Below are 220,210 nucleotides of genomic sequence, written 5' to 3'. Positions count from 1 at the left end.
GCGGCCAGGAACTCCTGCTTGCCGTCCCGGGACGGACGGGGCGCGGGCTCCGTCCGCGGCACCATCATGGTCGGCGTCATGCGCGGCTCCTCCCTTGCTTTGGGAAGGCTAGGCCGCTCGATGGGCGTCCGATACCGTAGGGTCTGACAGAATATGTGCTGGATCGGACATAGCGAGAATCGCGACGTGGAGAGCTGGATCCAGGTCGAGCGCGGCTCTTTCCCGGCCGGCTTCTCGGGCGCGTGGCACGATCATCCGCGGGCGCAGCTGATCTATCCGGGCCGCGGCGTCATGGTGTTGCACACCCGCCACGGGCAGTGGGTGGTGCCGCCGCTGCAGGGCTGCTGGCTGCCGGCCGGCGAGGAGCACCGGGTCGAGACCTCCGCCGGGTTCGAGATGCTCAGCGCCTATTGCCGCGGCCCGCTGTTGCGCCGGCTGCCGGAGCGCTGCGGCGTCGTCGCGGTCAGCCCGCTGCTGCGCGAGGTGATCCTGGCGCTGGAGGGCGCGACGGGCCGGGCCCGGCACCGCCTCTGCCTGGTCTTCGCCGACGAGATGCGGCTGGAGCCGGCGCCACGGCTGTTCCTGCAGCCTTTGGCGTCGCCGGCACTGCAGGCGATCGAGGCGGCCCTGGCGGCGGAGCCCGGACATGCCGGGACGCTGGCCGGTTGGGCGGCGCGGCTGGGCACCACCACCCGGTCGCTGGCCCGGGCGTTCCAGCGCGAGGCGCGGATGAGCTTCACCGCCTGGCGCCGCCAGGTCCGGCTGCGCGCCGCCCTGGTCCGGCTCGCCGAAGGGGCTTCGGTGACCGCGGTGGCGCATGAGCTCGGCTTCGGGTCGGCCAGCGCCTTCATCCGCGACTTCCGCCAGGCCACCGGCCTTACGCCGCGACGTTATTTCCAGGCCGCGGCGCCTGCCATGCGCGAAACGCCCGGGACGGCAGCCTTGCCTTTCGGTAACGATGGCGGACGCCAACGAACAGCCGGAGGACGCCGCCCGTGATCCCCAACTCCACCGCCGCGCGGGACGTCGCCTACCTGCTGCACCCCTACACCAATCTCAGCGCCCATCGCGAGACCGGGCCGATGGTGATCAGCCGCGGCAAGGGCATCCACGTCTATGACGAGGAGGGGCGCGAATACATCGAGGGGCTGGCCGGCCTGTGGTGCGCCGGGCTCGGCTTCGACCAGGAGCGGCTGGTCGAGGCGGCGACGCGGCAGATGCGGCAGCTGCCCTTCTACCACGCTTTCGGCGGCAAGGTGCCGGACGTGCTGGTCGACCTGGCCGAGGCGCTGATGGCGATCGCGCCGAAGCCGCTGGAGCGGGCGCTGTTCGTCAATTCCGGCTCCGAGGCCAACGACCTGGCGGTCAAGATCGCCTGGTACGTCAACAATGCGCTGGGTCGGCCGGAGAAGAAGAAGATCATCGCCCGCCGCAAGGCCTATCACGGCGTCACCGTGATGTCGGGCAGCCTGACCGGCCTGGCCTATGCCCAGGACGGCTTCGACCTGCCGGTCGGCCGGGTGGTGCATGTCGACACGCCGCACCACTACCACGGCGCCGAGCCGGGCGAGAGCGAGGAGGACTACGCCACCCGCCTGGCCGCGCAGCTGGAGGCGACGATCCAGGCCGAGGGGCCGGAGACGGTGGCCGCCTTCATCGCCGAGCCGGTGATGGGCGCGGGCGGCGTGATCGTGCCGCCGCGCACCTATTTCGAGAAGGTGCAGGCGGTGCTGCGCCGGCACGACATCCTGTTCATCGCCGATGAGGTGATCTGCGGCTTCGCCCGCACCGGCAACTGGTTCGGCTGCGACAGCTTCGGCATCCGGCCGGACATCATGACCGTGGCCAAGCAGCTGTCGGCTGGCTTCCTGCCGATCGCGGCGACACTGGTCTCCGGACCGGTCTACGAGGCGCTGGTGGCGGGCAGCGACAAGCACGGCATGTTCGGCCACGGCAACACCTATGGCGGGCATCCGGTGGCGGCGGCGGTGGCGCTGGAGACGCTGAAGATCTACCGCGAGATGGACATCGTCGGCCGCGTCCGCCGGGTCGGTGCGGCGATGCAGGAGGGGCTGCGCCGCCATGCCGGTCATCCGCTGGTCGGCGAGGTGCGCGGCCTCGGCCTGATCGCCGGGGCCGAGCTGGTGGCCGACAAGGCCGCGCGGACCAATTTCGACAAGGCCCGCGGCATCGGCGCCGGCCTGGTCCGCCGGGCCCAGGCGCATGGCCTGCTGACCCGCGCCATGCCGGGCGACGTCATCGGCTTCTGCCCGCCGATGATCATCGACGAGGCCGGCGTGGCCGAGATGCTGCACCGCTTCGAGCTGGCACTGGACGAGACCTGGTCGGCGCTGCGCGAGGCCGCCTGATGGCCGCCGATGCGCTGCCGCCCGTCGACGCGATCGTCGATCTCGCCCGCCGTGCCGGCCGGGTGGTGATGGAGATCTACAACAGCTTCGACGGCGCCAGCCTGCGCAAGGATGACGGCAGCCCGGTCACCGCCGCCGACCATGCCGCCGAGGCGCTGATCCTGCCCGGGCTGCGGGCCCTGCTGCCGGGGGTGCCGGTGGTGGCGGAGGAGCATTGCGCCGCCCACGGCGTCCCGGCGGCGGCCGATCGCTTCTGGCTGGTCGACCCGGTCGACGGCACCAAGGAGTTCCTGCGCCGCAACGGCGAGTTCACGGTCAATATCGGCCTGGTGGTGAACGGCGTGCCGGTGCTGGGCGTGGTCGAGGCGCCGGCCTTCGACCGCCGCTTCTGGGCGGCCGGTGGCGAGGCGTGGCAGCAGCAGGGCGACGAGGCGCCGCGGCGGATCGCCGTGCGGCCGACGCCGGCGGAGGGGCTGGTGGTGCTGACCAGCCGGTCGCATCGCGATGACCCGAAGCTGGACGCGGCGCTACAGGGCCGCCGGGTGGCCGAGCGGCGGGTCCTCGGCAGCTCGCTGAAGATCGTGCTGATCGCGGCGGGGGAGGCGGATCTCTATCTCCGCTTCGGCCCGACCATGGAATGGGACACAGCGGCGGCCGATGCGGTGCTGCGCGCCGCCGGCGGCGGCATCGACGACGTCTCCGGCCGGCCGCTGGCCTATGCCAAGCCGGGCTTCCTCAATGCCGGCTTCGTCGCGCGGGCGGCTGCGGCGGGCTGACCTGCCGGGCTCCGAAGACCGACATCGACAGCAAAACGGCCGTCCTACCAAGTGGGACGGCCGTTTTGCTGTTGCCGGACCCCGGATGAAGAAAGGGGCGCCCCGAAGGACGCCCCGATCTCCCGATGGGATCTTTAAAGACCGTACTTAGTTCAGGACGATCTCGACGCGGCGGTTCTGCGGCTCGCGCACACCGTCGGCGGTCGGGACCAGCGGATCGGACTCGCCGACGCCGCGGGTGACGATCAGGCTGTCGGCAACGCCGTCCGCGACCAGCTCGCGGCGGACCGACTCGGCGCGACGCACCGACAGGGCCTGGTTGTACCGGTCCGAACCCGAACGGTCGGTGTGGCCGGTGACGTCGATGCGGGTGGTCTTGCCCTGGAGGGCGTCAGCAGCGGCCGAGGCCACGATCTGCTTGGCTTCCGGGGTCAGACGCGAGCTGTCGAAGTCGAAGAACACCAAGTAGCTGCGGGCGGCAACCGTCTCGACCACTTCCTGCGCGGCCGGGGCCGGGGCGAAGGTGTAGCGCACGCCCAGCAGGATGGTGTGGTTGTTGCTGGCGTCGTACTTCAGCTTGATGTTCTGGTCGCTGAAGGTCGGCTTGGTGTTGCCGAAGTAGCGGTACTCGAGGTTGAAGGCGATGTTCGGCTCGAAGTTGTACGACACACCGGCGATGCCCTGATAGGCGAACTGGGTGTTGAAGTCGTTGAACTTGGCCCCGCCGCCCTTCAGCTCGGAGTCGAGCATGGCGACGCCGACGCCGGCGCCGATGTACGGCACGAACGGCGAGCCGAAATCGAAGTCGTAGTAGCCGTTCGCCATGATGCCGATGGTGCGGAAATGACCATTCTTGGCAAAGGTCTGGCCGCCGAACTTGGCTTCCTTGACATCGTTGGTGCGCAGGCTGACTTCAGCATCCGCACGGAACGAACCCCAGTCGTAACCGAGGTAGATGTTGCCGGCCGGGCCGACGTCGTATTCGGACTTGCCGTCGACGTTGCTGCCCTTGACGTTCCAGCTGTCATTCTGGCGAATGTTGACGCCAGCACCGGCGCCGACATAGAGACCGGTGGCCTGATACTCCTGCGCCATCGCCGGGGCTGCAACGAGCAGGGCGGCCGCACCGACGGCGTACATCACGTTCTTCTTCATATCCAATACCTCGCTGATCACGGTTCAACCGAGGTCTCGTCCCCCGCTTCCTTCAAGGGCTGCGACCAGACCGCTCCCTTTGGATGTACGATGGTCGAACGTAGACCGCAATTGAAATGGACCTTGCTGTTGCGAATTTCGCGCAGTGTTGCAGCGATGCACCACCGGCCCGCACGGCCATTCCCGACCGGGGTTAACCGATTGTTCGGATTTTAGAAACTGAAAAACACCAGCGTCGGCGGAGCGGCGCGAATGCAACACGGCGGCAACGTCCCTGGAATCGGGCGGCATCGGGGTGGTTTGGAGATTTGCAAGCGAGTCCGGACAGTTAGCTTGAGATCTGTGGCTGGATCGTCACCGCAGTCATATCGCCGGTCCGGCACGGCGGATTCGCGCCGAATCAGAGCTCCGGAGAAACCACCCGAGTCCCGTGAATCACCCGTCCTCAGCGCAGCCGGTCCCGCACCAGCCGGGCGATGCCGTCAGCCCGCTGACCGGCGACGGCCAGCAGCCGGTCGCGGCTGTCGGCATAGATTTGGCGGCGGGCAGCGTCGTCGAAGCCGCGCAGATTGACGTCGACGGCATACAGCACCGCCTCGACCGCCCCATGCAGCGTCGCCGCCCCGGCGCCGACATCGCTGACGATCTGGGTCGCCGCCAGCGTGGCCGCCTGGCTGGCCAGGTCGAGTCCCTCCAGCGCAGTCTGGGCCGCGTTCAGCGGCACCTCGGTGGCGGCGATGGTCGCCTGCCGCAGCGCGTCGCGGCGGGCCGCCTTCTCGTCCTCGGTCGCCTTCGGCAGCTTCAGCGCCGCCATATAGGCGTCGAACACGGCCATGTCGGCCTCGGCATGGGCCGACAACTCGGCGATCAACCGCTCGCCCGACAGGATCAGCGTGTCCAGGAAACTCCGGTCGGCCGTCTTGTTGGCGGTGATGCGCAGCGCCATCACCACCAGGCCGAGGCCGAGCGTCGCCGACACCATCGCCGCCGAACCGCCACCGGGGGTCGGCGAATCGCTGGCCAGCGTGTCGCGGAAGGTGGCCAGCGGCCAGCGCCACAGGCTGTCCTCGGTCTCGGCGGTCATCGCAGTCTCCCGGCGCGGCGCTGCAGCTCCACCGCCTGCAGCAGGTTGCTGAAGATCAAGGTCGCGGTCAGCGGCCCGACGCCGCCCGGCACCGGCGTCAGCGCCGCGACGACCGGGCGGACGCTGTCGGCATCGACATCGCCCACCACCCGGCCGTCGACCACCGAGATGCCGGCATCGACCACCACCTGGCCCGGCCGGACCGTGGCCCCGCCGACCAGCCCGGGCCGGCCGGCGGCGACGAAGACGATGTCGGCGGCGGCGACCGCGGCGGCCAGGTCGCGGGTGCGGCTGTGGCACACCGTCACCGTGGCGTCGCGGTTGACCAGCATCGGCGCCAGGGCCCGGCCGACGGCGCGGCCGCGGCCGACCACCACGGCACGGGCGCCTTTCAGGTCGGCCGCGGTCTCGGCCAGCCGGATGCAGGCGGCCGGGGTGGCCGGCAGCAGCGCGTCGGCCTCGCGCCCGGCGGCGATCAGGCCGAGATTGTAGGGCGTCAGCCCGTCGACATCCTTCAGCGGGTCGAGCTGCCGGATCGCGATCTCGACATCCAGCCCCGCGGCCAAAGGCAGCTCCAGCAGGATGCCGTGCACCCCGGGATCGTCCGACAGCGCGGCGATGCGGGCGTCGAGCGCGGCCTGGCCGCCGGCGGGGTCGACCGTCTCGACCCGGAAGCCGAGGCCCAGCGCGTCGGCGGTGCGCTGCTTGGCGGCGGCGTAGCGGGCGACCGCGGCGTCGTCGCTGGCCACCACCACGGCCAGGCAGGGGCGGAGGCCGGGCGGCGTCTCCGCCAGGATCCGCGATCGGATCCGCTCCGCGATCGGCTTGCCCAGCAGGGCGGCGGCTTCGGCCATGGCGAGGTCCCGTTCAGACGTCCGGCCCGGCATACACCATCGCGGCGCCGCCCGGCTCGACATTTCCGCCGGACAAGGCCATAACGCCGCCGCCTCGCGCCACAGGGGCCGCGACACCGATCGGCCGATTCGCGGCGAAACGTGATCCCGGAGCAAGCCATGACCCCTGTCCTGTTCGCGCTCGGCACCAATCTCGGCGACCGCGAGGCCAATCTGCGCCGGGCGATCGCCTGGCTGCGCCGCGAGACGACGGTCGACGCCGTCTCCGCCGTCTATGAGACGGCGCCGATGTACGACACCGACCAGGGCGCCTTCCTCAATATGTGCGTCGCCGCCCGCACAGGGCTCGCACCCGAGGCGCTGCTGGCGCTGCTGAAGGCGGCGGAGGCGGAGATCGGCCGGGTTCCCAGCCGCCCTAACGGGCCGCGGCTGATCGATCTCGACCTGCTGCTCTACGGCGACCGCGTCGTCGACCGGCCGGAGCTGGTGGTGCCGCATCCGCGGATGGCGGAGCGCGGCTTCGTCCTGGCCCCGGCCGCCGACGTTGCCGCCGGCTGGATCCATCCGGTCGAGGGCCGCAGTGTGGCCGCGCTGCTGCAGGCGCTCGGGCCGCTGCCCGACGTGGTCCGGCGCGACGATCTGCGGCTGGATTAGCCAGCGCCTGCGGCCTCTCCCGCTGGGTGGGACTTTTCTGGAATGCCGCCGTTCGAGCCAATCCATCCCTTCTTCTCTCCCCCTCCCCTCGTGGGAGGGGGCAGGGGGTCTCGCCGTCAAGGCCGGCCTGAACTCTGACGCTACGGCCATGGCGGCAAGGCCTGTTCTCTGCGCAGTCGCGCGCGGACGCGCGCAGCCACCTCCCCCTGGCCCCCTCCCCTTGCGGGCTACGGGATTCACGGAAGTTTTGCCTGTGTTGCGAGGGCATAGCCATGGAGCATAGGGGCGAGCCGTTTCCATCCATTGTGCATGGTTTTGGGACCCGGTGGCTTGCCGTAGCAGTTCCATCCGCCGAGGCGAGCGGTGACCCAGGAGAGGAAGGCGAGGCTGGTGGGGGCATGGGGGTTCTTCTGGCGCGGGGTGTTGCCTTCGAGGGATCGAGAGATGGCGGCAAGTGGAGCGAGGAGGTCGGGATCGACCACGTCGGTGGCCGGCCTGGGGCTGCCGTCGCGGGCATCGACGAGTTGCAGGGTGCGGACTGCGGCGGCCAAGCCCATGGCGGCGAGGATGAACAGCCGCTCGGCATCGGCGAGTTGAGTGTCTTCGAGGCCCAGGCCATCGCTCTTGAGGGCACGAAAGACCTGCTCGATGCGCCAGCGCAGGCGATAGAGATCGATGATCTCGGTGGCGGCGTCGGCGCCGTCGGCGGGATGGGTGGTGAGCAGGCGCCAGGCGATGGCCTGCTTCGGGTCGGGCGGATCGATCTCGATGGCCTGGACCAGCGTCAGGGTTACGGTGCGCACCGCGCCCGGTTCGGCCTTGCGGCTCTTCGGACGGGCGATCTGCACGCTGCCCGCCTTGATCGCGAGGGTCGCTTCACGGCTGCGCTCGCCCGGTCGGCTCGGCGGCACCAGGATGCGGCGGCGCGTCAGCTCCGGGGCATCGTCCAGGGCGGCGAACAGCCGGCCGCCGCCGGCCAGGCTGCGGTTCTGCGCCGACCGGAGGATCAGGTCGAGATTGTCCGGGCGCTCGGTGAACAGCTCCCAGATGTCGCTCTCGCGGTCGGCGATCATCGTCACCGCCGCCGCCTCGGCCAGCACCCGGGCCGCGGTGGTGCAGCCGTCGTGCCAGCGCATCGATTCCTTTTCCGCCAGGGCCCGGCCACGCCGCTCGCCCACCGGCACCGAGCCTCGCGTCCAGATCTGGGCCCCGACCAGGCCGATCACCGCCTCTTCCTCCACATCCACCGCAATCACCGGATGCAGGAAGAAGCCGGGGTCCTTCCCGTTGCCCCCAGGACCCAGCCCGCGCCGCTTGGCCGCCCGACCCTTGAAGTTGACCTCGCTCGTATCCTGGATCGCCACCACCCGGCGCCCCACACACTGCTGGGCTGTCCGCGACGCCAGCGTCTCCACGATCCCTTCCACCGAGCTGTACGGCGACGACAAAAACCGGTGCACCGCCATCTCTCCGGCCCGCGTCCCGCCAAGCTCGCGCACCACCAGCGATCCCGTCGCCACGATCTGCTCGATCAACCACTCGGCTCGCGCTGCCACCCGGATGTCGCCCAGCCCAAACGTCACGGCAAAGTCTCCTCTCGGCTTGACTTCGCCTTGAATCACACCTCCCTCCACACGCAAATCACTTTCGTGCATCCCGTAGCCCCTTGCGGGAGGGGGCAGGGGGAGGCTGCGTTCGCGATGCTGAAGGTTGGTGAAGCGGGTGAGTTTGCCGGCGGTCACCCCGTGTTCGGCGACTTGGGCTTGCGGCGGCCGGCGCCGGCCGAGCGAGGCTCGGGCGGATCCTCCGGATCATCGTCCTTGCCATCCTCCGGCGGTATGAAGCCGTAATGCTCCATGGCCTCGTCGGCCATCTCCAGCCAGCGCTCCACCTCCGGCGGGAAACCTCAGCGCCGGCACAGGGCCGCCACCGCGACCTCGGGCCGGCTGGCTGCGATCAGCTCGGCCACCTCCGGCCGCTCGACCCGCTCGCAGACTTCGGCGACGCGGCGGTCGACCTCCTCATCGTCCTCGGACACCTCATAGGCGGCAGCCAGCATCGCCAGCTTCACCCGCAGGTCGTGCCAGTCCTCCTGGGCCGATTCGCGCTTCGCCGCGGCCTTGCGCCGCTCGTCGCGATGATTGGCGAACTTGTCCTCCAGCAGCAGGGTCAGCCGCAGCGACTTGGTGATGACGGCGATCCGCTGGCCATAGTCGACGCCGGGCTGCGGCGCCTCGACCGCCTCGGTGCGGGTCGCCTCCATGATCTCCATGTGGATCTCGGCCGCCCGGGCGAGCATGCGCAGATGCCGCGCCGCCCGCTCCTCCTGGGGAGTGGCCGGGGCTTCCGACATCCGATCGGTCTGCGCCTTGTCCATAGAACGTAGCATGAACAAGATCGCAGATTAATACAATTGAACAATGTGTTAACTGCAATCTCAAGGCCCGCCCCGTCTCCGATCTAGCCGGCCTCCGGCGGTGCCGGCCCGGCCGAGCCGCGCTCGACCAGCTCCGGCACGCCCAGCTGCGACGGCGGCGTCTCGCCGCGCAGCAACGCCAGGACCTGCTCGGCCAGGCGCTCGCCGAAAGAGCGCTGCGAAGTGCGGAAGGTGGTCAGGGGCGGGTTGGCCAGCGCCGCGATCGGGATGTCGTCGCAGCCGATGATCGAGACGTCGACGCCGACCAGGAGGCCGGCGGCGCGCACAGCCTCGGCGGCGCCGAACGCCATCTCGTCATTGCCGCACAGGATCGCCGTCGGCCGCGGCGACAATTCCAGCAGGGCCTGGGCCTGGCGCCGGCCGGTCTCGGCGGTGTAGTCGCCGCAGCGGTGCCAGGCCGGGTCGGCGGTCAGGCCGGCCTCGGCCAGCCCCTGCTGCCATCCGAGCAGCCGCTGCCGGCTGGCATTGACCTGCGCCGGCGTGTTGATCAGGCCGATGCGGCGATGGCCGCGGGCGGCCAGCCAGGCGGTCGCGGCCCGGCCGCTGGCCCGGTGGTCGGCGTCGACGAAGGGCGTCTCCGGCCGCTCGCCGTCGCGGCCGAGCATGACGAAAGGGAAGTCCAGCCGGCGCAGATAGTCGGCGCGCGGATCTTCAACCCGCACCCGGGTCAGGATCACCGCGTCGACCCGCCGGCCTTCGACCAGCCGGCGCAGCACCTCGAGCTCCTGGCAGTCCGGCGCGGCGCCCGCAACCAGCACGGCATAGCCCGCCGGGGCCAGCACCGCGTCGATGCCGGTCAGGAGCGGCAGGAAATAGCTGTCGACCAGGCCGGCGGGTGACGGCGTCAGCAGGAAGCCGACCGCGTCGGTCCGGCCGCGGCGCAGGGTGCGGCCGAGCGCATTCGGCATGTAGCCGACCTCGGCCGCCGCCGCCACCACCCGCTTGCGGGTGTCGTCGGCGACGTCGCTATGGCCATTGAGCGCGCGGGAGACGGTGTAGGTCGACAGTCCGAGCGACCGGGCGAGTTCGACGATACCCACCCGTTTGCGATCCGCCATGCGCCCGTCCCGTGGTCAGTCCTCGAGGCCGGCGAACAGCAGCACCATGGCTGCGGTCGAGGAGGCGTCGGCGCCGCCGAGCCCCTCGCCGGTGATCGGGTCGAAGTATTCGCGGAAGCCGCTGCGGGCGGCAACGGCCATGCTGTCGCGGCGGATGCGCGCCGCCAGGTCCTGCCGGCCGGCGCGCTTGATCCCATCATAGAGCATCCAGTTGACCGGCAGCGAGACTGCGCCGCGCCAGGGGCGCCCGGGATCGAATTCGGGCTGGCCGGGCCCGACGCTCGGCACCGCGACGGCGGCCTGGTCCAGCCAATGCTCCAGCCGGGCCGGCAGGGCCGGGTGCCGCGTCGCCAGGGCCGGATCGGCGTAGAGCGGCAGCAGGCCGCCGATGCCGGACTGGCCGATCGGGCGGCCGCTGCCGGCGTCGCGCGAGTGATAGGCGCCGTCGGCCCTGACCCAGCACGCCTCCAGTGCCGCCCGGGTCGTGGAGATCATGCGGTCGACCTCGGCCATGCCGGCGCGGTCGTCGACCATGTCGAGCAGGAAACGCAGGTCGCGGTTGGCGCGCTGCAGCATGGCGTTGAAGCCGATGTCGGCGACCCGGAAGGGGGCCGGCGCGGCGTCCCAGGCCGGGCTGCCTGCCATCGCGCTCTCCTCGGGATCGATGATCGCCGCCAGGCCGGTGCCCTCGAGGTCCCGCGCCGCGGCGAACCAGCGGTGCCAGGCCAGCAGCTTCGGGGCCAGAGTTCGCAGGTGGGGGCGCGACCGCCGCACCCCGAAGCGCTCGAACAGATGGCGGACGGCGGTGGTGGCGACCGGCGGGTGGGTGAGGGCCGTCCCGCCATCCGGGACATCGCCGGCGTCGCCGCCATGGACCAGGATGTGCGGCACCATGCCGTCCGGCTCCTGCCCGCCCAGCAGGGTCTCGATCTCGGTCCAGGCGCGATCCTCGTCGAACTGGGCGAGGCCGATCGCGGCCAGGCTGGAGTCCCAGTTCCGCTGCGCCGCGGCGGGGCTGGCGGCGGTCGACACGGTATGGCCGCCCCGGTCATTGGCCCGGAGGACGGCGATGGCGGCTTCGGTCAGCTCAGCAGTCATATGCTCGCGGTCGGTTTCGGCGGGCCGGCAACGGCGGCGAGTGATTATCTAAAGCTTTAGGATAAATAAACATAAAAGCAAGTCGCGGTGATCGGGCTTTGCCGCGAGCCCCTTTACCGCGAGGCGGCGGACGGCCACACTGACCGGCATGAGGCGCTCGGCGTTATGCGCCCCCGTCATCGTCCTGGCGGCATGGGGGGTGGCCGCCCACGCGGCAGAGATGACGGTCGCGGGGATCACCTTCAGCGACGCGGAAGGCGGCTTCGTGCTCGAATCCGCAACCGGGACCGGGCGGCTCGACGACCCCTTCGTGGTGGTCGAGCGGATCACCGGCAAGGGCGAGGCGGCGCTCACCGTCACCGGCCTGACGCCGGCCTTCGGCAACCGGGTCGGCACCGCGCATCTGGCCGGCTTCGCCCTGGTCAAGGTGGTGCACAACGACACCGCGGAGACCTGGCGCGACTTCCCGGTCGAGCTGCAGGAGCAGCGCGGCGATCAAAGCCCTTATGGCGACGGCCTGTCCTTCGCCCAGGCGCCCGACGCGGTGCGCGGCATCCGCGCCGACCGCTTCACCGCGGCCCAGATGTATGACGAGCCGCGCGACATGGTGCTGTTCCACGACGGCACGGTGGCGCCCGGCGCGGTGCTGGTGCTGCGCGTCGTGGTCACCGACAACACTCCGTCGGCGCATTTCTACGTGGTGCAGCGGCGGATCCAGCCGACCGCGTCCCTGCCGCCGCCGCGGCGCGTCGCCCGGGCCCTGCCGTGAAAGCGGCGATATCCGGCCTGCTGCTGTGCCTGTGGTTCGCGGGCGCCGCGCTGGCTGGCGAGATCTCGGCCGCCGGGCTGGTGTTCAGCGATGCCGAGGGCGGCTTCGTGCTGGAATCGGCCAGCGGGACCGGGCGGCTCGACGATCCCTTCGTGGTGGTCGAACGGATCACCGGCAACGGCGAGGCGGCGCTGACCATCACCGGGCTGACCACCGGCTTCGGCAACCGCATCGCCACCGCCCATCTCACCGGCTTCGCCCTGACCAAGGTGGTGCGCAACGACACCAACCAGACCTGGCAGGACTTTCCGGTCGAGCTGGAGCGGAGGCGCGGCGAGGGCAGCACCTATGATGATGGCCTGTCCTTCGCCCAGGGGCCGCATGTTATCCGCTCGATCTGGGCCGAGGGCTTCGCCTCCGGCCGGGTGGTCGACGAGCCGCATGACGGCCTGGTGTTCGAGGGCGGCACGATTCCGCCCGGCGGCACGGTGACGTTGCATCTGGTGGTCACCGACAACATGCCGGCCGGGCCGATCTATCTGGTGCAGCGCCGCCTGGCGCCGACCGCACTGCTGCTGCCCGGCCGGCGCCGGATGGGCGCCACGCCGTCCTAGCCCGGCCTGCCCCCTGGCTGGCGGCGCCGGTCCTCGCTATATCCAACAGGCCCGGCACGACCGGCCGGGCCGGGACGAGGCCCATGCAGATCTTCCGCCACACCGAGACCCTGCCGGCAGCGGCGCGCGGCGCGGTGGTCGCCATCGGCAATTTCGACGGCGTGCATCGCGGCCACCAGACCGTGGTCGCGGCGGCCCAGGCCGAGGCGCGGCGCCTCGGCGTGCCGCTCTGCGTGCTCAGCTTCGAGCCGCATCCGCGCAGCCTGTTCCGCCCCGACGACCCGCCGTTCCGGCTGACCCCGTTCCGGATCAAGGCGCGGCTGCTGGAGGCGCTGGGCGTCGACCTGCATGTGGTGCTGCATTTCGACCGGGCCCTCGCCGCCCGCTCGGCCGAGGATTTCATTCAGACCATTCTGGTCGGGGCGATGGGCGCCCGCCATGTCGTGGTCGGCTATGATTTCTGCTTCGGCCACCGCCGCGCCGGCACGCCGGAGACGCTGACCGGCTTCGGCCGGCGGCTCGGCTTCGGCGTCACCATCGTCACCCAGGCCTCTGACGAGACCGGCGGCCTCTATTCCTCAAGCCGGGCGCGCGAGCTGCTGGCCGCCGGCGACACCCATGGCGCCGCCGAGATCCTGGGCCGGCCCTGGGAGATCGAGGGCCGGGTCGAGCATGGCGACAAGCGCGGCCGCGAGCTCGGCTTCCCGACCGCCAATGTCGAGCTCGGCGACTTCCTGCGCCCGGCCTACGGCATCTACGCCGTGCGCTGCGCCGTCGACGAGGGCGGGCCGCTGGTGTGGCACGACGGCGTCGCCAATCTCGGCATCCGGCCGATGTGGCGGACCGAGACGCCGCTGCTCGAGGCCTATCTGTTCGACTTCTCCGGCGACCTCTACCACCGCCACCTGCGGGTGCAGCTGGTGGAGTGGCTGCGCGGCGAGGAGAAGTTCGACTCGCTCGAGGCGCTGGTCGCCCAGATCGACCGCGACTGCGAGGCGGCGCGGCAGGTGCTGGCCCGGTGAGGCGCTACCAGGTCAGTTCGGCCATTCTTCCGCCGGCCAGTTCCGCGCCGTGTGGATCACGCGCAGAATGACGACGCTTTCCCGGCCAGCAATCGGCCGCAGCTCATAGGCGATGATATAGGGGAGGCGGCTCACCGACGTCTCGTAGGTGCCGGTCACGCGGCCAGGCCGGCCTGAGGCAAGGTTGCCAAGAGCTTCGCCCGCATCTCGAAGGCGATCGGCGATCCGCCTTGCGGCCAGGGGATTATCCCGCGCGATGAATGCAACCTGACCTTTGACGTCGTTCAGGGCTTCGCGCGACCAGCCGACAGGCCGCTTCACGCCTTGCCCGAACGCTTCGCTTCGGCCGCCTCGATGGCGGCATAGATTTCAGCCATAGCCTCATCGTGCGGCACGATCCGTCCGGCCTCTGCTCCGGCCATGCCACGCTTGATGCCCTCGATGATTTCAAGCTCGCGATCGACATAGGCCGCAACCGCTTCGCCAGCGAGGAACGACTTGCTCCGCCGGGTGCCGACCGCGATCCGTTCGAGCTTTTCTTTTACATCGGGTCTGATCCGAATCGTCATCGTGGTGCTGGCGGTCATCGCACAACCTCTGTGTTTACTTGTACACATTCTGGCACACCCTCGACGTACTCTCCAGGTCGGTTGCGCGCCTTGACCCCGGGCGCCGGTCCGGTACGATGGGGTCCATGCGCAAGCCGGCCGCCCTGTTCCGAATTATCCGCCCGGCCCTCTGACGGGGGTCGGGTCACCGCGCCGCGCGCACCCCTCGCATCATGCCGCTCCACGGCCCGCCGGGTCGTCCGGCTGGCATCCGATCGTCAAAGCGGGTATTGACCCCCGCGTGGATCCACGAGCCTTCATGCCATGACCGTACAGCCTGCCGAGACACCGGGCGCCGCCGCCGATCCGGCCGCGCCCGACTACCGATCCACCGTCTTCCTGCCGAAGACGGACTTCCCGATGCGTGGCGGCCTGCCGCAGAAGGAGCCGGAGCTGCTGGCCCGCTGGGCGGCGAACGACCTGCTGGGCCGGATCCGCGCCGCGTCGAAGGGCCGGGAAAAATTCGTCCTGCATGACGGCCCGCCCTACGCCAATGGCGACATCCATATCGGCCATGCCGTCAACAAGATCCTGAAGGACATCGTCGTCCGCACCCGCCAGATGCTGGGCCGGGATTCGGTCTATGTCCCGGGCTGGGACTGCCACGGCCTGCCGATCGAGTGGAAGATCGAGGAGAAGTACCGCAAGGCCGGCCAGGACAAGGATGCGGTGCCGGTGCTGCAGTTCCGCGAGGAATGCCGCGCCTTCGCCAAGCATTGGGTCGGGGTGCAGTCGGAGCAGTTCCAGCGCCTCGGCGTGATGGGCGACTGGGCCGACCCGTACCTGACCATGACCGACCCGGCCGAGGCGCAGATCGTCCGAGAGATCCACAAGTTCCTGATGAATGGCGGGCTGTATCGCGGGCTGAAGCCGGTGCTGTGGTCGGTGGTCGAGAAGACCGCTTTGGCCGAGGCCGAGGTCGAGTACCAGGACATCACCTCGGACATGGTCTGGGTGCGCTTCCCGGTGGCCAAGGCGTCGCGGCCGTCGCTCGACGGCGCCGCGGCGGTGGCCTGGACCACCACGCCCTGGACCTTGCCGGCCAACCGCGCCATCGCCTATGGGCCGGATTTCGAATACGGCGTCTACCAGGTCGACACCGTGGCCGAGGGCAGCCTGGCGAAGGTCGGCGAGACCCTGGTGCTGGCCACGGCGCTGGCCGATGCGGTGGCCAAGGACCTCGCCGTCACCGGCTGGACCGCGATCGACAAGTTCCCGGGCTCGGACTTCGCCGGCACCGTCGCCCGCCATCCGCTGGCGGGGCAGGGCTATGAGTTCGAGGTGCCGTTCCTGCCCGCCGGCCATGTCACGGTCGATGCCGGCACCGGCCTGGTCCACACCGCGCCCAGCCACGGCGCCGACGATTTCGATCTCGGCCGCGCCCACGGCATCCCCGCCACCGAGACGGTGACCGAGGACGGCAGCTACCATGTCAGCGTGCCGCTGTTCGCCGGCCATGTGATCTATCGGCCCGACGGCAAGAAGGGCGACGCCAACAAGGTCGTCACCGCGGCGGTCGAGGCCGCCGGCGGCCTGCTGGCCCGCGGCCAGATCCGCCACTCCTACCCGCACAGCTGGCGGTCCAAGGCGCCGCTGATCTTCCGCGCCACGCCGCAATGGTTCATCTCGATGGAGACGAACGGGCTGCGCGAGACGGCGCTGGCGGCGCTGAAGCAGACCCGCTTCGTGCCGGAGCAGGGCTACAACCGCCTGTCCTCGATGATCGAGAGCCGGCCGGACTGGGTGATCAGCCGCCAGCGCGCCTGGGGCGTGCCGATCGCGATCTTCGTCGACAAGGCGACCGGCGAGCCGCTGCGCGACACCGCGGTGTGCCAGCGCATCGCCGCGACCTTCGAGCTCGAAGGCGCCGACGCCTGGTACAAGCACGACGCCCAGTTCTTCCTCGGCAACTCCTTCAAGGCCGAGGATTACGAGCAGGTCCTCGACATCGTCGACGTCTGGTTCGAATCCGGCTCGACCCACGCCTTCGTGCTGGAGCAGCGGCCGGATCTGAAATGGCCGGCCGACCTCTATCTCGAGGGCTCGGACCAGCATCGCGGCTGGTTCCACTCCTCGCTGCTGGAAAGCTGCGGCACGCGCGGCCGGGCGCCCTACGACGCGGTGCTGACCCACGGCTTCGTGCTCGACGAGCAGAGCCGGAAGATGTCGAAGTCGCTCGGCAACGTGGTGGCGCCGCAGACGGTGGTCGACCAGTCCGGCGCCGACATCCTGCGCCTCTGGGTGGTCTCGACCGACTATTCCGAGGACATGCGCGTCGGCAAGGAGATCCTGAAGTACCAGGCCGACGCCTATCGCCGGCTGCGCAACACGCTGCGCTACCTGCTGGGTGCCCTCGACGGCTTCGAGGACAGCGAGCGCCTGCCCGCCGCCGAGCTGCCGGAGCTGGAGCGCTGGGTGCTGCACCGGCTGTGGGAGCTGGACGGCACCATCCGCCGGGCGATCGAGGCCTACGACTTCCATGCCATGTCCACGGCGCTGCACAATTTCTGCGCCGTCGACCTGTCGGCCTTCTACTTCGACATCCGCAAGGACTCGCTGTACTGCGACCGGCCGGACGATCCGCGCCGCCGCGCCGTACGCACCGTGCTCGACACCCTGTTCGACCACCTGACGGTCTGGCTGGCGCCGATCCTCTGCTTCACGGCGGAGGAGGCGTGGCTGGCCCGGCATGGCGACGGGCCGGAGGTCAGCGTCCATCTCCGCACCTTCCCGGAGGTGCCGGAGGCGTGGCGCGACGACGCCCTGGCTTCGCGCTGGGCCCGGCTGCGCGACCTGCGCCGCGTGGTCACCGGCGCGCTGGAGCTAGAGCGTGGGGAGAAGCGTATTGGCTCGTCGCTGCAGGCCCATCCGGTGGTGTATGCGGGACCGACCGAGGCCGAGCTTCTGGCCAGTCTCGATTTCGCAGAAATCTGCATAACGTCTGGCCTGACTGTCAAAACCGAGGGCAATCCGTTGCCGCCAGTACCTTCGGAGAACGGAACCCTGCCTCAGGGCGTAGGGATGAAGATCGGCGAGAGGTTCTTCGTCACCGGTGGCCCGAATATTTCGGTTGAGAGCCGGACCTCAGAAGGCCATCGCTGCGACCGTTGCTGGCGGGTCCTGCCGGAGGTCGGCACTGTCGCGGCCCATCCCGACCTTTGCGAGCGCTGCGCCGACACGGTCGACGCGGTTGGCCCTGGGGCCGGGGCGTCGGCATGACCGATGCGCGGCTGTTCCGGCGCGGCCTGATCATCGCGGTGCTGGTCCTGATCGCCGACCAGATCAGCAAGTGGTGGGTGCTGAAGGGCGTGTTCGGGCTGGCCGAGCCGATCACCACCGTCAGCTGGGCGCCGCCGATCCGGATCACCGGCTTCCTCGATTTCGCCATGGTCTGGAACTATGGAATCAGCTTCGGTCTCCTCGCCGGCGACGCGCCGCTGGTGCGCTGGGGGCTGTCGGCGGTCGCGGTCGCCGTCGTTGCGGGCCTTCTGGTGTGGCTCGCGCGCAACGATCGCGGCCTCGTCGCCTTCGGCGTCGGGCTGATCATCGGCGGGGCGATCGGGAATGTGATCGACCGGCTGCGCTTCGGCGCCGTCGCCGATTTCTTGCATTTTCACGCCGGGGAGTATTCCTTCTGGGTGTTCAACGTGGCCGACAGCGCGATCAGCATCGGGGTGATGCTGCTGATCGCCGACAGTCTGTTCGGCCGGCGCACGCATCCGGTGACGGCGCAGCAGAGGGACAGATCGTGAGCGGGCAGTCTCGTTTTCTCCAGTCAACCTCCCCTTCCCAGCCCGGCCGGGCGCGGCGGGGCCGGCTGGTCACGCTGACCGGCCTGGTCGTCGCCACCCTGGCCATCGTCGGCTGCGGCGAGAACAACCAGACGGTGCAGGAGATGATCGGCTACGACCGGTCGACTCCGGACGAGTTCGCGGTGATGCCCCGCGCGCCGCTGGCCATGCCGACCTCGATGGACGAGCTGCCGCCGCCGACGCCGGGCGCGCCGCGGCCGCAGGAGGCCCAGCCGCGCGAGCAGGCCGAGGCCATCCTGTTCGGCCAGGGCCAGAAGGTGACGCGCGGCCAGGCCGGCCCGACCGCGGTCGGCCCCGGCGCCTCCGCGGTGCTGGCCAAGGCCGGGCAGGCGCAGCCGGACATCCGCTCGACCGTCGACCAGGAAACGTCGCAGATCGCGGCCAGCGAGGACGGCCTGGTCGATCGGCTGATGTTCTGGAACTCGAAGCCGCTGCCCGGCACCGTGGTCGACCCCTACAAGGAATCGGCGCGGCTCAACACCAATGCCGAGACCGGCAAGCCGTTGAGCACCGGCGACACGCCGATCATCATCCGCAAGCGCCAGGCGCCGCTCGAGGGCCTCGTCCCGAGCTTCTGAGGATTGTGAGTTCCACGGGCCGGCCGATGCCGGCCCTTTTCTTGATCCGACACGCTGCCGCACCGGAGGCGCCCGCCCATGTCCGATCTGACCCGCTCGCCCGCCTGGACCGCGCTCGACGCGCATCGCAAGGCGATGGAGGGCGTGCATATGCGCGACCTCTTCGCCGCCGACCCGAAGCGCTTCGACCGCTTCTCGCTGCGCCTCGGCGACGTGCTGCTCGATTATTCCAAGAACCGGGTGACCGACGAGACGCTGGGTCTCCTCTTCGCCCTGGCCCGCCAGCAGGACGTCGAGGGCTGGCGCGACCGCATGTTCACCGGTGACCTGATCAACGGCACCGAGCACCGCGCCGTGCTGCACACCGCTCTGCGGGCCGAGCTGTCCGGCTCGGTCGCCGTCGACGGCGAGAACGTGCTGCCCGAGGTGGCGGCGGTGCTGAAGCACATGCGCGAATTCTCCGACGCGGTGCGCGACGGCAGCTGGACCGGCCACACCGGCAAGCCGATCACCGATGTGATCAACATCGGCATCGGCGGCTCCGACCTCGGGCCGGTGATGGTGTCCGAGGCGCTGCGCCCGTACCAGCACCCGCGCATCACGCTGCATTTCGTCTCCAATGTCGACGGCACCCACATCGCCGAGACGCTGAAGCGGATCGACCCCGAGACCAGCCTGTTCCTGATCGCGTCGAAGACCTTCACGACGCAGGAGACGCTGACCAACGCCCACACCGCGCGGCGCTGGTTCCTGAAGTCCGGCGCGCCTGAGGCGGCGATCGCCAGGCATTTCGCCGCGCTGTCGACCAATGCGGCGGAGGTGTCGAAATTCGGCATCGACACCGCCAACATGTTCGGCTTCTGGGACTGGGTCGGCGGCCGTTACTCGGTGTGGTCGGCGATCGGCCTGCCGGTGATGATCGGCATCGGCGCCGACGCCTTCGAACGCTTCCTGGCCGGCGGCCGCGCCATGGACGCGCATTTCCGCTCGGCGCCGCTGGAGCAGAACCTGCCGGCGGTGCTGGGCATCCTCGGCGTCTGGTACGGCAATTTCTGGGACGCCCAGACCCATGCCGTGCTGCCCTACGACCAGTATCTGCACCGGCTGCCGGCCTATCTGCAGCAGGCGGATATGGAGTCGAACGGCAAGTCGGTTGACCGCCAGGGCCACCGGGTCGACTACCAGACCGGGCCGGTGATCTTCGGCGAGCCCGGCACCAACGGGCAGCACTCCTTCTACCAGCTGATCCACCAGGGGACGAAGGTCATCCCCTGCGATTTCATCGCGCCGGTGGAGAGCCACAACCCGGTCGACGACCACCACCCGATCCTGCTGTCCAACGTGCTGGCCCAGACCGAGGCGCTGATGGTCGGCAAGACGCCGGACCAGGTGCGGGCGGAGCTGACCAAGTCCGGCCTGTCCGGCGCGGCGCTGGAGACATTGCTGCCGTTCAAGGTGTTCGAGGGCAACCGCCCGTCCAACACCATCCTGGTGCGCACCGTCGATCCCTACACGCTGGGCCTGCTGGTCGCCCTGTACGAGCACAAGATCTTCGTCCAGGGCACCATCTGGAACATCTACTCCTTCGACCAGTGGGGGGTGGAGCTGGGCAAGCAGCTGGCCAAGGCGATCCAGCCCGAGCTGCTGGGCGAGAAGGCCCCGGGGCCGCATGACAGCTCGACCCTCGGCCTGCTCGCCGCGATCCGCGACTGGTCGTGACCTGCGCCGGCCGATCCATATCGAGCGCATATGGATCGGCCGGAATCACGCTATTGGACATGATGACGGCCGCGGCTCATCTCTAGGCAATCGCCCGCGAGCCGAGGACATGCCATGGCCGACTGGAACCCAGCCCTGTACCGCCGCTACGAGGACGAGCGCACGCGCCCGGCCCGCGACCTGCTGGCCCGGGTCGAGCTCGACCCGCCGCCCATCGACTCGACCGGGGCCGGCCGCACGCTCGTGATCTACGACCTCGGCTGCGGCCCGGGCAATTCGACCGAGCTGCTGGTCGAACGCTTCCCGGGGGCGGAGGTCACCGGCATCGACAGCTCCGAGGCGATGCTGGCCGATGCCCGCGCCCGCCTGCCGGGTTGCCGTTTCGAGCGGCACGACGTCGCCACATGGCAGCCGCCGCAGGCCCCGGACCTGATCTACGCCAACGCTACGCTGCAATGGCTGCCGGGGCATGAGGCGCTGGTGCCGCGGCTGTTCGGCCTGCTGGCGCCCGGTGGCGTGCTGGCGGTGCAGATGCCGGACAACCGCGAGGAGCCGACGCACCGACTGATGCGCGCCGTGGCCGGTGAGGGGCCGTGGCAGGAGACGATCGGCGAGGCCGCGCTGGTGCGCATCAAGATCCTGCCGCTCGACTCCTATTACGACCTTCTGGCGCCGCTCGCGGCCGAGACCGATGTCTGGCGCACCGCCTACCAGCACCCGATGGCGTCCGCGGAGGCGATCGTCGACTGGGTGCGTGGCACCGGCCTGCGGCCCTTCATCGACCCGCTGAGCGAGGACCAGCGCGCCGGCTTCCTGGCGGATTACACTCGCCGCATCGCCGAGACCTACCGGCCGAAGGCGGACGGCCGGCTGCTGCTGGCCTTCCCGCGGCTTTTTGTCGTCGCCCGCCGTCCGCGCTAGATCTTTCCAGCGTTGCGGCGGGGCCCCACATGGCAGGAACAGACCACGACGATGGAGCCCGCCATGTCGATCACCCATCTCGCCGCGATCGGGTCGCTGCTCAGCGCCCTGCTCCTGCTCGCCGCCTGCCAGGGCGTCGAGATCAAGCCCGCATCGCGTGGCGGCGGAGGCTCCAGCCTCGGTGCGGGCAGCAGCGGCCATGGTTGATGCCTCCGCGATCCGGTGACAGGATCGCGGCATGGCTTTCCATCTCTGCCGCACCTGCGGCACCCAGTACCCCGACAGCCCGGCGCCGCCGGCGGCTTGCCCGATCTGTGTGGACGAGCGGCAATATGTGCCCGAAGCCGGACAGAGCTGGCTGACGCTGGAGGAACTGCGGCGGGATCACCGCACCGTCTTCACGGCGATCGAGCCCGGCCTGGACCAGCTCCTGGTCGAGCCGGAATTCGGCATCGGCGAGCGCGCCTTCCTGATCCGGCTGCCCGAGGGCGGCGTGGTGATGTGGGACTGCGTGGCGCTGCTCGACGACGCCACGGTGTCGGCGATCCGGGCGCTGGGCGGCCTCCGCGCCATCGCCATCTCGCATCCGCACTACTACACTATGATGGTGGAATGGGCGCAGGCCTTCGGCTGCCCGGTCCATCTCCATGCCGATGACCGGCAATGGGTGCAGCGCCCCGACCCGGCGCTATCCTTCTGGTCGGGCGAGACCCTGGCGCTGGCCGACGGCCTCACCGCGATCCGCTGCGGCGGCCATTTCGCCGGCGCTTCCGTCCTGCATTGGGCGGCGGGGGCGGAGGGCCGCGGCGTGCTGCTCAGCGGCGACACCATCCAGGGCCTGCCGGACCGGCGCTGGGTGTCCTTCATGTACAGCTATCCAAACCTGATCCCGCTGCCGGCCCCGGCGGTGCGGCGCATCGCCGATGCGGTGGCGCCGTATGAGTTCGACCGGCTGTACGGCGCCTTCGTCGGCCGCCAGGTCAGGACGGATGCCCGCGGCGCCGTGCTGCGCTCGGCCGAGCGCTACATCCGGGCGATCCAGGGCGGCTGACGCGGCCGGGCGCCGAGTCCCGGCCTCATCACCCTGTCACTGGCCGGCCGGCGGCCATGTCTGATCAAGCCCAGGCCGGCGGCCAGGGCGTCGTCCGCAGCGTCTCCAGCAGGACCGCCGAAGCCCGCCGCGTGACCGGCAGATCATAGTTCTGCTCGAAGGCGGCGATGGCTGCCCGGGTCCTGGGCCCGATCAGCCCGTCGATCGGGCCCGGATTGAACCCCAGCCTCCTCAGCTCCCGCTGAATCTCCTTAACCCGGGCGGCGGTCAGCCGCGGCTCCGGTACAGGGGCCGACGTCACGGCAGACGTCACTGCAGTTTCAGCCGGCACCGCCCGCGCGGCGATATGAAGCGCTTCCAGCAACGTCGCCGAGGGCCGCCGCGTCACCGGCAGATCCAGGCTCTGCTGGAAGGCGGCGATGGCGGCCCGGGTCTTGGGCCCGACCCGGCCGTCGGCCGGGCCCGGATCGAAGCTCAGCCGCGCCAGCAGCCGCTGGATCTCCTCGATTTCGGGGGCGGTGAATGGCGGCTCCAGCGCAACCACACGCGACAGCGCGAGGGGGACCGCGGACGCCAGGGCCGTTTCGGTCAGGCCGGCCGGCTCGGCCGCCGCCAGCTGCGCGGCCAGCTTGTCGAGGATCGGGTCCGGGCCGGAGGCGGCCATGGTGGTCCAGACCGGGGTGAGAAGGTCAGTCTCCGCCAGGCTGACGAACCCGGCGCGAGCCACGGCCCACGGGGCACCGTCCGGAGCCGCCTGCAGCCTCGCCAGTGCTTCCCCGGCCTGGTCGTAGCCCGCCTCGGCGGCGATCCGATACCAGGCGGCGGCGAGGCGGGGATCGGGCGGACCGATCTCAACGCCCTCATAGAGCCGGCCCAGATTGTAGGCGCCCCGCGGGTTGCCGCCGACGCTGGCCCGGCGGAACCACTGCAACGCCTCCAGCGGGTCGCGCGCCACGCCGGAGCCCTTGAGATAGGCCAGCCCCAAGGCATTCAGCGCGCCGGAGTGTCCGGCCTCGCCCGCCTGTCGGAAGCGGGCCACCGCCGCCTCCGGATCACGCGGCACACCGAGGCCTCGTTCCAGCAGCACGCCGAGGTTGTAGGCGGCGTTGGCCACGCCCCGATCGGCGGCCCGGCGATACCAGTAGGCAGCGCGCTCGAGGTTCTGTGGCACTTCGATGCCGAGTGCGAAATATGTGCCGAGGTCATGCTCGGCAAAGGCCCGGCCGGCGGCGGCCTGGCGCGCCAAACTGCGCAGCTCGGCAGAGGCGTTGTCCGGCAGCGGCGTTTCCGCCGTCGGGTCGTCAGCCGGCGCGGTCGCCGCCGGGGCGGCGGGATGGGGTCCGGAGACGGAAATTTGCGGAGCCTCGTCGGCGGCGGACACTGGCGCCGCCTCGCCCCGGCCGCTTGCCAGCCCTGCCATAGCGAGGCAGCCGGCGGCAACGACCAGTGCCCCGGCCGCATGGCGGGCGGCGGCGCTGCGGGCGGGGCTCGGCTCACGCTTCAGCGGGATCTCCCGACCAGCCAGAGATGTCATCCGACCTCCTCCCCCTTTCGAGGCCTGCCCGCCCTGGGGCGGGATTGGGCATGGGACCGGACAGGCCGCTTTCTCTTGCCGTTGATGACGCCTGCCCGGCCCCATGTGAGGGAGCTGCGAGGCCGATCAGCGGGGGACGCTCCGGCCCTGCAAGCTCCCAGGGTCAAATCCTAAATGCCGTGGCCGGTTCGGCCTATACACACTTCCGGCGATGGGCCTCTCTTTTGAACCGATCTTCCGACGGTGCAGGCCTGTCGGCAGGTGACGGTGCTACCGCTTTTTCCCAGTACTTCGATGCCGGGAATAGGGAAGGCGACGGCGCTGCGGTCTCAGAGGAGATCAGGCAGTGGGAGATGCCGGCCGGCTTGCCCCTCCCGCCGCTTCGCCGCATCCTGCCGGCTAGATCGGACATAAGGGAACGACGCATGGCTCGCAGGATCGTGATCACCGGCGCCGGGGCGGGGTTGGGGCTGGAGCTGACGCGGTGGTACGCCGCCCGCGGCGACACCGTGATCGGCGTGGTCCGCAGCGACGCGGCCGATTTCACGGCGGCGGCCGGGCCGGACGGCATCCTGGTCCGCGGCGACGTCACCGACCAGGCCTGCGCCGACCGGCTGCGCCAGGTGCTGGCGGAGCGGGCGCCGGCGGTCGACATCCTCTACAACAACGCCGGCATGTCCGGCCGCGGCGCGCAGCTGGCCGGCATCCGGATCGAGGATGTGCAGCAGGCGCTCGACGTCCACTGCCTCGCCGCGCTGCGCATCAGCCAGGCGGCGATCGAGGCCCTGCTGGCGGCGGAGCGGCCGGCCATCGTCAATGTCAGCAGCCGGCTCGGCTCGATCGGCCGGGTCGCGGCGGGCGATTTCGACCATCTCGGCATCGCCTATGCCACCCGCATCTCCAAGGCGGCGCAGAACATGCTGACCGCCTGCCTCGCCCGCGAATTCGGCCCGCGTGGCCTGGCGGTCTACGCCGTCCATCCCGGCCGGATCCGCACCAGGATGGCCAGCGCCGACGCCGATCTCGAGGCGCCGGAGGCGGCGGCGCGGCTGGCCGGCTGGGTCGACCGCATCCGGCCGGACCGGCCGGTCTTCTACGGCGAGCCGGAGCTCGGCACCTTTCCCTGGTAGGAGGAATCTTTTTTCCGGCCCGGTCCTGAAACTTTCCCGGCGCGCGCCTCGTAAGGGCTCCCCGTCCCGGTCATCCGGCGACGCAACCAGAGTGGGAGAACCCGAGATGCGTGTCGTGCGATTTGCCTCCAGCGCCATCGGCGCCTGCCTGTTCCTCGCCGCGGCCGGGCCGGCCTTCGCTGAAACCAGCGTGATGGTCGGCGGCGCGGCGATGGTCCCGAGCAAGACCATCGTCGAGAACGCGGTCAATTCGAAGGACCACACCACCCTGGTCGCGGCGGTCAAGGCGGCCGGGCTGGTCGACACCCTGAATGGCGCCGGCCCCTTCACCGTCTTCGCCCCGACCAACGCCGCCTTCGGCAAGCTGCCCAAGGGCACGGTCGAGACCCTGGTGATGCCCGAGAACAAGGCGATGCTGACCACGATCCTGACCTATCACGTCGTGCCCGGGCGGCTGACCGCGGCCGACCTAGCGGCGGCGGTCAAGGCTGGCCACGGCAAGGCCATGCTGAAGACGGTCGAGGGCGAAGACCTGACCGTCGAATGGAAGCACGAGCGGTTCGAGCTGGTCGACGCCAAGGGCGCCACCGCCTGGGTGACGATCCCCGACGTGCTGCAGTCGAACGGCGTGATCCACGTCGTCGACACCGTGCTGATGCCGTAGTGGCTGGCGAGGGGGGCGTCGCGGCCGCGGCGCCCCCGCCCAGCGAATTCGCGTCCGCCTGCCCGGGCTCTGCTGCTAGAGTTCCGGCACCCTTGATGCGGGGACCGATGCGGCTGCAGGAAGACGAGGAGCTGATCCGGATGCTGCAGGCGACCGGCCGCGGGGACCGGCGCGCGTTCAAGGCCGTCTACGACCGGACGTCGCCGCTGCTGTTCGGCATCGTGCTCCGCATCCTGCGCAACCGGGCGACGGCGGAGGAGGTGCTGCAGGACGCCTATCTCCGCATCTGGCGCGGGGCCGCATCCTTCTCGGCCGGCACCGGCTCGCCACTGGGCTGGATGGCGGCGATCGCCCGCAACCGGGCCATCGACGTCGCCCGGCAGCGCCGCGAGGTGCTGGTCGAGCCCGACGAGGACGGTCGCGACTGGCTGGAATCGATCCCCGATCCGCGGTCCGATGGCGCCGGCTTCGTCGCCCTGCGCCAGCTCGGGCACTGCCTTGGCCTGCTGGAGGACAGCCACCGCCGCTGCGTGCTGCTGGCCTATTACGAGGGCTATTCCCGCGAGGAGCTGGCGGTCCGCTTCGACCGGCCGGTCAACACCATCAAGACCTGGCTGCATCGCGGGCTGGCCGCCCTGCGGCATTGCATGGATGGAGCCGGACCGTGACCGAGGAGCAGGAGGCCCGGATCGCCGAATACGTCCTCGGGACCTTGCCGTCCGGGGAGCGGGCCGCATTCGAGCGGGATCTGGCGGCCGACCCGGCGCTCAAGGCCGGGGTCGCGGCCTGGGAGCGGCGCCTGGCCGGGCTGGCGGCGCAGGTGCCGCCGGTCGAGCCCGGGCCCCAGGTCTGGGCGGCGCTGGAGCGTGCGATCGGTCCGGAAGCGCCCCCCAAGCCGGCGGCCGCAGCCGTGCTGCGACTTTCGGCGGAGGCGCGCCTGCTCCGATCCCGCGCCTGGTGGCGCAGCGCGGCCCTGGTGGCAGGCGCCCTGGCCGCGGGCCTGGTCGCGTTCATCCTGCTGCCCCGGGCCGAGCTGCCGGCCCGCCCGGACAGCTATGTCGCGGTGGTCAATCGCGGCGGCGACCTGCCGGCGCTGATCGTCCGGGTCGACACCCGCGCCGGCGTGGTCCAGGTCCGGCCGGTGCGGGCCGAGGTGCCGGCCGACCGCAGCCTCGAGCTCTGGTTCGTCGCCGCCGGCGCCGCGCCGCGCTCGCTCGGCCTGATCGATGCCGCCGACCGGAAGCGCCTGGCCATCCCCGAGGCGCTGCGCGGCTCCGCCCTCGTCGGCAGCACCCTGGCGGTCAGCGTCGAGCCCGCCGGCGGCTCGCCCACCGGCGCTCCGACCGGGCCCGTGGTCTATTCCGGCACGCTGATCGACGATCCATCCTGACAGGGGGCGATTCCCTCCGGCGCCGTCCGGTTCTAGGATGCGCGCCATGACCATCGAGTCCCTCCGCACCATCCGCCGCCTGCCGCCGACGCTGGTCAACCAGATCGCCGCCGGCGAGGTGATCGAACGCCCGGCCGCGGCGGTGAAGGAGCTGGTGGAGAACGCGATCGATGCCGGTGCCCGCCGCATCGACGTGGCGCTGCGCGACGGCGGCCGCAGCCTGATCGCCGTGGTCGATGACGGCGCCGGCATGGACCCGGAGGAACTGGTGCTGGCGATCGAGCGCCACGCCACCTCGAAGCTGCCCGATGACGATCTGGTGCGGATCTCGACCCTCGGGTTCCGCGGCGAGGCGCTGCCCTCGATCGGCGCCGTGTCGCGCCTGTCCATCGCCAGCCGCCCGCGGAACGCCGCGGAAGGGTGGAGCCTGTCGGTCGAGGGCGGGGCAGTGGCGGCACCGGTGCCGGCGGCGCTGAATCAGGGCACAAGGGTCGAGGTACGCGACCTGTTCTATGCCACCCCGGCGCGGCTGAAGTTCCTGAAGGGCGAGCGGGCCGAGACCCAGGCCGCAGTCGACATGGTCGAGCGCCTGGCCATGGCGCATCCCACGCTCAGCTTCACCGTCTCCGATGCCAGCCGCACCCTGCTGCGGCTGGAGGCGGCGCAGGGCGAGCTGTTCGATGCGCGCCTCGCCCGGGTTGGCGCCGTGCTGGGCGGCGACTTCGCCGAGAACGCCCTGCCGATCGAGGCGCTGCGCGAGGCGGTGCGCCTGACCGGCCATGCATCGCTGCCGACGCTGAACCGCGGCACCGCCCAGGCGCAGTACCTGTTCGTCAACGGCCGGCCGGTGCGGGACCGGCTGCTGCTCGGCGCCATCCGCGGCGCCTATGCCGATGTGCTGCCGCGCGACCGCCACCCAGTGCTGGCGCTGTATCTCGAGCTGCCGCCGGAGGAGGTCGACGTCAACGTCCACCCGACCAAGGCCGAGGTTCGGTTCCGCGACCCGGCGCTGGTGCGCGGGCTGATCGTCAGCACCCTGCGCCATGCCATCGCTGCCGCCGGCCATCGCGCCTCGACCAGCGTCGGCGCCGACACCCTGGCGGCCTTCGCGGTCCAGGATGGGGCGGCGCCGATGCAGGCCCCGCTGTCCCGGTTCAGCGGCCAGACCTCCTGGTTCCAGACCCGCGGCCCGGTACGCCCGCCGTCCGGCCTGGCCGAGGCGGCCGCCGCCTGGCAGGCGCCGATCGCCGCCGATCTCGCCCGGCCTTCCGCGCGGGCAGAGGCGGAGGTGGCGGAGCCGGCGTCGGAGCATCCGCTGGGCGCCGCCCGGGCGCAGGTGCACGCCACTTACATCGTCGCCCAGACCGGCGACGGGCTGGTCATCGTCGACCAGCACGCGGCGCATGAGCGCATCGTCTATGAGCGGATGAAGGCCGAGCTGCTGTCCGGCACGGTCAAGAGCCAAGGCCTGCTGCTGCCGGTGGTGGTGGAGCTGAACGAGGCTTCGGTCGACCGCCTCGGCGCGCGCCAGGCCGAGCTGGCGGAGCTGGGGCTGGAGCTCGAGCCCTTCGGCCCCGGCGCCGTGGTGGTGCGCGGCGTGCCGGCGCTGCTCGGCCAGGCCGACGTGCCCGGCCTGGTGCAGGACCTGGCCGACGCTCTGGCGGAGTGGGACGACGCCCGGCCGCTGACAGAGCGCCTGGCCCATGTCTGCGCCACCATGGCCTGCCATGGCAGCGTCCGCGCCGGCCGTCGGCTGAACGCGGCGGAGATGGACGCGCTGCTGCGCAGCATGGAGGTCACGCCCAATGCCGGCCAGTGCAACCACGGCCGGCCGACCTATGTCGAGCTGAAGCTCGCCGACATCGAGAAGCTGTTCCAGCGTCGTTGAGTCGGCAGCGTCATGCCGAGCCTGCGCTCGGACTCGATCTTCTAAAAGGGAGCCGTCATGGCGAGCCCCAAGGGGCGTGGCCATCCAGAAATCCAGCCGCTGGATCGCCCCTCCTAAACTCAAAAGGGGCGCTTCGCTCATCGCGATGACGAACTACGCCGGTGAGGCCGGCCTACGGCGCGCAGGCCGCCTCCAGCACGGCCAGGTCGTCCCAGACGACCGGGAACACCGGGGTCGGGTGGCCGCCGATCGGCTCGACGAACAGCGCACCCTCGACGCTGCCGAGCCGCCGGTAGAAGCCGCGGGCATCGTGATTGCCCTCGATCACCTCCAGGACGGCGGCCCGGAAGCCCTGGCGCCGCAGCTCGGCCGCGGCCCGGCCCATCAGCCGTCGGCCGATCCCGCCGCCGCGCTGCCCGGGCGCGACATGCAGGTTGTCGATCAGCGCCTTGTCCGGACCCTTCGGCCAGGCCGCCACGAAGCCGGCGATGCCGCCCGGCGCCGCCGCGACCAGGATCACCCGGCGCGGCTCGTCCTTGGTGAAGACGGTTCTCCAGCGCGCCGCCAGCTCGTCGCCGGCCGGCCCGTCCAGATAGCTGTCGGGCAGCAGCCCGCGATAGGCGCTGCGCCAGCTGCGCTGGTGCAGATCGGCGATCGCCGCGGCATCCGCCGCGGTCGCCGGCCGGATCTCGATGGTCATGGCGTTCTCCCGTCGACGCGGCGAGAGCATAGCTTGGCCCCGACAATGCCGCCTATCCTCGCGCCATGACCGGTCCCGACCTTCCGGGCGAGCACCAGGGCCTGCCGCTCCTGCGCTTCGCCGACGCCGCGTCCTGGGAAACCTGGCTGGCGGCGAATCACGGCTCCTCCCGCGGCGTCTGGCTCATCATCGCCCGGGTCGGCTCCGGCACACCCTCGGTCACCTACGAGCAGGCGCTGGACATCGCCCTCTGCCAGGGCTGGATCGACGGCCGCAAGCAGGGCGGCGACGCCGCGGCCTGGTGGCAGAAATTCACCCCGCGTGGGCCGCGCAGCGCCTGGTCGCAGCGTAACCGCGAGAAGGCCGAGGCGCTGATCGCCGCCGGGCGGATGGCGCCGGCCGGCCTCGCCGCGGTCGAGGCGGCGCGGCGCGACGGTCGGTGGGAGGCGGCCTACGGCCTCAGCCGCCATCGCGGCGTGCCGGACGACCTGCAGGCGGCGCTCGATCAAAATCCTGTGGCGGCCGCGTTTTTTGCCACGCTCGACTCGCGCAACCGCTACGCCGTGCTGTACCGTGTACAGACCGCGAAGAGGGCCGAGACCCGCGCCCGCCGGGTCGCCGATTTCGTCGCCATGCTCGCCCGCGGCGAACGGATTCACGGCGATTGAGGTCGGCGCCGTCGGCTTGCCGCGTGACCGGCATGCCGGAACGGCTGTTGGCACCGCCCTCAAGGAAGCATATCTAGTGCGTCCGCGCGGGAGGCATTCATCCCCCGCCGGTGAATCGGGGATACATGCAACGAGTCGACGGAACGATGAGCGGTTATAAGGAAAAGGGATTCGGGGATCGGCTGAGCAGCGCTCAGACCGCCAAGAAAGCCGCTCTGGAGCGGTTCCGCGCCAAGGTCTCGCCGGACAATCCGGAGCTGGCCCGGCAGCGGGCGGAGCGCGAGGCCCGGGCGGCCGCGCGCGAGCAGCGTGAGGCCGAGCGCCGGGTGGCCAAGGAGGCCGAGGCGGCTCGGCTGAAGGCCGAGGCCGAGGCCCGCGCGATCGAGGAGGCCCGGCTGAAGGCCGAGGCCGCCGAGGCCGAGGCCCGGGCCCGGCGCGAGGACGCGGAGCGGATGGTGGCGCAGCTGGCCGAGCAGAAGGCCGAGCGCGACGCCCGCTACGCCGCCCGCAAGGCGCGCGCCAAGCGCTGACCTGAGAGGCGCGGGGCGTCGTGTCGAAGACCACCCGCGCCACCCAGGTGCTGCAGCAGGCGGGCGTGAGCTTCGCCGTCGCGACCTATGACTACGACCCCGGCGCCGACCGAATCGGTCTGCAGGCGGCCGAAGCCATGGGCGTGCCGCCGCGCATCGTGCTGAAGACGCTGATGGCGGAGGCCGACGGCAAGCCGGTCTGCGTCGTCGTGCCGTCCGACCGCGAGGTCGGCATGAAGAAGCTGGCCGCCGCCTTCGGCGCGAAATCGGCGCAGATGATGCGCCCGGCCGATGCCGAGCGCATCACCGGCTATCATGTCGGCGGCATCAGCCCGCTGGGCCAGAAGCGGGCGGTGCCGATCGCGATCGAGGAATCGGCGATGGCCGAGGCCGAAATCTTCGTCAATGGCGGCCAGCGCGGGCTGCAGATCCGCTTGGCGCCGCAGGATCTTCGGGCGGCGCTGAACGCCAAGGTGGCGCCGCTGGTCGCTTAGGTCGGACCGGAACGGAGACGGGGTGCAGTCCTTCGACGTGGTGGTGATCGGCGCCGGGGCGGCCGGGATGATGTGCGCGGCCGAGGCCGGCAAGCGCGGCCGGTCGGTGCTCGTGCTCGACCATGCCGAAGCGCCGGGCGAGAAGATCCGCATCTCCGGCGGCGGCCGCTGCAACTTCACCAACCTGCACGCGGCGCCGGCCAACTTCATCTCCGGCAACCCGCATTTCTGCATCTCGGCGCTGCGCCGCTACACCCAGCGCGACTTCATCGCCCTGGTCGAGCGCCACGGCACCGCCTGGCACGAGAAGACGCTGGGCCAGCTGTTCTGCGACGGCTCGTCCCGCCAGATCATCGACCTGCTGCTGGCCGAGATGGGGCGGGCCGGCGCCACGCTGCGCCTGTCGAGCAAGGTCGAATCGGTCGAGCGCGACGCCGACGGCTTCGTCCTGGGGCTGGCGTCAGGCCCCGTGCACTGCCGCTCCCTGGTGGTGGCCACCGGCGGCCGGTCGATCCCGAAGATGGGCGCCACCGGCTTCGGCTACGACCTCGCCGCCCGCTTCGGCCTCAAGGTCACCGAGACCCGGCCGGCCCTGGTGCCGCTGACCTTCGAGCCGGCGCTGCTGGAGCGGCTGAAGCCGCTGGCCGGCATCGCCGTCGACGCCGAGATCGGCTGCGGCCGCACCCGGTTCCGCGAGGCCATGCTGTTCACCCATCGCGGCCTCAGCGGCCCGTCGGTCCTGCAGATCTCCTCCTATTGGCGCGAGGGGCAGGAGATCGAGGTGTCGATGCTGCCCGGCACCGATGTGTTTGACTGGCTGCGTACCGCCCGTGCCGCGAATGGCCGCCGGGCCCTGCACACCGTGCTGGCCGAGGCGCTGCCGAAGCGGCTGGCGCAGACCGTCACCGAGGCGGAGGGGGCGGCGGGCAACCTCGGCGACCTTTCCGACAAGCTGCTGCGCCGGGTGGCGGAGGCGGTGAATGGCTGGCGCGTGCGCCCGGCCGGGTCCGAGGGCTACCGCACCGCCGAGGTGACGCTGGGCGGGGTCGACACCGCGGGCCTCGATTCCCGGACCATGGAGGCGAAGGCGGTGCCGGGCCTCTACTTTATCGGCGAGGTGGTGGACGTCACCGGCTGGCTTGGCGGCTACAACTTCCAATGGGCCTGGTCCTCTGGCTGGTGCGCCGGACAGGCTGTCTGATAACACGCCCAGCGCGGCCGTCTGACGGCGGCGTCTCCGCTTCCGGTGCTCACGCACCAAATGTGCGCTGCGCTCCGGTTCTCGACGCCACCGGCAGCCGACTCACGCCGGACGCGTTCTCAAACAGCCTTTCAGGCCGCCGAGGTCGCGAAGTCGCCGCGCATCGGCTGCCAGATGGTGACGCCGCGCTCCTGCCGCAGCACGTCCGGCAGCGCCGCGATATAGGCCTGGCGGTAGCCGCGCGGGATCTGCACCTGCACCAGCTCGTCGAGGTCGGCCCAGGTCTCGTACAGCATGAACAGCGTCGGGTCCTCCGGCGAGCGGTGCAGAACGGCGTTGATGAAGCTCGGCTCGTGCCGCATCGCATCCAGCACCGGCGTCAGCAGGTCCAGAAACTCGGCCTCGCGGCCCGGCTTGACGTGCAAGGTGACGGTGAAGGCGACGGTGGTGTCGCCTGGCCGGGCGGCGGTGGACAGCGGCATCGGGACCTCCTGTGGCAGCGGCCGGCAGGATGCGGCACATCCGTCCTGCGGTCGATAACCTCGGAGGTCATGGCCTCACATTCGGAAGATCCGCTTGCCGTCGCCCGGGCGGGCCCAGCTCTCGGCGATGGCGCGCCCGGCCTCCGCCAGCGCATGGACGCCGCCGAGCGGCACCCGGATCTCCGGCCGGGCGAAGACCTCGATCATCTCGCCCAGCATCGCCCCGTCCTCCGGCGCCGGCGGGCCGAAGAAATAGCGGTAGATGCTGGGCCGGATCGTGACGCCGTTCAGCAGCAGGTCGAAATTGTGCAGCGTGAAGCTCTCCTCGCTCATGCCGCCGTTGATCACCACCCGGCCGCCGAAGGCCAGGCTGCGGATCAGCGTGCCGGTCGCCGGCCCGCCGACATTGTCGACCACGCCGTGCAGCCCGGCCCCGCCGGTCACCGCCATCAGCTCGGCCCGCAGGTCGTGGCGGGACAGGTCGATCACCGCCTCGGCGCCGAGCTCGCGCAGGTCGAGCTCCGGATGCGCGCGGCGGACGATCGCGACCGTGCGGATGCCACGCCGCCGGGCGAATTGCAGCACCAGCGTGGAGATCGTGGAATACCCGGCCGTCACCGCCAGCCACTGGCCTGGCTCGACGCCGGACTCCGCCACCAGATCCCAGGCGGTGATCGGGTTCATCAGTTGCCCGGCCTTTTCGGCCGGCATGTCGGGCGGCAGCGGGATCAGGTATTCGGCCGGGACCGCCGCGTATTCCGCCCAGGTCCGCTCATGGCTGAAGGCCACCAGCGTGCCCGGCGGCAGCGCCACGCCCGGCCCCGCCCGCTCGATCACCCCGGCGCCATGGTTGCCGGCGATCTGGCGCGGGAATTTCGGCTTCTTCGGCTCGGGATACAGGTTCTGCACGAACAGGAAATCGCCGGGGTTGATCGAGGCCGTGACCATCCGCACCAGCGCCTCGCCCGGCCCGATCTCCGGCACCGGCACATCGGCCAGGTACAGCACCTCGGCCGGCAGGCCGATCCGGTCGAACACCACCGCTTTCATCCGCCACTCCATCGCTTGCGGGACGGTCAGACCGTAAGGGCGGCGGGGATCGGGCAGAATTGGCAGGATTGACAATCTCTATGCTAAATCTGCCGGATGACGGTCAAACCGATCCATGTGGCGATCTGGCTGCCTGCCCGCTTCTACTCGGCGGTGGCGGCGACACTGGTCGAGATGCTGGAGCTGGTGAACACGCTGCGGCGCGAGCCGGCCTTCAGCTTCGAGTCCGTGGCCCGGTCGCCGGTCGCCGCCGCCACCTCCGGCATCGCCTTTCCGGTCACGCCGCAGCCGACGGCACCGGTCGACGTGCTGGTGCTGCTGGCGATGCCGGGGCTGAACGTGCCGGAGATGCTGCGGGCCCTGGCGGAGGAAAGCGGCCACGCCCGGCCGCTGATCGACCAGGCGCGGCAGCAGGGCGCGATCATCGCCGCCCATTGCGGTGCCGCCTATTTCCTGGCCGATGCCGGGCTGCTGGACGGCCGGCGCGCCACCATCTCCTGGTGGCTGAAGGAGGATGCGCTGCGGCGCTTCCCGAAGGTGCGCTGGGACCCGTCCCGCCTGCTGCTGCGCCAGGACCGGATCTACAGCTGCGGCGGCGGCTTCTCCGGGCTCGAACTGGCCACCGCCCTGCTGCGCGACCTCGGCTTCGCCAGGGAGGAGCGGATCGTGCGCAAGCTGCTGGTGCTGCCGCCGGCGCGCCGGTCGCAGACGCCCTATGAGTTCCCGCTCGACCAAGCGACGCCGGCGCCCCAGCCGTTCCGCGACCGCCTGCTGGAGGTGGCTCGAGCGGATCTCCCGGCGCTCAGCCCCGAAAGCCTTGCGGGGACGCTCGGCCTGTCGCCCCGCACATTGGCCCGGCGCTTCACCGAGGAGCTGCAGACCACGCCGGGCCGCTGGATCCAGGACCGGCGGCTGGACGCCGCGCGCGACCTGCTTGAGCGCAGCGACCTGGGCGTCGCCGAGATCTGCTACAAGGTCGGCTACCAGGATGCGGCGTCGTTCAGCCGCCTGTTCGCGCGCCGCACCGGCCTGTCGCCCGGCGAATACCGCCGCCAAGCCCGCTGAGCCTCAATCCGCGAACACCCGGTCGCCCTGCTCGTCGATGATCTGCTGCGCCTTGGTCACCGAGAAGGCGGTGGCGTCGTCCTTGCTGCCGTGCTTGTCGGCCCGGATGAAGCGGTGGGTCTTGGTGCCCTCCGGGAAGTCCTTCTCGATCACGCCCGAGGTCTGGTACTGGCCGCCGGCCTGGAATGGGGCGGGGCGGATGCGGAAGCCCTTGTACTCGACCGCCGGCCCGGCCGGGACCTCGCCGGACGAGGCCTCCTCGCGCTTGCCGCCGCCGAACAGGGATTTGAGGAAGGAGACCATCGTGCCGCCCGCAGCTCAGGAAAGGGAAGCAACAGCCTAGCCCGGATCGCGCCGCGGATCACGCATTGTGCGACCAGAACGATGCGTTGCCTCTCCCGCCTGGCGGGAGAGGCAACGCGTTTCTGCTGCGAGGTACGTCCCGAATTGACGAACCCACGACCTCACGCTACAGCCGATCTGCCGTAGCCGGAGACACGCAATGGGGACCGACTCCACCGCAACCCGCTGAGCCGCACCAACCCGTCCGGTTGTTGCGGCGTTCCCGATCACGGCCTTTCCCAGTCCTGATGCGGACCGCCGCCGAAATCCCCTTTCCGCGGAGGTCTTCCCATGCCTGCACCCAGGCCATGGCCTTATTCCCTGGCAGCGACCCTGCTGCTGCTGTCCCCGTTCGACCTGATCGCCTCGCTCGGCATGGATGTCTACCTGCCGGTGGTGCCTTTGATGCCGGCGGCGCTGGCGGCGACGCCGGCGCTGGTCCAGCTGACCCTCAGCCTCTACCTGCTGCTGCTCGGCTGCGGCCAGCTGCTGTTCGGGCCGCTGTCCGACCGCATCGGCCGGCGGCCGGTGCTGCTCGGCGGCTCCCTGCTGTTCACCCTGGCCTCGGCCGGGCTGGCGCTGACCGCCTCGGCCGGCCTGTTCCTGACGCTGCGCCTGGTGCAGGCGGCCGGCGCCGCGGCCATGCTGGTCGCCACCTTCGCCACGGTGCGCGACGTCTACGCCGCGCGGCGCGAGGGCGCGGTGATCTACAGCCTGCTCGGCTCGATGCTGGCCTTCGTGCCGGCCTTCGGACCGCTGCTCGGCGCCGGGGTCGATCACGGCTTCGGCTGGCGCGGCATCTTCTGGCTGCTCGCCGGGCTCGGCGCCCTTGCCGGGCTGCACGCGCTGTGGCGCTGGCCGGAGACGCGGCCCGAGGGTGGCGGCGGGGTACGGCTGCGCCATGCCGGCGCGATCCTCGGCAGCGGGCCGTTCTGGACCTATACCCTGGGCTTCAGCGCGGCGATGGGTGCGTTCTTCGTCTATTTCTCGACCGCGCCCGCGGTGCTGATCGGCGGCCTCGGCCTCTCTCCGATCGGCTTCAGCCTGGCCTTCGGCACCGCCGCCCTGGTGATGATCGCCACCGCCCGCTTCGCCGGCCGCTTCACCGCGCGCTGGGGCCGGCGCGGCTGCCTGATCCGCGGCATGGCGCTGCTGCTGGCCGGGGCCGGGCTGCTGGCGCTGGGGAATGTCGTGATGGGACCGTCGCTCTGGGCCTTCCTGGGGCCGGTCTGGGTGATCTCGGCCGGCATCTCAGTCACCTGCGCCGTGACCGCCAACGGGGCACTGCAGAGCTTCGGCCATGTTGCCGGCACCGCCACCGCCCTTTATGCGTGCCTGGAGGGACTGATCGTCGGCGCCGTCGGCACGCTGGCGGTGCTGGTGCTGCCGGCCGGCTTGGCGCTGGCCGGGTTCAGCGCCCTGGCGGCGCTCATCGTGACCGGCCTGGCCCTGCGCCTGCCGGCCGAATGAGAGGGAAGGGGCGGGCCTTCCGGTCCGCCCCCGTCCGTCACGCCGCCATCGCCGGCGCCTGGTCGATGAAGCCGGTGATGCCGGACAGCAGGCCGCCGGCGATCTCGCCGAAATCGGTGCCGGCGACCAGCGGCGGCTCGCCATCCGGCCCCAGCTCCCAGCGGAAGCGGATGCGGCCATTGTGCTCGTCGACCGGTCCGACCCGGCGGAAGCGGTGGCCGGGGAAGCGCTCCTGCACCGCCGCGATCATGGCGTCGATCCCGGCCCGGCCATCGCCCCGCATCATCGGGTCGAGATAGGCGGCATCCTCGGTCCAGGTCACGTCGATCAGGGCACGCCGGCGGCCGGCATCGGTCTCGTTCCAGATCGCGATGTAGCGGTCGACCAGCTCGGTGGCGCCATTCGTATCGGCAGTCATCTCGGCTCTCCATCGGTGGTTGCGATGCCCCGATCCTGGCCGGCGCCAGGGACGAAAGCGATTACCTGCCAGGTCATGGATGCGCCGCCGCCGGCCGGCTATCGTCGGCGCATGGTCCACACCGCCCCCAGCTTCGGCGACCACCTGCGCGACTGGCGCCGGCGCCGCCGCCTCAGCCAGCTCGACCTCGCCTGCGAGGCCGACATCTCCACCCGCCACCTGTCCTTCATCGAGACCGGCCGGTCGCGGCCGAGCCGCGAGATGGTGCTGCATCTGGCCGAGCGGCTGGAGGTGCCGCTGCGCGAGCGCAACACCCTGCTGGTCGCCGCCGGCTTCGCCCCGGCTTATCCGGTGCGGCCGCTGGACGACCCGGCGCTGGCCCTGGCCCGGCGGGCGGTGGAGCGGGTGATCGAGGCGCATGCGCCGAACCCGGCCCTCGCGGTCAACCGCCACTGGCAGCTGGTTGCCGCCAACGCCGCTGTGCCGCTGCTGTTGGACGGGGTGTCGCCGGCGCTGCTGCAGCCGCCGGTCAACGTGCTGCGGCTCGGCCTGCATCCGGACGGGCTGGCGCCGCGGATCGTCAACTATGCCGAGTGGCGCGGCCATCTGCTGGAGCGGCTGCAGCGCCAGGTCGACTCGGCCGGCGACTCGGTGCTGGTCGAGCTGCTGGCGGAACTGCGGGCCTATCCCGCCCCGCCGACCGCGATCGCGGTGCTGGCCCCGCCGGAGGAGGCGCATCCCGACGTCGTCGTGCCGTTCCGCCTCGCGACCAGGTCCGGGATTCTCTCTTTCCTGTCGACCACCACCGTGTTCGGCACGCCGGTCGACGTCACCCTGTCGGAGCTGGCGGTGGAATCCTTCTTCCCGGCCGATGCCGCCACCGCCGAGGCGCTGCGCCGCACCGGCGGCGGCAACGCTCCGTAACAAAATTGTCGCCGGCTTGTATTTGACATAATTCCCGTAACCGGGTCACATGGGCTGGAGACTTCCTTGAGGGGAGCCAGCCGATGCGACGGGTGTTGAACTGGATGCGGCTTCTGGCAGCCGCCATGGGCGACGACGACGGGCATGAGCGCGAGCTGCACGCCGCGCTGCGCAAGGCGAATCGCGCGCCGCACCGGTGCCGGCGGCCGCTTCCCGACCCTGAGGTCTGATCACACCCCGTCCGGTTTCCTCTTCTCCGCGAACGGTTTCCGCACGCGCTTCCGGGCGATGATCTGGTCCAGCGTCGCCGGCATCAGCTCCTGCACATCGACCCCGACATCGTATTGCCGCGTCGCCGGCGTCAGCCGGCCATGCGAACGGCCGTGCAGGTTTACCGATCCGCGGCCGATCTGGTTCCAGGTCCGGAACGCGTAGTGGCACAGGATCAGGTGCCGCCCGTCGATTCGCAGCTCGGCATAGGCCTGCACCGATTCCCAGCCCGGCGCCGCCAGCGTTCCCGGCCCGTCATTGTTGCCGCTGATCAGGTGCTTGCGGCCGTTCAGCCGGCCCAGCAGCGCCGCCACCGCCTCCGGTGGGGGCCCGAGCGCAAAGTCGCCCAGGTGCCAGACCTCGTCCTCCGGCCCCACCGTCTCGTTCCACAAGGCGACCAGCGCCTCGTCATGCTCGGCGATGCTGGGGAAGGGCCGCCGGTCGATCCGCAGCACGCGCGGATCGCCGAAATGGGTGTCGCTGGTGAAGTAGACGGTCATGCCGGCATTCTGGTTGCATCGTCACAGAGGCAGGAGCGGAGGTAGTCTTTCGCTCTCCCTCCACTGTCATTGCCGGGCTTGATCCGGCAATCCAGAGAATGTCGAGATCTTCTGGATGCCCGGGTCAAGCCCGGGCATGACAATTCGGGGGTTTCGCGTTCTCTCTGCAGACACCGATCGTCGTTGCCGGCATCAGGCCATTGACGGCGCCGCCGCACTCCCTGATCCTGCGGTCATGAACGCAGTCCTCAACAGCTCGCTGCACATGCGACGCCGGGTCCGTCCGGCGGCGGGCGTGCTGCGTGTTGAGGAAAAGGTGTCTTCGAGGGCCTAGGCCCGGATCGTCAGACTCCTTCTCGCGTTCACCAGCCCGCCGCGGATCTCCCCGGCGGGTTTTTTGTTGCCTCCCCACCGCTCACGAAAGGATCTGGGTCATGAACCCGCCCGCTCCCGGCAGGGTGCCGTATCTCCGGCTGGTGCCATCGGTCGAGATCGAGACGCCGTTGCGTCCGGTCCGTCTCGGCCTGGGGCTGCGTCTCGTCCTCCTGGTCGAGACGCTGCGCCGCCGCCGGAGCCGTGCCCTGTCGGTCGAGCGGCTGACCGACCATGAGCGCCGCGATGTCGGGCTGGAGCCGCATTGCCCGGCGCCGCATCCGCGCGACATGATCTTGTGGCGATAGCCCGTCCGGGGCCGGCCCGCCGCCGCGCTACTCCGCCGGCGGCGCGGCCGGCTCCGCGTCCGACCGGGCGCCTTCCGCCCGGGTGATCCGCCACCCCAGCACCAGGGCCGACACCAGGAGCGCCGCCGCCAGCCCATAGGGCAGACCGGGCGAATTCAGGCCTGCCGCCGGTGCGATGCCGAGCGCGAAGCTCTGGGTGAACAGCACCGGGCCGATCATGCCGGTGATGCCGCGCAGCCCCGCCAGCGCCCCCTGCAGTCGTCCCTGTTCGTCCACTCCGACCTGGCGCGACATCAGCGCCTGCAGCGCCGGCCCTGTCACGGCCCATAGCGAGAGCAGCGGGATCGCCGCCAGGAACAGCCAGCCGCTCGGGGCCAGGGCGAACAGGGCGAAGCCGGCAACACCGAAGACCAGCCCCGCGGCCATCGCCCGGCGTTCGCCCAGCCTGGCCACGACCGGGCCGGTCAGGACTGCCAACACCAGCATGGCCCCGGCGCCGGCCGCCGCCAGCGACAGCCCGACCGCCGCCTCGTCCCAGCCGAAGCGATGGATGGTGTAGAGCACGTAGAGGCTGGGGATGGCTTCCTGTGCCAGAATCATCAGGAAAGCCGCGCCGGCCAGGCCGAGCAGTGCCGGGCTCGAGCGCAGCAGCACCATGGCGCCGAGGGGGCTGGCACCGGTCCATGAGAAGCGGCTGCGCCGCTCTGGCGGCAGCGATTCAGGCAGGACCAGCAGGCCATAGGCGGCGTTGGCGAGGCTGAGCGCCGCCGCGGCCCAGAACGGCAGCCGGGGATCGATGCCGGCCAGCAGCCCGCCCAGCGCCGGTCCGGCGATGAAGCCGAAGCCGAAGGCGGCGCCGAGCAGCCCGAACTTGGCGGCGCGCTGCTCCGGCGGCGTCACGTCGGCGACGTAGGCGGCGACGGTCGAGGCGCTGGCGGAGGTGATGCCGGAGATCATTCGGCCGATCAGCAGCCAGGTCAGGTTCGGTGCCAGCGCCATCAGCATGTAGTCGAGGCCGAGGCCGAGATTGGACAGGAGGATCACCGGCCGCCGCCCGAACCGGTCGGACAGCGCGCCCAGCACCGGCGCGGCCAGAAACTGGATCGCCGCCCAGGCCAGGCCAAACAGCCCGATGATCGATGCCGCCCGCGCCATGTCGCCGCCCTCGAACTCGACGATCAGCTTTGGCAGGACCGGCACCATCACGCCGAATGCGAGGGTGTCCAGCAGGATGGTGACGAACACGAAGGCGACCGCGGCGCGGCCCGGTCGGCGCGGAGGCGGGCTGGACATCTGCATCTAACCACGCCTGCTGCGACTCAGTCTCGGCTCGAGCCGTCGATCAGCCCCATGCGCGAAGCGCGCGACCAATCGCGGACGCGTATGCTCGATCGGTCCAAGGCGGCCGGACAACCCGTCCACAACGCCCAGCACTATGCCGGCAAGCTTGGCGAGCTTGGTGTCCTCGAGCAACGCAATGTAAAAGATCTCCCTCAAGGTGAACAAATTCAGCAGAAATATGACCGGATATCGCCTTCCATGCCGTAATAGAAGCTGAACGCTGTTGCGGGCGTTGTAATAGCGCCGGTACCACGGGTGATTCAGCGTTATCGTCTTGTATGGGCCCAGCTTATGGCGACGCAGGGCCCCGATCCGATGAGACAGAGTCAGCGCCGGGGTGACGTACACCGGGACGCCGCAGGCCCGCGCCCTGAAACAATATTCAGTGTCGACACAATCAATGAAGAGCTTCTCGTCGAACGAGCCGATCCTCGCAAAGGCCGCGCGTGAGATCACGCAGCCGGAAGAGATCAGGGTTGCGCAACGCTGCATGCCGGCATCTTCGTGCATGTCGAGCTGTCGTACGGTGATGCCGTTGGTTTCCAGCACGGGGACGTAGTCCTGGATGGCTTCTTCGAAGATTCGGGGTCCCACCAGGAAAGGCTGGACGGCCAGCGTCGTGCAGAACTCACGCATCACCGGAAAGTAGTCCTCCGGCATCACCGAGTCCTGATCGACCAGGGCAACTGCGTCCACGCCCCGCTCGAACAGAGCCGCCAATCCACGATTGTGGGCTCCAGCGATGCCGTTTCGATTGCCCTCATTGATCAAGGTGATGCCGTGGTCTGCGAACAATATCGCCAGTCGATTGTCCGGTTGCGGTGTATTGTCCACGACGACGAGGGCGTCGCAGCGCCCGCGCAACTCGACTACCCGCGCGACCTGCTCCGCCGTCGGGTGGAATAGCACGACCACTGCGCCAAGCGTCGTCATCTGATTCACCTATTCCGCCGGCGGCGCGGCCGGTTCCGGCTCGTCGCGGGCGCCGACGAAGCGGCCGAAGACGCGGCCGGACAGCCGGTTCAAATCGTCCAGCACGGTGAATACCGCCGGCACGAACACCAGGCTCAGCACGGTCGAGGTGATCAGACCGCCGATCACCACCGAGGCCATCGGCGAGCGGAAGGCACCGCCCTCGCCCCAGCCGATGGCCGAGGGCACCATGCCGGCGATCATCGCCAGGGTGGTCATCACCACCGGCCGGGCGCGCTTGCGGCCGGCCTCGATCAGCGCCTCGGTGCGGCCGGCGCCGGCGGCGATCGCCTCGATCGCGAAATCGACCAGCAGGATCGCGTTCTTGGTGACGATGCCCAGCAGCATCAGGATGCCGATCACCACCGGCAGGCTGATCGGGTAGCCGGTCACCAGCAGCGCCAGGAAGGCGCCGCCGATCGACAGCGGCAGCGACACCAGGATGGTGATCGGCTGGGCGATGTCGGCGAACAGCAGCACCAGCACGGCCAGCACCAGCAGCACCCCGGCGCCCATCGCCAGGGTGAAGCCGGAGAACACCTCCTGCATGATCTCGGCGTCGCCGAAGGGCCGGATGCTGACGCCGGGCGGCAGGTTGCGGACGGAGGGCAGGGCCAGCACCGCGGTCATGGCCTCGCCCAGCGGCGTCTTGCCCACCAGGTCGCCCTCGATCGAGACGCGGCGCTGGCGGTCGTAGCGGTCGATGGTGGTGGCGCCTTCGCCGAAGCCGATATGGGCGACCGAGGTCAGCGGCACCTTGCCGCCGGTCGCGGTCGGCACCCGCAGCGTCTCGAAGGTGGCCAGCTTGCCGCGGGCGATCTCGGCGATCTGCACCCGGATCGGCACCTGCCGGTCGCCGGAGGAGAACTTGGCCAGGTTGGCCGAGATGTCGCCCAGCGTCGCGATCCGCACCGTCTCGGCGATCTGCGCCACCGACACGCCCAGCGCCGCGGCCTCGGCCAGGCGCGGCACGATGCGGATCTCCGGCCGGTCGATCGCGGCGGTGGAGACGACATTGGCCAGCACCGGCACCTGCTCGCGGATCTCGCGCTCGATGTCGAGCGACGCCTGCACCAGCGTCTCGGAATCATTGCCCGAGAGCAGGAGCGTATATTCCCGCGCCCCGCCGGCGCTGAAGCTGAAGCGCAGGTCGGGCTCGGCGGCGACCTTCGGCCGCATCGCGCTCTCCCATGCCTTCTGGTCCAGCCTGCGCCCGGCCCGCGGTACCAGGGTCGCGACGATGGTCGCTTTGCGCACCTCGCCGCCGGCGACGTCGAGCGGGTTCGCGCCGTCGCCGCCGACCACGGCATAGACGCTCTTCACCTCCGGCTGGGCCCGGAACAGGGTGGCCAGGCGGTCGGCCACGGCCTGGGTGTCCTCCAAGGTCGATCCGGGCGGCAGCTCGATCGAGAGCGAGGAGCGGGAGATGTCGTTGTTCGGCAGCAGGCCGGTGGGGAACAGGCTGGCCAGGGCGGCGGAGGCGACGAAGATGCCGAGGCCGGCGGCGATGGTCCGCCCGCGGTGCCGGATCGACCAGTCCAGCAGCCGCAGATAGGCGCGCATTATGCGGCCGTCGCGCTCCTCCTCATGGCCTTTGTCGCGCATCAGATAGGCCGCCATCAGCGGCGTCACCAGCCGCGCCACCAGGAGCGAGAAGGTGACGGCGACGGCGACGGTGATGCCGAACTGCTTGAAGTACTGGCCGGCGATGCCGCCCATGAAACTGACCGGCAGGAACACCGCGACGATGGTCATGGTGGTGGCGACCACGGCCAGGCCGATCTCGTCCGCCGCCTGGATCGCGGCGCGGTAGGCCGACTTGCCCATGCGCATGTGGCGGACGATGTTCTCGATCTCGACGATGGCGTCGTCGACCAGGATGCCGGTGGCCAGCGTGATCGCCAGCAGGCTGATCGAGTTCAGCGAGAAGCCCAGCGCCTCCATCACCGCGAAGGTCGGCAGCACCGACAGCGGGATGGCCAGCGCCGAGATGATCGTCGCCCGGATGTCGCGCAGGAACAGGAAGACGACGATGACGGCCAGGATGGCGCCTTCGATCAGCGTCTCCATGGTCATCTCGTAATCCGCGCGGGTGTAGCGCACCAGGTTGTCGATTTCGCTGATCGACAGCTCCGGGTGCTCCACCGTCAACTGCTGCAGCCGCGCCGCCGCGGCGTCGCCGACGACGACGTCGGAGAAGCCCTTGGACCGGTACAGGCTGAAGGCGACGACGGGCTTGCCGTCGACCCGGGCGAAGCTGCGCGGCTCGGCCCCGCCATCGGTCACGGTGGCCAGGTCCTGCAGCAGCGCCTGGCGCCCGCCGGGCAGGGCGATGCGGCGCTGCGCCAACTCCTCCACCGTCGCCGCCCCGGCCAGGGTGCGGATCGACTGCTCCTGCATGCCCACCGTGCCGCGGCCGCCGGCCAGGTCGATGTTGCTGGTGCGCAGCTGGTCGTTGACCTCGGATGCGGTGATGCCCAGCGCCGCCAGCCGGTCCGGTCGCAGGTCGACCCGGATCTCGCGGTCGACGCCGCCGATGCGCTTGACCTGGGCGATGCCGGGCACGCTCTGCAGCGCCCGCACCACCGTGTCGTCGACGAACCAGGACAGCTGGTCGACGCTCATGCCCGGGATCGAGGCGGCATAGGTCAGGATCGGCAGCCCGGCGACGTCGATGCGCTGGATCACCGGCTCCTCGATGCTCTGCGGCAGGGTGGAGCGGATCTTGGCCACGGCGTCGCGCACGTCGTTCACCGCCCGGTCGGTCGGCGTTTCCAGCACGAACTCGACCATGGCGACGGCGACGCCGTCAGACAGGGCGGAGGTGACGTGCTTGACCCCGGTCAGCCCGGCGATGGCGTCCTCGACCGGCCGGGCCACCTGGGTCTCCAGCTCGCTCGGCGCCGCGCCGGCCTGGGCGATGGTGACGGTCACCACCGGCACGTCGATGTTCGGCATCTGGGTGACCGGCAGCGACCGGAAGCTGACCAGCCCGATCACGATCAGCACCGCGAACAGCACCAGCGGCGGGATCGGCTTGCGGATCGACCAGGCCGAGATGTTCAGCGCCATGAGATCAGCCCGCTTGGGTCGCGGCGGCGACCGGCGGCGACACCGGGGCGATGCGGTCGCCGGAGCGCAGGAAGCTGCCGGCGCGCAGCACCACCGCCTCGCCCTCGGCCAACCCGCGGCGGATCTCGACCCGGCCGTCGCCGACGAAGCCGGTCTCGACCGGCCGGCGGTCGACCACGTTGCCGTCACGGACGGCCTGGACATAGGCGCCCTCGGCGCTGAAGAACACCGCCGACAGCGGCACGGTCAGGGCGGGCCGGCGGCCGGTCTCGATCGACCCCTGGGCGAAGACGCCGGGCCGCAGCCCGGCCTGGGCCGGCAGGGTGACGGCGACACGGCCGAGCCGGCTGGTGGCGTCGACCGTCGGGTCGACCAGCCGCACCGTGCCGCGCACCGGCCGGTCGAAGCCGGTCAGCTGCAGCTCGACCGACTGACCGATGGCGACGCGCGGCATGCCGGTCTCGGTCACCTCGGCCCGGAACTCGACCTCACCGTCGCGGATCAGCCGGAACAGCGGCTGGCTCGACATGCCGACTACGGCGCCGATCCGGGCCTGCCGCTCCGACACCACGCCCGCCACCGGGGCCTTGATCTCGGCCCGGGCGATGCGCAGCGCGACATCGTCCCGCTGCGCCTGGGCCAGCGCCTTGTCGGCCACGGCGGAGTGCGCAGTCTCCTGGGCCGAGGCGATGCGGGCCTCGGCGACCTTGACCTCGGTCTGCCGCGCCAGCAGCTGCTCGGCCGAGGCGTTGCCGTTGCCGCGCAGCGTCTGGGTCCGCTCCAGCGAGGCCTGGGACTGGAGGGCCGAGGCCTGGGTTTCGGCGATCGAGGCCTGGGCCTGCTGGATCGCGGCCTCGGCCTTGGCGATACTGGCCTCGCTCTGGGCCAGCTGGGTGTCGAGCTGGGCGTGGTCCAGCCGGGCCAGCACCTGGCCGGCGCCGACCCGGTCGCCGACATCGGCGTCGATGGTGACGATGCGCAGCCCGTCGACCTCGGCCCCGACCAGCACCTCCTCGCGCGCCACCAGCGTGCCGGTCACGGCCAGGGTGTCGACCACCTCGTGCCGCTCGGCCCGGGCGATGGTGGTCACCGGGGCCGGGGCGGCGGGATCGCCCGGCTGTCCGGCGCGGTCGGAGGCCAGGATGCGCCAGCCGCCGGCCACCACCGAAAGGCCGATGACCGCCAGAGCCAGGAGGCCGAGGCGGCGGGAGCGAAGAATAGTCATCACCGGATCTCCCGCTCAGGCCGATTTGCGGCGCTCTTGACGGGGGACCAGATCCTCCAGGATTGCGGCGATTTCCCGGCGGGCGTCGTGGCGCGCGAAATCGGCCTGCAGCGCCTGGGCCCGGCGCCGGTAGCGCGGGTCTGACAGCACGGCGCGCACCGCGTCGCGGATCTGCTCCGGCCGCGGCTGGCCGGTGCCGAGATTGATCCCGGCCCCGCTCCAGGCGACTCGGGCCGCGATCTCCGGCTTTTCCTCGGTATCCCCCGCCACCACGATCGGGACGCCGAGGCTGAGGGCGTAGTTGACCGAGCCATAACCGCCATTGGTGACCAGCACATCGACCTTGGGCAACAGCCGATCATAGGGCACGAAGCGCTCGGCGCGGGCATTTGCCGGGATCGGCACCGGAATCGCCTCGACCGGCGGGCCGCCGGTGGTGGCGATGACCAGCGCGTCCTCGCCCGCAAGCCCGGTCAGGGCCGGGCCGATCAGCTGGCCGAAATCCTCGTTCGCCAGAGTGCCCTGGGTGGCCAGCACCACCGGCCGGCCGCCATCCAGCTCGCCCCACCAGCCGGGCGCCCGGAAGGCCTTGGTCGGCGGCGACAGCAGGGGGCCGACGAAGCGCACCGTCTCCGGCAGGTCGCTGCGCGGATATTCGAAGGACTCGCCGGTGAGCTGCAGGTAGTGGTCGGGCAGGGTGATGAAGCTGTCGAAGATGAAGTCCGGCAGCGGCGGGCAGCCGATCGACGCCAGCGTGTCGTCGAACCCCTGCTGCATGCCGGCGCACAGGGACTGCATGGTCCGGTGCATGGCGATGTTGCGCGCCCGGCCCTCCGGGGTCGAGGAGGGCGGCAGCCCCGAGCCGAAGAAGGCGGTGTCGACGCTGGTGGCGGCCAGCGCGGTGATGCCGAGCGTGACCACCGCCGGCCGGGCCTCGCGCGGGCCCAGCAGCATCGGCACGGCGCCGGCGAAGACCGTGTCGCCCAGGATGGCGTCGGCCCGGAAGCCGCTCAGGATCTCCTCCAGCCCGGCCTTCTGGCCCAGCATCGCGTCGCAGACGAAGTGCTTCAGCCCGACCATCATCTTCTCCGGGCCCGGCTTCGCCTCGCGGTAGTCCGGGAAGTGCTCGTCGACCCGGCGGTAATCGAGATCGATCTCGCTGCGGAACGGGACGAAGCGTGCCCCGGTCGCCTCCGCCTTCTCCCGGAACGGGCTGGCAGTGTGCATGACGACCTCGTGGCCGAGGCCGACCAGATGATGCGCGATCCCGAGAAGCGGCGAGACGTGGCCCGGCAGGGCGGTGGCGGCGACGATGAAGCGGGCCATATCGGATCGATCCTTACGCCGGGCGGCGCTGGTGCCGCCCGGCCTTGCTGCAGGTCACTCGGCGGCGACGGGGGTCGGCTCCGGCGCCCAGGCTTCGGCCGGCTCGACCGCGTCCACGATCTTCAGGCTGCGCAGGTAGCGCTCGATCAGCTCCAGCCCGACCGGCGGGATGGTGCCGCCGACCTCGGCCAGCCGCGCATGGGTGGCGTCGAAGGACAGGCTCGGCAGGGCCAGCGACGTGTCGTATTCGCCGAAGATCGACAGCACGGTGGCGAGGTCGTGGTCGCGGCTGTCAAGCCGGTTCAACTGCGCCTGCTCCAGCCAGGGCGCCAGCGGCAGCAGCTCGATCTGCAGCCCCATCCGCCGGAGGATCGGCACCATGTCGCGCAGATGGACGGTGCCCTGGCTGACCAGGTGGTAGACGCCGCCCCAGGGCTTGTCGCTGCGCGCCAGCCGCAGCATTGCGTCGGCGATATCGTCGGCCGGGGTCATCGGCAGGTGGATGTCGGGGACGGCGCCGAGGCCGGCCGAGGCCCGCACCACCCGCCAGATCATGTCGCGGTCGTTGCACAGCCCGGAGAGGCGGTCGCCGGTGACGGTGCCCAGCCGGTACACCGCCACCGGCAGGCCGCGCGCCTGGGCCTGCCGCACCAGCGTGTCGCCGACCCATTTGCTCTGGCTGTAGCCGCCGACCAGCCCACGCCAGCTCTCCAGCCCCGACGCCTCGGTGATCACCACCGGGCCGCTGGCCGGGTCGATCACCGACTGGGTCGAGACGTAGTGCAGGGCCTTCGGCCGGCCGGTCGCGGTCCAGTTGATCAGCGTCCGCACCGCGTCGACATTGGGGCCCTTGAGGGCGGCATAGCCCTGCAGGAAGTCGATCATCGCGCCGCAATGGAAGATGGCGTCGCACTCGTCGCGGATGATGGCGATGGCGTGCTCCTCGAGGCCGAGATCCGGCTCGCCCATATCGCCCATCAGGATCTCGATGCGGCGGTCGTCCCACAGCTCGGACAGGCCGCGCTCCGCCAGGGTCCGGCGCAGCCGGGTCCGGGCCGCGCCCCGGCTCATCGCCCGCACCAGGCAGACAATGCGGGCGTCGGTGTCGCGCAGCAGCGTGGCCAGGATCTGGCTGCCAACGAAGCCGGTGGCGCCGGTCAGGAACGCCTGCTCGAACTCGACCGGCGGCAGCGCCGCCTGCGGCTGGATGTTGTCGTCGAGGCGGGCATCGGCGGCGAGGTCGAGCGCGGTGGCGGCGAGGCCGTCGCCGAGGGCCTGGTCGACCTTGCCGGCCAGGCCGGCGATGGTCGAGACCTCGAACACCATGGCCAGCGGCAGGTCGACGGCGAAGACGGCCTTCACCCGGCCGATCAGCTGCGCCACCAGCATGGAATGGCCGCCGAGCTCGAAGAAGTTGTCCTCGACGCCGACGCGCTCCAGCCCGAAGGTCTCGGCCCAGATCGCCGCCAGGGTCGCCTCGGTCGGCGTCCGCGGCGCGACGTAGCCGGCGGAGGATTGCCGCTCCGGTGCCGGCAGCGCCTTGCGGTCCAGCTTGCCGCTCGGGGTCAGCGGCAGGGCGTCCAGCGCGGTGAAGGTGGTCGGCACCATGTAGTCGGGCAGCCGCAGCGCCAGATCGTGCCGCAGCGCCGTCGGCTCCAGTGCCGCGTCGGTCTCCAGCACCACGTAGGCGGCCAGATACGGGTCGCCCGGCCGGTCCTCGCGGGCGACCACCGCCGCCTGGGCCACGGCATCGCTGTGGATCAGCGCCGCCTCGATCTCGCCCAGCTCGATGCGGAAGCCGCGCAGCTTGACCTGATGGTCGATGCGGCCGAGGAAGTCGAGAGTGCCGTCCGGCCGCCAGCGCGCCAGGTCGCCGGTGCGGTACATCCGGCTGCCGGGCGGGCCATAAGGGTTGGCGACGAAGCGTTCGGCCGTCAGCATCGACCGGTTGATGTAGCCGCGGGCGAGGTTGGCCCCGGCCAGGTACAGCTCGCCGTTGACGCCGGCCGGGACCGGCTGCAGCCCGGGGTCGAGCACGTAGAGCTGGGTGTTCCAGATCGGCCGCCCCAGCGGCACAGGCCCGGGCTCGGCGTCACGGCGGCACTCCCAATAGGTCACGTCGACCGCAGCCTCGGTCGGGCCGTACAGGTTGTGCAGCGGCACCGGCAGCGTGGCATGGAACTGGATCTGCAGGTCTTCGGGCAGGGCCTCGCCGCTGCAGAAGACGCGCCGCAGCCCGGTGCAGCCGGCGACCTCCGGCTCCTGCAGGAAGGCGCGCAGCATCGAGGGGACGAAGTGCAGGGTGGTGATCCGCTCGTCGCGGATCAGCCGGGCCAAATAGGCCGGGTCGCGGTGCCCGCCGGGCCGGGCCACCACCAGGGCGGCGCCCTGGAGCAGCGGCCAGAAGAACTCCCAGACCGAGACGTCGAAGCTGGACGGCGTCTTCTGCAGCACCCGGTCGTCGGCCGTCAGGCCGTATTCGGCCTGCATCCAGCGCAGCCGGTTGACGATGGCGCCATGCGACACGGCCACGCCCTTCGGCCGGCCGGTCGAGCCCGAAGTGTAGATCACATAGGCAGGGTGCACCGGCAGCAACGCGCCGGCCTCGAAGCCGGACGGGTCGGCCGCGGCCAGCCCGGCAGCCACCTCCGCCGCATCGAGAGCCAGGCGGCCGGCATCGTCCGGCACCACCCAGGCGAAGTCCCGGTTGGTCACCACCGTCACCGGCCGGGCGTCGCCGAGCATGTAGGCGATGCGGTCCAGCGGATAGTCGGGATCGATCGGCAGATAGGCGGCGCCGGTCTTCAGGATCGCGAGCAGGCTGACGACCAGCTCGACCGACCGCGGCAGCGCCACGGCGACGATCCGCTCCGGCCCGGCGCCGCGCGCGGCCAGCAGCCGGGCCAGCCGGTTGGCGCGGGCGTCGAGCTCGGCATAGCTCAGCTCGTGCTGTTCGAAGACGAGGGCGGTCGCGTCCGGCGACGTCCGGGCCTGGGCGTCGAGCAGCGCGGTCAGCGTGTCCGGCGCCACGGCCCGGTCGGTCCGGTTCCAATCCACCAGGATCTCGTGCCGCTCCTCCGGGTCGAGGATGTCGATCCCGCTGATCGGCTGGCCGGGATCGGCGACGACCGCACGGACCAGGCGCAGCAGCCGCTCGCGGTGGCCGGCCAGCTCCTCGGCCGTGTACAGCGCCGAATTGGCGTCCAGGTCGATGCACAGGCCCTTGTCGTCGCCGCGGTCGTAGATGAACACGCCGAGATTGTTGGTCGACCCGTTCGACAGGTTCTGCGGCGTCATCGGCAGGCCGCCGAAGCGCAGGTCGTAGTCGAAGGGCTCGATGTTGACCAGCATGGTGAACAGCTGCTGGTTGTTGGGCAGCAGGTTCAGGTCGCGCCGCATGTCCTCGTAGCGGTACTGCTGGTGCCGCAGGCACTGGCGGACCTCGGTGCCGACCTGGCGGATCACGTCCTGCATGGTCAGCGCCGGATCCATCCGCAGCCGCAGCGGCACGGCGTTGGCCAGCATCGCCGGGGTGCGCCGCATCCGGGCATTGGCGCGCGCGGTGACGGTGAGGCCGACGATCAGGTCCTCGGCCCCGGTCATGCGGTAGAGATAGGTGTTGGTCAGGGCGATCAGGATCTGCGGCAGGCTGGCGCCGGTGGACTGTGCCAGGGCGCGCAGCGACGCCACCAGGCCCGGCTCCATGAAGGACCGGTCGCGCAGCAGCTCGCCGGTCGCGAGCCTGCGATGGGATAGCGTGATCGGCGGCGGCGTATCGGCGAAGCGCTCCATCCAGTAGTCGCGGTCGCGGAGGAAACGCCCGGAAGCGCGATAGCCGGCCTCTTCGTCCAGGATCTCCGACAGGCTGCCGAACGCGGTGGCGTCGCTCGGCGGCCGGTCCTCGACCAGGGCGGTATACAGCTCCGCGACGCGGCGGGTGCACAGCCCGCCGGACAGGCCGTCCATCAGCAGGTGGTGGACGCGGTGGTACCAGATGAAGGAGTCGTCCGCGATCTTCAGCACGGCGGAGAACCACAGCTCGTCGGTCAGCGGGTCGAGCGGCCGGGCGTAGTCCGCGTGCATCCAGCGGGCGGCAGCGTCCCGCGGGTCCGGCTCGGCGCTGAAGTCGACGAAGGGGATGTCGCCTTCATATTCGTGCCGGACCACCTGCCGCGGGCCGTCGTCCTCCTCGATGAAGCGGATTCGCAGTGCCTCGGCCTCCCGCGTCAGCTGCCGCAGCGCCGCCTGCATCAGGCCGGCATCGAGCGGGCCGTGGATCTCGATCGCCTCGGCGAGGTTGAACTCGATCTCGGGCATGAACTTCTGCGCCAGCCACATGCCGGTCTGGGCGGTCGTCAGGGGCAGCGCGGCGCTGCCGAAATCGATGCTGTCCATGGCTCAACTCGCTCGCAGAATAAAAGGAGGCCGTCCGCAGGCGGTGGTCACCGACCGGCCAGCAATGCCGGCCGCAGATCGGTCCAATGGCTGTCGATGTGGTCCTGGCAGGACGGGCGGGCGGCGTCGCGCAGCACCGCGGTCCAGCCGGCCGGGACCGGGATGAAGGCCGGCCACAGCGAATGCTGCCCCTCGTCGTTGACCAGGACGTGGAAACGGCCTTCCGGATTGTCGAAAACGCTGGTCATATCCAGGCTCCCCGATGCCCAGGCGCGGCGGCGCGGCCGGCGCAGAATGACGCAAGAACTCGAATTGAAATCCTTCGAGGCCCGGCGGCAGTGCCGCAGCCGGTGCCTTCGGTAACGATCGCGATCCCCACGCCGCCTCGCTCCGCCGGGCCAGTCCAGCGCATGACGGGCATGCGCGGGACCGGCATCACAGCTCAATGAGTCCTAACCGCGCGAAGCTTGGTGTGAATCGAAAGCTGTCGTGAGCTGTATAGGTTTACAGGTTTTGTTCAGGCACAGATGATGATGTCATGCATCATCCCTCTGGCGATCGCTTGTGACAGTGTTGCGACACCGAATTTCTGCTTGGCATTCTCGGTGTGGAACACCACCGTGCGGCGGCTGATGCGCATGATCTCGGCGATATCCGACGCACTCTTGCCCTTGGCCGCCCATTGCAGGCAATCGATCTCGCGCGGCGTCAGCGCCGGCCGGGTCTCCGGCTCGGGCCGCTCATCCTGGCGCAGCCGGGCGTGCAGATGCAGCGCGACCAGGTGCAGCGCATGCTGATTCTGGTCGATGCAGCGCTGGAAGTCGGGCTCCATGCCGAACTCGGCCAGGGTCAGGCTGGACGCACGGCCCTGCCGGTCGTGGATCGGGATGGTCACGCCGCGCCGGATGCCGGCCTCCGCCGCCTCATCCAGAAAGCATCTCAGCCGCCGCGTGATCGGCTGCCGCGGCGATTTCAGCGCCTCGATCGTCCAGCTGAAGGGCAGCATGGTGCCGACCGCGCGCGCGATCACCGGGTCGATCCGGTCGTAGCGATTCTCGCCGTAGCGCTCGACCCAATCCTCGGGATAGGTCGTCAGCATCAGCGGCATGTCGTCTTCCCCCGACGGGAAGCTGACATAGGCAAAGTGTTTCAGCCCATATCCCCGGATCGTCTGTTCCAACAGCTCTCCGATCGCCTTCCGGCCGCTGGTCGGGAGATGTGAGATGAAATTCTGGAAAATTTGATCCATTTGCCCCTCGTCCGCCTCGTACTTTTTACTGGGATCCCCTTTCCCTGAAATTTTATTCATTATTATTGGATTTTGCTGGGCCACGTTAAGTCATGGCGGTTTCGACCATGGTATTTCTATTCGCCTGATATCGCAAAGAAGAATCGCATAAGGCGGTATGGGGCAGCGTCGGCCTGCGTCAAGCCGTCGCGGGGATTGCGATCGGCTGCCGCCGTCCCGGCGCGGCACGAAACCACGTCCTGCCGCCAGAGTGTGCCGATTCGGTCACCAAAATCTGCAGTCAATCTGCATAACATAGCAGGTACACTTGCGTAATCTGAGTGATAGGAATGATTTCTATCGGCTGATTTCTGCAATCAGCCGATCCATCACCGAGATGGATGGGATTTAATTCGATGGATTCTTTCTGCCATCGAAAGAGAATCTCTCCCGGTTCCGGTTGGCTTTGCGAAGCCCGGACTTCGGCGGCGGCAATCAGAAGTCCTTCCTTCACACAGGAGACGTCCATGAGCGGCATTCTTGATCTGACCGGCCTTCTCGGCAGCGTGCTGCACGATGTCGGCGACGTGGTGGGCGGCGCAGTCGCCGGCGTCGGCAGCACGGTCGGCACGGCGGTGGACGAGACCGGCGAGATCGTCGGCGGCGTGGTGACCGAGGTCGGCGCGGTCGTCGGCGACGCGCTGGGCGACGTGGTCGGCGGCGCCACCTCGGCCGTCGGTTCGGTGCTCGACGGCACGCATGCAGCGGTCGGCGACGTCGTCGCGGGCGTCGGCGACGCGGTCGGCCACATCGGTGACGGCGTCGGCGATGCGCTGGGCAGCGTGCTCGGCGGCCTGTTCGGCCACCTCGACTTCAACTTCTGAGAGATCGTTCCGGGGCAGGCGGGTCCTGCCCCGGACTCTCAGCGAAACGGCCGGCTGAGGAAAGGCGATCCGGCCAGGCCGAAGCGCCAGGGTGTGTCGATGCCGCGGGTCAGGCCGATGCGTGGCCCGACCGCGATCGCCGGCTCCGCCTCGGTCCGCGGCAGCAGCCGGAAGGGCTGCTCGTCCAGCGGCAGCCCGGTCATCGCCCCGGTGACGGCCAGCGCCTGCGCCAGCCGGCCGGGGCCGGCGCACAGCAGGCGCAGCGGCTCCAGCCCGCGCCGCATCCGCATGATCTCGATCCCCTCGGTCGGCGCGATCGCCCGGATCAGCACGGCGCTGCCCGGCTGGCCGGCGTCGCACACCAGGTTCAGGCACCAGTGCAGACCGTAGGACCGGTAGACATAGGCGTGGCCGACCGGCCCGAACATCGGGGCGTTGCGTGGGGTCGGCCCGGCGAAGGCGTGCGACGCCGGGTCGTTGCGATCATAGGCCTCGGTCTCGACCACCACGCCGCCGACGCCGTCCACCAGAAGCACGGTGCCGATCAGGGCGCGGGCGACGGCCACCACATCCGCGGCGAAGGCGGTGCGGTCCAGCGGCACGGGGGCGGGAGAGACGGGCATCCGGCCTCTCTCCCCGACCGCGACGCCTCGCGCAAGCGGAATCCGCCGCTTTGCCGCAGCCTGCCGGCTTGGCGGGAGCCGGATGGCTGCTCTATGGTCGGGCCTTTCCGACCCAGGTGACCCGATGGACCAGCAAGCCCCGAAGCCCGCCATCCCGCCCGAGCTGGCGGAACTGCGCAGCAGCATCGACAACATCGACGCGGCCCTCGTGCATCTGCTGGCCGAGCGCTTCAAATGCACCCAGAAGGTCGGGCGCCTGAAGGCGACGGTCGGCCTGCCGCCGGCCGATCCGGGCCGCGAGACGGCGCAGATCGCGCGGCTGCGCCGGCTGGCCGAGGAGTCGCATCTCGACCCCGATTTCGCCGAGAAGTTCCTGGCCTTCATCGTCGCCGAGGTGATCCGCCACCACGAAGCCATCCGTGAGGGCGTCCGGGACTAGGCTTGCCGGCCAGGCACGCCGACCCAGATCACACGAGAGGCCGCCCATCCGGCCCCGGTTATCTCCGAGGAGCTCGTCATGTCCACCCATCCCGCGATCCGGGCCGGCCGCGTCGCTGTCGTCACCGGCGCCGCCGGCGGCATCGGCCTTGCCGCTGCCAGGCGCTTCGCTTCGATCGGCCTCAAGGTCGTGCTCGCCGACCTGCCCGGCGAGGCGCTCGACCATGCCTTCCGCGAGGTGACGGAGCTCGCCGCCGGCGGCGCTCCCGATGTGCTGGCCGTGCCCACCGACGTATCCCAGCCGGAGGAGGTCGAGCGGCTGCGCGACGAGGCCTATGGCCGCTTCGGCGAGGTCGCGGTGCTGATGAACAATGCCGGCATCGGCAATGGCGGCGGCCCGTGGGAGAATTACGACCGTTGGCGCCGGGTGCTCGACGTCAACCTCTATGGCGTGATCCACGGCGTGCAGATCTTCGCCCCGGCGATGATCGGCCAGGGCGGCGACGGGCTGATCGTCAACACCGGCTCGAAGCAGGGCATCACCACCCCGCCGGGCGACACCGCCTACAACGTCTCGAAGGCCGGGGTGAAGGCGCTGACCGAGGGGCTGGCGCATGCGCTGCGCGAGACCGAGGGCTGCCGCATCACCGCCCATCTGCTGATCCCCGGCTACACCTTCACCGGCATCACCGCCCGCGGCGCCACCGAGAAGCCGGCGGCGGCCTGGAGCGCGGAGCAGGTGGTGGAGTTCATGCTCGACAGCCTCGGCCGCGGCGACTTCTACATCCTCTGCCCCGACAACGATGTCACCCGGGCGACGGACGAGAAGCGCATCCGCTGGGCGGCTGAGGACATCATCCGCAACCGCCCGGCGCTGTCGCGTTGGCATCGCGACCACAAGGACGAATTTGCCGCCTATATGGCGCGGCCGGATTGACGGCGGCTGGCCATTCGGCCGATCGCCTGTACGTTGTGCTCTTTGGTTGCACGTTTAAGTAGGACAAAAGCTTTCGTCTTGCACTTACAGGTAATCGATTATAAGATTTAAGTCCCAGTCTGGTTCCATGACAGGCATTTCATCGTCCTCGTATTTTTCATCGGGGACCAGGCTGGGACCTTGCATTTCTCACCCGGACAAACCGGGCCGGTCCAGCGGCACCGGCTTGCTCATATAGACGGTGGTGCCTTCCAGGAACGGCTCCTCCCGGTCCACGGCGAAGCCGGCGCGGGCATAGAGGTCGACATTCCCGGCGAAGCGCGGATTGGTGTACAGCCGCAGCAGCGGCCGCCCCAGCTCGGCCGCCAGCGCCTCGGCATGGGCCAGCAGGCGCCGGCCGTGGCCGCGGCGCTGGGCATCGGGCGCCACCGCCAGGTTCTTGATCAGCAGGTGGTCGCCGCGGTCGATGATCTCGATCAGCGCCACCAGGTCGTCGCCTTCGAGCAGCAGGTCGATCCGGTGCTCGCGCACGGCCTGGTCGTAATCGGCGGTCATCGGCTTCGGTTCGCGGCCGATCACCGGCACCCATTTGGCATAGGCGGCGCGGGTCAGCGCCCGGACGGCATCGGCGTCGCCGGCGATGGCCCGGCGGATCCGGGGCTCGATCATCGGCTGCTGGGCCTGCGGGGCGAGGGCGGGCTGGCTCATGATCTGCGTTCCTTCGGGGGGCAGGGCGGCCGGCAAGAAAAAACCCGCCGGTCGGGGACGGCGGGTTGCGGTGGTCGGGATCCGGTTGGGTTCAGCCGGGACAGGTCCCGGCGGCTCCCCCGCCTCGCCCGGCGCACCGCAGCGCCCCGGTCGCCCGAGGGCGACCACGTCTAGTGGCGGCGCTCAGCGCCGCGGGCGCCGCAGGGCGACGTCGTTTGCTGCTGGTGGTAGCTCGGAAGAAGCGGGGCATGGAGAGATGATCCCGACTCAGGCGGTCGCCGTCAACGTCCGTGGTGTTACAGTCCGCCGCGCTGCGACCGAAGCGGCCAGACGCTCCAGCACCGCGACCGAATCGTCCCAGCCGATGCAGCCGTCGGTGATGCTCTGCCCGTAGACCAGCGGCCGGCCAGGCACCAGCTCCTGCCGCCCGGCGACCAGATGGCTCTCGACCATCAGGCCGACGATGCGGCCGTCGCCCGCCTCGATCTGGCGCGCCACGTCGTCGACCACCTTCGGCTGGTTCTCCGGCTTCTTGCTGCTGTTGGCGTGGCTGGCGTCGATCATCACCGCCGGCCGCAGCCCGGCGCGGGCCAGCTCGGCGCAAGCGGCCTCGACGCTGGCGGCGTCGTAGTTCGGCGCCTTGCCGCCGCGCAGGATGATGTGCGCGTCGTCATTGCCGGCGGTCGAGGCGATGGCCGACCGGCCGGTCTTGGTCACCGCCATGAAATGATGCGGCTGCGAGGCGGAGGACACGGCGTCGACCGCGATCTTTACATTGCCGTCGGTGCCGTTCTTGAAGCCGACCGGGCAGGACAGGCCGGACGCCATCTCGCGATGGATCTGGCTCTCGGTGGTGCGGGCGCCGATCGCGCCCCAGCCGACCAGGTCGGCGATGTATTGCGGCGTGGTCATGTCCAGGAACTCGCAGGCCGCCGGCAGGCCCAGCCGGTTGACCTCCAGCAGCAGGCTGCGCGCCCGCCGCAGCCCCTTGTCGATCTGGAAGCTGCCGTCCAGGTCGGGGTCGTTGATCAGCCCCTTCCAGCCCACCGTGGTGCGCGGCTTCTCGAAATAGACCCGCATGATGATCTCGAGCTCACCGCCCAGGCGCTGGCGCAGCGGCTGCAGCCGGCGGGCATAGTCCAGCGCCGCCGCGGGGTCGTGGATCGAGCACGGGCCGATCACCACCGCCAGGCGGTCGTCGGTGCCGTGCAGGATGCCGTGCAGGGCGCGGCGGGCGTCGGTCACGGTGCGGGTGGCTACGGCGTCGCGAGGGAACTCCTGCATCACCTCGGCGGGTGTGCTCAGCTCCTTGATCTCGCGGATGCGCAGGTCGTCGGTGGTCTTCAACACGGCTTGGGGCTCCTGGGGTTCACCCCGCCGGCGGCAACAAAAAAGCCGCCAGGGGATCTGGCGGCTCTCGGGTCGGCTGTGGATCGAACTTCAGATCACGCGCACCCTCGCTCCGCCGCTGGCAGCGGGAAGCTAAAGTACCAAAAATAGGTTGCGCGGACGGAGTTCATGTCCTGCATATAAGCTGGGATGCGAGCTTTGTCACGGCCGTTCTTTCGCGAATCGTCGCATCGGGCCGCCGCCGCGTTCGGAATGTTGCGACCGTTGCGCCGGAGCGGAACCGCAAGGCCGGCCGGGGGTTTTTCCGGGGCGCCGACCGGAAGGGCTTGAGCCCGGCGGTCCGGCGCGTCAGAACGGCATGTGCCGTCGCGACCTGGAAGCGGAGCCCCGTCGATGAAACCCGTCCGAGCCCTTCTGCCCGTCCTCGCCGCCGCCCTGCTGTCCACCACGGCGCTGGCCCAGACCACACAGCGCTATGCCCCCTGGCAGCCGGCGCAGCAGGACCAGACCAAGGCGCTGCTCGACGACCTGTCGCGGATGGTCAACCAGGCCGAACGGGACAAGGCGGCCAGCCCCGACTTCATCGCCGACCTGAAGGGGCTGGCGCAGCGCTACTCGGCCACCATCGCCCCGCCGGCCTCCACCGCGCCGGTCCCGGCCCAGCCGCCGGAAGCGCCGGCGCAGCCGCCGGTCGCGGCGCCCGCTCCGGCCCCGGCCCCCGCGCCAGCGCAGCCGGCTTCGCTGGCGGGCACCCGCGTGTTCAGCGACGATTTCAGCGATGGCAATTACACCGCCAACCCGGCCTGGACCTCGCTGCAGGGTACCTGGACGGTCGACAAGAGCGGTCTGCACAGCGACACCAAGGCGGCCAACGGGCAGCAGGGCGGGGTCGCGGCGATCTCGCTGCAGCAGACGCTGAAGAATAATTTCGGGCTCGAATTCGAGCTGACCGACGTCGCCAACCAGGGCCAGTTCGAGATCCGGGTCTTCCAGGGCGCGTCGAAGGATTCGGGCTACCGGCTGGTCTATCTGCCGGCCAACAGCCCGGTCTTCGCGCTCTACCGGGCCGGCCGCTCGGGCATCACCCAGGTGGCGCAGACCACCAACACCGCGCCGCTGCGCCGCGGCGACCGCACCCGCCTGACCTGGACCCGCGACGCCGCCGGCCGGATGGTGGTGGCCCTCGACGGCAAGACCATCATCGAAGCCAGCGACAACGGGTTCCGCGACGGCTGGAACGGCGTGATGCTGGTCAATTTCGGCGGCGACTTCGCCCTGCGCTCGGTCCAGGGCGTGAACTGACCCGACCCTAGTTCGACTGGCGGCGCAGGATCGGGACCACCCGGTCGCGCAGCCAGGCGGCGCCGGGGTCGCGGTCGGTCTGGGCCGACCACACCATCGCCACCGCCGGCAGCCGCAGCTCCAGGGGCAGCGGCAGCGGGCTCAGCGTCAGCCCGAAGCGCGGGCCATAGCGCCGGGCCGTGCGGGCCGGCAGGGTGGCCAGTACCGGCGCCTCGGCCGCGGTCGCCAGCACCGTCATGAATTCCGCCGACGCCATCACCACGTTCAGGCTGGCGCCGACCCGGCCCAGCGCCTCGTCCAGGCAGCCCTGCAGCAGATTGTTGAGCGTCACCAGCGCGTGGCCGGTCGACAGATAGGTGTCGAGGTCGACCGGCGGCTCCAGCGGCAGCAGATCGCGGTTGAAGCAGCAGGCCAGCGCCTGGTGGTACAGCTCGATGCCACGGTGCCGGGTGGCACCGTGATCGAAGCAGCCCACCGCCAGGTCGATCTCGCCGTCATCCAACAGCCGGTGCACCTCCTCCCGGAACACCGGGCGCCCGATCACCCGGATGCCGGGGGCGCAGCGGCGCAGCTCCGCCGTCAGGTCCGGCATCAGCAGCAACTCCAGCTCGCTGGAGAAGCCCAGGCGGAAGATGCGGTCCTGGGTCTCGGGGTCGAAGCCGTCCTCGGCGCGCAGCACCTCCTGCATCTGCTGCAGGGCCTGGCGGATCCGTGGCGCCAAAGCGCGGGCCTTGGCGGTCGGCTGCATCGCCTGGCCGACGCGCACGAACAGCTCGTCCTGCAGCAACACCCGTAAGGTCGACAGGCTGTGGCTCATCGCCGGCTGCTGCACCTTCAGCCGGGTGGCGGCGCGGGTGACCGTCCGCTCCTCCATCAACGCGTCGAAGGCGACCAGCAGGTTCAGGTCGAAAGAGCGAAGATCGAAATGATCGATGGAGCCCATGAGGCGGATCGATTTGATTGCTGACCCTGTGGACCATACGTGTTGGGCCGGCGCCGTCAAGCGGCGCGCCCACAGCGGAGACGGCCCAATGGGCTCCCCAAGCTTTCGCATCGGCGACGCCACCATCACGCGGATCGACGAGATCCCGCTGGCCCATGGCTCGCCGGCCGAGCTCTACCCCGAGATCGACGCGGAGGCCGCCGACCGGCACCGCGGCCGGCTGCCGGCCGGGGCGCTCGATCCCGAGACCGGGGCGATCAGCCTCGGCATCCACAGCTGGCTGGTGCGTACGCCGCATCACACCATCCTGATCGACACCGCCACCGGCAACGGCAAGGAGCGGCCGGCGGTCCCGATCATGCACCGGCTCGACGTGCCCTACCTGCAGCGCCTGGCGGCGGCCGGGGTTCGACCGGAGGATGTCGACCACGTCCTGCTCACCCATGTCCATGCCGACCATGTCGGCTGGAACACCCGGCTGGTCGACGGGCGCTGGGTGCCGACTTTCCCGAACGCCCGGCACCATTTCTCGGCGGTCGAGCAGCGCTACGGCGAGAGCCTGTCGGACCCGGCGAGCGGCGGCTTCCGCCCCGACCCGGCGCTCGGCGCACCCCACCATCCGCCGCTCGACGGAGTCTATCAGGACAGTGTCCGGCCGGTGCTCGAGGCCGGGCTGGCCGATCTGGTCACAGTCGACGGCGGCGAGGTGCTGGACGGCATCTCCTTCCACCCGGCCCCGGGGCACAGCATCGACCACGCCGTGATCCGCCTGCGCTCGCGTGGCGAGGAGGCGCTGTTCGCCGGCGACGTCATGCACCACCCGCTGCAGGTCTACGAGCCCGGCTGGAACTCCCGCTACTGCGAGTTCCCGGAACCGGCGCGCGCCTCCCGCCGCTGGCTGCTGGAGCATGCGGCCGAGAGCGGCGCCCTCGTCCTGCCCGGCCATTTCCCCGAAAGCTCGGCCGGCCGCATCACCCGCCGCGGCGATCGCTTCGAATGGACCTTCGCGTGACCGGATCCAAGATCATGACCATACCTTCTGGCGCGCCGGCCGCCGAGATCGCGGTCGAGGACCTGATGATCCCCAGCGACACGCCGGGCATCGACCTGCACATCCGCAACAAGCGCCCGGCCGGGATGCGGGAGTTCGCGCCGGAGCGCAGCATCGTGCTGATGCACGGCGCCACCTATTCCTCCGGCGTGCTGTTCGACGTGCCGGTCGGCGGCTTTTCCTTCATGGACTGGCTGGCCTGCCGCGGCTACGACGTCCATGCCGTCGACGTCCGCGGCACCGGCGGCTCGACCAAGCCGCCGGAGATGGATCGGCCGCCGGAGGAGAACCCGCCGCTCGGCCGGACCGAGACCGGGGGGCGCGACTTCTCGGCCGCGGTCGATTTCGTGCTGCGGCGGCGCCGCCTGGCGCGGACCAACATCGTCGCCATGTCCTGGGGCGGCTCGGTCGCCGGCGCCTGGACCAGCCGCAACAATGCGAAGGTGGCGAAGCTGGCGCTGGTGGCGCCGCAATGGCTGAACCCGGGCCAGGCCCGGATCGACCCCGGCGGGACGCTCGGCGCGTATCGACGGATCCCGGTGCTGCAGGGCAAAGCGCGCTGGCTGGAAGGGGCGCCGGAGAGCAAGCGCGAGGGCCTGATCCCCGCCGGCTGGTTCGAGACCTGGGCCGAGGCGGCGCTGGCCACTGATCCGCAGGGCCGGGCGGAGACGCCACCGACCATGCGCGCCGGCACCGGCCCGATCCTCGACACGCGCGAATACTGGAGCGTCGGGCGGCCGTTCTACGACCCGGGCGCCATCACCGTCCCGGTGCTGCTGGTCCACGCCGAATGGGACCTCGACGTGCCGCTTCCGGTGGCGCAGGACTACTTCACCCGCCTCACCGGCGCGCCCTACCGCCGCTGGGTCGAGATCGGCGAAGGCACCCACATGGTGCTGATGGAAAAAAACCGCCTGCAGGCGTTCCGGGCGGTCGGGGACTTCCTGGACGAGGAGTTTGCGCCGGAGGGGTGAGGGGACGAGACACACCTCTTGAGCATAGTTCGCGTTGCCTCTCCCGCTTGCGGGAGAGGTCGGAGACGCGAAGCGGCTCCAGGTGAGGGGCCTTTGTCGGGGCCTGGGCCAGCCCTCACCCGGCCGTCCTTCGGACGTCCGACCTCTCCCGCCGGGCGGGAGAGGTAACGCGCTCTCTTGGTAACGACGTCCTCACCCCTTCTCCGGAACCGCCTCCACCGCTCCACCACCTTCGGCCCAGTCCTTGAAGGCGCCGAGGTTGCGGACGTCGGTGTAGCCGAGATCCTGCAGCGCCTTGCCCGCCAGGGCAGATCGGCCGCCGGAGGCGCAGTACAGGATCACCGTGCGGTCGCGGCGGAAGGCCGGGTCGTGATACGGCGACTCCGGGTCGGCGCGGAATTCCAGCATGCCGCGTGAGACATGGGCGGCGCCCGCGATCTTGCCGGCCTTCAGCTCCGGCGCGTCGCGCACGTCGACCACCAGGGCGCCGCCCTGGATCAGCGCGGCGGCCTCGTCGCGGGTGACGCGCGGCACCGCGGCGTTGGCGGCGGCGAGTAGCTCCTTGACCGATGTCGGCATGGGACTCTCCTGAATCACGAGGGTTTGCGCCCGACGGCGAGCGCGGTGGCGAAGCCGTCCGGGTCGATGAAGGCGGCCTCGGGCCCGGCGCCGGTGGCGTCGAAGAACCGGGCCATGAAGCAGCGCAGCGAAGCGCACAGCGCGATGTCGGCGATCTGCACGTCGCGGAAGCCGACCGCCCGCAGCGCGCCGATGTCTTGCTGGGTGATGCGCGAGGCGTCACGGGCCACGGCGTCGGCATAGGCCAGCATCGCGGTGTCGCGCTCGCCCAGCCCGGCGCTGCGGAAATCGGCCTGCACCGCCAGCACCTTGTCGCGCGATCCGAGGTCGTCCAGCAGCATCTTGCCGTAGACCATCGAGCAATAGGTCGACGGCACCTGCTTGGCGGCGATGAAGGTGATCAGCCGCCAGTCGCGCGGCGACAGCGAGAAATTGGCCTTCACCTGGGCGTAGAACGCCTCCCACGCCGGCAGCAGGTCGGGCCGGGCGGTCCAGCAGGCCGTCGCCGACATGACGAAGCCGAGCCGCGCCCGGTCCGCCGCATAGGAGTCCGCGACCTTGCCGGTCGCATCCTCTTCCCTGATCGTCTCCAGGAACATGAAGCACCTCCGCCGGCCAGGATCGGGAGCGGGGCAGGGGGCGTCAATCTCCCGAATGGGAGGTGACAGGCGCGCTGGAGTGTGGGTTCAGTCTTCCGCCAGCACCGTGACCGCGCCCGGCGCGATCAGCGTCCCGATCGGCTCGCCGCGGCAGATCCGTTGCATCGCGCCCGCCCGGTCGAAGGCGAAGACATGCAGCGGCAGCCCGTGGTCGCGGGCCAGCAGGATCGCCGACTGGTCCATCACCTTCAACTCCTGCGCGATCGCGTCGGCGAAGGCCAGGCTGGCGTATTTGCGCGCGGCGGAGTCTTGCCGAGGATCGGCGGTGAACACGCCGTCGACCCCGTCCTTGGCCGCCAGCACCGCGTCGCAGCGCAGCTCGATCGCCCGCTGCACCGCCGGGTAGTCGGTGGTGACATAGGGCTGGCCGTTGCCGCCGGCCAGCACGACGATGGCGCCCTTGGCCAGGTGCCGGTCGGCGCGCAGCCGGATATAGGGTTCGGCCATCGACGGGATCGGCACCGCGCTCATCACCCGCACCTCGGCCGACCGCGCGGTCAGCGCCGCGCGCAGCATCACCGCGTTGATCACGGTGCCCAGCATGCCAATGTTGTCGGCCTCGGCCCGCTCGATGTGCCAGGCGTCGGAGACGCGGCCGCGGAACACGTTGCCGCCGCCGATCACCACCGCGATCTCGATGCCCAGCGCATGCACCGTCAGGATCTCACCGACGATGTGGTCGATCGCGGCGGCACCGAAGATCGATCCGTCGACGCCGGCCATGGCCCCGCCGCTCAGCTTCAGCAGCAGCCGCTTATAGGGATGTGCCATCGTGCTCTCCGACTGTCGCATCGGCGCCTCGGGCGGCACCGCCGCAGGATGCCCGATTTCGGATGTGCGCGGAACCCTGCCGCGCTAAAGATCCCAGCGCATTCCCGAAGGACGAGGACGATGGATTTCACGGCCCTGGACGATCGCCCCTATCCGGTGCTCGACGACGCGACGATCCCGGAGCTGCCGGCGCATTACCGCGGCAAGGTGCGCGACAATTACGACCTGCCGGACGGGCGGCGCATCATCATCGCCAGCGACCGGATCAGCGCCTTCGACCGGATCCTGGCGGCGATCCCCCTGAAAGGCCAGGTGCTGACCCAGACCGCGCGCTTCTGGTTCGAACAGACCCGCGACATCTGCCCGAACCACGTTCTGGAGTACCCCGACCCGAACGTCGTGGTCGGCCAAAGGCTCGACATCCTCCCGGTCGAGATCGTGGTCCGCGACTACCTGGCCGGCACCACCGGCACATCGATCCTGACGCTTTACAAGGCCGGCCAGCGCCAGATGTACGGGGTGCGACTGCCGGACGGGCTGCGCGACAACCAGAAGCTGCCGCAGCCGATCATCACCCCGACCAGCAAGGCCTTCGACGGCGGCCATGACGAGCCGCTGACGCCGGAGGAGATCGTGAGCCAGGGCCTGCTCACCGCGGCGCAGTGGCAGCAGCTCAGCGACTACGCCTTCGCCCTGTTCGCCCGCGGGCAGGAGATCGCGGCCAAGCACGGGCTGATCCTGGTCGACACGAAGTACGAATTCGGCACCGATGCCGAGGGCCGCATCGTCCTCGCCGACGAGATCCACACCCCGGACAGCAGCCGCTACTGGCTCGCGAACAGCTACGAGGAGCGCTTCGCCGGCGGCGAGCGGCCGGACAGCTTCGACAAGGATTTCGTGCGCAGCTGGGTGGCGGCACGCTGCGACCCGTACAAGGACCCGATCCCGGAGATCCCGGCTGAGGTTATCCGCGCCACCGCCCAGGTCTATGTCCGCGCCTTCGAGACCATCACCGGCCGCCGCTTCGAACTGCCCGCGACCGACCGCCCGGTGCTGGACCGGATCCGGGAGAATTTGGCGAAGTACTTCTGAGGCGGGACCACCCCCTCACCCGAAATCGCTGCGCGATTTCGACCTCTCCCAAGGAGAGGTGAAGGAGCGCGCTGACGTTGTTTCCCTCTCCTCGGGAGAGGGAGGGTGAGGGGGCCGGCGCGATGCTGAGCCTCTAAGGCGCGATTCGCTCCGCCGCCACCGCACGGCCGTCGATCGCTCCCGTGATGCGGGCCACCGCATCCATGTCGCGGTCGTTCCAGGCCAGGGCCAGGCTGCCCGTCGCCGCGCCCGCCAGGGTGAGGTCCGCGGTGATGTCGCCGGTCGACTGGTCCCAGCGGATCGTGCCGGACACGGCCAGATCCTCGGCCCAGCGGACCTGGTCGAGGGTGAAGGCGAAGCCGGCGTCGAAGGCCTCGAAGGTGAAGCTGCCGCCGCGCAGCCCGACGCCACTGCCGCCGCTGTTGACGAAATAGCGCGCCAGCACGTCGCCCGCCGTTTCCGCCGCTGCCGAGGCCAGCCGCAGATCGGCCTCGGTACCGGCATGGCCGGCATCGGCCGTGGCCGGGGCGACATCGGTCGCGTGGACCGCGAAGGCCGGCACGGTGCGGATCGGCCGGATCCGTTGGGTGCAGGAGGTGTCGCCGGCATCGCCGCCCGAGCGCACGAAGTTCAGCACGATCGGCGCGACGCAGCCGGTGGCGTCGGCGCCCTTCGGTGGCACGAAGATCGCCTGGTCGGTGATCGCGGTGATGTGGGTCAGGTTGCGCACCGGCACATAGGTCGCATCCGGGAACAGCCGCGCCGTCTCCAGCCCCTCGAGCGGCGAGGTGACGCTGTCGATGTCGCCCGACAGCACCAGCACCGGTACGTTCGGGAAGGGCGCCTTCGGGTCGGCAGCGGTGGCCGGGACCACGCCCTTCGGCGGCGCCGGCCAATCCAGGCACAGGTCGCGCCGCTCCCATTTGTGCGGCGAGGTGTCGACCTCGGCGATGGTGAAGGGGGCGTAGACGTCGCGCTCCGTCGCCTGCTTCTGGGCCGTGGCGCGCATCAGCTGGCGCCGCCGCTCGGACCGCGAGGCGTCAGCGCGGAACAGCTGCGGATAGTCGCCGCAGACCACGGCGACATAGAGCGCGGTGGAGAAGGCGGCGGAGTCGCTGCCCGGCGTGTTCCAGGACACCGCCTCGGCCATCAGCCGATGCAGCGGCGCCGGGTCTTTTGCATCGAGCCAGGCACGGGCCGCGGCATCCAGGTCGCGGTAGAAGGTCGGGCTGCCGCCGGCGCTATTCATGGTCAGGAACAGGGTCGGGGCGTCGACCGCGATGCCGATGGTGTTGCCGTCGCCGTCCGGCGCCTCGGCCTTGCCCGGCTTGGCCCGCAGCGCCGCTACCAGCCGCTCGATCCGGTCCAGCGAGCGGCCGCCGAGCGCACGGCAGCTCGGCGAGCGCCGGCACACCTGCTCGAAGCCGTCGCGCGCGGTGGCCCATTCGGTCTCGAACCAGGGCGACAGGCCGATGGTCGGATAGGCGCTGTCCAGCACGATGGTGCGCAGCCGGTCCGGGTGGCGCTGGGCGAAGACCTGACCGAACCAGGTGCCGTAGCTGTCGCCGTAATAGTCGACTTCGCCGATCCGCAGCGCGTCCAGCACGGCGGCCACGTCGTCGGCCGCGGGGGCGGTGCCGTACATCCAGGCTGCCGGGCCCAGCTGCCTGGCGCAGGCGGCGATCGCGGCGGGCACGAACTCGCCGGCCTCCTGCAGCGCCTGGCACTGGATCGGGTCGGACAGGCCGGTGCCGCGCTTGTCGACCAGCAGCACGTCGCGCCGGCCGCGCAGCGGCTCGAACAGCCGCAGATAGCCCTCGCGCGTACCGGTCGAGGAATAGCCGGGCCCGCCCTCCTGGGCCAGGACCACGCCCTCGGCCGGCTGGCCGGCGTCGCGATGCGGGTAGAATTCGAAGCCGATCGTCACCGTGCCGGGCAGCTTGCCGGTGGGGTCCAGGGGGCGGCCGATCGTGCCGCAGAAGCCGCCGAAATCGGGCTGGCAGGCGGTCAGGGTGACGCCGCCGACCTGGATCGTCGCGGCCGGGGCTTCGGCCGGCGCGGGGGCCTGCTCCTGGGCCGCGGCACTGCCGGCGGCCAGCAGGGCGGCGGCGAGCCACAGCCGCGTCCCGGCGATCCTGACCCGCTGCATGGCCTCCCCCTTCCTGGTCTTGGCCGGCAACCCCGGCCGCTCGCCCCTACAAAGTGCGGTGCCGGGCGCGCGACCCCCGCTCGATCGCCGATGCCACCAGCCGGTCGACCTCGAACTTGTCGCGCATCAGCTCCAGCAGGCGCAGCTCGGGCTGGCTGGCCGTGCCGTCCGCCGCGATCGAATCGCAGGCGATGGCATAGGCGGTCTCGCGCAGATGGTCCGGCAGCGTCTCGGCGATGATGTCGAGGGCGCGGTCGATGCCGTCATCCTGCTGCAGCAGCTCGATGCAGTCGCGGGTCAGGTCCGGAATGCGGTCGATGTCGAAGTCGCGGAACACCGGCAGGAAGCGCACCATCTCCGACAGCGTCTCGACCTCCGCATCGGTCATGTTCGTATCGGCCACGGAGGCGAGCACCATGGTGTAGATCAGGGCGCCGTGGGCGTCGGTCGTCATGGCAGTCTCCGCTGGCCTGCGAGTCGCGGGAAGATCGCCCCGGATATGGCGCGGAACGCCGCGGGGCGTCAAGGCGAGGGGGCCGCGGACAAACATCCGACAGGCTTTCCGGCCAGCGGCGCACTCTTTTGCAACCCAGCCTTCCCCCGCTGCGCTTCCCCGCTCCGGCCGGGCATGGCATGACGGGCGCCATGCAGGCGGTGATCGACGTGGCGTTGCCGGTCTTCGGCGTGATCTTCCTCGGCTATTTCGCCGGGCGCATCCGGCTGCTCGGCCGCGCCCAGTCGGAGGCGCTGAACGGCTTCGTCTACTGGATCGCGCTGCCGGCGCTGCTGTTCCTGGCCATGGCCCGCACCCCGGTCGCCGGCATCCTCAACCTCAACTTCATCGGCGCCTTTCTCGGCGGCGTCCTGGCCGTGTGGCTGCTCGGCTCCGTCCTCGGCGCCCTGATCCACCGCGCCGATGCCGGCGAGGCGACGATGCAGGGCATGAATGCCGGCTTCTCCAACACCGGCTACATGGGCATCCCGCTCTTCGCCGCCGCCTTCGGTCCGGCCCGCGGCCTGCCGCCGGCCTCGCTGGCCACCGTGATCATGAGCGTCGCCTGCGTCGGCCTTGCCGTGGTCGCGCTCGAGCTGACCGGCAGCCGCGGCCGCGGCATCCTGGCCGCGCTGCGCGACGTGGCCGTGGCGCTGCTGAAGAACCCGCTGGTGGTGGCGCCGGTGCTGGGCGTGCTGTGGTCCTGGTCCGGCCTCGCCGTGCCGACACCGCTGGCGACGCTGCTGTCGCTGCTCGGCGCCGCCGCCAGCCCCTGCGCCCTGTTCGCCATCGGCCTGTTCATGGCCAGCCAGACGCTGCGCAGCGGCCTGGGCGAGGTCGGCTGGATCTCGGTGCTCAAGCTGGTGTGGCAGCCGCTGATCACCTGGGGCCTGGCCGCGACGGTGTTCCCGATGGATCCGTTCTGGACCGCCAGCGCCGTGATCCTGGCGGCGCTGCCGACCGGGGCGCTGACCTTCGTCGTCGCCCAGCGCTACGGCGTCTATGTCGAGCGCACCTCGGCGGTGATCCTGGTCTCGACCGTGGTCTCGGTGCTGACCCTGTCGCTGCTGCTGGCGGTCTATGCGCCGCAATTCCCGGCCGGCTGAAAAACAAACAAAATTTGCCGCAAACGGGCGGTGCCGGATCGCGAAAGCTGATGTTACTCTGCCGGAAACACCGAAGCCGGGAGGACTCCCTGGATGCGTGACGACGGCCCGATCCGCCAGCTTCCGAAGCGCACCATCGCCCTGGTCCTCGCCGGCGGCAGGGGCAGCCGGCTGAAGCAGCTGACCGACCGCCGGGCCAAGCCCGCGGTCTATTTCGGCGGCAAGTTCCGGATCATCGACTTCGCCCTGTCGAACTGCATCAACTCCGGCATCCGCCGCATCTATGTGCTGACCCAGTACAAGTCGCACAGCCTGCTGCGCCACCTGCAGCGCGGCTGGGGCTATCTGCGGGCCGAGATGCATGAGTTCGTCGACCTCCTGCCGGCGCAGCAGCGGGTGGACGAGGCGATGTGGTACCGCGGCACCGCCGACGCGGTCTGGCAGAATCTCGACATCTTCGAGGCCGAGGGGCCGGACCATGTCCTGATCCTGGCCGGCGATCACGTCTACAAGATGGACTATGCGGCGATGATCGAGGATCACGTCCGCAGCGGCGCCGACATCACCGTCGGCTGCGTCGAGGTGCCGCGCATGGAGGCGACGGCCTTCGGCGTGATGCATGTCAACGACCAGTGGCGCGTCACCAGCTTCCTGGAGAAGCCGGCCGACCCGCCGCCGATGCCGGGCCGCCCCGACATCGCCCTGGCCAGCATGGGCATCTACGTGTTCAGCATGCGCTTCCTGGCCGAGCAGCTGCGCCGCGACGCCGCCGACCCGACCTCGGAGCATGATTTCGGCAAGAACATCGTGCCGTTCCTGGTCGAGAGCGGCCATGTCCGCGCCCACCGCTTCTCCGAAAGCGCGATCCCGAACCCGAGCTATGCCGAGCCCTACTGGCGCGACGTCGGCACCATCGACGCCTATTGGGAAGCCAATATGGACCTGACCACGGTGACCCCGGCGCTGGACCTCTACGACCGCGACTGGCCGATCCACACCTATCAGGAGCAGCTGCCGCCGGCGAAGTTCGTGTTCGAGGACGGGGCGCGCGTCGGCAAGGCGGTGAACAGCACGGTGTCCGGCGGCTGCATCGTCTCCGGCTCCACCGTCCGCCAGTCGGTGCTGTTCTCGAAAGTCCGGGTCAACTCCTTCGCCCGGCTGCACGAGGCGGTGGTGCTGCCGGAATGCGACATCGGCCGCCACGCCCGGCTGACCCGGGTGGTGATCGACCATGGCGTGAAGATCCCCGAAGGGCTGGTGGTCGGCGAGGACCCGGAGCTCGACGCCAAGCGCTTCCACCGCACCGAGAGCGGCATCGTCCTGATCACCCAGCCGATGATCGACGCGCTGGACTGAGGGGGTGGTGTCGTCCACTTCACTCCCCGCTTTCCTTTTAGTCCCCCCTCCCCTTGCGGGAGGGGGGCAGGGGGAGGGGTCTGCGCGCGTCCGCGCGCGAATGAGTCTATTATCCGCTTGGCACCAGGGCGGCCTGGCCTTTACCGATAGTCGGTCCTTGCGGCGGCAACCCCCTCCCCCTAACCCCCTCCCGCGAGGGGAGGGGGGACTCGTTGAGTTTGGCGACGCGTCCCCGGCGCGTCCGGGAGTCTCGTTCCAATGAACGTCCTGCACGCGGTGTCGGAGACCTATCCGCTGGTCAAGACCGGCGGCCTGGCCGATGTCGCCGGGGCGCTGCCGCCGGCGCTGGCGGCGGCCGGGGTCGCGGCCCGTGTCCTGGTCCCGGCCTATCCCGCCGTGCTGCAGGCGATGCGGCGGCCGGAGGTGGTACTGGAGGACGCGGCGCTGTTCGGCGGCGGCCCGGCGCGGCTGATGCTGGCCGAGCTCGACGGCATCGCCGTCCCGGCCTATGTGCTCGACTGCCCCGGTCTGTTCGCCCGGCCCGGCAACCCCTATCAAGGCCCCGACCGGCAGGATTGGCCGGACAACCATCGCCGCTTCGCCGCCCTCGGCTGGGCCGCGGCGCGCCTCGGCCTCGGCGCCGATCCGCGCTGGCGGCCGGACATCGTGCACGGCCATGACTGGCAGGCCGGCCTCGCCCCGGCCTATCTGGCGTTCCAGGCCGCCGGCGCCCCCCGCCCGCGCACGGTCACGACGATCCACAATATCGGCTTCCCCGGCTGGTTCCCGGCGGCGACGGCGGCGGAGCTCGGCCTGCCGCCCGAAAGCCTGGCGATCGACGGGCTGGAGTATTTTGGCGGCGTCGGCTTCCTCAAGGCCGGGCTGCACTACGCCGACCGCATCACCACGGTCAGCCGCACCTATGCGCGCGAGATCCAGACCCCGGAATACGGCTATGCCCTGTCCGGGCTGCTGGCCGCCCGCGCCGCGGACCTGATCGGCATCGTCAACGGCACCGATTACGGCGTCTGGGACCCGGCAACCGACCCGAACCTGCCGGCGCCCTACGGGCCGGACGACCTGTCCGGCAAGGCACGGTCGAAGGCGGCGCTGCTGCGCGAGTTCGGCCTGCCGGAGGATGACGGCTCGCCGCTCTTCGCCATGGTCAGCCGGCTGACCGGGCAGAAGGGCTGCGACCTGCTGCTCGAGGCGATCCCGGCCCTGATCGCGGGCGGCGGCAGGCTGGCGCTGCTCGGCTCCGGCGACGCCGAGCTCGAGGCCGGCTTCCAGGCCGCCGCGGCCGCGCATCCCGGCCGGGTCGCCGTCCGCATCGGCTACGACGAGGCGCTGTCGCATCTGCTGCAGGCCGGCGCCGACGTGCTGCTGGTGCCGTCGCGCACCGAGCCCTGCGGCCTGACCCAGATGTATGCGCTGCGCTACGGCACCCTGCCGCTGGTGCGCCGCACCGGCGGCCTGGCCGACACCGTGGTCAATGCCAGCCACGACGCGATCGTCGAGGACCGCGCCACCGGCTTCAGCTTCGACGACCCGACCGTCCCGGCTCTGGCCGGCACCATCAGCTGGGTCTGCGGCCTGTGGCGCGACCGGGCGCTGTGGGCGCAGCTGCAGCGCCGCGCCATGGCCCAGGATTTCAGCTGGGACCGCGCGGCCGTAGAATACGTCGCCCTCTACCGCGACCTGCTGGCGGCGCCATGACCGAGGACACCGGAACCATCCCGGCGGCCAACGGCACGCCGGTTGCCTGGCACCGCCGTGCCGGCACCGGTAACGGCCGGCCCGGCCTGGTGTTCTGCGGCGGCTTCCGCTCGTCCATGGCGGGGGAGAAGGCGACCTTTCTCGACGGCTTCGCCGCCGATCGCGGCCTCGATGTCCTGCGCTTCGACTATCGCGGCCACGGTGCCTCCGGCGGCACCTTCACGAACCTGGTGCTCGGCGACTGGATCGCCGATGCGCTGCTGGTGCTCGACCGGCTGACCGAGGGGCCGCAGATCCTGGTCGGGTCGTCGATGGGCGCCTGGGTTGCCGCCTGCGCCGCGCTGGCCCGGCCGGGCCGGGTGGCGGGGCTGGTCGGCATCGCCGCCGCGCCGGACTTCACCGAGGACCTGATGCTGCCGGCGCTGGGCGAGATGGGGCTGGCCCGGATGCGTCGCGACGGCTTCGTCGACCGCCCCTCGGCCTATGGCGACGGCCCCTACCGCATCACCTGGCGCCTGATCCAGGAGGCGCGCTCGCACCTGCTGCTGCGCGGCCCGGTGCCCTTCGCCGGGCCGGTGCGCCTGCTGCACGGACTGGCCGACCCGGACGTGCCCTGGCGCCAGAGCCTGCGCCTGGCCGAGGCCCTGTCCGGCCCCGATGTCCGCCTGACCCTGGTCAAGGACGGCGACCACCGCCTGTCCCGCCCGCAGGACCTGGCGCTGCTGGGGCAGGCGGTGGAGGAGATAGTCGGAAGCACGGAATCGTAGGTTGGGTTGAGCGAAGCTCAACCCAACCTACGCCGCCCCGGGCTCAGCCCGGCACCAGGCTCCGCGCCGCGGCGATCCAGTCGTCGAGCTCCGGCTCCGCCGCCGGCACCAGCCCGGCCAGGGCCTTGCGGCCCTCCGCGGTCGCGGTGCGGGACAGCAGGGTCTCGGCGTCGGTCACGCCGACATAGCTCAGGTCCAGCGCCCGGGCCGCGGTGATGCCGGGCACCCGGCCGATGGCGACAGGCCCGGTGGCCTTGGCGCCCGGCGGCCCGCCGCGGCTGGCGGATGTCGCCTGGGGCGGCCAATGCGCCGGATACCAGGCCGGGGCCGTGCCGTTCGCCGTCATCAGTTTCTGCAGCGCATTGTCCAGCACGGTCTGTTGCGGGTGCCCATGTCCGGCGATGTTGCGCCGCTCGCCGGGATCCGCCGCCAGGTCGTACATCTCCCAATCCGCGTCGGCATAGCCGCTGTCGGCGCTGGTCACCGATTGCAGATAGACCGAATAGACCCAGTCCTTCGACCGGATCGTCCGGATCACGCTGGGGCTGGTCCCGTCGTTCAGGTCGTCATAGGTGAAGTGGACATGGTCCTGGCCCGGGGCCGATGGATCGTCCAGCACGCGGCTCAGATCATGGCCGACGAAGCGGCCGGTGAAGTCGCCGGCCACGCCGAGCAGGCTGGCCAGGGTGGGCGCCAGGTCGACGGTGCTGGCCAGTGCTCCGGTGGTCTGCGGCCCGGGCCAGGCGACCGGGTTCGAGAACACCAGCGGCACATGGATGCACTGGCCGTAGGCGTTGACGAACTTCTCGACCAGCCCGTGCGACAGCGCCATCTCGCCATGGTCGGCGAAGCGGATGATCAGCGTGTCCTGCCGCTGGTCCTGGCCCATCCCAGCCAGGATCGTGCCGATCTGCCCGTCCACATACTGCATCAGATAGGCGTAGAAGTTCGCCAGCTCCTGCGGCGTGGCCTGCTTCGAGGCCTTCGAGTCCCAGGAGTAGAAGCTCTGGCCGCGCGGCATCGCCAGCGGGCTCTCGTCGATGTCGTCGGGCAGCGGCACGTCCAGCGACTGGTACTCGGCGGTGTCGTAGAAGGTGCCGTCCTGGGCCATGTAGGCCAGGTGCACGTCGTGCGGGTTGACCAGCGAGACCACCAGGCACCAGGGCTCGTCCGGCGGGTTCGCCAGGAAGGCCTGGGCGTTGGCGACATAGCGCTGGTCGTTCTGGTTCTGGGTCGTCGGCCCCTGCGTGCCGCCGCCGAGCGTCGTGGTCGACAGGTTCAGCCCCGCATCCGGCGGGTCCCAGGTGATGTCGGTGCCGGCGACGCTGTAGGGCCGGAACCCCCAATGCGACAGCGTGCCGTCGGTGGCGCCGGCCTCGTTATGGCCGAGAAGGTGCCATTTGCCGATCCAGTAGCAGCCATACCCGGCCTGCCCCAGCACGGTGGCGAGGTTCGGCCGGATGTCCGGCGGCGGCAGGGTCGAGCTGCCGGTCGTGGTGCAGCCGGTGACGATCGGATACTGGCTGGTCAGGAAGGTGGCGCGGCTCGGCGCGCACATGCAGGCGCCGGTATAGGCGTGCTCGAAGCTCAGGCCGTTGGCCGCCAGCGCCTGCATCGCCTTGAGCTTGCCGGCCAGGGTGGCGCGGTAGCTTTCCGGCCATTCCGACAGGGCGCGCTCCTGGTCGGTGATCAGGATCAGGATGTTCGGCTTCTTGCCGTTCGCAAACAGATCGCTGATGGGCACGATGTCACCTCCGCGCTGAATGGGCACGACGTGCGGGGGATCTGCTATGCCGATGGTCCTACGCTTCGGCTCCCGGCGCCAGGAATTCCTTCGGAACCGAAACCGCCACGTCAGGCGGATGCAGAGAACGGGTTGAAGACGGGCACGCCGAAGCGATGGAAATCCTTCACATTCCGCGTCGCGACGGTCCAGCCATGCACCGCAGCCGTGGCGGCGATGGCCGCGTCGGGGTCGAGGTCGGATGCCGCCGCGGCCATCCGCCCCCAGACCCGGGCGGCCGCCCGATCCATGGGCACGATCTGATCCTGATACTGCGCGAGCAAACCCTCCAGCCAGCCGCTCAGCTGGCGCGCTCGGGCGGGCGCGCGCTGTTCAGCGAGGGCGATGCCACGCTCGATCTCGGCGATGGTCAGGACGCTGATCCACAACGTCTCGGTCGGCTGCGACAGCAGCCAGGTCGCCACATTGTGGTCGGGCACCGGCCGGATGGTCTCCGACACGATGTTGGTGTCGAGAAGATACATCACAGGTCGAAGTCGACGTCGCGGAGCCTCAGCTTGGCCCGCTCGATCTCGATATCGACCTTCGGCGCGGACAGGAGGTACTCGGCCAGGCTTCGGCGCGGCTTGGGCGCCTTGCGATATTCGGATTCCGCGATGACGACCACGGCGGGCTTGCCGCGCCGGGTGATGTGCTGCGGGCCCTCCGTCAGCGCCTTCTCGACCACTTCGCTGAAGCGGTTCTTCGCGTCCTGCAGCTGCCAGCTCATGCGCCACTCCTGTCTAGACTGTCTAGATGGGGCAGGGCGGCCGCCGGCTCAAGAGCCAGGAATTCCTTCGTGATCGCCACCGCCTCGGCCAGGCCGATGCGCTGCACCTCGACGCCGGGCGGGAAGGCGGTGCACAGGCGGGTCGGCATCATCGGGTCCAGCAGCACGAAGACGCCGCGGTCGTCGGCCCGGCGCACCAGCCGGCCGAAGGCCTGCTTCAGCCGGAACCGGGTCTGCATGTCGGTCCAGCGCTGCTTGCCGAAATGGCCGCCGCGGGCGCGCGACAGGATGTCGGGGCGGGGCCAGGGCACCCGGTCGAACACCATCAGCCGCAGCGCCCGGCCCGGCACGTCGACGCCGTCGCGCACCGCATCGGTGCCCAGCAGGCAGGCATCGGTCTCGCCGCGGAAGATGTCGACCAGCGTGCCGACATCCATGCCGTCGAGATGCTGGGCATAGAGCGGCAGCCCCGCCGCCTGCAGCGCCGGGGCGATGGCGTGGTGCACCGCGCGCAGCCGGGTCACGGCGGTGAACAGCCCCAGCGCGCCGCCGCCCGCCGCCAGGAACAGCTCGCGATAGGCGGCGCCGACCTGCTCCAGGTCGTCCTTGCGCACGTCGCGCACGATCAGCACCCGGGTCAGGGCCGGATAGTCGAAGGGCGAGGCCACCTGGGCGCGGATCGCCGGCCGCGGCAGATGGCCGGCGCCGGTGCGGTCTTCCGCCGCCCGCCAGTCGTCGGGGTCGTCGCCGGCGCCGTCGGTCAGGGTGGCCGAGGTCACGACCACGCCATGCGCCTGCCGCACCAGCGCGTCGACGAAGGGGCGGGTCGGGTCGACATAGTGGCGGTAGAAGCCGAAATCGAGCTCGCGCCCCTCCACCCGCTCGATCCCGAACCAGTCGACCAGCCAGGGCGGCGTCGGCTCGCTCAGGGATTTCAGCATGCCGCGCCAGCCGCCGATCTCCATCTTCGCCCGCCGGTCCAGCGACCGGGCGGCGGCGTCCAGCCGCTGGCGCTGGTTCGGGTCCAGCGACGCGGCCTCCTCGTCCAGCCGGTCGCGGAACGCCTTGGCCAGCGCCTGCAGCGGCGCCTGCAGCTCGGCCAAAGCGGCGTCCAGCGCCAGGGCGGCGTCGACCAGCCCCTCGACCGGATCGGTGGTGTCGCATTCCAGCGTGTAGGGGCCGTCGGCGCCCTGGGCCCGGGCATAGACCTGGGTCCGGGTCAGCGCCAGGAAGCGCTCGGCCGGGCCGCGCGGGTCGTCGGCATGGATGCGCCGGCCCCAGCCCGGGCCGGGCAAAGCGCGGGCGGCGCGCTCGATGTCGTCGACCGTCGCCAGCGCCTCCTCGCCCGGCAGCAGGTCCTCGACCCGGCGCTTCAGCCCGCGGCCGCGGCTGGCCCGGCGCCCGCCCTCCTCATGGCCCAGCAGCCAGCGCCGCAGATCGGTGGCCTCCAGCCCGGTCAGGTGGCCGGCAAAGGCGGAATCCGCTGCCTCGAACAGGTGGTGGCCCTCGTCGAAGACGAAGCGGCTGGGCGCGTCGCGGTCGTCCACCCCGCCCAGCGCGGCCTGGATCATCACCAGCGCGTGATTGGCGATGACGATCTGCGCCTTGCGGGCCCGGCGGATGCCGCGCTCGATGAAGCAGCGGCTGTAATGCGGGCAGCCGGAATGGATGCATTCGCCGCGCCGGTCAGCCAGGGCCGTGCTGTTCGGCCGGCCGATGATGTCGCCCAGCCAGCCGGGGAAGTCGCCGCCGGTCAGGTCGCCGTCGCGCGTCGCCGCGGCCCAGCGCGCCATCAGCCCCAGCGGCACCGCGTCGCGCGGGTTCAGTGCCAGGCCGCGCACCGCATCCTCGTAGTTCAGCAGGCACAGATAGTTCTCGCGCCCCTTGCGCAGCACCACCTGGCGGGCCTTCAGCACCGGGTCCGGGAACAGCCGGTCCATCTCGCCGTCGATCTGGTGCTGCAGGTTGCGGGTGTAGGTCGAAACCCACACCGGCGCGCCGTTCTTCTGCGCCCACACCGTGGCCGGGGCCAGGTAGCCCAGCGTCTTGCCGGTGCCGGTGCCCGCTTGCGCCAGCACCACGGTCGGCTCGTCCGGCGCCGGCCGCGGGGCGAAGGCGGCGGCGACGGCGCTGGCATAGTCGCCCTGCTGCGGCCGCGGTTCGGCGCCCTCGCCCAGCATCAGGGCCAGGCGGGCGCGGGCTTCGCGCGGCTCGACCCCGTGCTGCGACGGCGGCGGGTTCGGCGGCTCGGCCTCCCATTCCGGCAGATGGGCCCAGACCTGGTAGGCGCCGCGCTTGCGGTGGTCCTCGACCGGGGCGCGCAGCCCCAGCGCCCGCAGCACGAAGGGCGCCCAGGGCCAGCCGGCCTCGCCCATCCGCGCCGCCAGCGCCGCCGGGTCGCTGCGCTCGTCCGCCGCCGGGATCGACAGGCCACGCAGCAGCGTCTCGGCCAGCCGGGGCAGGGTGATCGCCGCATCCTCCAGGCTGGCCGGCACCGGCAGGCCCAGCGCTGCCGCGAGGCCGCGCGGCGTCGGCGCGCAGAACCGGCCGGGCCGGGCGAAGGCGAACAGCTCCAAGAGGTCGAAGGCGCCCATCACCTCCAGCCCGCAGCGCCGGCCGACGGCCTTGGCGTGGCACAGCAGCAGCGGCGGCCCGTCGACCCGCCGGCGCAGCGCCGCCGTGTCCAGCGTCATCAGCTCGCCATCGGCGGTCAGCAGCACGCCGCCCTCCGGCGCCAGCACCAGCGGCTCGGCATCCGGCAATGAGAAGGCGAGGGCGGGCGGCGCGATCATGCGCGCACTATAGGGGCGCGCCGCGCCGGCACCAGCCCTGACCGCATTCCGCGATCACGAATTGTTCTGGGCATGTAACGGGCGGCGCCGCAACCCAGTGAGTCCCCCCTCCCCTCGCGGGAGGGGGGTAGGGGGAGGGGGTTCGAGCCGCAAGCGCCGGCGTCGATCGGTTGGCTGCGGTGGTGACCGGGACGATCCTAACCCATCCGCGCGCGGAAGCGCGCAGACCCCTCCCCCTCGCCCCCTCCCGCAAGGGGCGGGGGGACTAAGGAAGAAGCGGGAGAGGCGACGCTCAGCCCTGTGCGACGGACGCCCGATAAATCTCGTCCACCGCCGTCCCCAGCGCCGCGTTGAACTCGGCGTCGCTCATGTCGCGCTTCAGCTCTTCCACCAGAGCGCGCGAAAAACTGGCGATCATGCCGGGGTTGGCAGCCAGGCGGCGGCAGGCGTCGGCGCGGGTGTAGCCGCCGGACAGGGCGACCACCCGGGCCACGCCCTTGTGCGCGATCAGCTCGGCATAGAAGCCCGGCTCCTCCGGGATGGTCAGCTTCAGCATCACCTGCTGTCCGGCCGGCAGCTTGTCCAGCCCCTTCAGGATCTCGGCCCGCAGGATCCGCTCGGCCCCGGCCTTGTCCGGGCTCTTGATCAGCACCTCCGGCTCCAGGATCGGCATCAGCCCGTGGCCGGAGATCTGCGCCCCCAGTTCGAACTGCTGCGCCACCAGCGCGGCGATGCCGGTCTGCGACGCCAGGTTGGCGACCGACCGCGCCTTGGTGCCGTAGACGCCCAGCGCCCGGGCCCGCTCCAGCAGCGCGTCCAGCCCCGGGATCGGCTTCATCAGGCTGACGCCGTCGGCCTCGGGGTGCAGCCCCTTGTCGACCTTCAGGAACGGCACCACGCCGCGCTCCTGCCACAGGAAGCTCGGCACCGGCTTGCCCTCGGCCTGCCCGTCCATGGTCTTCTCGAACAGGATCGCGCCGATCACCTTGTCGCCGGTGAAGGCCGGCGCGGTCATGATCCGCACCCGCATCTCATGCATCAGCCGGAACATCTCGTCGTCGCCGCTGTAGGCGCTGTCCGGGATGCCGTACAGCCGCAGCGCGCCGGGGGTCGACCCGCCGCTCTGGTCCAGCGCGGCGATGAATCCCGGCTTCTCCGACATCTGCGCCGCCATCGCGTCCTGGGACATCCCGTTCTCCTCCTGGTTCCGGCGCGAGCGGGAGGGCTGGGCCTCGACCGCCGGCCTGTGGGCTGGCCCCCGTTGTGGCATGGCGGCGGCGGGCGGCGCAATCCTCGCCGAGCCCGCCGGATCCGGAAGTTCCTGGAATTTAGTGTGTATTCAATCGATTGCACCTTGCCGCCCCCCGCCGCTCGGCTAGACTGGACCGACTCTGCCCTCGAGGTCCGCCATGCCTGCCCGGTTCCCGCTGTCCCGTCGTGCCCTCCTGTCCGGCGTCGGCGCCACCGCGGCTCTCTCGGCGCTGCGGCCCCGCTGGGCCCGGGCGCAGGACCCGGTGAAGGGCGGCACCCTGACCGTCGCGGCCGACACCGAGCCGCGCAACCTCAACCCGGCCCTGGTCGCCTCCAACGGCGTCTTCTACGTCGCCAGCAAGGTGATCGAGCCGCTGGCCGAGATGGCCACCGACGGCAAGCTGACCCCGCTGCTGGCCACCGCCTGGCAGGGCAGCGCCGACGGGAAGTCCGTCACCTTCACCCTGCGCGACGGCGTCACCTGGCATGACGGCAAGCCCTTCACCTCGGCCGACGTCGCCTTCTCGGCGACGGAGCTGTGGAGCAAGCGGCAGAATCTCGGCCGGGTGGTGTTCAAGGATCTGGAGGGCGTGGACACGCCGGACGACCGCACCGCCGTGCTCCGCTTCGCCACGCCGATCCCGCTGCAGCTGGTCGAGAACGCGCTGCCCGCCCTCACCGCCGTGGTGCCGAAGCACCTGTACGAGGGCGTCGACATCGACACCAACCCGCACAACCAGCAGCTGGTCGGCACCGGCCCCTTCCGCTTCGGCGAGCACAAGCCGGGCGAATACTACCTGCTGGAGCGGAACCCGAGCTATTGGGGCCAGGGCGGCCTGCCCTATCTCGACCGCATCGTCTACCGCGTGCTGCCGGACCGCGGCGCCATCGTCGCGGCGCATGAGGCGGGGGAGATCCAGCTCTCCGCCTTCTCCGCCGTGCCGCTGGAGGAGCTGGAGCGGCTGAAGGGCATTCCGAACCTCGCGGTGGTGCGCAAGGGCTATGAGGGCATCACCTACCAGCTGACGGTCGAGATCAACCACCGCCGCAAGGAGCTGGCGGACGTCCGCGTGCGCCGCGCCATCGCCCATGCGATCGACCAGGCCTATGTGGTCGGCACCATCTTCCGCGGCTATGCGGCGGCGGCCACCGGCCCGGTGCCGAAGACCGGCGTGCCCTTCTACACGCCGGACGTGCCGACCTGGCCGTTCGACCCGAAGCGGGCCGAGGCCCTGCTGGACGAGGCCGGCTATCCCCGCAAGGACGGCGGCACCCGCTTCGCCCTGCGCCTCTTGCCGGCGCCGTGGTTCGAGCAGACCCGCCAGATGGGCGACTATCTGCGCCAGGCGCTGCAGGCGGTGGGCATCGACGCGACGCTGGTGACCAACGACGCGGCCGGCCACACCAAGGCGGTCTACACCGACCACGCCTTCGACCTGGCGATCGGCTCGCCGGTCTATCGCAACGACCCGGCGATCTCGACCACCATCCTCTACCGCGGCGGCCTGCCGGCCGGCGTGCCGTTCTCGAACCAGTACGGCTACAACGACCCGGCGATGAATGACCTGATCGACCGGGCGGCGGTGGAGCTCGACCCGGCGAAGCGCATCGACCTGTACAAGCAGTTCCAGATGCGCGCTGCCGACCAGCAGCCGCTGATCGTGGCGGCGGAGTTCACCTTCATCACCGTCGCCAGCCGCCGGCTGCACAACATCGCGACGAATCCGCGATGGGCGACCTCGTCCTGGGCGGATACGTGGCTGGAGGGATAGTGGAGAAGTTGTCGGCTTGGCCCGTGGTGCTGGGTAGGTCGTCATTTAGGTTGATAAATTGAATATTTGACTATGATACAAATATCTATAACTGACGCTGAGAGAATTGAAATTGAAATCTGACACGGCGGCGCAAGATCGCGTAATCTCGTTCGATAGTGACTCGGCGGCAATTCCCGAGCGTTTATTGCTCGCTCATGCGCGAGGTGAGGTCCTCTTTATTTGTGGTGCGGGTATCTCAAGGCCGGCGGGGTTGCCAGATTTCCGTGATCTGGTGATTGACGTCTACCAAGCTCTCGACGCCGCTGTTCATGCCGTCCTTTCTGGGCTGCCGCGCGGCACCTGTAACCAGTGGGAAGTTGACGTCTCAACCCTCAATGATCCGCAGAGAGCAGAGGTCAAACGGTTTATTGTGGGTGACTACGACGTAGTACTTGGCATGCTTGAGAGACGCCTTGACAATCAGACAAGGGGCGATAGTCGGGTTCGGCATGTCGTAACTGAGCGTCTCCGGACTGGAAATCAACCTGCGTCTATTCATCGGGCTCTTTTACGACTTGCGGATCGAGGCGGTGTTACTACAATCGTCACCACTAATTTCGATTTACTTCTCGAGCGGGCAGGAAGATGGCGTGGTTCCCCGATGCAGACTTATTCTCTTGGATCAATTCCAAGGCCTACGCGACGGTCAGAATTCTCCGGAGTGCTCCATATTCATGGAGCACTCGATCCGAAGCCAGATCGATTTTCCGAGCTAATTCTGTCTGATCAGGATTTTGGAGAATTTTATCTACGCCGAAGGATTATCCCCGATTTCATACACGATGCCGCTCGACTATTTAATTTGGTGTTGGTCGGATACAGCGCAAATGATCCTCCAATGCGTTATCTTCTAAATGCCGTAGCAGCGGACGGGACGCGATTCGATGACTTGAAGGAGCGCTTTACCTTCTTTGGAACAAGTATGCCCGACCCGGTCGCGATTGAGGACTGGAAGGCGCGCGGTATCACGCCCATCCACTATGACGCCCGCGACGGGCATTCGAAGCTTCGTGAGACGCTTGAACTCTGGGCAGAACTCTCAACGGCCAATGGAAAGAAAAAACGAGTTGATGCCGAAATACGCCGGATAGTTAAGGTTTCGAGGGTGGCCGCATCTGAAGCGGACCGCGACCTGTTCGATCATCTCATCAGGCGAAGCAACACGAGCGAACGCATCAGATTGTCCATCTTAGCATCTAGCAAGAAAGCGGACATTGGTTGGCTCGACGCGATCATGAGTATCGGCGCGGAGAAGGAAGGGGGACGTCGATCATGACCCCGGCTCGGGTCTATCTCGATGAGCACGATCGTGCGGCGTTCCGAGCAGCGATTGCTTTCTTGAACAAACGTTTGACGGAGCCAGCGACGATCGATTGGGCGCTGCGTCTAAAGCCAACTCAGCGCATAGAGCGTCTTGCCATCGAGGATCTATTGAACAGCTTGGACGAATCCGTGCTGGAGGAGCCTTGGGCAACTGCGTGGCGATTGATCGAGGAAAGCTGGTCCGCTCCTCCCAGCGAGGAGGGACCATCGACGGCTATATACGGCATCCGGAAGCGGCTAAAAAAGGGTGATCGCTCGGGTGCCATCATCTCGAAGATTGTCGATGCCGTTGCGCCATATTTGAAGGTCACGCCGATTAATCCCGGGCACTGGCGGCTCGTAAAGAGGCCGCGTCGTGCCAAGACATTCGAAGACCTACTTTCTGCTAGGCTCGCAAGCGGCGATCTCGTCGATCCGGAGGTCTTGGGACTTACCGAGTTGGTTGATCTAGCTTTTCTGAAAGCGCTTGGGAGTGCACTGGAATCTGTCATTGGTCACGGCCTTGAAATCGCCCGGCGACTCGGCTGGGATGGAGAGCGGCGGCTATGGCGACTTGGCGAACTCAGGCGTGTATATTACGTCACTACGCCGGCAAACGAAGAAGGCGGTAAGGATCCGGACGCCTATCATCACGGTATCGCACCTTCTGTCAAATTACTCTACGCCGTTGTCGCTCGTATCGCTGAGTTGAGCGTTCGAGATGCTTTGCCCTTTGTTCAGCGATGGAGGGTAACGCAATCGCCCCTACATACACGGCTTTGGTCGGCTGCAGCACGAAACTCGGAGCTGGTCGGATCCCAGGAGGTGTATGAATTCCTTTCTGGTCTCGACAACCGTCGTTTCTGGGATTTGCACGTATTTCCGGAAATCGCTGAGCTTCGAGCGTTACGCTTCAATGACTTGGGTATTGAACCTCAGAAGGCAGTAGCGAAACGAATTTGCAAAGGTCCTCCACGTAACCTGAGGGGAAAACAAATTGAGGCGAAGGAGTTTAATAGTGTGCGGCTCTACTGGGCAGTCCGTGAGCTCAAGCGGATTGAAAGCGCCGGCGGTGTCCTGTCGCCTACGGAGTGTGCTTGGATCGATGCCCATATCGGCCAGTTTCCAGACTTAGATTCCGTGAATATTGACGAAGGGTTTCGAACTGGTGTTGAAGTACGTGCCGTCCCGTCTAATCCAGATGCAAAATATGACGCCATTGTTGGTGTAACTCGTTTGCGAGCACTTGAGGCTGCGTTTGCGACGGATCGGCTTAGTTGGGACGACGATCCCGCCGAGCGTGCCAATGATTGGTTGCGCCAGCCTGGGCGGGCGATGCTTATCCTCAACGATCTGGAAGCTACGGGGAACGGTGGACACGAGTTCCCGCGTGTCTGGGACCGTTTCGGCTGGGTACATTCGTCGAGAGATCGAGATGCGCCGCACGCCGCGTTGCGAGATCTGCAAGCTGAGGCTAATCGTGTCCTCGCGCTTCTAAATCAGCTATCGGAAGGTACTCTCTCACATGCTGTCGATGGTATAAGCGCTTGGCTGGATTCATGGGATCAGCAGGTAGTCGCATCCGAACTGGGCCTGCCGGTCTGGCTGCGGATTTGGCCGTTAGCCGTCAATGCCACGAATGCAAAGCCAGAGGACACCGAAGCTACTGATCTTAGCGCTGTGGTGGGTTCGGTCGATGATCAACACGAGCCGATGGACCTTGATGCGCTGAACACACCAGCAGGAAGACTCGTTGGTGTTTTCCTAGCAGCTTGTCCCTCGCTTGCAGATATGCCGAGTCCATTTGAGACCAACAGCAGTGTGCGTCAGTTGCGGGACGCCGCAATCGGCGCCTCCGGCCGCAGCGGGCTGATCGTTCGGTATAGGCTTATCGAAGCTTTGCCGTACTTCCTGCGAGCTGATCGCAGCTGGACCGAGCAACATCTCATCGGGCCTCTACAGAACGACAACGAGGCATCTCGGACTCTGTGGCGCGCGATCGCGCGGCGCACGCATTTCACTGAAGTTTTGAAGATTATCGGTGGTGCCATGGCCGAAAGGGCCACGGATCGTCGCCTTGGGCGCGAAACTCAGCGGCGATTGGTGTTCAGCCTCGTCATAGAAAGCCTGCATGCTTTCAGAGAGAACCGTGAACCGGCGGTGCCTTATCAGCGTATCCAACAAATGCTGCGTAGCCTGGATGACGAGGTTCGCGCTTCCGCCGCAAACGCCATCCAACAGTTTGTCCGGGATCTTTCCAAGGATAACTCTAGCGCAATTGAAGTGCCGAGTGCTGCCGACCTGTTCCGATCTGCTGCGACACCCTTTCTCGAACGCGTCTGGCCGCAAGAGCGTTCATTGGCCACGCCAGGTGTCAGTGGTGCGTTTGCAGATCTCCCAGCTACGTCGGGAGAGGCCTTTGTTGAGGCTGTTAATGCCATTCAGCGGTTCCTTGTCCCGTTCGAATGCTGGTCCATGCTCGACTACGGCCTCTACGGAGAGGAGAGCGGGGAGGGGAAGTTAGCGATGATTAACGGCGAGGAAAAAGCTAGGGCTTTGCTTCGATTGCTTGATTTGACTATAGGAAATTCAGAGGGCGCTGTTATTCCTTACGACCTTACGGAAGCACTAGAACAGGTTCGATCTGTTGCGCCAACACTTACAAGCGACCCGATTTACCGACGGCTCTCCACTGCGACTAGACGCTAGCGACATTTGCCCTCGAATCACGGCGACAATGCACGCGTTGCGTGGACTCTAGAATCAGCGGTCCCTGCGCCGCTGGCTGGCTCGTGCGATTTTCGAGCGTCCGAGCGGGCGTATCTGCTGACACCAACAGGGTGAGTCGGCCGCCGACGAAAGCACTGTCGCCGTGGAGCGAGCAGTCCTCGTATCTGGCGGCCGAGCGTGGCTGTGCATCCCCGCACATAGCGCCTGCGGAATCGTGGCCTCCTCGCCGCCCAGGCACACCCCATCTCGAGTCCATCCCCACGGACTCCGAAGGAACGAACCATGGGCGCTCCCTCTCCCGATCTCTCCAATCTGTGGCTGGCGCGCGCCTTCAACGCGCAGGATGTTGAGGCGGCGGCCGCCCTCTATCATCCCGAGGCCTCGATTGTGCAGGTCGACGATGTCCATGGCGGCACCACGGTCGCGCGCAGCGCCGACGCCATCCGGGCGACCATGGCCGCCTATATCGACCTGCAGCCGCACATGGATGTCGTCACCCACCACGTCACCGTCGCCGGCGACTTCGCGATGACGCGCTCGCAATGGCGGATCACCGGCCGGGGCCGCGACGGCAAGCCGGTCGAGGTCCACCATCACGGCATGGAGGTGCACCGCCGGGGCGCGGACGGCAGCTGGTACTTCTTCATCGACCATCCTTTCGGCGCCGATGCCGCCTGGGCGGTCGACCGCCCGCCGCGCACCGACTGACCGGCGCCGGGACGTCGCGGGCGGGCCGCCCGGTTCCGCCGGACAGGGGCGGCAGCCATTCAAATGCACAACCGCCCAAATCCCGGAAATTTCGATAGGAATATTTTGGCTGTTGCCTTTTGATTTTCGAGATGGTAATTTTATTCTATAGAGTTGGTGTATATATTGCGCGCTTGATTTGCCGGGTGCGCGATCTGACGTGTAATGCGTAGTCGCGAGCATAGTCATTCATGGATTATGGCCCCTTGGGCCGGGGAGCGACCGATGCCAATTGCCGGCAGTGGGTTTGAGATCCACATCGTCCGTCGCAGGGTGCAGAGACGCAAGATCGGTGCGGCCACGCGCGAACGAACGATCGGTGACTGCAAGGTCTTTGCCGACGGCGTCGCAATAGACGGGTTGTCCGGCACGATCGCGGAACAGAAGGGCCCGAGCGACAGCAGCCCGGACGGCAATAAGTTCGACCGGCGCATTGAGCCTGGCCGCTACCCGCTGTTCACGCAGGACGGAACCAAATACAAGACCATCGGCTACGACAAGTCCGCCAAGGCTGCGACAGATTTCTCCAGAAAGCCTCGGCCCGGCATCGAGCTGAAGGAAACCGGCGATCGCACGGAGATCCTGATCCATCCGGCGGCCAACTTCCTGTCATCCGAAGGCTGCATCCATCCCAGCGGGCCGCTGCCCGACGCATCGAGCCAGATCGACCACAACACTGAAAGTCGGCCGCGCGTGATCGCGCTGATCGAGGCGATGCGCCGCTTTTGCGGCGACGGGTTCCCGAGACGGGACGGCTTCAGGATTCCGGATTGCTGGTGCGTCATCGACGACGAACTCGAGTGATGGAGGAGGGGACATGGCAATCAGTGACGCTGAACTGGACGTCCTCGTGAAGATCACGGGAACCTTCGAGGCGAGCGGAGACCCCTATGTCGGCGTCTCCGGCGATTTCGACGGGCAAGGCATCTCGTGCGGGGTGCTGCAGTGGAATATCGGGCAGAACAGCCTGCAGCCATTGGTGAATGCCGTCGGAAAGGACGAGGTCGTCGCCGACATGCCGACCTTGGGAGCCGCCATGTGGGATGCCTGCAACGGCCCGATCCCGGCGGCGCTCAGGACGGTGCGGAGCTGGCAGAACGGCACTGTGCTCAAGGCCGTGCCGAAGCGGGAGCTTCAGTCGCTGATGGGATCGGCGAAGATGCGTGCCGAGCAGAATGCGGGGATCCGCAGGGTCGGCCAGAAGGCCGAGACGCTGGCCGACACATGGGCGAGCGATCGCGGCACCGGCAGGCGCACGGTCCATGAGCTCGCCTGGTTCTTCGATGTCGTGACCCAGAACGGATCCATGAAGGATCTCGCCTTTCGGGACGTGACGAGCTTCAAGAACGCCGCCGGCGATGGAAAGGCCGATGATCTGGTCTGCGACTGGCTGGCGGGCACGGACAGCAGGTTCGCGGGCATGGTGGACTGCCACAAAAACGCGCCGTTGTGGCGGAACAATGCGAGCGGCCTCGCCCTCGACCTTCTGGTGCTGGCCTATCTGCGCTCGCAAAAGTCGACGCTGCGCTGGCGTGGCGACGTGCTCAACCGCAAGGGGACGCTGGCCACGAAGGGTGGATGGGTGCACAGGCAGAAATTCGATCTGTCCGGCATCCTGTAGGCACCCGCGGTCTTTCGCTTGCAGACCGCGGCTCTCCTGAGCCCGCCGCGCACCGATTGACCAGCGCCGGGCGGTGGCGTGCGGAGCGCCCCGGCGCGTCGGACACCCGCCCTGCGATCGCCCGCGTCGCCCCGGCTCTTCCGGTTCGTTCCGGGGGCAGTCCAGAAGCGCCGAGGGATGGATTGCGCCGATGTAATTCGCCCGCCAGGGCAAATTCAGCGTCGTGCTCTTATCTTCACCGGTACACGCCGCACCATGCTGCCGGCGATCCGAGACTGGTGGAGTTGCAGATGAAGTCCCCCTTCGAGTCCGAGGGCCGGCGCCCCGGCCTGCGCCGGATGACGGCGGCGCTGCTGGTCGGCACGGCCCTGATCGGCGCGCCGGTCGTGGCGGTCCTGGCCTTCGGTGCCCCGGCCGTGGCGCAGAGCCAGCCGCCGGCGGCCGCCCCCGTCCTCCCGGCCGCTCCCCTTGTCCCGGCGATGTCCGGCTCCTTTGCCGGGCTGGCGCATCAGGTGATGCCGGGCGTCGTCAATGTCTCGATCACCGGCCATCAGGGGCCGGCCCAGGTCGCGGATCGCGACGGCGGGCCGCGCGGCGGGCGGGGCGGCCAGCAGATCCACGGCGCCGGCTCCGGCTTCATCATCGATCCGGCCGGCTACATCGTCACCAACAACCATGTGGTGAAGGACGCCGACGAGATCTCGGTCACCCTCAACGACGGCACCGTGCTGCCGGCGAAGGTGGTCGGCACCGACGCGAAGACCGACCTCGCCTTGATCAAGGTCAAGGCCGACAAGCCCTTGACCGCGGTCGAATGGGGCGACAGCGATGCCGCCCAGGTCGGCGACTGGGTGATGGCGATCGGCAACCCCTATGGCCTCGGCGGCACCGTGACCGCCGGCATCGTCTCGGCCCGCGGCCGCGACATCAACTCCAACCCGCTGGAAGACTTCCTGCAGATCGACGCGCCGATCAACCCCGGCAATTCCGGCGGCCCCAGCTTCGATGCCGGCGGCAAGGTGATCGGCATCAACAGCGAGATCTACTCGCCCTCGGGCGGCTCGGTCGGCATCGGCTTCGCCATTCCGTCCAACCTGGCGAAGACCGTGATCGCGCAGATCCGCGAGCATGGCAGCGTCCAGCGCGGCTGGCTGGGCGTGCAGATCCAGGCGCTGACGCCGGAGCTGGCCGAGGCGGCCGGCCTCGACACGGCCAAGGGCGGCCTCGTCGCCGAGGTGCAGAAGAACAGCCCGGCGCTGAAGGCCGGCCTGCGCCAGGGCGACGTGATCGTGTCGTTCGCCGGCAAGCCGGTCGAACAGTCGAAGGACCTGCCGCGGCTGGTGGCGGAGACCGCGTCCGGCACCGCCGTCCCGGTCGAGGTGCTGCGCGACGGCAAGACCCGGACCCTCTCGGTCGAAATCGCCCTGCAGCCGAAGCCCGACAAGGCAGAGAGCTGAGCATCGTCCGGCGGGACGGTCCGCCGCCTGGTCGCGGCTGGCCGTCCCGCTGACGAAACGAAATGTGCATTGCGCGCATCCGCGATCTTCGTTCATGTTATGTTCTATTGATGAGGCGCAATCCGAACCGATCCGGCCGACCGAACCCGACATGCATTGGACGGGCTGGGCGCTGACCACGCTGCGCGAGGCGGCCGAGATCGACATGCGCTGGAAGCGGCTGACCGAGCGGCAGCAGGAGCGGGCGCATCACGACCCGAAGGCGCCGGCTTTCGGCCTGATCCAAGCGCGGCTGACGCGCTCGGTGCGTCTGACGGTCGCCCTGACCGACCGGATCCGCACCGGCTTCATGACCCGGCGGGACGAGCGCAAGGCCTCGGGCGAGGAAGCCCGCCGCCGGCAGCGGCGCGAGCGCGCGGCGCAAATGGTCGGCGAGGCGACGGCGCAGCCCGAGCGCGGGGTGGACGCCGAATGCATGCGGTCGATGGCGTGGGAGTCGCTGGTCGAGGACGAGATCCTCGACGCGCAGTTGGACACGCTGTCGGCGGAAGAGTTCGTGCAGGCGGTCTGCCGCAAGATCGGCCACCCGTCGGTCCGGCTGCCGCAGAGCTGGGACGAGGGCGCCGAGATGACGCCCGTCCCGCCGCGTGAGACCGAAGCCGCCGACTGCGAGACTGCGGACGACTGGTCCGCCGAGCCGGCCGAGTCCGACACCGGCCGGCGCGAGCCGGGGCCGCCGAACCCGGACGGCAGCTGAGCGCGCGTCGCCCACTTGTCCCACCCGTCACCACGCCGGCCCGGCCTTCCACTCTCCCCCTCCCCCTGCGGGAGGGGGTTGGGGGAGGGGGCGCGCGTCCGCGCGCGAATGACCGGCTGGGCTGTCATGCAATCCACAGGCGACCGCTGAGTCTGGCCGCAAGACCCCCTCCCCCTGCCCCTCCCGCGAGGGGAGGGGCAGGGCGAAAGCCATGGAACGACGGCCTGAACCCAAGCTCCAGCCAAGCGGTCTGCGGCCGCCCGAATTCCACACGGCTTCCCTGCGGCAGGATCCGCGATACCGGACCTCGTGCTCCCCTCGAATGCGGATCAAAGGCCGGATAAGCCGTGCGCCCGCTTCTCATTCGCCTCCTGATCCGGCATATTGGCGCGCGTATTGCGCTGCAGTATTTCCCTGGGGGTTTCTGTGAAACTTAAGGAGCCCAAGCACGTCGCCGAGTTCCGCTGGCGCCATCTCCGTCCGGATGAGACGATCGAGCTGTTCCTGGAGAACAGCCAGCGCAGCGGCATGCTGATCCTCACCAGCGAGCGCGCCTGCCTCTACCGCAAGGGCCTGTTCGGCGAGGCGCTGGAGGCGGTGCCGCTCAACCGGATCACCGCGGTCGATTCCCGCTCCACCCTGGGCCATCACGTGATCAAGCTGTTCGGCCCGCCCGATCCGCTGGTGTTCAAGACCTTCGAGCGGCGCGACCTGGTCGACGCGCTGTGCGCCCGGCTGGACCAGCTGCGCCGGGCCGATCCCGCGCCGGCGCCCGCGGAGGGCCCGATGGAGCATCTCAAGCGGCTCGGCGCCCTGCGCGACGCCGGCATCCTCACCGAGGGCGAGTTCGACGCCAAGAAGGCCGAGATCCTCTCGAAGTTCTAGCCGCCCGGCGCCGGGGGGAGGGGGCGCGGGAGCCGCGGCGCCGACGGTCCGTGAATTCGCCGGTTCGCCGCGCTAAGCTGCCGCTCCCGCGGATCCCGGAGCCGCCCGATGAAGTCGCTTCTCGTCCGGCGCCTGGTCCAGGCGGTGCCGGTGCTGCTGATCGTCGTCTGCCTGGCCTTCCTGCTGCTGCGGCTGGCGCCGGGCGACGCCGTCGACGCGCTGGTGGTCGAGATGGGCGCCGGCGACCCCGGGCTGACCGCCCGGCTGCGCGCCGAATACGGGCTCGACCAGCCCTGGCCGGTGCAGCTCGGCCTCTACCTCTCCCACATCGCGCGGCTCGACCTCGGCTGGTCGGTCGGCTTCTCCCGCCCGGTGCTCGGCCTGGTGCTGGAGCGGGCGGGCAACACCGCGCTCCTGATGGCCGCCGCCCTGTCCCTGGCGCTCTCCGCCGGCACCCTGCTCGGCGTCGCCGCGGCCCAGAGCCACCTCAGGGGCCGCGGCCGGCTCGACACGCTGATCACCGGCTTCGGCCTGCTGCTCTACGCCATGCCCGGCTTCTGGATCGGGCTGATGCTGATCGTCGCCTTCGCGGTGAAGCTGCGCTGGCTGCCGCTGGCCGGCATCGCCACGGTGCCCAGCTTCGACTCCGGCTGGGCGTATGTGGCCGACATCGCCCGCCACCTGGTGCTGCCCGCCGTGGCGCTGTCACTGATGTATGTCGCGGTCTATCTCCGGCTGATGCGCGCCGGCATGCTGGAGGTGGCGGGCAGCGACTTCGTCCGCACCGCCCGGGCCAAGGGCCTGCCGCCCGGCCGCATCACCTGGCGCCATGTGGCGCGCAACGCGCTGCTGCCCATGGTCACGGTGTTCGGCATCCATTTCGGCATGCTGCTGGGCGGCAGCGTGGTGATCGAGAGCGTCTTCGCCATCCCCGGCCTCGGCCGCCTGGCCTATGAGGCGGTGACCAAGCGCGACCTCAACCTGCTGCTCGGCATCATCCTGGCCAGCGCGGTGATGGTGATCGCGGTGAATCTGGCGGTGGATCTGCTCTATGCAAGGCTGGACCCGCGGCTGCGGGGAACGCGATGAGAGACTGTCTTCACCATCAGCCCAGCTTTTCCGAGTCCCCCCTCCCCTCGCGGGAGGGGGGTAGGGGGAGGGGGTTCTCTCGGCTTGGTCCGGACCAGGTCCTTGGCAATCCGGCCAGGCGGCAAGCAGAGCTCCCTGCTCACACGCGCGCCGACGCGCGCAGACCCCTCCCCCTGCCCCCCTCCCGCAAGGGGAGGGGGGACAAGAAGGGACAAGCCGCCCTCCTTGAAGGCTGGATGGAGCGCCCCTGATGCGCGTCCTCCGTCGCTTCCTGGCCGACCGCAACGGCCGGCTCGGCCTCGCCGGGCTGGTGCTGGTGGTCGGCATGGCGCTGACCGCCGGCTGGATCTTCCCCGGCGACCCGATGGCGATCGCCGGCCCGGCGCAGCTGCCGCCGTTCCAGGACCCGGCGCATTGGCTGGGCACCGACCGGCTGGGCCGCGACGTGCTGGCCCAGCTGTTCCACGGCGCCCGCGTCTCGCTGCTGGTCGGCGCCGCGGCGGCGGCGATGGCGGTCGGCATCGGCCTCTTGGTCGGCACCACCGCCGGCTTCCTCGGCGGCTGGGCCGACGAGGCGCTGATGCGGCTGACCGAAGCGGTGCAGACCGTGCCCAGCTTCGTCCTGGCCCTGGCCCTGATCCTGGTGCTGGGGCCGTCGCTCGGCAACGTCGTCCTCGCCATCGGCCTCGGCGCCTGGACCAGCCCGGCCCGGGTGGTGCGGGCCGAGATCATGGCCCTGGCCCGCCGCGACTTCGTCGACACCTATCGCTGCATGGGCATGGGCTGGGTGGAGATCGCCTTCGCCAAGCTGCTGCCCAACGCCCTGGCGCCGGTGCTGGTGCTGGCCACGGTGATCACCGCCAGCGCCATCCTGATCGAATCGGCGCTCGCCTTCCTCGGCCTGGGCGACCCGAACCGGGTCAGCTGGGGCAGCATGATCGCCGACGGCCGCGCCGTGCTGCGCAGTACCTGGACCCTGTCCGCCATCCCCGGGGTGGCGATCGTCGTCGCCGTGCTGTCGGTCAGCCTGCTCGGCGAGGCGCTGACCGCCGCGCTCGACCCGCGGCGGCGGCGATGACCGCCCTGTTCTCGATTCGCGGCCTGACCGTCGACTATCTCGGCGAAGGCGGTGCGGTGCGCGCGGTCGGCGGCGTCGACCTCGACCTCGCGGCCGGGGAGACGCTGGCGCTGGTCGGCGAGTCCGGTTCCGGCAAGTCGACCGTGGCGATGGCGCCGCTCGGCCTGCTGCCGCCGGGCGCCCGCATCGCCGGCTCGATCCGCCTCAAGGGGACGGAGCTGCTGGGCCTGCCGGAGCCGGCGCTGCGCCCGGTCCGCGGCGGCCGCATCGGCATGGTGTTCCAGGAGCCGATCAGCAGCCTCAACCCGGTGCTGACGGTGGGCGAGCAGATCCGCGAGGTGCTGGCGGCGCATGGCCTGCGCCGCGGCCGGGCGGCGCGGTCGGTGGAGCTCCTGGCCGAGGTCGGCATCGCTGACCCCGCCGCCCGGGCCGGCCAGTATCCGCACGAGCTGTCCGGCGGCATGCGCCAGCGGGCGATGATCGCCATGGCGCTGGCCGCGGGGCCGGAACTGCTGATCGCCGACGAGCCGACCACGGCGCTCGACGTCACCGTCCAGGCCCAGATCCTCGACCTGTTCCGCCGCTTGCGCGACCGCCGCGGCATGGCGCTGCTGCTGGTCACCCACGATCTCGGCGTGGTGGCGGAGCTGGCTGACCGGGTGGCGGTGATGCGGGAAGGTCGGGTGGTCGAGACCGGCCCGACGCGGCGGGTGCTGGACGACCCGCAGCACGGCTACACAAGGGAGCTGCTGGCCGCAACGCTCTCGGTCGACGAGGTGCCCAGGTGGGTGAGGGAGGGACAGCCCGAATGAGCGTTTCCTCCTCGCCTATGCCCATGCTGCCCTTCCCATTCATCCTCCCCCTGCCCTTGCGGGAGGGGGTAGGGGGAGGGGGTGTCGATGACGGGAGCCAGCGCCGCATTGTCCGGGACCTCTGCCGCATCGGGGTGATCCTTCGGCATCAACTCCAGCGGCGCCAAACCCCTCCCCCCGCCCCCCTCCCGCAAGGGTGTATGGACCGGGGAGATGGTGAACAGGTGTTCGGGGACATGGTGAACACTTACGGCATGAGGCGAAGGAGGCCGTATGCCGTTTCGGGAGTGTTCGCGCATGTCGCAACGGGAAGAGTTCTGCCGGCTGGCGCTGATGCCGGATGCGAACATATCGGAGCTGTGCCGTCGGTTCGGTGTCGGTCGGACAGCAGGGTACAAATGGCTGGAGCGCTATCGGGAGGAAGGAGCCGAGGGCTTGGCGGAGCGGTCGCGTCGGCCGCGAGGCAGTCCGGGGAAGACACCGGCGGAGCTGGAGGCGCGGGTGCTGGCGGAGCGTGCGGCGCATCCGGCCTGGGGCGGCCGGAAGATCCGCCGAGTGCTGGAGCGGGAGGGACTTGTGCCGCCGGCGGTCTCGACGATCACCGAGATTCTGCGGCGGCACGGGAAGCTGGACGGTCCGCGGGCGGGGGAGCGGCGCGACTGGGTGCGGTTCGAGCATGCGGCGCCGAACGACCTGTGGCAGATGGACTTCAAGGGCCACTTCGCGCTGGAGGCGGGGCGCTGCCATCCGCTGACGGTGCTGGACGACCACTCCCGCTATTCGCTGGAGATCGGCGCCTGCGGCAACGAGACGAGCGAGACCGTGCAGGAGCGACTGGTCCGGGTGTTCCGACGCTACGGCCTGCCCTGGCGGATGCTGATGGACAATGGCCCGCCCTGGGGCACGGGCGGGTCGGCGCAGTACACGGTGCTGACCGTCTGGCTGCTCGACCTGGGCGTCGCGGTGAGCCACGGCCGGCCCTACCATCCCCAAACCCAAGGCAAGGACGAGCGCTTCCACCGCACGCTCAAGTCCGAGGTGCTCGACGGCTACCGGTTCCGGAACCTCACCCAGGCCCAGGCCGCCTTCGACGCCTGGCGCGAGGTCTACAACACCCACCGGCCGCACCAGGCGATCGAGCTCGAGACGCCTTCCAAGCGCTACCAAGTGAGCCCGCGCACAATGCCCGAGGCCATCACCCCGCCCGACTACGAGCCCGAAGCCCAGATCCGCAAGGTGCAGGACACCGGCTGGATCAGCTTCAAAGGGCAGAAGATCAACTGCTCGAAGGCCTTCGCCGGCCGCCACGTCGCACTGCGCGCCACCGACACCGACGGCCTCTTCGATCTGTGCTATCGCAGCCATGTTCTGGCGCAGGTCGACCTGCGCCAGAACATGGTCCAACCTGTCCACCATGTCCCCGAACAGGTGTCCACCATCTCCCCGGTCTAAACACCCGCAAGGGGAGGGGGAGAGTAAAAAGCAGGATCGGGGGATCGGTCGATGACCGAACCTCTCCTTGTCCTCGACAACCTGGTGAAGCGCTTCGGCCGCGCGCCCGACGCCGTCCAGGCGGTCGACGGCGTGTCGCTGACGGTGGCGCCGGGCGAGGTGCTGGGCCTGGTCGGCGAATCCGGCTCGGGCAAGTCGACCCTCGGCCGGCTCGCCGCCCGGCTGGCCGATCCCGATGCCGGCACCATCCGCTTCGCCGGGCAGGACGTCACCCGCCGCCAGGGCCGTGCCCTCGGGCCGCTGCGGGCGCAGATCCAGCTGGTGTTCCAGGACCCCGTCGCCTCGCTCAACCCGCGCGACACGATCGGCGCGGCGGTGGCGGACCCGCTGCGCGTCGCCGGTGTCGGCCGGGCCGAGCGGCGCGACCGCGTCGCCTGGCTGCTCGACCGCGTCGGGCTGGGCCACGGCTTCGCCGATCGCTACCCGCACGAGCTGTCCGGCGGCCAGCGCCAGCGCGTCGCCATCGCCCGGGCCCTGGCGCCGCGGCCGCGCCTGGTGATCTGCGACGAGCCGGTCTCGGCGCTCGACGTCTCGGTCCGCGCCCAGGTGCTGGACCTGCTGGCGGAGCTGCGGGCCGAGCTCGGCCTCGCCTATCTCTTCATCAGCCACGACCTGGCGGTGGTGCGCCACGTGGCCGACCGGGTGGCGGTGATGCATCTCGGCCGCATCGTCGAGAGCGGACCGACCGGCCGGGTCTGGTCCCGGCCCGGCCATCCCTATACCCGGGCGCTGCTCTCGGCCGTTCCGCGGCTGCACCCGGTGCCGGGGGCGGCGCGGATGCTGCTGCAGGGCGACCCGCCCAGCCCGCGCCGGCCGCCCTCCGGCTGCCGCTTCCGCACCCGCTGCCCGCTCGCCTTCGACCGCTGCGCGCTCGAGGATCCGCCGCCGGTCGACCTCGGCGCCGGCCAGCAGGCCGCCTGCCTGATCGCGGGGGCGCCGTGAGCCGCTACTTCGCCCGGGCGAGCGCCAGCCACACCCCGCCGCCGATCAGGCACACGCCGCCGGTGCGCGACACCAGCCGTACGTGGCGGCGCGACAGCATGGTGCCGGCCCGGCCGGTCAGCAGCGCGTACATGCCATCGGACAGGGCGGCGACGACCAGGGCCGTGGCGCCCAGCAGCAGCACCTGGCTGGAGGAGTCTCCGCCGGGCTGCACGAACTGGGGAATGAAGGCGCCGAAGAACAGCAGCATCTTCGGGTTGCTCAGCGCCACCAGCAGGCCCTGCAGCACGAAGCCGCCGCGCGGCGGGCGCACGGGCTCGGCCAGCGTGTCCGGCGCGCGCAGCAGCTTCCAGCCGATCCAGACCAGATACGCCGCGCCGGCCAGGCGCAGCCAGTCGAACCAGTGGCCCATCGCCTCGACCACCGCGGCCAGGCCGACGACCAGCACGCCGAGCATCAGGACCAGCCCGATCTGCCCGCCGAGGATGTTCAGCAGCCCGGCACGGGTGCCGTGGGTCAGGCTGTTGGCGACGATCAGCGTCACCGACGGCCCCGGGATGATCGCCACCAGGATGCAGGCGGCGATATAGGCGAGATAGATCTCGATCGTCATGGGTGGTCTCCTCCGAACCGGACCGCCACGCTGTCACGCAACGCTTCGGCTGGGAAGATGGTCTTCGGCCCGTCGCATCGCCGTCTCGACTTAACCGGCAGGTTCATGAACAATCATCTCATTTCGGGGGGAGGATTGCCGTGAACCGATTGGCCTTCGTCGCATTGCTGGTGCTGGGGGCGTGCGCCGTCCAGCGGGCGGGCACCGACGAATTCGTGTCCTATGAATATGATCCGGGCTTCGAGTCGAAGGAGAGCCTGCAGGCCAAGGGCACGAAATACTGCGCCCAGTTCGGCCGCCGGGCGGAGGTGTTCAGCATGGGGCCGGTGGCCGACTACCTGCCCTCCGCGCTCACGCGGCAGACCGCAACGGTCAAATGCCTGCCGCCCGGTCCCTCGGCGACGGCTCCGGCCGCCCCGGCGGCGCCCCGTCCGCTGCAGGTGCCGCAGACGCCGGCCAGCTGAGGGCCATCAGCCCTTCGCCTTCGCCGCCATCGCCTGCTCGGCGATGATGCCCATCGAGGCGGCGGCGCCGCCCAGCGACCAGCCGCCATCGACCGGCAGCACCGCGCCGGTGATGAAGGCGGCGAGGGGCGAGGACAGCAGGCGGCAGGCGGCGGCGATGTCCTCGGCCACGCCCATCCGGCCCAGCGGCACGCTGCGCTGGACCAGGGCGCGGGCCTGCGGCGTCGGCGCCAGCCGGGCCATGCCCTCGGTCCCGTCGATCGGGCCGGGGATCACCGAGTTGATGCGGATGCCGTCGCGGCCCCATTCCAACGCCAGCACCCGGGTCAGCATGTCGACGCCGGCCTTGGCGGCGCAGACATGGGCCTGCATCGGCATCGGCGCCTCAGCCTGCGGGGCGGAGATGTTGATCACCGACGCCCCCGGCTTGCGCAGGAAGGGATGCGCCGCGCGCAGCACGTGGAAGCTGCCCAGCAGGTCGATGTCGACCACCGACTTGAAGCCGTTCGCCGACATGCCCAGCGCCGGCGCCGGGAAGTTCCCCGCCGCGCCGGAGACCAGCACGTCGAGATCGCCATAGGCGTCATGCGCCGCCTTCAGCGCCGCCTCGGTGGCGGCGTAGTCGCGGACGTCGGCGGCCGTGCCCATGGCCTCGGCGCCCGCCTCGCGCAGCCGCGCCACGGCCGCGTCGACCTTCTCCGGGTTGCGGCTCATCACCGCCACCCGCGCCCCGGCCCGGGCGAAGCCCAGCGCGATGCCGAGATTGATGCCGCTGGTGCCGCCGGCGACGAACACCGCCTTGCCGGCGAAGTCGATGGTCTCGGCCATGGGTCGCGTCCCCTAATGTGCCTCGGCCCAGCTGCGGCCGATGCCGGCCTCGGCGATCAGCGGCACCTCCAGCGTCGCGGCCGACTGCATCACCGCCTGCGCCACCTCGGCGGTGCGCTGCGCCTCGTCCTCTGGCGCCTCGAACAGCAGCTCGTCATGCACCTGCAGCAGCATGCGGGCCTTCAGCCCCTCCGCCGCCAGCGCATGCGGCAGTCTTCCCATGGCGCGCTTGATGATGTCGGCCGCGGTGCCCTGGATCGGCGCGTTGATCGCCTGGCGCTCGGCGAAGGCGCGGCGGGCCGGGTTCGGATCCTTGATCCCGGGCATGTGGCATTTGCGGCCGAACAGGGTCTCGACCCAGCCGCGCTCGCGGGCGATGCGCTTGGTCTCGTCCATCCAGGCCTTCAGCTCCGGCAGCCGGTCGAGATAGGCGCGGATGAAGGCGGTGGCCTCGCCCTGCGGAATGCCCAGCTGCGCCGCCAGGCCGAAGCCGGAGATGCCGTAGATGATGCCGAAATTGATCGCCTTGGCCTTGCGCCGGACATCCGGCGTCATCTCCGCCAGAGGCACGTTGAACACCTGGCTCGCGGTCATGGCGTGGATGTCGGTGCCGTCGAGGAAGGCCTGCTTCAGCAGCGCCACGCCGGCGATCTGCGCCACCAGCCGCAGCTCGATCTGGCTGTAGTCGACCGAGATCAGCTTGTGCCCGTCCTCCGCCACGAAGGCGTAGCGGATCTTGCGACCCTCCTCGGTGCGGATCGGGATGTTCTGCAGGTTCGGCTCGTTCGAGGACAGCCGGCCGGTGTTGGTCGCGGCCAGCGAGAACGAGGTGTGGACGCGCTGGCTCTTCTCGTTGATCTGGGCCTGCAGCGCGTCGGTGTAGGTGCCCTTCAGCTTGGCCAGCTGGCGCCATTCCAGGATCTGCGTGGCGATCGTCTGGCCCTGCGCCGCCAGCATCTCCAGCACGCTCGAATCGGTCGAGTATGCGCCGGTCTTGCTGCTCTTCTTGCCGCCGGCCAGGCCGAGGCGCTCGAACAGCACCTCGCCCAGCTGCTTCGGGCTGCCGACGTTGAACGGCCCCTTGGCCGAGAGATGGATCTCCGATTCCAGCGCTGCCATGCGCTCGGCGAATTCCAGCGACAGCCGGGCCAGCGCGACGCGGTCGACCTTGATCCCCGCCATCTCCATGTCGGAGATGACGCCGACCAGCGGCCGTTCGATGGTCTCGTAGACCGTCGTCATCCGCTCGCCCACCAGCCGCGGCTTCAGCAGCATGTGCAGGCGCAGGGTGATGTCGGCGTCCTCGGCGGCATAGGCCAGCGCCTTGTCCAGCGGCACCTTGTCGAAGGTGATGGCGTTCTTGCCGGTGCCGCAGACCGAGGCATAGGGGATGGTGCGGTGCTGCAGGTGCAGCTCCGACAGCTCGTCCATGCCGTGGCCATGCGCCCCGCCGTCGAGCACGTAGGAGATCAGCATGGTGTCGTCCCACGGCGTGATCGGCAGGCCGACATCGGGCCGGCCCAGCACATGGGCGTCGTATTTCAGGTTGTGCCCGACCTTCAGCACCGACGGGTCGACCAGCACCGGCCCGAGGATGCGGCGGATCTCGGCCAGCGTGAGCTGCACCAGCGCATCGCCGCCCAGCGCCAGCCCGCCGCCGTCGTCGCCGACATGGGCGATCGGGATGTAGCAAGCCTTGCCGGGAGCGACGGCCAGGGAGATGCCGCACAGCATCGCCGCCTCGGCGTCCAGCGAGTTGGTCTCGGTGTCGATCGCCAGCACCCCGGCCTCGACCGCCGCATCGGCCCAGCGCTGCAGCGCCGCCACGTCCTGCACCAGCTGGTAGTCCTGGGCGATCGCCTCGGGCTTGCCCGGCGCGGTCAGGTCCGGCTCGTCGCCGCCGGTGGTGCCCAGCTTGTCGAAGGCGGCCTCAACCCGGGTGATGGTCGAGCGGAACTCCATCTCCTCCAGGAACCGCACCAGCTTCGACCGGTCCGGCGGCCGCGCCACGATGCCCTCCAGCCCGAACGGCACCGGCGCGTCGCTGCGCAGCGTCACCAGCTGGCGGCTGATCCGTGCCTGCTCGGCATACTGGATCAGGGATTCGCGCCGCTTCGGCTGCTTGATCTCGCCGGCCCGGGCCAGCAGGGTGTCCAGGTCGCCATATTCGGTGATCAGCTGCGCCGCGGTCTTGATGCCGATGCCGGGCACGCCCGGCACATTGTCGACGCTGTCGCCGGCCAGGGACTGCACGTCGATCACCCGGTCCGGCATGACGCCGAACTTCTCCATCACCTCGGCCGCGTCGATCGGCTTGTTCTTGAGCGGGTCCAGCATGGTCACGCCGTCGCCGACCAGCTGCATCATGTCCTTGTCGGAGGAGACGATGACGACGCGCGACCCTTCCTCCCGCGCCATCCGGGCGTAGGTGGCGATGATGTCGTCGGCCTCGAAGCCCTCGATCTCGATCCCCGGCAGGTTGAAGGCCTCGCTGGTGGCGCGGATCAGCGGGAACTGCGGGATCAGCTCCTCCGGCGGGTCGGGCCGCTGCGCCTTGTAGGCGGGGTAGATCTCCTTGCGGAAACCGCGCTCCGACGCGTCGTAGATCACCGCCAGGTGGTCGGCGTCCAGGTCGGCCAGCAGGCGGATCAGCATGTTGGTGAAGCCGTAGACGGCGTTCACCGGCAGCCCGTCCGACTTGCGCATCATCATCGGTAGCGCGTGGAAGGCCCGGAAGATGTAGCCCGAGCCGTCGATCAGATAATAGGTCTTCGGCGTGGTCGACATCGGCGGGCCCTCTCCGGACGGGAACAGAGCGCGACCATGCCGCGCCGGAGGGCGGGTGTCCACCCGGTCGGGCGTCCGCTCAAGCTGGCTGGAACAGCTCGACCACGTTGCCGGACGGGTCCTCGCACAGGATCTGCTGGCCGCCGGGGCCGGTGACGATGTCATTGCGGAACCGGACGCCGCGTCCTCGCAGATCGGCGACCAGGGCCTCCAGGTCGTCGACCTGCAGCACGAATCGGTTCCAGCCGCCGGGCTCGGGCTTGCGGCCGTCCGGCATCGGCCGGCTGGCCGAGGCGCCGGGGCCGGCGACCCACAGGGTCAGCCCATCCCGCTCGAGGATCGCCATGTTCGGCCCGAACTGCTGCTGCAGCCGGAACCCCAGGCTGTCCCTGTAGAACGCGACCGCCTGGCTGACGTCATGGACGATGTACCGGACCGTCGGCATGGCATTGCCTCCCCGGTGAGTTCAGCCGACAGGATAGCCCGGTTGACGGGGCGGGGACAGCACATCGTAAAACTGATTGCAATATCGAACTGGTTGTCTTAGGAAAGCAGAAAGCATCATCACTCGGAGGATCGCCGCCATGTCCAAGCTCGTCGTCCGCGCCTTCTCCATCTCCCTGGACGGCTACGGCGCGGGGCCGGAGCAGAGCCTTGAAAACCCGCTCGGCAAGGGCGGCGAGGCGCTGCACGAATGGTTCATCCCCACCCCGACCTTCCGGGCCATGACCGGGAAGGAAGGCGGGGAGACCGGCATCGATGAGGACTTCGCCGCCCGCAGCTTCGAGAATGTCGGCGCCTGGATCCTCGGCCGGAACATGTTCGGGCCGGTGCGCGGCCCCTGGCCGGACGACAGTTGGAAGGGCTGGTGGGGCGACACCCCGCCCTATCACGTGCCGGTCTTCGTCCTGACCCACCACGCCCGTCCGTCGATCGAGATGAAGGGCGGCACCACCTTCCACTTCGTCACCGACGGCATCGATTCGGCGCTGCGCCAGGCGCGCGAGGCCGCGGGCGGCAAGGATGTGCGGGTCGGCGGCGGCGTCGCCACCGTCCAGCAGTATCTGCGCCAGCGCCTGATCGACGATATGCACATCGCCGTGTCGCCCCTTCTGCTGGGCAGCGGAGAGAGCCTGTTCGCCGGAATCGACCTGGCCGCCCTGGGCTATGCCTGCACCGAACAGGTCGGCTCGTCTCGCGCCACCCACTTCACGGTGACGAAGCAGGGCTGATCCGTCTCACCCCGGCCGGCCGCCGGCACCGCGTCCAGGCGCTGGCGGCCGGCCGCTGGTGCTCATGCGATGGCTTGAAGCCCTTTTTTCTGAACTACCGTTAGCAGGCGAAGCGCCGGACCGCCCGGCTTCTTGACGCCTCTCTCCCAATCCGAGACCAGATTCTTGCTGACGTTGAGATAGCGCGCAAAGACTGGCTGCGAGAGGTGCTCGCGTTCCCGGATGGCCCGGATCTCCTCGGGAGCCAAGGCCCGCACGGGGGTCAGGCAAGTCTCATCAAACTCACGCATCGTCTGCTTGTCGATCGCGCCGACCTCGTGCAGCGCTTCCATGGTCTCATGGATGGCGGCCAGCGCGTCACTGCGACACTTCTTCGCCATCGCCTTCTATCTCCACGAACTGCCTTCGTTCGACCAGCATGGCCAAGAGTTTATCCGAAAGGCCAAGCACATGTTTGGCCGCCTTCTTGAACGCCTCTTCTTCGTTGGCGTCGATGTTGGCTCGTTCATTCTTCGCAAACCCATAGACGAAGAAGGCGCGCTGTCCCTTCCGATACAGGATGATGGAGCGGTAGCCACCGGATTTCCCCTGACCGGAGCGTGCGATCCGCTGTTTCAGAACACCGCCGCCAAGCTCGGCATCGATCTGCCCCTTCTCGGCGCGAGTGATGGCATCCATTCAAAACGGCGTCAGGAATCCTGTGCTTTCGAGCAAATCGCTCGAACCAGGCATTCTTGAAAACCCTCACCGCCGCCTCATGGGTCAATAAGTATCATACAAAGTGTTATATTCCAAGATGTGCCTCAAGATCCGGATGGCATCGGCACCGGAACCGGCTTCAGCGCCAAGTCTCACCCCAGCAGCGCTGCCAGCACCGCGTCCAGGCGCTGGCGGCCGGCCGGGGTGGCGGTCAGGCGGGCCTCGTCCTCGGCCAGGAAGCCGCGGGCGACCAGCCGGTCCAGCTTGCGCCGATCGATCGCCCGGTCGAAGGGCAGGCCCATCTCGTCGGCGATGCGGGATTTCGGCACGCCCTCAGCCAGGCGCAGCCCCATCATCAGCATCTCGTCGCGGCGGGCCTCTGGCGGCACCGCCTCGCGCTCATGCTCGGCATGGTTGGCAGCCTCGACCCGCTCCAGCCACACCTCCGGCGCCCTATGGGTGCGGGTCCCCCACTTCCCGTCGTTCAGCGTCAGCCTGCCATGCGCGCCGGGGCCGATTCCGACATAGTCGCCATAGCGCCAGTAGGTCAGGTTGTGGCGCGATTCCTCGCCCGGCCGGGCGTGGTTCGAGATCTCGTAGCCGGGCAGGCCGGCGGCGCCCAGCACCTCGGCCGTGGCCTCGTACAGGGCGGCCTGGGTGTCCTCGTCCGGCAGCACCAGCTCGCCGCGGGAATACAGGGTATGGAAGCGGGTGCCCTGCTCGATGGTGAGCTGGTAGGCCGAGATATGGCCGACGGCATGGTCCAGCGCCCGGCGCAGCTCCGCCGTCCAGCCGGCCACGGTCTGGCCCGGCCGGGCGTAGATCAGGTCGAAGGAGAAGCGGTCGAAATGCCGGGCGGCCAAGCCGACGGCGGCCAGCGCCTCGTCGGCGGAATGGTTGCGGCCGAGGAAGCGCAGCGACGCCTCGTCCAGCGCCTGGACGCCGAGCGACACCCGGTTCACCCCGGCGGCGCGGAAGCCGGCGAAGAGGTGGGATTCGACCGAGGTCGGGTTCGCCTCCAGCGTGATCTCGACATCGGGCGCCAGGCCCCAGCGCTCGGCCGCGCGGTCGATCACCGCCGCCGTCGTGGCCGGCTGCATCAGCGATGGGGTGCCGCCGCCGAAGAAGATCGAGGTCAGCGTCCGACCGGGCGTCAGGTCGGCGAAATGGTCCAGCTCCGCCACCAGCGCCCGGCGCCAGCGCTCATGCTCGACCTGCTCCCGGACATGCGAGTTGAAGTCGCAATACGGGCATTTCGACCGGCAGAACGGCCAATGGACATAGAGGGCGAAGCCGGGGGCGGTCATCCGCCCTCGAAGCAGCGCGCCACCAGCTTGCGGAAGGCGTCGGCGCGGTGGCTCATGGCGTGCTTCTCGGCCGAGTCCATCTCGCCGAAGGTGCGGTCGTGGCCGTCCGGCACGAAGATCGGGTCGTAGCCGAAGCCCTTGGTCCCGCGGGCCGGCCAGACCAGCCGGCCGCGGATCTCGCCCTCGACCGTCTCGCAATGCCCGTCCGGCCAGCACAGCGACAGGGCGCAGACGAAGCGGGCGCTGCGGTCCGGATTGTCACCCAGCCTCAGCCGCACCTGCTCCATGGCATAGGCGAAGTCGCGGCCGGTCCCGTCGGGCTTCTCGGCCCAGCGGGCGGAGTAGATGCCGGGGGCGCCGCCCAGGCCGTTGACGGACACGCCGCTGTCGTCGGCCAGCGACGGCAGGCCGGTGGCCGCGGCGACGAAGCGGGCCTTCAGCTCGGCGTTGGCGATGTAGCTGTCGCCGGTCTCCTCCGGCTCCTGCACGCTGTGCTCGGCGGCCGAGGTCAGGCGCGGCACCCGGCCCTGCAGCAGGGCGGCGATCTCCGGGATCTTGCCCTTGTTGTGGCTGGCGATGACCAGGTGGTCGCCGGCGAAGCGGCGGGCGGGGGAGGCGACGTTCGTCATGATGGGCATCAGATACGCGCGGCGGAGGCTGGAATCAAAGGTCGCGGTTGGTGCACTGTGTCGCCTCCAACGCATGGCGGTGAGGGGCGAGGACGATGAAGGTCGCATTCCTGGGCATGGGCGTCATGGGCGCGCCGATGGCGGGGCATCTGGTCAAGGCGGGGCACGAGGTCACCGTCTTCAACCGCACCGCGGCGAAGGCCGAGGCCTGGGCGGAGCGTCACGGCGGACAATGGGCGCCGACCCCGGCCGAGGCGGCGAAGGGCGCCGCGGTCGTGTTCATGTGCGTCGGCAACGACGACGACATCCGCTCCGTGGCCCAGGGGCCGGACGGCGCCTTCGCCGGCATGTCCGGCAGCGCCATCCTGGTCGATCACACCACGGCGTCGGCCGACATCGCCCGCGAGCTGGAGGCCGAGGCCGACAAGCTCGGCTTCGGCTTCATCGACGCGCCGGTCTCCGGCGGCCAGGCGGGCGCCGAGAACGGCGTGCTGACGGTGATGTGCGGCGGGCGCGAGCCGGTCTTCGCCGTGGCCAAGCCGGTGATCGACAGCTACGCACGGGCCTGCACCCTGATGGGCCCGGCCGGCGCCGGCCAGCTGACCAAGATGGTCAACCAGATCTGCATCGCCGGTCTGGTCCAGGCTTTGGCGGAAGGGTTGAACTTCGCCCAGAAGGCCGGGCTCGACGGCAACCTGGTGCTCGACGTCATCTCCAAGGGCGCGGCCCAGAGCTGGCAGATGGAGAATCGCGGCCGCACCATGCTGCAGAACAAGTTCGACTTCGGCTTCGCCATCGACTGGATGCGCAAGGACCTCGGCATCTGCTTCCAGGAGGCCAAGCACAACGGCGCCCGGCTGCCGGTGACGGCGCTGGTCGACCAGTTCTACTCCGCGGTCCAGGCCAAGGCCGGCGGCCGGGTCGACACCTCGAGCTTGCTGCTGGCGCTGCAGGACTGAGGCCAGGATCACTTAAGCCGTCATCGCGAGGAGCGAAGCGACGTGGCGTTCCAGCGGCTGGATTTCTGGATCGCCACGCCCTGCGGGGTTCGCGATGACGGTTTTGTTGCGTTTTTCAACACGGTCCTCTCGCCTTGGGCTTATTCTCCTTTCGGGGAGGGATGCGCATGGCTTCGGATCTGTTCGATCGCCAGATGGCGATGTACACCAGCTTCCACCGTAACGGCCGCAACCGGCTGACCCATTTCTTCGGCATCCCGGCGATCATCCTGGCCGTGCTGGTGGCCCTGGCGACGGTGCCGCTCGGCAGCATCGGCGGCTGGCCGGCGACGCTGGCCGACCTCGTCGCCCTGCTGGTCTGGCTGCTGTGGATTTCTCTCGACCTCGGACTCGGCCTGGCCATGGCGGTTGTGGTGATTCCCGGGCTGATCGTCGCCCATGCCGTGGCCGGCGGCGCGGTCACCTGGATTGTGGCCGGCGTGCTGTTCGTCGGCGGCTGGGTGCTGCAGCTGGTCGGCCACGCCTATGAGGGCAAGCGGCCGGCCTTCCTGTCGAACCTGTTCCAGTTGCTGATCGGCCCGATGTTCCTGATGGCCGAGACCGCCTTCGCCCTCGGCCTGCGGACCGGTCTGAAGCACCGGGTCGAGGCCGCGGCGGATGCCCGTCAGTCGAGATAGGTCCAGCTGTCGGCGCCGTCGAAGCGGCGTACCGGCACGCCCTCGATCTCCGCCGGGTCGATCAGCCGGGCGTTGATCGCGACGCGCGCGACATCCCCGGCCGCCAGACCCTCCCAATGGGTGACGCAGCCGCAGGTCGGGCAGTGGTGGAGCGCCAGGGTGCGGTCACCCTGGATGTAGGGCACCGTGGTGCCGGCGCCCTGCACGATGGTCAGCTGGTCGCGCGCGTAATAGGCCCACAGCGTGCCGAGGCGGCGGCAGATCGAGCAGTTGCAGGAGGTCAGGCGCTGCGGCCGCTCCGCGACCTGCAGCCGGACGGCGCCGCAATGGCAGGAGGCTTCGATCATGGGGTCCTCATCGGCTCGGATTCCGGGATGATCCGCCTGCCATGCCCCGGCCGCAACCTACGGCCCGACCACGCCCGGCAGCTCGGCGCCGATGGCGCAGGACTCCAGGCCCTGAATCGCCTCCCAGAGATTGCCGGCCGCGATGCTGAGCACTTCCTCCGGCACCGGCTTGCCGCCGCGGGTCGCGGTGAAGCGCAGCATTGCCTCCTCGGCGTCGAGCATCTCCTGCAGCGCCGGCGAGTCCTCCAGCGTGAAGCGCCAGGTCGGCAGTCCGGGCGACGTGACCGGCACCGCGACGGCGCGGCCGCCCAGTTGCAGCTCGGCGGTGCCGTCGGGATCGAAGCGGTTGCCCGATTCGGCCAGGCCGGGGGCGGAGACGGTGATCTCGATCCGGCCCTGATCGTCGCGCCGGACCCATTCGGTCTGGCCGGGCTGTCTGTCGAGGCGCAGGAAGCAGACATTGCCCGGCAGCCGGTACAGGACCGGGCCGCCACCTTCGGGCGCGTAGTCGATCAGCTTCTCGGCATGGGGCAGGGCGGCGACGGTCCGTGAGGCCGTCGCCAGCCCGTCACCGACCTGCGGCAGGCCCGGAACCAGGACGGCGGCAAGCGCCGTGAGCAGCGCCAGGAGGCCGAGCATCAACCCTCTCCCGCGTGGTGGGGCCGCAGGATTTCACGGCCCCGGCCGCAGCTCAAGCGGCGCCGCATCGCGGAGGGTCTCAGCCCTCGCCGAGCGCCGCCTTCTGGATCGCCGCCAGCTCGGCCGTGCCCTGCTCTGCCAGCACCAGCAGCGCCTCGAACTCGGCCCGGCTGAACGGGGTCTGCTCCGCCGTCGCCTGCACCTCGACCAGCCCGCCCTTGCCGGTGATGACGAAGTTGGCGTCGGCCTGGGCGGTCGAATCCTCGGCATAGTCGAGGTCCAGCACCGCCTGCCCCTGATGCAGGCCGCAGGAGATCGCGGCGACGCTGTCGGTCAGCGGCAGCGCCTTGATCTTGCGGATCTGCACCAGGTGGCGCAGCGCCAGAACCAGCGCGACATAGCCGCCGGTGATCGCGGCGGTGCGGGTGCCGCCATCGGCCTGCAGCACGTCGCAATCGACCTTGATCTGGATCTCGCCCAGCGCCTTCAGGTCGGTGACGGCGCGCAGCGACCGGCCGATCAGGCGCTGGATCTCCTGGGTCCGCCCGGTCTGCTTGCCGCGCGCGGCCTCGCGGTCGGTGCGCTGGTCGGTGGCCCGCGGCAGCATGCCGTACTCCGCCGTCACCCAGCCCTTGCCGCCGTTCTTCAGCCAGGACGGCACCCGGTCGTCGACCGAGGCGGTGCACAGCACATGGGTGTCGCCGAACTTCACCAGGCACGAGCCCTCGGCGTATTTGTTGACGTCGGTCTCGAGGCTGATGGCGCGCAGGGCGTCGATGGCGCGTCCGGACGGTCGCATGAGGTCGCTTTCTGTTCTCGGCGAGGGTCGCGCACGCTATCCTCGACGGTCCTGCCCGTAAAGCCCGGCACGTTGATTCGGGTCAGACGGCCCCTACATAGCGTGGCGACGGCCATGAGCATGCTGAACGAACTCTCGACCCGATCCGGCGGCCAAGCGTTCCGGGACCTCGACGAGCGCTCGCGGGAGATCTTCCGCCAGATCGTCGACGCCTATGTCCAGTCCGGCGAGCCGGTGGGCAGCCGCACCCTGTCGCGCCGGCTCGGCATGTCGCTGTCGCCGGCGACGATCCGCAACGTCATGGCGGATCTCGAGGATGCCGGGCTGCTCTACGCGCCGCACACCTCGGCCGGGCGAATGCCGACCGATGCCGGCCTGCGCCTGTTCGTGCACGGGCTGATGCAGCTCGGCGATGTCGGCGAGAGCGAGCGGGCCTCGATCGATGCGATGTGCGCCCAGGCCGGGCGCGGCGTATCGGAGATGCTGGAGGAGGCGACCTCGGCCCTGTCCGGCCTGTCCGCCTGCGCCGGGCTGGTGCTGGCGCCGAAGACCGACCGGCCGCTGAAGCATATCGAGTTCGTCAACCTGTCGCCCGGCCGCGCCCTGGTGGTGCTGGTCACCGAGGACGGGATCGTCGAGAACCGGGTGCTGGAGGTGCCGCTGGGCCTGCCGGCCTCGACCTTCGTCCACGTCACCAACTACCTCAACGCCCGCATCGTCGGCCGCACCATCGGCGAGGCCCGGACCGATGTGCTGGGCGAGATCGAGGCGCAGAAGAGCCAGCTCGACAGCCTTGCGGCCAAGGTGGTCTCGGCCGGCCTCGCCACCTGGAGCGGTGGCGGGGGCGGCACTCTGATCGTCAAGGGCCAATCGCGCCTGCTCAACGACGTCACCGCGCTGGAGGATCTGGAGCGCATCCGCGGCCTGTTCCAGGCGCTGGAGACCAAGGAAGCGCTGCTCAAGATGCTCGACGCCGCCAATGCCGCCGAGGGCGTGCAGATCTTCATCGGCGCCGAGAACGGACTGTTCAGCCACACCGGCTGCTCGATGATCATCGCCCCGTACAAGGGCGGCGACCAGCGCGTGGTCGGCGCCGTCGGCGTGATCGGGCCGACCCGGCTGAACTATGCGCGCATCATCCCGATGGTGGATTACACCGCGAAGATGATAGGCCGTCTCCTCAGAACCAACGAGACCACGAACCAGGTAGCATGATGCACAACAAGACGATGTCCGCCGAGCACCGCCCCGACGCGACGGAGCCGGAGACCGGGGCCGCCGGGCCCGAGGTCGAGGGTGTCGCCGACTCCGAGACCGCTGGGGTTACCGACGACACGGCCCTGGCCGGGGCGCTGGAGCGCATCGCGGAGCTCGAGGCCGAGACTGCCAAGCTGAAGGACCAGGCGCTGCGGGCGCTGGCCGAGACCGAGAACATCCGCCGCCGGTCGGAGCGCGAGCGCGAGGACACGGCGAAATACGCCATCTCCGGCTTCGCCAAGTCGCTTCTGGACGCCGCCGACAACCTGCGCCGCGCCATCGACGCGGTGCCGGCCGGGGCGGTCGAGGCGGATGCGGCGCTGAAGACCCTGGTCGACGGCGTTGCCGCCACCGAGCGCCAGTTGCTGGCCGCCTTCGAGCGTCACGGCGTGACCCGGATCGAGCCGGTCGGCGAGGCCTTCGACCCGAACTTCCACCAGGCCATGTTCGAGCTGCCGGGCACCGGCAAGCCGGCCGGGACCATCGTCCAGGTGATGCAGCCCGGCTATGTGCTGCAGGGCCGGCTGCTGCGCCCGGCCATGGTCGGCGTGGCCCGGGCCGAATGATGCGCCGCCTCGGCCTCCTGGCGATGCTGCTGGCGGTGGCGGTCGGCGCCGCCGCCTGCGAACGGTCGGAGAAGCCGGCCAAGGGCGTTTATATGGGCGCCGGTGGCGGCGTGTCCGTGCCGTCCTAAGGTATCTGGCGAGTTCACAGGTCTCAGGCCGGCAGTACGACGTCGACGTAAAAGGCGCGTAGCCTCTCCCGCAACAGCCCGTGTGAGAAGTGTGGGGATTTGCTTGAGGGGTCAGAGGGGACAGAAGATTTAGGTCGAGTGGGCCAGTCATGGCCCGGCGGGAGTGGGTTGGAGGGCGGCGAGGAGGAGTGGGACGCCGCGGGTGGTGATGGTTCGCTTGAGATTGAAGGCGAGAACCATGAGGGCGAGTTCGGCCTTGGCCTTGCGCCGGCCGCGGAGCAGGAAGCGTGGATAGCCCATCATCCATTTGATGATGCCGAAGGGGTGTTCGACGAGTTCGCGGCGGCGCTGCATCCAGCCGGGATCCTCGACGGCACGGCGGTGCATGGCCTCGCGGGCGTCTTCATGGAAGTGGCGGGTGACCTTGCGCCGTTTGCCCCTGGTGCATTGGACCTTGATGGCACAAGCGGCGCAGGCCGGAGTGGCATAGGTGTTCTTCTGCTCGGGTTGGGAGACCGAGACGAGGGTGAGGATCTCGCCGGCCGGGCAGGTCCAGCAGTCGCGGGCCGGGTCGTAGGTGAAGGCGTCGCGGGAGAACAGATCGGCGTTCTTGGGATTGACGACCGTCTGGCGCGGCACCACGGCGGTGATGCCGGCCTCGGCGCAGGCTTGGCCCTGGGTGCCGTTGGAATAGCCGGTGTCGGCGACCACGGTCAGGGTCTCGACCGCCAGGCTCTCCTTGGCCGCCTGGGCCATCGGCAGGAGCTGGGTCTGATCGTTGCAGTCCCGGGTCAGATCGAAGGCGGCGATCAGGCCGTGTTTGCCGTCGACCGCGCTCTGGGCGTTGTAGGCGACTTGATGGCCATGGCGGGCGGTCTTCATCAAGCGGGCGTCGGGCTCGCTGGTCACGGTCTGACTGAGCCCTGCCCCGGCCAGGGCCTTGGCCTGGGCCTGGACCGTGTCGCGCTTGGCCTGCAGCACCGCCAGGGCCCGGGCCACATCGGTCGGTCCGGCCTCCGTCGCCGCCTCCTGGCGGTCGGCTTCGTCCATCGCCGCCAGATACTCGGCGATCTTGGCGTCCAGCGCCGCCGCCCGCTTCTCCAGCAGCGCCGGCGTCAGCACCTTCTTGCGGCTGGCCACGGCCTCGATCTTGCTGCCGTCGATGGCGACCAGTTCACCGCCATACAGCGATTGCCCGCGGCAGAACTGCATGAAGGCGCGGCACACCCCGGTGATGGCCGCGACATGGTCGCGGCGGAAGTCGGCGATGGTCTTGAAGGCGGGGGTGATCCGGTTGACCAGCCAGTGCACTTCGAGGTTGCGCACGCATTCCCGCTCCAGCCGCCGGCTCGACCGCATCTGATTGAGGTAGCCGTAGATGTACAGCTTCAACAAATCGCCGGGATGGTACGGCGGCCTGCCCGTGCTCTCCGCCTCCACCTTGCCGAACTTCAGATCCCTCAGGTCCAGCGTGGCCACAAACGCGTCGATCACCCGCACCGGATGCTCGGCAGCGACGATCTCGTCCAGGCTCGGTGCCATCAGCAACCGCTGATACCGCGACTCCCCCGTCACATGAACCATCACCGCCACTCCGAATGTCTTGTCGAAGCAGTAGATCACACCGGACCGGCCTCTAGAATCCCCCGCCAGTGGGTTTCCACACGGGCTGGCAAGCGGGAGAGGCTACGCGGATTGTGGTCGAGAGATATGTGAATGTCGTAGCCTGACGCAGCCGGCGACACGAAACCGTCATCGAGAACAGGTAGCGTCGCCGTCCCCCGCATGATCGCGGTATCCTGAGGCTCGCTGTTCGAGGCGCGTGCGCATGGCCGGACCGATCTATCGCCACCTGTTCGGCATCGGGGTGATCGCCGCCCTGGTGATCGCGCTGCTGCTGCTGGCGGCCGGCGCCGACGGGATCGGCGTCTGGCTGGCGGCGGCCGGCGTGGTGGCGGTGGTCGGCGTCGCCGGCATCTTCGCCTGGCGCCTGCTGCGCGACCTCGACCTGCTGCGCCGCCACATCGAGGCGTCGACCGCCGAGGCGCCGGAGCGGCCGCCGCGGCCTTCGACCGAGATCGGCCAGATCCTGTTCCTGCATTTGCAGCGGCTCCAGCGCCACGCTCGCGGCCGCGAGCGCAGCCTGGCGGTCGAGCTGCAGACCGCGTCGGAGATCCTGGAGGCGCAGGACGACCCGATCCTGGTGCTGGCCGGCGACCGCAGCGTGCTGCGCGCCAACGAGGCCGCCGGGCGGCTGTTCGGCGACCGGCTGCTGGGCCGCGACATGGCCGAGGCGATCCGCCATCCGGAGATCGTCGCCGCGGTCGACGCCGTGCTTTCCGGCGGCCCGATCCAGACCGTGGCGCTGAACCTGCCGGTGCCGATCGAACGCGAATTCGAGGTCCGGATCCAGCGCTTCGAGCGGCGTGGCGATCCCGGCGAGCGCGAATCCGACGACCGGCCCGAGCCGGCGCTGCTGGTCACCTTCTACGACCTGACCGCCACCAAGCGGGTCGAGCAGATGCGGGCCGACTTCGTGGCCAATGCCAGCCACGAGCTGCGCACGCCGCTGTCCAGCCTGATGGGCTTCATCGAGACGCTGCGCGGCCCGGCGCGGGACGATTCGGCGGCGCGCGAACGCTTCCTCGGCATCATGCAGCAGCAGGCCGAGCGCATGTCGCGGCTGGTCAACGACCTGCTGTCGCTGTCGCGGATCGAGCTGGACGAGCATGTGCCGCCGACCGGGCGGGTCGCGGTCGGGCCGCTGCTGCAATCGGTGGCCGACGCGCTCGAGCTCAAGGCCCAGCGCAAGGCGCAGCGGCTGGAGCTCGACCTGGCGCCGGACCTGCCGCAGGTGGTCGGCGATTCCGACCAGCTGTACCAGGTGTTCCAGAACCTGGTGTCGAACGCGATCAACTACGGCCGCCAGGGCGGCGTGGTCGGCCTGGCGGCGCGGAGCTCGACCGAAGGCCGGCGGACCAGCCTGGTCGTCAGCATCACCGACCAGGGCGACGGCATCGCCCGTGAGCACCTGCCGCGGCTGACCGAACGGTTCTACCGGGTCGACCCGGCGCGCAGCCGCGCCGTAGGCGGCACCGGCCTCGGCCTCGCCATCGTCAAGCACATCGTCAGCCGCCACCGCGGCCGGCTGGAGATCGACAGCGAGGTCGGCCGCGGCAGCGTCTTCACCGTTTTTCTGCCGGCCGCCCCAGGCGGCAAGCCGTCCGGCCGGGCCCTTCATAAAACTGTAACCGAACTGTCTTAAAAGCGTCTGCGGCGGTGTCTATAGCCTGCGCTCGGAACGGGGCGCTGGTCGCCTGACCGGGCGAAGCCATCAGGCTCGTCCCACCACCACAGGAGATTCGCGTGAAGCTTTTTTCACGAACCATCCTTCGCAGCGCGGTGCTCGGCGCGGCGGTTGCGCTCGTGGCGGGCGCGTCCCAGGCGGCCGACATTTCCGGCGCCGGCGCCACCTTCCCCTACCCGGTCTACGCCAAATGGGCCGATTCCTATAAGAAGGAGACCGGGATCGGCCTGAACTACCAGTCGATCGGTTCGGGCGGCGGCATCAAGCAGATCAAGGAAAAGACCGTCACCTTCGGCGCCTCGGACATGCCGCTGAAGCCGGAGGATCTCGACGCCGCCGGCCTTGTGCAGTTCCCGATGATCATGGGCGGCGTCGTGCCGGTCGTGAACGTCCCGGGCATCGCGCCGGGCCAGCTGACCCTCAGCGGCGACCTGGTCGCGCAGATCTATCTCGGCGACATCACCGCCTGGAACGACGACAAGATCAAGGCGCTGAACCCGGGCGTCGAGCTGCCGGACACCGCCATCGCCCCGGCCTACCGGTCGGACGGGTCGGGCACCAACTTCCTGTTCACCACCTATCTCTCGTCGGTGAACGCCAAGTTCAAGGACACGGTCGGCGCCAACTCCTCGGTGCAGTGGCCGGCCGGCATCGGCGCCAAGGGCAATGAGGGCGTCGCCAACACCGCCAAGCAGACCGAAGGCGCGATCGGCTATGTCGAATACGCCTACGCCAAGCAGAACAAGCTGACCTACGTCAAGCTGGTCAACAAGGACGGCAAGGCGGTCGACCCGACGATCAAGAGCTTCCAGGCCGCGGCCTCGGCCGCCGATTGGGCCAATGCCAAGGGCTACTACGTCATCCTGACCAACGAGCCGGGTGCCGAGAGCTGGCCGATCACCGGCGCCAGCTTCATCCTGATGTACAAGCAGCCGCAGGATCCGGTCGCTTCGGCCACCGCGCTGCAGTTCTTCGCCTGGGCCTATGGCCAGGACAAGCTGGCGGAGGACCTCGACTACGTGCCGATGCCGGACGCGGTGGTCGAGATGGTCCACAAGACCTGGGCCGACAGCATCAAGGGCGCCGACGGCAAGCCGGTCTGGACCGCCTCGAAGTGATCGCCGGCAACGGCTGATCGATTGGGCGCCGTGCGAATTTCCGCACGGCGCCGCCTGTTTCCCAGGGCAAGGTGATCGATGGTGGACGCCACCTATCAGAAGATCGGGCCGCGGATCAACGCGCGGACCGCAGCGCGGCAGCGCGCGACAGACACCGGCTTCCGCCTGGTCACGCTGTTCTTCGCCGTGCTGGTGCTGGCGATCCTCGGCGGGGTGATCCTGTCGCTGATCATCGGCGCCATGCCGGCGCTGCAGACCTTCGGCTTCGGCTTCGTCGCCAACGAGGTCTGGAACCCGGTCACGGAGAAATTCGGCGCGCTGGCGCCGATCTACGGCACGTTGATGACCTCGCTGATCGCCATGCTGATCGGCGTCCCGATCAGCTTCGGCATCGCCATCTTCCTGACCGAGCTGTGCCCGCCGGTGCTGAAGCGGCCGCTCGGCATCGCCATCGAGCTCCTGGCCGGCATCCCCAGCATCATCTACGGCATCTGGGGCTTCTTCGTGCTGGCGCCGATCCTGCAGCAGACGGTGCAGCCCTTCCTGATCCAGACGCTCGGCAAGCTTCCCTGGATCGGCATCTTCTTTGCCGGCCCGCCCTACGGCATCGGCATCTTCACCGCCGGGCTGATCCTGGCGATCATGGTGCTGCCCTTCATCACCTCGATCATGCGCGACGTGTTCGAGACGGTGCCGCCGCTGCTCAAGGAATCGGCCTACGGCCTGGGTGCGACGACCTGGGAGGTGGTGTGGAAGGTGGTGCTGCCCTACTGCCGCGTCGGCGTGGTCGGCGGCGTCATGCTCGGCCTCGGCCGGGCGCTGGGCGAGACCATGGCGGTGACCTTCGTCATCGGCAACGCCCACCGCATCTCGAACTCGATCCTGGCGCCGGGCACCACTATCTCGGCCTCGATCGCCAATGAGTTTACCGAGGCCGTCGGCGACCTCTACACCTCGTCGCTGATCGCGCTGGGCCTCGTGCTCTTCGTCATCACCTTCATCGTCCTGGCCTTGGCCAAGATCCAGCTGCTGCGGCTGCAGCGCAAGACGGGGGGCTAGGACATGCCGGCTTCATCCGCGCTCTACGCCCGGCGCCGCGCCGTCAACAAGGTGGCGCTCGCCATCTCGGTCGGCGCCGCCGCCTTCGGCCTCATGTGGCTGGTCTGGATTCTCGCCACGCTGGTGGCCAACGGCCTCTCCGCCATCACGCCGGCCCTGTTCACGGAATCGACGCCGCCGCCCCCGGGCGAGGGCGGCGGCCTGCTGAACGCGATCTTCGGCAGCCTGGTCATGACCGTGGTCGGCACGCTGATCGGCACCCCGGTCGGCATCCTCGCCGGCACCTACCTGGCCGAGTTCGGCAAGACCAGCAAGCTGGCCGAGGTGATCCGCTTCATCAACGACATCCTGCTCAGCGCTCCCTCGATCGTCATCGGCCTGTTCGTCTACGAGATCATGGTGTCGTCGATGGGCCATTTCTCGGCCTGGGCCGGCGCCGTGGCGCTGTCGATCATCGCCATGCCGGTGGTGATCCGCACCACCGAGGACATGCTGAAGCTGGTGCCGAACACCCTGCGCGAGGCCGCCGCCGCGCTGGGTTCGCCGCAGTGGAAGGTGGTGCTGATGATCTGCTACCGCGCCGCGCGCAACGGCATGATCACCGGCGTGCTGCTGGCGGTCGCCCGGATCAGCGGCGAGACGGCGCCGCTGCTGTTCACCGCCCTGAACAACCAGTTCTGGAGCACGGACATGAACGCGCCGATGGCCAACCTGCCGGTGGTCATCTTCCAGTTCGCGCTCAGCCCCTATGAGGACTGGCAGCGCCTGGCCTGGGGCGGCGCGCTTCTGATCACGGTGACGATCCTTCTCCTCAACATCATCGCCCGGGCGCTCTCCTCGCTCGGCGGCAAGCAGGGCTGACGGTCATGACAGGCAATGGTGCTCAGGTGACGACGCTCGACATGAACATCAATGTCGAGCGCCCGACCGATCTCGGCCGCGATCTGCGCGAGAAGATCTCAGTCCGCAACCTGTCCTTCTTCTACGATGACAACGAGGCGCTGAAGAAGATCAGCCTGCCGCTGTACGAGCGCCGCGTTACCGCCTTCATCGGTCCCTCGGGCTGCGGAAAGTCGACGCTGCTGCGCATCCTGAACCGGATGTACGATTTGTATCCGAAGCAGCGCGCCGCCGGCGAGGTGCTGCTGGACGGCGAGAACATCCTCAGCTCGAAGCAGGACGTGAACCTGCTGCGGGCCCGGGTCGGCATGGTGTTCCAGAAGCCGACGCCGTTCCCGATGTCGATCTACGACAACGTCGCCTTCGGCATCCGGCTGTACGAGAAGCTGGGCCAGGCCGAGATGGACGGCCGCATCGAGGCGGCGCTGCGCCGCGCCGCGCTGTGGGACGAGGTCAAGGACAAGCTGAGGAAGAGCGGCACCAGCCTCTCCGGCGGCCAGCAGCAGCGCCTGTGCATCGCCCGCACCATCGCGATGCAGCCCGACGTGCTGCTGCTCGACGAGCCGACCTCGGCGCTCGACCCGATCTCGACCGCGAAGATCGAAGAGCTGATCGACGAGCTGAAGACCGACTACACGATCGCGATCGTCACCCACAACATGCAGCAGGCGGCCCGCGCCGCCGACTTCACCGCTTTCATGTATCTTGGCGAGCTGGTCGAGTTCGGCGAGACGTCGGAGCTGTTCACCAGCCCGAAGAACGAGCGGACGCACAGCTACATCACCGGCCGCTTCGGCTGAGCCGGGGGTCAGAAGGATCAGCGCCATGGCAAACGAACATATCGTCAAGTCCTTCGACCAGGAGCTCGAGGCCCTGCGCCGCACCATCGTGCAGATGGGCGGCCTGGCCGAAAGCCAGCTCGAGCTCGCCATCCAGGCGGTGGTGCGGCGCGACGCCGACCTCGCCGGCCGGGTGATGCGCAGCGACGAGCAGATGGACGCCTACGAGGCCTCGGTCGATGCCGCGGTGGTCCAGATCCTGGCCCTGCGCCAGCCCTTCGCAGCCGACCTGCGCGAGGTGATCTCGGCCCTGCGCATCGCCTCGGACCTGGAGCGGATCGGCGACTACGCCGCCAACATCGCCAAGCGGTCCCTGGCCCTGGCCCAGGTGCCGGTGGTCCGGCCGGTGGCGACGCTGCCGCGCATGGGCCGGATGGTGCAGCAGATCATCAAGGACGTGCTCGACGCCTATACCGAGCGCGACCTGGACAAGGCGCTGTCGGCCTGGCGCCAGGACGAATCGGTCGACGACCTCTACACCAGCCTGTTCCGCGAGACCCTCACCTACATGATGGAGGATCCGCGCAACATCACCCCCTGCACCCATCTGCTGTTCATCGCCAAGAACATCGAGCGGATCGGCGACCACGCCACCAACATCGCCGAGCTGATCCACTTCCTGCTCACGGGCAAGCCGGTGAAGGATGCGCGGCCGAAGGGCGATTCCTCCTCCTTCACCGTCGTCACCCCCGAGGCCAAGCCGGAGGAGAGCGCATGAGGGCCGGCATCCAGCCGCTGGTTCTGGTGGTCGAGGACGAAGTCGACCTCGTCACCCTCCTGACCTACAACCTCGAGCGCGAGGGCTTCCGCGTCCTCGCCGCCTATGACGGCGAGGAGGCGCTGCTGCTGGCCAGCGAGCAGCGCCCGGACCTGGTGCTGCTCGACTGGATGCTGCCGCATCTCTCCGGCATCGAGGTCTGCCGCCAGCTGCGCCGCGGCGCCAAGACCCGGGACATCCCGGTGATCATGCTGACCGCGCGGGGCGAGGAGGGGGACCGCGTCCGCGGCCTCGATTCCGGTGCCGACGACTACGTCGCCAAGCCGTTCTCGACGCCGGAGCTGATGGCCCGGATCAAGGCGGTGCTGCGCCGCACCTCGCCGTCCAGCGCCGGCGACATCCTCAGCTACGCCGATCTCAGCATGGATCTCGGCGGCCACCGCGTTCGCCGCGGCAACCGCGACGTCCATCTCGGCCCGACCGAGTTCCGCCTGCTGCGCCACTTCATGCAGCATCCCGGCCGGGTGTTCAGCCGCGAGCAGCTGCTCGACATCGTCTGGGGCCACGACGTCTATGTCGAGCCGCGCACCGTCGACGTCCATATCCGGCGCCTGCGCAAGGCGCTGAACGACGACAGCGAGACCGACCTGATCCGCACCGTCCGCTCCGCCGGCTATTCGCTCGACGTCCAGGCGCAGGCCTGAGCCCGGGAACTTTCTGCAAAGACAGGCGGTTGTCCCCGACAAACGGCACGGAGGTGTCGCATGAGCAAGGATTCCTGGCTGTATCTCCGGTTGTGGTTCCGCTCGCCGCTGAAGGTCGCGGCCTGGGCGCCGTCAGGCCCCGCCGTGGCCCGCGCCTTTGCCCGGCACATCGATCCTCGCTGCAGCGACCCGGTGCTCGAGCTCGGCGCCGGCAGCGGCAGCCTGACCGAAGGGCTGCTGGCGACCGGGCTGCCGCCGGAGAAGCTGGTGGTGGTCGAGAAGATGCCGGAGTTCTGCGCCGTACTGCGCCAGCGCTTCCCCGGCGTCACGGTGCTGGAGGGCGACGTGGCCGAGATCGGCCCGATGCTGGATCAGGCCGGCATCAAGCGGCTGTCGGTGGTGGCGTCCAGCCTGCCGATCATCTGGTTCCCGCTGGACCTGCAGCGCCGCATCATCGACGCCGCCTTCGCCCGCATGGGCCGGTCGGGTCGCTTCCTGCAGCTGACCAACCAGATCCTGTCGCCGCTGCCGCGGCGCAAGCTGGGGTTGCAGGGCCGGATGGTCGATTTCGTCTGGCGCAACCTGCCGCCGCTCGGCGCCTGGAGCTACCGCCGCCAGACGGGTTTGCCTGACGCGGCCTGAGACCGGCGTCGCGGACGTCCCAAAGAAACAGCCCGCGCCACCCTTCAGCGGCGCGGGCTTTCCTGTGAGCAGACGGTCAGTTGCCCGGCGCGCTCGGAACGAACCAGCCACTGGGTAGGCCGTTGGACTGGCGCCGCGGCTCGCCGGCGTCGGCGACCTGCTGCGGCGCCGGGACGCGCGCGGGCTTGGCCGAGGCTGCGACGCGGACCGGCGGGGCGTCGGGAATCGGCGCCATCCGGGTCGGCGCCACCGCCGCACGGGGCGCCGGCGCATCCGGGATCGGCGCCATGCGCACCGGCGCGGGGGCCGCCGGACGGATGACCGGGGTCGCGGCGGCGACCTGGCTGCTGCCGTCGGGGATCGGCGCCATCCGCACCGGGGCCGGGGCCACCTGACGCGCGACCGGGGCGGCCACGGCGACCTGGATGCCGGCGTCCGGGATCGGCTGCATCCGCACCACGCCGGGCTGCTGCACCACACGGACCGGCGGCAGTGCCGAGGCCGTGCTCGACCCGTCCGGGATCGGCTGCATCGCGGCGACCACGGTGGTGCCGCGAGTCGACGAGCCGTCGGGAATCGGCTGCATGGCCGCGACCACCGTCGTGTTCCGCATCGACGACCCGTCCGGGATCGGCTTCATCGCCGCCACCACGGTGGTGTTGCGGCTGGACGACCCGTCGGGGATCGGCGCCATGCGGATCGGCGCCGGCACCTTCTGCTGGATCTGGGCGGCGGCGTACTGGGTCATCCGGTCGGTGCCGCCCTTGCCCGGCATGATGCCGGCAATCTGCGGCGCGATGATGTCCATGTAGCGCTCGGTCTCGCGCGGCAGCGGCCGGCCTTCCTCGACATACTGGCGGTACCGCTCCGGCCCGGCATTGTAGGCGCCGAGGAAGCCGGGATAGCCGTACAGGTCGTACATCTCGCGGATATAGGCGGCGCCGGCCAGGATGTTGTCGCGCGGCTCATAAGCGTCGGGGCCCAGGCCGTGGACGTAGCGCAGCTCGTCATAGGTGCCGGGCATCACCTGCATCAGCCCCATGGCGCCGGCATGACTGGTGATCGGCTGGCCGCCCTTCCAATGGGTCCGGCCGCCGCTCTCCACATGCATCACCGCCCGGATCCACTCCTCGGGGATGTCGAAGCGGCGCGAGGCGTCGTGGATCTCGGCGCCCCAGGGGCCGCTGGCGACCACGGCGGGTTTCGGCTTCGGAGCCTCGGCGCAGGCGGCAAGCAGCCCCGCGAGCAAGGCCGTGGCCGCAACCGTCCTGGTCCAGCGGAATGTCCCTGGCATCTTCCCCTCCATGCTCCCCCAAACGCAAAAGCCCGGCGGCATCGCCGCGGGCCCGAAAATTAACGCAGGCCTTCAACTTATACGGACAAGTCGTTCATTCAAAGAGGAAAAACGCAAACACCTATCCCCCTGGGTCGCGGATTTCCTAGGCAGAATGCTGACTGAGAGCGGGCAAATGGTCGAGCGAAATCGTCACATGAATGATGCCGGGCTCGTCCGGCACGTCGGCGCGAGCGAATCCGAGCTCTCCGGCCATGCGCAACATCGTCGTGTTTTCCCGCAGCACCTCGCCGAAGATCCGCTTCAGCCCGCGGCTCTTGGCATAGTCGATGATCTCGGTCATCAGCCGGTGGCCGAGGCCTAGGCCCTTGAGGTCGGAGCGCACCATGATGCCGTATTCCGCGGTCTCACCGTCCGGGTCGGCGATGATGCGCACGGCGCCCAGGATCACCCGCCGCCCGTCCTCCTCGGCCTCGGCGACCAGCGCCATCTCGCGGTCGTAGTCGATCTGGGTCAGCCGGGCTGCGAATTCGTGGCTGAAGCTGCGCATGGCGCTGAAGAAGCGCAGCCGCACATCCTCCGGGCTGGACCGCTGCAGCATCTCGCGGATCGCCGGCTCGTCCTCTGGCCGCACCGGCCGCAGCGTGACCTCGCGCCCGTCGCGCAGCGCCAGGCGCTGCACCAGCCGCTGCGGATAGGGCCGGATGGCGAAGCGCGGCGTGCCCGCCGGCAGCGGCGGCTGCACCCGGATCGCGGCGCCGGGCGCCAGCACGCCCGCGGCGCCGGCCAGCAGCGGGTTGATCCGCAGCGCCGCCACCTCCGACAGGTCGGCGGCCAGCTGCGACAGCTTGACCAGGGTCAGTGCCACGGCGTCCAGGTCGGCCGCCGGCCGGCTGCGATAACCCTGCAGCAGCCGCCACACCCGGGCGCGCATCATCAGGTCGCGGGCCAGCACCGCGTTCAGCGGCGGCAGGGCGGCGACGCCGTCATGCAGCAGCTCGGCCGCGGCGCCGCCCTGGCCGAACAGCAGCACCGGGCCGAACACCGGGTCCTCGTCGATCCCCAGCACCAGCGGATGCGACTCGGGCGGAATGGGGGCGCTCTCGGGCAGCAGCGGAATGCGGTAGGCATCGAGCACCGACCGCGACTCGGCTGGGCTCAGCTCGGTCCGGCCCTCGGCCAGCGCCGCCGCGATCACCGCCCGGGCGGCATCGGCATCCGGCTGGAACTCCTCCGGCAGGGCCGGCGGGGTCTGCATCAGCAGCCCCTGGTTTCGCCGATGCCGGGCCAGGTGCATGAAGGCGCGCGCCGCTTGGCCGGGCGTGTCATAGGCGGGGATATGGGCCTCGGCGAACAGCCGCCGGGTCTCGGCGGCGGCGCCCAGCCAGCTCGCCAGCACCGGCGGGCGGCGGCCGTCGCGCTTCGTCGCCGCGGCGACCACGCCAGTCACGGCCCGGGCTGCTTCGACCGGGTCGGTAATGGCGCTGGGACCGTTCACCACCAGCACCGCGTCTCGGCCGGGGTCGGCCAGCAGCGCCTCCAGCGCCCGGGCGAAGCGGTCGGCCGGCGCCGCGTCGCCCAGGTCGATCGGACCGGATGCATCGGCGCCGGCCGCCCGCAGCCGTGCCAAGGTCGCCGGCGTCGGTACGGCCAGGGTCCCGCCGGAATCGGTCAGGGCTTCCGCCGCCAGCAGGCCGAGTCCGGCGCCATTGGTCAGGACCGCGAGTCTTTCGCCGCCCACCTTCAGGTCGCTGGCCAAGGTCTCGACCGCGTCGAACAGCTCGGCCAGGTCGAACACCCGCAGCATGCCGGCGCGGCGGAAGGCGGCGTCGTACACCGCATCCGGCCCGATCAGCCCGTCTGCGTCACCGGCCCGCATGTCGCCGCGGCCGGGCCGGATCACCACCACCGGCCGGGTACGGGCAGCCAGCCGCGCGGCCGACAGGAATTTGCGGGCGTGGCTGATGGTCTCGATGTGCAGCAGCACGGCGCGGGTGCGGATATCGGCGGCCAGCCAGTCCAGCATGTCGCCGAAATCGACATCGGCCATGCCGCCCAGCGACACGACATGGCTGAAGCCGATGCCGCGCCGTGTTGCCCGGTCCAGCACCGCCGCGGCGACCGCGCCGGACTGGCTGACGAAGGCCAGGTCGCCGTCCTTGGGCGCGAGATGGCCCAGGCTGGCATTGACGCCGTGATGCGGTGCCATCAGGCCGAAGCCGTCGGGGCCGAGGATGCGCAGCAGATGTGGCCGGGCCGCGTCCAGCATCGCCTGGCGCAGCCGGGCGTCGTCCGGGCCCTCGGCCGCCGCCGGCCGGTCGATGCCGACGATGGCGGCGGCGCGGGTGCCGCGGCCGCCGAGCTCGGCGATCAGCCCGGGGAGGACGTCGGGCGGTGCCGCGATCACCGCCAGGTCCGGCGCCATCGGCAGGGCCGCGATCGAGGGGTAGGCGAGGGCGCTGCCGACCGACCGGGCGCCTTGGGTGACCGGCATCACCGGGCCGCCGAAGCCGCCGGCGAACAGGTTGCGCGCCAGCACGGCGCCGACCGGGCCATCGGCGATCAGGGCGATCGAGGCCGGTCGAAACAGGGCGTCCAGGTTGCGCACCGACATCGCAGGCTCCCGCCGGAAACCACTGCTTCAGGGTGGCGGACGGAAAGCGCGGGCTCAAGCGGGGATGTCAGGCTCTGGTGTCGAGGGCCGTTCGATACCGCTCCGCCATCGTCTCGTCGAAGCAGCAGAAGATCACCCGTTGCACCGCGGGCGCCTCGGGCAGCATCTCCTTCACCGTCGCCACGGCGATGCCGGCAGCGCGGTCGGGTGGGAAGCGGTAGATGCCGGTGCTGATGGCCGGGAAGGCGATGCTCGCGCAGCCATTGTCCTGGGCCAGGCGCAGCGCGGCCCGATAGCAGCCGGCCAGCAACTCGTCCTCGCCCCGGCCGCCGCCCTGCCAGACCGGGCCGACGCAATGGATGATGTGCCGCGCCGGCAGCCGGTGGCCTTTGGTGATACGGGCCTCGCCGGCCGGGCAGCGGTCCAGGGTCCGGCATTCGGTGAGAAGCTCGGGGCGCGGCGGCGCGGTGGATGGCGCCGTCGACGCCGCCACCGCCCGACAAGGCCGAATTCGCCGCGTTGACGATCGCGTCGACCTGCAGCCGGGTGATGTCCCCGACCGTGATCTCCAGCGATGCCGTCACCGCGCGGTGCTCATCGGATTACTCCGCGGCGTTCTTCTTGTCGGACTTCGCGCGCTCGATGCCCTCGACGATCATCTCCGCCGCCCGCTGCGGGCCGTCCCAGCCCATGATGCGGACCCACTTGCCCTTCTCCAGGTCCTTGTAGTGGGCGAAGAAATGGGCGATCTGGTCGCGCAGGATCTCCTGCAGATCCTCGTAGCTCTGCACCTTGTTGTAGTAGGGGTGCAGCTTCGACACCGGCACCGCCAGGATCTTCTCGTCCTGGCCGGCCTCGTCCTCCATCAGCAGCACGCCGACCGGGCGGGCGCGCAGCACGGCGCCCGGCATCACCGGCTCGCGGCCGACGACGATGACGTCGACCGGGTCGCCGTCGCCCGACAGGGTGTGCGGGATGAAGCCGTAATTGCCCGGATAGGCCATCGCGGTGTGCAGGAAGCGGTCGACGAACATCGCGCCCGATTCCTTGTCGAGCTCGTACTTCACCGGCACCCCGCCCATGGGGTTCTCGATGATGACGTTGACGTCGAAGGGCGGGTTCACCCCGACCGCGATCTTGCTGATATCCATGTCGGCCCTGGTCTGTGGTCCTCGGGGGTTCCGGGCGCGGACCATAATGCGGACCGCGCCCGACCGCTAGTGCCGAGCCATTCCCTCCCCGCGCATCGCCCCGTCTTTTTTGTGCGATGCAGCGAAACCGACTACCGTCGCTGCGCCAGGGCGTCGTAGGCGGCCAACGCCGCCGCGGTGACGATCTCATTCACCGTCGCGCCCATCTGAACCACCTGGGCCGGCTTCTGCAGGCCGCACAGCAGCGGGCCGATCAGCGAGGCGCCGGCCAGCTTCTGGATCATCTTGGCGCCGATATTGGCCGCGTTCAGCGCCGGCATGATCAGCAGGTTGGCTGGGCCGGACAGGCGGGCGAAGGGGTACAGGCGCTTCATCAGCGCATAGTCCAGCGCCACCTCGGCGGTCATCTCGCCGTCATATTCGAAATCGACCCCGCCGGCCTTGGCGCGGGCGTCCATGATGGTGACCGCGTCGCGGATGCGCTGGGTGAACTCGCGCATCGGCTGGCCGAAATTGGAGGAGGAGACGAAGGCCAGCCGCGGCTCGTGCCCCAGCGACCGGGCCTTGGCCGCGGCCTGCAGGGCGATGTCGACCAGCAGCTCCGGGTCCGGCCGTTCATGCACCGTGGTGTCGGCGATCAGCACCGTGCCGCCGCGCACCGTCAGCATCGACAGGCCGAAGGGCACATGGTCCGGCGCCGGGTCGATCACGCGGGTGATCTCCTCGAAGCAGGTGGTGAAGTTGCGGGTCAGGCCGGTGACCATGGCGTCGGCGTCGCCATGCGCGACCATGCAGGCGGCGAAGATGTTGCGGCCCTGGTTGACCATGCGGGCGACGTCGCGCTGCAGCAGGCCCTGGCGCTGCAGCCGGCGCCAGACGAAGTCGATATAGCGCTCATTGTGCTGCGACAGCCGGGCGTTGTGGATCTCCAGCTCGGCCACGGTCGCCTCGGGCAGGCCGATCCGCGCCATGGTCTCGCGCACCCGCTCCTCGCGGCCGATCAGGATCGGCGTGCCGTAGCCGGCGGCGCGGAAGGCGATGGCGGCGCGGATCGTCCGCTCCTCCTCGCCCTCGGCGAAGACCACGCGGGTCTCGGCCGACGCGACCTTGTCGAAGATCAACTGCAGCTTGTCCGCGGTCGGGTCCAGGCGGCGGCGCAGGCTCTGGCGATAGGCGGCGACGTCGGTGATCGGCTTGCGGGCGACGCCCGATTCCATCGCCGCCTCGGCCACCGCCAGCGGGATCTCCTCGATCAGCCGCGGGTCGAACGGCACCGGGATGATGTAGTCGGGGCCGTAGCGCAGCCGGCGGCCGGAATAGGCGCTGTCGACCTCATCGGGCACGTCCTGCCGCGCCAGCCGGGCCAGGGCGTGGGCCGCGGCCAGCTTCATCGCCTCGTTGATGGTGCTGGCGCGGACGTCCAGCGCGCCGCGGAAGATGTAGGGGAAGCCCAGGACGTTGTTGATCTGGTTCGGATAGTCCGACCGCCCGGTGGCGATGATCGCGTCCGGCCGCACCGCCTTGACCTCGTCCGGCGCGATCTCCGGGTCCGGATTGGCCAGGGCGAAGACGATCGGCTTGTCGGCCATCGACTTGACCATGTCCTGGGTCATCGCGCCCTTGACCGACAGGCCGATGAAGACGTCGGCGCCGTTGACCGCGTCGGCCAGGGTCCGGTGCGGCGTGTCGACGGCATGCGCCGCCTTCCACTGGTTCATGCCGTCGGTGCGGCCCTGCCAGATCACGCCCTTGCTGTCGCACAGGATGATGTTCTGCGCCGGCACGCCCAGCGACTTGAACAGTTCGACCGAGGCGATGGCGGCGGCGCCGGCGCCGTTCAGCACCAGGCGGGTCTCGCGGATGTTGCGGCCGGTCAGCTCCAGCGCGTTGATCAGCCCGGCCGCGGCGATGATCGCCGTGCCATGCTGGTCGTCGTGGAACACCGGGATGTCCAGCAGCTCGCGCAGCCGGGCCTCGATGATGAAGCAGTCCGGCGCCTTGATGTCCTCGAGGTTGATGCCGCCGAAGGACGGGCCCAGGAAGCGCACGCAGTTGACGAATTCGTCGACGTCGCGGGTGTCGACCTCCAGGTCGAAGCCGTCGACATCGGCGAAGCGCTTGAACAGGACGGCCTTGCCCTCCATCACCGGCTTGCTGGCCAGGGCGCCGAGGTCGCCCAGGCCCAGCACCGCGGTGCCGTTCGAGATCACGGCGACGATGTTGCCCTTGGCCGTGTAGTCGTAGGCCGTGGCCGGATCGGCATGGATCCTGAGGCACGGCGCGGCGACGCCCGGGGAATAGGCCAGCGACAGGTCGCGCTGGGTGGTCAGCGGCTTGGTCGCGCTGATCTCCAGCTTGCCGGGGCGGCCCTGGGCGTGCAGGGCGAGGGCATCGTCGTCGAGCGAGTTTTTGGTCATTGGGTCCGGCGGCGCAGCGTGACGGGCCGAGTACTGGACCTTCGGCGGGAGGGACCGTCAAGCCCATTGCGGTCTGGCCTGCCCGACTGTGGCTTCGGTGCAACGCCGCGCCATCTTCGCTCGGCCTCTTGAAAAGGCGCTTGCGGAGCGCAGCGGCGATCCCGTATCTCTCGATCCTACTCCAAATTCCAGGGAGGATCGTGCAATGACCATCGTTCTCGCTTATCGCGGCAAGGCCGCCTGAACGTCTGCACGATCAGTCTTCGTCGACTCACGACCTGACACCTTCCCTGCGCTGACCTGATCGCTGCCGACACGCCGGACGTCCCTCACGGGCCGCCTCCGACGACTCCGCATCCGATCGTCCCTCCAACCATCCACCCCATTCCGCCCGGCATCCCGCCGTGCGGATTCGCCCCGTCCGACCCGCATGGGCCCGGCCCGTGTCGGCCGGACGGTTTTTCCACCTCCAAATCTCATGGAGACCATCATGTTCGTTTCGAACGAGAAGCGTGCCTTCCGTCCGTCGTTGTCGCTCGTCGTCGTCGCCTTTGCGGAGCTGGGCCGCGTCCTCGTGACGCCGCGCCGAAAACCCCGCGATGCCGACTCGCTGAGCGAGCATCTGAAACGGGACGTCGGGCTACGATCTTGATACGGGCGCGGGGCGGGGCCATCGGGCTCCGCTCCGCCGCTTCCCGTCGATAGATCCGCCTTCCATCGGCCTCCGGCCGGGCGCGACCGCAAGTCGCCGCCCGGGCCGCGGGGCATTCGACGCTGGATAGGACTGCAATCATGTACGCATATCGTGCGCCGCCCCAGCCGGCTGCGCCGGCGGTGCGGCTTGTCCCCCTGGTCACGGCGCAGGACCGGGCCGTGTTCGGCTCGCTCCGGGTCGCGCCGGACCAGTCGGGCTTCGTCGCCTCCAATGCGGAGTCGATCGCCGAAGCCGACACCTCGCCCTGGTGCGCGGCGCTCGGCATCTGTGACGCCTTCCATGGCGGGCCGGTCGGCTTCGTCATGCATGCGCTGGACCCGCAGGACGGCCATCGCTGGATCTACCGGCTGATGATCGACGTCCGCTACCAGGGCCGCGGCTTCGGCCGCTCCGCCCTGCGGGCGACGCTCGGCATCCTCGACCGGCTGCCCCGCAGCGAGCGGGTGCTGCTGGGCGTGGTGCCGGGCAATGCCGCCGCCCGCCGGCTCTACGCCTCCGAAGGCTTCGTCGAGACCGGCGAGACCCTCGGCGACGAGCTGGTGCTGCAGCGCGTCCTGCACCGAGTCGAGGCCGCCTGACCGGCGGCCTCGACTTCCCCTTATTCCAACGGATTGAAGCGGGCGCCGGCTTGGGCAATCGGTTAGGGGAACATATACCCATATTGCCATGCCCGGGCTTGACCCGGGCATCCAGAGATCCCGATGCCGCTCTGGGTGGCCCCTGGATCGCCGGGTCAAGCCCGGCGATGACAAAAATAGAAGAATGGCGAGCGTCTCTCTTCACCTGACTAAACCCTTGGGGCCATCGCAACCGCGTTCCGACATCGTCGCGTGCGTGCTACGGTCCGCCCTTCGCCGATCCGATCCCGCATCCCCGTGTCGACAGCCTTGCCCGACAGCAGCACCCCCGCGACGACCGATCCCGCCGTCACGCCGATGATGGCGCAGTATCTGGAGGCCAAGGCGGCCCATCCGGACTGCCTGCTGTTCTTCCGCATGGGCGATTTCTACGAGATGTTCTTCGACGACGCGGTCAAGGCCGCGGCGGCGCTCGACATCGCCCTGACCAAACGCGGCCAGCACCAGGGCGAGGACATCCCGATGGCAGGCGTCCCCGCCCACAGCCACGAGGCCTATCTGGCCCGGCTGATCCGGCAGGGCTTCCGCGTCGCGCTGTGCGACCAGACCGAGAGCCCGGAGGATGCCCGCAAGCGCTCCGGCAAGACCCTGGTGCGGCGCGAGGTGGTGCGCATCGTCACCCCCGGCACCGTCACCGAGGACGGGCTGCTGGAGCCCCGCGCCGCGAATCACCTGGTGGCGCTGGCCGATGTCGCCGGCACCCTGGCCATCGCCGCGGTCGACATCTCCTCGGGCGAGCTGGTGACCGAGCCGACTGCGCCCGACCGGCTGGGCGCGGCCCTGGCCCGCTTCGACCCGAGCGAGATCCTGTTGCCCGAGCGGGTGCTGCAGAATCCGGAGCTGTTCGAGCTGCTCGGCGACTGGAAGATGCGGCTGACGCCGCAGCCCTCCGCCCGCTTCGACAGCGAGAACGGCCGGCGCCGTCTGCAGGACCTGTTCCGGGTCGGCACGCTCGACGCGTTCGGCAGCTTCGAGCGGGCCGAGGTCGCCGCCGCCGGTGCCCTGGTCGATTACATCCAGCTGACCCAGAAGGCGCTGCCGCGGCTGTCGCCGCCGCGGCGCCTGCCGCGCGGCGCGGTGATGGAGATCGACGTCGCCACCCGCCGCAACCTGGAGCTGACGCGGACCCTGTCGGGCGACCGCCGCGGCAGCCTGCTGGCCGCGATCGACCGCACCGTCACCGGCCCCGGCGCCCGGCTGCTGGCGGGCCACCTGGCGGCGCCGCTGACCGACCCGGAGGCGGTGGCCGAGCGGCTCGACGCCGTCCAGGCGCTGGTCGAGGATTCCAAGCTGCGCGACGACCTGCGCACCCTTCTGCGCGCCTGCCCCGATGCGGAGCGGGCGCTGACCCGGCTCGGCCTCGGCCGCGGCGGGCCGCGCGACCTGGCAGCGATCCGCGACGCGCTGCGCCAGGGCGGGCACCTGCGCGAACGGCTCGGCGCGCCGCGCTTCCTCGACCTGCCGCCGCTCCTGTCCCGCGCCGCGGCCGAGCTCGGCGAGCATGACGCGCTGGTCGACCGGCTGTCCCGGGCCCTCGCGGAGGAACTGCCGCTGCTGATCCGCGACGGCGGCTTCATCGCCCCGGGCTATCTGCCGGAGCTGGACGAGGTCCGCACCCTGCGCGACGAATCCCGCCGGCTGATCGCGGCGCTGCAGCAGCGCTATGTCGACGAGACCAGGATCTCGACGCTGCGGATCCGCCACAACAACGTCATCGGCTACCACATCGAGGTCTCGGCCAGCCAGGCGGACAAGCTGCTGCAGCCGCCGCATGTCGGCACCTTCATCCATCGCCAGACCATGGCCTCGGCGATGCGCTTCACCACGGTCGAGCTCGGCACGCTGGAACGCTCGATCGGCGAGGCGGCGGACAAGGCGCTGGCGCTCGAGCTCAGGCTGTTCGCCGACCTGGTCGGGGAAGTCACCGGCCGGGCCGAGGCGATCTCGGGCGCCGTCCGCGCCCTGGCCGGCTTCGACGTCGCCGCCTCGCAGGCGGAATTGGCGGTCGAGCGCCGCTACTGCCGGCCGAAGGTGACCGGCGATACCGGCTTCCGCATCAAGGGCGGCCGCCACCCGGTGGTCGAGATCGCCCTGGCCGAGGCGCAGGGCGGCGCCTTCGTCGGCAATGACTGCGACCTGTCGGAAGACCGCCGGCTGTGGCTGCTGACCGGCCCGAACATGGCCGGTAAGTCGACCTTCCTGCGCCAGAACGCGCTGATCGCGGTGCTGGCCCAGATGGGCGGCTTCGTGCCGGCGGAGGAGGCCGAGATCGGCGTGGTCGACCGGCTGTTCAGCCGCGTCGGCGCCGCCGACGACCTGGCCCGCGGCCATTCCACCTTCATGGTCGAGATGGTGGAGACGGCAGCGATCCTGAACCAGGCCGGCCCGCGTGCGCTGGTGATCCTGGACGAGATCGGCCGCGGCACCGCCACCTTCGACGGGCTGTCGATCGCCTGGGCCTGCGTCGAGCATCTGCACGAGACCACCCGTTGCCGGGCCCTGTTCGCCACCCATTACCACGAGCTGACGGCGCTGCAGGCGCGGCTGCCGCGCCTCGCCTGCCACACCATGCGGGTCAAGGAGTGGCAGGGCGACATCGTCTTCCTGCACGAGGTCGCGCCGGGCACCGCCGACCGCTCCTACGGCATCCATGTCGCCCGCCTGGCCGGGCTGCCCGCCGCCGTGGTCGGCCGGGCGCAGGAGGTGCTGGAGGCGCTCGAGGCGGGCAAGGAAGGCCGCAGCGTCGCCCGGCTGGTCGACGACCTGCCGCTGTTCTCGGCCGCCGCCGCGCGCCCGGCCGCAGCGCCGGCGGCGCCCAGCGGCCCGTCCGAACTGGAGATCGCGCTTACGGCGCTCGACCTCGACGCGATGACCCCGCGCGAAGCGCTCGAACGGTTGTATGCTCTGAAGGCTTTGCTCATTTAAGACAAATCATGCCCGACGAGACCCTTGCCCGTCCCGGCCTTCGCGGCCGCCTCCGCCGCTTCCTGCCGTATGGCGCGGCCGCCGTGCCGGCCGCCCCCGCGCCGGCTGCGACCCGGCGTGGCGGCGAGACCATCGAAGCGCCGCTCGACATCATCGACCCGGCGGTGCTGGAGCAGCGGCTGCACGAGGCGATGGACCAGGGTGACGCCCAGGCGCAGCGGGCCGCGATCCTGGCGGTGCTGCGCGAGGCCCTGGCCGCCGGCCGCGCCGTGATCCGGCGCCGCTTCGTCGATGAGGCCGGGTCGGCCGATGCCTGCGTCGCCGAATCTGCCTGGCTGATGGATGTGCTGATCGGGGCGCTGGCCTCGCTGACCGTGTCGCGACTGTTCCCGGTGTCGAACCCGACCGTGGGCGAACGCTTCGCCGTCGCCTCGGTCGGCGGCTATGGAAGGGGCGAGCTGGCGCCGTTCTCCGACATCGACCTCCTGTTCCTGCTGCCCTACAAGCGCAACCCGCGGGTCGAGCAGGTGGTGGAGTACATGCTCTACCTGCTGTGGGACCTCGGGCTGAAGGTCGGCCATTCGGTGCGCTCGGTCGACGACTGCCTGCGCCTGGCCCGCACCGACACCACCATCTGCACCAGCCTGATGGAGACGCGGCTGCTGTGGGGCGAGCAGTCGCTCTACGACACGCTGCGCCGCCGCTTCGTCGAGGAGGTGACGGCCGGCACCGGCGCCGCCTTCACCGAGGCCAAGCTGGCCGAGCGCGACAGCCGCCACCGCCGCATGGGCGACAGCCGCTACGTGCTGGAGCCGAATGTGAAGGAGGGCAAGGGCGGCCTGCGCGACCTGCAGACCCTGTTCTGGATCGGCAAGTACCTGTATCAGGTCGACGACGTCGACGGCCTGGTCGCCAAGGGCGTGCTGACCGGGGAGGAGGCGCGGCGCTTCCGCCGGTCCGAGAGCTTCCTGCTGGCGCTGCGCTGCCACCTGCACTACCTGACCGGCCGGGCCGAGGACCGCCTGACCTTCGACCTGCAGCCGGAGCTGGCGCGCGTCGCCGGCTACACCGACCATGCCGGCGCCAAGGGCGTCGAGCGGCTGATGAAGCACTACTTCCTGGTCGCCAAGGAGGTCGGCAGCCTGACCCGGATCTTCTGCGCGGCCTTGGAGGCGGAAAGCCAGCGCCGGCCGAAGCGGGGCCTGGCCTTCCTCGGCTTCTCGGCGCCGATGGTCGACGGGCTGCCGCTCGACGGCGACCGCATCAGCCTGGCCGGCGAGAAGCCGCTGCGCGACCATCCGGTCGACATCATCCGGCTGTTCCGGGTGGCCCAGGCGCGCGACCTCGACATCCATCCGGCGGCGCTGAAGCTGATCACCCGCAACATCGACCTGATCGCAGGCCTCCGCGACGACCCCGAGGCGAACCGCATCTTCCTCGAGATCCTGACCGCGGAGCAGGACCCCGAGATCCCGCTGCGGCGGATGAACGAGGCCGGCGTGCTGGGCCGCTTCGTGCCGGATTTCGGTCGGGTCGTGGCCCAGATGCAGTACGACATGTATCACACCTACACGGTCGACGAGCACACGCTGTTCGCGCTCGGCATCCTGCACCGGATCGAGACCGGCAAGGCGGCGGAGACGCTGCCGCTGGCCACCCAGGTGATGCGCAAGACCGGGTCGCGCCGGGCGCTCTACGTCGCCCTCCTGTGCCACGACATCGCCAAGGGTCGCGGCGGCGACCATTCGGTGCTGGGCGCCCGGGTGGCGCGCAAGCTCGGGCCGCGCTTCGGCCTGACGCCGGAGGAGACCGAGACGGCGCAGTGGCTGGTGCGCTGGCACCTGCTGCTCAGCGACACCGCCTTCAAGCGCGACATCGAGGACGACAAGACGGTGCAGGACTTCGTCGCCGCGGTGGAAAGCCCGGAGCGGCTGCGCCTGCTGCTGGTGCTGACCGCAGCCGACATCAGCGCCGTCGGCCCCGGCCGCTGGACCGCCTGGAAGGCGACGCTGATGTCCGAGCTGTACCACCGGGCCGAGGAGCGGCTGTCCGGCGCCGACGAGGCGGTCGGGGTCGAGCATCGCGTCGGCCAGGCCAAGGACCTGCTGCGCCAGGCTCTGGCGGACTGGCCTGCGGCGTCGGTCGAAGCCTATGCCGGCAAGGTCAGCCGCGGCTATTGGCTGGCCTTCGACGGCGCCACCCAGGCCCGCCATGCCCGGCTGGTGCGCGCGGCGGAGGCGGAGGGCGAGCCGCTGGCGGTCGACATCCAGGTCGACCGCCAGCGCACCGTGGCCGAGCTGACCATCCACACCGCCGACCATCCCGGCCTGTTCTCGCGCCTGGCCGGCGCCATCGCCGTCTCCGGCGGCACCATCGTCGAGGCCAAGATCTTCACCTTCGCCGACGGCATGGCGCTCGACACCTTCCTGGTCCAGGACGCGGTCGAGGGCGGCGCCTTCGACGCGCCGGAGAAGCTGGCCCGGGTGCGGGTGTCGATCGAGCGCAGCCTGTCCGGCGAGATGAAGATGTCGGCCGAGCTGGAGCGGCGGCACCGCAGCTATCCGCGGCTGCATTCGGTGTCGATCGCGCCGCGCGTCCTGGTCGACAACGAGGCCAGCCGCACCCACACGGTGATCGAGCTGAACGGCCGCGACCGGCCGGGCCTGCTGCACGCGGTCGGCCGGGCCCTGACCGGCCTGGGGCTGCAGATCTCCTCGGCCAAGATCTCCACCTTCGGCGCCCGCGCCGTCGACGTGTTCTACGTCAAGGACGTGTTCGGCCTGAAGGTGACGCACGACGCCAAGCTGGCACAGATCCGCAAGACCCTCGGCGAGGTCCTGGCCGACCCGGTGGCCAAGCCCGTTTCCGCCGCCCCGAAGCGGCGCCGCCGCGCCGGCCGGTCGGCGGCATGAGTGTCATCTCCATGTCGGCCCAGAATGTCTGCTCTCCCCCTCCCCTTGCGGGAGGGGGCAGGGGGAGGGGGTGTCGATCGAAGAGTGGCGGCGCGAGGTCATACGAAGACACCGTCCGATCGATCGACATTGATCTCTCGGCGCCAAACCCCTCCCCCTACCCCCTCCCGCAAGGGGAGGGGGAGGATGAAATCAGGGGCAAGGACATCCGATGACCCCCGAACGCATCGCCGTGATCGGGCTCGGCTATGTCGGGCTGCCGGTGGCGCTGGCCTTCGCCCGGCGCTTCCCGGGCACCATCGGCTTCGACATCGATCCGGCCCGGGTCGTCGCCCTGCGCGACGGCCATGACATCACCGGCGAGGTCGAAGCGGCCGATCTCGCCGGCAGCGGCCTCGCCGTCACCGCCGACCCGGCCGATCTCGCCGGCGCCGGCTTCTTCGTCGCCACCGTACCGACCCCGATCGACTCCGAGCGCCGGCCGGATTTCGGGCCGCTGCTGCGCGCCTGCGAGACCATCGGCCGGGCGCTGACCCCCGGCGCCGTGGTGGTGTTCGAATCCACCGTCTATCCCGGCGCCACCGAGGAAGTCTGCGGCCCGGCCCTGGCCCGCGCCTCCGGCCTCAGGCCCGGCATCGACTTCGCCCTGGCCTATTCGCCGGAGCGGATCAACCCCGGCGACCGCGAGCACCGGCTGGAGCGCATCGTCAAGGTCGTGTCGGGCCAGGACGACGCGACGCTGGAGCGGGTGGCCGCGGCCTATGGCGCCATCGTCCCGGCGGGGCTGCACCGGGCGCCGTCGATCCGCGTCGCCGAGGCGGCGAAGGTGATCGAGAACACCCAGCGCGACCTCAACATCGCGCTGATGAACGAGCTGGCCATGATCTTCGACCGGCTGGGCCTGCGCACCGCCGATGTGCTGGCCGCGTCCGGCACCAAATGGAACTTCCTGAAGTTCCAGCCCGGCCTGGTCGGCGGCCACTGCATCGGCGTCGATCCCTACTACCTGACCGCCAAGGCCGAGGCGGTGGGCTACCGGCCGGAGATGATCCTGGCCGGCCGCCGCATCAACGACCAGATGGGCGCCTTCCTGGGGGCCAAGCTGGTCAAGGTGCTGGCGCGCCAGGGCCGCACCATCCTCGGTGCCCGGGTCGGCATCCTGGGCCTGACCTTCAAGGAGAACGTGTCCGACCTGCGCAACAGCCGGGTGCCGGATATCGTGGCCGAGCTGCGCTCCTACGGCATCGAACCGCTGGTGCACGACCCGCTGGCCGATCCGGCGCGGGCGCGGCACGAATACGGCCTCGACCTTGCCGGCCTCGACGCCTTCCGCGACCTCGACGCGCTGGTGCTGGCGGTGCCGCACCGGGCCTATCTCGACCGTCCGCGCGACGAGCTCTGGGCCTGCCTGCGCGAGGACGGCCTGGTGATGGATGTGAAATCGGCGCTGGATCCGGCGAGCGTGCCGCCCCGCCTGGCCTATTGGAGCCTCTAGATGCCTGCCCCCACCGCCGAGCCGATCCTGGTCACCGGGGCCGCCGGCTTCATCGGCTTCGCCCTGGCCCGGCGGCTGCTCGACGCCGGGCACCGGGTGGTCGGGGTCGACAATCTCAACCCCTATTACGACGTCCACCTCAAGGAGGCGCGGCTGGAGCGGCTGGCCGAGCGCCCGGGCTTCGCCTTCCGCCGGCTCGACATCGCCGACCGGCCGGGCATGGCCGAACTGTTCGCCGAGGTGAAGCCGGGCCGGGTGGCGCATCTCGCCGCCCAGGCCGGGGTGCGGCATTCGCTGACCCATCCCGAGGTCTATATCGACGCCAATGTCGTTGGCTTCCTCAACGTGCTGGAAGGCTGCCGCCACAACGGCGTGCGCCACCTGGTCTACGCCTCCTCCAGCTCGGTCTACGGCGCCAACACGGCGATGCCGTTCTCGGTGCGCCAGAATGTCGACCATCCGCTCAGCCTCTACGCCGCGACCAAGAAGGCGAACGAGCTGATGGCCCATTCCTACAGCCATCTCTACCGCCTGCCGGTGACGGGCCTGCGCTTCTTCACCGCCTACGGCCCCTGGGGCCGGCCGGACATGGCGATGTTCCTGTTCACCCGCGCCATCCTGGAAGGCCGGCCGATCGAGGTGTTCAACCACGGCCACATGCTGCGCGACTTCACCTATGTCGACGACCTGGTCGAAGGCGTGGCCCGGGTGCTGGACCGGGTGCCGCAGCCTGACCCCGCCTGGTCCGGCGACCGGCCGAACCCGGCCTCGAGCGCTGCGCCCTACCGCCTGTACAACATCGGCAACACCCGGCCGGTGGCGCTGCTGGACATGATCTCGGTGCTGGAGCGGGCGCTGGGCCGCGAGGCGCAGAAGGCCTTCCGCGACCTGCAGCCCGGCGACGTGCCCGAGACCTATGCCGATGTCGAGGAGTTGGAGGCGGCCGTCGACTACCGCCCCTCGACCCCGATCGAGGTTGGCATTCCCCGCTTCGTCGAATGGTACCGCGGCTACTACGGCGTCTGATCACAGATCCTTCGGGATCAGCGACCGCACATCGGCGCCATTCACCAGGAGCTTGCCGGACGGATCGATGACGATGTCGTAGTCGCGGGCCGACCGGCCGTCGGGCAGCGTGGTCTGCCGGCCCAGCACCTGCACCATGGTCAGTCCCGCGGCGGCCTGGCTGGCCTGTGGGTCGGCCTGCAGCGCCTTGACGAGCCCGTCGATGCCGGTCAGGCGCATCCGCAGGGTGCCGGCAGAGCCCAGGCCGGCATCGGGATTCATCGCAATCTCGCCTTTGAGATCGAGCGCCCCACCCGGCGCGGTGAGATGGATGCCGTCGATCCGGAAGCGCGTGCGCGATGCGAGCATCCATCCTGCGGCGTCCTCGGGGGTGGGCTCGCCCGAGAGAATCTGGGCTGAGAGGATCGTCCAGAGCGGCGCGTTGTCGATGGAGATCTGAGCGGTCGCTTCGACCGGAAGCCAATCGGCATAGGCGGTCGTCGGCTCGACCGCCAAGCCCTTGCCATCAATCCGGACGCTGATGCGAACGCCATCCCGATCGAAAGCGCTGGCCGCGGCGCCGAAATCCAGCGATTCGGCCTTGATCCGGACCGTTGGGGTCGAAGCGACCAAGCCTTGGACCCTGGTCTCCTGACGGCTGTCAGGCCCGATGCCGCCGAGAAGGGTGTCCAGCAAGGCTTGCACCGCCGGATCATCGCCCGGTGCCGGGTCGGCCTTCCCCGCGTCTCCGGCAAGGCGCTTGGCCAGCGCGATGGCCGATGCGCTCAACGCCACCACATCGGTGCCCTGGCTGCCGGTCTCGTAGACGATGCGGTCGGCGCTGATCGTGCCGGTCCCGGCTGGCGACGGTCCCGCCAGAGCCTCCAGGACGATGCGGGACGTGAGGTCGGATCGCCCGTCCTCCGCGGCTCGCCGCGTGCCGGATATCGTCAGCCGCTTGATCGTCGGCTGCGGACCGGCGGGATAGGCCTGTGAAGCGATGGCATCGGTTCCCTTCTCCAGGGTGACCTGGTTCAGGATGATGTCATGCGATGCGCCGGGCCGATCTCCCAGTTCAATGGTCCCCGTCGTCTCCTGGCTCTTGGCGACCAGCCGCAAAGGCGGCTCCCCGGTCCATTCCAGCCGGCACGAGAGCGGATCGTCGGCGGTGAGGGAAAATGATCCGGGCCGGATCGGGTCGGCGCGCAGCCGGCTGGCGGCGCAGAACAGCACGGTCGGGCTGAACAGCCCCCCGAAGCCTCGGGACAGCAGGGACCGGGTGCCGGGAGATGAAATCTCGTAGCCGGCACCGTCCGGATCGACCCGCCAGCGGCCGATCGACAGGGTGGCGGGCAGGCGCCACACCAGGTAGTTCGCCTCTGCGGGATCCAGCGGCACCCCCGAGGCCACCCAGGATTCCAGCACCGCCTTCAGCTTCGCGGCTTCCTCGGGTGTCGCCTGGGCCCAGGCCGGGCCGGTCGCAGCCGTCATCGCCCCGAGGAGGCCCAGGGCCAGGCACAGAAACCGCCGCATCGTTTGTTCTCCCCCGTTTCCACCACTATGGCGGCGAAGAGGGGGTGGGTGAAGCTGAAGCTGGATTCAGCCCCGCACGGCAGCTCGCCAAGCGCCGGGCGGGCCGCCGAAGGCGGCGCGGAAATGCCGGGTCAGGTGGCTCGGATGGGTGAAGCCGCAGGTGGCGGCGATCTCGGCCAGCGGCCGGTCGCCCGCGGCCAGCAGCCGCCGGGCGCGGTCCAGCCGCCGGGCCAGCACATAGGCGTGCGGCGGCAACCCGACCGAGGCGCGGAACATCCGGGCGAAATGGAACTCCGACTGCCCCGCGGCGGCGGCCAGGCGGCCCAGCGTCAGCGGCTCGTCCAGCGCCGCCTCGATCAGCTCCAGCACCCGGCGGCGGATATGCGGGGCCAGGCCGCCATCGAGGGCGGGCGAGGGGCGGCGGCGCAGCCTGCGGCCGGCGAGGTGGGCCAGGAGTTCGTGCCCGCTCTGGGTCGCCGCCAGCCGGGCGCTGGCGTCGCCCCAGTCCAGCCGGATCAGCCCGGCCATCAGACGCGCCGCGTCGGGGTCGTCGAAGAAGGTGTCGTCCGGCAGCGTGGTCTCGCGGATGTCGGCATCATGCGCGGCGGCACCGGCCGCGGCCAGGGCGCCGCGGTCGAAATAGAAATGCAGGAAGCGCATCGGCCGGCTCAGGACCCAGTGCGATTCATGCTCGGCCGGCAGCAGGCAGAACCGGCCGGGGCCGCCGAAGCGGCCGGGAAAGCCGATGCGCCGGGTGCCCTCGCCGCCCTCCAGATACAGGCTCAGCGTGTGGTGGCCGGGGCTGTGGTAGCCGGTGGTGTCGTGCGCGTTCCACCACTCCGCCAGGGTGAAGCCGTCGCCGATCTCGACGGTACGCTCCAGCACCGCGCGCGACGACGCCAGCGCCGCGGCCACGCCGTAGCGCGCCGCCAGACGCTGCAGCGGTATCTCGTCGATCCTCGGTCCGGGCCGATTCATGGTCCCGGAAATCTACGCCCGAGCCCCGCCGCGGGCCAGGGGCCGCGCGGAAACTGCGCAAGGACGTGCAATCCTCGTAATGCCGGCAGGCGCAGGGTGAGGCCGAGACTCCGGAACCCGTGTGCCGCCATGACCGCCGCCCTGTACCTGCTTGTCGTCCTGATCTGGGGCACGACCTGGATCGCCATTCACTACCAGATCGGCCCGGTGCCGGTGGAGCTGTCGATCCTCTACCGTTTCGCCCTGGCCGCGGCGGTGATGGCCGCGTTGGTGCTGATCACCCGCCGGCGCGAGACCCTGCGCCCCCGCGACCATCTGGTCTGCCTGGGCCAGGGTCTGGCACTGTTCAGCGGCAACTTCCTGCTGGTCTACCACGCCTCGGCCTATGTCCCGAGCGGCCTGGTCGCCGTCGCCTTCTCCACCGGCAGCGTCTGGACTGCGCTGTTCAGCCGGGTCGCGCTCGGCCAGTCCTTGAAGCCGCGCGTCCTCGCCGGCGGCGCGGTCGGGCTGGCCGGCCTCTGGCTGCTGTTCGGCATCGACCCGGCGCAGCTTGATCTCCAGATGCTCTACGGCCTCGGCCTGGCGCTGGCCGGCACCATGGGCTTCGGGGTCGGCAACGTCTTCGCCGTGATGCACCGGCGCCGCGGCCTGACGCCCTGGACCACCACCGCCTGGGGCATGGTCTACGGCACGCTGATCCTGCTGGCCGTCGTGCTGGTGGAAGGCACGCCCTGGCGCTTCGACCCGTCGCCCGCCTATGTCGGGGCGCTCCTGTATCTCGCCATTCCGGGTTCGGTGGTCGCCTTCCTGGCCTATCTGACGCTGGTCGGCCGCATCGGCGCCGACAAGGCGGCCTATTCCACCGTGCTGTTCCCGCTTGTGGCGCTGAACGCCTCGGCCCTGCTGGAGGGCTATGTCTGGACCGCGACGGCGGCGGCCGGGGTGGCACTGGTGCTGCTCGGCAACGTCCTGGTCTTCGCCCGGCTGCCGGGCCGCCGCAACGGCGCGGCCGCGGCGAGCGTCTGACGGTCAGATCCCGCTTGCCGGCCCCTCATCCAGATACTGCGGCAGCGTCTCGTCGATGACATGCCAGGGGATGCGGGTGCCGATCCAGGCGTGCTGGCGCGGCCGCAGCGCGGTCGGGTCGTCGAGCGTCGCCAGGGTGATGCCCATGGTCTTGCCCACGGGCTCGAAGCCCTCGAACGCCAGCGGCGAGCCGCAATCCGGGCAGAACCAGCGCCGGCCGATCGGGGACGACCGGAAGCCGCGCGGCTGGCCCTTGGTCCAATGGAAACCCTCGAACGGGCCGGTCGCCCAGGCCACGGCCGGATTGCCGGTGCCCTTCTGGCACATCCGGCAATGGCAGTAGTCGACCGACAGGACCGGCCCGTCGATGCGGTAGCGCACGGCGCCGCACAGGCAGCCGCCCTCCAGCGGGAAGGAGGGGCCGCTCACGGCCGGCCGATCACCATCGGCCGCGGCGACGGGCGGCTGCGGCGCCGGCCGATCGGCAGCGGCGGCAGGGTCTCGGCGCGGCACTCCTCCGGCACAACCGGGGCGCGGCGCGGGGCGGGGGCGAAGACGGTGAGATAGGCGTCGAGCAGATGGTGGAACATGGTGGCCTCCTGGGCGTGAGGAGACTCTGCCGCTTCGCCGGCCCCGGCACAAACGCCGTTCCCTTGCAGTATCTGTAAGGAAAAGTTACAGATGAACGATGCGCCCGCTGCCGCCGCTCAACGCCGTCCGCGCCTTCGAGGCCGCCGCCCGCCGCGGCAGCTTCACCGCCGCCGCGGCCGAGCTCGGCGTCAGCCATGCCGCGATCAGCCGCCATGTCCGCGGGCTGGAGGCGCGGCTGGGCGTGCCGCTGCTGCTGCGCGAGGGCCGCGGGCTGGCGCCGACCGAGGCCGGCCGGGCCTTCGCCGCCGTGGTCGCCGACGCCTTCGACCGGCTGTCCCAGGGCATGGTGGCGATTTCGGCCGAGGCCGGGCGCGGCCGGCTGCGGCTGTCGGTCGAGCCCGCCTTCGCCGGCCGCTGGCTGGTGCCGCGGCTCGGCGCCTTCCGCAAGCTCCATCCCGGCATCGACATCGAGCTCGACCCGACCCTGCGCCTGGCCGATTTCCGCGCCGACCAGACCGATCTGGCGATCCGCTACGGCCGCGGCGGCTGGCCCGGCCTGGCGGTGGAGAAGCTGATGCAGGTGATGGACTATCCGGTCTGCGCCCCGGCCGTGGCGGCGGGACTGGCGACGCCCGCGGATCTGCGCGACCAGACCCTGCTGCATGACGAAAGCGCCCAGACCTGGTCGCTGTGGCTGGCCGCGGCCGGGATCACCGGCATCGACGCCAACCGCGGCCCGCGCTTCCACGACGTGGCGCTGGCGCTCGACGCGGCGATGGCCGGGGAGGGGGTGGCGATGGGCGACGACGTACTGTGCGCCCGCGACATCGCCGCCGGCCGGCTGGTGCGGCTGTTCGACGTCTCGGTGCCGCGCAGCTGGTACTGGCTGGCGATGCCGGAGGACCGCCGCCTCTCCCCCGCCGCCGGCGCCTTCCGCGCCTGGCTGCTGGACGAACTGCCACAGGTGGAGGAGGGGTGAGGGGCGGAGGGTGGATATCGAGCCTTTGCGGTCGTCTACCCAACCGGCAAGCTGCCGGTAGGCCGCCTACCTGATCACCCACGGAGCCATCGCATGACCAGCCCAGCGACGCGTTCTTCCTGGAAGACGATGCCCTGTCCCACCTTCCGAGAAGACCTTGGCCTTTCGCTGACGTTCTCTGACGCCGACGGAGAGAAATTGCGGCTCGGTCATATCCCGGAAGATATGGACGACAAGTGGTTCATCTTTTTTCAGGACGGATGGCTTTATTTTCATCGGAGTTGGACGGGCGATTGCATATTTGGCCTGCGCCTGGACGGTTTCCCGAGTGGGGTCCGTGTGGTCGAGAGTTGGGCAAGTCGGGACAAGGAGCGCTACAATTCAGTTGGGGTGGAACGGGAAAGAGAGCTGGTCCGGCAACTCATCCGGACGCGGCTGCTGTCGCAACCTCTGAATGACCGTCCCTGATCTGTCATGCCCAGGCCTGACCCGGGCATCCAGAGGATGTCGGCGCCCACTGGATTGCCGGGTCAAGCCCGGCAATGACAGGAGGGATGATTGCAATATTGGGTTCGCGTGCCCGCGAACACCAGCCTACGGGCTGGGGACTTGTCCGGGCCACCAGGTTCGTGGATGCCATTCCTCATCGTTATGGCGAGGCGCGAAGCGCCGTGGCCATCCAGAGGCCGGCGCCGCTGGATGGCCACGCCCCTTCGGGGCTCGCCATGACGGCAATGTAGGTCAATTCCCGTTCTCATTGCCCCGCGTCACAAAATTCACCAGCCGTCCAGGCACCGCGATCTCCCGCACCACCCCTCGCCCCTCCAGCAGCGCCGCCACCTTCGGCTCCGCCCGGGCCGTGGCGATCAGCTCCGGGCCATCCAGACCGGCCGGGCCGCGGAAATGGTGCCGCACCTTGCCGTCCAGCTGTACCGCGTAATCGCGGCTCTCCTCCCCGGCCAAGGCCGGGTCGAAGCCGGGCCAGGGGGCGTGGGCCAGGCTGTCCGGATGGCCCAGCTTGCGCCACAGCTCCTCGGCGATGTGCGGGGCGAAGGGGGCCAGCAGCAGCACGAAATCCTGCACCAGCGCGCGTGGGCGCGGGTCGGCGGCGGCCAGCGCCTTGGCCAACTGCATCAGCCGGGCGATCGCGGTGTTGCAGCGCAGCGCCTCGATGTCGGCGGTGACCGCCGCGACCGTGGCGTGGCGCAGCCGCAGCAGCGCGGGCGGCGGCGCCATCTCTCGCACCGCCGGGCTCAGCAGGTCATCCGGGCCGCAGACGATGCGCCAGGCCCGGTCCAGGAAGCGGCGGATGCCGGCCACGCCGTCGGTCTGCCAGGGCTTGGTCGCCTCCAGCGGGCCCAGGACCATCTCGTACAGCCGCAGCGCGTCGGCGCCGTGCTCGGCCACCACCGCATCCGGATTGACCACGTTGAAGCGCGACTTCGACATCTTCTCGGCCTGCCGGGTCAGCGGCACCGCGCCGGCATAGAACCCGCCGTCCCGCTCCTCCACCTCCTCCTCCTCGTAGTAGCGGCCGGCGGCGTCGCGATAGGACGGGGCCAGGATCATCCCCTGGTTGACCAGTCGCCGGAACGGCTCCGGCGTCGAGACCACGCCGATGTCGTACAGCACCTTGTGCCAGAACCGGGCGTACAGCAGGTGCAGCACGCCGTGCTCCGCCCCGCCGACATACAGGTCGACCGGCAGCCAGTACCGCTCGGCCTCGCGGCTGACGATGGCGCGGTCGTTGTGCGGGTCCAGGAAGCGCAGATAGTACCAGCAGCTGCCGGCCCATTGCGGCATGGTGTCGGTCTCGCGCCGGGCCGGGATCTCCGTGCCGGGCACGGTGGTCTCGACCCAGCCGGTGGCGCGGGCCAGAGGCGGCGCGCCGCCCGGCGCCGGGGCATAGTCGTCCAGCTCCGGCGGCAGCAGCGGCAGGCTGTCCTCCGGCAGCGGCACCACCGATCCGTCGGCCAGGTGCAGCATCGGGATCGGCTCGCCCCAATAGCGCTGGCGCGAGAACAGCCAGTCGCGCAGGCGGTAGGTCACCCGGCGGGTGCCGTCCGCCGCTACCGTCTCCGCTCGGCCGATCCAGTGGCGCTGCAGCGCCTTGATGCCCTCCGGCCAGTCCAGCCCGTCCAGGTCGGCCAGCAGCCGGTCGGCATAGGCGGTGATGCGCAGCATCCATTGCCGCATCGGCCGCTGCACCACCGGGTCGCCGGTCTCGATGTAGCGGCCGTCCCTCACCTCCTCATTGGCCAGCACCGTGTTCTGGGCCGGGCACCAGTTCACGGGGACCTCGGCCTGATAGGCCAGGCCGCGCTCGACCAGCTGCAGGAAGATCCACTGCGTCCAGCGCACGAAGCCGGGATCGGTGGTCGCCAGCTCGCGCTCCCAGTCGTAGGAGAAGCCCAGCCGCTTCACCTGGCCGCGGAAGGTCTCGATATTGCGCCGGGTGGTGATCGCCGGGTGGATGCCGGTGCGCATGGCGTAGCGCTCCGCCGGCAGGCCATAGGCGTCCCAGCCCATCGGGTGCAGCACGGCCCACCCCGCCATGCGCTTGTAGCGGCAGACGATGTCGGTGGCGGTGTAGCCCGCCGGGTGGCCGACATGCAGCCCGGCGCCGGAGGGGTAGGGGAACATGTCCAGCGCGTAGAATTTCGGCTTCTGCGGGTCGATCTCCGCCCGGAAGCTGCGGTGTTCGTCCCAGTAAGCCTGCCATTTCGGCTCGATCGCCTGCGGATCGTAAGCCATCCGTGCCTCCTTGCCCGTGCAGAGGGGGAGCTACGGCCGCCGGCAGACCTCCCGCCGGCGGCCGCCGGGAAGTCGGAGATGGAAAGGCGCGCGGATGATCATGGGACGGGATCGCAGCAAAGGGGAGGAACACCGGACGCACGGGTCCGGCCGGCTCAGAAGGCCGTAAGTCGTCCCGAGGCTGCGTGCGTGGTCATCATGAAGTCAGCATGACGGATTCAGGCGGCAGCGCCAATCCCTGTTGACCCGGCCCCTGGGACTGCTCCGATAAGGGGGGCGGTCAATCAACGACGAAGTGAGACCGTGATGTCCTCCACCCGCTTCCTGAACGCCTCCGAGGCCGCAAGGCGGCTCGGGGTCTCGGCCAAGGCCCTCAGGCTCTACGAGCAGCGCGGCCTGCTGGCCCCGGTGCGCAGCGCCGGGGGCTGGCGCGCCTACGGCCCCGACGAGATGGAGCGTGCCGGCGAGATCGCCGCCCTGCGCGCGCTCGGCTTCAGCCTGGCCCAGGTGGCGCGGGTGCTGCAGGGCGACCCGCAGGGGCTGGAGCCGGCGCTGGCGGCGCATCAGGCGGCGCTCGAAGGCCGGCTGCGCCAGCTCGCCGGCACGATCGAGCGGGTGCATGGCCTGCGCGACGGCCTCGCCCGCGGCCGGGCGCCGACCGCCGGGGATCTGGCGGGCCTGCTGTCGCCCCCCGGGTCCGGCATCGCCTTCGACCTGCCCTGGCCCTGGGGCGGCGAGCGCTTCGAGCTCGGGCCGGTCCGGCCGCTGACCTACATCATCGGCCCGCTCGGCAGCGGCAAGACCCGGCTGGCGCTGCGCCTGGCCGAGATGCTGCCCGGCGCCGCCTTCCTCGGCCTCGACCGGCTGGACGATGGCGGGGCGGCGGCCAAGGCCCGGCTGGCCGCCGATCCGGACCTTCGCGCCCGGGTCGACCGAGCCCTGGCCTGGCTGGTCGAGGACGGCGCTGTGGTCTCGGATACGCTGGTCGCCCTGCTGGCCGGGCTGGAGGCCGAGGGGCCAGTGGTCGTCGACATGGTCGAGCAGGGGCTGGACCAGGCGACGCAGGAGGCGCTGGCCGCCCATCTCCGCCGCCGCGGGCCCGCCGGGCCTGGGGCCCCCGAGGGCCGGCCGCTGTTCCTGATGACCCGCTCCTGCGCCATCCTCGACCTGGCGGCGGTCGGGCCGGACGAGGCGATCCTGCTCTGCCCGGCCAATCACAGCCCGCCGGTCTACGTCGCGCCCTATCCCGGCGCGCCCGGCTACGAGGCCGTCGCCACCTGCCTGGCCACGCCGGAGGTGCGCGAGCGGCTCAGCCGTGGTCCGGCGACGTCCTGATCGGCGAGGACACCGAGGCGACGGTGGCAGCTGGGGTCGCGCCCTGCGCCACCGGCGCCTGGCGCACCGTCTCGCGGTGCAGGATGTACAGGCCGCTGGTGATGACGATGCCGCAGCCGATCAGCATGGTCGGGTCCGGCACGTCGCGCCACAGCAGGTAGCCGGAGACCACGCCCCAGATCATCTGGCTGTACTGGAACGGCGCCACCACCGCGGCCGGCGCCTGGCGATAGGCGTTGGTGACGAACAGATAGGCGGTGCCGCCCAGGATGCCGCCGATGGCGATCGCCAGCAGGTCGCGCAGCTCCGGCATCACCCCGCCGAAGGCCAGCATCATCAGCCCGGTGACGATGGCGGTGGTCGCGTTGGCATAGAAGCCGAAGGAGATCCGGTTCTCGCTGGCGATGAAGCGGCGCAGCAGCAGGAAGCCGACCGCATTGACGACGGCGGAGAACAGCGCGCCCAGCACCGCCGGGTTGGCCATGCCGGCGCCCGGCCGCAGCATCACCATGACGCCGATGAAGCCGACCCCGACCGCGGTCCAGCGCCGCCAGCCGACGGATTCGCCGAGGATCGGCACCGACAGCGCGGTGATCAGCAGCGGCGCGCAGAACAGCACGGCGTAGACGTCGGCGATCGGCATCTCGGCATAGGCGTGGAAGCAGGTGAACGACCCCGCCAGCCCCATCGCCGACCGGGCGATGTGCAGCCACGGCCGCCTGGTCCGCAGCTGTCCGATGCCGCCGGTCAGCTGGGCGTAGGCCAGCATCGGCAGCAGCCCGAAGGCGGAGTTGAAGAAGATCACCTGATACAGCGGGAAGCCCGCCGAGACCCACTTCACCGCAGTGTCCATGCAGGTGTAGAGGGCGAAGCCGAGACAGGCGAAACCGATGCCCGCGGCGACGGAGGCGCGGGGCTGGGCGAGCGTCAGGGTCATGAGGGCGGCGGCCGGCAAGGGACGGCCTCGGGGCCGCGATCCTTACCTTACGTCGGCCGAATCGGCGGCGCCATTGCGTGCCTTGCATCGCCTGCCTTCGATTCGTGCAGGACTGGATGCCTGAATTTCGCCGTTGTTGCCCGCCCTACCGCCCGGCGGCCAGCCCCAGCGTCGCCCGAGGCACCAGCATATAGGCCCGGCCTTCGGCGTTCATGGCACTGGCCATGTCGCCGGCGGCGTGGCCCTCGCCCCAGTACAGGTCGCCGCGGATCGGGCCGCGGATGGCGCCGCCGATGTCCTGGGCCAGCACCAGCCGGCGCAGCGTCCGGCCCGGCACCGTCGGGTCGTCCTCGATGTCGAGCCAGATCGGCGTGCCCAGCGAGATGTAGTCCTTGTCGACCGCCAGGCTCCGCCCCGCCGTCAGCGGCACGTCATGGGCGCCGATCACGTCCGCGGCCTCTTTCTCGCGGAAATAGACGTAGCTGGGGTTCTGATTCATCAGCCACTGCGCGCGGTCGGGGTTGGCGATCATCCAGTTCCGGATGTAGCCCATCGACATCTCCTCCAGCGTGGCGATGCCGGCATCGACCAGCACCCGGCCGACCGCCTTGTAGCGCTGACCGTTCTGGCCGTCGAACTTCAGGCCGATGACGCTGCCGTCGTCCAGCCGGACCTTGCCGGAGCCCTGGATCTCCAGGAAGAAGGCGTCGATCGGGTCGTCGACCCAGACGATCTCGTAGCCGCGCCCCTCCAGCGCGCCGCGGGCGATCTCGGCCCGGCTCTTGCGGCGGTCTCGGGCGTTGTCCGGAGTGCGGTACAGCGGCGTCTGGTAGGCGCCGCGGCGCACCCGGCTGCCGTTCAGCTCCGGCGCGAAATAGCCGGTGAAGCGGCCGAACTGGCCGCCGTCGAAGCCGGTCAGCGCCACCGGGGTGAACCAGGTCTCGAAGAACTGCCGGGCCTGGGCCTCGTCTCGGCCGGTCAGGCGGTGGGCGGCGTCGCAGATCGGCACCCAGTCCTCGACCGGCCCCTCGATGCCGTTGTAGTTCAGCTGCGTCCCCGGCGACTTGCCGGCATAGACGCTGCAGGTGTTCCAGACGGCCGGCAGGGCGGCGGCGACGCCGTCCTCGCGCCAGCCGGGCAGATGCTGGAAATCGGTGGCCACGCCGCCGGTGCCGCCGCCCTTGGGCGGCCGCGTGGGGCCGGCGCAGCCGGCCAGGATCAGCCCGAGCAGTGCAACCAGGGCCGCGACCCGAGGAATGGAGCGCATTTAGGCAGCGCCCCCGTCCGGATCCTTGTCATCCCCGCCGTCGATGCGATGCCCCTCGTGCCGGCGGTCGTCGCGCTCGGACGTGTCGGCGTCGCGCCGCTTCTCCGCCCCGGTGCGGCCGAAGCGGGCGCGGTTCTCCTGCGCCTGCGCCTCCTTGTCGGCGCGGGCCCTGGCCTTGCGCGCCTGCCGCAGATTGATCACTTCGCCCATTGTCCGCATCCCTCCGTGCCGTCGAGACTAGCTGAAACGGCGATGCGGGATAAGATCGCAGCAGCACGATTTCCTCGGTGTTTTGTCCCAATCCTGATTTGTATTGTGAATCTGTCCGACGATTTCCGATCATGCGCCGGAGTCGCAACCCCGGACGACGCCTGCAGAGCCTTGAAGAAACTCGCCTTCGGTCTCCTCATCCTCCTCGTCCTGCTGGTCGCCGCGGTGCTCGTGGTGCCCGGGCAGCTCGACTGGACGCCCTATCGGGCCCGCATCGCCCAGGAGATCGGCGGCCTGACCGGCCGCGCCGTCACCATCGACGGGCCGGTCTCGTTCGAGATGCTGCCGATGCCGCGCCTCACCGCCGGCGACGTCCGCGTCGCCAGCGTGCCGGGCGCCACCGTGCCGGACCTGCTGACCGCGATCGGCGTCGACCTCCGGGTCTCGTTCCTGCCGCTGCTGCTCGGCCGCATCGAGATTGTCGGCGTCACCTTCGACCAGCCGAGCGTGGCGCTGGAGACACTGCCCGATGGCCGCCGCTCCTGGGACGGGCTGGGCGGGGACATCGGCGGCCGGCTCGATTCCGTCCGCGCCGCGATCCGTCAGGGCTCGATCCTGTGGCTCGACCGCCGCAACGGCCGCCAGCTCGAGGTCGAGGCGGCGGATGTCCGGCTCAGCGCGCCCGGTCCGGGCGGGCCGGTCTCGATGAGCGGCGCCGGCGTCCTCGCCGGCGTGCCGATGACGCTCGACCTGGCGCTGCAGCCGCGCTCGCCGCTCGGCGCCCTGCCGGTGACGGCGACGGTCGGGCTCGACGCCACCGAGGCGCGGCTCGGCGGCCTGCTGCGGCCCGATGGCGGCCTGCAGGGCGACGTCTCGGTGGTCGGCAAGGATCTCGACGCCAGCCTGGCGCGGATCGGCGTCAAGCTGCCCGCCTCCGCGTCCCGGCCCGGCGTCTTCGCCCTGCGCGCCACGGTGCAGGCCCGGGCGGACGAGGCCGGCGTCGAGCGGATCGAACTGACCGACCTCACCGCCGATCTCGGCGACATGCGCGCCGCCGGCGGCATCGCCGTCACCCTCGCGCCAGTGCCGAAGGTCGAGGCGACGCTCGGCTTCAACCGGCTGGCCCTGGCCGACTGGGTCGGCGACGGTGTCGATCCGGCGACTCTGGCCGGGCGCCTGGCCGCGGTGCTGTCGCGCAAGGCCGCGCTGCCGGTGGCCGGCACGCTCGACCTGTCGGTCGCGGCGCTGGCGGTGCGCGACGGGCTGGTGCGCGACCTGCGGCTGCAGGCGACGCTCGACCCGGCCCGGATCGGCTTGACCCGCCTCGCCTTCGGCCTGCCCGGCGGCGCCTCGGCCGCGGCCTCCGGCGCCATCCGCCTCGACGGCGACCGGCCGGCGGCGGATCAGCTCTCGGTCCAGCTCGCGGCCGACGACCTGCGCGGTGCGCTCGACTGGGCCGGCATCGATCCCGGCGCAATCCCGGCCACGGCGCTGCGCCGAGGCAGGATTGCCGGCACCCTGACCGGCGACATCGTCAATCTCAGGGTCGCCAGCCTCGACGCCGATCTCGACGGCAACCGGCTGACCGGCGCCCTGACCTATGTCGCCGGCGACCGGCCCGGCCTCGGCGCCCGGCTGACGATCAGCCGGCTCGACATCGACGCCTACCGCCCGGCCGGCGCGCCGCCGCTCTCCGAACTGCTGCAATCCGATCCCGGGCTGCGCGACCGCCTCCTGGCCGCTCTGACCGGGGCCGACGTCAATCTCGACGCCTCGGTCGATGCCGTGGCGGTCGACGGCGCCGCTTTCACCGGGCTGCGGCTCGAGGCGACGCTGGCCCAGGGCGCGCTGACCCTCCACAGCGGCCGCGTCGAGGGTCCGGGCGGCATGGGGCTCAGCCTGAACGGCGCCATCGGCCGGCTCGCCGGTCTCGGCGACATCGACCTGCAGGCGACGCTCGACGCCCAGGACCCCTCGACGCTGCTGCGCGCGCTGCGCCTGCACGGGGCGGTGCCGACGCCGCCGGCCGGCCCGCTCAAGGCCTCGCTGCGGCTGCGCGGCGACCCGGCTTCGCTGTCGGTCGACGGTACGGTCGACGCGCTCGGCGGCACCGTGGCGCTGGGCGGCAGCCTGTCCGACGCGGCGACGGCGCTGCATGCCACGCTCGGCCTACGCCTGACCCATCCGGACCTGCCGGGGCTGCTGCAGCGGGTCGGTGAGGGCGGCCTGGCGGCGCCCGATCTCGGCGGCATCGACCTCTATGCCGATGCCGACTGGACCCGCGGCCGGCTGCGCCTCGACAACCTGCAGGGTACGGTCGGCCCGGTGTCGCTGGGCGGCACGGTCGAGCTCGACGCCGGCGGCGCCCGGCCGCGTCTGGCGGTGTCGCTGCGGACCACGGCGCTGCCGCTCGACCGGCTGCTGGCCGGTCTGGCGCCGTCCGGCGATGCCGCCGGGCAATGGCCGGCGCGGCCCTTCGACCTCGGCGGCCTGGCCGGGATCGACGGCAATCTCGACCTCGACGCGGCGGCGGTCTCGCTCGCCGGCTGGACGCTCGACCAGCCGGAGTTGCACGCCCGGCTCGACCAGGGCGGGCTCAACCTCGACCGGCTCTCGGCCGGCGTGGCCGGTGGCCGGCTCGGCCTGAACGGCCGGATCGACTGGTCCCAGGGTGACGCGCAGATGCCGCGCTGGTCCGGCCATGCCGACCTGGTCGATGCCGACCTCGCCGATGTCCTGCGGCAGTCGGCCGGGCCGCAGGGCCTCGCCGGCCGGCTCGATCTCGGCCTCGACGCGACCTCGGCCGGCAACAGCATCGCCGGCCTGGTCTATGGGCTGGACGGCAAAGGGCTGGTGGCGGTGCGCGACGCCGCGCTGGCTGGCATCGACCTCGCCGCGGCCGGGCGCCTGCTGGCCGATCCGGGGCTGCCGGGCGCCTTCCTCGAAGGGCTGCGCGCCGCCTTCGCCGGCGGCAGCACCGCGGTGCCGGCGATCAACGCCACCTTCGCCATCGCCGACGGCATCGCGGCCTCGACCGATCTGCGCCTGGTCACCGACACGGCGCTGGGGACCGGCGGCTTCACTCTCGACCTGCCGCGCTGGCGGCTCGATCTCGGCATCGATGTCGGCTTCCGTGCCCATGCCGACGTGCCGGCGGTGGGGCTGCGCTTCGACGGCACCCCCTCGGCCCCGGTGCGGCGGCTGGAGACCAAGGCGCTGGAGGATTGGGCCGCCGCCCGCGCGGCGATCCGGCCGACCGAACCGACCCCGGAGACTCCGGACGAACCGGCCCCAGATGCGCCGGCGGAGCCGCCCCCGGGACCCTGAGCGGGGGAGGGACGTCAGCGGTTCGGTTGAGAGCTACCCGGCGAAGTGGCTGCCCGGCAGGCCGTGGCCGGCGTCCTTGATCTCGAACAGCCCGCCGGCCAGCGGGTGCTGCTGCAGCGCCGCCTCCGACATCCCGGTCCGGGCGGTGGTGACGTAGAGCGTGGTCAGGCCGGGGCCGCCGAAGGCGCAGCTGGTGACATGCGGCGCCGGGATCGCCACGGCGCGGTCCAGCGTGCCGTCCGGGCGAAAGCGGCTGACCCGCGACCCGCCCCAATGCGCCACCCAGAGATGGCCGTCGCGGTCGATCGTCATGCCGTCCGGCACGCCGTCATCCTCGGCGAAGATCACGAAGGGCCGGCGGTTGGAAATGGCGCCGCCGGCCAGGTCGAGGTCGTAGGCGTAGACCACCCGCCGTTCCGAATCCGCCTCGTACAGGATGCTGCCGTCGGGCGAGAAGGTGGGGCCGTTGGTGACGATGTAGCCGTCATCCATGCGGTGCCAGCGATGGTCGGGGTCCAGCCGGTAGAAGGCGCCGGTCGGCTCGGCGCAGCCGAACTCCACGGTGCCGGCCCACAGCCGGCCCATCGGGTCGACCTTGCCGTCGTTGAAGCGGTTGCCCGGCCGGTCCGGCTCCGGGTTGCCGATCGGCGTCACCCTTCCCTCGGGCAGGTCGATCAGGTGGAAGCCGCTGCGCAGCCCGGCCACGAACCCGCCGCGGCGGCGCGGCGCGATGAAGCCGATCGGCTCCGGCATCGGCCACTCCACCTGCGCCCCGGTCGCCGGGTCGTAGCGCAGGATCCGCGGCCGCAGGATGTCGACCCAGTACAGCGCCTGCTCCTCGGCCAGCCACAGCGCCCCTTCGCCCAGCGTCGCCCCGGCCGCCCAGATGCAGACCGCGTCCTGACCCATCGCCTTGCCTTCCCGCATTCCATGGCGGCCCGAATCGCCGGGTCACCTTCGACCGCGATTGTGGTCAGAAATGCCCCGGGGTCCAGTCCGGCGTCTCGGCTCCGGCCGCCTGGCGCAGTGCCTCCAGCAGCGCCGGCGAGGGCCGGCTGGTGACCCGCAGCTTCTGCTGCCGCTGGAAGGCGGCGATGGCGTTGCGGGTCTGGCGGCTCAGCCGGCCGTCCGCCGGGCCGGCGTCGTAGTTCATCATCGTCAGCAGCTGCTGGATCTCCCTGACCTGCGCGTCGCCGGCCGGCCGGCTGGCTGGTGCGGCCGGTGCCGCAGGAGCGGCGGGGACCGCGGCGACCTGCTGCGGCGGTGCCTGCCGGGTCGCGGTCGGCGGTGGCGAGCCAGGCGCACGACCTTCCGGCGCCGTGCTCCGCTCGCTGGTGGCCGCCACGGGCGCGGCAGGGGCCGGTTCGGGCCGGGGCGCGGCGCGCGGCCGAGAGGCCGGGGCCCGGCCCTCCGGCGTAGCCGACGACCCCGTTGTCGGCGGCTCCGCCACTGCCGCAGCAGCCTGTGCCGACCGGGCCGCGGGCGGCGGCGAGCCCGGAGCCCGGCCTTCCGGCACGGCCGCCGGCTCCACTGCCACCGGTTCAGCCGCGGTCTGCGTCGACCGGGCCGCGGGCGGCGGCGAGACCGGGGCCCGGCCTTCCGGCGCGGCCACCGGCTCCGCCGCCGTTGCAGCGGCGGGCGGCGGGGACGCCTGGGCCTGGCCTTCCGGCGCAGCCGGCTCGGCCGTTGGCGCCGCCGCGGTCTGCTCCGCCGGGGCGGGGGGCGGCGGGGAGGCCGTGGCCTGACCATCCGGTGCGGCCGTCTGCTCTGCCGCGGCCGGTTCGGTCGCGGCGGGCTCGGCCGGCGGCTCGGGGCGGCGGCCCGGCACCGGGGTGGCGGCAGCGGCCTCCGTTGCTGTGGTCTCGCCCGGCTGGGCCATGATCAGGGCGGGGTTCTCGGGCGCGGCCGCCGGTTCGGCCGAAGCCGGCTCAGCCGCTGCCGTCGCCGGCTCCGCCGGCGGCGTCGGGCGCTCGCCGGGGAGCGGAGGCTGGATCGGGGGCTTGGCGGCGGTGGCGGGCTGGTCCTCGGGCGCGGTCGCCGGGGCGGCCGGTCCCGGCGGCGCGAGCTGCGAGGCCAGCGCCCCCAGGAGCTGATCGGCGCTGGCGTCGGCGGGCGAGGGAGCAGGCACCGCCGGTGTGGCGTCCGGTGCCAGGGTGACGAAGCCGCTGCGCGGGGTGTCGTCCTGCAGCCGGGCCAGCGCCGCCTTGGCGTCGGCGCTGCCGGCATCGGCGGCGACCCGGTACCAGCCGGCGGCGGCGCGCGGGTCGGGGGCGCCGACCGCGCCGGTCTCGTACATCCGGCCCATGTTGTAGGCGCCGCGCGGATTGCCGTTGGCGCTGGCCTGGCGGAACCATTTCAGCGCCTCGGCCGGGTCGCGGGTGACGCCGCTGCCGTTGAGATAGGCCAGGCCCAGCGCGTTCTGCGAATCGGGGTGGCCGGCCTCGGCCGCCTTGCGGAAATAGGTCGTCGCGGTCGCCGAATCCCGCGCCATGCCGAGGCCCCGCTCCAGCAGCACGCCGAGATTGTAGGCGGCGTTGGTGACGCCGTGGTCGGCGGCCTTGCGGTACCAGTATGCGGCCCGCTCGAAGCTGCGCGGCACCTGCAGGCCGAGGGCGTAGAAGGTGCCGAGATCGTGCTCGGCGTCGGGCGTGCCGGCGATCGCCCGGCGGGCCAGGGTGCGCAGCTCGGCCGAGGCGTCGTTGGGCAAAGGCGCCTGCGCCGCCGGATCGTCGGGTGCCGCGGCCTGGTCCGCGGACGCTGCGGGTGCGGCCGGGGGCTGGCTTTCCGCCGCCGGCGGCGTCGCAGCCGGATCTGCCGGAGACACAGGAGCGGCAGGCTCCGCATCGGTGCCTCGCGGAGTCACGGAGGCCGATGCCTGTGGTTCCGCAGCCGGATCTGCCGGAGACACAGGAGCGGCAGGCTCCGCATCGGTGCCTTGCGGAGTCACGGAGGCCGATGCCTGTGGTTCCGCAGCCGGCGTCGCCGGGGCCGTCGCCGGTTCCGGGGCAGGCACCGGGGCGGCGTCGGGCTGCGGCGCCGTCGCCACCGACGTCTCGGCCGGCGGCGATGGCGGCGCTGCTGCCGGGGGCGCCGGTTGCGGGGCGGCCGTCGTGCCGGTCTGCGCCGTGGTCGTCGGTGCGGCCGGCGGCGTCGCCGGGGAGGGAGCGGTCGTCACGGCCGGTGCCGGCGCGGGGGTCGGGGCGGCTGCGGTGGTCGCCGGCGTTCTGGCCGGCTCCGGCGGTGCCGGCTCGCGTGAGCCGAAGTTCACCATGGCGAGGCCGCCGATGCCGAGCACGGCGATCACCGCCGCCGCGATCCAGCCGAGCAGCCCGCCGCGGCGCGGCTGCGCCGTCGCCGCCTCGGCCAGCCGTTCGTTCAGCGTATCGATCTCGCCGCGGGCGCTGCGCAGCTCCTCCTGCAGCTGCATCACGCTGTCGTTCAGCGCGTTGAGCCGGGCCTCTTCCTGTGGCTCTGGCGCGGTCTGCGCCGGAAAGTGCAAGGAGTCGTCCTGGGGCCGTTCGCCGCTCATGCCGTGACCTGCCTCGACCGTTACCGTGATCCGCGCTGCCCCGCATACGCGCTTAATCTTCTATTATGCCCAAAACCGGGCGGCAACGCGCGGTTGCGATGCTGCACCGGCTGGGCTATCTATCCCGCCCGGCCGATTGGGGCGTAGCCAAGTGGTAAGGCAGCGGGTTTTGATCCCGTCATTCCTAGGTTCGAATCCTAGCGCCCCAGCCAGCCTCCAAAAACTCAATCCTTTCAATGAGTTACGGAGGATTTTCCGGCCGCGATGATACAGGTTGATGATACAAGTCAACCGTACATCCTGACCAGGGCCTCTTCGTAGCTCTCCGAAACCAGCCTCGCCAGTGGATGGCGATGGCCCAGCGGATTGAGCCGACAGATGCCGACCACCCACCTTACCACCAGCGCCGCCCAGGCCGCCCCCTGCATCGCCACCGGAGGAGACCGCCTCTTCTCCGGTGCCTGCCTCTCGTGCCCCGCCTACGCCATCGGCTGCTCTCCCGTCCACCCGACCGGAGCACGCGATGATGGCGACACGGCCCTCAGTACCCCCACGGATGACTTGAAGGCCTTGCAGCGGGCCTGCGCGGACTCCCCCTGCCTAGCAACCGGCGGGCACCGGACCTTCTCGGGCGCTTGCCTCTCGTGCCCCGCCTATGCCCTCTGGTGCTTCCCGAGCCGGCCGCTCCGCTCTGTCGAGCCATCGGCGGTGGCCTGAGCATGTGGTTCGCAATCGGCTTCGCCGCGGGCGCTCTCCTCTGGTTCCCCGCAGGCTACCTCATCGCCGCCTTCCGGCCCCCTGAGGTGCCATGAGGGAAAGCTGATCACCCCAGCAACAGTGCCGTAGCGGCGTCCCTTCGGGGGCGCCGTTCTCGTTCAACCGGCCGGTCAGACAGGCCGGCCCTCGGGATGGAATTCAGCATGAGCGACGGTCTCTCCAAGGCCTTGCGGTTCATCAGGGAGCTGCAGAAGCTTGACCCCTCCCTCAGCATCGCATGCGTGCACACCCTCCTCGTCGCTGCCAAGCATGAGGGGCGGACCATCAGCTACATCGTCAAACAGTCGTCGGTGTCCAAGTCCACCGTGTGCCGCTACATCCTGGACCTCGGGGAAACGCGGGTGTTGAAGCGCGTGGGCGGTAATGCGGCGGCCGGCCTTGGCCTCCTGCTCACACGGGACGCCTACGATGATCGGCGCGAGAAGGACGTGTTTCTGACGGCGCGGGGAAAGGCGCTGGTGGCGCTGATTGAGGAGATCATGGGGCGCCCATAGGAGGCAGCTTTCGGAGCCCGTCGCGGTTCGGTCTTAGTGCGCGTCCGTATAGCCGCCCAGCTTCCCGCAATGGAGGCACCGAAAGGCGAACCCCACCGGGCTCCCATCAATTCTGAGTGACCGGACGAACTGGTCCCTCCTGGTTTCGTCCTCCATCCCCGTATCGGCAGCGAGGGCGGCGAGCATGTCAGGTCCAAGAGAGGCGGCCTCGGTGTAGCCGACTGCCCCAAGGAACTCGGCGGCATCGTTGCAATGGGTCCACCAGCGTTCCTGCTGCCAGCCCGAAAAGCCGGGCGTGCGGAGTGCGACTTCTTCCACCACCGACCGCGGGACGGGCTCCCACCTGCCGTAATCGCCGATCCCGGCCTCGTCCGTGAAAGAGGCGTTGAACTTCTCATGGGCAGCGCCGCTGGCAATGCACCACGGGCAGAGCCGATCATCTAGATCCTCGACCGCGTACACGGGGCCGCGGTAGATGAAGCCCTGGCTCTCGCCGCAGCAAACGCATACCGCTTCCGAAGCGACGATGCTGCCGGTCTCCAATGGCCTGGGATGGTACTTGAACGTTGGCAACTGCATGGCTCTCCCCCTCTACGGCTCCCCGAAAGACTACCTTCCGCGCGCTCCTCAGGACAGCCATGGCCGGCACTTCCGTGCTCCTCGTCCTCCTCGCGGTCCCCTCCCCGGCACCCGCTAAGGAACCCATCACGGGCCGCGCTTCGGTCATCGACGGCGACACCATCGAGATCCACGGCCAGCGCATCCGGTTCTTCGGTGTCGATGCCCCGGAGACGCGCCAGCTCTGCCAGGACGAGAACGGGGACAGCTACAGGTGCGGGCAGCGGGCAGCCCTGGCCCTCTCCGACTTCATCGGCCAGGCGACCGTGAGGTGTGCCGAACGGGACCGTGATAGGTGGCGCCGGATCGTGGCCGTCTGCCGGGCCGGGGGCGAGGATCTGAGCGAGTGGATGGCTGCCCAGGGCTGGGCCGTGGCCTTCACCCGCTACAGCCGGGATTACGAGGGGCAGGAGGCGGCAGCGAAGGAGGCAAGGAAGGGGATCTGGAGGGGAGCCTTTGAGGTGCCCTGGCAATGGCGGCGCGGCTCACGCAATGTCGATTAAAGCCAATCGTAGACGGAGAAACCAATGCAGATCGATGTCGATCTCTTGAAGCAATTTCGCGATACTGCGGACTGGTTCATCCAATTGCCTCAAAAATTGATCGAGGCGGTGATGGGGTCGCGCCAAGTCTATTACGAAAGAAAAGAGAGAATAAGGAAAGCGAAGGAGCTTGCCGAGCTGCAAGAAATTGGTAAATCTCTCCAATCTCTTTACCTTATGAAGGGATCTCTCTCTGATTGGATGAGCGAAATTCAGATAGATGGAAGGATGACTTCTTTGTCTTCCGTTAGGGAATTGTTTGTTGAGATATCAGAGAAGATAAGCGAAATATCGAAGGTCATTGAGGAGACGAGCATCTCAAATCTCTCCTTGGGCTCCGAATGCGCAGTGCAACTGGCAAGATCTCAGCACGTCTTCCGCCAGCTTGGGGATTTGCCAGATGATGCACTAATCGCTGATGCCGGCATGGTGGACGTAATGAGTCGCCTGCAGGAAGTGACCGAAGCGGGAACGCGGTTACTTCTGAAGGTTGACGAGCATCGGCGCTCTCTTGACTCTATGTACTAGCGGCCGGGCAGATGTGTTGTTGGTGTTATCGGCCGCACCTGTCGGACTGCCTTCGCGGCCCCAGGTAGACACGTTGTCCCATTCGCCACCTGCGGCGATGCTCCCATGCGCGCCGCGCCATCCTCCCGTCATCGCATCGGGTCACCCCGACCAGGGCGAGGAGCTTGGCGTCATCGCCGCCGTCCAGGTGTGGCCGGAAGGACGTTTCGAGGGTGGAGAGGGGCTGGCCCCTGGTGCGCGTTACGATGCGCATATCAGCCGGCCAGGATCGCAAGGGCGCGCTGCATGCGGTCATGCAGGCTCTCGTTCTCGGCCTTCAGGCGTTCGACCCGGCCCTGTAGGGCGGCGATGGCGCGCAAGATCAGCTCATATTCCGCGGCGTCGTTCAGCCGTTGGCACGTGGCCGCGTTCTGGCGCTCCCTATCGGTCTCTGAGGGGGCCGGCGCGAGCGTGATCATGGGCCGCGCGTCTTCCTTACCCCCGAAACTTCCGGGGGTGGTGTAAGCCCCCTCTCGGCGGATCGTGGGCAGCACTTCGCGGGTAACCCAGTCTTGGAAGGGCTTGGCAGTGGGCGACCGCTGCGACCGGAGGATCAGCTTGTACAGCCCGCTCTCGCTTATGAGCGTTGCGGGCTGTCCTGGCATCCCCTTTTTCAGCACCGGGGTTGCTGGGCGCTTCTCCCGTGGGTTTAGACGGACGAGGTGGTGGAAGGTCCCCCGCTTATCCACGAGAAGCCCGATGGCCCGGCAAACATCTATGGCAGCGAACCAGGGCGCACCGTCAATGGTCACCGTGCGGATGCGCTGGGTGGTGGTGCCGCGGGTGAAGTCGAAGACGGCCACGTTCCCGGCCTGCTGACGCTTCGGGTTCGCCCGGAGGTTCGTCCGAACGGCCCACCGAGGGCGCGGCTTAAAACACGACAAAAATGTGAAAGGGCATCTGAATACACAAGGATGCGCGGATCACCCCCCGGTACCCCCTCGGTTCGCTTCGCGGGATCGGACGAGGGCGCTTCAGTGTCCCACTACGGGTGCCGGCGGGGCCGTGCAGCGAGAACCGCCTGGGCTGCGGCACGCCGGAGATGTTCCGGCTCCTCGATATCGTAGTTGATCAGGTTGTCGGAGGTGGCCGCCCAGCCCGTTTCGGTTTCCTGGAAGATGATCCAGCACTCGCCGCACGCGGCCCTTATGCCCCCACCTTCGGGCGCGGTGGACCAATCGGCTGCGACGTATCCACGCTCAATTCCCATGCCGCAGCTTAGGACCGCATCGGGAGCCACTGCAATCCGGAGTCGACTGCCGCTCCCGCTCAACCGGCTGGGGAGTTCCAAACCCACACACTAGCCCTGACGAATTCCTCCGCCCGGTTGGCCTGGGCACCTTGTCCATAAACGACCGGTCCCGGACACCCTCATTTTCCCTGTCCAAAAACTAGTGTTGACAGGATTGTGGACATGTTCATATCTTGTGGCACGTTTTTGGACAGACTCAGGGACCGCCACGATGACCGCCCGCACCTTCGCCTATGTCCGGGTCTCGACCGTAGACCAGACCACCGACAACCAGCTCCGCGAGATTGAAGCCGCAGGCTTCCACGTCGAGCCGCATCGGGCCGTGACCGAGACCGTGTCGGGTAGCACCAGCGCATTCGAGCGGCCGGCCTTCGGCAAGCTGGTCGACAGGCTGGAGCGTGGTGATGTGCTGATCGTGACGAAGTTGGACCGGCTCGGCCGGAACGCGATGGACGTTCGGTCGACTGTGGAGCGGTTGGCCGGGCTCGGCATCAAGGTCTACTGCCTCGCTCTCGGTGGGATGGATCTGACCAGCCCGGCTGGGAAGATGACCATGCAGGTGATCAACGCCGTAGCCGAGTTCGAGCGTGATCTTCTGATTGAGCGGACGCGGGCCGGTTTGGCGCGGGTCAAGGCCGAGGGCAAGAAGACCTTGGGCCGGCCCCGTGGGTTGACCGAGACACAGCGCTCGGAGATCGCCCGGAGGCTGTCCGAGGGTGCTGCCGTCGCCGCCCTGGCCCGTGAGTTCGAGACCAGCCGACAGACGGTGATGCGGTGCAGGGGGTGAGAGAGGACGGAAGCAAGGCGCCGCCTGGGGTTCCGCGGGTGGCGCTTCCAAACCCTCCCATTCGCCCTGGGAGCGCGAGAGACCCGCTTTCGTCCATACCCACACACTGGCCACGACCGGTCGCCTGGGGGGCCGACTAGACAACCTGACGGGTACCCTGTGGATATCTCCACATTCCCGTTCTGGCTCAATGTCTTAGGTCGGCAGATGTTTCCAAACACCTCCATTAGATGTGACGGCGCAGTGTTCGGTCGGTCCTGGAGCGCTGACGAAGCATGCCCGCCACCTCCGCCGCCAAGATCGTTGCGATCTCGAAATGATGCCTTCGTGTGCCGGGCTGACCTAGACTCTTTTTCGCAGGATCGGAGATCCGGTCCCCTTCCCCACCTGTCAAGCGCCACTTGACACATCCCCCAAACGCCCCCAGCCGCTCGTTCGGCTGCCCTTCAACCCCCAATGACCATTGGCCGCCAAGCCCTTCGGGGCCAGAAAGGAGCCCGATCATGCCCCGTAGGCGCGCGCCGACCACTCCAGAAGACCTCGCTCTCTGGCGCGATCACGGCATCCGCGTGAGACACCTAAGCCCGGCCGAACACGCCGCCCTGCACCGCGCAGTACCGAAGCCCAAGCCCAAGCCTCTGGCCGCTCCTCTGGAGACGGTGAACGCGCGCCTTAAGGCCCGGCCTTTCGAGCCGCACAGGGAGCCCATGACGCCGACCGCATGTGACCTTGTCGCTGTCGTCTTCGCCCTGGTGGAGGAGCATGAGCAAAGGCTTGGCGTGCGCTGCCGGAAGCGGCGTCCCGCTGATGCAGCCTCGTTCAAGGCCACGGTCACCGCCTTGGTCAGCGACCTAGTGCACCAATTGCTATCCGACCCGGATGGAACGCTCACCGTGCCCCGGAGAAAGGGCCAGCTTGGCGAGAGGAAGAACAGGTATGATGCTTGGTTCCTCGGCGAGACGTTCCCTCGCACCCTCGACCAGATGGGAGATGCCGGCTTCCTGATCCAGCACAAGGGCGCCTGGCACTACGGGACCTTCGGTCGGCAATCGTTCAAGACGGTGATTGAGGCGGGGCCGGCATTGGTCGCGACCATTGGCCAGTATCCAGACCTCACCACAGCGGATTTCGCCCTCGGCGAGGGCCGGGAGACCATCGTCCTGAAGTGGTCGAACAACCACCCCGACGCGCGCCTTAGAGGCCGGAAGGTGGACTATGACGACACCCCGGAGACCATCCGAATGCGGGGCGAGATGACCACGCTGAATGACTGGTGGGCGGGGGCCGACCTGTCCCTCTCCCCCGGCCACAGTCCAGAAGCTCCCGTGAACCTTTCTCGACGGACCATGAGCCGCATCTTCAGCGCCGCCGATCCGACCTTCGGGCTGGGCGGCCGGTTGTACCATTCCTTCTGGATCATCATGCCCACGGAGGACCGCGCCGCGCTGTTGATTGGCAGAGAGCCGGTAGTCAGCCTCGACTTCGGCTCCGCCTTCCTTCGCATGGCCTATGGAAGGGCTGGCGAACCGGTTCCTGCGGGGGACCTCTACGCCGTGGGCAAGCTGGCCGAGTGGCCCAGGGACATCGTCAAGCCGGTGGCAAACGCCATGCTGGATGATCGGACCAAGATTGACGATCCCGGCGCCGTCTCTGGCCTCCGACGCTGGCCGAGCGATATCCAGGCCCGGCTCAAAGAGGAGTGGCCTGCCCACCCTGGGTTGGCTGTGGTTCGAGCCGTGATTGAGCGGGAACACGCCCCGATCCGGAGCATGTTCTACCGAGGCGTCGGGATGGAGTTCCAGGCCCTGGAGAGCCGGATCATTGTCGCTGTGCTGCTGGCCCTCCGCTCCATGGGAGTAGTCGGCCTACCGGTCCACGATTGCATCATCGTGCCCAAGAAGCATGAGGCCGCCGCCAAGGAGCTGATGATGATTGAGTTCCGCAAGGTAGCGAAGGCTGAGGCCGAAGTCCGGCGGGCCTGACCACCTCACTCCTTATCCTTCTCTCTCTTTCAGATGACCATGACCTCGGGCCTCGCTCCGCTACCGGGCGGGGGGGCCATTAGGGGGGTCATAAAAAAGCTAGGCAATCTGCGGGCTTCCGCCTGCACCTGCCCGTCGCGAGGCCCGGTATTCTGTTACCGAAGGCGCAAGCGGCACCTCGACCATCCTCCCACAACCACCGAAACGGGCCCCGAACGGGCGCCGAAGGAGAACTCATGCCGACCCCGAACAAGCTGCTGCCCGCCGCCGTGCCCGCCACCACGCGAGCGGAGATCTCTGTCAGCCGGAACAATCCCAAGCTGAACGTCCCTGTCGAGATCAAGCTTGATGGTGGCAGCGATGCCGAGCGCATGGCCGGCAATCGCACCCGCCAGCCGACCGCCTTCATGGTCCGCTCGGTGACCACCAAGCGATGGCTGCGGGTCTTCAAGGCCCCCACCAAGGACGGCCGAGAGTGGCTGTATGTCGGCCGGCTCGGCGACCGGAGGCAGCGACCGAACACGATCCTGATCTTCGCCGATGGCAGCACCCTCCCGCTAGGGGCCCTTGGTGGCCACGCCGCGCCGACCATCAACGATCTGCCCATGAGGGATGAGGACGAGGAGGTCTAACCCATGACCCTACCCCTGAAATGGTCCCGTCCCTTCCACGTCCTCATGGCAACCAAGCCCACCGCCGCGCCCGTTGTCGGGACTGGCACGGTCTCCCGCAAGGTGCCCCTGCCGGGTGGCGTGACGATGAACCTCACCGCCACTGCCGAGGCCCTGGCCGATCGCACCCACGGTTCCGGGTCGCGCTTCTCGTGGGAGTTCGACAGCCGGCCGATGCCTGGCCCCGAGACCGAGGACGGAGCCTTCTACGATGCATGGGAAGCGGCACTCGGGGAGGCGGCGGACGCGGCCCTCCAAGCTGCTCGTTAGGGACCATCCTCCGCCCCTTCGGCGAATGCCTCTACGGCTTCGTCACGAGTCGCTAGAGCCCTTCTTCGCGCTGCCGGCTACCACGTAGCCCAACCCCACCAACGGCCTTCTAGCGCCTCCTGAGAGTCGCTGAGAGGGCATCGCCCTGAACCCGCCCGCCCGGTCGCCCCGCGGCGGGCTTTCCATGTCCACATCGGAGAACCCGAACATGACCATCAAGCACGAAGCGGATCGGCCGCGAGTGGCCTACGCCATCCTCGCGAACGCCGTGGTCGTCAACGATCACATCATCCCCGGCCTCGCCCCGAGCGAGACCCCGGAATGGCTCCCGGAGGCCCTGTATCGGCGCTTGGAGGAATTCCACGCCAAAGGCGGCGAGGCGGCCGACCTCGACCTGCACGAACTCGGCGTTCGTCGCGATCCCGGCCCGCTCATGGCCTTCCGCATCGAGTGGCGGGGCCTGCCGATTGAGGGCTTGGCCGAGCCGCACCTCATCCCCCTGTCCCGGATCACCTTCGCATCCCTGATGGAAGCGGCGGGGGTCACCGTCAATCTTCTGGAGGATCGCGCCTGATGGCGGCTTCGAACGAGAGGGCCCAAGCGGGCCTCGCCTACTTCCGCGCTCGTGGCTACTCCGATGCCGGCGCCGCTGCCATCGTCGGGAATGGCCTCCAGGAGTCGGGCCTCAACCCGGAAGCCATCCACGACAACGGCACGGGCTTGGGCGCCTTCGGGTGGCGCGATCCGTCCCCCGGTCAGGGTCGCAAGACTGCCCTGGCACAGTTCGCCGCCGACCGCGGCAAGCCGGCGACAGACTTCCTAACCCAACTCGCCTTCGTGGATCACGAACTCCAGACCTCCGAGAAGGCCATCGGCGACCAGCTCCGCACGGCAACTTCGCTGGAGGATGCCACGGATGCGATGATTTCGTTTGAGCGCCCCCGAGGATGGACCACTGAGAACCCACGCGGCGGCGACGGGTGGCAAAACCGCCTGAACTACGCCCGTCAGGTGCTCGGCGGGGAGGCCCCAAGTCTCCCTGGCTTCCCTGACATGGGGGGCGCGGTCGATCCCGCTCCGGTCTCGATGCTGGAGAAATTTCAGGCAGCGAAGGCGGCGGAGGCTGAAGACTCCAAAGCCCCCGGCTTCTTCAAGTTGTTTACCGAAAGCTGGCAGCACGACACCCTGGGCGGGCTGATGTTCAGCGCCGATCCCGAGTTCGCCCCCGATCCGGACTTCCGATTGACCGAGAAATATTTGAAGGACGCTTCGGAGCAATATCGCCTCCCCCCGGAGTACCTTCAGGGCCTCGCGGCGGCGACCTCCGAAGATCACGCCGAGTACCTCCTCAGGAAGGCCAGAGAGGAGGCCGACAAGGACGAGATGATGGCCCAGGCCGGCCTTCGGGGTGTGGGAGCAAGTCTCCTTGCCCAGATCCTTGACCCGCCGTCCTTGGCGGCTGCCATCGTCTCGGGAGGGATTGCCGGGATCGCGGTGAAGGCGGCATCAGTTGGCCGAGTCGGCGCCGCTGCCTTATTCGGTGGTGTGGAGGCGGCAACCGCTGGCGGGACACAGGCCATCGTTGAGGCGCAGAAAGCCAACCCGGATGACATGGCCCCGCTCTACGCGGCGGGAGCCGGTCTTGTCCTCGGGGCGGGCTTCGGCGCTCTGAGCAGGGCGCCCGCTACCGTCTCGGAAACGGCCTCGCTGGTGCGCATTGGGCGATCCCTGATGGACACCACCGGCCTCGTCCAGCCTCGGCAAGCATTGCAGGGAACGGCCCCTGCTGCTGGCGATGCGGCATCTCTCGGCGCCATGCGGGCCTCTCCTCGGGAAGCCCTTCGGCTGGACGTGGGCGACATGGTCCGGCTCACCGAGGAGCAGGCCCCCCGGAGCGGCGTGAATGGAGCATGGCGGTATGACGCCGTGGGCCAGCTCAAGCGTTCGGAGAACCCCGTGGCGCGCGCTCTGGGCATCCTCGGGGAAGATGCAGTCGGAAATGCGGACAAGCGCATCGCCACCGTGTTCGGCGCCACGGAAGAACAGGCCCTCATCCACCACCGCATGGAAACCCAGGTGGCCCGGCAGGTGGCCCCTGCGCTCAACGAATGGGCCACCGCTCGGGGCCTGAATTGGTTCCAGCGACAGGCCCGAGCCGGCGAGTTCGGGGAGGACGTGGCCCGGTTCATCCGCAGCACCGATCCGACCGAGACGTTCGACCCCGCCGTGGTCAAGGCGGGCCAGGCGTACCGGGATGCCTTCGAGAAATACCGGGAGATGCTGGCAAACCCAGGGCTCCGGGACGGGACCGTTAGGCGCCCCGTTGCGGGCTTTGAGGAGAGCGTTCCGAACCCGAGCTACCTGCCCCGCGTGTTCAACTACGCCAACATCAACGCGGCGCTGGAGCGGTACGGCAACGCCCAGCTTTCCCGTCTCGTCGCCCAGGCCGTGAAGGAGGCACAGCCGGACATCGCGGCAGAGATCGCGGACAAGCTGGGTAAGGGATACGTCCGCGTAATCCAGGGCAACCGGGCGGGCCTGTCACAGTCGCTTCAGCGGGCCTTCAGTGGCGACGATATGGACCTCTTGCGGGAAACCCTTCTCCGGGCCGATGGAGTGGACATGCAGCCCGAAGAGGTGGACAGCCTCATCGGCTTCCTGACCAAGAAGGGCGACGGGGCGCCCCGCCGGGGCAAGGAGCGGGTGCTCCTGAACGAGCATGCCGCCATCACGGCAGAGAACCGCTTGACCGGTAGCATGGATACGCTCCGGTTCACCGACCTCCTGGTGAATGACCCGCACCAGCTCTTCACGGCCTACAGCCGGGAGATGTCCGGCCGCCTGGCCCTGGCCCGGCTTCAGATCACCGATCCGGAGACCGGTGGGGCCATCCTCAACGGCATCGTCAAGGATGCCGAGTTCGAGACCTGGATAGAGCGGCTGAAGGCCACGGGGGAGTTCGTCGGGCAAAAGCTGGACGACATGAACCGGGACGAGGCGAACCTCCGCTACCTCTATCGGGCCATCGTCGGCGCCCCTGATCCGAGCGATATGGGGCCGTGGAGTCGACACCTCCGCCGGCTCCAGGACTTCAACTTCACCCGCCTCATGGGACAGGTGGGGTTCGCCCAGGTGGCCGAGGTCGGGAACATCATCGGCCAGCTCGGGTGGAAGGCGTCGATCAGCGGCATGGGTACGCTCCGAACCTTCGTTCGGGATGCCCGAACGGGGAAGCTGGAGGACAGCCTCGCCGAGGAGATGGAGGCCGTTCTCGGGATCGGATCGGACAATCTCAGGGGCGCCTATGCGAGCCGCTGGGATGACCTTGGCGAGGCGGCATGGGGCCGGGTTGAGATGGACGGCGGTTCCCGTGCCGGGCTGATGGTGGACAACGCCCTCCAGTACGGCAAACGGGTCACCTCCCATATCTCGGGCATGGCCGCGATCAACACGGCCCTGCATCGGTGGACCGTCCGGGGCATCGCGCACAAGTTCGCTCGGCTGGCCCAGGAACCCACCGAAGCGAACCTAGCGCGCCTCCGAACGCTCGGCATGGGGGAGGAGATGCTTAGCCGGGTGCTGGCCGAGATCCGGGCCAACGCCACCAAGGCAACGGGGGAACTTGCCACCATCACCCGGCTCAATCTCGACAAGTGGACGGACGTGGAGGCCCGCGCCGCCTTTGAGAACACGGCCTTCAGGTGGGCTCGGCGGATCATTCAAGAGAACGATCCGGGGGCCATGCATCGGTGGTCCAGCAACCGTCTATGGAAGGTGCTGTTCCAGTTCCGCACCTTCATGTTGGGCGCGTGGACCAAACAGACCCTCGCATCCGTGCATCTCCGGGACCGTGAGGCCGTCTCGGCGTTCCTCCTGACCAACTTCCTTGCGGGGCTGGTCTATGTCACCAAGACGAACCTCCAGGCGGCGGGTAGGGGCGACCGGGAGGAGTTCCTTGAACGCCGCCTCACCCCGGAGAACGTCGCCCTGGCCGCGTTCCAGAACGGCGGGGCCTCCTCTATCATTCCCATGCTGATGGACAGCGCGCTCACGCTCGGCGGGCAGGCTCCGGTATTCGACTTCCGCAACACGGGTCTCCCGTCCAACTTCCTGTTCGGCAACCCGACCATGAGCCTGCTGGACGATGCGTCCAAGGCCGGCGGCGGGTGGATCAATCCAATCCTCCACGGCCGGCAGATGTCGCAGCAGGAGGCCCGCAACCTCGCCCGGATGGTGCCCTTCTCCACGGCAATGCCGATGGTGTGGGCGCTGAACGGGATGACGCGCGACTTGCCGGAATTCGCGCCCCGTAACGAGGGCCGTTAAGCGCATCTGTCAAGTGCACTTGACGCATCCGACCACCACCACCAGCCCGCCCGGCTCATCCCCGAGGCGGGCTTCTTCGTTTCCAACAGAAGGATCACCATGACCAAGACCGCTAAGAAGCGTGGGCGGCCCCGCACCATGCTCCGCCCGCCGGCCTTTGCCCTCGACGACTACGGCAACCCCATCGCCATCGTTTCTCTAGCGAAGGGAGGGGGAACCTGCACTGTAGATCGTGCCGATTGGGATGCGCTCCTCGCCCGTGGCGTCTCCCCGAACTGGTACCTAGGGACCAGCGGCGTCGGCTTGAACCGGAAGCCCGCCATCCGCACCACCCACCGCGGGAAGATCGTCCAGGTCGCCCGCCTGATCTTGGAGGCCACGCCGAACCACCGGTTGGTATACCGGACCTCGGATCGAACGGACCTCCGCCGGGTGAACATCGGCTTGAAGAAGGTCAGCGCCAGGGGCGAAGGCGACGCCGCTACGGGGGTGATGAGAAAGACCACCTGGGTCTCGCTGGCCAAGGTCAGGGGACCGACAAAAGCCCAGTTGGCAGCCGAGAGAAAGGCCGCTGACAATGCCGCCCACGCCGCGTACCAAGCCGCCGGCGCCGAGCGTTATGCCCGCTGGATGGCCTGGATCGAGAGTCAGGTGGCCACCGGCCGGGACCGGCAGGAGGTGACGACCGAGGCCCAGGAGCAGGCGAGGGCCGAACGGCGCGAATATTGTGCACAGCACGGGCTCGATCCGACCACCGGACGGTACCCGAGGGAGCCCAGGAAGGGCCACAAGGCCGCACTACCGGTGATCCAGCAACGCGTGACTATCGACCCGTCCAGCCCCCCGTCTACGGTCGCCTAACGCTTGCCTGTCGGGCTCGGTGCCGTCGCGAGCGGCGGTACAGGTCTCAAGCTCCACCGGTTCCGCTCGACCCCCTTTTATTCCGTTCGGAGCCCGTCCGCAGCGATCCTGCTTAGCGGAGGCCCATCCCCCGGTAGACGTTGCCTATCGAGGTCGCCGCGACCATCCAGGACTTGAAGACGGCACCCGGCGTGAACTCGTCACCCATCACCGACCCGATAAACGAGGCGTACCCGGCCTTCTGGCGGCCGAAGAACCCCCGACCGGCATTCACCTTCACGAACACGAAATCTCGTTGAAGCTGCAACGGGGAGCTCAGTGCTATGACGCCTTCCGAAACAACCTCTTCAAAGTTATTCACATATACGGGATGCAAGGCGAGGTCGCGACCTTTGGATCTTCCGTTCTCCATCGCCTCGATCAGTATCTTTACTTCAAAAGCTGTGAACGGCAGGCGAGAGGTAGTGCCGATAATGTGGCCCATCTTTACGAACAATCGATCACCTCAATGCGTATTTGGCCGACACCATCGCCGACCTTAATCGAGATATGATGCCGGCTTCGCCAGTCCCTTGCCAACGGAAAATCCCCACCCCTGATCCACTTCGTACCGGTCCCTTCGGTGGCCGGAGCGTGCCCGCGTTGCCGTTCCAGTGACCTTGCCGGCGCCCCACGCGCCGCAGCGGGACTATCGGGCTTAACGAACCGAAAGCGTCAATGCACGTGTTGATGCCAGGGAAGGCGGCGGAAAGGCTGCCCGGAGGCTCGCCATGGCACGCGGGATCGACGCATCCGATTGGACTGCACGCTGGGATCGCCGTGCGGGCGGGAGCTTGTCCTATGGCTCGCTGCGGGGCCGGTTCTGGATCACCCCTGAGGGCGCCCTTGAAATCGTCTGGCTGGTAGAACCCGAGCCGGGGCCGCGCCACGCCAAAATGATCCGGGCTGCCGAGCTGGCGGCTGCGAAGGCCGCGGGGATATAGCCTGGGCTGTCTGAGATCGAGCCCGTGGAGGCACCGTAGGGACTCGGCAGATTTCCAGGGCTGATCCCGCCATCACCGACAGATGCCTCTAGATGTTGGGGATGGGCCAGCGGCGGGCCATCAATATCCAGCATTTTACCAATCGACTCGACTCCGCATGCCTCCAGGACTAGAACGGAGAGAGAACATGACGTGATCGAGGAACGAACATGGACGCTCTTCCCTCGGTGGTCGCCAACGCTTTGCGAGGCAGAGCACTTGGCCCTGCGGCCCGGAGCATCGGGCTCGAATGCCTGAAGTTGATGGGTGACCGACTGCTGCGCGCGAGGGGGCAGGATCGGGAGGGCGACATAGACCCGGCCTGTGCGATGCCGCTCGGCGCCAATGAGCGCGCTGCCTTCTGGCAAGCGGCCCGATGGATTAACGAGGGCATCGCTGGCCGCGAGCCCGCCAAGCTGACGGACGCCTTGGCCGAGCTTCAGAAGGTTGCCCGCGACGGTAGCTTGCCGGTCGACACTGCGGCGTTCCCTGCGGAGGCCTTGAGCTGCACCGATGAGGAGCTTTGGGACGAGGTTCGGACCTTCTGCGAGGTCTTCGGCGCGCGTCTTCCGGTGGGGAAATGAACGATGCCCCGCGATCTCGAAACCAAGCTGGTCGATGTCGAGATTGAAGACGCCATCACCCGCAATGAGCTGCGATGGCGCGGCCTAGAACTGGGCCTTCGCGAGGACGAAATCGCCTCTCTGCTCGCCAAAGGCCTTGCCGTTGCTGAGCTGCATCTCCGGGCGCTGAGCATCGACCCAGAATAGGAGGCCGCTATGTGCGGCGAGAACACCAATAGGCTGAGCTACCCCGACATCCATGCGCTCTACCGACTGACCGCTGAAGCTGGCCAGGGGAAGGGCAAGCGAGAGCCCGAGGACAATCAGCCGGGAGATCGCGGGATCGTCATCCGCTTCCACGCTGATACCGGCAAGCGTTATGCCGATCTGCTGCAATGGGGCCTGATCCCCCGCTGGGCCAAAGATCCTTCGATCGGGGCCAAGCTGTACAATGCCAGGGCCGAGACCCTGCACCAGAAGCCGTCCTTCAGGGACGCATTCGCTCGCCGCCGCTGCATCGTGCCGGCCAGCGAGTTCATTGAGCGCAAGACCATCGGAAAGCCGCGCGGCCGGAAGTATGCCTTCGGCAGGGCAGACGGCTCGCACCTTGCCCTGGCCGGCCTGTGGGAGGGCTGGCGAGACCCCAGCACAGGGCAGTGGATCAAGACCTATACGGTGATCACCACCGACGCCAATGCCATCGTGGCGGAGGTCCACCACCGCATGCCGGTGATCCTTGATCCCGACCAGTGGCCGGTGTGGCTCGGCGAAGTCGAGAGCACCGAGGCCGAGCGCTTGGCGATGCTGAAGCCCTATCCGACCGATCTGATGGCGAGCTGGCCGGTGGGCGGCGCCCGGCCTGTCCATGAAGCCGAGCCCGAAGCGGCCGACCTGTTCTCAATCGCGGCGGAATGAGCCGCACCCTGCGAGGAGAATGCAATGTCCATGCTGAACACCGCCGCCCCGGTCGCGGCCGACATAGTTGAATTCGAGGCTGCAACCCGGAAGGCTTTGAAGGCCATGCGGAGCGGCGACCCTCAGCGGATGTGCGACGCTTTCCTCCGTTACATGGATATCTCCATCAGGATGGCGGCGAAGCCCTACGAGCAGATCGTGGCCGACGCCAGACTGATCGAGCGGCGCGGCCGGATCGACCTAGACGACCACAAGCGGATCAATGCGGCCCTATACGCATTCTGCGGCGAGGTCGAGCCTACCGCACAAGCGAGGGGCATCCCCGTGGTTGCGAGCGCCGCCCCACTGCACTGATCGGCTCCACTCGCCAGGCATCTCCCCATGAAGCACCGTCGCGGCCCCTTCAGCGAAGACCTACGGGCAGCCCTCAACCCCAACTCCAGCGGCCCGCATCTCCTTGCCGAGGCCATGAAGGCGCGCCGCGAGGAGGTCATATGGGGCGCCAGAGAGCTGGGCATGGACGATGACGAGATCACCGCGGTCCTCAGGGACGGGATCGAGGCCGCGGAAGGGCGCATCTTCGGTGACGCGGGAAAGGGGCGCCAACGCCCCAGGTGAGGGACCGTGTTCAGAACAACTGGGAAATCGGGATGCGGCTGTCCGATGTCTCGTCCCTGACCGGCATCGTGGCGAAGTGCGGGAGGTGCAACCGGCGGCGGGAGCTGGACCGGAAGCGGCTCATGAAGCGCTTCGGCCAGGACGCCCGGCTGTTCAGGATCGAGATGGCGCTGAGGTGCACCGGGTGTGGGTCTGAGGTGGCCTGTAGGATTGAACTGAGGGCGCCTAGAAGGGATTGATTATTAAGACACCGGCATCAGCGCACCCGAAATGCGATTATCTGCCAGCCATCAGCTTTTCCAGAAGGAAGAGATTAGAGAATTTTCCTCTAGTCTGATGGAGATCGATTGACAAATTTATGACCAGAAGAGAGTCCTTGCTGAGGCTAAACTTAGTATAATATGCGATCTGGTCAGCAAGTTTTTCAGTTGTCTCATAACTCTGAAGTACGTACAGTGAAGTTAATTCAGTCCACATTTCGCCTCCGACAGACAGAGAATTTATTTTCTCATATACACTTGTCCGGCGATCCGAATAGGTCTCGTCGTATTCTATGAGAACTGAGACGGCGAATATCGACATATTCAGTACTCCAATATGCGATTTGTATATAATGAGTTTGTACAGCAATCGACGCGATCAGGCAACCATGAGGCAAACCGGCAGCACGGCTCCGTGGCCGAAGAGTTGCGCTTCGGCCCTTCCCCCGTGGGATAGGACCGAGTACTCTTGAAGGCGATTTTATATACCTTTTCGGATCACCTCATTGGCCAAGGCCAAACCCGGAGCCCTCTTTCTCGGGCTCATCGTCCTCGTCGCCCTGGGCAAATGCATCGGGGACCGTCCCTCCACGCCCCAGTACGTGACCTATGCGACTGCCCCAGCGGCTCCCTCGCTGCCCACCCCGCCAACCCTGACGCCGAGCGCCCGCCTCGATCCATCTCGCCCCACCATCATCCCCCCGGCGTCCCCTGCATCCACCCGTAAAGTGGACTTGACACGTTCCCTCACGCCCTCGCCCAGGAAGGTCACGGCCCAATCCCTGAACATGCGGAAAGGGCCTGGCACCGGCTATGACCGCCACGGCGACCCGCTCCCTCGGGGGACCATCGTGATGCACACAGGGGACGCCCAGGAGGTCGACGGGGAGACCTGGATGGAGGTGTCCTATCAGGGGCGCCTTGGGTGGGTCAGCGGGCGCTTCCTGGGGCCGGTGGACACGGTAGAGGCGCCGCCCGCCACGCCGACACCCAGGGCAGCCCCCACGGCCCGCCCAGCGACGCTGTTTGAGGCGCCGCAGGCCGAGGCCCCGGCCGCGCCCGCAAGGCAGAGCCGGAAGGTGAACTCAGGGTTCACCTGTGGGGGCAAAAGCACGTGCGGCCAGATGAACTCGTGCGCCGAGGCGAACTTCTATCTGAACCAATGTGGGCTCTACAGGCTCGACAGGGATCGGGATGGGTACCCCTGTGAGAGCGGGCCGTGTTGATCAAGGAGAACGACTTACAATTCTCCTCATAACCGACACGAATTGCGGCAATTCTTCTATGATGCCGATTTTATGAATGCGGAGGGTCACTTGCTAAAGTCACACCTGGACGCTGTGGAGAGGCAACTGCTTGCAACGTCTCAGATACCCGCCAACTCCGGACATACGTTGCATAGAGGAACGCCACGCGAGGCTTTTATCAAGCAATTCTTAACCGGTCATCTTAGCGCGAAGCTCGCCGTGGGGACCGGTGAAATAATTGATGCAAATTCCACCCCGCGGCAACAACGCAATCAGTTCGATATAGTCGTTTATAATTCAGAGTATCCAAAAATCGATTTCGGAGGCGGAATATCAGCATTTCTAGCGGAGTCCGTCATTGCCATAATAGAGGTAAAATCCCTTCTAACAGCCGCGGAGATCGACACTGCGACCAAGAGTGCGGCGAGGGCAAAACGTCTCCAGAGAAACTTACTATCAAGCTTCAGTATGGGTTGGGTGCCGCCGGGCATCATTTCGATACTGGTTTCTTACAATGGGCCAGCTCAGATTTCGACTGTGCAAAGCTGGTTGCTGGCAGCAGAAGCGGCCCAAGGGCTCAATCGCGCACTTCTTCCGCCGACAAGGGATGAGCGATCACGTATCATGTGCGAGAGCATCGACGCAGTGATATGTCTGGGCATGGGAACAATAGTATTCGATGTGTTTCCTATATCTTTCGTAACTGATGAAGGCCGAGCTACATATCCGCAGAGCAAGAGGATGACAACGCAATCCCCAGAAGGTAACTTGCTATGGCTGTTTCTTTTGCTCACGCAGGCTGCATCCAATGTTTCTGCGCAGTGGCCGAATTTGGCCGCGTATCTCCAGAATACTCCGATGCAAGGCAAGTTCGTGCCTTAGCAGGTCGCTCAGGAACCATGGCCCGGCCCAGCCAGTCCGCCAGCACGGACACCGAGAAGCCGAGGCCGTAACCGGCATTCCGGCCGCGCGGGTGATGCAAGGGTTGAACCTATTGCCGCTGTCCCTGCTCCTGCAACAGCTCCTCGCACCTAGAGGCCACCGCGAGCCACACCAAACGGCCCTCTTCGGCAAACCTCTCGGCCCTCTTGCGGGCCTCCTCGGGCGCCCTTTCGCCGTGCTGCTTCACGAGCGCCTGAGCGGTACGCCATAGGTCCAGTTCGGAGGGGAGGGCCATCGAGAGTAGGTTGGTGTTGGTGGTGGTGCTATACACCGCGGTCAGCTTCGGGAGCGGCGAGCCAAGTCCTTCATCCTCTGGGGCCATCGCTTCCACAATGAAGGCTGTTCGCCATCGTAGGGATCGAATAGCGGCGGCATCCTCTGCTTGTTGAGGGCGGCAATTAAACGCTCAGTTGCATTATCTAGATAGTCCTTTGCCTCGCTCCGGGCCATGGGGGTCGGGAAATCCTGCCGGCCACTCCGGGCTTTCGCTGCATCTTCCGCGTGGCGGAGGAACACAGCCCGCGCGTTCCAAGCCTTCTGGTCCACCCAGATCGGATGGTCAGATCGCTCGATCCTCGACATATGGGCGGCAATTTCTCCCATATCCACAGTTCCATATGACAAGAGGTTGTCGTGAATAAGTCGCGCATTTAGAACGAGCTGGACTAATCTCTGATCCACAGATTTGGCCTTGCGAGAGGAGAGTGCTCCAATTCTGCGACCTGCTTCAAAGCACAAAGCGGACAAGGCCAGCACCATTAGAGGAACCAGTATTGATCGCGCGGGGACATACTTTGCGAGATTGCCTAACAGATCATCGGGTGAGACCGTAGCCATCAACGTGATTGTCGCAATCGCCAGGGAGGCAATCGATATCACAATGCTAAAGGTGTTTTTCATTGCCCCTCCGGAGCCCTTCAAGGTCCAGCTTCGGGTACACGATCTTCTCCACGACGCGGTCTCGCACCTGAGGCAGGGTCAGGCCCAGGCTGTAAACGCTGTAACTCATCGACAGCTTCTCGTGGCCGAGGGCCTGCACCGCGTCACTCTCGGCCACCTGAGCGCGCTCCAGGGCCGTCCCGACACACTTCCGGAAGCTGTGGAAGGCCAGGCGGTCCTTCCCCGTGGCTGGATCAATCTGGCTGATCCCGAGCCGGTGGGTGAGGGCGGAGAACCGCTTGACGTAGTAGTGGCTGCGCTTCCCGTCGAGGCCGCCCGGCTTCAACTCGGGGAAGATCGGCCCGGCCTTCGGCAGATCGTCCATCAGGCCGAGACCGATAAGGGCCGAATGGATGGGGACCTTCCGGATGCCCGCAACGGTCTTCGCCGCGGTGATGTCGAAGAACGGTACGCCGTCCTCCTCCAAGACCTCCTCCCGGTCCAGCGCGCATATCTCCTCGACCCGCATTCCGGAGAAGAGGGCGATACGAGGCACCCACCAAAAGGCCCTTCGGTACGGCGTCCGGCGCAGCTCATTGGTGCCCTTGAAGATCGCATTGAGCTGATCGACCGAGAAGGGCAGGTAGCCCGTTTGCCGACTGCTCGCGGTCTTCTTCCACAGGCCATCGAGGGGGTTCTTCCCCTTCACGCCGCCACGCTTCTCCGCCCACTCCCACGCGGCCGAAAGGTCGCCGATGTAACGGTTGAGGGTGCGGTTCGAGAGGCCCCGCTCCTGGCCCCCGAAGAGCGCCCTCAGCTCCTCGAAGGTGCGCTTCTTGGTCTCCGGAGAGCGGCCCCAGGTGGGGGAGAAGCTTCCGATGATATCCAGGAACTCGGCGGCATCGGCGCCCTTGAGTTCCCCGAAGGGACGCTCTTTCCAGAACCCGCCGAAGAGCCGATAGACGGCCTCCGCCTGGGCGAGGGTCTGTTCGGTGGGGCGCTCGGCAGGATCGCGCTTCCGGTCCCTCAGATAGCCAGCGGATGCCTCCTGAAAGCTCATCCGGAATTCCGGCGGGGTCTCCGTCCGGCGCCCCGAAAGTTCGCTCATACGGGAAGTCAGCGCGGCTAACCTGGCGCTCTCCTGGGGAGTGAAGTTCGCCGGGATACCCTCAAACTCCTCCCGATCCAGCCGCTCGCGGAACTCTTCCGCCTCCAGCTCCAGCCCGATGGCGCTCGGGTCTTCATCGTCTGGGCCGCCCGCGTGGTCGGGCGACTCGGGAAACGCGCCCCGTGCCCATTCGAGGGTCTGGCGGTAGACCTCGCGGGGATCGCGGCTGTCCGGCTCTGCGCCGGCCTCGACCCGGAGTTGCTGAAACTTGGCTGTCCATGCCGTCGCCATCGCCCACCGCTCGGCTTTGGCGCGGGTGAGGTCGCGGGTGTTCATCGCCTGAACGATGGTCGGCCGCTTCAAGATGGGCCGAAGATCCCTCGGCACGGCCATCCTAAAGTACCAAGAATGGCCTCTTTTCAGGAGGTATCGGAGGTCGCTCAAACGCTTCGCCTCGGTGGGCTGATGATACAGGTTGATGATACAGGTTGCTATTGCATAGGCCATTGAAATGCAATAAGAATGAGCGTGTTGAAGGGGTTGAGAGTCGGCTGTCTGCGTATCCTAGCGCCCCAGCCAGCCTCCTTCCTTCCGATCCGAAGCATACGCCGTCCGCGACGTTTGCGCCTGTCCCCGTCCGCTGCGGAACCGATGGGGCAGCTGCATCGTTTCTGGACCAGGAGGTACGGATGATGCTCGCGGTTCTCATCGGTGGTCTCGCGCTTGCCCTGTTCTACGGCCTCGCCCTGTGCCGTGCCGCCCGGCAGGAGGACGACATGGAGCGGCCGACCCAGATCTCGCATCGCTGGGTGGCCCAGCCGCCCCGCTGGACAGTGTGGGCGCCGACCCGGCAGACGGCCGTCATCCGCCTGCCACGCCGCCACCGCTGATCCCTCAATCAACCGAGATCAGGTCGTCCTTGGCGCCCTCTGACAGGCGCCTCGTGTGCAGCCGCGCCAGCGGGTCCTCCGGATGGTCCGCCGTCAGCGCCGCGAACAGCATCGCGGCCCCGGCCTCGCCCCGGCGCAGCGCCGCATGGGCCGCGGCATAGGCCTCGGCGGGGGCAGGGCAGAGCTCGTCCGGGATCAGCGCCTCGACCGGGGCGCCGACGCCGCGCAGCAGCAGCCGCCCGACCGGGCGGAACCGCCGGTCCGGGCAGGCCTTGGCCGTGGCGGCGGAGACGCAGAGCGGCGTGCCCAGCCTCTTGTTGGCATTCTCCAGCCGCGCCGTCAGATTCACCACCTCGCTGTAGGCGGTGTAGTCGAAATGGTGACGGCTGCCGAAATTGCCGACCACGGCGCTGCCGGTGGCGACGCCGATCCGGGTGCGGCCGAAGGGCATGCCCTCGGCCCGGCGAGCAGCGGCGAAGCCGGTGGTGAAGCGGTGGATCGCCAGGGCGCAGGCGACGGCGCGTTCGGCATGATCGGGCTGGTCCACCGGCGCGCCGAACATCGCGTGCAGCGCGTCGCCGACCATCTTGTCGATGGTGCCGCCAGCCTCCAGCACGCAGCCGCAGACACCGTCGAAATAGACGTTCAGCGTCGCCACCAGCCGGTCCGGCGGCACCATCTCGCTGAGGCTGGTGAAGCCGGCGATGTCGGTGAAGATGAATGACATTTCGCGCCATTCGCCGCCCAGCCGCAGCCGCTCGGGATGCTCCGCCAGCCGGGCCACCAGGGCTGGGGCGAGATATTGCGCGAAGGCCGTGCGGATGGCACGGCGGTCGCGCTCGACCCGCCATTGCGCCGTCGCCGCGACCGCGCCGTGGGTCAGCAGCAGGCCCAGCATCGGCAGGGTCGGATCCAGCAGCAGCCCAGCCTGGCGATAGGCCAGGAAGGCGCCGGCAGCGATCGGGACCATGGCCAGGACCACGAGGCTGCCCGAGACGATCGCCGGCAGCCGCCGCCACGAGGCGACCAGGGCGAGGCCGAGCGCCAACAGCAGCCCGATCTCAAGCGCCATGCCCCAGGCCGGGCGCGTCAGGTGGCGGCCGAGCAGGATCTGCTCCAGCGCCTCGGCATGGGCGGTGACGCCGGCGATGCGGTCGCGCAGCGGCGTCAGCACGGTGTCGCCGAAGCCGGTGGCGGTGACGCCGATCAGCGCGATCCGCCCGCGCAGCGCCGTCGCCAGCTCGGCTTCCGGCACGGCAGGGTCCAGCACCCGCCACGCCGCCATCTGGCGCTCCGGCGTATCCGGCGTGAAGTGCAGCCAGAACTGGCCGTCCGGTGCCACCGGCAGGATCACCTCGCCGATCCGGATCGCATCCAGCCCCGGGCCGTCGGGTGCGGCCCGCAGCGTCACGGTGCCGGCGCCCTGGGCCACCCGCAGCGCCTCGACCGCGAGCGATGGGATCAGGGTGTCGCCGAGCCGGGAGACGGCAGGCAGCCGCCGCAGCACCTCGTCCCGACCCGTCGGCGCGCCGATGCTGCCGTCGCCCGAGGCCGCGGCTTCGAATTCCGGCAGGCTCGGCACCGCCCCGGCGAAGCGGTCGAGCCGCTGCCGCGCCGGCCCGATCTCGGCGAAGCTGGCGATGATGCGCGGCAGCCGGCCCGGCTCCTCGGCCGGGGCGAAGGCAACGACGCTGCGGGTCCGGCCGAGCGCCTCGGCAAGGTCGCGGTCGGGGTCCGGCAGGTCCCGGGTCAGCGCCGCCAGCACGGCCGGGTCGGCGCGGCCGGCCAGCAAGGTTCCGATCAGGGCCGGGGCGGTGCGGTCCGGCTCGGCCAGGACGAGGTCGAGCACGACCGCCGCGGCCCCGGCCTGCGCCAGCCGGTCGACCAGCCGGGCCAGGCGGTCGCGCGGCCAGGGCCATTGCCCGAGCCGGCGCAGGGATTCATCGTCGATCGCGACCACGCGGACCGGCACGGCGGGGTCGTAGGCGCGCGGCGCCAGCCGCTGCAGCAGGTCGAAGCCCTGCAGCCGCAGCGCCGCCATCGGCGCCGGATCGGCCAGGCGCAGCGCCACCAGCGCGGCCAGGACCAGGAGCCCGGGCAGGATCGGGCCGAAGCGGCGCCAGAGGCGGGGCATGGGGTCAGGGCGCCCCGGCGTCGGCGATGTCGGCGAGCCCCTCGGTGTCGCAGATCACCAACGCCCCGTCCTGCCGCCGCAGCAGCCCCTCGGCGGACCAGCGGCCGAGCTGCAGGTTGACCTTCTCGCGGCTGGCCCCGATCAGTTGGCCGAGGTCGCGCTGCGACAGGGCCAGCGGCAGCAGCACCTCGCCGCCCGCATTCCGGCCGCCATGGGTCTCGCTCAGCGTCAGCAGCAGCCGCGCCAGCCGCGACGGCAAGGTCATCAGGGCCACGCCCTCCAGCTGATCGCTGGTGCGCCGCAGCCGGGTCGACAGCAGCTCCAGCAGCCTGATGCAGGCCTCGGGCGACTCCTGCAGCACCGGTAGCATGTCGCGGCGATCCAGGCTCAGCAGCCGGCACGGGCCGAAGGCGACGGCGTCGGCGCTGCGGCCGCGGCCGTCCAAGAGCGACATCTCGCCGAAGATCTCACCGGTCTCGAGGATGGCGAGCAGGATCTCGCGCCCCTGCGGCGAGGTCAGGCGCAGCGCCACCCTGCCGGAGGCCACGATCATCAGGCTGGTGCTCTCGTCGCCGCGCAGGAAGATGGTGTCGCCGTCCTCGTGGCTGCGCTCGGTCAGCCGGGCGGCCAGGGCGTCGCGCTGGGCCGGGGGGAAGGCGGCGAAGAACGGGGTTTCGGAGAGGAGGCGACGCTTCTCCGCCGGCGGAACGTTAGCCCGCATGTCTCACCCTCCTTGCGCCCTGCGTCGCCTTGCGGTGAGTCGAATGAGGGCGCGGGCCGCGAAGAGCGTATCGGGTCATACGGTCGAGCGGCCCGCGCCCGCAGGCGGCCGCCGCAAGGCGACCCTTCGGGCCGTCGCCACAGGCCGGCATGGTGTGTCGAACGGCTTGCGCGATGCGCTGCATCGCGCTGCGCCGCTCTCCTGTCCTGCCGGCCTGTGGCGACGGCGCAGGGCACAACGAGGGTGAGACATGCGGGCTCGCCACTCGGACTCTCCTGCCTTGGCTGCGCTAGGATAGGGGCTGTCTTCCATCACGGGAAGGCCCGGTTGCGCTGCGCAATGACCCAGGTAACACCGGCCGGCCTCGCTCCGAACCATGATCTCTCGGAAAGGGAGATTGCGATGTCACGACTTTCACGCTCCGTCGGGCTGGTCCTCGCCTGCCTGCTGCTGCCGGCCCCGGCGCTGGCGCAGGACCGGCCGAAGATCGGCCAGGTCGACCGGCTGGAGCCGGCGGCCGGCGCCTACTACCAGGGCCAGGACCGGCTGCTCGACCCGGCGTCGCCGGTGTTCCTCGACGACACGCTGTGGACCGGCCCGCAGTCGCGGCTGCAGGTCAAGCTGGACGACGGCACCGAATTGACGCTGGGGCCGGCGGCCCGGCTGGCGGTCGACCGCTTCGCCTATGGCGGGGCCGATGGCAACGCCGCCCTGGCGCTGCGCCGGCTGCAAGGCGCCTTCATGTTCGGCGGCGGCGGTATCGAGCAGGCGCCCAACCACAGCGTGACCATCGAGACCGGGGTGGCCACGCTCGGGGTGCGCGGCACCCGCTTCTTCGCCGGCCCCATCGACGGCGCCTTCGGCGTCCTGGTCCTCGATGGCGCGGTCGAGGTCTCGACCGACGCCGGTTCGGTGACGCTGAACCCCGGCGAGGGCACGGCAGTCACCAGCCGCAAGGAGCCGCCGGGCGCGGTCAAGCGCTGGCCGGCCGAGAAGGTCCAGCGGGCGATGGCGATGGTCGGCTTCCGCTGAGGGAAGCCGAGGCCCTACAGGCCGAGCTCGCGCTTGATCTCGGCCAGGACGGCGCAGGCCTTGTTCGGGTCCTGGGCGCTGATCGCGGGCAGCGACTGGATCTTGCCGGAGATCGCGGACAGCTTGTCCTCGGGCATCGACCCGTCGCGCACCTTGGCGCCCCAGGCCGCGACCACGGCCGCGGATTCGGCGTTCACGTCGCAGGATTCGGCGGCCAAAGCGGGGCCGGCGATGAAGGCCAGAAGGCCGGCGGTCAGGACGAGGCGGAACATCCGATTCTCTGATGCAGCGCAGCCGCTGGGGCTGCGGGACGGAGAATTGGCTTCAAGCATGGCAGGATCAAGGCCGGCACACCCTTCCGGTGCCGGTCCGGTTGCGCTATGAAGCGCCAATTCCCAGGGGTGTAGGAGAACCGACCATGGCCGAGCACGCGTCGTTCCGGAAGGATTTCCCGGTCTCCTGGGAGGAGCTGCACCGCAACGCCCGTGCCCTGGCCTGGCGCCTGGCCGAGCTGGGGCCGTGGAAGGGCATCGTCGCCATCACCCGCGGCGGGCTGGTGCCGGCCGCGATCCTGGCGCGCGAGCTCGACGTCCGGCTGATCGACACGGTCTGCGTCTCGACCTATGACCACCAGGACCAGCGCGAATCCAAGGTGCTGAAGGCGCCGGTCCAGGGCGACGGCGAGGGCTGGCTGATCGTCGACGACCTGGTCGACACCGGCCGCACCGCCCGGGTGGTGCGCGACCTGCTGCCGAAGGCGCATTTTGCCACCGTCTACGCCAAGCCGGCCGGGCGGCCGCTGGTCGATACCTTCATCACCGAGGTCAGCCAGGACACCTGGATTTTCTTTCCCTGGGACATCGAGTACCGCTACGCCGAGCCGATCGCGGAGATCCGCGCCCAGAAGCGCTGAGGCCGCCATGCCGATCCATTTCGAGGCGTCGGAGCTGGCGGACCGCCGCCGCCGAATCTGTGCGGAGATCGCCGCCCGCGGCCTCGACGGCCTGCTGGTGTTCCGCCAGGAGTCGCTGTACTGGCTGACCGGCTACGACACCTTCGGCTATGTCTATTTCCAATGCCTGTGGCTCGGCGTCGACGGCCGGATGACGCTGCTGACCCGCTCCGCCGACGAGCGCCAGGCCTATTTCACCTCGGTGATCGAGGATGTCCGGGTCTGGGTCGACCGGGCGGGGTCGGAGCCGGCGGACGACCTGCTGGCGATCCTCGACGAATACGATGTCCGCGGCAACAAGGTCGGCGTCGAATGGGACGCCTATGGCCTGACCGCGGCGCTCGGCTTCCGGCTCAAGGCCAAGCTCGACGGCTATGCAGAACACGAGGACGCGTCCGATCTCGTCTCCCGCTTCCGGCTGATCAAGAGCCCGGCCGAGCTGGTCTATGTGCGCGAGGCGGCGAAGCTGGCCGACGCCGCCTATGACGAGGCGGTGAAGCTGACCGGGCCCGGCGCCTTCGAGGGCGACATCCTGGCGGCGATGCAGGGCGCGGTCTGGCGCGGCGGCGGCGACGACCCGGCCAACGAGTTCATCATCGGCTCCGGCCCCGGCGCCCTGATGTGCCGCTACTTCACCGGCCGGCGCCACCTCTCGGCCGAGGACCAGCTGACGCTGGAATTCGCCGGCACCTACCGCCACTACCACGCCTGCCTGATGCGCACCCTGCTGGTCGGCAAGGCCTCGCCGGAGCACCGGGCGATGCATAAGGCGGCGGTCGAAGCGCTGGAAGCGGCGAAGGCGGCGCTGAAGCCGGGCCACCCGCTCGGCGACGTGTTCGACGCGCATGCCAGGGTGGCCGACGCCGCCGGGCTGCGCCACGCCCGGCTGAACGCCTGCGGCTATTCGCTCGGCACCACCTTCGCGCCGAACTGGATGGACTCGCCGAGCCTGTCGATGTTCTTCCACGGCAACCCGACGCTGGCGGCGCCCGGGATGGTGTTCTTCATCCACATCATCCTCTACGACAGCAACCGGGGCCTGGCCATGACCTCGGGCCAGACCGTGCTGGTCACCGACACCGGCTGCGAGGCCCTGACCCTGGCGCCGACGGATCTGGTGGTCGCCTAATCCTGGGTTTCTCCCGACAGCGGCGTCGCCTTCATCGACGGGCGGCAGTTGAACGCGTCGAACCAGGCGGAGAGGCGCGGCCGGCCGGGGCGGAATTCCGGCAGGTTGCGGAACTCCAGCCAGCTCAGGGCCGTGGCCAGGGCGATCTGGCCCAACTCGACCGGGCCTTCCAGATCGACCTCGCGCTCGACGAAATCATAGGCCGCGACCAGCTTCGCCGCCTGGCCCGCGGCCAGGGCGGGGTAGCGCAGCGCCTCGGGCCGGCGTTCCGTCTCCCAGCGCAGGGCGATTCCGGCATCGGCCAGCCCCTGGGCCAGGGCCTGCAGCCGCAGCGTCAGGGCTCGCGCCCGGCCGGCGAACGGGATCAGCTTCGGGCCGTCATGCAGCTGGTCCAGATGGTCGCAGATCGCCACGGAATCGAACAACGCCAGATCATCGTCGCAGATCAGCACCGGCACCTTGCCCAGCGGATTGGCGGCGAACACGGCCTCGTTGCGCCGGGTCGGGCTGGTCTCGTGATGGATCACCTCGATCCGGCCGGCCAGCCCCGCCTCATGCGCCATCACCAGCACCTTGCGGGCATAGGGGGAATGGGTCTGGTACAGCAGCTGCATGGTCGGGTCCCGGGATGGAGTGGAATTGCCGTGACCCTATCCGCCGGCCGGCGGGAGGTGCGCGCGATGATCGTGGTCACGAGCAAGTTTTTTGCGTCAGCCGAGCCGGCCGACCTTCATCCGCGGATCCAGCAGGTCGCGCAGCCCGTCGCCGATCAGGTTCAAGCCCAGCACCGCCACGGCGATGGCCAGGCCCGGGAACACCGCCTGCAGCGGCGCCTGGGCCAGCAGGGTCTGGGCATCGAGGAGCATCTTGCCCCAGCTGGCCTGCGGCGGCTGGGTGCCGAGGCCGAGATAGCCCAGCGCCGCCTCGGCCAGGATGGCGATGGCGAACTGGATCGTCGCCTGCACGATCAGGGCGTTGGCCATGTTCGGCAGCACGTGGCGCAGCGCGATGTCCAGGCGCGACCGGCCCAGCGACTGGGCGGCGCGGACGAAGTCGCGGCCATACACCACCAGGGCGGCGCCGCGCGCCACCCGGGCGAAGACGGCGATGTTGAAGATGCCGATGGCCAGGATGGCGTTGACTGCGCCGGGGCCCAGCAGCGCGGTGATCAGGATGGCGCTGAGGATCGCCGGGAAGGCGAAGGTCAGGTCGACGGCGCGGCCCAGGATCTCGTCGGTCCAGCCGCGCTTCGCCGCGGCCCACAGGCCGAGCGGTACGCCGATGACCAGGCCGATCACCACCGCGACCACCCCGACCGCGACCGAGGTGCGGGCGCCGACCATGATGCGGGACAGCGTGTCCCGGCCCAGCTGGTCGGTGCCCAGCCAGTGCAGCGCACCCGGTGCCTGCAGCTTCTGGGGAATCGAGATGGCGTTCGGCGGAAACGGCGTCCAGGCCAGGCTGAGCACGGCCATGCCGATGAAGACGGCGCAGAGGGCGAGGCCGAGGGCGAAGCCGCGATGGACGAGCAGCCGGATCATCGTCACCCCGCCTGCTTCGGCCGCGGGTCGATCACGGCATAGACCACGTCGACCAGGAAGTTGACCGTGACGACGATGGCGGCCAGAAGCACCACCACGTCCTTGACCACGATCAGGTCGCGCTGGGCGATGGCCTGGAAGGCCAGCCGGCCCAGGCCGGGCAGGGTGAACACGTTCTCCACCACCACCGCGCCGGCCATCAGGAAGCCGAACTGCAGCCCGACGATGGTGGCGACCGGGATCAGGGCGTTGCGCAGCACGTGGCGGCGCAGCACCTGGCCCTTCGACAGGCCCTTGGCGCGGGCGGTGCGGACATAATCCTCGCGCATCGTCTCCAGCATCGCCGAGCGGACGATGCGGGCCAGGATCGCCGCCTCGGTCAGGGCCAGTGCCACGGCCGGCAGCACCAGGGCCTGCAGCGCCGCGCCCCAGCCGGCCGACCAGCCGGGGAAGCCGCCGGCGCCGAACCAGCCGAGTTGCAGCGCGAACAGCCAGATCAGCATGATGCCGACCCAGAAGCTGGGCACGGCGAGGCCGAGCTGGCTGAACCCCATCACCCCCCAGTCGCCGACGCGGTTGTGCTTCACCGCCGCCAGCATGCCGAGCGGGATGGCCAGCGCGGTCGACAGCAGCAGGGCCAGCAGCGCCAGCGGCGCGGTCACCGCCAGCCGGTCGCCGATCAGCTTCACCACCGGCAGCTTGTAGGTGTAGCTGGTGCCGAGATCGCCGGTCAGGGCGCCGCCGACCCAGTCGAGGTAGCGGACCGGCGCCGGCCGGTCGAGGCCCATCTGGCTGCGCAGGGCGGCCAGGGTGTCCTCGCGCGCCTCGGTGCCCAGCATCAGCAGGGCCGGGTCGCCGGGCAGCACCTCCAGCACGGTGAACACCACCACCGAGGCGGCGAACAGCGTGAACAGCAGCGTCACCACCCGCCGCCCCAGAAAGCCGAGCATCGGTCAGGCGCCTGGGTCAGTGCGGCCGGTCATTCCGCCCAATAGGCCTTGGTCATGTCGTTGGCGGCGATCGGGCTGTTCTTCCACATCCCCATCAGCTTGGCGTTCCGCACCCCGGTCTTGGGCAGCTGGAACAGGAACACCGCGGCCTCGTCGTCCGAGAGGATCTGCTGCGCCTGCTGGTACAGCGCCTTGCGCTGCTCCGGGTCGACCGTGCTGTTCAGCTGCTGGATCACCTGGTCGAAGGCCGGGTTGTCGTAGCCGAAATAGTACTTGTCCTTGCCGCGGGCGTAGATGTCGATGTCCAGCGCCTCGGTGTGGGCGACGATGGTCATGTCGTAGTCGAAGCCCTTGAACACCTGCTCCAGCCACTGCGCCCATTCCACCGGCACCAGCTCGACCTGGACACCGATCTCGGCCAGCTGCGCCTGGATGATCTCGCCGCCGCGGCGGGCATAGCCGGGCGGCGGCAGCTTCAAGGTCGCCTTGAAGCCGTCCGGATAGCCGGCCTCCGCCAGCAGCGCCTTGGCCTTGGCCGGGTCGTAGGGATAGGCGCCGGTCAGGTCCTTGTAGGCGGCCTCATAGGGCGCGAAATGGCTGCCGATCGGGGTGCCATAGCCGAACATGGCGCCGTCGATCAGTGCCTGGCGGTCGATCGCCATCGCCAGGGCCCGCCGCACCTTGACGTCGCCGAACGGCTTGCGGCGCTGGTTCACCGCCAGCACGGTCTCGCCGGCGGTGGTGCCGATCTCGACCGCGAAGCGCGGATCGGCCTTGAACTGGTCCAGCGTCTCCGGCGCCGGCATGTTCGGGAAGGCGTCGATGTCGCCCGACATCACCGCGGCCGAGGCTGCCGCCGGGTCGGCGACGAAGCGGAAGGTCAGCCGGTTCAGCTTCGGCTTGTCGCCGGCATAGGCGTCGGTGCGCTCGAGCGTGACGTGATCGCCCGGCACCCATTCGACGAATTTGAACGGCCCGGTGCCGACCGGGTGGGTGCCGTTGTCGGCGGCGGAGTTCGGCGCCACGATCAGCGCCGCCGCCTGGCCGAGATGGAACAGGAACAGCCCGTCCGGATGCGACAGGGTGATCACCACCTGGTCCGCGGCCGGGGTGTCGACCGACTGGATCGGCTCGAAGAAGACCTTCTGCGGGTTGGTCGAATCGGCGGCGCGGGCGCGGTCCAGCGAGAACTTCACCGCCTCGCTGTCGAATTTGGTGCCGTCGTGGAAGGTGGTGCCGCGGCGCAGGGTGAAGGTGTAGGTCAGCCCGTCGTCGGACACCTTCCATTCGGTGGCCAGCCCCGGCTGCACCTGGCCGTTCTCGTCGATCCGGGTCAGCCCCTCGAACAGGTTGGCATAGACCACCTCGGCAATGGCCGCGGCGGCGCCGCCGGTCGGGTCCAGGTTCGGCGGCTCCAGCACCATGCCGATCACGGCCTGATCCTTGGCGGCCAGCGCCGGCGTTGCGATCAGCCCGGCCGCCAGAACGGCGGCTGCGAGCATGGCCCTCATCCCCATCGTCGTCTCCCTGTGCCGATGAGACCGAATCCCCCGGCCCTTCGCGTTCGCCGCGGATGATGGCAGCGCCGCCGGGGCGGGTTCAAGGCTTGCCGTATTTCTCCCGCCAGGCGGTGTGCGGCCCCAGCGTTTCGGCATGCCAGACGCCGCGGGCGATGGCGCGGGCGGACGCAGTCGGCGGCGATGGCGCCGATCCGGGCCAGCGCCACGGCCCGCGGCTCCGGCAGCGGCACGGCGCCGGTGGCCAGGGCGAAGATGGTGTCGCCGTCCATCGGCGTGTGCACCGGGCGGATGGCGCGGGCCAGCCCGTCCTGCGCCATGATCGCCAGGCGCCGCGCCTCGGCCTTGGTCAGGGCCGCGTCGACCGCGACGATGCCGATCGTGGTGTTGCCGCCAGGCTCCGGTGCCGGATGGCGATAGAGCTCCGGCTCCGGTCCCGCCGGCCCGGTCGGGCGGTGCGGGCCGCCGAACTCGCCCTCCTGCTCCCAGGGCCAGGCCCAGAAGGTGCCGTCCGGCATGGTCACGGCGCCGACCGGGTTGGCGGCGACCAGCGCGCCGACGGTGATGCCGGTCTCGGGATCGATGGCGGAGGCGGTGCCCAGGCCGCCCTTGCAGGTCGCGGTCTTGGCCCCGGTGCCGGCGCCGGCATTGCCCTGGCGCACCTCCGCCCCGGCGGCGTCGCAGGCGGCCAGGGCCAAAGCGCGATAGGGCGGGGTATCGCCCCAGTTCTTGTCGCCGCCATTGGTCAGGTCGAACAGGATCGCGGCCGGCACGATCGGCACCCGGATGGTGCCGACCGGATGGCCGCGGCCGCGCGCGGCGAGCCAGGCGACGACGCCCGACGCCGCCTCCAGCCCGTGCACCGAGCCGCCGGACAGCACGACCGCGTCGATCGCCTCGACCAGGCAGGTCGGATCCAGCGCGTCGGTGTCGCGCGTGCCGGGCGCGCCGCCGCGGACATCCACGGCGGCGGTGCAGCGCATCTCCGGCAACAGCACGGTGACCCCGCTGCGCACGGCCAGGTCTTCGGCCTGGCCGACCAGAATCCCGGCGATGTCGGTGATGGAATTGCGCGGGCCCGGGCGGATGGTCATGACGGTCTCTGCGGTAGCGTCACGGCCAGCAGACAGGACCGGCCGGTGCGGCGTCAACGTCGCGGTTCCCGTCGGGCGGCAGCGCCCCTATGCTCCGCCGCCATGACCGACCTGCCGCTCATCCGCCTGCAGCCCGGCCGCGACAAGCGCGTCGCCGCCGGCCATCCCTGGATCTTCTCGAACGAGATCGCCATGACGCCGGAGCTGCGCGAGGTGCCGCTGGGCGCCCCGGTGCGGGTCGAGGCGGCCAGCGGCAAGGCCCTGGGCGTCGGCGGCTTCAACCGACACGCGCTGATCGCGGTGCGCATGCTCGACCGCAGCCCGGACGCGGCGATCGACACCGCCTTCCTGCGCCGGCGCCTGGCCGCGGCGCTGGCGCTGCGCGACACGCTGTTCGACCGGCCCTTCTACCGTCTGGTCCATGCCGAGGCTGACGGGCTGCCGGGGCTGATCATCGACCGCTATGGCGACGTGCTGGTGCTGCAGAGCAACACGGCGCTGATGGACCGGCTGGAAGGCCCGCTCTGCGACGCGCTGGAGGATCTGCTCAAGCCCCGCGCCATCGTGCTGCGCAACGACAGCGCCGTGCGCGGCCTGGAAGGGCTGGCGGAGGAGGTGAAGGTCGCCCGCGGCGCCCTCGACGGCCCGATCGCGGTGGAGGAGAACGGCGCGAGCTTCGAAGCCGATCCGGTCGGCGGCCAGAAGACCGGCTGGTTCTTCGACCAGCGCGACAACCGCGCCTTCGTGGCCAAGCTGGCACGCGGCCGCCGCTTGCTCGACGTCTACACCCACACCGGCGGCTTCGGCATCCAGGCGGCGCTGGCGGGGGCGGAGGCGGTGACGCTGGTCGACCGCTCGGCCCCGTCGCTGGAGCTGGCGGCCAAGGCGGCGGCGGCCAACGGCGTCGCCGACCGGGTGTCGACCGCCCGCGGCGAGGCCTTCGCCGAGCTGGAGCGCCGGGGCGGGGAGGGAGAGCGCTGGCCGGTGGTGGTGGTCGACCCGCCCGCCTTCGTCAAGTCGAAGAAGGACCTCGCGGCCGGGTCGCGCGGCTATGCCAAGCTGGCCCGGCTGGCGGCGCGGGTGACCGAGCGCGGCGGCTTCCTCTGCATCTTCTCCTGCAGCCACCATGTCGACCCGGCGCTGTTCGCCGAGCAGGTGGCGCGCGGGCTGGTCGATGCCGGGCGGATGGGCCGGATCCTGCGCCAGTCCGGCGCCGGGCCGGACCATCCGGTGCACCCGCTGCTGCCGGAGAGCGCGTATCTCAAGGGCATCGTGCTGCAACTGGACTGACCGGCGGGGTTGACAAGCCGGGCCGCTCCCGCTGGTCTAGACCAGCCAAAAGGGGAGGCCCGAGACAATGATCGCTATCCTATCCCGCGCCCTGCTGACGGGCGCGGCGCTCGCCGCGCTGGCCGGAACGGCCCGCGCCGAGGACGTCACCCTGACGATCGAGAGCTGGCGCAACGACGACCTCAAGATCTGGCAGGACAAGATCATCCCGGCCTTCGAGTCGGCGCATCCGGGGATCAAGCTGAACTTCGCGCCCTCGGCGCCGACCGAGTACAACGCCGCGCTGAACGCCAAGATGGAGGGCGGGGTCGCCGGCGACATCGTCGCCTGCCGCGCCTTCGACGCCTCGCTGGCCCTGTTCCAGAAGGGCCATCTCGCCTCGGTCAACGACCTCAAGGGCATCGACGCCTTCCCGGAGGCGTCGCGGACGGCCTGGAGCACCGATGACGGCAAGACCACCTATTGCGTGCCGGTCGGCTCGGTGATCGGCGGCTTCATCTACAACAAGTCGATCTTCGACAAGCTCGGCCTGACCCCGCCGCAGACCGAGGCCGAGTTCTTCGCCCTGCTCGATAAGATCAAGGCGGCCGGCGAGATCCCGCTGTCGATCGGCACCGCCGACCAGTGGGAGGCCGCGACCATGGGCTTCCAGAACATCGGCCCGAACCACTGGCAGGGCGATCCCGGCCGCAAGGCGCTGATCGCCGGCACCGCCAAGTTCACCGACGCGCCCTACGTCGCCGCCTGGGCCGAGCTGGCGAAGTGGAAGCCCTATCTGGCCGACGGCTACGAGGCCCAGTCCTATCCGGACAGCCAGAACCTGTTCACCCTCGGCCGCGCCGCGATCTACCCGGCCGGGTCGTGGGAGATCCCGCTGTTCGAGGCCCAGGCCGACTTCCCGCTCGGCGCTTTCCCGCCGCCGGTGGCGAAGGCGGGCGACCCCTGCTTCATCTCGAACCACACCGATCTCGGCTTCGGCATGAACGCCCACAGCAAGCATCCGGAGGCGGCGCGCGCCTTCCTGGAATGGGTGGCCTCGGCCGAGTTCGCGACGCTGTACACCAACGCCCTGCCGGGCTTCTTCACCCTGTCGACCCACAAGGTCGAGCTGAAGGACCCGCTGGCGGCAGAGTTCCAGGGCTGGAAGGACAAGTGCGGCGGCAATATCCGCCTGGCGCACCAGATCCTGTCGCGCGGCAAGCCGAATGTCGACCAGGCGATCTGGAACGTCTCGGCCCAGGTGCTGAACGGCTCGATGACCGCCGAGCAGGCCGGCGCCAAGGTGCAGGAGACCCTCGACGCCTGGTACAAGCCGCCGGGGAAGTGAGGGCGCGGGCTGACCATGATAGGGCCATTGGCATAATATGCCAATGGCCCTATCTTATTCCTCTGCAGTCGTCTTCAGAGGACAGCCGCGATGCCGACCCGCAACGTCGTCGTGACCGATCATCAGGCCGAGCTGATCGAAGGGCTGGTCAAGTCCGGCCGCTACCAGAACGCCAGCGAGGTCCTGCGTGAGGGGCTGCGCCTGGTCGAGCAGCGCGAGCAGGAGGACGCGGCCAAGCTGGAGCGTCTGCGGGCCGCGGTCGATGTCGGAATCGCGGCGATAGAGCGCGGAGAGTACATCGAGTTCGACTCCATGGACGATCTGGAGCGGCACATGAACGCCATAGCCGAGAAAGCCATAGCCGGCGCCCTCAAATCCGGTTCGGCGGACTGATCCCGGATGGCCGAGGGCCGCTGGCAGGTCCGCTTGAGCATCGCGGCCGACCAGGACCTCGCTTCCATTCTTCATTGGACCACCCAAGCCTTCGGTCCGAAGCAGGCGGGCGACTATCGGCAGACGATCGTCCAGGCCGCCCGGGCACTGGGCTCTGGGCCGGATCTTCCGGACAGCAAGGCGCGCGACGAGATCCGGGCTGGTGTCCGCATACTGCGTGTCGCCAGGCGTGGTCGCCGCGGCAGGCACATCCTGGTCTATCGGGTCGTCGGCGAAGGCGTCATCGAAGTGCTGCGCATCCTCCACGATGCAATGGACCTCGGACGCCATGTGCCTCCTGGACAATGAGTTGCAGGCGGGCTCGTCGCAGGCAAGTCCGACGCTTCGTCACCGGCACGCTCCGGAGCAGGCGCCTATTTCGCCAGGGCCGCCACACCGGGCCGGTGGAGATAACTGGTGAAGGTGTCGCGGAACACGCTCTCGCGCCGCAGCGCGATCGGCATCTGCGACAGGATCTGACCCGCCTGGCCGCGGTGATACCCGCCATGGGCGATCACATGGGCCAGCATCTCCTCGCGCGACATCCGCCCGGGCGCGCCGTCGGTGAAGGTGAACGCGATCACCTCGCCGAGCTCGTCCGGGCTCAGTCGCGCGGCGTAGTCGACATACCAGCGGTCGGTGTCCCGGATGGCGGCCGACAGCTCGTCCAGCGCCGGGGCGTGGTCGGGTTCGTTGTCACTGTAGCCGTGCGCGAGCTTCTGCAGGTTGGCGGCGAAAATGCGGTCGACGATATGGGTGTGATTGAGGATCAGGATGGCCGAATGCCGTTCCGCCTGGAGGGTCTCGCCATCCAGGGAGGCCATGGCGGTCAGCAGCCGGTCATTCGCCCAGGCCTTGTATTGGAACAGTGATGTCAGGAGCGATTGCGTCGTCATCGTGGTCTGTCCGTGACTTGCGTGGAAGATCTGCAGCCATGCCGACTCGGTCGGACGCCACCCGTCGTTAGTCTTGCGCCGATCCTGCTGGAGGTCAAAGCGGGAGGGCCGGGCCGCGGGACAAGCGCTTGAAGCCGGTGCCGTCACTTCCTAATCTTGCGACCGTCTTACTTGCTGGAATGCGAGCCTGATGGCCGGCGCGGATCAGTTCACGACCACCCTTTCCACCAAGGGGCAGGTGATCCTGCCCAGCGCCATCCGCCGGCGGCGGGAGTGGCGGGCGGGAACGCGGCTGCTGGTCGAGGAAACGCCCGAAGGCGTGCTGTTGCGGCCCGCCCCGGCCTTTCCGGAGACGCGGCCCGAGGATGTGTTCGGCTCACTTCCCTATCACGGCGAGCCGAAGTCGCTGGAGGAGATGGACGCCGGCGTGCTCGCCGAGGCCAGGCGGCGGAATGCTCGCGATTGATACCAATCTGATCGTCCATGACTTGACTGGCGACTATCCCAATCTACTCGCCGATCTGCGCGAGTTGCCTGTCGGCATCCCAGCCTCGAGGCGGCCCCCTGTCGCTCCACCAGCGCTTGCCTCCGGCGATCCATCGCATCCGGAGTTCGAGGTGGCTGGTCGTGGCATCGTCGTAGCCGAACTCGATTCCGCAGCACGGACAGATGTCGAACGACGCGCAACCATGCTTGTCATAGGGCGCTCCTTCGAGCCCGGGGAAGCCGCAGACAGGGCAGGCGAAGCTCATCCGGCCGTCCCGCTCAAGCCCCCACCCGGGCCAGCAGCAGCAGGCGGCGGAAGGGGAACAGGGTGCTGCCGTCCGGCTGCGGCGGATAGGCCTGGGCCAGACGGGCGGCATAGGTGGCGATGAAGGCGTCGAGCTCCGGCCCCGACAGCGCCGCCATCACCGGCAAGAGGGCCGTGCCGCGCACCCAGTGCAGCACCGGGTTGTCGCCCTTCAGCACATGCAGGTATTCGGTCTCCCAGATGTCGAGCGCGGCGGTGCGCGGCGCCAACAGGTCGTAATAGGCGGCCGGGGTGCCGACCGGCGGGCGGCGCAGCGGGATCCGGCCCGCCCAGGGTGCTTCCGACGCCAGCGCCCGCATCAGCACATGGCTCGGCGCGTCGAAATTGCGCGGCATCTGCACCGCCAGCACGCCGCCGGGGGCCAGGAAGGACAGCAGCCGCGGGACCAGCGCCTCATGCCCGTCCAGCCATTGCAGCGCGGCGTTGGAGAAGATCAGGTCGACCGGCTCCTGCGGCGCCCAGTCGGCGATGTCGCCCTCGACCCAGTCCAGGTCCGGATGGGTCGCCCGCGCCTCGCGCAGGGCGTTGCGGTCGCGGTCGAGGCCGGTGACCGCGGCGCGCGGCCAGCGTTCGGCCAGCTGGGCCGCCAGCGCGCCGGTGCCGCAGCCGAGGTCGACGATCCGTCGCGCCGCGATGTCCGGCAGCCGGGTGATGAGGTCGAGCCCGGGCTGCAGCCGCGGGCCGGCGAATTTCAGGGTGTGGGTCGGATTCCATGCCATAAGGCAATCTACCGGAAGACATGCCCCCAGCGCATCCCCACTCGAACCGCGGGCGGATCGATTGACTCGGGCGCCATGCGTGCCTATAACCCGCCACCGTTTTGCGTCCGGAAGGGCGCAGTAGAGCCATCCGGAGTTCCGATCGTGAAGAGAACCTTTCAGCCCAGCAAGCTGGTGCGCGCGCGCCGCCATGGTTTCCGCGCCCGCATGGCGACCGTCGGCGGCCGCCGCGTGCTGTCCAATCGTCGCGCCAAGGGCCGGAAGCGCCTCTCCGCGTAATCCGGCTCCGGCAGATTTGCCTCGGCAAATCTGCTGACTGTAAGCATGGGCAGGATTTCCGTTCCGTAAATCCTGCCTGGGCCGGGGTGACCGGATGCGCGTCCGCCTTGACGATCCTTCCCTGATCCGCCTCGGCCGGCTGAAGAAGCGGGCCGAGTTTTTGGCTGTGGCCGGCACGCGCCGCAAATGGGCGCAGCCGGGCGTGATCGTCCAACTGCGCCGCTGGGACGAGGCCGGGGCCGATGCCGAGGCGACCGCCGGCTGCGACCTGCGCGTCGGCTACACTGCCAGCCGCAAGGTCGGCAATTCGGTCGCCCGCAACCGGGCACGCCGCCGCCTGCGCGCCGCCGCTGCCGAAGTGCTGGGCCGCCGGGCGGCGCCGGGCCTCGATCTGGTGCTGATCGCCCGCGGCGAGACCATCCGCCGGCCCTTCGCCGATCTGGTCGCCGATCTCGACCGCGCGCTGCAGAAGCTGGGGGCGGTGCGCCCGACGCCAGGAGTCGAAGGGGCGGAGGCGGGCGGGGCCGCGGCATGAGCCCGCTGGCCCATGCGATGCGCGCCCTGGTGATCGGCTACCGCTACAGCCTGTCGGCGCTGATCGGACGCCAGTGCCGCTTCGCGCCCACTTGCTCCGCCTATGCGATCGAGGCTATTGAGCGGCACGGTGCGATCGCCGGGGGCTGGCTGGCCCTGCGGCGCATCGCGCGTTGCCACCCCTGGGGTGGGTCGGGGTATGACCCCGTGCCCGACACCCTGACCGCCGGTGAACCCGGCCGTGACGCCTGCTGCGGCGGTGCGGCCCGGCCCACCGACAAATGACCGTATTCGACTGACCGGCCGGCCAGATTTAGGGGCAGAGGCCGGGACCGGAGCCCTGATGCGATGACCGACCAGAAGAACCTGATCCTGGCGATCGCCCTTTCGCTGGCCATCCTTCTCGGCTTCCAGTTCCTGTTCCCGTCGGCGAAGCCCACCGCCCCGTCGGGTCAGCAGCAGCCCACCACCGCCGCCACCACCTCGACCGCCTCGCCCCAGGCCCCGACCGCGATCGGCACTGCGGCCCAGGCGCCGATGGACCGTGCCCAGGCGCTGGCCCAGACCGGCCGGGTCAGGATCGAGGCGCCGCGCGTGCACGGCTCGATCAACCTGACCGGCGGCCGGATCGACGACGTCACCCTGCGCGACTACCGCGAGACGGTCGACCCGAACAGCCCGGAGATCGTGCTGCTGACGCCGCTGGGCGGCCCGTCTCCCTACTACGCCGACTACGGCTGGGCGCCGGCCGATCCCTCGGTCGTGGTGCCGGGCGCGAACACGGTCTGGACCGCCGACCGCCAGACGCTGACCGCGGACACGCCGGTGGTGCTGCGCTGGGACAACGGCCAGGGTCTGGTGTTCGAACGCACCATCTCGATCGACGCGAACTACATGTTCACCGTGGTCCAGCGGGTCGTGAACAACACCGACAAGCCGGTGCAGCTCGCCTCCTACGGCCGGGTGCTGCGCTTCGGCACGCCGGTGACCCAGGGCTACTACGTGCTGCATGAAGGCCCCTACGGCGTGTTCAACGGCACTCTGGAGGAGAAGACCTACAAGGACATCCAGGACGACAAGGCGGTCCGGAACAGCACCACTGGCGGCTGGCTCGGCTTCACCGACAAATACTGGCTGGCCGCGCTGATCCCGGACCAGTCGGTCAAGGTCGACACCCAGTTCCTGCACCAGTCGGACGGCGGTGGCCGCTACCTCGCGACCTATCAGGCCGAGCCGCAGACGGTGGCCCCGGGCCAGGCCGTGGAATCGACCGGCCGGCTGTTCGCCGGCGCCAAGGAAGTCGACCTGATCGGCAGCTATCACGAGACGCTGAACATCACCAAGTTCGACTTCGCCATCGATTTCGGCTGGTTCTGGTTCCTGACCAAGCCGTTCTTCAAGATCCTGGCCTGGATCCACAGCGTCGTCGGCAATTTCGGCGTCGCGATCCTGATCTTCACCCTGGCGCTGAAGCTGCTGTTCTACCCGCTGGCGGACAAGTCCTACCGCTCGATGGCGAAGATGAAGGCGCTGCAGCCGGAGATGGTGAAGCTGCGCGAGCGCTTCGCCGACGACAAGGCGAAGCAGCAGCAGGAGCTGATGGCGCTGTACAAGCGCGAGAAGGTCAACCCGGCCGCCGGCTGCCTGCCGATCATCATCCAGATCCCGGTGTTCTTTGCACTGTACAAGGTGCTGCTGGTCACCATCGAGATGCGGCACGCGCCGTTCTTCGGCTGGATGCACGACCTGTCGGCGCCCGACCCGACCACGGTGTTCAACCTGTTCGGCCTGATCCCCTGGTCGCCGCCGGCGATGCTGATGATCGGCGCCGCGCCCATCATCATGGGCATCACCATGTTCCTGCAGCAGAAGCTGAACCCGGCGCCGGCCGATCCGGTCCAGGCCAAGGTGTTCATGCTGCTGCCGATCGTGTTCACCTTCATGCTGGCGCATTTCCCGGTCGGCCTGGTGATCTACTGGGCCTGGAACAACACACTGACGATCCTGCAGCAGTGGTCGATCATGAAGCGCATGCATGTGAAGATCTCGGGCGGAATGGAGGAGGGGGCCGAAGCGCCGGCCGCCCTGCCGCCCTCGGTCACCCGCAAGAAGAACGGCGACGGCGCCGCCAAGGCGCCGGCCACGCCGAAGGCGCCCGGCCCCCGCAAGCCGGCGGGTCGAAAGGGGTGACGGAACTGCAGCCTGCCGAGCGGGAGGCATTCGGGCCGGAGGCGATCGAGGCGGGGCGGCTGCTGTTCGCGCAGGAGTGCCGCTTCACCTGGGGCTCAGCCGCGCTGACCGACCTGCCGCCCGCGGGCCTGCCGGAGATCGCCTTCGCCGGCCGCTCCAATGTCGGCAAGTCCAGCCTGGTCAACGCCCTGACCGGGCGGAAGACCCTGGCCCGTATCAGCCACACCCCGGGCCGCACCCAGCAGCTCAACTTCTTCGACCTCGGCGGCCGGCTGTCGCTGGTCGACCTGCCGGGCTATGGCTACGCCAAGGTGTCGAAGTCGCTGTCCCATGGCTGGACCGAGACGCTGAAGGGTTATCTGCGCGGCCGGGCGACGCTGCGCCGGGCCCTGGTGCTGGTCGACGGCCGGCACGGCATCAAGGACTCGGACGCCGAGATCCTGAAGCTGCTCGACGACACCGCCGTCGCCACCCAGGTGGTGCTGACCAAGATGGACAAGGTCGGCAAGGGCGAGCGCGAGCGCCGGATCCCGGAGGTCGAGGCCGAGCTGAAGCGCCATCCCGCCGCCTTCCCGAAGGTGTTCCTGACCAGCAGCGACAGCGGCGAGGGCATCGCCGAGCTGCGCGCCTTCCTGACCGAGATCGCCAAGAACGGCTGACCGCGGTTGATCGCAGCCGCGCGCTGGGGCATGAGAAGGGCGCCGGCAACCGCCCGTGTCGCTTCGCGACACGAATATTTAAGATGCTGCTGCGATTCAGCTTCGGAATTCTATGGCACGACGTGCCACAGAATTCCGAACCATCGCAGCAGCAGGATTCGAGCCCGATGACCAAGCCCTTCGCCGCCCCGCCCAACCTGCCCGCCGCCTCGCTCGACAAGGCCCACACCCTGGTCGAGGCGCTGCCCTTCATGCGCCGCTACGCCGGCGCCACCTTCGTCATCAAATACGGCGGCAACGCCATGGGCGACGACTCGCTGACCGAGAGCTTCGCCCGCGACGTCGTGCTGCTGAAGCAGGTCGGCATCAACCCGGTGGTGGTGCATGGCGGCGGCCCGCAGATCGGCGCGATGCTGGAGCGGCTGAACATCAAGTCGGAATTCGTCGACGGGCTGCGCGTCACCGACCGCAACACCGTCGACGTGGTCGAGATGGTGCTGTCCGGCAACATCAACAAATCGATCGTCTCGGCCATCCAGTCGGTCGGCGGCAAGGCGGTCGGCGTCTCCGGCAAGGATGGCGGCCTGATCTCGGCCCGCAAGCTGCAGCGCACCAAGCGCGACCCCGACAGCAACATCGAGCGCATCCTCGATCTCGGCTTCGTCGGCGAGCCGGCGGCGGTGAACCCGGAGATCCTCGAGGCGTTCGAGGACAGCGACTTCATCCCGGTGATCGCGCCGATCGGCGTCGGCCCGCGCGGCGAGAGCTACAACATCAACGCCGATACCGCCGCCGGTGCCATCGCCGCGGCGCTGAACGCCACCCGCTTCTTCCTGCTGACCGACGTCGCCGGTGTGCTCGACAAGGACAAGAAGCTGATCCAGGAGCTGCCGCTGGCACGGGCGCGCGAGCTGATGACCGACGGCACCATCTCCGGCGGCATGATCCCGAAGCTAGAGACCTGCATCTCGGCGGTCGAGCAGGGGGTCGAGGGCGCGGTGATCATGGACGGCCGGGTGCCGCACGCCGTGCTGCTGGAGGTCTTCACCGAAGGCGGCATCGGGACGTTGATCCGGGCGTAGTGCCAGCGGCCTTTGAGATCGTCTCCACAGCCTTTTTTCGTTATGGCGAGCCCCGTAGGGGCGTGGCCATCCAGGGCCGCTCGGACCACCGGCCCCTGGATGGCCACGTTGCTACGCTCCTCGCCATGACGGTTTAATGTTTTGGTCCGCGGCTACGCCTGCAGACCCACCAACTTCGCCACAACGTCCAGCAGCACGTCGGCGCCGGCCGCCAGCTGCTCGGGCTCGGTGAACTCCGCCGGGTTGTGGCTGATGCCGCCGCGGCTGGGCACGAAGATCATCGCCGAGGTCGCGATCCGGGCGATCATCTGGGCGTCGTGGCCGGCGCCGGAGGTGATGCGCCGCCAGCGATGGCCGCGCCGCTCGGCCGCCTCGGCGACCAGCTGCACCAGCGCCGGGTCGAACCGCACCGGGCTGAACCGGGCCAGTCGCTCGGTCGCGACCTCTACCCCCTCCGCCGCCAGCGTTTCGAGAAAGCCGGCCAGCGCGGCTTCGGCCGCCTGCAGCCGCTCCTCGTCAGGATCGCGCAGGTCGACGGTGAACACGGCGCGGGACGGGATCACGTTGATCGCGTCCGGCTCCAGCCGCAGCGACCCGACCGTGGCCAGCGTGCCGGCATCGGCCACCCGATCGCGCAGATGGGCGATGACCCGGGCGGCGGCCAGGCCGGCGTCGCGGCGGGCGGCGATCGGCGTGGTGCCGGCATGGTTGGCGGTGCCGGTCAGTGTGACGCGCTGCCAGGAGATGCCCTGCAGCGAATCGACGGCGCCGATCGCCAGACCCTCCGCTTCCAGCACCGGGCCCTGCTCGATATGCAGCTCCAGGTAGCAGGCCGGCCGGATCGATCCGGGCTCCAGGTCGCCGGCATAGCCGATCCGGGCCAGCTCCTCGCCCAGCACGGCGCCGTCGGTGCCGACCGCGGTCAAAGCGGCGTCGAGGTCCAGCCCGCCGGCATGGACCAGCGATCCCATCATGTCGGGCTGGAACCGCACCCCCTCCTCATTGGTGAAGGCGGCGACCGCGATCGGCCGCGCCGGCGCCACGCCTGCCTCCCGCAGCGCCTCGATCACCGCCAGCCCTGCCAGAACGCCGTAGCAGCCGTCATAGATGCCGGCGTCGATCACCGTGTCGATATGCGACCCGATCATCACCGGGTCGGCGCTGCCCGCCGCCGGCCAGAGGCCAAAGATGTTGCCGATGCGGTCGACCCGTACCTCCAGCCCGGCCTCGCGCATCCAGCCCGCCAGCAGGTCGCGGCCTTCGCGGTCGGCATCGGTCAGCGCCAGCCGGGTCGGCCCGCCGGACGGGCCGCGGCCGACCGTACCCAGAATCTGCAGCCGGTCCATCAGGCGGGCATGGTCGAGGACGGAGGTCATGGCGGGATCCGGGATCGTTGCCGCGGCAGCATATCGTCGGCCGGGATCGATCGGTTTGCGTATTGCGTCGGGCCGCGCAAAGCCTTTGCGCCGTCAGGGCGTGATCTGCAGATGCAGATGGTCGTCATGCCGGGCGGCGCGGCAGCCCTGGAAGCGCAGCAGCGGCGAGGACAGGCCGAGGCGGTGGACCAGATGCGGCTCCAGCAGGATCTTCTCCAGCCCGAAGCGCGGCCCCTCTTCCAGCAGCCACGCCAGGGCCGCCCGGGTCCGCTCCGGCTCCAGCGGCCGGTCGGGGTACATCCCCTGCAGCAGGCCCATGTCCCAGCGCAGCGTCGGCCAGCGCGGCTCGATGCAAGGCTGCGGGTCGTCCGGTCCCGGCTGCTCGAAGGTCCAGTAGCCGACCGGCGAGCGCAAAGAGCCCGGCCGATAGGCGCCGCCAGGATCGGCATAGAAGAAGGCGAGGTCCAGCTTGCGGCCGTCGTCATGCGACAGGTGCGGCGCCAGCGGCATGCCGTCGAGGAACGGGAAATTGGCGTCCAGATATAGCGTGACGGTGCCCGGATACGCCTGCTCCATGGCGGCGGCGAGGGCATCGAGCAGCGGCACCAGCCGCGGGTCGACATAGTTGCGGTTCAGCAGGCAGTACAGCGGGCTGCCGGTGGCAACCGGGCGGCCGGGCTCGGCCCGGCAGGGCAGGGGCACCCGCCCGGCCAGCGCCGCGAGGGGCGGAATCACCACCAGGGTCGCGGCGGAATACAGGATGGCGAAGAGCGCGAGGACCGCGAGGCCGCGCAGCGAGCCCTTCGGCAGCAGGGCGCGGCCCAGCAGCCAGGCGAGGATCAGCACCGCGCCGCCGACTTGGCTGAGGACCGTCAGGAGAAGGACGGCCGATAGGAAGGCCAAGCGCCGCATGCGATGCACTCGGGACTCGGGGTAGCGACAGGGACAGCCTAGCGGGTCGCAGGGCGAAGATCTTCCACGGCTTCCGGTGCCGGGCGGCATCCTCTAGGGTTCCTCCGATCTCCGCAGAAGGACCGCACGATGGCCGACACCATCACCTACCTGACCACCACCCGCTTCGGCGCGGGCGCGGTCGAGCTGCTGCCGCAGGAGCTGGCCGAGCTCGGCATTCGCAAGCCGCTGCTGGTCACCGATCCGGGCATCGCCCGGCTGCCGCTGCTCGACCGGGTGCGCCGGATGCTGCCGGCGGAGCACGCGCTGTTCACCGAGACCCCGGGCAACCCGACCGAGGCGGCGGTCGACGCGGCCTTCGACGCCTTCCGGCACGGCGCCTGCGACGGGCTGGTGGCGCTCGGCGGCGGCTCGGCCATGGACCTGGCCAAGGCGGTCGCCCTGCGCGCCACCCATGCCGGGCAGCTGGCCGAATACGCGCTGATCGAGGGCGGCGCCGGCCGCATCGGCCCAGTGGTGCCGTTGATCGCGGTCCCGACCACCGCCGGCACCGGCAGCGAGGTCGGGCGCGGCGCCCTGATCACCCTGCGCGACGGCCGCAAGCTGGCGCTGATCAGCGGGCATCTGATTCCGGCCCGCGCCATCTGCGACCCCGAGCTGACGCTCGGCCTGCCGCCGCTGTTGACCGCCGCGACCGGCATGGACGCGCTGACCCATTGCATCGAGACCTTCCTGTCGCCGCGCTACAACCCGCCGGCCGATGCCATCGCGCTGGACGGCGCCGGCCGGGCCATGCGCTTCCTGCCGCGGGCGGTGGCCGATGGGGGCGACCGCGAGGCGAGAGCCGAGATGATGATGGCGGCGCTGCAGGGGGGCCTGACCTTCCAGAAGGGGCTGGGCGCGGTGCACGGCCTGTCGCATGCGCTCGGCGCCATCCCCGACCCGGTGCTGCATCACGGCACGCTGAACGCCGTGATCCTGCCGGCGGTGCTGCGCTTCAACGCCCCGGCGGCGGCCGCGAAATATCCGCTGCTGGCCCGCGCCATGGGGCTGGCGGAGGAGGCCGATCTCGCCGCCGCGATCGAGGATCTCAATGCCCGGATCGGCCTGCCGAAGAGCCTGCGCGAGATGGGCGTGACCGAGGCGCATCGCGACCGCGCGGTCGCCGGCGCCGTGGCCGACCACTCCACCGCCAGCAACGCCCGGCCGGTGTCGCGGGCCGATTACGAGGCGCTGTTCGACGCCGCGCTAGGGTGAGGCCGGGTCCGTTGCGCTTACAAGATAGGCAAATTCCAACGGCGCATACATGGCGGGCAAAATTTTTCAAGGGGGTGGGAACCTCCCCCCTGGCAAGGGGTTCTAGGGGTGCACGTCCGCATCGTGCATGAACCTCCCTGTTCAACTCGGGCCGGCCATCGGGTCGGCCCTTTTCTTTGTCCCATACACCCCAATCGGGGCGTAGATCGCACCCGCCCGGCCTGTTACCCAGGACGCGGGGGGTTAAGCTCCGGTGATACGGCGAGGGTGGGATGGCGCGCGCGAGGCTGCGGGATCTGGGGCTGTCGATCGGCACGCTGCCGCCCGGCCCGAAGAACGGCATCACCGATGTCCCCGGCGTGCTGGTCGGCCAGGTCACCCTGGTCGAGGAGACGCCGCATGTCATCCGCACCGGCATCACCGCGATCGTGCCGCAGGACGGCGAGATCTGGCGCCGCAACCTGTTCGCCGCCGGCCATGTGCTGAACGGCAACAGCGAGGTCACCGGCCTGACCTGGATCAACGAGTTCGGCCTGTTGTGCGGCCCGCTGTCCCTGACCGGCACCTTCTCGATCGGCGCGGTGCACGAGGGCATGGTCGATGCCGAGGTGACGCTGGCCACCGGCGCCGATTTCAAGATGCCGGTGGTGTCCGAGACCTATGACGGCTGGCTGTCCGAGAGCGAGCATTTCGTGGTGCGGCCGCATCACGCGCTGGAGGCGCTGCGCCGCGCCACCGCCGAACCGGTGGCCGAGGGCTGCGCCGGCGGCGGCACCGGCACCAACGCGCATGAGTTCAAGGCCGGCACCGGCACCGCCTCCCGCATCGTCGCCCAGGGCGGCGACAGCTGGACCGTCGGCATCCTGGTGCAGACCAATTACGGCGACCGCGACCGGCTGCTGCTCGACGGCGTACCGGTCGGGCGCGAGATCCCGGTCACCGACGTGCCCAGCTGCTTCGCCCAGCGCCGGGTCGAAGGCTCGATCCTGGTCGTGGTCGCCACCGACGCGCCGCTGTTCCCGCACCAGCTCAAGCGGCTGGCGCAGCGCGCCGGGCTGGGCCTGGCCCGCTGCGGCGGCCTGGGCTGGCCGGGCAGCGGCGACGTGTTCATCGCCTTCTCCACCGGCAACGATCTCGGCCAGGCCACCGATACCAGCCGGACGCTGCCCTATGACAAGCTGCGCATGCTGCCGGATTTCGCGCTGCAGCCGCTGATGGCGGCGGTGGTCGAGGCGACGGAGGAGGCGATCTGGAACTCGCTCTGCGCTGCCGAGACCACCAAGGGACGCCAAGGCCGGGTCAGCCACGCCCTGCCGGTCGAGCGGCTGCCCGGGATCATGCGCCGCTACGGACGCACTTGACGGCGGCGGCGACCGGGATTCTTGTGTCGGCATCGACCGCCGCCGCCCAGGGATCCATGCGCCGATCCATCGCCGCCCTCCTCTTCGTCCTCAGCGCAGCCGCGCCGCTGGTGGCCCATGCCGCCGGCAGCGGCCAGCCGGTGCCGCGATTCGTCTCGCTGCGGTCGGATGAGGTGAACCTCCGCACCGGGCCGGGCGAGCGCTATCCGGTCGAATGGGTGGTCAGCAAGAAGGGCCTGCCGGTCGAGGTGATCGCGGAGTTCGACACCTGGCGCCGGGTGCGCGACTGGGAGGGGATCGAGGGCTGGGTCCACCAGGCCCTGCTGACCCGCCGGCGCAGCCTGGTGGTCACCGGCAAGGAGGACCAGCCGATCTACAACGAGCCCGGCGAGAGCTCCGGCCTGATGGCGAAGGCCGAGCCCGGGGTGATCGGCTCGCTGCTGCGCTGCCCGGGCGACGGGGCGCAGGCCGACTGGTGCTATGTCGACCTCAAGGGCTATCGCGGCTGGATGCGCCGGGCCTCTTTCTGGGGCGCCTATCCGGGCGAGAAGGTGGAGTAGGGCGGCGCCTGCCTTTCGTTCGCCACAGGGTGCGTGCGAAGCTCGGGCTCCAGGGGCGGGCCTCGCCGCGGCTCCATCACGATGAACGGAATCAGGAATGCGTCTCTTTCGGATTCACCCGGTCGTTCTGATGCTGTGTGCCGGCCTCGCCGCCTGCCAGGACGGCGGCTATGGGCAGCCGCAGGCATCGAACGAGCCGGTCTACCAGATCTATCCGAATCCGGACGATCCGGACTCCGTGCCCGTCTATGTGCCGCAGAGCCAGCTTCACGCCTACTACAACGGCCAGGGCGCCGGGTCGGAGGCGGGCGGTTCCGACGATTCGCAGCAGCAGGCCTATCAGCAGGAGATGATGCGGCAGCAGCAGGAACGCGCGCAGCAGGAGCAGCAGCAGTGGTTCGAGCAGAATTACGGGGCGCCGGGGCAATGACGGGCCGGGGGCCAGCTTAGACGCGGGCCGGTGCGGCCCGACGGAAAAGCCCGCCGGAAGCCGGGCTTTTTTCGAATCGGGACCGTGAGACATCGAGGCGTCACGCTGGCCACGCGGCCTCGCGGCAGCGCAGGATCGCGTCGCGCAGCGCCGCCACGCCCGGCCCCTGGCCGAGGATGGCGCGGGCCACCGAAGGCAGGACCCGCTTGCGCGCGGACCGGAACTTTGCTCCCACCTCGGCCATCTCCGCGCCCTGCGCGCCGATGCCGGGCGCCAGGATCAGGGATTGCGGCAGGCGGTCGAGGATGGCGGCCGGATCGGTCGTCGCGCCGACCACGGCGCCCAGCGCGCCGATGCCAGGCCCCCGGGCCGCGTTGAAGGCGCTGATCTCGTCGGCCAGGGCTTCCGCCACGGTGCGGCCGTCGGGATGGCGGGCCTGCTGCAGCGCGCGCCCCTCCGGGTTCGAGGGCTGCACCACGACGAACACGCCCGTCCCCGTCGCCACGGCCCGGTCGAACACGGGCCGCAGCGCGTCGAATCCCAGATAGGCGCTGACCGTCACCGCGTCGCCGCCGAAGCCGGGTCCGGCCCCGAGCATGGCGGCGGCATAGCCGGCCATGGTTCCGGCCACGTCGCCGCGCTTGGCGTCGATCAGGCACAGCGCCCCCTGGCTGCGGATCTGCGCGACCGCGGCGGCGAGCTCGGCCATGCCCGCCGCGCCGAAGCGTTCGAAGAAGCCGGTCTGCGGCTTGATCACGGCGACGAGGTCGCCCGCCGCCTCCAGCACCGTCCGGCAGAACCGGCGCAGTCCGGCGATGTCGTCGGCCAACCCCCAGCGCCGGAACAGCTCCTCCGACGGGTCGAGGCCGAGACAGAGCGGCGACCGGCGGGCGGAGAGATCGGCAAAGCGCTCGGCGAAACTGGTCATGGCACGGCTCCTGGTTGGATCACTCCTGATTGATCGGGCCTTGGCCGCCGCCGGGCAATCGACTAAGCCGGTCGGGGATGTGAGCTGGAGTCACAGGATGAGGCGTCGGCTGCCGTCGCTGAAGGGCCTGCAGGCCTTCGAGGCCTTCGCCCGCGCCGGGTCCATGGTGCGCGCGGCCGACGAGCTCTGCGTCACCCATGGCGCCGTCAGTCGCCAGATCAAGGCGCTGGAACAGCAGCTCGGCGCGAAGCTGCTGGCCGGGCCGCGGCACGATCTCGCCCTGACACCGGCGGGACAAGAGCTCGCCGCCAGCCTGGCCGCGGCGTTCGACCGGATCGCGGCGGGGCTGCCCGGTACCGGGCCGGGTGAGGAGCTCGTCGTCTCCTCGCCGGGCACCTTCGCCATGAAGTGGCTGATCCCGCGCCTCGCCGGCTTCATCGAAAGCAATCCCGGTATCCAGGTCCGGATCCTCGAGGATGGCGGCACGGCAAGCTTCAGCGGCGTCCAGACCGCAATCCGGCTGCACCGGGGTGCGGCACCGCCCGGCGTCAAGGTGACGCCCTTCCTCGAACACGCCTATGGCCCGGTGCTGTCCCCCGCCCTGTCCGGCGCGGCGGGCCGCGAGGCGGCCCTGCTCCTGCCCAGGCTCCACAGCGAGACCTTCGCGGACGGATGGGCCCGATGGGCCGCGGATGCGGGCGTCGCGCTGCCTTCGCCGTCGGCCGAGCGGTCGTTCGAGCACAATTCCTACATGATCGAGGCGGCGGCCGCCGGCCTGGGGATCGCGGTCACCGCCTGGGCCTTCGCCCAGACCGACATCGAGACCGGCCGGCTGGTCGCGCCCTGGGGCTTCCGGCCCCTGGCGACCCGTTTCACCTGCCTCAGGCCCGCGCTGGCGAGCCATCCCGCGGCGGAGCGCTTCGCTCTCTGGCTTGTGGCGGAAGGCCGCCGGGCGAAGCGGCCTCCGACCGCTGCTCAATGAAAAAGCCCCGCCGAAGCGGGGCTTTCCATCAGGATCGCAGCGGGATCAGAGGTTGCTCTCGACCCAGTCCTGCAGGCTCTTCTTCGGCACGGCGCCGATCTTGGTGGCGGCGACCTGGCCGTCCTTGAACAGCATCAGGGTCGGGATGCCGCGGACGCCGTATTTCGGCGGCGTCATCGGGTTCTCGTCGATGTTCAGCTTGACCACGCTGACCTTGCCGCCCAGCTCGGCGGAGATCTCCTCCAGCGAGGGGCCGATCATCTTGCAGGGGCCGCACCATTCGGCCCAGAAGTCCACCAGGACCGGACCCGAGGCCTTCAGGACGTCGGTTTCGAAGCTGGTATCCGAGACGGGCTTCGTGCTCATGGAAATTCCTTGCCTTAGGGGCGGGACGCCACCTCACCACGTGGAGATAGGGTAGGGACGGGAACGGAACAAGGTCAAGCCGATGCGCCGGGGGCATGCCGGTCCAGCGTCCCGGGCGGGAGTTCCATCAGCCTTGGACCCTCGGTCCACAACAGCGCGCAGCGCACTGTCCGGCCTGGATAAACCAGGCGCAGCGCGGCGCGGTAGGCGGCCATCTGCACCAGGTAGGCGCGCGGCACCGCCTCGATGCTGGCCGGTGGCGGGCGGTTGGTCTTGTAGTCGACCACCAGCACCGAATCGGGCGTCACCACCAGCCGATCGATCTGACCGGACAGGGCGCGGCCCTCGACCAGGCCGACCACCGGCACCTCGGCCCTACTGCCGGGGCCGAACAGCGCCTCGAAGCCGGGCTGGCCCAGCACCGCCAGGGTGGTGGCCACGATCTCCGCCTGCTCGGCCTCGTCGCGGCCATGCTGCGGCCGGGCCAGATAGCGCCGCGCCGCCGCCTCGCGCGCCTCGGGCGGCAGGTCGGGCAGCGCCTGCAGCAGGGCGTGGATCAGCGCGCCGCGGCGGAACCGGCCCTGGTCGCTGCCGTCCAGCGGCGACCGGGCCGGTGGCTCGACCTCGGGCCGCGACGGAGTCAGCGGCCGGGTCGGGTCGGGCTCCGGCGGCGGCGGACGGTGCAGCCAGTCCGGCGCCGGCACCGCGGCGGTGGCTTCCGGCGCGACGGCCTCGGGCCCGGCGGCGCGGTCGGCCTGGGGGCGGTGCAGGCGCAGGCCCCCGCCTTCGACTCCCGGGCCTTCGATGCCGTCGATCGCCACCGTCGCGGCGTCGGGCAGGGTCGCCAGCCCGTCGCGGACCAGATGGTACCAGCAGCCATCGGCCGGCTTGCCGCGCTCGGTGGCGTAGTGGCCGCACAGATACAGCCGGTCCTCGGCCCGGGTCAGGGCGACGTACAGCAGGCGGCGGTACTCCTGGTCGCGGCGGCGGTCGGCGCGCTCCATCGCCTCGCGATAGGCCGGCGGCCGGTCCGCCGCGCGCGGCGCCCACAGCGGCACCGGCAGCGCCTCATCCGGCCACAGGATCTTCTCGCCGGACCGGGCGCCGCCGCGCGGCATGCCGACCAGGTCGGGCAGGATCACGATCGGCGCCTGCAGGCCCTTCGACCCGTGCACGGTCATGATCCGCACCTGGCCGTCGCCCTGCTCCTGCTCGCGCTTGATCTCGGTGGTGCCGGTCTCCAGCCAGTGCAGGAAGCGCTGCAGCGACGGCGGCAGCTGCCGCTCGAAGCCCAGGGCCAGCGACAGCAGCTCGTCCAGCGGGTCCTCCGCCTCCGGCCCCAGCCGGCCCAGCATGGCGCGGCGGCCGGAGACCCGGTCGCCCGGGCAGGGCTGGGCCAGCACGCCGGAGAGCAGCTCGAACGGCGCCTGGAAGTCGACCCGGTCCAGGATCTCCGACAGCCACGCCCGCGCCGCCTTCACCGCCGGGTCGGGCGAGGTGGCCATCGCTCCCCACAGCGTGCTGCGCCGGCCATGGGCCAGGGCGAACAGCCGGTCGTCGTCGAAGCCGACCAGCGGGCCTTTCAGCAGCTCGGCCAGCGACAGGTCGTCCTCCGGCAGCAGCAGGAAGCGGGCCAGGGCCATCAGGTCCATCACCGCCAGCTGCCCGGTCAGGACCATGCGGTCCATGCCGCCGACAGGGACATCAGCCGCCTTCAGCGCCCGCATCAGCTCGACGAAGAAGCGGTTGCGGGTGCGTACCAGGATCAGCACGTCGCCGGGCCGGATCGGCCGGCCCTTCGACTCCAGGATCGTGCCGTCGCGCAGCCAGCCGGCGATGCGCGCCGCGATCAGCCGGGCCAGCCGGGCGCCGGGGTCGCTGATGCCGCGCTGCTCGGTCGGCGGCTCCCAGGCCGGGGCCTCGTCGCTCTCGCTCGGGCCCAGCAGCGGCCACAGCTCGACCAGCCCGCCATGCAGCCGCCGGCGCTCCGACACGAAATGGTGCGGTGGCTCCGGTGCCACCCCGTCCAGCGCCGGGCCGCGGGCGAACACGGCGTCGACCAGCTCCAGCACCGCGGAGACTGAGCGGAACGACGTCTCCAGCGGGATGGTCCGGAACGGCCGTTCGGCCTCGCGGCTGCGGCGGTCGAACAGGCCATGCACCCGGCTGAACTCGGCCGGGTCGGCGCCCTGGAAGCTGAAGATCGACTGCTTCTCGTCGCCGACCACGAAGACGGTGCGGTCGACATCCTCGCGGGCGCCGAGGCCGGCGAAGAACTCGTTCGTCAGCGCCTCGACCACGCGCCACTGCTCCGGGCTGGTGTCCTGGGCCTCGTCGATCAGCACATGGTCGATGCCGCCATCCAGCTTGAACAGCACCCAGGCCGACTTGCCCGGCCGCTCCAGCAGGTCGCCGGCCTGCAGGATCAGGTCGTCATAGTCCAGCAGGGCACGCCGCGCCTTCTCGGCCCGGTAGCGCTCGATCAGCGCCGCGCCCAGGGTCAGCAGCGCCGCGGTGGCGTCGGCGGTCTCGGCGGCGCGCAGCCGCTCGGTCAGGGCCAGGATGCGCTCCGCCTCCGCCTGCAGCGCTTCGAGCACGCCGGACCTGGATGCGGCGGCCTTGGTCGCGAGGGTCTTGAAGATGGTGCCGTCCTTGGTCAGGAAGGCGCGCAGATACTCGCCCCACCGGCCGACGCGCCCGTCCAGGTCCTCCAGCCAGTTGGCGATGGTGGTGCCGCGGTCCTGATCTTTCGTCGCGCCGCTGTCCAGCAGGGCGTAGGCCGCGGTGCGCACCGCGGCGCAATCGAGGGCCGAATCATCGCAGGCCTCCCGCAGCAGGCTGTCGGCGGTGGCGCCCTCGGGCAGGTCCAGCGCGCGGCGGATCCCGGCCACCAGGGATTCCAGCCCGCCATGCCCGTCCAGCAGGCGGGTCAGCTGGCCGCGCTCGGCCACCATGGCGCGCACGATCTCGCCGAACTCGTCGGCACCGACCGCGGCCGCCACCCGGTCGACCGCCCAGCCCAGCCCGTCATCCTCCAGCACCTGGCGGCGCACCCGCTCCAGCATCTCGGCGGCGCTGCGGTCGTCGATCAGCTCGAATTGCGGCGGCAGCCCGGCCTCGACCGGGAAGCGGCGCAGCAACGACTGGCAGAAGCTGTGCACGGTCTGGATCCGCATCCCGCCGGGCACGTCCAGCACCCGGGCGAACAGCCGTCGCGCCTCGGTCTGCACCGCGGTGGCGGGCGGCGCGCCCATCAGGTCGGCCAGCTCCAGTTGCAGCCGGTCGTCCGGCATCGTCGCCCAGCGCGCCAGGGTGGCGGCGATGCGATTTGCCATCTCGGCCGCGGCGGCGCGGGTGAAGGTGATGCACAGGATGCGGTCGGGCGCGGTGCCCGCCAGCATCAGCCGCAGCACCCGGTCGGTCAGCACCTTGGTCTTGCCGGTGCCGGCCGAGGCGCCGACCCAGACCGACCGCCCGGGGTCGGACGCCTCGCGCTGCGTCGCGGTCGGGTCGGGGCGGATCAGGCTCATTCCTCGCCGCCCCCCGCCGACCATTCCTTGACCCGGGCCAGATGGGCGTAGTCGGAGAAGCGGGGCGCCACGCCGCGCGGCTGCGACAGGTACGGCGTCTCCGGCAGGTCGAAGCGGGCGACCAGCCCGTGCAGCCCGGCCAGCGCCTGCTCGGCCAGGGCGGCGAAATCGCCCTCGGCCGGCTTCACCGGCCTGATCTCGCCGGCCGTGGCGGCGCCGGACAGGCGCCAATGCTCCAGCCCGGCCACCGGCACGCCCTGGGGCACGCCGGGGAAGCCGCCGTCGCGGATCATCATCGCCTCCAGCGGCAGCTGCGGCTGGTGCCCGGCCAGGATCTGCGGGTTGCTCGGCACCACGCCGGTCTTGTAGTCGACCACCACCAGCCCGTCCGGGCCCTGGTCGATGCGGTCGGCGATGCCGGACAGGGCGAAAGGCCCGGCCGGGGCGGGCAGGGTTACCAGCCCCTTCTGCTCGGTCAGGATCGCCCGCCGCCCGGCCGTGCGCAGCCGCGCCTCGGTCTCGACGAACCAGGCGGCGATGCGGGCGAAGCGGGGCCACCAGAAGGTGCGGATGTCCGGCCCCGGCGGCAGCTTCGCGAACTCCGCCCGGCCCAGCGCCAGCAGCCGGTCCAGCGCGTCCGGCGGCAGCGCCTCGGGATAGGCCTGCAGAAAGGCGGCCAGGGCGTCGTGAATGGCGATGCCGCGCTCGGCCGCGCCCGGCTCGGCCTCGATCGGGTCCAGCGGCTCCAGCCCCAGCACCATCCGGGCGTAGATGGCGTAGGGGTCCTGCATCCAGACCGAGATCTGGGTCACCGACAGGCGCCGCGGCCGGGCGGCCACCGGGGGCTTCGGCCGGGGCGGCGCCACCGGCCGCACCGCATCCGGCTGGTCGATGTGCCGGGCCAAAGCGCGCCAGTCGCGCGCCGGCGGCGCCAGGGCCAGGCCGGCGCCGTCCAGCACCGCCTGCAGCCGCAGCAGCCAGCGCGACGGCACGGTCGGCGTGCCCTCCACCTTCTCCGCCCGGGTCAGATAGACCTCGGCCCCGGCGGCGGCCTGGGCAAAGTCGTTGGCGGCCAGGCCGATCCGCCGCTCCGGCGCCGGCAGGCCGAACTGCCGCCGCATCGGCCGCGACAGCCAGGGGTCGGCGGCGGGCGCGGACGGCCAGGTGCCCTCGTTCAGCCCGCCCAGCACGATGCGGTCGAACCGCGCCATCCGGCCTTCGACCGGGCCCAGGATCGCCAGTCGCGGGTGGCGGCCCCAACGCGGCCGCACCACCGCCCCGTCCAGCATTGCCTCGAACAGGCCGGGCCAGTCCGGACCGGGGATCGGCGGGAAGCCGTCGAAGCCGGCCAGCAGCTCCTCGGCCAGGGCCTGCGCCGCCTCGCCGTCCTCGGCCCGCCACAGCCGGGCGGGGCCGGACTCGGCATCGGTCGCCGCCAGGGCCTCGGCGCAGGCAATGTGCAGCCGCAGCAGTTCGGCCGGAGACTGGCCGTCGGCGCGCACCGCGTCGATAAAGGGGCCGAGGATGGCGGCGACCTTGTCCAGCCACAGGCCCAGAGACGGCCCCGCGCCGCTGGCCGCCAGCGCCGCCTTCAGGCCGGCGATGCCCGCCTCCGGCGCCGGGCCACGCAGCACCCGGCGCTCCAGCCGCCGCAGCGCCTCGCGGAACAGGCCGATCGGCTCGCCGCCGGCCGCCAGCGGGTGCTTCAGCAGGGCCAGCACCGACAGCGGCGAGGCGTCGCGGAAGGCGACGTCGGCGACCAGCCGCAGATAGGCCCCGACCGGGGTGTCGGCCAGGGGCCGGCCGGCCGAATCGTCGACCGCCACCTGCCAGCGGGTCAGCTGCGCCGCCACTCGGCGGGCCAGGTCGCGGTCCGGCGTCACCAGCGCGGCGGTGCGGCCCGGGGTCTCCAGCACCTCGCGCAGCAGCAGGGCGATGACACCGGCCTCCTCCTGCGACGTGGCGCAGTCGATCCGCACCAGCCCGGCCAGCGCCGCGGCGTCCAGCCCGACAGGGCTGCGCCAGGCATCGGTGGTGCCCGCCGGCCGCATCACCTCGCGCAGCAGCACGGCGCGGTCCGGCCCGCTGGGGGCTGGGCCAGGCCAGTCGGCGACCGCCATCCGGTCGACGGCCAGCCCTTCCAGCATCCGCTTCAGCGGCTGCTGCGGGTGGCCGTCATCGAGCTGGTCCCAGCTCTCGCCATCCATGAAGCGGTCCAGGCCCGGCAGCACCAGCGCCCCCTGCGGCAGCGACGCGACCACGCGCAGCAGCCCGATCTCGGCCGGGTTGGTGCCCAGCAGGCCGACAGCGATCACCGGGTCGGCCGGGGGCGTGGCGGTCCAGGCCTGGGCCTGGGCCCGGGTCAGCCGGGCCCGCCATTCGGCCGGGTCGAGGGCGTCGAGCTCGCGCAGCACCTCGGGCCAGGTCTCGGTGACGATGCGCAGGAAGCGCAGCGTCTCCTGCCAATGCTCGGCCAGCTCTTCCGGCGCCAGCCCGTCCAGCCGGTCGAAGCCCAGCCCTTCGGCCTGGACCTCGTCCAGCAGCCGGGCCAGCGCCGCCGCCAGATGCATCGCCTGGTCGGCGCCGACCTCCTGGTCCCCGCGCGCCAGGACCAGCCTGGCCAGCAGGATCTGCCGCTGCCGCGGCTGGATCGCCGGCGGCAGTTCCAGCGCCTCGGCCACCGCCGGGGTCTCGCCGGCGGCCAGGCCCAGCGCGTCGGCGTCGATGTCGCCGACCGGCAGCAGCCGGGGCAGCAGCAGGGGTTTGCCCTCCGCTGCGCGGAGGAAGGCGTCGCGCAGAGTGGTGCCGGCCCGCCGGCTGGGCAGCAGCACGGTCATGGCGCCCAAGGCCAGCGGGTCGCCCGCGGCCTGGGCCAGCAGGCCGCGCGCCAGCGCGTCGGCGACGCCGCCGCTGGCCGGAATGGTGAAGACCCGCGGGATCATGGCTCCTCGCGCAGGGCCCGGGCCAGGGCTGCGCCGCGGCCGCCCAGGCCGATGATGCTGGCGACGCGGCCGTCGCCCGGGCCGTGGGTCAGCTCGATCTTCAGCCGGTCGGCCGGCGTCAGCGACCCCAGCCGGTCCGGCCATTCCACCAGGCAGATGCCCAGCCGCGCCTCGTCCCAGCCCAGCTCCAGCACCTCGTCCGGCGCCGCCAGCCGGTACAGGTCGAAATGCCACAGCTCGCCCGCCGGCAGGTCGTAGGACTGGACCAGGGTGAAGGTCGGGCTCGGCACCTCCAGCTCCGGCTCGCCCGCGGCGGCGCGGATCAGGGCGCGGGCCAGGAAGGATTTGCCGGCGCCCAGGTCGCCGGCGAGGAGGACGATGTCGCCGGGCTGCAGCAGCGCCGCCAGCCGCGCCGCCAGGGCTGCGGTCGCGGCTTCGTCGGGCAGGTCGAGGGTGAATCGGAACATCGGCCGATTGTTCGCATACCGGGGCAGATGCGTCACGCACGTGTCGCATCGCGATGGTGCGCCGGGCCGCGGAACCGGCTATCCCATCGGGGTCTGGAGCTCCGGAGAACCGCCATGCCGACCCCGCACCGCACCGACGTCGCCATCATCGGGGCCGGCCCGGTCGGGCTGTTCGCGGTGTTCGAATGCGGCATGCTGAAGATGAAATGCCATGTCGTCGACGTGCTCGACGTCCAGGGCGGGCAATGCGCCGCGCTGTATCCGGAAAAGCCGATCTACGACATCCCCGGCCAGCCGCGCATCGAGGCGGCGGAGCTGATCGACCGGCTGGTGGCGCAGGCGGCACCCTTCGCCCCGGTCTACCATCTCGGCCAGCGGGTCGAGACCCTGGCCCGCCAGCCGGGCGGCCGCTGGCTGGTCGGCACCAGCGCGGACACGCAGATCGACGCCGCGGCGGTGATCGTCGCCGCCGGGGTCGGCGCCTTCGGCCCGAACCGGCCGCCGCTGGCCGGGATCGAGGCCTATGAGAACCGCTCGGTCTTCTACATGGTGACGCGGAAGGAGGCGCTGCGCGGCAAGCGGGTGGTGGTGGCCGGCGGCGGCGACAGCGCGCTCGACTGGTCGATCCTGCTGGCCGACATCGCCGCCAAGGTCATGGTGGTGCACCGGCGCGACAAGTTCCGCGGCGCGCCGGACAGTGTCGCCAAGCTGCATGCCCTGGCCGAGGCCGGGAAGATCGAGCTGGTCACGCCCTACCAGCTGCACGGGCTGGAGGGGGCGGGCGGAGAGCTTGCCGCCGTCACCGTGGCGACGCTGGAGGGCGAGGTGCGGCGGCTCGACGCCGATGTGCTGCTGCCCTTCTTCGGCCTGTCGATGAATCTCGGGCCGATCGCCGATTGGGGCCTGGCGCTGGACAAGAGCCACATCGCCATCGACCAGGCGACGGCGGCGACCAGCGCGCCCGGCATCTTCGCCGTCGGCGACATCGCCACCTATCCGCACAAGCTGAAGCTGATCCTGACCGGCTTCGCCGAGGCCGCCTCGGCCGCCCATGCCATCCACCCGCTCGCCCATCCGGGCGAGGTGCTGCATTTCGAATATTCGACCACCTCGGGTGTGCCGTCAGCCTAACAGCTCCGCCGCGATCGGGTACAGCGAGCCGACCAGCAGCAGCGCCATGCCGAGGTTGAAGGCGCGGACCGCTGCGGGGGCGTGCAGCACCCGGCGCAGGGCGATGCCGAACAGCGCCCAGCAGCCGACGCTGGGCAGGTTCACCAGCCCGAACACCACGGTGACGATCGCCAGGTTGCCCAGGAACCCCACCTGCGGCGTGTAGGTGGCGATGGCGCCCACCGCCATCACCCAGGCCTTGGGGTTGACCCATTGGAACGCCGCGGCCTCCAGGAAGGTCATCGGCCGCCCGGCCTCGTCGCCGGCCGAGATCGGTCCGGACCGCGCGATCTTCCAGGCCAGATACAGCAGATAGGCGGCGCCGCCGTATTTCAGCAGCTCGTACAGCAGCGGCCAGGCGGCGAAGGCGGCGCCCAGCCCCAGCCCGACCGCGGCCACCATCACCGTGAAGCCGACGACAATGCCGATCATGTGCGGCACCGTCCGGCGGAAGCCGAAGCTGAGGCCGGAGGCGGTCACCATGATGTTGTTCGGCCCCGGCGTGATCGAGGTGACGAAGGCGAACAGGACGAAGGAGGAGAGCAGCTCTGGCGTCATGGGCCGCAGAGTGGCGTGGCGGCGATATGGAGACAATCGGAACATTGTCCCGGACAATTCTTCGATAGGGCGCATTCAATCTCCATGCTAGACTCATACGAACTGTCTGATTAAGACAATTCGTATGGAATGGACGTCGCGATACGACGCGGTCGCCGAGGCGATCGCCACCCTGCTCGGCCCGGAGGCCGAGGTGGTGCTGCATGACCTCGCCACCGACCGGATCCTGCGGATCGTCAACCCGCTGTCGCGCCGCCAGGCCGGCGACCCGTCGCTGCTGGACCTGGAGGAGGGCGACTTGGCGCCCGGGCGCGGCGTGCTCGGCCCCTATGAGAAGGCCGGGCCGTCCGGCGACCGCATCCGCTCGGTCAGCGCCGTGCTGCCGGGCGATGACGGCCGTCCCGCCGGCCTGCTCTGCGTCAATCTCGGCCTTGGCCGGGTCGATGCCGCCGCCCGGCTGCTGGCGGGGCTGTTCCCGCCGCCGGCGCCGCGGCCGGAGCCGCTGTTCCGGCGCGACTGGCGTGAGGCGATCAACCTGATCCTGCGCGACCGCCTCGCCGCCGCGGGCCTGTCCGCCGACCGTCTCGATCGCGCCGGGCGGATCGCGCTGGTCGCCGCGATCGACGCCGAAGGTCTTTTGGAGATGCGCCACGCCGCCGCCTATGTCGCGGCCCAGCTCGGCATCTCCCGCGCCACCCTGTATGCCGACCGGGCCGCGGCCCGGACCGCCGCCTGAGGAGTTCTCCGATGTCCCTGCCCGAATTCGCGCTCGAAGCCTATTTCGCGCGCTGGGAGTTCACTGCCCGCCACAATCTCTGCGCCTCCGACATGGAGTCGCTGACGCTGACCGATCTCCTGGCCCTCGGCACGCCGGCGCAGCGCAAGGCCTGGGACCGACTGTGGCTCGGCTACACCGAGACCGCCGGTGCGCCGTCGCTGCGGGCCGCGATCGCCGGCATGTATGCCGGGCCGGAGGCCGACGACGTCGCGGTCACGGTCGGGGCGGGAGAGGCGATCTTCCAATCGGTGCGGGCGCTGCTGGGCCCGGACGACCATGCGGTGACGCTGATTCCGAACTACCAGTCGCTCGAGGCGGTGGCCGCCAGTGTCTGCGCCGTCACCGGCGTGCCGCTCGACCCGGCTCCGGAGTCGGAATACGGCTGGTCTCTCGACCCGGACCGGATCGCCGCGGCGCTGCGGCCCAACACCAGGGCCATCATCCTGAACGTGCCGCACAACCCGACCGGCTGGCTGCCGCCACGGCCGGTGTTCGACGCGATCGTCGAGCTCGCCCGGTCGCGCGGGATCTGGATTCTGTCGGACGAAGTCTATCGCGGGCTGGAGCGGCGCGAGGAGGAGCGCCTGCCGCCGGCGGTCCAGCTGTATGAGCGCGCCCTGTCGGTCGGGGTGCTGTCCAAGACCTACGGCCTGCCCGGGCTGCGCCTCGGCTGGGTCGCCTGCCGCGACCGCGAGCTGCTGCGCCGGATCGTGCGACAGAAGGACTATACCACCCTCTGCGCCCCGGCGCCGAGCGAGGCGCTGGGCGAGATCGCGATCGGCGCCCGCGACCATCTTGTGGCCCGTAGCCGTGCCCTGGTCGCCCGGAACCTGCCGCTGCTCGACGCCTTCTTCGCCCGCCACGCCAACCGCTTCGAGTGGCGGGTGCCGGCGGCCGGCTGCATCGCCTTCCCGCGCTATCTCGGGGAGGAGGGCGTGGACGCCTTCGCCGACGACCTGGTCGAGCGCTCGGGCGTGCTGCTGCTGCCGGCGCGGGTCTACCGCTCCGCCCTCGGCCCGGTGCCGGCGGACCGCTTCCGCATCGGCTTCGGCCGCGCCGACATGCCGGAATCCCTGGCGGCGCTGGAGGCGCATCTCTCCGCCTGACGGCCTGCGACGCGATGGCGGAGAGGCGCGGCCCCGCCGCAGCGTGTAGGGTGCGGCCGGACCACCGGGAAGTGATCATGCTGCGCCGTCTCGCCGTCACCCTGCTGTTGCTGCTGCCGGCCCTGCCCGCGGCGGCGGCCGACCAGACTCTGGGCACCTTTCGCGGCACGGTCGCGGGCACCGGCGGCGAGACCGAGACGATCGAGGGCTTCGCGGTCGTGGTGAAGGACGATCGCGGCCGCTTCGTCCTCGGCATGACCGCGACCGGCGAGGGGGTGATCCGCGCCCGCCAGATCCAGCTGCTGCTGCCGGCCGAGGTCGCGCCGGGCGATCTCCCGGTCGGCAGCTACGATTCGGCCCGGCACGACAAGGACGGCAAGGCCGCCGGCGCGCTCTACCTCGCCATCGGCGCGGACGGGTCGCGGGTGCGCGACTGCCGGCTGGTGCCGCAGGGGACGGTCGAGATCTCCGCCGTCTCGCCCTTCGCCGGCACGCTGAACTTCACCTGCCGCGATTCGTCGGAAGCGACGCTGTCGCTGACCTTCGACGCGGTGCCGGTCGACCCGAACCAGGTGGTGCCGTCCGAGCCGGCGGCCGCCTCCGCCGGCCCGGGCCGGGTCAGCACCAAGGTCGGCGCCCCGGTCAACGCCACCATCACCGGCACCGGCTCGGCCAAGCGCCAGGCCGCCGGCAGCCGGCTGCTGCTGCTGTATCTGGAGCAGGAGCGCGACGTCCACGGCACCAAGCAGATGATGCCGGTCGGTGCCGTGGTGGTCGCGCTGCCGAAGGATGCCGCCCTCGGCGCGCACGACCTGAAGCCGTTCTCCCAGGCAGTCGCGGCCGACAAATCGGCGACCGATTACGGCGTCTCCTTCAGCCTGGAGGCCGGCGACGGCTCGATCGACGGCTGCGACCAGTCGGCGAGCGGCACCCTGACCCTGACGGGTCTGGACCCGCTCGCCGGCTCGGCCCGTTTCACCTGCGCCGACCAGAACGACCTGTCGGTCGAGAGCGACTTCGACGGCATCCCCACGACCGACTGATCGATCGCCCGGCTAGAGCACGAAGTCGGAGACCACCAGGCCGATGGATCCGGTCAACTGGATGTGGAAGTCGGAGACGCCGTCGCCGTTGACGTCGCCGGCGACGGTGGTGGTGCCGCCGACGACGGAATAGCGCAACTCTCCCGCGTCGCCGCTGTAGAGCGCGGCGCCGATGAAGGCGAAGGCCTGGTTGCCCGCCAGCGTCGTGTCGGCGTCGATCGCCGACAGGTCGATGCGGTCGCCCTGGGCATGGCTGAAATCGGTGATCCGGTCGGCATTGGCCCCGACCACGCTGTGATTGGTCTGGGAGAAGGTGAAGGTATCGGCCCCGCCGCCGCCGGTCAGCGTATCCTTGCCGGCCCAGCCGTTCAGCACATTGGCGCTCGCGTTGCCGATGATGATGTCGCCGACGGTGCTGCCGTTGACGTTCTCGATGCTGCTGTAGCTGTCGCCCTGGGCATTGCCGCCGCTGCCGACGCCGGTGGCCAGGTTCACGGTCACGGCCACCTCGTTCTCGGTGTAGGTGACGTAGTCGACGCCGTTGCCGCCGTCGAGGATGTCCATGCCGGCCCCTCCGCGCAGCACGTCGTTGCCGTCGCCGCCGGACAGGAAATCGGCCCCGGCATTGCCGGTCAGGGTGTTGCCGCCGGAATTGCCGATCAGGGTGTCGGCAGCGGCGCCGCCGGTTCCGCTCAGGTTGAAGCCGCCGGTCAGGATCAGCCGCTCGACATATTGCGGCAGGATGTAGGAGACACTGGAATAGATCGTGTCGGTGCCGTCGTCGGCCGAATATTCGGTGATGACGTCGCCGGCCGAATCGACGACATACGTGTCGTCGCCGAAATTGCCGACCATGGTATCGTTGCCGGCACCGCCGGAGAGATAGTCGTCGCCGCCACCGCCATCCATGTAGTCGGTCCCGGCCCCGCCATAGGCGGTGTCGTGGTCGGCGCCGCCCTGGATATAGTCGTCCCCGTCCTCACCATAGAGCGTGTCGTTGCCGCCGCCGCCATAGAGCGTGTCGTTGCCGGCCAAGCCGTGGAAGATGTCATCGCCGTTGTCGTCGGAATTGGGCGGCGGCAGAGTGTCGTCGCCACTGGTGCCTGTGAATGTGGTCATGAAGCCCCTCAAAAGTTAGGAATTAAGTATCGGTCCCCGTATCCGAAACGGACGATAGTTAATGTTGACGGCTTTATTTGGGCACGAAAATGATAAAAGCAGAATGTCCCACGTCCGAAATGGAGCGGTGGGTGGCGGGTACAAAAAAGCCCCCGCCGGAGGGCGGGGGCTGGTCTCGATCGAAACCCCGAGGGGTGATCAGTAGCGGTAGTGGTCCGGCTTGTACGGGCCCTGCGTCGGCACGCCGATGTACTCGGCCTGCTTCGGCGTCAGCTGGGTCAGCTTGGCGCCGATCTTGTCCAGGTGCAGCGCCGCGACCTTCTCGTCGAGGTGCTTCGGCAGCACGTAGACCTTGCGCTCGTAGTTGGCGTGGTTCTGCCACAGCTCGATCTGCGCCAGCACCTGGTTGGTGAAGCTGGCCGACATCACGAAGCTGGGGTGGCCGGTGCCGCAGCCCAGGTTGACCAGCCGGCCCTGGGCCAGGACGATCAGGCGCTTGCCGTCCGGGAACACCACCTCGTCGACCTGCGGCTTGACCTCCTCCCACTTGTAGTTGCGGAGGCCGTCGATCTGGATCTCGCTGTCGAAGTGGCCGATGTTGCAGACGATGGCGCGGTCCTTCATCGCCCGCATGTGGTCGAGCGTGATGACGTCGACATTGCCGGTGGCGGTGACGAAGATGTCGCCGATCGGCGCCGCCTCGTCCATGGTCACCACCTGGTAGCCTTCCATCGCCGCCTGCAGGGCGTTGATCGGATCGATCTCGGTGACCATGACCCGGGCGCCCTGGCTGCGCAGCGAGGCGGCCGAGCCCTTGCCGACATCGCCGTAGCCGGCGACGACCGCGACCTTGCCGG

At 69.8% G+C, this 220,210-nt stretch carries 215 protein-coding genes, 1 tRNA gene and 1 pseudogene (2 of these 217 running past the window's edge); 122 read left to right on the top strand and 95 right to left on the bottom strand.

Going from position 1 to position 220,210, the window contains the following annotated elements; all coding sequences use genetic code 11:
• On the bottom strand, positions 1–80 hold the start of the coding sequence (locus QFZ27_RS01650) for a class I SAM-dependent methyltransferase (protein ID WP_429224341.1). The gene continues 643 nt to the left of window position 1, outside the view; 80 of the gene's 723 nt are visible here — the first part of the coding sequence; it begins with the start codon at positions 78–80; its stop codon lies beyond the left edge, outside the window.
• 106 nt (positions 81–186) lie between these two features.
• On the opposite strand from QFZ27_RS01650, the gene QFZ27_RS01645 reads away from it, so the two are divergent.
• Genes QFZ27_RS01645 through cysQ form a run of 3 tightly spaced genes read left to right on the top strand, consistent with a single transcriptional unit; the run spans position 187 to position 3,145 of the window.
• Entirely contained in the window at positions 187–999 is an 813-nt protein-coding gene (locus QFZ27_RS01645; RefSeq protein ID WP_429224340.1) for an AraC family transcriptional regulator, read from the top strand.
• A complete protein-coding gene (locus QFZ27_RS01640) occupies positions 996–2,369 on the top strand; it encodes an aminotransferase (RefSeq protein WP_429224339.1) in 1,374 nt (457 codons plus the stop codon). Before QFZ27_RS01645 ends, QFZ27_RS01640 begins: the two co-directional genes overlap by 4 nt.
• Positions 2,369–3,145: a 3'(2'),5'-bisphosphate nucleotidase CysQ gene (gene cysQ / locus QFZ27_RS01635; RefSeq protein ID WP_429224338.1), complete on the top strand. Its 777-nt coding sequence runs from the start codon at positions 2,369–2,371 to the stop codon at positions 3,143–3,145. The genes QFZ27_RS01640 and cysQ overlap by 1 nt, the downstream gene beginning before the upstream one ends.
• Before the next feature lie 147 nt (positions 3,146–3,292).
• On the opposite strand, the gene QFZ27_RS01630 is transcribed toward cysQ, so the two are convergent.
• The 3 genes from QFZ27_RS01630 to QFZ27_RS01620 all read right to left on the bottom strand — a co-directional run bounded on the left by QFZ27_RS01630 (position 3,293) and on the right by QFZ27_RS01620 (position 6,238).
• The gene (locus tag QFZ27_RS01630) at positions 3,293–4,300 is read right to left on the bottom strand and encodes an OmpA family protein (RefSeq protein WP_429224337.1); all 1,008 of its coding nucleotides are present in this window, start codon (positions 4,298–4,300) and stop codon (positions 3,293–3,295) included.
• A gap of 445 nt (positions 4,301–4,745) precedes the next feature.
• Positions 4,746–5,384, bottom strand: coding sequence for a cyclodeaminase/cyclohydrolase family protein (locus tag QFZ27_RS01625; protein WP_429224336.1), 639 nt, complete (start codon positions 5,382–5,384; stop codon positions 4,746–4,748).
• On the bottom strand, positions 5,381–6,238 hold the full coding sequence (locus QFZ27_RS01620) for a tetrahydrofolate dehydrogenase/cyclohydrolase catalytic domain-containing protein (protein WP_429224335.1): 858 nt from the start codon (positions 6,236–6,238) through the stop codon (positions 5,381–5,383). Before QFZ27_RS01620 ends, QFZ27_RS01625 begins: the two co-directional genes overlap by 4 nt.
• Before the next feature lie 159 nt (positions 6,239–6,397).
• Between QFZ27_RS01620 and folK the strand changes: the two genes are divergently transcribed.
• Positions 6,398–6,892 carry a 2-amino-4-hydroxy-6-hydroxymethyldihydropteridine diphosphokinase gene (folK, locus tag QFZ27_RS01615; RefSeq protein WP_429224334.1) on the top strand — a complete coding sequence of 165 codons (495 nt, stop codon included), beginning with the start codon at positions 6,398–6,400 and terminating at the stop codon, positions 6,890–6,892.
• A gap of 236 nt (positions 6,893–7,128) precedes the next feature.
• On the opposite strand, the gene QFZ27_RS01610 is transcribed toward folK, so the two are convergent.
• The 5 genes from QFZ27_RS01610 to QFZ27_RS01590 all read right to left on the bottom strand — a co-directional run bounded on the left by QFZ27_RS01610 (position 7,129) and on the right by QFZ27_RS01590 (position 11,485).
• Positions 7,129–8,475, bottom strand: a complete 1,347-nt coding sequence (locus tag QFZ27_RS01610; protein WP_429224333.1) for an IS4 family transposase — start codon at positions 8,473–8,475, stop codon at positions 7,129–7,131.
• Positions 8,476–8,630: 155 nt separating this feature from the next.
• A complete protein-coding gene (locus QFZ27_RS01605; RefSeq protein ID WP_429224332.1) occupies positions 8,631–8,765 on the bottom strand; it encodes a hypothetical protein in 135 nt (44 codons plus the stop codon).
• 33 nt (positions 8,766–8,798) lie between these two features.
• Positions 8,799–9,281 (bottom strand): hypothetical protein, encoded by a 483-nt coding sequence (locus QFZ27_RS01600; RefSeq protein WP_429224331.1) that lies wholly within the window; start codon positions 9,279–9,281, stop codon positions 8,799–8,801.
• A gap of 71 nt (positions 9,282–9,352) precedes the next feature.
• Positions 9,353–10,387: a LacI family DNA-binding transcriptional regulator gene (locus tag QFZ27_RS01595; RefSeq protein ID WP_429224330.1), complete on the bottom strand. Its 1,035-nt coding sequence runs from the start codon at positions 10,385–10,387 to the stop codon at positions 9,353–9,355.
• A 15-nt stretch (positions 10,388–10,402) separates the two neighbouring features.
• Positions 10,403–11,485 (bottom strand): MGH1-like glycoside hydrolase domain-containing protein, encoded by a 1,083-nt coding sequence (locus tag QFZ27_RS01590; RefSeq protein ID WP_429224329.1) that lies wholly within the window; start codon positions 11,483–11,485, stop codon positions 10,403–10,405.
• 220 nt (positions 11,486–11,705) lie between these two features.
• On the opposite strand from QFZ27_RS01590, the gene QFZ27_RS01585 reads away from it, so the two are divergent.
• The 3 genes from QFZ27_RS01585 (at position 11,706) to QFZ27_RS01575 (ending at position 13,890) form a co-directional block, all read left to right on the top strand.
• Entirely contained in the window at positions 11,706–12,254 is a 549-nt protein-coding gene (locus tag QFZ27_RS01585; RefSeq protein ID WP_429224328.1) for a hypothetical protein, read from the top strand.
• Positions 12,251–12,868: a hypothetical protein gene (locus QFZ27_RS01580; protein WP_429224327.1), complete on the top strand. Its 618-nt coding sequence runs from the start codon at positions 12,251–12,253 to the stop codon at positions 12,866–12,868. The genes QFZ27_RS01585 and QFZ27_RS01580 overlap by 4 nt, the downstream gene beginning before the upstream one ends.
• Positions 12,869–12,951: 83 nt before the next feature.
• Entirely contained in the window at positions 12,952–13,890 is a 939-nt protein-coding gene (locus QFZ27_RS01575) for a bifunctional riboflavin kinase/FAD synthetase (protein WP_429224326.1), read from the top strand.
• Positions 13,891–13,902: 12 nt separating this feature from the next.
• Here QFZ27_RS01575 and QFZ27_RS01570 read toward each other — a convergent pair whose 3' ends face one another.
• The gene (locus QFZ27_RS01570; protein ID WP_429224325.1) at positions 13,903–14,211 is read right to left on the bottom strand and encodes a type II toxin-antitoxin system RelE/ParE family toxin; all 309 of its coding nucleotides are present in this window, start codon (positions 14,209–14,211) and stop codon (positions 13,903–13,905) included.
• A complete protein-coding gene (locus tag QFZ27_RS01565; RefSeq protein ID WP_429224324.1) occupies positions 14,208–14,477 on the bottom strand; it encodes a CopG family ribbon-helix-helix protein in 270 nt (89 codons plus the stop codon). Before QFZ27_RS01565 ends, QFZ27_RS01570 begins: the two co-directional genes overlap by 4 nt.
• 285 nt (positions 14,478–14,762) lie before the next feature.
• On the opposite strand from QFZ27_RS01565, the gene ileS reads away from it, so the two are divergent.
• The 7 genes from ileS to QFZ27_RS01530 all read left to right on the top strand — a co-directional run bounded on the left by ileS (position 14,763) and on the right by QFZ27_RS01530 (position 22,579).
• Positions 14,763–17,717, top strand: a complete 2,955-nt coding sequence (gene ileS / locus QFZ27_RS01560) for an isoleucine--tRNA ligase (RefSeq protein WP_429224323.1) — start codon at positions 14,763–14,765, stop codon at positions 17,715–17,717.
• Positions 17,714–18,250 (top strand): signal peptidase II, encoded by a 537-nt coding sequence (lspA, locus tag QFZ27_RS01555; RefSeq protein WP_429224322.1) that lies wholly within the window; start codon positions 17,714–17,716, stop codon positions 18,248–18,250. The genes ileS and lspA overlap by 4 nt, the downstream gene beginning before the upstream one ends.
• Positions 18,247–18,888: a DUF3035 domain-containing protein gene (locus QFZ27_RS01550; protein WP_429224321.1), complete on the top strand. Its 642-nt coding sequence runs from the start codon at positions 18,247–18,249 to the stop codon at positions 18,886–18,888. Before lspA ends, QFZ27_RS01550 begins: the two co-directional genes overlap by 4 nt.
• Positions 18,889–18,966: 78 nt before the next feature.
• Complete coding sequence (gene pgi / locus QFZ27_RS01545) at positions 18,967–20,607, top strand: glucose-6-phosphate isomerase (protein ID WP_429224320.1); 1,641 nt, start codon at positions 18,967–18,969, stop codon at positions 20,605–20,607.
• Between the two features lie 114 nt (positions 20,608–20,721).
• Positions 20,722–21,528 (top strand): trans-aconitate 2-methyltransferase, encoded by an 807-nt coding sequence (gene tam, locus QFZ27_RS01540; protein WP_429224319.1) that lies wholly within the window; start codon positions 20,722–20,724, stop codon positions 21,526–21,528.
• A gap of 63 nt (positions 21,529–21,591) precedes the next feature.
• Positions 21,592–21,735 carry a hypothetical protein gene (locus QFZ27_RS01535; protein ID WP_429224318.1) on the top strand — a complete coding sequence of 48 codons (144 nt, stop codon included), beginning with the start codon at positions 21,592–21,594 and terminating at the stop codon, positions 21,733–21,735.
• Positions 21,736–21,766: 31 nt separating this feature from the next.
• Complete coding sequence (locus tag QFZ27_RS01530; protein WP_429224317.1) at positions 21,767–22,579, top strand: MBL fold metallo-hydrolase; 813 nt, start codon at positions 21,767–21,769, stop codon at positions 22,577–22,579.
• A 64-nt stretch (positions 22,580–22,643) separates the two neighbouring features.
• Here QFZ27_RS01530 and QFZ27_RS01525 read toward each other — a convergent pair whose 3' ends face one another.
• Positions 22,644–24,113: a peptidoglycan-binding protein gene (locus QFZ27_RS01525; RefSeq protein WP_429224316.1), complete on the bottom strand. Its 1,470-nt coding sequence runs from the start codon at positions 24,111–24,113 to the stop codon at positions 22,644–22,646.
• A 425-nt stretch (positions 24,114–24,538) separates the two neighbouring features.
• Here QFZ27_RS01525 and QFZ27_RS01520 point away from each other — a divergent pair, with 425 nt between their 5' ends.
• From QFZ27_RS01520 to mutL, 5 genes are all read left to right on the top strand, one after another.
• Complete coding sequence (locus QFZ27_RS01520) at positions 24,539–25,243, top strand: SDR family NAD(P)-dependent oxidoreductase (RefSeq protein WP_429224315.1); 705 nt, start codon at positions 24,539–24,541, stop codon at positions 25,241–25,243.
• Positions 25,244–25,349: 106 nt separating this feature from the next.
• Positions 25,350–25,907, top strand: coding sequence for a fasciclin domain-containing protein (locus tag QFZ27_RS01515; RefSeq protein ID WP_429224314.1), 558 nt, complete (start codon positions 25,350–25,352; stop codon positions 25,905–25,907).
• Between the two features lie 107 nt (positions 25,908–26,014).
• Positions 26,015–26,575, top strand: a complete 561-nt coding sequence (locus QFZ27_RS01510) for a sigma-70 family RNA polymerase sigma factor (protein WP_429224313.1) — start codon at positions 26,015–26,017, stop codon at positions 26,573–26,575.
• Positions 26,572–27,297: an anti-sigma factor gene (locus QFZ27_RS01505; protein ID WP_429224312.1), complete on the top strand. Its 726-nt coding sequence runs from the start codon at positions 26,572–26,574 to the stop codon at positions 27,295–27,297. The genes QFZ27_RS01510 and QFZ27_RS01505 overlap by 4 nt, the downstream gene beginning before the upstream one ends.
• 46 nt (positions 27,298–27,343) lie before the next feature.
• On the top strand, positions 27,344–29,185 hold the full coding sequence (mutL, locus tag QFZ27_RS01500; RefSeq protein WP_429224311.1) for a DNA mismatch repair endonuclease MutL: 1,842 nt from the start codon (positions 27,344–27,346) through the stop codon (positions 29,183–29,185).
• A gap of 172 nt (positions 29,186–29,357) precedes the next feature.
• Here mutL and QFZ27_RS01495 read toward each other — a convergent pair whose 3' ends face one another.
• Positions 29,358–29,885 (bottom strand): GNAT family N-acetyltransferase, encoded by a 528-nt coding sequence (locus QFZ27_RS01495; protein ID WP_429224310.1) that lies wholly within the window; start codon positions 29,883–29,885, stop codon positions 29,358–29,360.
• A gap of 65 nt (positions 29,886–29,950) precedes the next feature.
• Between QFZ27_RS01495 and QFZ27_RS01490 the strand changes: the two genes are divergently transcribed.
• From QFZ27_RS01490 to QFZ27_RS01475, 4 genes are all read left to right on the top strand, one after another.
• Entirely contained in the window at positions 29,951–30,553 is a 603-nt protein-coding gene (locus QFZ27_RS01490) for a YdeI/OmpD-associated family protein (protein WP_429224309.1), read from the top strand.
• Positions 30,554–30,699: 146 nt separating this feature from the next.
• Positions 30,700–31,083: a DUF6481 family protein gene (locus tag QFZ27_RS01485; protein WP_429224308.1), complete on the top strand. Its 384-nt coding sequence runs from the start codon at positions 30,700–30,702 to the stop codon at positions 31,081–31,083.
• 20 nt (positions 31,084–31,103) lie between these two features.
• Positions 31,104–31,577, top strand: a complete 474-nt coding sequence (gene ybaK, locus QFZ27_RS01480; RefSeq protein ID WP_429224307.1) for a Cys-tRNA(Pro) deacylase — start codon at positions 31,104–31,106, stop codon at positions 31,575–31,577.
• A 22-nt stretch (positions 31,578–31,599) separates the two neighbouring features.
• Positions 31,600–32,778: a BaiN/RdsA family NAD(P)/FAD-dependent oxidoreductase gene (locus tag QFZ27_RS01475; protein ID WP_429224306.1), complete on the top strand. Its 1,179-nt coding sequence runs from the start codon at positions 31,600–31,602 to the stop codon at positions 32,776–32,778.
• A 131-nt stretch (positions 32,779–32,909) separates the two neighbouring features.
• Here the strand turns inward: QFZ27_RS01475 and QFZ27_RS01470 are convergent, their stop codons facing one another.
• Together QFZ27_RS01470 and QFZ27_RS01465 are read right to left on the bottom strand one after the other, a co-directional pair.
• Complete coding sequence (locus QFZ27_RS01470; protein ID WP_429224305.1) at positions 32,910–33,260, bottom strand: putative quinol monooxygenase; 351 nt, start codon at positions 33,258–33,260, stop codon at positions 32,910–32,912.
• Between the two features lie 75 nt (positions 33,261–33,335).
• Entirely contained in the window at positions 33,336–34,310 is a 975-nt protein-coding gene (locus tag QFZ27_RS01465; RefSeq protein ID WP_429224304.1) for a quinone oxidoreductase family protein, read from the bottom strand.
• 96 nt (positions 34,311–34,406) lie between these two features.
• On the opposite strand from QFZ27_RS01465, the gene QFZ27_RS01460 reads away from it, so the two are divergent.
• Positions 34,407–35,375, top strand: a complete 969-nt coding sequence (locus QFZ27_RS01460; RefSeq protein WP_429224303.1) for a GlxA family transcriptional regulator — start codon at positions 34,407–34,409, stop codon at positions 35,373–35,375.
• Between the two features lie 3 nt (positions 35,376–35,378).
• Here the strand turns inward: QFZ27_RS01460 and QFZ27_RS01455 are convergent, their stop codons facing one another.
• A complete protein-coding gene (locus QFZ27_RS01455) occupies positions 35,379–35,678 on the bottom strand; it encodes an HlyU family transcriptional regulator (RefSeq protein ID WP_429224302.1) in 300 nt (99 codons plus the stop codon).
• A 330-nt stretch (positions 35,679–36,008) separates the two neighbouring features.
• On the opposite strand from QFZ27_RS01455, the gene cml reads away from it, so the two are divergent.
• A complete protein-coding gene (cml, locus tag QFZ27_RS01450) occupies positions 36,009–37,187 on the top strand; it encodes a CmlA/FloR family chloramphenicol efflux MFS transporter (protein ID WP_429224301.1) in 1,179 nt (392 codons plus the stop codon).
• Between the two features lie 37 nt (positions 37,188–37,224).
• Here cml and QFZ27_RS01445 read toward each other — a convergent pair whose 3' ends face one another.
• Complete coding sequence (locus tag QFZ27_RS01445; RefSeq protein ID WP_429224300.1) at positions 37,225–37,605, bottom strand: nuclear transport factor 2 family protein; 381 nt, start codon at positions 37,603–37,605, stop codon at positions 37,225–37,227.
• Between the two features lie 111 nt (positions 37,606–37,716).
• On the opposite strand from QFZ27_RS01445, the gene QFZ27_RS01440 reads away from it, so the two are divergent.
• Both QFZ27_RS01440 and QFZ27_RS01435 read left to right on the top strand, forming a co-directional pair.
• Positions 37,717–38,529: a helix-turn-helix domain-containing protein gene (locus tag QFZ27_RS01440; protein WP_429224299.1), complete on the top strand. Its 813-nt coding sequence runs from the start codon at positions 37,717–37,719 to the stop codon at positions 38,527–38,529.
• 83 nt (positions 38,530–38,612) lie between these two features.
• Positions 38,613–38,759: a hypothetical protein gene (locus QFZ27_RS01435; RefSeq protein ID WP_342240537.1), complete on the top strand. Its 147-nt coding sequence runs from the start codon at positions 38,613–38,615 to the stop codon at positions 38,757–38,759.
• Here QFZ27_RS01435 and QFZ27_RS01430 read toward each other — a convergent pair whose 3' ends face one another.
• Positions 38,760–39,299 carry a metallophosphoesterase gene (locus QFZ27_RS01430; protein WP_429224298.1) on the bottom strand — a complete coding sequence of 180 codons (540 nt, stop codon included), beginning with the start codon at positions 39,297–39,299 and terminating at the stop codon, positions 38,760–38,762.
• 434 nt (positions 39,300–39,733) lie between these two features.
• On the opposite strand from QFZ27_RS01430, the gene QFZ27_RS01425 reads away from it, so the two are divergent.
• Positions 39,734–39,979 carry a hypothetical protein gene (locus QFZ27_RS01425; RefSeq protein ID WP_429224297.1) on the top strand — a complete coding sequence of 82 codons (246 nt, stop codon included), beginning with the start codon at positions 39,734–39,736 and terminating at the stop codon, positions 39,977–39,979.
• A gap of 27 nt (positions 39,980–40,006) precedes the next feature.
• Here the strand turns inward: QFZ27_RS01425 and QFZ27_RS01420 are convergent, their stop codons facing one another.
• The 9 genes from QFZ27_RS01420 to QFZ27_RS01380 all read right to left on the bottom strand — a co-directional run bounded on the left by QFZ27_RS01420 (position 40,007) and on the right by QFZ27_RS01380 (position 54,067).
• Positions 40,007–41,278, bottom strand: a complete 1,272-nt coding sequence (locus QFZ27_RS01420; protein WP_429224296.1) for a TCR/Tet family MFS transporter — start codon at positions 41,276–41,278, stop codon at positions 40,007–40,009.
• A complete protein-coding gene (locus QFZ27_RS01415; RefSeq protein ID WP_429224295.1) occupies positions 41,279–42,253 on the bottom strand; it encodes a glycosyltransferase family 2 protein in 975 nt (324 codons plus the stop codon).
• 9 nt (positions 42,254–42,262) lie between these two features.
• A complete protein-coding gene (locus QFZ27_RS01410) occupies positions 42,263–45,364 on the bottom strand; it encodes an efflux RND transporter permease subunit (protein WP_429224294.1) in 3,102 nt (1,033 codons plus the stop codon).
• 4 nt (positions 45,365–45,368) lie between these two features.
• Positions 45,369–46,589 (bottom strand): efflux RND transporter periplasmic adaptor subunit, encoded by a 1,221-nt coding sequence (locus QFZ27_RS01405; protein WP_429224293.1) that lies wholly within the window; start codon positions 46,587–46,589, stop codon positions 45,369–45,371.
• Between the two features lie 15 nt (positions 46,590–46,604).
• Positions 46,605–47,915 carry a glycosyltransferase gene (locus QFZ27_RS01400; RefSeq protein ID WP_429224292.1) on the bottom strand — a complete coding sequence of 437 codons (1,311 nt, stop codon included), beginning with the start codon at positions 47,913–47,915 and terminating at the stop codon, positions 46,605–46,607.
• Positions 47,916–47,969: 54 nt separating this feature from the next.
• A complete protein-coding gene (locus tag QFZ27_RS01395; RefSeq protein WP_429224291.1) occupies positions 47,970–52,310 on the bottom strand; it encodes an amino acid adenylation domain-containing protein in 4,341 nt (1,446 codons plus the stop codon).
• Positions 52,311–52,357: 47 nt separating this feature from the next.
• On the bottom strand, positions 52,358–52,558 hold the full coding sequence (locus QFZ27_RS01390) for an MbtH family protein (protein ID WP_429224290.1): 201 nt from the start codon (positions 52,556–52,558) through the stop codon (positions 52,358–52,360).
• A gap of 269 nt (positions 52,559–52,827) precedes the next feature.
• Positions 52,828–53,643, bottom strand: coding sequence for a helix-turn-helix transcriptional regulator (locus QFZ27_RS01385; protein ID WP_429224289.1), 816 nt, complete (start codon positions 53,641–53,643; stop codon positions 52,828–52,830).
• Between the two features lie 196 nt (positions 53,644–53,839).
• Positions 53,840–54,067: a hypothetical protein gene (locus tag QFZ27_RS01380; protein WP_429224288.1), complete on the bottom strand. Its 228-nt coding sequence runs from the start codon at positions 54,065–54,067 to the stop codon at positions 53,840–53,842.
• Between QFZ27_RS01380 and QFZ27_RS01375 the strand changes: the two genes are divergently transcribed.
• Positions 54,066–54,422: a hypothetical protein gene (locus tag QFZ27_RS01375; RefSeq protein WP_429224287.1), complete on the top strand. Its 357-nt coding sequence runs from the start codon at positions 54,066–54,068 to the stop codon at positions 54,420–54,422. The genes QFZ27_RS01380 and QFZ27_RS01375 overlap by 2 nt on opposite strands.
• 38 nt (positions 54,423–54,460) lie before the next feature.
• Here QFZ27_RS01375 and QFZ27_RS01370 read toward each other — a convergent pair whose 3' ends face one another.
• Complete coding sequence (locus QFZ27_RS01370) at positions 54,461–55,045, bottom strand: DNA-3-methyladenine glycosylase (RefSeq protein WP_429224286.1); 585 nt, start codon at positions 55,043–55,045, stop codon at positions 54,461–54,463.
• A 124-nt stretch (positions 55,046–55,169) separates the two neighbouring features.
• On the opposite strand from QFZ27_RS01370, the gene QFZ27_RS01365 reads away from it, so the two are divergent.
• Entirely contained in the window at positions 55,170–55,484 is a 315-nt protein-coding gene (locus QFZ27_RS01365; protein ID WP_429224285.1) for a chorismate mutase, read from the top strand.
• A gap of 78 nt (positions 55,485–55,562) precedes the next feature.
• Entirely contained in the window at positions 55,563–56,420 is an 858-nt protein-coding gene (locus QFZ27_RS01360; protein WP_429224284.1) for an SDR family NAD(P)-dependent oxidoreductase, read from the top strand.
• Between the two features lie 189 nt (positions 56,421–56,609).
• On the opposite strand, the gene QFZ27_RS01355 is transcribed toward QFZ27_RS01360, so the two are convergent.
• Both QFZ27_RS01355 and QFZ27_RS01350 read right to left on the bottom strand, forming a co-directional pair.
• The gene (locus QFZ27_RS01355; protein ID WP_429224283.1) at positions 56,610–57,128 is read right to left on the bottom strand and encodes a GNAT family N-acetyltransferase; all 519 of its coding nucleotides are present in this window, start codon (positions 57,126–57,128) and stop codon (positions 56,610–56,612) included.
• A gap of 267 nt (positions 57,129–57,395) precedes the next feature.
• Positions 57,396–58,478 carry a 3-deoxy-7-phosphoheptulonate synthase gene (locus tag QFZ27_RS01350; RefSeq protein WP_429224282.1) on the bottom strand — a complete coding sequence of 361 codons (1,083 nt, stop codon included), beginning with the start codon at positions 58,476–58,478 and terminating at the stop codon, positions 57,396–57,398.
• A gap of 393 nt (positions 58,479–58,871) precedes the next feature.
• Between QFZ27_RS01350 and QFZ27_RS01345 the strand changes: the two genes are divergently transcribed.
• Positions 58,872–59,780, top strand: a complete 909-nt coding sequence (locus QFZ27_RS01345) for a hypothetical protein (RefSeq protein ID WP_429224281.1) — start codon at positions 58,872–58,874, stop codon at positions 59,778–59,780.
• A gap of 7 nt (positions 59,781–59,787) precedes the next feature.
• Here the strand turns inward: QFZ27_RS01345 and QFZ27_RS01340 are convergent, their stop codons facing one another.
• Entirely contained in the window at positions 59,788–60,723 is a 936-nt protein-coding gene (locus QFZ27_RS01340; RefSeq protein ID WP_429224280.1) for a LysR family transcriptional regulator, read from the bottom strand.
• Positions 60,724–60,811: 88 nt separating this feature from the next.
• Here QFZ27_RS01340 and QFZ27_RS01335 point away from each other — a divergent pair, with 88 nt between their 5' ends.
• Complete coding sequence (locus tag QFZ27_RS01335) at positions 60,812–61,735, top strand: MBL fold metallo-hydrolase (protein ID WP_429224279.1); 924 nt, start codon at positions 60,812–60,814, stop codon at positions 61,733–61,735.
• A gap of 14 nt (positions 61,736–61,749) precedes the next feature.
• The gene (locus QFZ27_RS01330; protein ID WP_429224278.1) at positions 61,750–62,748 is read left to right on the top strand and encodes an alpha/beta hydrolase; all 999 of its coding nucleotides are present in this window, start codon (positions 61,750–61,752) and stop codon (positions 62,746–62,748) included.
• Between the two features lie 192 nt (positions 62,749–62,940).
• Here QFZ27_RS01330 and QFZ27_RS01325 read toward each other — a convergent pair whose 3' ends face one another.
• The 3 genes from QFZ27_RS01325 to pyrH form a co-directional block, all read right to left on the bottom strand.
• Positions 62,941–63,327 (bottom strand): rhodanese-like domain-containing protein, encoded by a 387-nt coding sequence (locus tag QFZ27_RS01325; protein ID WP_429224277.1) that lies wholly within the window; start codon positions 63,325–63,327, stop codon positions 62,941–62,943.
• Positions 63,328–63,341: 14 nt separating this feature from the next.
• A complete protein-coding gene (locus QFZ27_RS01320; protein WP_429224276.1) occupies positions 63,342–63,926 on the bottom strand; it encodes a carboxymuconolactone decarboxylase family protein in 585 nt (194 codons plus the stop codon).
• Between the two features lie 87 nt (positions 63,927–64,013).
• Positions 64,014–64,757 carry a UMP kinase gene (gene pyrH / locus QFZ27_RS01315; RefSeq protein WP_429224275.1) on the bottom strand — a complete coding sequence of 248 codons (744 nt, stop codon included), beginning with the start codon at positions 64,755–64,757 and terminating at the stop codon, positions 64,014–64,016.
• 120 nt (positions 64,758–64,877) lie between these two features.
• Here pyrH and QFZ27_RS01310 point away from each other — a divergent pair, with 120 nt between their 5' ends.
• Positions 64,878–65,849, top strand: a complete 972-nt coding sequence (locus QFZ27_RS01310) for a phosphoribosylaminoimidazolesuccinocarboxamide synthase (protein WP_429224274.1) — start codon at positions 64,878–64,880, stop codon at positions 65,847–65,849.
• 133 nt (positions 65,850–65,982) lie between these two features.
• On the opposite strand, the gene QFZ27_RS01305 is transcribed toward QFZ27_RS01310, so the two are convergent.
• Together QFZ27_RS01305 and QFZ27_RS01300 are read right to left on the bottom strand one after the other, a co-directional pair.
• Positions 65,983–67,998 carry an alpha/beta hydrolase gene (locus tag QFZ27_RS01305; RefSeq protein ID WP_429224273.1) on the bottom strand — a complete coding sequence of 672 codons (2,016 nt, stop codon included), beginning with the start codon at positions 67,996–67,998 and terminating at the stop codon, positions 65,983–65,985.
• Between the two features lie 46 nt (positions 67,999–68,044).
• Positions 68,045–68,452, bottom strand: coding sequence for a tellurite resistance TerB family protein (locus QFZ27_RS01300; RefSeq protein ID WP_429224272.1), 408 nt, complete (start codon positions 68,450–68,452; stop codon positions 68,045–68,047).
• A 179-nt stretch (positions 68,453–68,631) separates the two neighbouring features.
• Here QFZ27_RS01300 and QFZ27_RS01295 point away from each other — a divergent pair, with 179 nt between their 5' ends.
• The 4 genes from QFZ27_RS01295 (at position 68,632) to QFZ27_RS01280 (ending at position 73,436) form a co-directional block, all read left to right on the top strand.
• Entirely contained in the window at positions 68,632–69,597 is a 966-nt protein-coding gene (locus QFZ27_RS01295) for an AEC family transporter (protein ID WP_429224271.1), read from the top strand.
• Between the two features lie 93 nt (positions 69,598–69,690).
• A complete protein-coding gene (glgC, locus tag QFZ27_RS01290; RefSeq protein WP_429224270.1) occupies positions 69,691–70,953 on the top strand; it encodes a glucose-1-phosphate adenylyltransferase in 1,263 nt (420 codons plus the stop codon).
• Between the two features lie 258 nt (positions 70,954–71,211).
• Entirely contained in the window at positions 71,212–72,669 is a 1,458-nt protein-coding gene (gene glgA / locus QFZ27_RS01285; RefSeq protein WP_429224269.1) for a glycogen synthase GlgA, read from the top strand.
• A complete protein-coding gene (locus tag QFZ27_RS01280; RefSeq protein ID WP_429224268.1) occupies positions 72,666–73,436 on the top strand; it encodes an alpha/beta hydrolase family protein in 771 nt (256 codons plus the stop codon). Before glgA ends, QFZ27_RS01280 begins: the two co-directional genes overlap by 4 nt.
• A 43-nt stretch (positions 73,437–73,479) precedes the next feature.
• Here QFZ27_RS01280 and QFZ27_RS01275 read toward each other — a convergent pair whose 3' ends face one another.
• The 5 genes from QFZ27_RS01275 to QFZ27_RS01255 all read right to left on the bottom strand — a co-directional run bounded on the left by QFZ27_RS01275 (position 73,480) and on the right by QFZ27_RS01255 (position 79,930).
• Positions 73,480–75,180: a sulfatase-like hydrolase/transferase gene (locus QFZ27_RS01275; RefSeq protein WP_429224267.1), complete on the bottom strand. Its 1,701-nt coding sequence runs from the start codon at positions 75,178–75,180 to the stop codon at positions 73,480–73,482.
• A 110-nt stretch (positions 75,181–75,290) separates the two neighbouring features.
• Entirely contained in the window at positions 75,291–75,704 is a 414-nt protein-coding gene (locus tag QFZ27_RS01270; protein WP_429224266.1) for a type II toxin-antitoxin system VapC family toxin, read from the bottom strand.
• The gene (locus QFZ27_RS01265; protein ID WP_429224265.1) at positions 75,704–75,949 is read right to left on the bottom strand and encodes a type II toxin-antitoxin system Phd/YefM family antitoxin; all 246 of its coding nucleotides are present in this window, start codon (positions 75,947–75,949) and stop codon (positions 75,704–75,706) included. Before QFZ27_RS01265 ends, QFZ27_RS01270 begins: the two co-directional genes overlap by 1 nt.
• Complete coding sequence (locus tag QFZ27_RS01260; RefSeq protein ID WP_429224264.1) at positions 75,946–78,741, bottom strand: ATP-dependent DNA helicase; 2,796 nt, start codon at positions 78,739–78,741, stop codon at positions 75,946–75,948. Before QFZ27_RS01260 ends, QFZ27_RS01265 begins: the two co-directional genes overlap by 4 nt.
• A gap of 292 nt (positions 78,742–79,033) precedes the next feature.
• On the bottom strand, positions 79,034–79,930 hold the full coding sequence (locus tag QFZ27_RS01255; RefSeq protein WP_429224263.1) for a fructose bisphosphate aldolase: 897 nt from the start codon (positions 79,928–79,930) through the stop codon (positions 79,034–79,036).
• A 220-nt stretch (positions 79,931–80,150) separates the two neighbouring features.
• Here QFZ27_RS01255 and QFZ27_RS01250 point away from each other — a divergent pair, with 220 nt between their 5' ends.
• The 14 genes from QFZ27_RS01250 to QFZ27_RS01185 all read left to right on the top strand — a co-directional run bounded on the left by QFZ27_RS01250 (position 80,151) and on the right by QFZ27_RS01185 (position 96,738).
• Complete coding sequence (locus tag QFZ27_RS01250; RefSeq protein ID WP_429224262.1) at positions 80,151–81,764, top strand: ABC transporter substrate-binding protein; 1,614 nt, start codon at positions 80,151–80,153, stop codon at positions 81,762–81,764.
• A gap of 112 nt (positions 81,765–81,876) precedes the next feature.
• Positions 81,877–83,082 carry an SIR2 family protein gene (locus QFZ27_RS01245; protein ID WP_429224261.1) on the top strand — a complete coding sequence of 402 codons (1,206 nt, stop codon included), beginning with the start codon at positions 81,877–81,879 and terminating at the stop codon, positions 83,080–83,082.
• Positions 83,079–85,817, top strand: a complete 2,739-nt coding sequence (locus QFZ27_RS01240) for a hypothetical protein (RefSeq protein WP_429224260.1) — start codon at positions 83,079–83,081, stop codon at positions 85,815–85,817. The genes QFZ27_RS01245 and QFZ27_RS01240 overlap by 4 nt, the downstream gene beginning before the upstream one ends.
• Positions 85,818–86,120: 303 nt before the next feature.
• Positions 86,121–86,546 (top strand): YybH family protein, encoded by a 426-nt coding sequence (locus QFZ27_RS01235; RefSeq protein ID WP_429224259.1) that lies wholly within the window; start codon positions 86,121–86,123, stop codon positions 86,544–86,546.
• Between the two features lie 264 nt (positions 86,547–86,810).
• The gene (locus tag QFZ27_RS01230; RefSeq protein ID WP_429224258.1) at positions 86,811–87,389 is read left to right on the top strand and encodes a hypothetical protein; all 579 of its coding nucleotides are present in this window, start codon (positions 86,811–86,813) and stop codon (positions 87,387–87,389) included.
• Positions 87,390–87,402: 13 nt separating this feature from the next.
• Positions 87,403–88,206 (top strand): hypothetical protein, encoded by an 804-nt coding sequence (locus QFZ27_RS01225; protein WP_429224257.1) that lies wholly within the window; start codon positions 87,403–87,405, stop codon positions 88,204–88,206.
• Between the two features lie 290 nt (positions 88,207–88,496).
• Positions 88,497–89,663: a trypsin-like peptidase domain-containing protein gene (locus QFZ27_RS01220; protein WP_429224256.1), complete on the top strand. Its 1,167-nt coding sequence runs from the start codon at positions 88,497–88,499 to the stop codon at positions 89,661–89,663.
• 151 nt (positions 89,664–89,814) lie between these two features.
• Entirely contained in the window at positions 89,815–90,420 is a 606-nt protein-coding gene (locus QFZ27_RS01215; protein ID WP_429224255.1) for a hypothetical protein, read from the top strand.
• A gap of 426 nt (positions 90,421–90,846) precedes the next feature.
• A complete protein-coding gene (locus QFZ27_RS01210; RefSeq protein WP_429224254.1) occupies positions 90,847–91,305 on the top strand; it encodes an SHOCT domain-containing protein in 459 nt (152 codons plus the stop codon).
• A 108-nt stretch (positions 91,306–91,413) separates the two neighbouring features.
• A complete protein-coding gene (locus QFZ27_RS01205; protein ID WP_429224253.1) occupies positions 91,414–92,394 on the top strand; it encodes an ABC transporter permease in 981 nt (326 codons plus the stop codon).
• 250 nt (positions 92,395–92,644) lie between these two features.
• The gene (locus QFZ27_RS01200) at positions 92,645–93,472 is read left to right on the top strand and encodes an ABC transporter permease (RefSeq protein WP_429224252.1); all 828 of its coding nucleotides are present in this window, start codon (positions 92,645–92,647) and stop codon (positions 93,470–93,472) included.
• Entirely contained in the window at positions 93,469–94,284 is an 816-nt protein-coding gene (locus QFZ27_RS01195) for an ATP-binding cassette domain-containing protein (protein WP_429224251.1), read from the top strand. The genes QFZ27_RS01200 and QFZ27_RS01195 overlap by 4 nt, the downstream gene beginning before the upstream one ends.
• A gap of 273 nt (positions 94,285–94,557) precedes the next feature.
• On the top strand, positions 94,558–95,736 hold the full coding sequence (locus QFZ27_RS01190; protein ID WP_429224250.1) for an IS481 family transposase: 1,179 nt from the start codon (positions 94,558–94,560) through the stop codon (positions 95,734–95,736).
• 51 nt (positions 95,737–95,787) lie between these two features.
• Positions 95,788–96,738 carry an ABC transporter ATP-binding protein gene (locus QFZ27_RS01185; RefSeq protein WP_429224249.1) on the top strand — a complete coding sequence of 317 codons (951 nt, stop codon included), beginning with the start codon at positions 95,788–95,790 and terminating at the stop codon, positions 96,736–96,738.
• 4 nt (positions 96,739–96,742) lie between these two features.
• Here the strand turns inward: QFZ27_RS01185 and QFZ27_RS01180 are convergent, their stop codons facing one another.
• On the bottom strand, positions 96,743–97,351 hold the full coding sequence (locus QFZ27_RS01180; protein ID WP_429224248.1) for a LysE family translocator: 609 nt from the start codon (positions 97,349–97,351) through the stop codon (positions 96,743–96,745).
• A gap of 140 nt (positions 97,352–97,491) precedes the next feature.
• Here QFZ27_RS01180 and QFZ27_RS01175 point away from each other — a divergent pair, with 140 nt between their 5' ends.
• A complete protein-coding gene (locus QFZ27_RS01175; protein ID WP_429224247.1) occupies positions 97,492–97,815 on the top strand; it encodes a hypothetical protein in 324 nt (107 codons plus the stop codon).
• Positions 97,816–97,821: 6 nt separating this feature from the next.
• Here QFZ27_RS01175 and QFZ27_RS01170 read toward each other — a convergent pair whose 3' ends face one another.
• From QFZ27_RS01170 to QFZ27_RS01160, 3 genes are all read right to left on the bottom strand, one after another.
• Positions 97,822–98,643 carry an SDR family oxidoreductase gene (locus tag QFZ27_RS01170; RefSeq protein WP_429224246.1) on the bottom strand — a complete coding sequence of 274 codons (822 nt, stop codon included), beginning with the start codon at positions 98,641–98,643 and terminating at the stop codon, positions 97,822–97,824.
• Between the two features lie 12 nt (positions 98,644–98,655).
• Complete coding sequence (gene polA / locus QFZ27_RS01165; RefSeq protein WP_429224245.1) at positions 98,656–101,430, bottom strand: DNA polymerase I; 2,775 nt, start codon at positions 101,428–101,430, stop codon at positions 98,656–98,658.
• A gap of 79 nt (positions 101,431–101,509) precedes the next feature.
• Positions 101,510–101,875, bottom strand: coding sequence for a VOC family protein (locus QFZ27_RS01160; RefSeq protein ID WP_429224244.1), 366 nt, complete (start codon positions 101,873–101,875; stop codon positions 101,510–101,512).
• A 139-nt stretch (positions 101,876–102,014) separates the two neighbouring features.
• Here QFZ27_RS01160 and QFZ27_RS01155 point away from each other — a divergent pair, with 139 nt between their 5' ends.
• The gene (locus tag QFZ27_RS01155; protein ID WP_429224243.1) at positions 102,015–102,662 is read left to right on the top strand and encodes a dihydrofolate reductase family protein; all 648 of its coding nucleotides are present in this window, start codon (positions 102,015–102,017) and stop codon (positions 102,660–102,662) included.
• Between the two features lie 62 nt (positions 102,663–102,724).
• Here the strand turns inward: QFZ27_RS01155 and QFZ27_RS01150 are convergent, their stop codons facing one another.
• The 4 genes from QFZ27_RS01150 to rdgB form a co-directional block, all read right to left on the bottom strand.
• The gene (locus QFZ27_RS01150; RefSeq protein WP_429224242.1) at positions 102,725–103,042 is read right to left on the bottom strand and encodes a helix-turn-helix domain-containing protein; all 318 of its coding nucleotides are present in this window, start codon (positions 103,040–103,042) and stop codon (positions 102,725–102,727) included.
• Positions 103,020–103,340: a type II toxin-antitoxin system RelE/ParE family toxin gene (locus QFZ27_RS01145; RefSeq protein ID WP_429224241.1), complete on the bottom strand. Its 321-nt coding sequence runs from the start codon at positions 103,338–103,340 to the stop codon at positions 103,020–103,022. The genes QFZ27_RS01150 and QFZ27_RS01145 overlap by 23 nt, the downstream gene beginning before the upstream one ends.
• A gap of 173 nt (positions 103,341–103,513) precedes the next feature.
• Positions 103,514–104,668 carry a radical SAM family heme chaperone HemW gene (hemW, locus tag QFZ27_RS01140; protein WP_429224240.1) on the bottom strand — a complete coding sequence of 385 codons (1,155 nt, stop codon included), beginning with the start codon at positions 104,666–104,668 and terminating at the stop codon, positions 103,514–103,516.
• Positions 104,665–105,297: an RdgB/HAM1 family non-canonical purine NTP pyrophosphatase gene (rdgB, locus tag QFZ27_RS01135; protein WP_429224239.1), complete on the bottom strand. Its 633-nt coding sequence runs from the start codon at positions 105,295–105,297 to the stop codon at positions 104,665–104,667. The genes hemW and rdgB overlap by 4 nt, the downstream gene beginning before the upstream one ends.
• A 95-nt stretch (positions 105,298–105,392) precedes the next feature.
• Here rdgB and QFZ27_RS01130 point away from each other — a divergent pair, with 95 nt between their 5' ends.
• A complete protein-coding gene (locus tag QFZ27_RS01130; protein ID WP_429224238.1) occupies positions 105,393–106,256 on the top strand; it encodes an NAD(P)-dependent oxidoreductase in 864 nt (287 codons plus the stop codon).
• A gap of 167 nt (positions 106,257–106,423) precedes the next feature.
• On the top strand, positions 106,424–106,933 hold the full coding sequence (locus QFZ27_RS01125; RefSeq protein ID WP_429224237.1) for an Mpo1 family 2-hydroxy fatty acid dioxygenase: 510 nt from the start codon (positions 106,424–106,426) through the stop codon (positions 106,931–106,933).
• Here QFZ27_RS01125 and QFZ27_RS01120 read toward each other — a convergent pair.
• The 3 genes from QFZ27_RS01120 to rph all read right to left on the bottom strand — a co-directional run bounded on the left by QFZ27_RS01120 (position 106,921) and on the right by rph (position 108,718).
• Positions 106,921–107,280: a GFA family protein gene (locus QFZ27_RS01120; protein ID WP_429224236.1), complete on the bottom strand. Its 360-nt coding sequence runs from the start codon at positions 107,278–107,280 to the stop codon at positions 106,921–106,923. The genes QFZ27_RS01125 and QFZ27_RS01120 overlap by 13 nt on opposite strands.
• A gap of 57 nt (positions 107,281–107,337) precedes the next feature.
• Positions 107,338–107,919 carry a hypothetical protein gene (locus QFZ27_RS01115; protein WP_429224235.1) on the bottom strand — a complete coding sequence of 194 codons (582 nt, stop codon included), beginning with the start codon at positions 107,917–107,919 and terminating at the stop codon, positions 107,338–107,340.
• 79 nt (positions 107,920–107,998) lie between these two features.
• A complete protein-coding gene (gene rph / locus QFZ27_RS01110; RefSeq protein ID WP_429224234.1) occupies positions 107,999–108,718 on the bottom strand; it encodes a ribonuclease PH in 720 nt (239 codons plus the stop codon).
• 114 nt (positions 108,719–108,832) lie between these two features.
• Between rph and hrcA the strand changes: the two genes are divergently transcribed.
• From hrcA to QFZ27_RS01095, 3 genes are read left to right on the top strand one after another with little or no spacing between them, the layout of a single operon-like run.
• Positions 108,833–109,933 carry a heat-inducible transcriptional repressor HrcA gene (gene hrcA / locus QFZ27_RS01105; protein WP_429224233.1) on the top strand — a complete coding sequence of 367 codons (1,101 nt, stop codon included), beginning with the start codon at positions 108,833–108,835 and terminating at the stop codon, positions 109,931–109,933.
• Entirely contained in the window at positions 109,930–110,541 is a 612-nt protein-coding gene (grpE, locus tag QFZ27_RS01100; RefSeq protein ID WP_429224232.1) for a nucleotide exchange factor GrpE, read from the top strand. The genes hrcA and grpE overlap by 4 nt, the downstream gene beginning before the upstream one ends.
• The gene (locus tag QFZ27_RS01095; RefSeq protein WP_429224231.1) at positions 110,538–110,669 is read left to right on the top strand and encodes a hypothetical protein; all 132 of its coding nucleotides are present in this window, start codon (positions 110,538–110,540) and stop codon (positions 110,667–110,669) included. Before grpE ends, QFZ27_RS01095 begins: the two co-directional genes overlap by 4 nt.
• 147 nt (positions 110,670–110,816) lie before the next feature.
• On the opposite strand, the gene QFZ27_RS01090 is transcribed toward QFZ27_RS01095, so the two are convergent.
• Positions 110,817–112,253 carry an IS1182 family transposase gene (locus tag QFZ27_RS01090; RefSeq protein ID WP_429224230.1) on the bottom strand — a complete coding sequence of 479 codons (1,437 nt, stop codon included), beginning with the start codon at positions 112,251–112,253 and terminating at the stop codon, positions 110,817–110,819.
• A 244-nt stretch (positions 112,254–112,497) separates the two neighbouring features.
• Between QFZ27_RS01090 and QFZ27_RS01085 the strand changes: the two genes are divergently transcribed.
• The 8 genes from QFZ27_RS01085 (at position 112,498) to QFZ27_RS01050 (ending at position 119,956) form a co-directional block, all read left to right on the top strand.
• Positions 112,498–113,934 (top strand): ATP-binding protein, encoded by a 1,437-nt coding sequence (locus QFZ27_RS01085; RefSeq protein WP_429224229.1) that lies wholly within the window; start codon positions 112,498–112,500, stop codon positions 113,932–113,934.
• A gap of 101 nt (positions 113,935–114,035) precedes the next feature.
• Positions 114,036–115,094: a phosphate ABC transporter substrate-binding protein PstS gene (gene pstS / locus QFZ27_RS01080; protein WP_429224228.1), complete on the top strand. Its 1,059-nt coding sequence runs from the start codon at positions 114,036–114,038 to the stop codon at positions 115,092–115,094.
• 78 nt (positions 115,095–115,172) lie between these two features.
• A complete protein-coding gene (pstC, locus tag QFZ27_RS01075) occupies positions 115,173–116,153 on the top strand; it encodes a phosphate ABC transporter permease subunit PstC (protein ID WP_429224227.1) in 981 nt (326 codons plus the stop codon).
• Positions 116,154–116,156: 3 nt separating this feature from the next.
• On the top strand, positions 116,157–117,014 hold the full coding sequence (gene pstA / locus QFZ27_RS01070) for a phosphate ABC transporter permease PstA (protein ID WP_429224226.1): 858 nt from the start codon (positions 116,157–116,159) through the stop codon (positions 117,012–117,014).
• Between the two features lie 26 nt (positions 117,015–117,040).
• The gene (gene pstB / locus QFZ27_RS01065) at positions 117,041–117,853 is read left to right on the top strand and encodes a phosphate ABC transporter ATP-binding protein PstB (protein WP_429224225.1); all 813 of its coding nucleotides are present in this window, start codon (positions 117,041–117,043) and stop codon (positions 117,851–117,853) included.
• A gap of 25 nt (positions 117,854–117,878) precedes the next feature.
• Positions 117,879–118,610 carry a phosphate signaling complex protein PhoU gene (gene phoU / locus QFZ27_RS01060; RefSeq protein WP_429224224.1) on the top strand — a complete coding sequence of 244 codons (732 nt, stop codon included), beginning with the start codon at positions 117,879–117,881 and terminating at the stop codon, positions 118,608–118,610.
• A complete protein-coding gene (gene phoB / locus QFZ27_RS01055) occupies positions 118,607–119,314 on the top strand; it encodes a phosphate regulon transcriptional regulator PhoB (protein WP_342238341.1) in 708 nt (235 codons plus the stop codon). Before phoU ends, phoB begins: the two co-directional genes overlap by 4 nt.
• A 60-nt stretch (positions 119,315–119,374) precedes the next feature.
• Positions 119,375–119,956, top strand: coding sequence for a class I SAM-dependent methyltransferase (locus QFZ27_RS01050; protein WP_429224223.1), 582 nt, complete (start codon positions 119,375–119,377; stop codon positions 119,954–119,956).
• Between the two features lie 76 nt (positions 119,957–120,032).
• Here QFZ27_RS01050 and QFZ27_RS01045 read toward each other — a convergent pair whose 3' ends face one another.
• The 6 genes and pseudogenes from QFZ27_RS01045 to QFZ27_RS01020 all read right to left on the bottom strand — a co-directional run bounded on the left by QFZ27_RS01045 (position 120,033) and on the right by QFZ27_RS01020 (position 127,432).
• Positions 120,033–121,250, bottom strand: coding sequence for a lytic transglycosylase domain-containing protein (locus QFZ27_RS01045; protein ID WP_429224222.1), 1,218 nt, complete (start codon positions 121,248–121,250; stop codon positions 120,033–120,035).
• A gap of 145 nt (positions 121,251–121,395) precedes the next feature.
• Positions 121,396–123,864 (bottom strand): bifunctional acetate--CoA ligase family protein/GNAT family N-acetyltransferase, encoded by a 2,469-nt coding sequence (locus QFZ27_RS01040; RefSeq protein WP_429224221.1) that lies wholly within the window; start codon positions 123,862–123,864, stop codon positions 121,396–121,398.
• A 67-nt stretch (positions 123,865–123,931) separates the two neighbouring features.
• Entirely contained in the window at positions 123,932–124,357 is a 426-nt protein-coding gene (locus tag QFZ27_RS01035; RefSeq protein WP_429224220.1) for a macro domain-containing protein, read from the bottom strand.
• A pseudogene (locus QFZ27_RS01030) lies at positions 124,350–124,448 on the bottom strand (RNase III inhibitor); the annotation flags it as partial. The gene QFZ27_RS01035 and the pseudogene QFZ27_RS01030, both read right to left, overlap by 8 nt.
• Positions 124,449–124,466: 18 nt before the next feature.
• Positions 124,467–125,015 carry an inorganic diphosphatase gene (gene ppa, locus QFZ27_RS01025; RefSeq protein ID WP_429224219.1) on the bottom strand — a complete coding sequence of 183 codons (549 nt, stop codon included), beginning with the start codon at positions 125,013–125,015 and terminating at the stop codon, positions 124,467–124,469.
• Between the two features lie 131 nt (positions 125,016–125,146).
• Positions 125,147–127,432 (bottom strand): NADP-dependent malic enzyme, encoded by a 2,286-nt coding sequence (locus QFZ27_RS01020; protein WP_429224218.1) that lies wholly within the window; start codon positions 127,430–127,432, stop codon positions 125,147–125,149.
• A 490-nt stretch (positions 127,433–127,922) separates the two neighbouring features.
• Between QFZ27_RS01020 and QFZ27_RS01015 the strand changes: the two genes are divergently transcribed.
• From QFZ27_RS01015 to QFZ27_RS00990, 6 genes are all read left to right on the top strand, one after another.
• Positions 127,923–128,084: a hypothetical protein gene (locus QFZ27_RS01015; RefSeq protein WP_186002653.1), complete on the top strand. Its 162-nt coding sequence runs from the start codon at positions 127,923–127,925 to the stop codon at positions 128,082–128,084.
• A 140-nt stretch (positions 128,085–128,224) separates the two neighbouring features.
• Positions 128,225–128,725 carry a GNAT family N-acetyltransferase gene (locus QFZ27_RS01010; protein WP_429224217.1) on the top strand — a complete coding sequence of 167 codons (501 nt, stop codon included), beginning with the start codon at positions 128,225–128,227 and terminating at the stop codon, positions 128,723–128,725.
• 357 nt (positions 128,726–129,082) lie between these two features.
• On the top strand, positions 129,083–131,710 hold the full coding sequence (gene mutS / locus QFZ27_RS01005; protein ID WP_429232406.1) for a DNA mismatch repair protein MutS: 2,628 nt from the start codon (positions 129,083–129,085) through the stop codon (positions 131,708–131,710).
• Between the two features lie 8 nt (positions 131,711–131,718).
• Entirely contained in the window at positions 131,719–134,622 is a 2,904-nt protein-coding gene (locus QFZ27_RS01000; protein WP_429224216.1) for a [protein-PII] uridylyltransferase, read from the top strand.
• A 211-nt stretch (positions 134,623–134,833) separates the two neighbouring features.
• On the top strand, positions 134,834–136,117 hold the full coding sequence (locus QFZ27_RS00995) for a nucleotide sugar dehydrogenase (RefSeq protein ID WP_429224215.1): 1,284 nt from the start codon (positions 134,834–134,836) through the stop codon (positions 136,115–136,117).
• Positions 136,118–137,143: an NAD-dependent epimerase gene (locus tag QFZ27_RS00990; protein ID WP_429224214.1), complete on the top strand. Its 1,026-nt coding sequence runs from the start codon at positions 136,118–136,120 to the stop codon at positions 137,141–137,143.
• Here the strand turns inward: QFZ27_RS00990 and QFZ27_RS00985 are convergent, their stop codons facing one another.
• Both QFZ27_RS00985 and QFZ27_RS00980 read right to left on the bottom strand, forming a co-directional pair.
• Positions 137,144–138,655 carry a hypothetical protein gene (locus QFZ27_RS00985; RefSeq protein WP_429224213.1) on the bottom strand — a complete coding sequence of 504 codons (1,512 nt, stop codon included), beginning with the start codon at positions 138,653–138,655 and terminating at the stop codon, positions 137,144–137,146. It abuts the gene before it with no gap.
• Between the two features lie 66 nt (positions 138,656–138,721).
• A complete protein-coding gene (locus QFZ27_RS00980) occupies positions 138,722–139,633 on the bottom strand; it encodes a helix-turn-helix domain-containing protein (protein WP_429224212.1) in 912 nt (303 codons plus the stop codon).
• Positions 139,634–139,762: 129 nt separating this feature from the next.
• Between QFZ27_RS00980 and QFZ27_RS00975 the strand changes: the two genes are divergently transcribed.
• The gene (locus QFZ27_RS00975; protein WP_429224211.1) at positions 139,763–140,659 is read left to right on the top strand and encodes a DMT family transporter; all 897 of its coding nucleotides are present in this window, start codon (positions 139,763–139,765) and stop codon (positions 140,657–140,659) included.
• A 3-nt stretch (positions 140,660–140,662) separates the two neighbouring features.
• On the opposite strand, the gene QFZ27_RS00970 is transcribed toward QFZ27_RS00975, so the two are convergent.
• On the bottom strand, positions 140,663–141,088 hold the full coding sequence (locus tag QFZ27_RS00970; RefSeq protein ID WP_429224210.1) for a GFA family protein: 426 nt from the start codon (positions 141,086–141,088) through the stop codon (positions 140,663–140,665).
• A complete protein-coding gene (locus QFZ27_RS00965) occupies positions 141,085–141,249 on the bottom strand; it encodes a hypothetical protein (RefSeq protein WP_429224209.1) in 165 nt (54 codons plus the stop codon). Before QFZ27_RS00965 ends, QFZ27_RS00970 begins: the two co-directional genes overlap by 4 nt.
• 98 nt (positions 141,250–141,347) lie before the next feature.
• On the opposite strand from QFZ27_RS00965, the gene gcvA reads away from it, so the two are divergent.
• Both gcvA and QFZ27_RS00955 read left to right on the top strand, forming a co-directional pair.
• The gene (gcvA, locus tag QFZ27_RS00960; protein WP_429224208.1) at positions 141,348–142,229 is read left to right on the top strand and encodes a transcriptional regulator GcvA; all 882 of its coding nucleotides are present in this window, start codon (positions 141,348–141,350) and stop codon (positions 142,227–142,229) included.
• A 93-nt stretch (positions 142,230–142,322) separates the two neighbouring features.
• Positions 142,323–142,697 (top strand): hypothetical protein, encoded by a 375-nt coding sequence (locus QFZ27_RS00955; RefSeq protein WP_429224207.1) that lies wholly within the window; start codon positions 142,323–142,325, stop codon positions 142,695–142,697.
• 273 nt (positions 142,698–142,970) lie between these two features.
• Here QFZ27_RS00955 and QFZ27_RS00950 read toward each other — a convergent pair whose 3' ends face one another.
• Entirely contained in the window at positions 142,971–144,983 is a 2,013-nt protein-coding gene (locus QFZ27_RS00950) for a class I tRNA ligase family protein (RefSeq protein ID WP_429224206.1), read from the bottom strand.
• A gap of 306 nt (positions 144,984–145,289) precedes the next feature.
• Here QFZ27_RS00950 and QFZ27_RS00945 point away from each other — a divergent pair, with 306 nt between their 5' ends.
• Positions 145,290–146,318 (top strand): MerR family transcriptional regulator, encoded by a 1,029-nt coding sequence (locus QFZ27_RS00945; RefSeq protein ID WP_429224205.1) that lies wholly within the window; start codon positions 145,290–145,292, stop codon positions 146,316–146,318.
• Here QFZ27_RS00945 and QFZ27_RS00940 read toward each other — a convergent pair.
• From QFZ27_RS00940 to QFZ27_RS00930, 3 genes are all read right to left on the bottom strand, one after another.
• On the bottom strand, positions 146,293–147,255 hold the full coding sequence (locus QFZ27_RS00940; RefSeq protein ID WP_429224204.1) for a DMT family transporter: 963 nt from the start codon (positions 147,253–147,255) through the stop codon (positions 146,293–146,295). The two genes, QFZ27_RS00945 and QFZ27_RS00940, sit on opposite strands and share 26 nt — an antisense overlap.
• Before the next feature lie 145 nt (positions 147,256–147,400).
• Positions 147,401–148,522 (bottom strand): murein transglycosylase A, encoded by a 1,122-nt coding sequence (gene mltA / locus QFZ27_RS00935; protein ID WP_429224203.1) that lies wholly within the window; start codon positions 148,520–148,522, stop codon positions 147,401–147,403.
• The gene (locus tag QFZ27_RS00930; RefSeq protein WP_429224202.1) at positions 148,523–148,732 is read right to left on the bottom strand and encodes a DUF4169 family protein; all 210 of its coding nucleotides are present in this window, start codon (positions 148,730–148,732) and stop codon (positions 148,523–148,525) included. It lies immediately after the preceding gene.
• A 171-nt stretch (positions 148,733–148,903) separates the two neighbouring features.
• Between QFZ27_RS00930 and QFZ27_RS00925 the strand changes: the two genes are divergently transcribed.
• Positions 148,904–152,059: an AsmA family protein gene (locus QFZ27_RS00925; RefSeq protein WP_429224201.1), complete on the top strand. Its 3,156-nt coding sequence runs from the start codon at positions 148,904–148,906 to the stop codon at positions 152,057–152,059.
• A gap of 33 nt (positions 152,060–152,092) precedes the next feature.
• Here QFZ27_RS00925 and QFZ27_RS00920 read toward each other — a convergent pair whose 3' ends face one another.
• Entirely contained in the window at positions 152,093–152,968 is an 876-nt protein-coding gene (locus QFZ27_RS00920; RefSeq protein WP_429224200.1) for an SMP-30/gluconolactonase/LRE family protein, read from the bottom strand.
• 64 nt (positions 152,969–153,032) lie between these two features.
• A complete protein-coding gene (locus QFZ27_RS00915) occupies positions 153,033–155,588 on the bottom strand; it encodes a peptidoglycan-binding protein (RefSeq protein ID WP_429224199.1) in 2,556 nt (851 codons plus the stop codon).
• A gap of 137 nt (positions 155,589–155,725) precedes the next feature.
• Here QFZ27_RS00915 and QFZ27_RS00910 point away from each other — a divergent pair.
• Both QFZ27_RS00910 and QFZ27_RS00905 read left to right on the top strand, forming a co-directional pair.
• Positions 155,726–155,800: transfer RNA gene (locus tag QFZ27_RS00910), tRNA-Gln, on the top strand.
• A gap of 708 nt (positions 155,801–156,508) precedes the next feature.
• On the top strand, positions 156,509–156,859 hold the full coding sequence (locus tag QFZ27_RS00905) for a hypothetical protein (RefSeq protein WP_429224198.1): 351 nt from the start codon (positions 156,509–156,511) through the stop codon (positions 156,857–156,859).
• A 33-nt stretch (positions 156,860–156,892) separates the two neighbouring features.
• Here the strand turns inward: QFZ27_RS00905 and QFZ27_RS00900 are convergent, their stop codons facing one another.
• Entirely contained in the window at positions 156,893–157,438 is a 546-nt protein-coding gene (locus QFZ27_RS00900; RefSeq protein ID WP_429224197.1) for a CbrC family protein, read from the bottom strand.
• A 59-nt stretch (positions 157,439–157,497) separates the two neighbouring features.
• On the opposite strand from QFZ27_RS00900, the gene QFZ27_RS00895 reads away from it, so the two are divergent.
• Together QFZ27_RS00895 and QFZ27_RS00890 are read left to right on the top strand one after the other, a co-directional pair.
• Positions 157,498–157,980: a thermonuclease family protein gene (locus QFZ27_RS00895; RefSeq protein WP_429224196.1), complete on the top strand. Its 483-nt coding sequence runs from the start codon at positions 157,498–157,500 to the stop codon at positions 157,978–157,980.
• A gap of 24 nt (positions 157,981–158,004) precedes the next feature.
• On the top strand, positions 158,005–158,547 hold the full coding sequence (locus QFZ27_RS00890; protein ID WP_429224195.1) for a hypothetical protein: 543 nt from the start codon (positions 158,005–158,007) through the stop codon (positions 158,545–158,547).
• A gap of 254 nt (positions 158,548–158,801) precedes the next feature.
• Here the strand turns inward: QFZ27_RS00890 and QFZ27_RS00885 are convergent, their stop codons facing one another.
• The gene (locus tag QFZ27_RS00885; protein WP_429224194.1) at positions 158,802–159,389 is read right to left on the bottom strand and encodes a BRO-N domain-containing protein; all 588 of its coding nucleotides are present in this window, start codon (positions 159,387–159,389) and stop codon (positions 158,802–158,804) included.
• A gap of 660 nt (positions 159,390–160,049) precedes the next feature.
• Here QFZ27_RS00885 and QFZ27_RS00880 point away from each other — a divergent pair.
• The 7 genes from QFZ27_RS00880 (at position 160,050) to QFZ27_RS00850 (ending at position 168,735) form a co-directional block, all read left to right on the top strand.
• A complete protein-coding gene (locus tag QFZ27_RS00880; protein ID WP_429224193.1) occupies positions 160,050–160,625 on the top strand; it encodes a recombinase family protein in 576 nt (191 codons plus the stop codon).
• Positions 160,626–161,332: 707 nt separating this feature from the next.
• On the top strand, positions 161,333–162,607 hold the full coding sequence (locus QFZ27_RS00875; RefSeq protein WP_429224192.1) for a hypothetical protein: 1,275 nt from the start codon (positions 161,333–161,335) through the stop codon (positions 162,605–162,607).
• A gap of 236 nt (positions 162,608–162,843) precedes the next feature.
• Positions 162,844–163,239: a hypothetical protein gene (locus QFZ27_RS00870; RefSeq protein WP_429224191.1), complete on the top strand. Its 396-nt coding sequence runs from the start codon at positions 162,844–162,846 to the stop codon at positions 163,237–163,239.
• 3 nt (positions 163,240–163,242) lie between these two features.
• Complete coding sequence (locus tag QFZ27_RS00865) at positions 163,243–163,548, top strand: hypothetical protein (protein ID WP_429224190.1); 306 nt, start codon at positions 163,243–163,245, stop codon at positions 163,546–163,548.
• Between the two features lie 208 nt (positions 163,549–163,756).
• Positions 163,757–164,122 (top strand): hypothetical protein, encoded by a 366-nt coding sequence (locus QFZ27_RS00860; RefSeq protein WP_429224189.1) that lies wholly within the window; start codon positions 163,757–163,759, stop codon positions 164,120–164,122.
• Positions 164,122–167,874, top strand: a complete 3,753-nt coding sequence (locus QFZ27_RS00855; protein ID WP_429224188.1) for a phage tail tip lysozyme — start codon at positions 164,122–164,124, stop codon at positions 167,872–167,874. Before QFZ27_RS00860 ends, QFZ27_RS00855 begins: the two co-directional genes overlap by 1 nt.
• Before the next feature lie 99 nt (positions 167,875–167,973).
• Positions 167,974–168,735, top strand: a complete 762-nt coding sequence (locus tag QFZ27_RS00850) for a hypothetical protein (protein ID WP_429224187.1) — start codon at positions 167,974–167,976, stop codon at positions 168,733–168,735.
• Between the two features lie 112 nt (positions 168,736–168,847).
• On the opposite strand, the gene QFZ27_RS00845 is transcribed toward QFZ27_RS00850, so the two are convergent.
• Entirely contained in the window at positions 168,848–169,219 is a 372-nt protein-coding gene (locus QFZ27_RS00845; RefSeq protein WP_429224186.1) for a hypothetical protein, read from the bottom strand.
• A gap of 286 nt (positions 169,220–169,505) precedes the next feature.
• Between QFZ27_RS00845 and QFZ27_RS00840 the strand changes: the two genes are divergently transcribed.
• The 8 genes from QFZ27_RS00840 (at position 169,506) to QFZ27_RS00805 (ending at position 174,242) form a co-directional block, all read left to right on the top strand.
• Positions 169,506–169,718: a hypothetical protein gene (locus QFZ27_RS00840; RefSeq protein WP_429224185.1), complete on the top strand. Its 213-nt coding sequence runs from the start codon at positions 169,506–169,508 to the stop codon at positions 169,716–169,718.
• 209 nt (positions 169,719–169,927) lie between these two features.
• Complete coding sequence (locus QFZ27_RS00835; RefSeq protein ID WP_429224184.1) at positions 169,928–170,341, top strand: hypothetical protein; 414 nt, start codon at positions 169,928–169,930, stop codon at positions 170,339–170,341.
• A 3-nt stretch (positions 170,342–170,344) separates the two neighbouring features.
• Positions 170,345–170,527 carry a hypothetical protein gene (locus tag QFZ27_RS00830; RefSeq protein WP_429224183.1) on the top strand — a complete coding sequence of 61 codons (183 nt, stop codon included), beginning with the start codon at positions 170,345–170,347 and terminating at the stop codon, positions 170,525–170,527.
• A gap of 9 nt (positions 170,528–170,536) precedes the next feature.
• Positions 170,537–171,235, top strand: coding sequence for an SOS response-associated peptidase (locus tag QFZ27_RS00825; protein ID WP_429224182.1), 699 nt, complete (start codon positions 170,537–170,539; stop codon positions 171,233–171,235).
• A gap of 24 nt (positions 171,236–171,259) precedes the next feature.
• A complete protein-coding gene (locus QFZ27_RS00820; protein WP_429224181.1) occupies positions 171,260–171,589 on the top strand; it encodes a hypothetical protein in 330 nt (109 codons plus the stop codon).
• Between the two features lie 27 nt (positions 171,590–171,616).
• Entirely contained in the window at positions 171,617–171,853 is a 237-nt protein-coding gene (locus QFZ27_RS00815) for a hypothetical protein (protein WP_429224180.1), read from the top strand.
• Between the two features lie 1,048 nt (positions 171,854–172,901).
• A complete protein-coding gene (locus QFZ27_RS00810; protein ID WP_429232405.1) occupies positions 172,902–173,339 on the top strand; it encodes an excalibur calcium-binding domain-containing protein in 438 nt (145 codons plus the stop codon).
• Positions 173,340–173,381: 42 nt separating this feature from the next.
• Positions 173,382–174,242 carry a DUF6602 domain-containing protein gene (locus QFZ27_RS00805; RefSeq protein ID WP_429224179.1) on the top strand — a complete coding sequence of 287 codons (861 nt, stop codon included), beginning with the start codon at positions 173,382–173,384 and terminating at the stop codon, positions 174,240–174,242.
• Between the two features lie 336 nt (positions 174,243–174,578).
• Here the strand turns inward: QFZ27_RS00805 and QFZ27_RS00800 are convergent, their stop codons facing one another.
• Together QFZ27_RS00800 and QFZ27_RS00795 are read right to left on the bottom strand one after the other, a co-directional pair.
• Positions 174,579–175,202 (bottom strand): hypothetical protein, encoded by a 624-nt coding sequence (locus QFZ27_RS00800; protein WP_429224178.1) that lies wholly within the window; start codon positions 175,200–175,202, stop codon positions 174,579–174,581.
• A complete protein-coding gene (locus QFZ27_RS00795) occupies positions 175,186–176,796 on the bottom strand; it encodes a DUF6538 domain-containing protein (RefSeq protein ID WP_429224177.1) in 1,611 nt (536 codons plus the stop codon). The genes QFZ27_RS00800 and QFZ27_RS00795 overlap by 17 nt, the downstream gene beginning before the upstream one ends.
• Positions 176,797–176,978: 182 nt before the next feature.
• Here QFZ27_RS00795 and QFZ27_RS00790 point away from each other — a divergent pair, with 182 nt between their 5' ends.
• Positions 176,979–177,179 carry a hypothetical protein gene (locus tag QFZ27_RS00790; RefSeq protein WP_429224176.1) on the top strand — a complete coding sequence of 67 codons (201 nt, stop codon included), beginning with the start codon at positions 176,979–176,981 and terminating at the stop codon, positions 177,177–177,179.
• Between the two features lie 4 nt (positions 177,180–177,183).
• On the opposite strand, the gene QFZ27_RS00785 is transcribed toward QFZ27_RS00790, so the two are convergent.
• Together QFZ27_RS00785 and QFZ27_RS00780 are read right to left on the bottom strand one after the other, a co-directional pair.
• Positions 177,184–179,313 (bottom strand): CHASE2 domain-containing protein, encoded by a 2,130-nt coding sequence (locus QFZ27_RS00785; protein ID WP_429224175.1) that lies wholly within the window; start codon positions 179,311–179,313, stop codon positions 177,184–177,186.
• A 4-nt stretch (positions 179,314–179,317) separates the two neighbouring features.
• Positions 179,318–180,034 carry a Crp/Fnr family transcriptional regulator gene (locus QFZ27_RS00780; protein WP_429224174.1) on the bottom strand — a complete coding sequence of 239 codons (717 nt, stop codon included), beginning with the start codon at positions 180,032–180,034 and terminating at the stop codon, positions 179,318–179,320.
• A gap of 402 nt (positions 180,035–180,436) precedes the next feature.
• Here QFZ27_RS00780 and QFZ27_RS00775 point away from each other — a divergent pair, with 402 nt between their 5' ends.
• Positions 180,437–181,066 carry a FecR family protein gene (locus QFZ27_RS00775; RefSeq protein ID WP_429224173.1) on the top strand — a complete coding sequence of 210 codons (630 nt, stop codon included), beginning with the start codon at positions 180,437–180,439 and terminating at the stop codon, positions 181,064–181,066.
• Positions 181,067–181,080: 14 nt separating this feature from the next.
• On the opposite strand, the gene QFZ27_RS00770 is transcribed toward QFZ27_RS00775, so the two are convergent.
• The gene (locus QFZ27_RS00770) at positions 181,081–181,338 is read right to left on the bottom strand and encodes a hypothetical protein (RefSeq protein WP_429224172.1); all 258 of its coding nucleotides are present in this window, start codon (positions 181,336–181,338) and stop codon (positions 181,081–181,083) included.
• Between the two features lie 146 nt (positions 181,339–181,484).
• Between QFZ27_RS00770 and gpt the strand changes: the two genes are divergently transcribed.
• Complete coding sequence (gpt, locus tag QFZ27_RS00765) at positions 181,485–181,979, top strand: xanthine phosphoribosyltransferase (protein ID WP_429224171.1); 495 nt, start codon at positions 181,485–181,487, stop codon at positions 181,977–181,979.
• Between the two features lie 7 nt (positions 181,980–181,986).
• On the top strand, positions 181,987–183,147 hold the full coding sequence (locus QFZ27_RS00760) for a M24 family metallopeptidase (RefSeq protein WP_429224170.1): 1,161 nt from the start codon (positions 181,987–181,989) through the stop codon (positions 183,145–183,147).
• Here the strand turns inward: QFZ27_RS00760 and QFZ27_RS00755 are convergent.
• From QFZ27_RS00755 to QFZ27_RS00735, 5 genes are all read right to left on the bottom strand, one after another.
• Positions 183,144–183,761, bottom strand: a complete 618-nt coding sequence (locus tag QFZ27_RS00755; RefSeq protein WP_429224169.1) for a glutathione S-transferase family protein — start codon at positions 183,759–183,761, stop codon at positions 183,144–183,146. The genes QFZ27_RS00760 and QFZ27_RS00755 overlap by 4 nt on opposite strands.
• Before the next feature lie 96 nt (positions 183,762–183,857).
• Positions 183,858–184,688 carry an ABC transporter permease gene (locus tag QFZ27_RS00750; protein WP_429224168.1) on the bottom strand — a complete coding sequence of 277 codons (831 nt, stop codon included), beginning with the start codon at positions 184,686–184,688 and terminating at the stop codon, positions 183,858–183,860.
• Positions 184,689–184,690: 2 nt separating this feature from the next.
• On the bottom strand, positions 184,691–185,638 hold the full coding sequence (locus QFZ27_RS00745; RefSeq protein WP_429224167.1) for an ABC transporter permease: 948 nt from the start codon (positions 185,636–185,638) through the stop codon (positions 184,691–184,693).
• Between the two features lie 29 nt (positions 185,639–185,667).
• Positions 185,668–187,140 (bottom strand): ABC transporter substrate-binding protein, encoded by a 1,473-nt coding sequence (locus tag QFZ27_RS00740; protein WP_429224166.1) that lies wholly within the window; start codon positions 187,138–187,140, stop codon positions 185,668–185,670.
• A gap of 5 nt (positions 187,141–187,145) precedes the next feature.
• Positions 187,146–188,249: a P1 family peptidase gene (locus tag QFZ27_RS00735; RefSeq protein ID WP_429224165.1), complete on the bottom strand. Its 1,104-nt coding sequence runs from the start codon at positions 188,247–188,249 to the stop codon at positions 187,146–187,148.
• 102 nt (positions 188,250–188,351) lie between these two features.
• Between QFZ27_RS00735 and QFZ27_RS00730 the strand changes: the two genes are divergently transcribed.
• The 4 genes from QFZ27_RS00730 to QFZ27_RS00715 all read left to right on the top strand — a co-directional run bounded on the left by QFZ27_RS00730 (position 188,352) and on the right by QFZ27_RS00715 (position 191,607).
• Positions 188,352–189,539, top strand: a complete 1,188-nt coding sequence (locus QFZ27_RS00730) for a class I SAM-dependent rRNA methyltransferase (protein ID WP_429224164.1) — start codon at positions 188,352–188,354, stop codon at positions 189,537–189,539.
• Positions 189,540–189,606: 67 nt separating this feature from the next.
• Complete coding sequence (locus tag QFZ27_RS00725) at positions 189,607–190,866, top strand: ABC transporter substrate-binding protein (RefSeq protein ID WP_429224163.1); 1,260 nt, start codon at positions 189,607–189,609, stop codon at positions 190,864–190,866.
• A 90-nt stretch (positions 190,867–190,956) separates the two neighbouring features.
• Positions 190,957–191,259, top strand: a complete 303-nt coding sequence (locus QFZ27_RS00720; RefSeq protein WP_429224162.1) for a type II toxin-antitoxin system ParD family antitoxin — start codon at positions 190,957–190,959, stop codon at positions 191,257–191,259.
• 6 nt (positions 191,260–191,265) lie between these two features.
• Positions 191,266–191,607 carry a type II toxin-antitoxin system RelE/ParE family toxin gene (locus tag QFZ27_RS00715; RefSeq protein WP_429224161.1) on the top strand — a complete coding sequence of 114 codons (342 nt, stop codon included), beginning with the start codon at positions 191,266–191,268 and terminating at the stop codon, positions 191,605–191,607.
• Positions 191,608–191,672: 65 nt separating this feature from the next.
• Here QFZ27_RS00715 and QFZ27_RS00710 read toward each other — a convergent pair whose 3' ends face one another.
• The gene (locus QFZ27_RS00710) at positions 191,673–192,194 is read right to left on the bottom strand and encodes a DinB family protein (protein WP_429224160.1); all 522 of its coding nucleotides are present in this window, start codon (positions 192,192–192,194) and stop codon (positions 191,673–191,675) included.
• A gap of 190 nt (positions 192,195–192,384) precedes the next feature.
• Between QFZ27_RS00710 and QFZ27_RS00705 the strand changes: the two genes are divergently transcribed.
• On the top strand, positions 192,385–192,660 hold the full coding sequence (locus QFZ27_RS00705; protein ID WP_429224159.1) for an AbrB/MazE/SpoVT family DNA-binding domain-containing protein: 276 nt from the start codon (positions 192,385–192,387) through the stop codon (positions 192,658–192,660).
• A gap of 43 nt (positions 192,661–192,703) precedes the next feature.
• Here QFZ27_RS00705 and QFZ27_RS00700 read toward each other — a convergent pair whose 3' ends face one another.
• Entirely contained in the window at positions 192,704–192,946 is a 243-nt protein-coding gene (locus tag QFZ27_RS00700) for a hypothetical protein (RefSeq protein WP_429224158.1), read from the bottom strand.
• 13 nt (positions 192,947–192,959) lie between these two features.
• Positions 192,960–193,724 (bottom strand): methyltransferase domain-containing protein, encoded by a 765-nt coding sequence (locus tag QFZ27_RS00695; RefSeq protein WP_429224157.1) that lies wholly within the window; start codon positions 193,722–193,724, stop codon positions 192,960–192,962.
• Between the two features lie 144 nt (positions 193,725–193,868).
• On the opposite strand from QFZ27_RS00695, the gene rpmH reads away from it, so the two are divergent.
• The 6 genes from rpmH to argB all read left to right on the top strand — a co-directional run bounded on the left by rpmH (position 193,869) and on the right by argB (position 198,468).
• Positions 193,869–194,003, top strand: a complete 135-nt coding sequence (gene rpmH, locus QFZ27_RS00690) for a 50S ribosomal protein L34 (protein WP_138887974.1) — start codon at positions 193,869–193,871, stop codon at positions 194,001–194,003.
• Positions 194,004–194,097: 94 nt separating this feature from the next.
• Positions 194,098–194,538, top strand: a complete 441-nt coding sequence (gene rnpA, locus QFZ27_RS00685) for a ribonuclease P protein component (protein ID WP_429224156.1) — start codon at positions 194,098–194,100, stop codon at positions 194,536–194,538.
• Positions 194,535–194,822, top strand: a complete 288-nt coding sequence (yidD, locus tag QFZ27_RS00680) for a membrane protein insertion efficiency factor YidD (protein WP_429224155.1) — start codon at positions 194,535–194,537, stop codon at positions 194,820–194,822. Before rnpA ends, yidD begins: the two co-directional genes overlap by 4 nt.
• Before the next feature lie 63 nt (positions 194,823–194,885).
• Positions 194,886–196,727 (top strand): membrane protein insertase YidC, encoded by a 1,842-nt coding sequence (yidC, locus tag QFZ27_RS00675; RefSeq protein WP_429224154.1) that lies wholly within the window; start codon positions 194,886–194,888, stop codon positions 196,725–196,727.
• Complete coding sequence (yihA, locus tag QFZ27_RS00670) at positions 196,724–197,386, top strand: ribosome biogenesis GTP-binding protein YihA/YsxC (protein ID WP_429224153.1); 663 nt, start codon at positions 196,724–196,726, stop codon at positions 197,384–197,386. Before yidC ends, yihA begins: the two co-directional genes overlap by 4 nt.
• A 167-nt stretch (positions 197,387–197,553) precedes the next feature.
• The gene (gene argB / locus QFZ27_RS00665) at positions 197,554–198,468 is read left to right on the top strand and encodes an acetylglutamate kinase (protein WP_429224152.1); all 915 of its coding nucleotides are present in this window, start codon (positions 197,554–197,556) and stop codon (positions 198,466–198,468) included.
• A 152-nt stretch (positions 198,469–198,620) separates the two neighbouring features.
• Here argB and QFZ27_RS00660 read toward each other — a convergent pair whose 3' ends face one another.
• Together QFZ27_RS00660 and QFZ27_RS00655 are read right to left on the bottom strand one after the other, a co-directional pair.
• Positions 198,621–199,844, bottom strand: coding sequence for a Zn-dependent hydrolase (locus tag QFZ27_RS00660; protein WP_429224151.1), 1,224 nt, complete (start codon positions 199,842–199,844; stop codon positions 198,621–198,623).
• Positions 199,845–199,937: 93 nt separating this feature from the next.
• A complete protein-coding gene (locus QFZ27_RS00655) occupies positions 199,938–200,756 on the bottom strand; it encodes a hypothetical protein (protein WP_429224150.1) in 819 nt (272 codons plus the stop codon).
• A 129-nt stretch (positions 200,757–200,885) separates the two neighbouring features.
• Here QFZ27_RS00655 and QFZ27_RS00650 point away from each other — a divergent pair, with 129 nt between their 5' ends.
• From QFZ27_RS00650 to QFZ27_RS00635, 4 genes are all read left to right on the top strand, one after another.
• Complete coding sequence (locus QFZ27_RS00650; protein WP_429224149.1) at positions 200,886–202,013, top strand: iron-containing alcohol dehydrogenase; 1,128 nt, start codon at positions 200,886–200,888, stop codon at positions 202,011–202,013.
• Positions 202,014–202,285: 272 nt separating this feature from the next.
• Complete coding sequence (locus QFZ27_RS00645; RefSeq protein WP_429224148.1) at positions 202,286–203,374, top strand: DmpA family aminopeptidase; 1,089 nt, start codon at positions 202,286–202,288, stop codon at positions 203,372–203,374.
• 56 nt (positions 203,375–203,430) lie between these two features.
• Complete coding sequence (locus tag QFZ27_RS00640; RefSeq protein WP_429224147.1) at positions 203,431–203,934, top strand: SH3 domain-containing protein; 504 nt, start codon at positions 203,431–203,433, stop codon at positions 203,932–203,934.
• Between the two features lie 97 nt (positions 203,935–204,031).
• On the top strand, positions 204,032–204,364 hold the full coding sequence (locus QFZ27_RS00635) for a hypothetical protein (RefSeq protein ID WP_429224146.1): 333 nt from the start codon (positions 204,032–204,034) through the stop codon (positions 204,362–204,364).
• Positions 204,365–204,464: 100 nt separating this feature from the next.
• On the opposite strand, the gene pyrF is transcribed toward QFZ27_RS00635, so the two are convergent.
• A complete protein-coding gene (gene pyrF, locus QFZ27_RS00630) occupies positions 204,465–205,292 on the bottom strand; it encodes an orotidine-5'-phosphate decarboxylase (RefSeq protein ID WP_429224145.1) in 828 nt (275 codons plus the stop codon).
• A 97-nt stretch (positions 205,293–205,389) separates the two neighbouring features.
• On the opposite strand from pyrF, the gene QFZ27_RS00625 reads away from it, so the two are divergent.
• Positions 205,390–206,274, top strand: coding sequence for a LysR substrate-binding domain-containing protein (locus QFZ27_RS00625; RefSeq protein WP_429224144.1), 885 nt, complete (start codon positions 205,390–205,392; stop codon positions 206,272–206,274).
• A gap of 45 nt (positions 206,275–206,319) precedes the next feature.
• On the opposite strand, the gene trxA is transcribed toward QFZ27_RS00625, so the two are convergent.
• The 4 genes from trxA to tsaE all read right to left on the bottom strand — a co-directional run bounded on the left by trxA (position 206,320) and on the right by tsaE (position 213,579).
• Complete coding sequence (gene trxA / locus QFZ27_RS00620; RefSeq protein WP_138887962.1) at positions 206,320–206,640, bottom strand: thioredoxin TrxA; 321 nt, start codon at positions 206,638–206,640, stop codon at positions 206,320–206,322.
• 74 nt (positions 206,641–206,714) lie between these two features.
• A complete protein-coding gene (gene addA, locus QFZ27_RS00615) occupies positions 206,715–210,170 on the bottom strand; it encodes a double-strand break repair helicase AddA (RefSeq protein ID WP_429224143.1) in 3,456 nt (1,151 codons plus the stop codon).
• A complete protein-coding gene (addB, locus tag QFZ27_RS00610; RefSeq protein WP_429224142.1) occupies positions 210,167–213,112 on the bottom strand; it encodes a double-strand break repair protein AddB in 2,946 nt (981 codons plus the stop codon). Before addB ends, addA begins: the two co-directional genes overlap by 4 nt.
• Entirely contained in the window at positions 213,109–213,579 is a 471-nt protein-coding gene (gene tsaE / locus QFZ27_RS00605; protein ID WP_429224141.1) for a tRNA (adenosine(37)-N6)-threonylcarbamoyltransferase complex ATPase subunit type 1 TsaE, read from the bottom strand. The genes addB and tsaE overlap by 4 nt, the downstream gene beginning before the upstream one ends.
• Positions 213,580–213,693: 114 nt before the next feature.
• Between tsaE and QFZ27_RS00600 the strand changes: the two genes are divergently transcribed.
• On the top strand, positions 213,694–214,710 hold the full coding sequence (locus QFZ27_RS00600; RefSeq protein ID WP_429224140.1) for an NAD(P)/FAD-dependent oxidoreductase: 1,017 nt from the start codon (positions 213,694–213,696) through the stop codon (positions 214,708–214,710).
• On the opposite strand, the gene QFZ27_RS00595 is transcribed toward QFZ27_RS00600, so the two are convergent.
• Positions 214,702–215,307: a LysE family translocator gene (locus QFZ27_RS00595; protein WP_429224139.1), complete on the bottom strand. Its 606-nt coding sequence runs from the start codon at positions 215,305–215,307 to the stop codon at positions 214,702–214,704. The genes QFZ27_RS00600 and QFZ27_RS00595 overlap by 9 nt on opposite strands.
• Positions 215,308–215,431: 124 nt before the next feature.
• Between QFZ27_RS00595 and QFZ27_RS00590 the strand changes: the two genes are divergently transcribed.
• The 3 genes from QFZ27_RS00590 to QFZ27_RS00580 all read left to right on the top strand — a co-directional run bounded on the left by QFZ27_RS00590 (position 215,432) and on the right by QFZ27_RS00580 (position 218,234).
• A complete protein-coding gene (locus QFZ27_RS00590; RefSeq protein WP_429224138.1) occupies positions 215,432–216,043 on the top strand; it encodes a helix-turn-helix transcriptional regulator in 612 nt (203 codons plus the stop codon).
• A gap of 11 nt (positions 216,044–216,054) precedes the next feature.
• Positions 216,055–217,191: an aminotransferase class I/II-fold pyridoxal phosphate-dependent enzyme gene (locus QFZ27_RS00585; RefSeq protein WP_429224137.1), complete on the top strand. Its 1,137-nt coding sequence runs from the start codon at positions 216,055–216,057 to the stop codon at positions 217,189–217,191.
• Between the two features lie 77 nt (positions 217,192–217,268).
• A complete protein-coding gene (locus QFZ27_RS00580; protein WP_429224136.1) occupies positions 217,269–218,234 on the top strand; it encodes a hypothetical protein in 966 nt (321 codons plus the stop codon).
• A 12-nt stretch (positions 218,235–218,246) separates the two neighbouring features.
• On the opposite strand, the gene QFZ27_RS00575 is transcribed toward QFZ27_RS00580, so the two are convergent.
• Together QFZ27_RS00575 and ahcY are read right to left on the bottom strand one after the other, a co-directional pair.
• Positions 218,247–219,353 carry a calcium-binding protein gene (locus QFZ27_RS00575; RefSeq protein WP_429224135.1) on the bottom strand — a complete coding sequence of 369 codons (1,107 nt, stop codon included), beginning with the start codon at positions 219,351–219,353 and terminating at the stop codon, positions 218,247–218,249.
• A gap of 198 nt (positions 219,354–219,551) precedes the next feature.
• Positions 219,552–220,210, bottom strand: partial view of an adenosylhomocysteinase gene (gene ahcY / locus QFZ27_RS00570; protein ID WP_429224134.1) — the 3' portion only. The gene runs 646 nt beyond the window's last position; 659 of the gene's 1,305 nt are visible here — the last part of the coding sequence; its start codon lies off the right edge, out of view — the gene reads right to left on this strand; it ends in the stop codon at positions 219,552–219,554.

This window comes from Inquilinus ginsengisoli (genome assembly GCF_050434925.1).
Taxonomy (GTDB): Bacteria; Pseudomonadota; Alphaproteobacteria; order DSM-16000; family Inquilinaceae; genus Inquilinus; species Inquilinus ginsengisoli_B.
Note: the sequence above shows the minus strand (reverse complement) of the source record. Positions and strands in the feature narration are given on the sequence as shown.

What these genes read in the sequence shown, in the direction of transcription:
- QFZ27_RS01495 (WP_429224310.1), bottom strand. Translation starts at nt 29,885, where the DNA reads ATGACCATCGAGATCCGGCCGGCGACCGCGGCGGATGCCGCGGCGATC.
- QFZ27_RS01460 (WP_429224303.1), top strand. Translation starts at nt 34,407, where the DNA reads ATGACGGTCAAACCGATCCATGTGGCGATCTGGCTGCCTGCCCGCTTC.
- QFZ27_RS01365 (WP_429224285.1), top strand. Translation starts at nt 55,170, where the DNA reads ATGGACCAGCAAGCCCCGAAGCCCGCCATCCCGCCCGAGCTGGCGGAA.
- QFZ27_RS01000 (WP_429224216.1), top strand. Translation starts at nt 131,719, where the DNA reads ATGCCCGACGAGACCCTTGCCCGTCCCGGCCTTCGCGGCCGCCTCCGC.
- cysQ (WP_429224338.1), top strand. Translation starts at nt 2,369, where the DNA reads ATGGCCGCCGATGCGCTGCCGCCCGTCGACGCGATCGTCGATCTCGCC.
- QFZ27_RS01620 (WP_429224335.1), bottom strand. Translation starts at nt 6,238, where the DNA reads ATGGCCGAAGCCGCCGCCCTGCTGGGCAAGCCGATCGCGGAGCGGATC.
- addB (WP_429224142.1), bottom strand. Translation starts at nt 213,112, where the DNA reads ATGATCCCGCGGGTCTTCACCATTCCGGCCAGCGGCGGCGTCGCCGAC.
- gpt (WP_429224171.1), top strand. Translation starts at nt 181,485, where the DNA reads ATGGCCGAGCACGCGTCGTTCCGGAAGGATTTCCCGGTCTCCTGGGAG.
- QFZ27_RS00710 (WP_429224160.1), bottom strand. Translation starts at nt 192,194, where the DNA reads ATGACGACGCAATCGCTCCTGACATCACTGTTCCAATACAAGGCCTGG.
- phoU (WP_429224224.1), top strand. Translation starts at nt 117,879, where the DNA reads ATGGCAAACGAACATATCGTCAAGTCCTTCGACCAGGAGCTCGAGGCC.
- QFZ27_RS01325 (WP_429224277.1), bottom strand. Translation starts at nt 63,327, where the DNA reads ATGCCGACATCGGTCAAGGAGCTACTCGCCGCCGCCAACGCCGCGGTG.
- QFZ27_RS00845 (WP_429224186.1), bottom strand. Translation starts at nt 169,219, where the DNA reads ATGGGCCACATTATCGGCACTACCTCTCGCCTGCCGTTCACAGCTTTT.
- QFZ27_RS01510 (WP_429224313.1), top strand. Translation starts at nt 26,015, where the DNA reads ATGCGGCTGCAGGAAGACGAGGAGCTGATCCGGATGCTGCAGGCGACC.
- QFZ27_RS01225 (WP_429224257.1), top strand. Translation starts at nt 87,403, where the DNA reads ATGGCAATCAGTGACGCTGAACTGGACGTCCTCGTGAAGATCACGGGA.
- QFZ27_RS01085 (WP_429224229.1), top strand. Translation starts at nt 112,498, where the DNA reads ATGGCCGGACCGATCTATCGCCACCTGTTCGGCATCGGGGTGATCGCC.
- QFZ27_RS00580 (WP_429224136.1), top strand. Translation starts at nt 217,269, where the DNA reads ATGCTGCGCCGTCTCGCCGTCACCCTGCTGTTGCTGCTGCCGGCCCTG.
- QFZ27_RS00585 (WP_429224137.1), top strand. Translation starts at nt 216,055, where the DNA reads ATGTCCCTGCCCGAATTCGCGCTCGAAGCCTATTTCGCGCGCTGGGAG.
- QFZ27_RS01455 (WP_429224302.1), bottom strand. Translation starts at nt 35,678, where the DNA reads ATGGTCTCCTTCCTCAAATCCCTGTTCGGCGGCGGCAAGCGCGAGGAG.
- QFZ27_RS01490 (WP_429224309.1), top strand. Translation starts at nt 29,951, where the DNA reads ATGACCGGTCCCGACCTTCCGGGCGAGCACCAGGGCCTGCCGCTCCTG.
- QFZ27_RS01280 (WP_429224268.1), top strand. Translation starts at nt 72,666, where the DNA reads ATGACCGAGGACACCGGAACCATCCCGGCGGCCAACGGCACGCCGGTT.
- QFZ27_RS01180 (WP_429224248.1), bottom strand. Translation starts at nt 97,351, where the DNA reads ATGACGATCGAGATCTATCTCGCCTATATCGCCGCCTGCATCCTGGTG.
- QFZ27_RS00975 (WP_429224211.1), top strand. Translation starts at nt 139,763, where the DNA reads ATGACCGCCGCCCTGTACCTGCTTGTCGTCCTGATCTGGGGCACGACC.
- QFZ27_RS01305 (WP_429224273.1), bottom strand. Translation starts at nt 67,998, where the DNA reads ATGCAGCGGGTCAGGATCGCCGGGACGCGGCTGTGGCTCGCCGCCGCC.
- QFZ27_RS01045 (WP_429224222.1), bottom strand. Translation starts at nt 121,250, where the DNA reads ATGCCAGGGACATTCCGCTGGACCAGGACGGTTGCGGCCACGGCCTTG.
- pstA (WP_429224226.1), top strand. Translation starts at nt 116,157, where the DNA reads ATGCCGGCTTCATCCGCGCTCTACGCCCGGCGCCGCGCCGTCAACAAG.
- QFZ27_RS00745 (WP_429224167.1), bottom strand. Translation starts at nt 185,638, where the DNA reads ATGCTCGGCTTTCTGGGGCGGCGGGTGGTGACGCTGCTGTTCACGCTG.
- QFZ27_RS00825 (WP_429224182.1), top strand. Translation starts at nt 170,537, where the DNA reads ATGTGCGGCGAGAACACCAATAGGCTGAGCTACCCCGACATCCATGCG.
- gcvA (WP_429224208.1), top strand. Translation starts at nt 141,348, where the DNA reads ATGCGCCCGCTGCCGCCGCTCAACGCCGTCCGCGCCTTCGAGGCCGCC.
- QFZ27_RS01010 (WP_429224217.1), top strand. Translation starts at nt 128,225, where the DNA reads ATGTACGCATATCGTGCGCCGCCCCAGCCGGCTGCGCCGGCGGTGCGG.
- QFZ27_RS01345 (WP_429224281.1), top strand. Translation starts at nt 58,872, where the DNA reads ATGAAACCCGTCCGAGCCCTTCTGCCCGTCCTCGCCGCCGCCCTGCTG.
- QFZ27_RS00650 (WP_429224149.1), top strand. Translation starts at nt 200,886, where the DNA reads ATGGCCGACACCATCACCTACCTGACCACCACCCGCTTCGGCGCGGGC.
- QFZ27_RS01600 (WP_429224331.1), bottom strand. Translation starts at nt 9,281, where the DNA reads ATGCTACGTTCTATGGACAAGGCGCAGACCGATCGGATGTCGGAAGCC.
- addA (WP_429224143.1), bottom strand. Translation starts at nt 210,170, where the DNA reads ATGAGCCTGATCCGCCCCGACCCGACCGCGACGCAGCGCGAGGCGTCC.
- QFZ27_RS01485 (WP_429224308.1), top strand. Translation starts at nt 30,700, where the DNA reads ATGAGCGGTTATAAGGAAAAGGGATTCGGGGATCGGCTGAGCAGCGCT.
- QFZ27_RS00985 (WP_429224213.1), bottom strand. Translation starts at nt 138,655, where the DNA reads ATGCGGCGGTTTCTGTGCCTGGCCCTGGGCCTCCTCGGGGCGATGACG.
- QFZ27_RS00870 (WP_429224191.1), top strand. Translation starts at nt 162,844, where the DNA reads ATGCCGACCCCGAACAAGCTGCTGCCCGCCGCCGTGCCCGCCACCACG.
- QFZ27_RS00635 (WP_429224146.1), top strand. Translation starts at nt 204,032, where the DNA reads ATGCGTCTCTTTCGGATTCACCCGGTCGTTCTGATGCTGTGTGCCGGC.
- grpE (WP_429224232.1), top strand. Translation starts at nt 109,930, where the DNA reads ATGATGCACAACAAGACGATGTCCGCCGAGCACCGCCCCGACGCGACG.
- QFZ27_RS00880 (WP_429224193.1), top strand. Translation starts at nt 160,050, where the DNA reads ATGACCGCCCGCACCTTCGCCTATGTCCGGGTCTCGACCGTAGACCAG.
- QFZ27_RS01095 (WP_429224231.1), top strand. Translation starts at nt 110,538, where the DNA reads ATGATGCGCCGCCTCGGCCTCCTGGCGATGCTGCTGGCGGTGGCGGTC.
- QFZ27_RS01215 (WP_429224255.1), top strand. Translation starts at nt 89,815, where the DNA reads ATGCATTGGACGGGCTGGGCGCTGACCACGCTGCGCGAGGCGGCCGAG.
- QFZ27_RS01565 (WP_429224324.1), bottom strand. Translation starts at nt 14,477, where the DNA reads ATGACCGCCAGCACCACGATGACGATTCGGATCAGACCCGATGTAAAA.
- yidC (WP_429224154.1), top strand. Translation starts at nt 194,886, where the DNA reads ATGACCGACCAGAAGAACCTGATCCTGGCGATCGCCCTTTCGCTGGCC.
- ileS (WP_429224323.1), top strand. Translation starts at nt 14,763, where the DNA reads ATGACCGTACAGCCTGCCGAGACACCGGGCGCCGCCGCCGATCCGGCC.
- rdgB (WP_429224239.1), bottom strand. Translation starts at nt 105,297, where the DNA reads ATGACGAACGTCGCCTCCCCCGCCCGCCGCTTCGCCGGCGACCACCTG.
- QFZ27_RS01420 (WP_429224296.1), bottom strand. Translation starts at nt 41,278, where the DNA reads ATGCAGATGTCCAGCCCGCCTCCGCGCCGACCGGGCCGCGCCGCGGTC.
- glgA (WP_429224269.1), top strand. Translation starts at nt 71,212, where the DNA reads ATGAACGTCCTGCACGCGGTGTCGGAGACCTATCCGCTGGTCAAGACC.
- tam (WP_429224319.1), top strand. Translation starts at nt 20,722, where the DNA reads ATGGCCGACTGGAACCCAGCCCTGTACCGCCGCTACGAGGACGAGCGC.
- QFZ27_RS01235 (WP_429224259.1), top strand. Translation starts at nt 86,121, where the DNA reads ATGGGCGCTCCCTCTCCCGATCTCTCCAATCTGTGGCTGGCGCGCGCC.
- QFZ27_RS00810 (WP_429232405.1), top strand. Translation starts at nt 172,902, where the DNA reads ATGCGGAAAGGGCCTGGCACCGGCTATGACCGCCACGGCGACCCGCTC.
- hrcA (WP_429224233.1), top strand. Translation starts at nt 108,833, where the DNA reads ATGAGCATGCTGAACGAACTCTCGACCCGATCCGGCGGCCAAGCGTTC.
- QFZ27_RS00755 (WP_429224169.1), bottom strand. Translation starts at nt 183,761, where the DNA reads ATGCAGCTGCTGTACCAGACCCATTCCCCCTATGCCCGCAAGGTGCTG.
- QFZ27_RS00835 (WP_429224184.1), top strand. Translation starts at nt 169,928, where the DNA reads ATGGACGCTCTTCCCTCGGTGGTCGCCAACGCTTTGCGAGGCAGAGCA.
- QFZ27_RS01335 (WP_429224279.1), top strand. Translation starts at nt 60,812, where the DNA reads ATGGGCTCCCCAAGCTTTCGCATCGGCGACGCCACCATCACGCGGATC.
- QFZ27_RS00750 (WP_429224168.1), bottom strand. Translation starts at nt 184,688, where the DNA reads ATGATCCGGCTGCTCGTCCATCGCGGCTTCGCCCTCGGCCTCGCCCTC.
- QFZ27_RS01370 (WP_429224286.1), bottom strand. Translation starts at nt 55,045, where the DNA reads ATGCCCGTCTCTCCCGCCCCCGTGCCGCTGGACCGCACCGCCTTCGCC.
- QFZ27_RS01465 (WP_429224304.1), bottom strand. Translation starts at nt 34,310, where the DNA reads ATGAAAGCGGTGGTGTTCGACCGGATCGGCCTGCCGGCCGAGGTGCTG.
- pstC (WP_429224227.1), top strand. Translation starts at nt 115,173, where the DNA reads ATGGTGGACGCCACCTATCAGAAGATCGGGCCGCGGATCAACGCGCGG.
- QFZ27_RS00660 (WP_429224151.1), bottom strand. Translation starts at nt 199,844, where the DNA reads ATGACCTCCGTCCTCGACCATGCCCGCCTGATGGACCGGCTGCAGATT.
- QFZ27_RS00895 (WP_429224196.1), top strand. Translation starts at nt 157,498, where the DNA reads ATGGCCGGCACTTCCGTGCTCCTCGTCCTCCTCGCGGTCCCCTCCCCG.
- QFZ27_RS00730 (WP_429224164.1), top strand. Translation starts at nt 188,352, where the DNA reads ATGACCGACCTGCCGCTCATCCGCCTGCAGCCCGGCCGCGACAAGCGC.
- QFZ27_RS01040 (WP_429224221.1), bottom strand. Translation starts at nt 123,864, where the DNA reads ATGTCGGTGCGCAACCTGGACGCCCTGTTTCGACCGGCCTCGATCGCC.
- QFZ27_RS00735 (WP_429224165.1), bottom strand. Translation starts at nt 188,249, where the DNA reads ATGACCATCCGCCCGGGCCCGCGCAATTCCATCACCGACATCGCCGGG.
- QFZ27_RS00625 (WP_429224144.1), top strand. Translation starts at nt 205,390, where the DNA reads ATGAGGCGTCGGCTGCCGTCGCTGAAGGGCCTGCAGGCCTTCGAGGCC.
- QFZ27_RS00815 (WP_429224180.1), top strand. Translation starts at nt 171,617, where the DNA reads ATGAAGCACCGTCGCGGCCCCTTCAGCGAAGACCTACGGGCAGCCCTC.
- QFZ27_RS01405 (WP_429224293.1), bottom strand. Translation starts at nt 46,589, where the DNA reads ATGACTATTCTTCGCTCCCGCCGCCTCGGCCTCCTGGCTCTGGCGGTC.
- QFZ27_RS01575 (WP_429224326.1), top strand. Translation starts at nt 12,952, where the DNA reads ATGCAGATCTTCCGCCACACCGAGACCCTGCCGGCAGCGGCGCGCGGC.
- QFZ27_RS00575 (WP_429224135.1), bottom strand. Translation starts at nt 219,353, where the DNA reads ATGACCACATTCACAGGCACCAGTGGCGACGACACTCTGCCGCCGCCC.
- QFZ27_RS00860 (WP_429224189.1), top strand. Translation starts at nt 163,757, where the DNA reads ATGACCATCAAGCACGAAGCGGATCGGCCGCGAGTGGCCTACGCCATC.
- QFZ27_RS00905 (WP_429224198.1), top strand. Translation starts at nt 156,509, where the DNA reads ATGAGCGACGGTCTCTCCAAGGCCTTGCGGTTCATCAGGGAGCTGCAG.
- QFZ27_RS01015 (WP_186002653.1), top strand. Translation starts at nt 127,923, where the DNA reads ATGTTCGTTTCGAACGAGAAGCGTGCCTTCCGTCCGTCGTTGTCGCTC.
- QFZ27_RS01300 (WP_429224272.1), bottom strand. Translation starts at nt 68,452, where the DNA reads ATGACGACCGACGCCCACGGCGCCCTGATCTACACCATGGTGCTCGCC.
- QFZ27_RS00850 (WP_429224187.1), top strand. Translation starts at nt 167,974, where the DNA reads ATGACCAAGACCGCTAAGAAGCGTGGGCGGCCCCGCACCATGCTCCGC.
- phoB (WP_342238341.1), top strand. Translation starts at nt 118,607, where the DNA reads ATGAGGGCCGGCATCCAGCCGCTGGTTCTGGTGGTCGAGGACGAAGTC.
- QFZ27_RS01220 (WP_429224256.1), top strand. Translation starts at nt 88,497, where the DNA reads ATGAAGTCCCCCTTCGAGTCCGAGGGCCGGCGCCCCGGCCTGCGCCGG.
- QFZ27_RS01170 (WP_429224246.1), bottom strand. Translation starts at nt 98,643, where the DNA reads ATGGCCGAGACCATCGACTTCGCCGGCAAGGCGGTGTTCGTCGCCGGC.
- QFZ27_RS01400 (WP_429224292.1), bottom strand. Translation starts at nt 47,915, where the DNA reads ATGGCCCGCTTCATCGTCGCCGCCACCGCCCTGCCGGGCCACGTCTCG.
- QFZ27_RS01260 (WP_429224264.1), bottom strand. Translation starts at nt 78,741, where the DNA reads ATGATCGCGCCGCCCGCCCTCGCCTTCTCATTGCCGGATGCCGAGCCG.
- QFZ27_RS00780 (WP_429224174.1), bottom strand. Translation starts at nt 180,034, where the DNA reads ATGCGGGCTAACGTTCCGCCGGCGGAGAAGCGTCGCCTCCTCTCCGAA.
- QFZ27_RS01200 (WP_429224252.1), top strand. Translation starts at nt 92,645, where the DNA reads ATGCGCGTCCTCCGTCGCTTCCTGGCCGACCGCAACGGCCGGCTCGGC.
- QFZ27_RS01435 (WP_342240537.1), top strand. Translation starts at nt 38,613, where the DNA reads ATGCGACGGGTGTTGAACTGGATGCGGCTTCTGGCAGCCGCCATGGGC.
- QFZ27_RS01255 (WP_429224263.1), bottom strand. Translation starts at nt 79,930, where the DNA reads ATGTCCCAGGACGCGATGGCGGCGCAGATGTCGGAGAAGCCGGGATTC.
- QFZ27_RS00980 (WP_429224212.1), bottom strand. Translation starts at nt 139,633, where the DNA reads ATGAATCGGCCCGGACCGAGGATCGACGAGATACCGCTGCAGCGTCTG.
- QFZ27_RS00720 (WP_429224162.1), top strand. Translation starts at nt 190,957, where the DNA reads ATGCCGACCCGCAACGTCGTCGTGACCGATCATCAGGCCGAGCTGATC.
- QFZ27_RS01125 (WP_429224237.1), top strand. Translation starts at nt 106,424, where the DNA reads ATGGCTTCGGATCTGTTCGATCGCCAGATGGCGATGTACACCAGCTTC.
- QFZ27_RS00760 (WP_429224170.1), top strand. Translation starts at nt 181,987, where the DNA reads ATGCCGATCCATTTCGAGGCGTCGGAGCTGGCGGACCGCCGCCGCCGA.
- QFZ27_RS01525 (WP_429224316.1), bottom strand. Translation starts at nt 24,113, where the DNA reads ATGACATCTCTGGCTGGTCGGGAGATCCCGCTGAAGCGTGAGCCGAGC.
- QFZ27_RS01425 (WP_429224297.1), top strand. Translation starts at nt 39,734, where the DNA reads ATGAACCCGCCCGCTCCCGGCAGGGTGCCGTATCTCCGGCTGGTGCCA.
- QFZ27_RS00700 (WP_429224158.1), bottom strand. Translation starts at nt 192,946, where the DNA reads ATGAGCTTCGCCTGCCCTGTCTGCGGCTTCCCCGGGCTCGAAGGAGCG.
- argB (WP_429224152.1), top strand. Translation starts at nt 197,554, where the DNA reads ATGACCAAGCCCTTCGCCGCCCCGCCCAACCTGCCCGCCGCCTCGCTC.
- QFZ27_RS01355 (WP_429224283.1), bottom strand. Translation starts at nt 57,128, where the DNA reads ATGAGCCAGCCCGCCCTCGCCCCGCAGGCCCAGCAGCCGATGATCGAG.
- QFZ27_RS00740 (WP_429224166.1), bottom strand. Translation starts at nt 187,140, where the DNA reads ATGCTCGCAGCCGCCGTTCTGGCGGCCGGGCTGATCGCAACGCCGGCG.
- QFZ27_RS00855 (WP_429224188.1), top strand. Translation starts at nt 164,122, where the DNA reads ATGGCGGCTTCGAACGAGAGGGCCCAAGCGGGCCTCGCCTACTTCCGC.
- QFZ27_RS01120 (WP_429224236.1), bottom strand. Translation starts at nt 107,280, where the DNA reads ATGATCGAAGCCTCCTGCCATTGCGGCGCCGTCCGGCTGCAGGTCGCG.
- yidD (WP_429224155.1), top strand. Translation starts at nt 194,535, where the DNA reads ATGAGCCCGCTGGCCCATGCGATGCGCGCCCTGGTGATCGGCTACCGC.
- QFZ27_RS01250 (WP_429224262.1), top strand. Translation starts at nt 80,151, where the DNA reads ATGCCTGCCCGGTTCCCGCTGTCCCGTCGTGCCCTCCTGTCCGGCGTC.
- QFZ27_RS01230 (WP_429224258.1), top strand. Translation starts at nt 86,811, where the DNA reads ATGCCAATTGCCGGCAGTGGGTTTGAGATCCACATCGTCCGTCGCAGG.
- QFZ27_RS01625 (WP_429224336.1), bottom strand. Translation starts at nt 5,384, where the DNA reads ATGACCGCCGAGACCGAGGACAGCCTGTGGCGCTGGCCGCTGGCCACC.
- QFZ27_RS01395 (WP_429224291.1), bottom strand. Translation starts at nt 52,310, where the DNA reads ATGGACAGCATCGATTTCGGCAGCGCCGCGCTGCCCCTGACGACCGCC.
- tsaE (WP_429224141.1), bottom strand. Translation starts at nt 213,579, where the DNA reads ATGTTCCGATTCACCCTCGACCTGCCCGACGAAGCCGCGACCGCAGCC.
- QFZ27_RS00950 (WP_429224206.1), bottom strand. Translation starts at nt 144,983, where the DNA reads ATGGCTTACGATCCGCAGGCGATCGAGCCGAAATGGCAGGCTTACTGG.
- QFZ27_RS00830 (WP_429224183.1), top strand. Translation starts at nt 170,345, where the DNA reads ATGCCCCGCGATCTCGAAACCAAGCTGGTCGATGTCGAGATTGAAGAC.
- QFZ27_RS00595 (WP_429224139.1), bottom strand. Translation starts at nt 215,307, where the DNA reads ATGACGCCAGAGCTGCTCTCCTCCTTCGTCCTGTTCGCCTTCGTCACC.
- QFZ27_RS00645 (WP_429224148.1), top strand. Translation starts at nt 202,286, where the DNA reads ATGGCGCGCGCGAGGCTGCGGGATCTGGGGCTGTCGATCGGCACGCTG.
- QFZ27_RS00915 (WP_429224199.1), bottom strand. Translation starts at nt 155,588, where the DNA reads ATGAGCGGCGAACGGCCCCAGGACGACTCCTTGCACTTTCCGGCGCAG.
- QFZ27_RS01310 (WP_429224274.1), top strand. Translation starts at nt 64,878, where the DNA reads ATGGATTTCACGGCCCTGGACGATCGCCCCTATCCGGTGCTCGACGAC.
- QFZ27_RS01130 (WP_429224238.1), top strand. Translation starts at nt 105,393, where the DNA reads ATGAAGGTCGCATTCCTGGGCATGGGCGTCATGGGCGCGCCGATGGCG.
- QFZ27_RS00875 (WP_429224192.1), top strand. Translation starts at nt 161,333, where the DNA reads ATGACGCCGACCGCATGTGACCTTGTCGCTGTCGTCTTCGCCCTGGTG.
- QFZ27_RS01265 (WP_429224265.1), bottom strand. Translation starts at nt 75,949, where the DNA reads ATGAGCTGGCAGCTGCAGGACGCGAAGAACCGCTTCAGCGAAGTGGTC.
- QFZ27_RS01430 (WP_429224298.1), bottom strand. Translation starts at nt 39,299, where the DNA reads ATGACCGTCTACTTCACCAGCGACACCCATTTCGGCGATCCGCGCGTG.
- QFZ27_RS01155 (WP_429224243.1), top strand. Translation starts at nt 102,015, where the DNA reads ATGTCCAAGCTCGTCGTCCGCGCCTTCTCCATCTCCCTGGACGGCTAC.
- QFZ27_RS00715 (WP_429224161.1), top strand. Translation starts at nt 191,266, where the DNA reads ATGGCCGAGGGCCGCTGGCAGGTCCGCTTGAGCATCGCGGCCGACCAG.
- QFZ27_RS01590 (WP_429224329.1), bottom strand. Translation starts at nt 11,485, where the DNA reads ATGACTGCTGAGCTGACCGAAGCCGCCATCGCCGTCCTCCGGGCCAAT.
- QFZ27_RS01185 (WP_429224249.1), top strand. Translation starts at nt 95,788, where the DNA reads ATGACCGAACCTCTCCTTGTCCTCGACAACCTGGTGAAGCGCTTCGGC.
- QFZ27_RS01595 (WP_429224330.1), bottom strand. Translation starts at nt 10,387, where the DNA reads ATGGCGGATCGCAAACGGGTGGGTATCGTCGAACTCGCCCGGTCGCTC.
- hemW (WP_429224240.1), bottom strand. Translation starts at nt 104,668, where the DNA reads ATGACCGCCCCCGGCTTCGCCCTCTATGTCCATTGGCCGTTCTGCCGG.
- QFZ27_RS01270 (WP_429224266.1), bottom strand. Translation starts at nt 75,704, where the DNA reads ATGTATCTTCTCGACACCAACATCGTGTCGGAGACCATCCGGCCGGTG.
- QFZ27_RS00900 (WP_429224197.1), bottom strand. Translation starts at nt 157,438, where the DNA reads ATGCAGTTGCCAACGTTCAAGTACCATCCCAGGCCATTGGAGACCGGC.
- folK (WP_429224334.1), top strand. Translation starts at nt 6,398, where the DNA reads ATGACCCCTGTCCTGTTCGCGCTCGGCACCAATCTCGGCGACCGCGAG.
- pgi (WP_429224320.1), top strand. Translation starts at nt 18,967, where the DNA reads ATGTCCGATCTGACCCGCTCGCCCGCCTGGACCGCGCTCGACGCGCAT.
- QFZ27_RS00930 (WP_429224202.1), bottom strand. Translation starts at nt 148,732, where the DNA reads ATGGGCGAAGTGATCAATCTGCGGCAGGCGCGCAAGGCCAGGGCCCGC.
- QFZ27_RS00840 (WP_429224185.1), top strand. Translation starts at nt 169,506, where the DNA reads ATGGCACGCGGGATCGACGCATCCGATTGGACTGCACGCTGGGATCGC.
- QFZ27_RS01205 (WP_429224253.1), top strand. Translation starts at nt 91,414, where the DNA reads ATGAAGTCGCTTCTCGTCCGGCGCCTGGTCCAGGCGGTGCCGGTGCTG.
- QFZ27_RS01115 (WP_429224235.1), bottom strand. Translation starts at nt 107,919, where the DNA reads ATGCTCGGCCTCCTGGCGCTGCTCACGGCGCTTGCCGCCGTCCTGGTT.
- rph (WP_429224234.1), bottom strand. Translation starts at nt 108,718, where the DNA reads ATGCGACCGTCCGGACGCGCCATCGACGCCCTGCGCGCCATCAGCCTC.
- QFZ27_RS00705 (WP_429224159.1), top strand. Translation starts at nt 192,385, where the DNA reads ATGGCCGGCGCGGATCAGTTCACGACCACCCTTTCCACCAAGGGGCAG.
- QFZ27_RS00955 (WP_429224207.1), top strand. Translation starts at nt 142,323, where the DNA reads ATGACCAGCCCAGCGACGCGTTCTTCCTGGAAGACGATGCCCTGTCCC.
- QFZ27_RS01470 (WP_429224305.1), bottom strand. Translation starts at nt 33,260, where the DNA reads ATGCCGCTGTCCACCGCCGCCCGGCCAGGCGACACCACCGTCGCCTTC.
- QFZ27_RS01195 (WP_429224251.1), top strand. Translation starts at nt 93,469, where the DNA reads ATGACCGCCCTGTTCTCGATTCGCGGCCTGACCGTCGACTATCTCGGC.
- QFZ27_RS00775 (WP_429224173.1), top strand. Translation starts at nt 180,437, where the DNA reads ATGTCACGACTTTCACGCTCCGTCGGGCTGGTCCTCGCCTGCCTGCTG.
- QFZ27_RS00940 (WP_429224204.1), bottom strand. Translation starts at nt 147,255, where the DNA reads ATGACCCTGACGCTCGCCCAGCCCCGCGCCTCCGTCGCCGCGGGCATC.
- pyrH (WP_429224275.1), bottom strand. Translation starts at nt 64,757, where the DNA reads ATGGCACATCCCTATAAGCGGCTGCTGCTGAAGCTGAGCGGCGGGGCC.
- QFZ27_RS01360 (WP_429224284.1), top strand. Translation starts at nt 55,563, where the DNA reads ATGTCCACCCATCCCGCGATCCGGGCCGGCCGCGTCGCTGTCGTCACC.
- QFZ27_RS00920 (WP_429224200.1), bottom strand. Translation starts at nt 152,968, where the DNA reads ATGGGTCAGGACGCGGTCTGCATCTGGGCGGCCGGGGCGACGCTGGGC.
- ppa (WP_429224219.1), bottom strand. Translation starts at nt 125,015, where the DNA reads ATGGATATCAGCAAGATCGCGGTCGGGGTGAACCCGCCCTTCGACGTC.
- QFZ27_RS01530 (WP_429224317.1), top strand. Translation starts at nt 21,767, where the DNA reads ATGGCTTTCCATCTCTGCCGCACCTGCGGCACCCAGTACCCCGACAGC.
- mutS (WP_429232406.1), top strand. Translation starts at nt 129,083, where the DNA reads ATGATGGCGCAGTATCTGGAGGCCAAGGCGGCCCATCCGGACTGCCTG.
- QFZ27_RS00965 (WP_429224209.1), bottom strand. Translation starts at nt 141,249, where the DNA reads ATGTTCCACCATCTGCTCGACGCCTATCTCACCGTCTTCGCCCCCGCC.
- QFZ27_RS00820 (WP_429224181.1), top strand. Translation starts at nt 171,260, where the DNA reads ATGTCCATGCTGAACACCGCCGCCCCGGTCGCGGCCGACATAGTTGAA.
- QFZ27_RS01440 (WP_429224299.1), top strand. Translation starts at nt 37,717, where the DNA reads ATGGTCCACACCGCCCCCAGCTTCGGCGACCACCTGCGCGACTGGCGC.
- QFZ27_RS01295 (WP_429224271.1), top strand. Translation starts at nt 68,632, where the DNA reads ATGACGGGCGCCATGCAGGCGGTGATCGACGTGGCGTTGCCGGTCTTC.
- QFZ27_RS01410 (WP_429224294.1), bottom strand. Translation starts at nt 45,364, where the DNA reads ATGGCGCTGAACATCTCGGCCTGGTCGATCCGCAAGCCGATCCCGCCG.
- QFZ27_RS01190 (WP_429224250.1), top strand. Translation starts at nt 94,558, where the DNA reads ATGCCGTTTCGGGAGTGTTCGCGCATGTCGCAACGGGAAGAGTTCTGC.
- lspA (WP_429224322.1), top strand. Translation starts at nt 17,714, where the DNA reads ATGACCGATGCGCGGCTGTTCCGGCGCGGCCTGATCATCGCGGTGCTG.
- QFZ27_RS01415 (WP_429224295.1), bottom strand. Translation starts at nt 42,253, where the DNA reads ATGACGACGCTTGGCGCAGTGGTCGTGCTATTCCACCCGACGGCGGAG.
- QFZ27_RS00890 (WP_429224195.1), top strand. Translation starts at nt 158,005, where the DNA reads ATGCAGATCGATGTCGATCTCTTGAAGCAATTTCGCGATACTGCGGAC.
- rnpA (WP_429224156.1), top strand. Translation starts at nt 194,098, where the DNA reads ATGCGCGTCCGCCTTGACGATCCTTCCCTGATCCGCCTCGGCCGGCTG.
- QFZ27_RS01445 (WP_429224300.1), bottom strand. Translation starts at nt 37,605, where the DNA reads ATGACTGCCGATACGAATGGCGCCACCGAGCTGGTCGACCGCTACATC.
- QFZ27_RS00945 (WP_429224205.1), top strand. Translation starts at nt 145,290, where the DNA reads ATGTCCTCCACCCGCTTCCTGAACGCCTCCGAGGCCGCAAGGCGGCTC.
- pyrF (WP_429224145.1), bottom strand. Translation starts at nt 205,292, where the DNA reads ATGACCAGTTTCGCCGAGCGCTTTGCCGATCTCTCCGCCCGCCGGTCG.
- QFZ27_RS00770 (WP_429224172.1), bottom strand. Translation starts at nt 181,338, where the DNA reads ATGTTCCGCCTCGTCCTGACCGCCGGCCTTCTGGCCTTCATCGCCGGC.
- trxA (WP_138887962.1), bottom strand. Translation starts at nt 206,640, where the DNA reads ATGAGCACGAAGCCCGTCTCGGATACCAGCTTCGAAACCGACGTCCTG.
- QFZ27_RS01160 (WP_429224244.1), bottom strand. Translation starts at nt 101,875, where the DNA reads ATGCCGACGGTCCGGTACATCGTCCATGACGTCAGCCAGGCGGTCGCG.
- QFZ27_RS01150 (WP_429224242.1), bottom strand. Translation starts at nt 103,042, where the DNA reads ATGGCGAAGAAGTGTCGCAGTGACGCGCTGGCCGCCATCCATGAGACC.
- polA (WP_429224245.1), bottom strand. Translation starts at nt 101,430, where the DNA reads ATGTCGACCACGCCGAAGACCTATTATCTGATCGACGGCTCGGGCTAC.
- QFZ27_RS00865 (WP_429224190.1), top strand. Translation starts at nt 163,243, where the DNA reads ATGACCCTACCCCTGAAATGGTCCCGTCCCTTCCACGTCCTCATGGCA.
- QFZ27_RS01020 (WP_429224218.1), bottom strand. Translation starts at nt 127,432, where the DNA reads ATGACCAAAAACTCGCTCGACGACGATGCCCTCGCCCTGCACGCCCAG.
- QFZ27_RS01535 (WP_429224318.1), top strand. Translation starts at nt 21,592, where the DNA reads ATGTCGATCACCCATCTCGCCGCGATCGGGTCGCTGCTCAGCGCCCTG.
- QFZ27_RS00600 (WP_429224140.1), top strand. Translation starts at nt 213,694, where the DNA reads ATGCCGACCCCGCACCGCACCGACGTCGCCATCATCGGGGCCGGCCCG.
- QFZ27_RS01605 (WP_429224332.1), bottom strand. Translation starts at nt 8,765, where the DNA reads ATGGCCGACGAGGCCATGGAGCATTACGGCTTCATACCGCCGGAGGAT.
- mutL (WP_429224311.1), top strand. Translation starts at nt 27,344, where the DNA reads ATGACCATCGAGTCCCTCCGCACCATCCGCCGCCTGCCGCCGACGCTG.
- QFZ27_RS00695 (WP_429224157.1), bottom strand. Translation starts at nt 193,724, where the DNA reads ATGGCATGGAATCCGACCCACACCCTGAAATTCGCCGGCCCGCGGCTG.
- QFZ27_RS01340 (WP_429224280.1), bottom strand. Translation starts at nt 60,723, where the DNA reads ATGGGCTCCATCGATCATTTCGATCTTCGCTCTTTCGACCTGAACCTG.
- QFZ27_RS01630 (WP_429224337.1), bottom strand. Translation starts at nt 4,300, where the DNA reads ATGAAGAAGAACGTGATGTACGCCGTCGGTGCGGCCGCCCTGCTCGTT.
- QFZ27_RS01390 (WP_429224290.1), bottom strand. Translation starts at nt 52,558, where the DNA reads ATGACCAGCGTTTTCGACAATCCGGAAGGCCGTTTCCACGTCCTGGTC.
- QFZ27_RS01520 (WP_429224315.1), top strand. Translation starts at nt 24,539, where the DNA reads ATGGCTCGCAGGATCGTGATCACCGGCGCCGGGGCGGGGTTGGGGCTG.
- QFZ27_RS01330 (WP_429224278.1), top strand. Translation starts at nt 61,750, where the DNA reads ATGACCATACCTTCTGGCGCGCCGGCCGCCGAGATCGCGGTCGAGGAC.
- QFZ27_RS00800 (WP_429224178.1), bottom strand. Translation starts at nt 175,202, where the DNA reads ATGAAAAACACCTTTAGCATTGTGATATCGATTGCCTCCCTGGCGATT.
- QFZ27_RS00655 (WP_429224150.1), bottom strand. Translation starts at nt 200,756, where the DNA reads ATGCGGCGCTTGGCCTTCCTATCGGCCGTCCTTCTCCTGACGGTCCTC.
- glgC (WP_429224270.1), top strand. Translation starts at nt 69,691, where the DNA reads ATGCGTGACGACGGCCCGATCCGCCAGCTTCCGAAGCGCACCATCGCC.
- QFZ27_RS01240 (WP_429224260.1), top strand. Translation starts at nt 83,079, where the DNA reads ATGACCCCGGCTCGGGTCTATCTCGATGAGCACGATCGTGCGGCGTTC.
- QFZ27_RS00785 (WP_429224175.1), bottom strand. Translation starts at nt 179,313, where the DNA reads ATGCCCCGCCTCTGGCGCCGCTTCGGCCCGATCCTGCCCGGGCTCCTG.
- QFZ27_RS01585 (WP_429224328.1), top strand. Translation starts at nt 11,706, where the DNA reads ATGACGGTCGCGGGGATCACCTTCAGCGACGCGGAAGGCGGCTTCGTG.
- QFZ27_RS00725 (WP_429224163.1), top strand. Translation starts at nt 189,607, where the DNA reads ATGATCGCTATCCTATCCCGCGCCCTGCTGACGGGCGCGGCGCTCGCC.
- QFZ27_RS00640 (WP_429224147.1), top strand. Translation starts at nt 203,431, where the DNA reads ATGCGCCGATCCATCGCCGCCCTCCTCTTCGTCCTCAGCGCAGCCGCG.
- QFZ27_RS01090 (WP_429224230.1), bottom strand. Translation starts at nt 112,253, where the DNA reads ATGGTTCATGTGACGGGGGAGTCGCGGTATCAGCGGTTGCTGATGGCA.
- QFZ27_RS01050 (WP_429224223.1), top strand. Translation starts at nt 119,375, where the DNA reads ATGAGCAAGGATTCCTGGCTGTATCTCCGGTTGTGGTTCCGCTCGCCG.
- QFZ27_RS00995 (WP_429224215.1), top strand. Translation starts at nt 134,834, where the DNA reads ATGACCCCCGAACGCATCGCCGTGATCGGGCTCGGCTATGTCGGGCTG.
- mltA (WP_429224203.1), bottom strand. Translation starts at nt 148,522, where the DNA reads ATGCGCTCCATTCCTCGGGTCGCGGCCCTGGTTGCACTGCTCGGGCTG.
- cml (WP_429224301.1), top strand. Translation starts at nt 36,009, where the DNA reads ATGCCTGCACCCAGGCCATGGCCTTATTCCCTGGCAGCGACCCTGCTG.
- QFZ27_RS01375 (WP_429224287.1), top strand. Translation starts at nt 54,066, where the DNA reads ATGAGCGGCATTCTTGATCTGACCGGCCTTCTCGGCAGCGTGCTGCAC.
- QFZ27_RS00990 (WP_429224214.1), top strand. Translation starts at nt 136,118, where the DNA reads ATGCCTGCCCCCACCGCCGAGCCGATCCTGGTCACCGGGGCCGCCGGC.
- QFZ27_RS01515 (WP_429224314.1), top strand. Translation starts at nt 25,350, where the DNA reads ATGCGTGTCGTGCGATTTGCCTCCAGCGCCATCGGCGCCTGCCTGTTC.
- QFZ27_RS00590 (WP_429224138.1), top strand. Translation starts at nt 215,432, where the DNA reads ATGGAATGGACGTCGCGATACGACGCGGTCGCCGAGGCGATCGCCACC.
- QFZ27_RS01145 (WP_429224241.1), bottom strand. Translation starts at nt 103,340, where the DNA reads ATGGATGCCATCACTCGCGCCGAGAAGGGGCAGATCGATGCCGAGCTT.
- QFZ27_RS00795 (WP_429224177.1), bottom strand. Translation starts at nt 176,796, where the DNA reads ATGGCCTATGCAATAGCAACCTGTATCATCAACCTGTATCATCAGCCC.
- QFZ27_RS01380 (WP_429224288.1), bottom strand. Translation starts at nt 54,067, where the DNA reads ATGGACGTCTCCTGTGTGAAGGAAGGACTTCTGATTGCCGCCGCCGAA.
- QFZ27_RS01320 (WP_429224276.1), bottom strand. Translation starts at nt 63,926, where the DNA reads ATGTTCCTGGAGACGATCAGGGAAGAGGATGCGACCGGCAAGGTCGCG.
- QFZ27_RS00790 (WP_429224176.1), top strand. Translation starts at nt 176,979, where the DNA reads ATGATGCTCGCGGTTCTCATCGGTGGTCTCGCGCTTGCCCTGTTCTAC.